Below are 230,686 nucleotides of genomic sequence, written 5' to 3' on the forward strand. Positions count from 1 at the left end.
ACAAAGGCGGTAAAGGTATTTTACTTGCAGGCGTTCCAGGGGTAAAACGCGGCAAAGTAACAATTATCGGCGGTGGTCAAGCTGGTACAAACGCAGCGAAGATTGCAGTAGGTTTAGGTGCAGATGTAACAATCATCGATTTAAGTGCAGAACGTCTTCGTCAACTAGATGACATTTTCGGAAACCAAGTAAAAACTTTAATGTCTAATCCATACAACATTGCAGAAGCTGTAAAAGAGTCTGATCTTGTAATCGGTGCAGTATTAATCCCAGGTGCAAAAGCGCCAAAACTTGTAACAGAAGAAATGATTCAATCAATGGAACCAGGTTCTGTCGTTGTAGATATCGCGATTGACCAAGGTGGTATTTTCGAAACAACTGACCGTATTACAACTCACGACAACCCAACTTACGAAAAACATGGCGTTGTTCATTATGCAGTTGCTAATATGCCAGGAGCAGTTCCACGTACATCAACTCTTGCATTAACAAACGTAACAGTACCATATGCAGTACAAATTGCGAACAAAGGCTACAAAGATGCTTGCTTAGGCAACACTGCATTATTAAAAGGTATTAACACATTAGATGGCTATGTAACATTCGAAGCAGTTGCAGAAGCACACGGTTTACAATATGCTGATGCGAAAGAGCTTCTTGAAAAAGCTCCTGCTTTATCATAATAAAGATATATGTAAGACCCTCCTTTTGTAAGGAGGGTCTTTTTATTTTGATTAATTGTCTAGTTTCTTTACAATTTTCAATCCGAACATCATTGTAAAGAAAAGAATGCCGAACAAGTAATATAAGGCATACTCAACTCGTATCATCGAGTTTTTGTCAGTGAGATATAAAATAAATAGTATCGTAGAGCCGACTAAATGAGAGAGACCGAAAATTTGTGCCATAAGTTTTAAACTCATTTTCTCGATTCTTTCATCCATCTCAGGTAATGGATATTTCTCGGAAACGCTCTTTTTTTTCTTAAAGAATATTCGTTTCACTACGAATAGTATTAAGGATAAGAGTATGTATACGCCAGCGAATAGAAGGACAGAACTAATCTTTTCTTCGTCAGTACTATTGAAATAAAGAAAAGATGATCCTAACACTAAAAAAGTAAGATGTGAAATGAACTTTTGAGTAAAAGCATTTTTCATTCTTTTTCCTCCCCAGTTTTATCTAATTGAAATAAATCTTCTACTTTACAGTTGAAAAACTCACATAATTTCAATGCTAATTCTAAACTTGGGTTGTATTTATTCTTCTCGATAGCGATGAGGGATTGTCTGGTGATTTGAACAGAGGAAGCTAATTGCTCTTGAGTGATGTCTCTAACGACGCGGAATTGTTTCACCTTATTTTTAATCAAATATACAAGGTCTCCTTTTTGTAAATTTGTTACACTCATTATATCCATTTTTAGGAAATAAGTAAATAAAACTTTACAAAAAGTAAATAAAACTTTACGTGAAATATAGCTTGTTATGATGTTGTTTTTTGTGATAATTTGGAATTGAATGAAAAAAACGAAAGTCGATAGAGGGGATTCAATGGGGAGTAAAAATAGGAAGAAAAAGCAAGCTAAAAGACAAAAGTATATAAAGAAAAAACAGGAACAGAACATACCTCTTTCAAAAAAAGTAGTTATTATGATAGAAAAAACATTTCGGTATATTTGTATGTTCTTGTATGTGATTTTTTGCGTGTTTTTATGTGGGATGGTTAACAATTTGGGGATAACCCCTAATGTTATTGAAGGTATTTTTGGCGTTATACTTGTTATGGTAGAAGGATTCTTATTCTTTATATTATTTGATAAAGTGTGGCCTAGTCATGAAAGTAAAAAAGATAGAAAAAGAAGAAAAAAATCTTCATACGCTTCAAGCTCATCAAGTGGATTCGGTGACTACAGTAGCAATGATTGTAGCAGCTCAAGTGATAGTGGAGGAGATTGCGGAGGTGGTGGAGACTAAATTAGTTTTTCAGAAGAACGACTAATGAAAGGGTGGGACGAAAGATGGAAACTGTGAATTTAATAGAATTATCGAAGGACATTCAAGATCAACATAAAAATTTTGTCGTTTCAAATGTAAATAGTCATTGCTTACGAATCGCTGTATTTACTGGTGAATATGATTGGCACTATCATTCTAATTCGGATGAATTATTTATTGTGCTAGAGGGAGAACTACTGATCGATTTTGAAGATGGAGAAACGGCGGTTTTAAAGCCAAATGATTCTATCTTAATTCCAGCATGCACGATTCATAGAACGAGAGCATTCAAGAGAACGGTAAATCTTTGTTTTGAAAATATAGAGGCTGATACGATTAAAGTGGAGCAATTATGAAAAAATTATCTGTAGCCGAGTATAGAAAAATCCTTCCGACTTTAGAAGGTCATACAAGGACAACAACCTTTGCTCATGCGGTATGTGATCAAATGATAGATGGTGAAGTTTTTGCAAACGAGAAGTTAACAGCAGGACTAATTCGTACAGCTAACGGTATCTATTATTTATTTGGTGATACGGATGATCAAAATTATAACGAATATTTATTTGCGCATTTAAAAATGGCTATTGAAAAAACAGAGAAGAGATTTACGTTGTTCACTTCGAGTGACGAGTGGGAAATGATGTTAGAAGAGCGTTTTAGTAATACACTTCGGAACATCCCGCGAATGAAATTTCAACGAGAAATTTTTGAAGAGAGAAAACGAGATTCAAACAAAAATACATATGAAGTGAAGCGTATTAATAAAAGTGATATAGAACGAAGCAATGAATTTACAGAGGAGTATTATAAAGAATATTGGGGATCAAAAGAGCTATTTTTGAACGGTGGTTTCGGATTTTGTATAGAACAAGATGGGATAATTGTAGCTGAATGTGTTTCGATATTTAATGGGAATGGATTTGCTGAAATTGATATTGCGACGCATAAAGCATATCAAGGGAAAGGATTAGCCCAAGCTGTTGCAACACGGTTCATTGAACATTGCATGCAAAATGATATTACACCGTGCTGGGATTGTTATGTAGACAATATTCCTTCGCGGAAATTAGCTAGTAAATTACGTTTTTATAATCCAATAGAATATAGATTGTTTGTACGTAAGAAAACGGGGGAATAAAAATGAATGTGGAGTTAACGAGATTTAAAGTGAAACAAGGTAAAAGTCATCGTGTAGATGAATGGATGCAGCTTCTTAATGACAATATGAAAGAAGTGCTTTTGACACTAAACGACGAGAAGATGTACGTTGAGACAATTTTCCGGGAAATAAGAGATGGAGAAGAGTACTTATATTGGTATTCTGTGCAAGGAGAAGGCGGGGCTCTTGTCGAAAATTCTCATCATGAAATTGATAAAAAGCATGTAGCGTTTTGGTATGAATGTATTGATGAAGAAGCACCGTCTGTTGATATGAAAACAGAAGTCGTTATGATTCAAGATGTTGTGAAGGAAGCGATGAAATAATAGAATAGTATGTTGGAGAGAAGCACATCAAAATAGGTGTGCTTTTTATTTTGAAAAAAATTATAGAAAAGCTGTATACATTTTACGCTCTCAAACGTTGAGTATATAGAAGGGAGAGCAGAATGAGTCATGATACGTTTGAATCGTTATTAATAGAGAAGTCAAAAGCTGTGTTTGGATACTTAATTAAGATTGGAGCAGATAGAAAAGAAGCGGAAGATATTGTGCAAGATACGCTGTATAAAGCTTTATTGCTTATGGAGGAAATACCGTTAGAGCATTTAACACCGTGGCTCTTTAGGGTTGCAATCAATCAACACCGAGATTTATATCGGAAAGAAAAAAGGCTAAATCCCATTGCGATTGAATCTGTCGTTCTTATTGGCCAAAAGTCATTAGATGAAGTGCTTTTAACAAGTGAACTACAAGGCGAGGTACAAGAAATATTGGAGACGATGACGGAGGATTATCGTCATATTTTACTGTTGAAATATGAATATGAACTATCTTATAAGGAAATTGCCATTTTATTAAGTATGAAAGAAGATACAGTAAAAACAAGTTTGTACCGTGCAAGAAATCAATTTAAAAAATTGTATAGGAGGAGAAACGATGAGTCGGAAAGACTTTGATTTGAATATGGATGATAAGCAGATGAAAGTTTTGATGAAGAGAGCGAAGCGGAAGCAACTTTGGAGAAATTGGCTTATTTCTATTTGTGCGTCCATTATTGTTATAGTAAGTTTGTTTTTGGGAGCAGCGTATTTTTCTCAGCAAACGTTTAGAAAAATGGAAAGAGAAATGAATGCACTACATAGGGTTCAAGGCCCTAATATTCGTTTCAGTGGAAGTATGTATTTAAGTCTCGGTGTTACAGGGAGTACGGTAATATATAACTCGTATAAAAATATAGCTGGCCAACCAGTAAAATGGGTAAATGATATATATGAATCTGGCATATGGGATTATAGTATGAAGCACTACAATGGTGAGCTTGTTAGTTTAGATGAGGAAAAAAGGGGTGAAGAGGCTGTTGCGATACCAGACTATAATGTACAAACAATGCAAAGAGAAATGAGGTTTTATTTACCTTTCGTTACTTATAAAAATTATGTGGATGACCTGAAAAATATTGGGGATTTGCAAAATAAAGTTGCAGAAGTAGCCTTATCTTTTGATAAATCGTATACAGTTGAACAAATTACTGAGATGCTTCCCAAAAGTGTACAGCCAGTTTGGTTTTGGGTAGATACATATAATGAAAAGAAAAGTGATTCTTATGTAGGGCTAAAAGATCCTAAAAATGGCGCAATATTAAATGCAGAAATGGCTAAAAATGTTTTTGGGTTTGAAGGGAGTTATGCAAAAGTAAAAGAAGATGTGAAAAATGATGTAACAATAAACTCAAAAGAGTTTCTATACCAAATGAAGTATTTAGCAAAAAATAGTGAAGGTATACCAAGTGATTATTTTGAACAATATTATAAAGAAATAAAAAACACGAAACCAAAAGACCTACCAATATACGGTGTAGTTGTAACAGGTAAAACAGAGGATTTACAAAGTTTACAAGGAGCACCGTATATTAAGGCTGCTGTTAGAGGTGTAACAGTTGAGAAATATTGATCACAAGAGATTAATGTGAATAATCAGAAAATTTATGTTATAATATGGGAAAAGGAGGTTAATATGAGGCAAATACATGGAGCAATTTATATTTACATAACAATGTTTTTCGTGGCGATATCCTATGGATTAGGGCACGTGTATTCGCATCCTATACTAACTTTTTTAAGCGGAGCATGTATGGCGTTTGCGATTCTTGTCCACCTTTTCTCAGTTTGGATCGTGAAATTTCAATTAAATATTAGTGAAATAGAAGAAGGCACTTTTTGAGTGGCCTTCTTTTTTAATAATATTTTGGAAGCTCTCGTAGCAATTTTTCAATTTCGCATTCGGTTTCTTCACATATAGAAAGTGTACGTAGTCTGAAAAATAAGCTGCGTAGGAAAGATTTTATATTTCCGTATAGAAACTCGTATGATTCAATATGTAGTGTTTGTTTTTGGACTGGTAATTGAGCTACTAAGTCATGAAGGGCTAATATGAGTACGTCTTCCTTTAGACTATTTTGTAGCATTGAGACAATCGGATAAACGAGTCGCTCGTCTTCTTCATATTTGTAGTAAATAGAATGGACACAAACTTTGTTTAATAAAGTTTGTAATATTTCTTCGTAATGTAAAGTTTCCAGTTTAGGACTACGAACAAGCGCTTCAAATGTATCAGAAGCATGAGCGATACTATGTGCCCAGCCGTGGTCTTGAACATATCCACGGAAATCATGTTCATTGTTCATATATAGAATCAATTGATCTTTTACAGTTAAAATATCATTCTGTGATAAGAAATTATATTTTGTATCAGCATCAATAATGAGCGCAAGTAATAATGTCGTAAATGCGCGGGTAAATACAGCATCTTCGTCATCCGAATGAATTTTATACAATAAATATTTTTCACTCATGCTTTCTAATAATAGTTTCTGTAATTGTGTGTGTGAAATGTAGTCCTTTTTGATGAGATGATAAAAAGTAGAGTAGATGAGCTTGTCTCTTAAATAGCTATCGGTAACACCGATATGCTCAAGCATATTGGAACTTAAAGAATCAATGTTAAGTGTTTTATTCGGTATGTAATTATTATTACGAATTTCTTCTAACTGTTGTTGTAACATATAAACCTCCTATTTTAGAAAATTCTGTATTTTTATAATATAATAAGAGGAAGAAATAGACAATAAATAAGTGCTTTTGAATGGAGGGGCATTATGAAGAGAGCATTATTCTTTTTTATTAGTATTTTCTTTTTAGGAAGTTGTTCGATTTCGTATGTTACTTTTTCTAGTGAGAGCAAAAGTTGGACGGGGCAATATAAAGGATATATTAAGGATGACAGTGAAGATGGAATGTTTACGTTTCAGTATAAGGGCGGAGATGGAAATACAGAATTTAAAAATTTAGAGATTGCTATTAATGAAACCTTTAGTGAAATGACGCAAACTTCAGAAGTTCATAAAGGAGCAAGGATTGAAATGAAGTCTTCTTGTGTAAGTTGTGCACCTCTATCTAAAGATGAACCGATAGAGGTTGTGATTAAATGGGATGATAAGTATGAGGAGAAGATGGTGTTAAATTTGAAATAGCTTAGAGTAAGGAGTTAAAAATGAATAGGCGTATGAAAAACTTTATGTTTTTAAGTGTATTTCTAATCATATTATCAGCGTGTACTACAAAACAAGTAGAGCAAGTAGCAGTAAAAAAAGTACCTGAAGAGGGGTATGTCATAGTAAGAAATGACACGGTGTTTTTTGTAGATGATAAAACGTTTAATACAAAAGTAGAATTGCAACATTATATGGAACAACAAATAAATAAAGAGCATCCATCACATATAGTTTTGAGCTTTAAAGATAAAGGCACATATAAACAGTTAAAAACAGGGGATAGAATAAAAGTATGGTTTTCTCAAATACTTGAAAGCTATCCAACAAAAATGATTGTAGAGAAATTTGAAATAGTGGAGAAATAGAAAAAGGCAGCAATCACGCTGCCTTTTTATTATTTTACAAATTGTAATTCTTTCGGGAATTTCGTTAAAATTTCTGATCCGTCTTTTGTGATATAAATATCATCTTCAATACGAACGCCACCTACGTTTGGTACGTAAATACCGGGCTCGATTGTGAAGACCATACCTTCTTTTAATGGAGACTCGTTACCAGCTTTTACATCTGGATATTCGTGTACGCTAATTCCAAGTCCGTGACCAAGTCGGTGTGGGAAGAAGTCGCCGTAACCTGCATCTGTGATAACAGAACGAGCAGCATTGTCGATTGCACCAAGTGTAACACCTGGTTTACATGCTTCAACTGCTTGTAGTTGTCCAGCAAGTACAGTGTTATAAATGCGAGTTTGTTCTTCAGAAATTTCACCGAATGCTACTGTACGTGTAATGTCAGAGCAATAACCTTCAATGATTACGCCTAAATCAAATAGTACGAAATCGCCGCGTTTCATTTTATTTGCACCTGGAATACCGTGTGGAAGAGCAGAGTTTGCACCTGCTAATACCATCGTATCAAATGACATTTTATGTATGCCTTTTGTTTTTAATTCGTGTTCAATAATTGCTAATACTTCTAGCTCGCTACGATTTTCTTTAATTGCATTTACACCCACTTCAACAGCGTAATCTGCCATTTTAGCTGCTTCGCGTAAAATAGAAAGTTCTTTTTCATCTTTAATTAAGCGAAGTTCACGAACTTTTTCCTCAGCTGATTTGAAAGCTGCATTTGGGAATAACTTTGTTAATTCTTCGTAGCGCTCTACGTTTAAATGTTCTTTTTCAATTGCAACTGCATTTGCATTGATGCCGCGGTCTTTAATTGCTTTTGCAATCATATCCCATGGTCTGTCAGTATCAGTAAATCCGATAATTTCATGTGCCCAGCCAGCGTTACGCGCTTGACCTTCTTCCATTTTAGGGCAAATTAAAATAGGTTCTTTTTCTTGGAATACAAACATACCAAGAAGTCTTTCGTGTGGTTCGCAGTGGAAGTTTGTCATGTAGAAAACGTTTGGTGTAGAAGTTAAGAACGCAGCTTCTACGTTTTTTTCTTTTAGCCATTGCATTAAATTTTCTAATCTAGCATTCATCGATTGGCACCCCCGAGATATTTAATTACAAATATAACTTTACATCGGAAGAAAGCGTTATGACAAGTAAATAGATGTTAGAAAAGACAGGGAATTGAAAAATCATGTAGAATAAAAAATGAGAATGTGAATAGGGGAGGAATGTAGTAATGAAAGTATCTTATCACGGGCATTCAGTTGTAAAGATTGAAACGAATGGAAAAGTGATTTTAATTGACCCATTTTTAACTGGAAATCCGACAGCGGATTTAAAGGCTGAAGATGTCAAAGTAGATGCAATTCTTTTATCGCATGGACATGGTGATCATGTTGGAGATACAGTAGAGCTTGCGAAGAAAAATAATGCAGTTGTTGTGGCACCATTTGAACTAGCGACATTTTTAAGTTGGCAAGGTGTAAATACACATCCGATGCATATTGGTGGTTCGCATGAATTTGACTTCGGAAAAGTGAAGTTTACACAAGCATTCCACGGTTCTAGTTATATTAATGAAGAAAATAAGACGATTACATATACAGGTATGCCAGCAGGTATTTTATTTACAGCAGAAGAAAAAACTGTGTATCATGCAGGGGATACTGCTCTATTCTCTGATATGAAATTAATTGGGGAGCTAAATAACATTGATGTAGCATTTTTACCAATTGGTGATAATTTCACAATGGGACCAGAAGATGCTGTTTTAGCAGCAAAATGGGTTCAGGCGAAAACTGTTGTACCGATGCATTACAATACGTTCCCGGTTATTGAACAAGATCCATATCAATTTGTAGAAAAGCTACAAAATTGTACAGGAAAAGTATTAGAAGCTGGAGAAAGTATTACACTATAGAAAAGAAACCCTTCATTTGAAAAGACAAGTGAAGGGTTTTTTACGTGTGTAGGACAGCTTTTAAAGGTTGTACTTGTTTTGACGATTCTTTTCTTTTTGGAAGTGGCTGTTCAGGTGTTTCATTCAATTCCATTGCAACTTTTTTTCCGTCTACGAAAGCTAAAAATACAGCACCTACAACCTCTAATAATTTTTTCATCATGTATCCGCTCCTTTGTTTCATTTCTTGTCTTCATTGTATATGGAAGCGGCTGGACAAACTATCGAACGAGATGACAATACCATTACATTGTTGTAATAGAAGAAGTAGTGTCATGTAAGGCGTATTTTGTTATAAAAAAAATAGTACAGATATATAAAGAGAGAGTGTAACAGTTTTGAAAATATAGTATACTGAAAATACAACACATGAAGAATTTAGGGAAAAGAAAGTATGGTGAAACCATTTGGCTACCAAGCATAACCAAATTTTAGAACATATTAATAGCCTGCCAGTAGGGCATAAAATTTCTGTAAGGCAAATTGCAAAAGATTTGAGTGTAAGTGAAGGGACAGCTTACCGTGCAATTAAAGATGCAGAAAATAAAGGGTATGTTAGTACGATTGAACGTGTCGGAACCATTCGAATTGAACAAAAGAAGAAAGAAAATATTGAAAAGTTGACATATGCAGAAGTTGTTAACATTGTTGATGGCCAAGTACTTGGAGGCAGAGAAGGACTACATAAAACGTTAAATAAATTCGTAATCGGGGCAATGAAATTAGAAGCTATGATGCGCTATACAGAAGCTGGAAACTTACTTATTGTCGGTAACCGTACGAACGCGCATCAATTAGCGTTAGAAACTGGAGCCGCTGTATTAATTACGGGCGGATTTGATACGGAAGATCATGTGAAGAAATTAGCAGATGAATTAAAACTGCCGATTATTTCAAGTAGTTACGATACATTTACAGTTGCAACGTTAATTAACCGTGCGATTTACGATCAGCTGATTAAGAAAGAAATTGTACTCGTTGAAGATATTTTAACGCCAATTGAAGAAACGTTATATTTAAAACCAAATGATACAGTGCAGCAATGGCATGCGTATAACGAAGAGACGATGCACGGAAGATATCCGATTGTTGATGAAAATAAAAAGGTATTAGGTATTGTGACTTCTAAGGATATGATTGGTGTTGTAAAAGAAACACCAATTGATAAAGTAATGACAAAGCATCCAATTACGGTAAATGGAAAAATGTCTGTCGCAGCTGCGGCACGTATGATGGTGTGGGAAGGTATTGAGTTACTTCCTGTTGTTGATGAAGGAAATAAGTTGCAAGGTATTATTAGTCGTCAAGATGTACTTCAGGCGTTGCAAATGATTCAGCGCCAACCACAAGTCGGCGAAACAATCGATGATATTGTAACGAATCAATTTATGACGCCGAAAGAAGCGAAAAATGAACATTTATATCAATTTTCAGTGACGCCGCAAATGACGAATTCAATCGGAACGTTATCTTACGGTGTATTCGCAACAATTGTGACGGAAGCAACGAATCGCGTTATTCGTGCGCAAAAGAAGAGTGATTTAATTGTTGAGAACTTAACAATTTATTTCGTAAAACCAGTTCAAATTGACAATGTTGTATCGGTTCATCCGAAAGTATTAGAAATTGGACGTAAATTTGGTAAGGTTGATGTAGAAGTGCATCATGAAGGTAATGTCGTCGGGAAAGCATTACTTATGGTGCAGTTGATCGATAAATAAAAAGATGGAGCAGACCGCTTTGGTTTGTTCCATTTTTTTTTTAGAACGCTACATGAGGGAGTTTTAAAATGTAGTTAGCAACTGAATCTAGCATGCTTTGAATTGCGAAAGAGAAAAATAAATCACGTTCTGTTTCATATTTATAAATAGGAAAATGTAATCATTTGAAGATGCTTGAACAATAATTGTGGAGGTGTCGAATGGGAGTAATAGTTCTCTTTTTAGGTGTAGTATTTGCAATAACTTTTTATGTGTTAACACATAGAAGAATGGATTCAAATAAAAAGAAATTGTATGTAGTAAGTTTGATTTTCGCTATTATTTGTTCCTTTGCCCCTACAACTGGAGAAAATAATAGCGATTTTCTTTACTTTGGTATACCAGCAGAAAATTTCATTTATTATGGTGGATGGGAAATTTCGTTTAATCCATTAGGCTTTTTCTTTAACTTTATATTGTTTTATTGGATTTTGAAGCTATTACTTAAGTTCAGTGGGCGTTTTAGTAGAGAAGTGAAAAAATAGAAGGATATGTATCAATGTGGATAGAAAATTGGTTGTTAGTCGATTACGCTACTAATCATTAAAAGATAAGAATAGTGTAATTGGATAGGGGAAACGATGCTTCACTATATGAACTAGGGGGAGAAGAATGGATTTTTACATTAAAGAGCAGTTATGTAAGCAATATAATTTAAATAGTCTTACGAAAGTGTCATTGTTGCATGGGGGAGAAAATCAAACATATATATTCGAATCGGATAAAAATAAATTTGTGGTTAGGCAGTATAGAGAAGGACGTTATACAGCCGAGCAAATAGAAGCTGAAATACATTGGTTAATAGCGTTGCAAAAACAAATGTTAGTACCAGAAGTAGTTGTAAATAAAGATGGTGACTGGGTCACACCTGTTATGAAAGATGAGGGAAGTATCCAGTATTTTGTTGTCTTTAGGTTTATAAATGGAAGTGAAATTATAGAACCAAAGGATAAAGATTATGAAAAACTTGGAGCATTAATGCGAATGTTTCATGAAAAAACAAATGGAGTGCTTAAAAGAGTGTCGCAAACTTGGAGAGGTTATGAAAGACCTATATATAGCGAACAAAAGATGATCCATGAGTCTTTACAATGTTTATTAAATACTTCTTTTTTATCTTATGAGGATAAAAATAAATGCTTGAGAATTGCAGAAAGAATACAAGAACTTACAAACTCAATTCAATTGGGAGAAAAACAATTTGTTCACGGAGATATGCATGTTGGAAATATTCTTGTAGACAAAGAGGATTGGTATTTACTCGATTTTGATGAATGTGGATTTGGCTATAAAGAGTTTGATATTGGTGTTCCAAGATTGCATTTAATTGCTTCGGGACAGTTAGAAGATGCATGGGGGAATTTTATGATGGGATATGGGGAAAATATTTCAGAATCAGCCATTCGACTTGGGACCGCTTCAAGAATCTTTTATATGGCAGGAAAAATACCATTAAGACTTGATATTGAACCTATTAGAAAAAAACCTGATGCTTTTATTCGGCGATATATTCAGTATGTCGAAGAAGAATTATGTGGTGAGACAATTGTCTGATTAAAAAACAGAATATTAATTTAATTAGATGCTAGACTATGTTATAATTAAATTGTAAGAAAATGGATTTACGAAAGGTGGTATGCATTATGTCATCAACAGTACTCTTTTTTGGTAGTATCGCACTCTTTTACTTTCTTATAATGATACCGATTCAATATTTATACTTACAAGGTTTACATGAAAAAAAGAAAAAAACAGGATTATCTCAGCGAGAGTTATATGAAAGAATGTCTTTTGGGGAAGAACAATTACATCTTCATGTGCAGGGCAACCCATTTAATATACCATCTGCGTTTGTCGCATATATGATTTTAAAAGTTAAGGGACGTAAAAAAGCATCACAATGTTGATGCTTTTTTTGCACTGCTTCAGACAGATTCAGCTTCTTCAACTGCTAATGGTAAGAAATGTTTGTATTGGCGAAATCCATTAAATGCACTTGCACTACCAAATAGAACAAATAAAACACCAACGATAATTCGAGCGGTTGAAAGTTCTAAAAAGAATTGGTTTATCCCAAAGAATAAGACGAATGAACCAAGTGCCATTGCGGATTTTCCTGAGAGCCAACCTTTCTCCATTGGGCGGTTTGTACGAAAGTATTTTGTTTTGTAGAAGAGGTACAACATAAATGAGACGATAATACAGAAGACTAATACTGGCATCATGCACACTCCCATCGCTTTGTGAAAAATAATAGTGGAGAAAAAAGAAATATCTAAACTTTCTAATTTCTATTATAAAGCAATTGTTCGCATGTATGAAATACTTTCCGTTATAATGGAGGATAAAGTGAAACTTTAATTAGTGTGAGGATGTTTCTGCGCTAATGATTTGCCCGCACCAATTGGGCTTTTACTGCACGTTAAAGTGAAGAAGTTGAGTAAAAAGGAGATTATACATATGCATGAGCAAATTTTAAGAGCAATTAAAGAGTTTGATACAATTATTATTCATCGTCATGTGCGTCCAGATCCAGATGCATTAGGTTCACAGGGAGGTCTTGGTACAATTCTACAAGAATCGTTTCCAGAGAAAAATATTTATACGGTTGGGTACAATGAACCGTCACTAGAATATTTACGAGTAATGGATGATATTGAAGATAGTGTATATGAAAATGCACTTGTTATCGTATGTGATACTGCGAACCAAGAACGTGTTGACGATCAACGCTATGCAAAAGGGAAGATGTTAATTAAAATTGATCATCATCCGAATGAAGATCCGTACGGAGATATTACGTGGGTAGATACGACATCAAGTTCTACAAGTGAAATGATTTATGAATTTTACAGTTATGGAAAAGATAAAGGATTACAGATAACGAAAGAAGCAGCTCGTCTTATTTTAGCGGGTATTGTTGGGGATACAGGTCGTTTCTTATTCCCGAATACAACAGCGAAAACACTTCGTTACGTGAGTGAGCTTGTTGATATGGATGTGAAATTCACAGATTTATACAATGAAATGTATAAGACGAAAGAAAAGATTGCTCGTTTAAACGGCTATATTTTACAAAACTTTACGATGGTAGAAGAAGGAGCAGCTTACATTAAATTAACGAAAGAAGTATTAGAAAAGTTTGATGTACTTCCTTCTGAGGCATCCGGTGTTGTTGGAGCACTTGGTAATATTGATGGATTAAAGTCGTGGGTTCTATTTTTAGAGGAAGACGATGTGATTCGTGTTCGTCTTCGTTCAAAAGGACCAGTGATAAATAAATTAGCAATGCAATATAATGGCGGAGGGCATCCGATGGCTTCTGGTGCAAAAGCATCTTCTTGGGAAGAAGCGGATCGTCTTTTTGCTGATTTACGTGAGTTGTGTAGATAAGAGATTATATATGAAAACGAAAAGAAGGAGCGGCGCTAAAGTCCTCCTTCTTTATTTTTCTTTCTCTATCGTAATGCTAATTTCAAGCACTGTATCAAAAGATATCGTATCGACTTTGAAACGGTATAGCCGATCGTAATGTTTGTACGTCTTGTTTTCTATTACCTTTTTGAGTAGGTCTTTATTTTTTGCGATACTTTGTATGTTTTTCGTTAAAAGATGCTGGAGGTCATTATGGATAGAGGTAGTCATGTTTTCAAGTGTAAGGTTGTCTAAATCGTATTTTTCTCGATTTATAAGTTTTATTTTAATCTCTTGAATAGTTAAGAGTCGTTTATTTTCTGTATTCAATTTTTCTTGATCTTCGAGAAGGACGTGGAGCTTTGCTTCTTGTTTTTCTATAATTTCTCTTTGTTCTGCTATTTTACTAGCTTGTTCTTCTTGAAAAACACCGTATATGAACAAAAAAATAAACCAGCTCAACACGCCTCCAACAGCAGCACCAGCTAAAACTAAATACCATTTTTTTGCTGTATTGGCACTTGGTACTCTCATACATGTTCCTGCGTTAGCCATTTAATAATAGTAAGACCTGTTTGCATACCACCCGTTGCGAAAAAAATAAGGAGAATTTGTTTTACAATATCTTTCATATCTCCGCCAAAGAAACTTCTTTCAAAGCTATAAAAAGTATCAAATGTTCCGCCAATTGCTGCAACGAGTGCCCAAATTCTTAAATTTTGGGCGAATTGATTAATGTAAGTTAGAGTTGGTTTTCCGATAAGAAACGCACCAAATCCACCAATTAATGAACCACCAAGTATAACCCCAAAGGCAATAAAATAACTAATAATAAGCAGAGAGAAAAAAGTATGTTCTCTTACATCCATCGTCATTCCCCTTTCTTCTTCATATATATGGACAAAGTATAAGAAGTATGTTTTGATTTCCGCTTTCCTCATCACCTATAATAAAAGTAGTCAGATTGGTAAAGAGAGGGTACAACAGTGAAGTTTGTGCATTTACAATGTCAAACCGTTTTTAGTTTATTAAAAAGTGCTTGTAAAATTGATGAGCTTGTAGTCAGGGCGAAAGAACTTGGTTTTTCGTCACTCGCTATTACGGACGAAAATGTTATGTATGGCGTTATTCCGTTTTATAAAGCATGTAAGAAACATGGTATACAGCCTATTATCGGCTTAACAGCTTCTATTTTTAGTGAAGAAGAGGAAAAATCTTATCCGCTTGTTTTACTTGCTGAAAATGAAATGGGCTATCAAAATTTATTAAAGATTTCTAGTAGCATTATGACGAAGTCAAAAGAAGGTATTCCGAAAAAGTGGCTTGCCCATTATGCGAAAGGATTAATTGCTATTTCACCAGGTAAAGATGGGGAAATTGAACAATTATTATTAGAAGACAAAGAGAGTGAAGCTGAAGAAGTAGCTCGCATGTATCAAAGCATGTTCGGCAATTTTTATATGAGTTTGCAGCATCATGCGATTCAAGATGAACTGCTCCTGCAAGAGAAATTACCTGCATTTATGAGTAGGATAAATGTTCCAGTTGTTGCAACAAACGATGTACGCTACATCAATCAAAGTGACGCACTTGTTCATGAGTGCTTATTATCTGTTGAAAGTGGAACGAAAATGACTGATCCAGATAGACCAAGGTTGAAAACGGATCAATATTATTTAAAATCATCAGATGAAATGGAAGCACTATTTTCTCACGTAGAAGAAGCGATTTATAACACAGTAGACATCGCAGAACGTTGCAGAGTAGAAATACCGTTTCATATAAATCAATTACCGAAATTTCCTGTTCCAGCTAACGAGACGAATGATATGTATTTACGCCGCGTTTGTGAAGAGGGCTTGCAGAAACGATATGGTACGCCGAAAGAAGTACATATAAAGCGCTTGAATCATGAATTAAACGTTATTTCTAGTATGGGGTTTAGTGATTATTTCCTCATCGTGTGGGATTTTATGAAGTATGCGCATGAAAATCATATTTTAACAGGACCAGGACGTGGATCGGCAGCTGGCTCACTCGTTTCTTACGTATTAGAAATTACAGATATTGATCCGATTGAATATGATCTATTATTTGAAAGATTTTTAAACCCCGAACGTGTGACACTTCCAGATATTGATATCGATTTTCCAGATATAAGACGTGATGAGATGATTCGATATGTGAAAGATAAATATGGTCAGCTTCGTGTTGCACAAATCGTAACGTTCGGGACGCTTGCAGCGAAAGCGGCAATTAGAGATATTGCGCGTGTAATGGGGCTTCCGCCGCGAGATATTGACATATTCTCAAAACTTATCCCATCAAAGCTCGGTATAACGTTAAAAGATGCATATGAGGAATCGCAATCACTCCGTGAGTTCATACAAGGGAATCTGTTGCATGAGCGTGTGTTTGAAATTGCAAAACGTGTAGAAGGCTTACCGCGTCATACGTCTATTCATGCAGCTGGCGTTATTATGAGCCAAGAGCCGTTAACCGGAAGTGTTGCAATACAAGAAGGGCATAATGATGTGTATGTTACACAATATCCAGCTGATGCATTAGAAGAACTTGGTTTGTTAAAGATGGATTTTTTAGGATTACGTAATTTAACGTTACTTGAAAATATTATAAAGTTTATTGTGAAAAAGACGGGGACACAAATTGATTTAAGAAATTTACCACTTCAAGATGAAAAGACGTTCCAATTGTTAGGTAGAGGGGATACAACAGGTGTATTCCAGCTTGAATCAGGTGGTATGCGAAATGTACTTCGCGGGTTAAAACCGAATGAATTTGAAGATATTGTCGCTGTTAACTCATTATATAGACCAGGACCAATGGAACAAATTCCAACTTTTATTGAATCAAAGCACGGAAAAAGAAAAATTGAATATTTACATCCGGATTTAAAGCCGATTTTAGAAAGAACGTACGGTGTAATTGTATACCAAGAACAAATTATGCAAATTGCGTCGAAGTTGGCGGGATTCTCGCTCGGAGAAGCAGATTTATTACGCCGTGCAGTGAGTAAAAAAAATCGTGATATTTTAGATCAGGAGCGTAAGCATTTTGTACAAGGCTGTTTACAAAATGGTTATGACGAGACATCCGCAGAGAAAATTTATGATTTAATTGTAAGATTTGCGAATTACGGTTTTAACCGAAGTCACGCTGTAGCCTACAGTATGATTGGATATCAGCTTGCTTACTTAAAAGCGAATTATACGCTGGAATTTATGACAGCATTATTATCAAGTGCAATTGGAAATGAAGATAAGATTGTGCAGTATATACGAGAAACGAAGCGGAAAGGTTTTCACGTTTTGCCGCCATCTCTTCAGAGAAGTGGTTACAATTTCCAAATAGAAGGTAATGCGATACGTTACAGCTTACTTTCAATTCGAAACATCGGAATGGCTACAGTGACAGCATTACTCGAAGAACGAGAGAAAAAAGTATTTGAAGATTTATTTGAATTTTGTCTTCGCATGCCATCAAAGTTTGTAACAGAGCGAAATTTAGAGGCATTCGTCTGGTCTGGGTGTTTTGACGATTTTGGTGTTTCGAGAACAAATTTATGGAAAAGCCTTAAAGGAGCGTTAGAGTACGCAAATCTTGCACGTGATTTAGGAGATGCTGTTCCAAAATCAAAATACGTGCAAGGAGAAGAGCTCTCTTTTATTGAACAGTTAAATAAAGAGAAGGAAGCACTAGGTTTTTATTTATCAAGCTATCCGACAGCGCAGTATGTGAAGTTAGCAAAAGAATTAGAAATTCCATCTCTTGCTCAGGCAATGCGACATAAGAAAAAAGTACAAAGGGCTATCGTGTATATAACAAGCGTGAGAGTGATTCGTACGAAAAAGTTGCAAAAGATGGCGTTTATTACATTTTGTGATCAAAACGATGAAATGGAAGCAGTTCTTTTCCCTGAAACATATATACATTTCTCAGATAAGTTACAAGAAGGAGCAATTGTTTTAGTTGACGGCATGATTGAGCTTAGAAATCATAAGTTGCAATGGATTGTAAATGGACTATATCCGTTAGAAGAAATGGATGTGTATGAAGAAAAGAAAGATGCATCTGTTTATGTGAAATTGTCGTCTCAGTATGAGAAAAAGCTTTTAAATCAGGTTACTAAAATATTGTTTGACTATTCAGGTTTTGCGAAAGTACTAATTTATTATGAAAAGGAACATAAAATGGTACAATTGTCTCGAAGTTTATCGATTCATCCAAGTGAAGAATGTTTAGGAGCACTTCGTGAAATTGTCGGGGAAGAAAATGTAGTTGTGAAAATATAATGGACAATTTCCCTACACTTCGATTATTATAGTAGTAGTGTTCGTGGTCAGACCACTTGGAGAAATTGATATCAGCTAGAATAATTTGAGGAGAGTGGATAGTTTGTCAACACTTCGTGAAGAAGCACTTCACATGCATAAAGTGCATCAAGGAAAATTAGAAACTGTATCAAAAGTAAAAGTAGAAAATGCAAAAGATTTAAGTCTTGCATATTCTCCAGGGGTTGCAGAACCTTGTAAGGAAATTTATGACGATAAAAGTAAGGTATATGAATATACGATGAAGGGAAATATGGTAGCAGTTGTGACAGATGGAACGGCTGTACTTGGTCTTGGTAACATTGGACCTGAAGCATCTCTTCCAGTAATGGAAGGTAAAGCTGTATTATTCAAGAGCTTTGCTGGTGTAGATGCATTCCCAATTGCCTTAAATACAAACGATGTAGATAAAATTGTTGAAACTGTAAAATTAATGGAGCCAACTTTTGGCGGCGTTAACTTAGAGGATATCGCAGCACCAAACTGCTTCATTATTGAAGAACGTTTGAAAAAAGAAACAAATATTCCTATCTTCCATGATGATCAACACGGAACAGCTATCGTAACAGTAGCAGGTCTTGTGAACGCGCTAAAATTAGTTGGAAAGAAAATGTCTGACATTAAAGTTGTCGCAAATGGCGCAGGTGCAGCAGGTATTGCAATTATTAAACTTTTATATCGCTATGGTGTACGTGACATTATTATGTGTGACCGTAAAGGTGCAATCTATGATGGTCGTCCTACAGGGATGAATCCGGTGAAGGATGAAGTTGCAAAATATACAAATAAGAATCGTATCGAAGGTTCTTTAGCTGACGTTGTACAAGGTGCGGACGTATTCATTGGTGTATCTGCAGAAGGTGCATTAACAGAAGAGATGGTTCGTACAATGAATGACGATGCAATTATTTTTGCAATGGCGAATCCAGTTCCAGAAATTATGCCAGAATTGGCAAAAGCAGCGGGCGCAGCTGTTGTTGGAACGGGTCGTTCTGACTTCGCGAACCAAGTAAATAATGTACTAGCGTTCCCTGGTATTTTCCGTGGTGCACTTGACGTACATGCGACACAAATTAACGAAGAAATGAAGATGGCAGCTGTACAGGCTATTGCTGAGCTTGTAGCAGAAGATGAGTTGAATGCAGACTATATCATTCCGGCACCGTTTGACGCGCGTGTAGCGCCTCAAGTGGCAGCTTACGTTGCGAAAGCTGCAATGGAGACAGGAGTAGCTCGCCGTCAAGTAGATCCAAATGAGATTGCTGAGAAAACAAAACAATTAGCGCTGATTGGTAAAGAATAAGCGAGGAATTTCCATTGACATCATCAAATACAAAAGTATATCTCGAAATTGTAAAAAAAATCCGTTCCATTATGGAAGAAGATGGATTGGTAGCGGGGGATCGTTTGCCGTCTGAGCGTGAGTTAAGTTCACGTTTAAACGTAGGGCGTTCCTCTGTAAGAGAAGCATTGCGTGCTTTAGAACTGGTAGGATTGATTGAAACGAGACGTGGTGAAGGGACGTTTATACGAAACTTTTACGATAACGGTCTTGTACAATTGATTGCGCCGTTCTTGCTGCAAGATGAGAAAACAATTCGTGATTTATTACAAACAAAACGATTGCTTGAGAAAGATATGATTCGAATTGTATGTAATTTGCCGAAAGAAACGTTTTCTAAAGTGCTAAGAAAATTAAATCAAGTGCTTGAAGAAAATGAAAACTCAATCCCGATGCTTCATCAAACGTTCTTTAAAACACTCATTGAACAAGTCGATAATTATTTACTATATCGCATTTGGATGATCGTAAATGATTATGTATCAACTCTTTCTTGTGAAGTTTCAGGAGATTCTATCGATATGTATAGAAAGCTTTATGCTACTTTGGAAGAAAAACAAGAAAATGATGCACTAAAAATTTACGATGAATTAGTAGAGAATATACAGTTTCACTCGTAATGTATAAAATTTGTCGAAATGACCATGACACGTTATGACAAACATTCTATCGCGTAGCGGTTAAAGTTAAACGTAAAGAGTGAGGTTATTAGACAGATTGAGAAGATAAGGCTAACATCAAACTTTGGTGTTAGCCCAATTTTCTTCTTGCGCTAACCTTAGCTCTCAATGAAGGGGGTCAAATTGTGCTAAGAGATTTATTCGTGAAAAAGAAAAAGTACGCTGCAATACCTTCAGAACAAGTACGAAAAGATGTACCGGATGGCGTTATGACAAAATGTCCGAAATGTAAAAAAATCATGTATACGAAAGAGCTTCTAAAAAATTTAAAAGTATGTGTGAATTGTGGATATCATCATCCTATGAATGCATGGGAACGTCTTGATAGTATATTGGACGAAGGGTCATTCCGTGAGTATGACAAAGAAATGGTTTCATTAAATCCACTCGAGTTTCCAGGATATGAAGAGAAACTAGAGAGCGATCGTAAGAAGACTAAATTGAACGAAGCGGTTGTAACTGGTGAAGGAACAATTGATGACATGCTTGTTGTTGTTGCAGTAATGGATTCTCGTTTTCGAATGGGCAGCATGGGCTCTGTTGTAGGAGAGAAAATTGCCCGTGCAGTTGAAAAAGCATACGACTTACAAGTTCCATTTATTATCTTTACTGCGTCGGGTGGTGCCCGTATGCAAGAAGGGATATTAAGTTTAATGCAAATGGCAAAAACAAGCGTAGCTTTGAAAAAGCATAGTAATGCAGGAGGGTTATTTATTTCTGTTATGACTCACCCAACGACGGGCGGGGTTTCAGCGAGTTTCGCTTCACTTGGTGATTACAATCTTGCAGAGCCAGGTGCACTTATCGGATTTGCTGGTAGACGTGTAATTGAACAAACGGTGCGTGAAAAACTACCGGAAGATTTCCAAACGGCAGAATTTTTATTAGAGCACGGTCAATTAGATGCGGTTGTGCATCGTGATGATATGAGAGAATCGCTCCGTAAGATTTTAGAAGTTCATCAAGGAGGGGAAATGGCTGTATGGCAGAGCTAGAATTTGAGAAACCAGTTGTTGAGCTAAGAAATAAGATTCGTGAACTGAAAGACTATACGAAAAACAGCCAGATGGACTTCAGTGAGGAGATTCGTATTTTGGAAGACAAGCTAGAAAAATTAGAGGAAGATATATACGGCAATATGAAAGTATGGGACCGTGTTCAAATTGCTCGTCATGCAGAACGACCGACAACGCTCGATTATATTGAGCACTTATTTACTAATTTTTTTGAATGTCATGGAGATCGCCTATTTGGCGACGATGCAGCGATTGTCGGCGGCATTGCGAAATATAAGGGGATGCCTGTAACTGTAATTGGGCACCAACGCGGAAAAGATACGAAAGAAAATATTCGTCGTAATTTTGGGATGCCTCATCCAGAAGGATATCGAAAAGCACTGCGTCTAATGAAACAAGCGGAAAAGTTTAATCGTCCTATTATTTGTTTCATCGATACGAAGGGAGCCTATCCTGGTAAAGCAGCTGAAGAACGTGGACAAAGTGAGGCGATTGCCCGTAATTTATTTGAAATGGCGGGTTTAACTGTCCCTGTTATTTGTATTGTTATCGGTGAAGGTGGTAGTGGTGGTGCGTTAGGTCTTGGAGTAGGAGATTACATTCATATGCTGGAAAATTCCACGTATTCTGTTATTACACCAGAGGGTGCGGCGGCAATTCTTTGGAAAGACGCTGGTAAAGCAAAAGAAGCTGCAGAAGCGATGAAAATTACAGCATTAGATTTGAAAGAATTAGGTGTAATTGACGAAATTATTCCAGAGGCAAAAGGTGGAGCGCATCGTAATATTTTAAAACAATCAGAAAATATAGATTTAATGCTTAAGAAAACTTTTGAACAATTAAGCGGAATTTCGAAAGATGAATTAATCGAAAAACGTTATGAAAAATATATGAAAATTGGGCAAGTTTCGTTTTCAAACGCTTCCATTGGGATAAAATAATAAAAGCGTGCGTTCCTCTTCGCGAATGCACGTTTTTATTATGAAAAGACACATCTTCTCCATTGTGTTTTTATATTTTTTCGTGTTATTTTATTATAAGGCAAATAATCTTTATGAGGTGAGTACAAATGAAACGTATTGGTGTATTAACAAGTGGTGGAGATTCACCTGGTATGAATGCTGCCATTCGTGCAGTTGTTCGTAAAGCGATTTTCCATGATATTGAAGTATATGGTATTTACCATGGATACGCGGGTTTAATTTCTGGTCATATTGAAAAATTAGAACTTGGTTCTGTTGGCGATATTATCCACCGTGGTGGTACGAAATTATATACAGCAAGATGTCCTGAGTTTAAAGATCCAGAAGTACGACTAAAAGGTATCGAGCAATTAAAGAAACACGGTATCGAAGGACTTGTTGTTATTGGTGGAGATGGCTCTTACCAAGGTGCTAAAAAATTAACTGAACAAGGATTCCCATGTGTTGGTGTACCAGGTACAATCGACAATGATATTCCTGGAACAGACTTCACAATTGGTTTCGATACAGCTTTAAATACTGTTATTGATGCAATTGATAAAATTCGTGACACAGCTACATCTCATGAACGTACATATGTTATCGAAGTAATGGGGCGTCATGCTGGAGATATCGCATTATGGGCTGGTTTAGCTGATGGTGCCGAAACAATCTTAATTCCAGAAGAAGAGTATGACATGGAAGATGTTATTGCTCGTCTGAAGCGCGGTAGTGAACGTGGTAAAAAACACAGTATTATCATTGTGGCTGAAGGTGTTGGAAGTGCAATTGACATCGGTAAGCACATTGAAGAAGCAACAAACTTTGATACTCGTGTAACTGTATTAGGTCACGTACAACGTGGTGGATCACCAAGTGCACAAGACCGTGTATTAGCAAGTCGTCTTGGCGCAAGAGCAGTTGAATTATTAATTGCTGGTAGAGGTGGACGTTGTGTAGGTATTCAAGATAATAAACTTGTTGATCATGATATTATCGAAGCGTTAGCTCAAAAGCATACAATCGATAAAGATATGTATCAATTATCTAAAGAATTATCCATCTAATCGGCTTAATGTCGGATATTTGGGAACGGTTTCATAATTTTCGGAGGTGCAATATGCGTAAAACTAAAATTGTATGTACTATAGGTCCTGCTAGTGAAAGTATTGAGAAATTAGAACAATTAATCGAAGCGGGTATGAACGTTGCTCGTTTAAACTTCTCTCATGGTAGCCATGAAGAGCACGGCGCTCGTATTAAAAACATTCGTGAAGCTTCAAAGAAAACTGGTAAAACAGTTGGTATCTTACTTGATACAAAAGGTCCAGAAATCCGTACTCACGACTTCGTAGACGGACAAGCTGAGCTTGTAACAGGTGCAGAAGTAGTTCTTTCTACTGAGCAAGTATTAGGTACTGCAGAGAAGTTCTCTGTATCTTATGCTGGTCTTTATGACGATGTAGACCCAGGTTCTCGTATTCTAATCGATGACGGTCTTATCGAACTAGAAGTAATCGAAAAAGCTGACGGAAACATCCGTACAAAAGTTTTAAACAGCGGAACTGTAAAAAATAAAAAAGGTGTTAACGTACCAAACGTAAGCATTAAGCTTCCTGGTATCACTGAAAAAGACGTAAAAGATATCGTTTTCGGTATCGAGCAAAAAGTTGATTTCATCGCAGCTTCATTCGTACGTAAAGCATCTGACGTATTAGAAATCCGTGAATTATTAGAAGGGCATAACGCTCAATACATCCAAATCGTACCAAAAATCGAAAACCAAGAGGGTATCGATAACATCGATTCAATCTTAGAAGTTTCTGACGGTTTAATGGTAGCTCGTGGTGATATGGGTGTAGAAATTCCACCAGAAGAAGTACCATTAGTACAAAAACGTCTAATCAAAAAATGCAACGTGTTAGGTAAACCGGTTATTACTGCGACACAAATGTTAGATTCTATGCAACGTAACCCACGTCCAACTCGTGCGGAAGCAAGTGACGTAGCTAACGCAATCTTCGATGGTACAGATGCAATCATGCTTTCAGGTGAAACAGCTGCTGGTCAATACCCAGTAGAAGCAGTAACAATGATGGCTAACATTGCAGTACGTGTTGAAAAATCATTACAATATGAAGATATGTTCAAAAAACGTATTAAAGAGTTCACTCCAACAATTACAGATGCAATTAGCCAATCTGTTGCGCATACAGCACTTGCTCTTGATGTAGCTGCAATCGTAGCTCCAACAGAAAGTGGACATACTGCGAAAATGATCTCTAAATACCGTCCGAAATCTCCAATCGTAGCTGTAACATCTGACGAGCAAGTAGGACGTCGTCTTGCACTTGTTTGGGGTGTGCAAGCATTTATGGCTGGAAAACGTGCAGCGTCTACTGACGAAATGTTAGATACTGCAATTCAAACAGGTATGGATGCAGGTCTAATTGGACTTGGAGACACTGTAGTAATCACTGCTGGTGTTCCAGTTGCTGAAACTGGTACAACAAACTTAATGAAAATCCATGTTGTTGGTGAAGAAGTTGCGAAAGGACAAGGAATCGGTCGTAAAGCTGCAAAAGGTAAAGTAGTTGTAGCGAAAACAGCTGCTGAAGCTGTAGCGAACGTAAACAAAGGTGATATCCTTGTTACAACAAGCACTGATAAAGATATGATTCCTGCAATCGAAAAAGCTGCTGCTCTAGTTGTAGAAGAAGGCGGTCTTACAAGCCATGCGGCTGTTGTAGGTGTATCAATCGGTATTCCTGTTATCGTTGGTGTAAACGGCGTAACAGCAACTTTAAAAAATGGCCAAGAAGTAACAGTTGATGCAGCACGCGGAATTGTTTATAATGGACATGCGGAAGTGCTATAAGTAATACGAAGAGAAGGATCGGAGTCCTTCTCTTTTTTTTACACAAAAACGAGGCAGAATCAGCTTGAAACGCCCAGAATTGCGTTTAAAATCCGTTTGTTACGAGGTTCAATAGGGAAAGGTGTTTAGTTTCTATGTAGCGTATACGGGTGCTCTGGGTTCTTTTAAAGTGATGCGTGAGAGGGGTGTAGAACTATGAAGTGGTTACTATTCTTGTTTATTTTAATACCGGCGATTGAGATTACAGTTTTAATTGGATCGAGTCATGTAATAGGTTTATGGTCTACGTTCGCTATGATTGTATTTACGGGTGTTGTAGGTGTCTATTTGGCGAAAAGACAAGGATTTAAAGTGCTTGGAGAGATTCAATCTAAGTTGAATAGAGGAGAAATGCCAGGAGGAGCGGTACTGGATGGTATTTTTATCTTTGTAGGAGGTATTCTTTTGGTACTTCCTGGATATGTAACGGATATAATAGGTTTTATCTTTGTTCTCCCTATGACGAGGACTTTGTTGAAGCCGTTTGTTGTGAAGTGGATGGAATGGAAGTTTAGAAAGAGTTCTACTATTATTGTGCAGAAATAGTGCTTAGATTATAGCGATCTAAGTACTATTTTTTTGCCCGCAAAAGGATGGGAGATGGATGAAGCTCTGTTAATTAAAGTTTTGCTGTATCATGCCTTAAAATTTGGTGAATGCGAAGGAGTTAAGTGGAAATCAGGCTGCTCATACAAGTCCGGTTGGTGAAAGTTAATAATCGGTGGTGGACAAAATCCTTACGAAACGTAGTTTTGCCTTATTATATTGGCTGTGTATTTTTCGATTGGATATGTAGGTGGTTCTTAATGAGTGTGTTGTAGGGAAATTCATATGAACTCAAGCGGGTTTTTGTATATAAAAAGAATTAATTGGTATGGAAAAGTTAGATGCGAACAGGAAAATTGTTAGTTTAAGTCTCATTTTATACCGTTTTGTATATTTATTCATTTACATAAAAAGTAATAAATGTAAGTAATAATTATATAAAAAATAGAATAAATATGTAAAACACCTCGAAATATGCGTTTTCAATGCAAAAAACAAGAGTATTATCCTTTTTGTGGGAAATCCTCTTGTTGCATGTAATGAGTGTGAAAAATAAGTACAAGGAATAATCAGTGGGAAATTCCCACTGATTACATGTAAGTTTTTGTTGTATATGAATTAGAAACTATTATTTTGAAGGTGAGCCTTTAATATATTTCCACAAATCATGGAATACACGAGCTTTGTGCAATGTATTAAGTAGTACTAAGATGACTGGACCGATGATTAATCCTAAAAAGCCAAAAAGCTTAAAGCCGACAAATAGAGCAATCAGTGTTGCTAATGGATCAAGACCGATATTGGAGGAAAGTACTTTAGGTTCCATAATTTGTCTTTGGACAATCACGACGATGTATAAGATGAGAAGACCGATGGCGAAAGCAGTGTCGCCGGTGAAAAATACGTATATAACCCAAGGAACGAAGACGGCGCCTGTTCCTAAATACGGGAGTAAATCTACAACCCCTGTAATAATTGCGATAGTAATGGCGTATGGTACGCGTAATATTAAAAGTCCGATTAGTACAATAACAGTTGTCATAGATACGAGTGTAAGTTGCGCTTTAACAAAACCAAATAAAGCTTTTCTTAAATCGACAAAAATAGTTTTTCCATAGCCATGAACACGATTCGGCAAAAATTTTCTTACTTTCTGAGCAAGACGGTGCCAATCGTAACTAATGAAGAAAGTGGCTAATAAAACGAATACAAGGACAGTTAAAGTTGTTGGTAATGCACTAATGAAATTTGTTAATCCGCTTATAATAGCAGTTAAAAGTTCTTTCATTTGCGTCGTTGCTTCGGTTCCTAAGTTTTGAATGTTTTGTGTAATCGTATAGCGCTGTGGTTCACCAAGATGATTAAATTTAGAAATTAAATCATCATAGAGAGGCATAATATGATTAAGTGCAAATTGCTCTGCGAATTTAACGATATCCGGAAACTTTACTGTAACAAGTTGTAGTAAGTATGTTGTGGCAGATATTGCTTCCGTTACAAGATATGTAACGAGTCCGACGATAGCTCCGAATACGAGAATTAAGCTAACGAGTACTGCTAGTGCGCGAGGAAATTGTAGTTTTTGATTAAGGAAATTGACGACGGGATTAATCAAATAAGCAAATGCGAAAGCGATAATAAAAGGGTAGATAAGTCCTGACATATATAGTAATGCATAGAACCCGGCTACCGTTGCTACAATGACAAATATGAGTCGCAATATCATATATAGTAAGTTTCGGTTCAAAGATGTATACCTCCCATTCCAATTTGGATTATCCTAATTCGTTCAACTTATAACGAGTGTGCCCCGCTGATTAAAGTTTCACTTTATGTTATAGTGGAATGATGGATTTTTCCTGCTTTTTCAGTACATGAGTGACTGTAAAAGCTTGGTGTTGATGCTTCTACTATATGGTAAAAACTTCATTTTCTCTTCTTTTTATTTTACCTGTTTCTTATTAGAAAAGAAAGGAGAGACAATCGTTTTCAAAAATGTATACATGCTTAAATTTTTGATGATGAAAGTCTCATTTTAGCATTTTAAAATACATAAAAAATGAAGTGGTTATTGTTGAATATACATCGATATAGCATGTATAACGATAGGTTTAAAGGTATTTTTGTTTGGAAATGAGTTCATTATTTTCAGAAAGGAAGTGCAAACATGATTAGTCAGTCAACGTTATTTTTATTCATACTACTTATTATAGGACTTGTTGCTAAAAACCAATCGCTTACTGTAGCTATTGGTGTGTTGTTTTTATTGAAATTTACGTTTCTAGGGGATAAAGTCTTTCCTTATCTACAAACGAAAGGGATTAACCTTGGTGTTACGGTTATTACAATAGCAGTACTCGTACCGATTGCGACGGGGGAAATAGGTTTTAAACAACTTGGAGAAGCGGCGAAATCGTATTATGCATGGATTGCTTTAGCTTCAGGGGTAGCGGTTGCTTTGTTAGCCAAAGGCGGCGTACAATTATTGACGACGGATCCTCATATTACAACTGCGCTCGTTTTCGGGACAATTATAGCGGTTGCTTTATTTAATGGAGTTGCTGTAGGTCCATTAATTGGGGCTGGAATTGCCTATGCAGTTATGAGTATTATACAGATGTTTAAATAAGGAATTTTATAGTAATATAAAATTTTTGAATTCTTTCTGTTCACAAAAGTCAGATAATTGTTTTATGTTGTTTTTATCATAAAACTCTTCGGAATTAATTTTCCTCACTAACTTGTTGTTTTGAGCGTGAGGATTCGGGGAGACATTCACGCTCATGCTTTCCATGTAGACAATGGACATAAGAGGGGAACATCGCAACAAATTTGCATGATCGTGCATTTTGCTTGCCTAAAGAGTGAACGGGCGTTCATAATTCAAAAGGGGAGCAAATAGATATAAGGAGCAAGGTTGGGAGAATTTTCAGGAAAAGGAGAGAATGTCATGACTGTTATTCGAGGTTTAGAAGGGGTAGTAGCAACAACATCATCTGTGAGCTCTATTATTGATGATACATTAACTTATGTTGGGTATAATATTGATGATTTAGCTGAGAATGCTACATTTGAAGAAGTAGTGTACTTATTATGGCATCGCAAGCTTCCTAATGAACAAGAACTAGCGAAATTTAAAGAGATTGTATCGGAATACTATAAAGTTCCAGGTGAGATTTTAACATATTTGAAACAAGTAGATTTAAAAATCGCACATCCGATGTCTGTTTTACGAACTGCAATTTCCATGCTATCATTATACGATGAGAGCGCTGAAATTATGGATGAAAACTCCAATTATTTGAAAGCGGTTAAATTGCAGGCTCAAGTGGGAACTTTAGTTGCTGCTTATGCAAGAATTCGTAAAGGTTTAGATGTTGTTGAGCCTAGAAATGATTTATCATTAGCTGCAAACTTCTTGTACATGTTAAATGATCGCGAGCCAAATGAAGTTGAAATTGAAGCTTTTGATAAGGCGCTTGTACTTCACGCAGATCATGAGTTAAACGCTTCTACATTTACTGCACGCGTTTGTGTAGCTACACTTTCAGATGTATATTCTGGTATTACAGCAGCAATCGGTGCGTTAAAAGGTCCTCTTCACGGCGGGGCAAACGAAAATGTAATGAAGATGCTAACTGAAATTGGCGAAGAAGAAAATGTAGAATCATATATTCATAATGCTCTTCAAAACAAAGTGAAAATCATGGGCTTTGGCCACCGTGTATATGAGCAGGGTGATCCGCGTGCAAAACATTTACGCGAAATGTCTAAGAGATTATGCGTGCTTTTAGGAGAAGACAAATGGTATAATATGTCTATCAAAATTGAAGACATTGTAACAAAAGAAAAAGGTCTTCCACCAAATGTTGATTTCTATTCAGCTTCTGTATACCATTGTTTAGGAATTGACCATGACTTATTTACACCTATTTTTGCAATTAGCCGTATGTCAGGCTGGTTAGCTCATATTCTAGAACAATATGAAAACAACCGTTTAATCCGTCCGCGTGCTGATTATAATGGACCAACACATCAAGTGTACGTTCCAATTGCGCAACGATAAGCGAAAAACACTATTTTGATAGTGAAAATACGCTTTCAAAAGTCTGATTTTTTCGGAAAGACGTAATGATTAGAATATTTTAATTTAAATAACGGTTTGAACTGAGGGGTTATTCCCTCAGTTTCATACATATGAAATTTCAAACATGGGGGTTATCACATTGACGACAGGTGAAAAAATTACTGTAACTAATGGTGTTATGAATGTACCAAACAATCCGATTATTCCATTTATCGAAGGAGATGGAATTGGTCCTGATATTTGGGCAGCTGCATCTCGTGTACTAGAAGCAGCAGTTGAAAAAGCTTATGATGGTGAGAAGAAAATCGTTTGGAAAGAAGTGCTTGCAGGGGAAAAAGCATTCAACCAAACAGGCGAGTGGTTACCAGAAGAAACTTTAAATTTAATCCGTGAATATTTAATCGCGATTAAAGGTCCACTTACAACTCCAGTTGGCGGTGGTATTCGTTCTCTAAACGTAGCACTTCGTCAAGAATTAGATTTATATGTATGTCTACGTCCAGTTCGTTATTTTGATGGTGTTCCTTCACCTGTAAAACGTCCGGAAGATACTGATATGGTTATTTTCCGTGAGAATACAGAAGACATTTATGCTGGAATTGAATATGCACAAGGATCTCCAGAAGCAGAAAAAGTCCTTGCTTTCTTAAAAGAAGCAATGGGTGTTAATAAAATCCGCTTCCCAGAAACATCTGGTATTGGTATTAAACCAATCTCAGAAGAAGGGACAAAGCGTCTTGTTCGTGCTGCAATTCAATATGCAATTAACGAAAAACGTTCTTCTGTTACATTAGTTCATAAAGGAAACATTATGAAATTTACAGAAGGTGCTTTCAAAAACTGGGGTTACGAAGTAGCGGAACAAGAATTCGGCGATAAAGTATTTACTTGGGCTGAATATGACCGTATCGTTGAGAAAGATGGTAAAGATGCAGCGAATAAAGCGATGGCAGACGCTGAAGTGGCTGGGAAAATCATCGTAAAAGATTCTATTGCAGACATCTTCTTACAACAGATTTTAACTCGTCCACGTGAGTTCGATGTTGTTGCAACAATGAACTTAAACGGAGACTACATCTCTGATGCACTTGCTGCACAAGTAGGTGGAATTGGTATTGCACCTGGTGCAAACATTAACTATGTGACTGGACATGCTATCTTTGAAGCTACACATGGTACAGCTCCAAAATATGCAGGTTTAGACAAAGTAAACCCATCTTCGGTTCTTCTTTCTGGTGTATTATTATTAGAGCACTTAGGATGGAACGAAGCTGCGAAATTAGTAACTGATTCAGTTGAGAAAACAATTGCTTCAAAAGTAGTAACTTATGATTTCGCACGCTTAATGGAAGGTGCAACAGAAGTGAAATGTTCTGAGTTCGCTAATGAACTTATTAAAAACATGGATGTAGCGATAATCAAAAATGCATAATTAAAGCGGGGGGTAAATTATGACAATCAAACGCAAGAAAGTTTCAGTCATCGGTGCAGGATTTACAGGAGCAACAACAGCATTCTTATTAGCACAAAAAGAACTTGCAGATGTTGTATTAGTGGACATTCCACAACTGGAAAATCCAACAAAAGGGAAAGCGTTAGATATGTTAGAAGCGAGCCCAGTACAAGGTTTTGATGCTAACATTATTGGAACATCTGATTACGCAGATACTGCTGATTCTGACGTTGTCGTTATTACAGCAGGTATTGCACGTAAGCCTGGTATGAGCCGTGATGACTTAGTAGCAACAAACTCTAAAATTATGAAAAGTATTACGCGCGACATTGCAAAACATTCACCAAATGCGATTATTGTTGTATTAACAAATCCAGTTGATGCAATGACATATTCTGTATTTAAAGAAGCAGGATTCCCGAAAGAGCGTGTTATCGGTCAATCGGGCGTATTAGATACAGCTCGTTTCCGTACATTTATTGCACAAGAATTAAATCTTTCTGTGAAAGACATTACAGGATTTGTTCTTGGTGGACACGGTGACGATATGGTACCTCTTGTACGTTATTCTTATGCAGGTGGCATTCCGTTAGAAACGTTAATTCCGAAAGAGCGTTTAGAAGCAATCGTAGAACGTACCCGTAAAGGTGGCGGCGAGATTGTAGGCTTATTAGGAAACGGTAGTGCATATTACGCACCAGCTGCTTCTTTAGTTGAAATGACAGAAGCAATCTTAAAAGATCAACGCCGTGTATTACCAGCTATTGCGTACCTTGAAGGTGAATATGGTTATAGCGACCTTTACTTAGGGGTACCAGTAATTCTAGGTGGTAACGGAATTGAAAAAATTATTGAGTTAGAACTTCTTGCAGATGAAAGAGAAGCGTTAGATCGCTCTGTAGAATCTGTACGTAATGTTATGAAGGTTCTTGTTTAATAATTAAATATAAGCGGAAAAAGATTCGGGGCCCCGAATCTTTTTCTACTATTTATTCAAATGTTTTTTTGAAATAATATGAAAACGCTATCATTTGGTGTATCCTATAATGAAACTATAGATTTATACTATACATTGCCCTCATCATAGTAAATTTCGGATCAGGTATCGCTATTAGTAGGATAATAAGGTGAAAAAATCGGAGGGGGTTGTAACATGTTAAAGAAAAAAGTTCAAATTGGTCGTAGAATGGATGAAATTACAGTAGGAGAGAAATTATCTATCACTGAAAAAATTGAGGATAAAGATTTGTTATTGTACTTAGGGTTAACGAATGATGCCAATCCATTATATATTCAGCATGATTACGCATCCCAAACTCCGTATGAAAAGCCGATTGTACCAAGCATTATGCTAACGGGAATGATTACAACGGCAGTTACGAAATATTTACCAGGTCCAGGTAGTCATATTACTAGGAAGGACCTTACGTTCGTGAAGCATGTTCACCATTATGAAACGTTACAAATCCACTTTGAAGTTGTGGCTGTTTCTGAGGAGGAACATACAATTGATATGCTTGTATCTGCTCATGATGAAAAAGGAGAAACGGTTGTAAAGGGTTCTTTAACAGTAACGCCGCCTTTTAAATCAGTTTCTATTATGGAAAAAGCATTAGATAATTTTTAAAGCATGAAAATATGAATAGCGCTAGCATACCTTACTATAAGGGGCTAGCGCTATTTTTAGTTGAAAAATCCTTCTTTAAACCCTTCGGCAAATTCTGAGCAACCTGTTTTAATCGTATCCCAGCTTGGTACGTTAAAAGTAAGGAAACATGTTACTACTAAAGTTAAAATAGGTAGTAATACTCGCATAATAGCCTCCTGAATCGTATTTATTTATATATTTAAATTAATAATATATTTATTGGTAATTGAAGTCAATGAAAGGGGTGTTTTTAAGGTGAAGTGGAAGAGAGAAGACATTATTTTTGAAACGATAAGAGAAGCTGAAGTGTGGGCAGAGGGGGTCGCGAATGAAATGTATGGAAGACTATTTGATGGATATGAAACACTGGACTATAAAATAGCGTATGCTCTTTCGTTTTTCCTAGCGCAGGAGAGGGGATTTATGGTTCATACGGAAAAATACTTTGAAAAAGGTAGGTTTATCTACCGAATTTGGATAGCGGAGAGAGAATGAAGTTTTAATTGCTTTTATTTTCGAAGCATTAGTAGAAACGAGCTCCATGTATAGACAATTATATTGAGAGGTACCTTGTTTTCTAGTATGATGAGAATAACGGGGAAAATACTAGGATGAAGAAGGTTTCAAGTCTATAACTTGGAGGAAAAGAATGAACAATCGTATTTTAGTAGTTGATGATGAGGAGTTTATCTTAACTTTAATTGAATTTAATCTACAACAAGCTGGGTTTGAAGTGATAACAGCGATGGATGGAGAAATGGCGCTTCAAAAAGCGACAACAGAACGCCCAGATTTAATTATATTAGATTTAATGCTTCCAAAAATGGATGGTATGGAAGTGTGTAAAGAATTACGATTGCAGCGCGTTATGACGCCGATTTTAATGTTAACAGCAAAAGATGATGAATTTGATAAGGTGCTAGGTCTTGAACTTGGGGCAGATGATTATATGACGAAGCCATTTAGCCCAAGGGAAGTTGTTGCGCGTGTGAAGGCGATTTTGCGCCGCACGAAATTACAACAAGAAGAGCAAGTGAAAGAAGCGTCAGATGAAGAGAGCATCACACTTGCTGAACTTAAAATTTTGCCGGAATTTTATGAGGCTTATTTCCAAGGAAGAAAGCTTGAATTAACACCAAAAGAATTTGAACTACTTGTTTATCTTGCGAAAAATAAAAGTCGCGTGTTGACACGTGATCAATTATTAAGTGCTGTATGGAACTATGATTTTGCTGGTGATACACGAATTGTTGACGTTCACATTAGCCATTTGCGCGATAAAATTGAACAAAATACGAAAAAACCGACGTACATTAAAACGATACGTGGTTTAGGATATAAATTAGAGGAGCCAAAAGGGGATGAATAAATTTCGTTCCAGGCTTCTTTTTACATTTGTTTCTCTTATTGTATTTATTTTAGTTGGACTAGGTTTATTACTGGAAACCGTGTTTGAAAACTACTATATAGATCATGCCAAAGAGAGAATGGTAAAAGAAACAGAGTATGTTGCGGTATTAGCAGAAGAACAGGGTTTTGATGATGTTTTAAAAAATCCATATGTATTTGAAAAGTTAGAAGAAAAAATACAGGCTTCTATTGCATTTGTAGATGAAAAAAAGAAAGTTCAATATAGCGGAGGAGAACAGTCTGCTTTTAGTCAAGGGATGATTAAAGAACTTTCTTCTGAAACAACAAAACAAAGAAACAAAGTCATTACGAAAGAAACAGATCAGAATAATGAATTTTACCATGCGGTATTCGTTCAAGATGTAGCAGGAAAACAAGGGTACATTTTGGTGAAAAGTACAATTGAGCCTTTGAAATCTGTTCATCAAAAAACGTGGGGATTATTAATTATCGGATTTGTTATCGCTTGTCTCGTAGTCGTATTTTTAGGTATGAAAATTACAGGGCAATATATTAGGCCGATTGAATCTGTTACGAAAGTTGCTATCGAATTAGCGAAGGGAAATTATAAAGCACGCGCTTATGAAAGTCATTCGGATGAAACGGGAATGCTGAGTAAAGCGATTAATATTTTAGCCCGTAATTTACAAGAGATGACACTTGAGCAAGAAATGCAACAAGATCGTCTGCATACGTTAATTGAAAATATGGGAAGCGGAATGATTTTAATTGATAGCCGCGGTTATATAAACCTTGTAAACCGTTCTTATAAGGAGACTTTCCACGTAACAGATGAAGAATATTTAGATCGTTTATATTATGAGTCGTTTCATCATACAGAAATTATAGAGCTCGTGGAAGAAATCTTTATGACAGAAGTGAAAGTGCGTAAACAAATGTTATTGCCGCTTGGAATTGAGCGAAAGCATTTTGAAGTATATGGAGCGCCGATTATCGGGACGAACCATGAATGGAAAGGGATTGTCCTTGTATTCCATGACATTACTGAGCTAAAGAAATTAGAACAAATGAGAAAAGACTTTTTAGCGAATGTGTCTCATGAACTAAAGACACCGATTACTTCTATTAAAGGTTTTTCAGAAACGCTCTTGGACGGTGCTATGGATAATAAAAAATTCTGCGAACATTTCTTGCACATTATTTTAAAAGAAAGTGAACGCATGCAAGGGTTAATTGAAGATTTATTAGATTTATCAAAGATTGAGCAACAAGGATTTAAATTGAGTATGGGGACCGTTGATATGAAGGGACTTCTTGAAGACATTCGTATGGTGCTTGATAACAAAGCAGGAGAAAAAGAAATTTCTTTACAAGTAAATGCGCTAAAAGGAGTCTCGGTCATTGGAGATCCAAGTCGTTTGAAGCAAATCTTTATTAATTTAATGAATAACGCAATCGTATATACGCCGGCTGGAGGCGTTGTTTCTGTAGAATTAGCAGAAGATAAATATAATGCTTATATAAAAGTATCGGATACCGGAATTGGTATTAGTAAAGATGAAATTCCGCGTATTTTTGAACGCTTTTACCGAGTGGATAAAGCGAGAAGTAGAAATACTGGTGGTACAGGCCTTGGATTATCGATTGTAAAGCATTTAGTTGAGGCACATCACGGTACGATTACAGTGGATAGTGAAGTTGGGGAAGGGACAACATTTACAGTTGTTTTACCAAAATCAGCAACTGAAAAATAGGATGAAGGATGTTTACAATATATTAACAATGGCTTAATTAAATATTAATAAAGGTCTGTTAATATAATACATGAAAACCCCTTCATCCAAGGAGTAATTTTGGACGAGAATGGTTATGCTGTTCTCGTCACTTCCCTTTTATGTTAGTAAACGTTTGTATATATGATAGAAAATAGCCGTTATTTTTCTTCTCTCTATTAGTCATGTTAATATAGAGAGAGGAAAAGAACGGTTTTTTCTGTGAAAAAAATCATTTCAAATTTGTATGGGGAGGTTTCTGGTTTGGAAAAAAAGGTCGTATTAGTAGATGGTAATAATATCGCGTATCGTGCTTTCTTTGCACTACCGCTTTTAAATAACGACAAAGGTATACATACGAACGCAATTTACGGTTTTACAATGATGTTAATGAGAATATTAGAGGAAGAAAAACCAACGCATATGTTAGTAGCGTTTGATGCGGGTAAAACGACATTCCGTCATAAAACGTATAGTGAGTATAAAGGAGGACGTCAAAAGACTCCACCTGAATTATCAGAGCAATTCCCGTTTATTCGTGAGATGCTTGATGCATTCAACGTACCGCGTTATGAATTAGAAAATTATGAAGCGGATGACATTATGGGGACGTTAGCGAAAGAAGCGAGTGAACAAGGGTTTCATGTAAAAGTTATTTCAGGAGATAAAGACTTACTGCAACTTGTTTCAGATAATACACTCGTATGTATTCCTCGCAAAGGGATTACAGAAGTGGATGAATATACGAAAGAAGCTTTATTTGAGAAATATAGCTTATCACCAAAGCAAATTATCGATATGAAAGGTTTAATGGGAGACCAGTCAGATAATATTCCAGGTGTACCAGGAGTTGGTGAAAAAACTGCGATTAAATTGTTAACACAGTTTGAAACGGTCGAGGCAGTGTATGAAAATATAGATCAAGTAAGCGGGAAGAAATTAAAAGAAAAGCTAGAAGCAAATAAAGACCAAGCTCTTATGAGTAAAGATCTTGCAACTATTATTACAGATGCACCGATTACAGTGCATGTGGATGATATGGAGTATAAAGGGTATGAAGCAAGTGATGTGATTCCAATGTTCGAGAATTTAGGATTTACATCCCTTTTAAATAAATTAGGTGTTACGCCAGAAGAAACGACTCCAGCTGAATTAGATGATATTACATTTGATATTGTGGAAGAAATTACAGAAGAAATGCTTCAGCAAGATAGTGCGCTTATTGTTGAAGTACAAGAAGATAACTATCACAGAGCGGACATTCAAGGTTTTGGTATTCAAAATGAAAATGGCTGTTACTTTATTCAAACAGACATTGCTCTTAAGTCAGACGCTTTTAAAGAGTGGCTTGCAGATGGAGAAATGAGAAAGCATACATTTGATGCGAAGCGTGCAATCGTTGCACTTAAATGGAACGGGATAGATATGCAAGGGATTGACTTTGATCTATTAATCGCTGCTTATTTACTTGACCCGGCTGATACGGATAAAGATTTCCGTACTGTAGCAAAAATGAAAGAAACACATGCTGTGAAATCCGATGAAGAAGTTTACGGAAAAGGTGCGAAGCGTGCTGTTCCAGAGCTAGAAGTAGTAGCGGAGCATGTAGCTCGTAAAGTGCACGTATTATATGATGTAAAGCAAACATTCGTAGAAGAGTTACAAAAGAATGAGCAATATGAACTGTTTACAGAGTTAGAATTACCACTTGCGCGTGTATTAGCTGATATGGAAGTAAAAGGTGTAAAAGTTGATACGGAGCGTCTTCGTAATATGGGAGAAGAACTTGCAGGTAGATTAAAGGAAATGGAACAGGAAATTTATAAGCTTGCGGGAACAGAATTTAATATTAATTCACCGAAGCAGCTTGGTGTTATTCTGTTTGAAAACTTAAACTTACCAGTTATTAAAAAGACGAAAACAGGTTATTCTACGTCAGCTGATGTACTAGAAAAGCTTATGGATCGCCATGAAATTATTCCAAACATTTTACATTATCGTCAATTAGGGAAACTAAATTCAACTTATATTGAAGGTTTATTAAAAGTTGTACATGAAGATTCATCTAAAATCCATACTCGTTTCAATCAAGTATTAACGCAAACAGGTCGATTAAGTTCAACGGATCCGAACTTGCAAAATATCCCGATTCGATTAGAAGAAGGAAGAAAGATTCGTCAGGCATTTGTTCCATCAGAAGAAGGATGGATTATGTACGCGGCAGATTATTCACAAATTGAACTTCGTGTATTAGCTCATATTGCAAATGATAAAGGGCTAGTTGAAGCGTTCCAACATGATATGGATATTCATACGAAAACAGCGATGGATGTATTTGGCGTTGAAAAAGATGAAGTAACTTCGAATATGAGACGACAAGCGAAAGCTGTCAATTTCGGAATTGTATATGGTATTAGTGATTACGGTCTTTCACAAAACTTAGGAATTACAAGAAAAGCAGCAGCGGAATTTATTGAAAAGTATTTAGAAAGTTTCCCTGGTGTACAAGAATACATGAGTGACATCGTAAAAGATGCGAAACAAAAAGGGTATGTGGCTACATTATTAAATCGCCGCCGTTATATTCCGGAAATTACGAGTCGTAATTTCAATTTACGTAGCTTTGCTGAGCGTACGGCTATGAATACACCAATTCAAGGGACTGCGGCAGATATTATTAAAAAAGCAATGATTATTATGGCAGACCGTCTAGAAGAAGAAGGATTACAGGCGCGTCTACTTCTGCAAGTACACGATGAATTGATATTTGAAGCGCCAAAAGAAGAAATTGAAAAATTAGAGAAGCTTGTACCAGAAGTAATGGAGCATGCAATTGAACTCGCAGTTCCGTTGAAAGTTGATTATTCTTACGGTCCAACTTGGTACGACGCAAAATAAGGAAGTGATGAAATGCCTGAATTACCAGAGGTTGAAAACGTCAGACGGACACTTGAAAATCTTGTGACAGGAAAAACAATTGAAGATGTCATTGTTACCTATCCAAAAATAGTAAAACGTCCGGATGATGCAGAAATCTTTAAAGAAATGCTAAGAGGCGAGAAGATTGAAAATATAAAGCGAAGAGGAAAGTTTTTGCTTTTATATGTAACGAATTATGTTATTGTTTCACATTTGCGTATGGAAGGTAAGTTTTTACTGCATCAAGAGGACGAGCCAATTGATAAGCATACACACGTCCGTTTCTTATTTACAGATGGAACTGAACTACATTATAAAGATGTGAGAAAGTTTGGTACGATGCATCTCTTTAAGAAAGGTGAAGAATTGAATCAAATGCCTCTTGCTGACTTAGGTCCGGAGCCGTTTGATGCTGAATTGACACCGCAGTATTTACAAGAAAGATTGCAAAAGACCAATCGTAAAATAAAAGTCGTATTATTAGACCAGCGTCTTTTAGTAGGGCTTGGAAATATATATGTAGATGAAGTTTTATTCCGTTCTCAAATTCATCCGGAACGAGAAGCTTCGTCTTTAACAGCAGAAGAAATTGAACGAATTTACGAGGCGACTGTTACAACGTTAGGTGAAGCAGTGAAGCGAGGCGGAAGTACAATTCGAACGTATATGAATTCGCAAGGGCAAATTGGCTCATTCCAAGAACTTCTAAATGTATACGGAAAAAAAGGAGAACCGTGTGTTACTTGCGGTACGATATTAGAAAAAACAGTTGTCGGCGGAAGAGGAACGCATTACTGCCCGATTTGTCAGCCGAGAATATAGAAAAGAGATAACATCGGATAGGCATTTGTCATATACATACAGCAGGGCTATGTATAAGGGAGGAGCTTACCGATGTACCTTTATTTATCTCTTATTTTATTAGCTTTTACATTAAGCTTAGATAGCTGTAGTGTAGGGCTAACATATGGTTTAAGAAGCGTAAGAATTCCACTAAGATCAATTATAATTATCGGAATGTGTTCAGCGGCTGTTATGCTTGTTTCAATGGGAATTGGACATATGATCGCGAAAATATTTTCACCTGTTATCGCAACGCGTATCGGTGGGCTTGTTCTTATTGGAATAGGAATTTGGGTATTATACCAATTTTTTCGAAGTGAGAAAAAAGAAGAACCAAAGAAAGAGGAGAAGGTTTGGAAATTAGAAATTGCTTCGCTCGGGCTAGTGATTCAAATTTTACGGAAACCGACTGTTGCAGATTTTGATAAATCAGGCACCATTTCTGCAGGAGAAGCATTGCTTCTTGGTATCGCTCTTTCTATAGATTCGTTCGGTGCTGGAATTGGTGCATCTTTATTAGGGTATGCGCCCGCTATGATGGCGATATTAGTTGCGGTTATGAGTTCTTTGTTTTTATTTATTGGAATGAAACTTGGAACGGTTTTATCAAATATGAAATGGTTACAAAAATTTACATTCCTGCCTGGGGTATTACTCATTATTATTGGAATTTGGAAAATGTAAGTATGGGCGTGGAACATTAGTTTCGCGCCTTTTATATTGTGAGGAGGATTATGATGACAGTAGTAATTGGATTAACGGGAGGCATTGCAAGCGGAAAAAGTACAGTGTCTCAAATGTTTCGTGAACTGAGTATACCAGTTATTGATGCAGATATTATTGCGCGAAAAGTTGTAGAACGAGGAAAACCAGCATATAACAAAATTGTAGAAGTGTTTGGAACGGAAGTATTACAAAAAGATGGAGAACTGGATCGGCCGAAATTAGGAAGTGTCGTTTTCTATAATGAAGAAAAACGATTGCAGTTAAATAAAATTGTTCATCCTGCAGTGCGTGAGGAAATGAATACGCAAAAGGAAATGTACATAAAAGAAGGTATGCAAGCGGTTGTGTTAGATATACCTCTCTTATTTGAAAGCAAATTAACAAGTCTCGTTGACCGCGTTTTAGTTGTAGCGGTTAAGCCACATACGCAATTAGAACGTTTAATGAAACGAAATAATTTTTCAGAAGAAGAAGCAACAGTTCGTATTCAATCTCAAATGCCGTTAGAAGAAAAAGTGAAGCATGCAGATGAAGTGATAAATAATGATGGCACAATTATGGGAACGAAAACACAATTACAGGTGATTTTAAAGAATTGGAACATTATTGACTAAAAAATTGTGAAATTAATGAAAATGCTTAGTGACATATCCCCTTTTTGTGTTATACTATTATTGGGATTGGAGATAAATAGTATAACGCATTCAAGGGGGATAACATATTATGACTCGTGTGGCAATTAATGGATTTGGACGTATTGGGAGAATGGTATTTCGTCAGGCAATAAAAGAAAGCGCATTCGAAATTGTAGCAATCAATGCAAGCTATCCATCTGAAACGTTAGCACATTTAATTAAATATGATACAGTTCACGGCAAGTTTGACGGAACAGTAGAAGCATTTGAAGATCACTTATTAGTTGATGGGAAAATGATTCGCCTTTTAAACAACCGCGATCCAAAGGAATTGCCTTGGACAGATCTAGGTGTTGAAGTTGTAATTGAAGCAACTGGTAAATTTAATTCAAAAGAAAAAGCAATTCTACATGTTGAAGCTGGAGCGAAAAAAGTTATTTTAACAGCGCCTGGTAAAAATGAAGATGTAACAATTGTAGTTGGTGTGAACGAAGACAAATTAGATATTACAAAACATACTGTTATTTCAAATGCATCTTGCACAACAAACTGTTTAGCGCCTGTTGTTAAGGTGTTAGATGAGCAGTTTGGAATTGAAAACGGTTTAATGACAACTGTTCACGCTTATACAAATGACCAAAAAAATATTGATAACCCACATAAAGATTTAAGAAGAGCACGTGCTTGCGGACAATCAATCATTCCGACAACGACAGGTGCCGCGAAAGCGCTTGCAAAAGTTCTTCCGCACTTAAACGGAAAACTTCATGGTATGGCACTTCGTGTACCAACACCAAACGTGTCTCTTGTTGACTTAGTAGTAGATGTAAAGCGTGATGTGACAGTTGAAGCTATTAATGAAGCATTCAAAACTGTTGCAAACGGTGCGTTAAAAGGCATTGTAGAATTCAGCGAAGAGCCTTTAGTATCTATTGACTTTAATACAAATACACACTCAGCTATTATTGATGGTTTATCTACAATGGTAATGGGTGATCGTAAAGTGAAAGTACTTGCTTGGTATGATAACGAGTGGGGCTACTCTCGTCGTGTTGTAGATCTTGTAACGTTAGTTGTTGACGAATTAGCGAAACAAAAAAATGTGCAACATATTTAAGTGAATAAGGGAGAGGGCAAGTGAATATTTGCCCTCTTTTTTTATTTTTTTCTGAAAAGGAAAAAAATTATATAAGTATATTTTTGAAAGTGGACATACCACGAAACGTTGTGATTACTGTATTTGTGAATCGTTTATTTTTTTTAGGGAAAAGTAAAGAGGAAAATATGACAGAAAATCGAAAAAACTGTTGTTGCAAAATGAAAATAAACAAAGTATACTAACACTCGTAAACTTAAGAGCTGAGGTACGTAGTCACTACTTAAAGGGTTAGGACCTCTCTGGACTAACTTTCCCCCGTGGTAGTGGAGCAAGCCAAATTGCAAATTAGTTTTCAATTCGAACAGTTAGAATAAATTTACAAGGGGGAACTGTAGAATGGATACTATGGATACGATGGGTCGTCACGTAATCGCTGAACTTTGGGATTGCGATTTCGACAAGCTTAATGACATGCCGTATATTGAACAATTATTTGTGGATGCAGCACTGAGAGCTGGTGCTGAAGTGCGTGAGGTTGCTTTCCATAAATTTGCACCACAAGGTGTAAGTGGAGTAGTAATTATCTCGGAATCACATTTAACAATTCATAGCTTTCCGGAGCACGGTTACGCAAGTATTGATGTTTATACTTGTGGGGATCGTATTGATCCAAATGTTGCTGCAGAATATATTGCAGAAGGTTTAAACGCGAAAACGCGTGAGAGCATCGAGCTTCCTCGAGGCACTGGTAGCTTCGAAATTAAGCAGAGAGAAACAAAAGCTCTTTAAAAAAGAACATAATTGATTTAAAATGTAAAGAGGTGTATAATGCACCTCTTTTTTAGTTTATAAAAAAGGGAAAATATAACGTACTCGTTAGTGAGATAAATTGAGCTCTTACGAATAAGTTAGCACCCCATCTACCATCTTATTTTTGAAAACGAGATGATAAAATAATGTGCTTAAACTTAAAGTGGTAAGAGAGTTAGAATGAGTTATATAATATTGTATATATATTGTCAGATGAAGTAAGTAGAGAAAAAATAAAGAGTATAGTGTAAAGGAGTGAATATATTGCGTTGTCCATCCTGTTCGCATAATGGTACAAGAGTGTTAGATTCGCGTCCGGTAGACGAGGGGCGCTCTATTCGAAGAAGGAGAGAGTGTGAAAGTTGTTTAAGTCGCTTTACGACATTTGAAAGAGTAGAAGAGTCACCTCTTATCGTTGTAAAAAAAGAAGGCACACGAGAAGAGTTTAATAAAGAAAAGATTTTGCGCGGCTTAATTAAAGCGTGCGAAAAAAGACCAGTATCTTTAAGACAATTAGAAGAAGTAACTCAAAGTGTGGAACGTGAACTTCGTAATTTAGGTATATCAGAAGTGAAAAGTGATATGATTGGTGAAATTGTTATGGAAGAACTGCGTGATATTGATGATGTTGCTTACGTGCGTTTTGCTTCTGTATATCGCCAATTTAAAGATTTAAATGTATTTATTGAAGAATTAAAAGATATACTGCAAAAAGAAAGAGAGTAGAAGTTGTATTTTATTCTCTTTACATACCGTAAGTAATGAGATAAGAGAGCTAGAAGCGAAAGCTAATAGCTCTTTTTCGCTAAGAAATTATATAATGAAGATAGAACGAATGAAGTAGAGGATAGATTGGATGAGAGAAAGGAAAAGCAAGAATGGAAAAACAGTCATGGATGGAGCTATTGCCAATTGATCGTTATAAAGTAAGTGCGAAAGGGTTACTGCATAATTACGACCGAAAAGTGTTAACGATGTTGTATCAGCCGTTAATAGGTAGTAGAGCTTTTAGCTTGTACATGACACTATGGGGAGAGTTAGAGCAAGATCGTGTGTTTGGAAAAGAGAATACACATCATTCCCTTATGGTGACCATGCAAATGCAGCTTCCCGAAATATATGAGGAACGAGTAAAGTTAGAAGCAATTGGGCTTTTGAAGGTATATATTAAGAAAGAAAAAGATATTCGAATGTTTATATACGAATTGCAACCACCTTTATCTCCGAAGCAGTTTTTTGATGATATTGTGTTAAGCATCTTTTTATACAATCGATTGAGTCGGACAAAATATAATCAAGTAAAGCAATATTTCTTAGAAGAAGAATTTGATTTTGCTTCTTATGAAAATGTTACGCGTTCTTTCAATGATGTGTTTGGTTCGTTTAATCCAGGACAGCTTGAGCATGCGCAAGAAGATCTTCGTATTCCAAAAACGACAGCTATGCCAAGTAACGAGAAGGGAGACTCTCCAAAAGTTTGGAATGATTTCTTTGATTTCTCCTTATTTGTAGATGGCTTGTCCGCTCTTGTCCCTAAAAAGGCGATTACAGATCAAGTGCGAGAATGTGTCAGTACACTTGCTTACGTGTACGATGTAGATGTGTTATCGATGCAAAATATCGTTCTTGGTACGGTGACAGAGATGCAGACAATTGATATCGAAAGGCTTAGAAAAGGAGCGCGTGATTGGTATCAGTTCGAAAACGGTCAAGCGTTACCTGTATTAAGTGAAAGAGTACAACCTCACGCTGCACGTATGATGGAAGGGAAAGAGCCTTCTACGCAAGAAGAGATGTTAATAAAACAGTTAGAGGAAATCTCACCAAAACAACTATTAAAAGAAATCTCTGGTGGTGCAGAGGCGACAAAGGCTGACTTGCAGATCGTTGAAGATGTAATGATCAATCAAAAATTAACGCCAGGTGTTGTGAATGTACTTATTTATTACGTTATGCTACGCTCAGATATGAAGCTTGCGAAAACGTATGTGGAGAAAATTGCTGGGCATTGGGCACGTAAAAAGGTCGGTACAGTAGCTGAAGCAATGGCGTTAGCGAAAGAAGAAAATCGTCAATATCAAGAATGGGCTGAGACGAAGAAAAAAGGCCGTACGTCGAAGAAAACGATAAGAAAAGAAATGGTACCAGATTGGCTGAAAGAAGAGCCGAAAGAACAAGAGAAAGAAACAGTGAAGAAAGATGTAAGTAAGAAAAAAGATGCGAGTACGTTAGATGATGAACGAAAACGACTAGAAGAAGTGTTAAAAAAATATAAGCGTGATTAATAGAAGAGAATGAACGCTCTTTGAGGTGAGAAAATGGAGCATATTCAAAATTCATTTGCAAAGTTAATGGAAAATAAAAATTTTAAAAATAGATATGAAGTATTAAAGGCGGAAGTAATGGCACATCCGCGTGTGAAAGAATTTATAGACGAACATCAAGGTGAAGTAACAACTTCTATGATTGAGCGCAGCCTTGTGAAGTTATACGAATATATTGGACAAAGTGTAGGTTGCGTAGATTGTCCGGATCTAGGTTCGTGTAAAAACATGCTGCAAGGATATGAGCCGAAGCTCGTTATCCAAGGGAAGATGATTGATATTCAATACGATCGTTGCGTTAGAAAAGTAGCATATGACGAGAGAAAGAAATATGAAAAACTCGTTCAAAGTGTATATATGCCAACTGACATTTTACAGGCAACGATGGAAAACTTAGATCCTTCAGATTTAGATGCGCGTATTGATGCAATTGGTGCTGCCAATGAATTTTTAAGTGCATATGAACCTGGTAAAAAAGTGCAAGGTTTATATTTGTACGGTAAATTTGGTGTAGGGAAAACGTATTTGTTAGGAGCAATGGCGAATGAGCTTGCTCAAAAGAAAATAAGTTCGATGCTCGTATACTTCCCTGAATTTCTACGTGAAATTAAAAGTTCGATTCAAGATAACTCGATTGGGGAAAAGATTGATGCAGTGAAACGCGTACAAGTTTTAATGCTAGATGATATCGGAGCAGAAGCGATGTCAAGCTTTGTGCGTGACGATGTGCTTGGTGCAATTTTGCAATTCCGTATGTTAGAAAACTTACCGACGTTCTTTACGTCTAACTTTGATTTCAAGGAATTGGAACATCATTTAACGTATACACAGCGTGGTGAAGCAGAACAAATGAAAGCAGCACGTATTATGGAACGAATTAAATATTTAGCGAAGCCAATTCCGATTGGCGGGAAAAACCGACGTCATAAGTAAAGAGTAAGCTGAAAAGCTTGCTCTTTTTTCGTTTTGAACACTTTTCAGAATAGGTGAATTGTAAAACGAAAAACTTCTTATAGAAAATTCATTGTAGCTTGTATCATTTTTTTCTCCCTCCCTTAATATATATAAAATTAGCAAGCCATATTGAGTGGATTTTCTAACGATAGGAAATGTAATTCTACTAAGAGTGAACTTCCACGGGACGGACTCTTATAGGATTTGTAACGTATAGATACAATCCTTTAGAGCAGGGATAAAAGGGGGGACAAAAGTGATTGAAATTTGCTTCGAAGAAAAAAATGATGCTATGCATGTATATAGACAACTATTGAAAAGAGCGGAACTGTTATATAAGGAAACGAGTGTGTATTTACAGGAACAAAAAGTGGTGATTCATATACCAGTATGTGAATCGAATTATATTGAAAAGATTTTATTGCCGGTAATGGTATATTTCATTGTGAATGTAAAGCAAAATGAGTGGATTTATACAATCTTAAAAGAGAAGTTTTTTTATGAAGAAGAGGAAGAGTGTCATCAAATATTGCATATGGCACAAGAGATTTTAAAGGGAAGAAGAAAAGAGATTGCTCGAGAATTAACACGTCACACATTTGAATCATATATTAAATCCTCTTTAAATAACTGGCTTTGTGATCCGCTTTCGTTCTCGTTTTCATCATATGTTCGTTTTCGCCTTCGTACATATAGGGAAATGGTAGCTAAGCTTGCTGAAGTGTCGATTGATGAGTATAAGTTGGAACAAGAATATCAAATGTTTATTGAGACGCTAAGGCAACAAGTGCGTAGCCGAAAATCACGTTTGTCCTGTGTGCATCTTGTTTTTGATGAAAGCTTTATTTTCTATGATGATAAAGGTAGACGTTTAAAACAGGAGAAATTGGTCCAATATATAGATGAGGAATTATTGAAGCAAAAGGATGTATATATTGATACGAAAGTAATTGCACCACTTCTTTCTATTTCGCCGAAAAAAATTTATTTATATACGAAAGAACAAGACCATAATATGATTATTACTTTGCGAAATGTATTTCAAGAACGGGTTCAATTACATGGATTACATGAGTTTGAGCGCAATGTGAAAAATTTAAAAAATAAAGGTAACGCCCTTGATTTTCTAAGTTTTTGAGCATATAATTACCTACATAAATGAAATATATTGAAATGTCATGATGAGGACATGAGTAGTTTTCTACGATTTTCAGAGAGGGAAGCCTTAGGGTGTGAGCTTCCTAATACGGGATTATTACTTACCACCTCTAAACTTTAGCAGTGAACGGTTTTTTCTAGTAATTGCTAACGGACAACACCGTTATGTTGAACTTGAGCAATTAACAATAATGTTAATTGGAACAAGGGTGGAACCACGAATTCAACACTCGTCCCTTTTTACGGGATGAGTGTTTTTTATTTTGAAAAAAAGAGGAGTGACCAGTGATGGCAGATGTAGTTAAAATTACTTTCCCTGATGGAGCTGTGAAGGAGTTTCCAAAAGGCGTAACAACTGAAGAAATCGCAGCTTCTATTAGCCCAGGCTTAAAGAAAAAAGCTGTGGCTGGAAAATTAAACGATGAGATGATCGATCTTGTTACACCAATCGAAGAAGATGGTGCAGTTTCTATTATTACATTAGATTCTGAAGATGGCTTATACATTTTACGCCATTCAACAGCCCACCTATTAGCACAAGCGTTAAAACGTTTATATAAAGATGCTAAGCTTGAGCTTGGCATTGGTCCAGTAATTGAAAATGGCTTCTACTATGATATTGATATGGAAGAAGCAATTACAGTTGAAGACTTCAAGAAAATCGAAAAAGAAATGCAAAAAATTGTGAACGAGAACTTAGAAATCGTTCGTCATGAAGTGCCACGTGCAGAAGCACTTCGTCGCTTTGAAGAAATCGGCGATGAGTTAAAATTAGATTTAATTAACGATCTTCCAGAAGATGCAGTTATTTCAATCTATGAGCAAGGCGAATTCTTCGACCTTTGCCGTGGTGTTCACCTTCCATCTACAGGGAAAATTAAAGTATTTAAATTATTAAGCGTTGCAGGTGCTTACTGGCGCGGCGATAGCAATAATAAAATGCTACAACGTATTTACGGTACTGCATTCGTTAAGAAAGCAGAATTAGATGAGCACTTACGTATGCTTGAAGAAGCGAAAGAGCGTGATCACCGTAAATTAGGTAAAGAATTAAAACTATTTACTAATAGCCAAAAAGTAGGACAAGGTTTACCACTTTGGTTACCAAAAGGTGCAACTATCCGCCGCATTATCGAGCGTTACATCGTTGATAAAGAAGCAAGCTTAGGCTATGATCACGTATACACTCCAGTACTAGGAAGCAGAGAGCTTTATGAAACTTCTGGTCACTGGAATCACTACCGTGATGGTATGTTCCCATCAATGGAAATGGATAATGAAGAGTTAGTTCTTCGTCCGATGAACTGCCCTCACCACATGATGGTTTATAAAAATGATATTCACAGCTACCGTGAATTACCAATCCGTATTGCGGAACTTGGAACAATGCACCGCTATGAAATGTCTGGAGCATTATCTGGATTACAACGTGTACGCGGAATGACTTTAAACGATGCGCACATTTTCGTTCGCCCAGATCAAATTAAAGAAGAGTTAAAACGTGTTGTAAACTTAACTCTAGAAGTGTACAAAGATTTCGGTTTAGAGAACTATTCATTCCGTCTATCTTATCGTGACCCAGCTGATACTAAAAAGTACTATGCTGATGATGAGATGTGGGAAAAAGCACAAGGTATGTTAAAAGAAGCTATGGATGAAATGGGTCTTGATTACTATGAAGCTGAAGGTGAAGCAGCATTCTACGGTCCAAAACTTGACGTTCAAGTTCGTACTGCTCTTGGAAAAGACGAAACACTTTCAACTGTACAATTAGACTTCTTACTTCCAGAACGCTTTGAATTATCTTACGTTGGTGAAGACGGTAAACAACATCGTCCAGTTGTAATTCACCGTGGTGTTGTATCAACTATGGAACGTTTCGTAGCCTTCTTAATTGAAGAATACAAAGGTGCATTCCCAACTTGGTTAGCTCCAGTTCAAGCGCAAGTAATTCCAGTTTCTCCGCAAGTACATTTAGACTATGCGAAGAAAGTACAAGATGAATTACGTCGTGCTGGTATCCGTGTTGAATTAGATACTCGTGAAGAGAAAATTGGTTACAAAATCCGTGAAGCACAAATGCAAAAAATTCCGTACATGCTTGTAGTAGGTGACAATGAAGTAACTGAAAACGGCGTAAACGTACGTAAATATGGTGAACAAAAATCAGAAACAATTGCATTAGATGCTTTTGTTGATATGATTAAAGTAGAAGGAAAACGATAAGACAGAGCCGCGGTATACCGCGGCTTTCTTATGTATTAGAAAAAAGAAAAACTAGAAAAAATAACCAAACAATACTTATCATAAAAAAGTATTGCAAGTATGGTAGTTGTTTGTTACAATATTTCTTGTTGTTAGTAAAACACATCGCGTCTTCTTGACAGACGTCATGTCCTATGATAAACTCATCAAGGATAATAGAATATTGTTTTGTGGAACAAGTAGAAGCACCCGCTTCTCACCTGATGGACGCATTCGCAGTTTACAGGTAAATGTATTTCTTACTTAAGAATTTACAAGTGTGGGTGTCGTATGCCCGCACTTTTTTTGTCGGGTTCTATGACTACAAAAGATGTTCTGAAAAAACCTTGGAGGTGGCTTACTATTAGCAAGGATATGATGATTAACGAGCAAATTCGTGCACGTGAAGTACGTTTAGTTGGTGCAAATGGCGATCAACTTGGAATCAAGTCTCGTAATGACGCTTTAGACTTAGCTGCAAATCTTAATCTTGATTTAGTATTAGTTGCTCCAAATGCGAAACCGCCAGTATGCCGCATTATGGACTACGGTAAATTCCGCTTTGAGCAACAGAAGAAAGAAAAAGAACAGCGCAAAAATCAAAAAGTAATTAGCATGAAAGAAGTTCGTTTAAGTCCAACAATTGATGAACACGACTTTAACACAAAACTTCGTAATGCTATCAAGTTTTTAGAGAAAGGCGACAAGGTTAAAGCGTCAATTCGCTTTAAAGGACGTGCCATTACTCATAAAGAAATCGGTCAACGTGTTTTAGATCGCTTCTCAGAAGCTTGTGCTGAAGTTAGTACAATTGAATCTAAGCCTAAAATGGAAGGACGTAGTATGTTCTTAGTTTTAGCACCGAAAAACGATAAGTAATAGATAGAGGAGGAAATACCTATGCCTAAACAAAAAACTCATCGCGGCTCTGCAAAGCGTTTCAAAAAGACTGGATCAGGTAAACTGAAACGTTCTCACGCTTACACAAGCCATTTATTCGCTAACAAATCTACAAAAGCTAAACGTAAACTACGTAAAGCTGGTGTAGTAAGCGCTGGTGACTTCAAACGCATTCGTCAAATGCTTGACAACTTAAAATAAGTTCGGCTGATATATAGAACAATTAGGAGGTAATATTATGCCAAGAGTAAAAGGTGGTACAGTTACTCGTCAACGTCGTAAAAAAGTTATAAAATTAGCAAAAGGTTACTACGGTTCTAAGAGTACATTATTCAAGGTTGCTAACCAACAGGTTATGAAATCTCTAATGTATGCATTCCGTGACCGTCGTCAAAAGAAACGTGACTTCCGTAAATTATGGATTACACGTATCAACGCAGCAGCTCGTATGAATGGTCTTTCTTACAGCCGCTTAATGCACGGTCTTAAAAATGCTGGCATCGAAGTTAACCGCAAGATGCTTGCTGACTTAGCTGTTCATGACGAAAAAGCTTTCGCTGAATTAGCAACAGTTGCAAAAAACAACATTAACTAATTAATTAGTTGAAACCTTAGAAGATTTTTCTTCTAAGGTTTTTTTATTTGTATGCAAAGAGAAGTATGTCGTTATCGATATGACAAAATCAATATAAAAGCTATAGTGATATAGAAGAATATATATATGAAGCCAGGAGAATTCTCCTGGCTTTTTTCAATTATCCCCCTTTGGAAAGAAGAGTATCTTTCCTACCTGAAACGACACTGCTATAATGGAAAGATGATATGGAACTTTCATCAGATAAAATAAATTTTTTATCAGTGGACAATCCCCGGATAATGATTAACTATCACCAATCGGAGTGAACAATCTAATAGTGATGATTGAAACGTATTTGTAAATTAAGGACAAGCTATTTTGTAAAGAGATAAATGGCTGACTTATTAATAAGAAACGAAAAATAATAATGAACTTTGAGATGAAACAACATTGTTGCGTAAAATGCGATGTTGGAGGAGGACAATAGAATGGACTTACTACAACTATTTAAATTACAAAAAGAATTAGATGACCGTATTGTGAAAGAGCATGATTTACAACCGAAAAAGTTGTTAAAAGAAAAAATGTTAGCTCTTCTTGTAGAAATTGGAGAACTTGCAAATGAAACACGTTGTTTTAAATATTGGAGCAACAAACCAGCATCAGAACGTGAAGTAATATTAGAAGAATACGTAGATGGCTTGCATTTTATTTTATCAATCGGAATTGATTTAGGTATTGATAAAAACTTCCTATTCTATAAATGTGCACAAACAAATAAAACACAAGTAGAAATTTTCTTAGACACATATGCCAAAGTAATTCGTTTTACAGATCAACCATCTATTACGAACTATATTGAATTATTTACAAGCTATCTTCGACTTGGACAAGCGCTAGAGTTTGAGCAAGAAGAGATTGAAAAGGCATATTTAGATAAAAATGAAGTAAATCATCAGCGTCAAACACAAGGATACTGATTTAATTTTTGAATATTTCAATTTCCTTTTGTATAATGAAGTGACTGAAGAAAAAGGAGGGTGTTGGCAATGACAAAATTAGACGCGACATTGACAATGCTAAAAGAATTAACAGATGCACGTGGTATTGCGGGTAACGAGCGTGAACCAAGCGAAGTAATGAAGAAATATATTGAGCCGTTTGCGGACGAACTTTCTACTGATAATTTAGGAAGCTTAGTTGCGAAAAAAGTAGGGGAAGAAAACGGCCCGAAAATTATGGTTGCAGGTCATTTAGATGAAGTCGGCTTTATGATCACGCAAATTGATGACAAAGGTTTCCTTCGTTTCCAAACGGTTGGTGGCTGGTGGTCACAAGTTATGCTTGCGCAGCGCGTGACAATTGTAACGCGTAAAGGAGATGTAACAGGTGTAATTGGTTCAAAACCACCGCACATCTTACCTCCAGAAGCGCGTAAAAAGCCAGTTGAAATTAAAGACATGTTCATCGATATTGGTGCTTCTAGCCAAGAAGAGGCAATGGAGTGGGGCGTACGACCAGGAGATCAAGTTGTACCTTACTTTGAATTCCAAGTGATGAAAAATGAAAAAATGTTACTTGCAAAAGCATGGGATAACCGAATTGGTTGTGCAATTGCAATTGACGTATTAAAGCAGTTAAAAGATGAAAAGCATCCAAACGTTGTATACGGCGTAGGGACTGTACAAGAAGAAGTTGGCCTTCGTGGCGCGAAAACATCTGCGAATTATATTAAACCAGATATCGCGTTCGCAGTAGATGTTGGCATCGCTGGAGATACGCCAGGTGTAACGGCAAAAGAAGCGCAAAGTAAAATGGGCGATGGACCACAGATTATTTTATATGATGCGTCTGTTATTGGTCATACTGGTTTACGTGACTTTGTAGTTGATGTTGCTGACGAATTAGAAATTCCGTATCAATATGATTCAGTAGCGGGCGGAGGAACGGATGCAGGTGCCATTCATATTGCTGTAAATGGTATTCCGTCTATGGCAATTACGATTGCAACGCGCTACATTCATTCTCATGCGGCAATGTTACACCGTGATGACTATGAAAATGCAGTGAAGTTAATTGTAGAAGTTATTAAACGTCTTGATAAAGAGGCTGTACATAACATTACATTTAATTAATAGAAAAAGCGAAGGAGATTTTCCTTCGCTTTTTTATGTTTTAAAAAGGTCGTTCTAATCCTGCAGCAGTATGAGCTCCTAAAATAATTAAACGAGTTAATTGCATGGCCATAAAATGCGGGGTATAAATCATCCCTCTTTTTAACCATGACATAATCATCCCGATATGAGCTCCTGTCACATAACTAATTAAAATATCACGAGGAACCATAAGATCTTTATCATCTGGCTGTGAAATAGACAAGCTTAATGTTAAATGTGTTTGTATTGTTTTCATCATTTTATAAGAGTAGTTTCCAGCGGCTTTATCACCAAGCATAACGTTATAGAAGTTCACATTTTCTGCGATATGTTCGAACAAAGCCAAAAATGTCGGATGTGGTGAATCAAATGTAAGTTGAAACTCTTCTTTATTTCTATTTTTCGGCTTAATAACTTCTGTTAACTTCTCTAACATTTCTTCAATGCTTTTGTCTAATAGGTCATATTTATCATGGTAATGGCTATAAAACGTAGCGCGATTTACAGGAGCACGTTCTGCAATATGTTGAACAGTTACATCATCAAATCCTTTTTCGCCTACTAAAGCGACAAAAGCATCCTGTATGAGTTGTCTCGTCCGCTTTACACGTGGATCATTTGTATTTTTAATAGACATTTTTACTTCCCCTCGTTTAATTTTCTATACTTAAACAACATATAGGTATTATATTGTTGTTTAAGCGACATTTCATGCGTAAATTGTCGGTTGTAGATTCAAAATAATTATTTATAATTATAAACGATAGTCCTTCAGAAATCAGCACCGCTCGCAGGTAGATAAATTTCAATTTACACCGCAGATGGTGTGATTTTTTTGTTTAAAAGTTAATATAATTAACAATTAAACAATCTAAACAATAAGGACGTAAATAGTTTAGAAAAAAATTATATGCGATATAAGGAGAGGAATGCAATGAATCAGTTTCGAAGAATGGTGATTATCAACATTATCACATTAATTGTACTAGTTGGCGGCGGTATTGGCGGTTATTACTATTACAATCAAGCGGAAAATTATTTAAAAACAGAAAATGCAAAAATTGATGGAAAGGTAATTCCGATTGCATCACCAGTAGCAGGTAAATTAACTGACTGGAAAGCTGAAGTAGGAAAGAATTACAATGAAAATGATAAATTAGGTGCTGTTACTGTAGCGGCAGCAAATGGAGAACAAACAGTAGATGTAACAATTCCACAAAATGCAACAATTGTACAATCAAATGCAACGACAAATGCTTTCGTTGGAGCAGGTAGCCCAATTGCTTATGCATTTGATATGAACAACTTATGGGTAACAGCAAACATTGAAGAAACAGATGTTGACGATGTACAAAAAGGTCAAGATGTAGATGTGTATGTAGATGCATACCCAGATACAACGTTATCAGGAAAAGTAGAGCAAGTTGGATTAACAACAGCGAATACATTCTCTATGTTACCATCAAGCAACGCAACAGCGAACTATACGAAAGTAACACAAGTAGTACCAGTTAAAATTTCTTTAGATCATAGTAAATCAGTAAATATTGTTCCTGGAATGAATGTGTCAGTTCGTATTCATAAGTAAGGGGGAGATGAGATGTCCTCAATTGCAATTGCAGGATATGCACTATTTTGTATAATCGTCTTCTTCCTTGTAAATCGTCTTTTACGAAAGAAAAAAACGAACGTGGGAGAAGAACAAGTCCCAGCCGTAAATAAAATAGAAGTAAGTAAGGTAGAAACAGAAGAGAAAGAAATTGAACGAAAGCAAGAAGCAGAAATTTCTAATGTAGTTGAGTTAGAAACAGGAAAGCAAGAAGAAGTAAAACAAGAAAAAGAAGTGCGGAAAAAACAAATGTCTACGCCTGTAGAAAATGTGAACGTAAAAGCAGTTGTAGCTGTATTAATTCTCGGCATGTTCGTTTCTATTTTAAACCAAACAATTATTAACGTTGCATTGCCTCCGTTAATGAATGAATTTAATGTATCAACTTCAACAGCACAATGGTTAATTACAGGCTTCATGCTTGTAAATGGTATTTTAGTACCGATTAGTGCCTTTTTAGTTTCACGATTTACGTATCGTAAATTATTCGTAGCGGCAATGTTATTCTTCACGGTAGGATCTATCATTTGTGCTATTTCAGGAAACTTTACAATGATGATGACGGGCCGCGTTATTCAGGCGGTGGGTGCAGGTATTTTAATGCCGGTTGGTATGAATATTTTCATGACATTATTCCCGCCTCATAAGCGCGGAGCAGCGATGGGATTACTAGGTGTAGCGATGATTTTAGCACCAGCTATCGGACCAACTGTAACGGGCTGGGTGATTGAAAACTATAGCTGGAACTTAATGTTCTATGCGATGTTTATCATCGGTTTAATTATTACATTCCTATCTTTAAAATTCTTTACACTAGCTCAGCCAGTATCTAAAACGAAGTTAGATGTATTCGGTGTTGTTAGTTCAAGTATTGGACTAGGTAGCTTATTGTACGGATTTAGTGAAGCAGGAAATAATAGTTGGACTAGTGCAGAGGTTGTTATTTCACTTATCATTGGTGTAGTAGGTATTGCGGTATTTATTTGGAGAGAGCTAACAACGGACAATAAAATGCTTGATTTACAAGTGTTTAAATACCCAGTATTTACTTTTACTTTAGTAATTAATGCAATTGTTACGATGGCATTATTCGGAGGTATGTTATTACTTCCGGTATATCTGCAAAACATTCGCGGTTTCACACCGATAGAATCAGGTTTATTACTACTGCCAGGATCATTAATTATGGGGATCATGGGACCTATTGCAGGTAAACTATTTGATAAGTATGGTATTCGTCCGTTAGCAATTGTCGGTTTAGCCATTACAACGTTTGCGACATATGAATTCACAACGTTATCGATGGATACACCGTATAGCGTTATTATGACGGATTATATTATACGTTCGATTGGTATGTCATTCATTATGATGCCAATTATGACAGCAGGTATGAACGCACTGCCGATGAAATTAATTTCTCACGGTACAGCAACGCAAAATACGTCAAGACAAGTAGCTGGTTCAATTGGAACAGCGATATTAATTACACTTATGACGCAACAAACGACTGCTCACGTAGCAGATTACGGCAACATGTTAACAACGTCAAACCCAATTTTAGTTGATAAAGTACACGGCATGGGGCAAAGTTTAGCAGCTATTGCTGGATCAGCGCAAGCAGGAGATGCGATGAGCACGCAACTATTATTTGGACAAATTTCAAAGCTATCTGCAATTAACGGTATTAACGATGCCTTCTTAATTGCAACGATACTCGCAGGGATTGCTTGGGTGTTATCGTTCTTCTTACCGTCAGGCAATAAATCAAATAGAAAAGCAGGGAATTAATTTCCCTGCTTTTTTTGTGCTTTTTATAAAAGGAATTCAACTAAATATAGAATGAATCCCCTGCAGACATGAGTCCCCAAAAAATAACCCCTAATATTCCTGCAATAAAAATAATGAATCCCATATTGCGTATACTTTTAATTTTTGCTTTTAACCCAATGAATCCCGCTAATAATCCAGTTAAAGAAAAAAGGATCCAGTATAGAGAAGTTGGAATAGGAAGGATTGTATCACCATTAATCCCCATGCTCCAAAAAACATAAGGTAGCAAGGTAAAGGATAGGCTGAGTATCCCTGTTAAACAAATGAGCAATTTGCGATGTTTAATTCCTGCAATAATTAAAAAAATACCGCCAAAAAGCCCACATAGAGTAAGAAGTGGTACATAGAAAATCCAAAGTAAGCTCAAAACGTGCATATATAATCTCCCTCTAGTTAATGAGTTATATTTTACTGCATAAGGTTTATTTTGGATATTATTAATGAATATGTATAAATTGATAGAAATGAGTAGTACCGATACGAATTAATAGATGTAGAGTAAGTTAGAGAGGAGGGGGCTCGTGAAAATTACAGAAGAGAACGTTGTGAATCAGCTAAGGAAAAGGAACGAAAAAGCATTATATTTTATTATCGACCAGTACGTCGGACTTATAAAAAGTATTATTCAGAAGCATTTAGCTTCGTTCGAAGATGTGCAAGAGGAATGTATGGATGATGTGTTATTGGCGATTTGGAATCATATTGAAAAGTATGATGAAGAGAAAAATACTTTAAAAAATTGGATTGCGGCTATTACAAAATATAAATCTATCGATTATGCGAGAAAATATGCGAAGGCAGTAAATGAAAAAGGGATAGATCACATAGATGAAATAGCGGTACATACCGATACGACTAAAAGAGAAATTAGTAATGATATGGAACATATATTAAATCATTTAAAGAAGAACGATAAAGAAATCTTTATGAAGCATTACGTGGAAGAAGATAGTGTAGAAGATATTGCGGAGAAAATGGGAGTGAAAACTTCTTTTATATACAATCGTCTATCAAGAGGTCGAAAGAAGTTAAGAGCATTATTTTTACATAACCGGATGAAATAAATAAGAGAAGAGGTGAAGGGAATGAAAGACCCATATGAAATGTTAAATGATATAAAAATGGATGAGAATGAATATGAAGAGATTAACTTAACTCATATAGAGAAACAGAAAATAAAAAAGCGAGTTCGTAAAAAAATAAACAAAAACAAAGCTCATACGAAACGGAATGTAGCGATTATAACATCTGCTGCGGCATTATTTATCATAATGATGACTGTAGATATGAGAAGAATGATTGCAGATATACCGTTAATCGGAAGTAAAATGGAAGACTACGTAAACAGTAGAGGCGAACCTTTAAAAGAATATAAAACGACAATAGGACAAACAGTTTATGATAACGGTGTAGAAGTACGGTTAGATGAAGTGATGATAGATGAAGGGCAGATTATTGTTAATAGTACGTTTAAGTCTAGTCGAATCAATTTAGAGGGTTCTTATCCTAGTCCTGATATTTATATAAATGGAAAACAGTTAAATGGCAGTGGTAGTGGTGGAGACAAGAAAATAAATGAGTACACGTATACATTTTTTTCAAATATAGATTTAAAAGATGATGAAATGAATCCTCTAGAAATTCGTGGAGAATGTGATGTACAAGTTGTATATAGGGATATTTCTTTAAAAGAGGGCAATTCAACATGGAAAGGAGAATGGGGCTTTTCCTTCAAAGCGTCTGGAGACAAAATAAAAGCTGAAACGAAAACAATCCCAATCCATAAGCATTTTAAATTAGAAAATGGTCAAAAAATAGAAGTGGAAGATTTAAAAGTTTCTCCTATATCTGCGAAGTTGAACTATAAGATGTTGAATGGAACAAAATTAGAGGTGAAATTTATCGCGAAAGATCAAGATGGAAAAGAGTTAATACCACATTCAGGCCTTACACTATCGAAAAATAGTTATTGGCGATTTGAAAAACTAGAAGATCGTGTAACGAAAATTGTTCTGACGCCTGTTCTAACTTCTGGTGAAGAGAGAGAAAAGAAAACGAATTATCGAAAAGTGTTAACGGAAGAAGAGTTTGAAGTTGTGATAAAAGAGTGAAAAGAGGTATCGCGATGATACCTCTTTCTAACTTAAGAATGCCAACATATTATTCATAATATGAAATAACATAGCTGGAATAATGGATTTTGTTTTTTTACATAAAATCGCCATTAATAATCCCATGAAGAAAGTAATGACCATTACTCCAAGTGAGTATGTATGAGCGATACCGAAGAAGAAGCTTGTTAAGATCGCTGCAATCCAAAATGGAAAGCGCTCTGAGAAGAAGCGAAGTATAAAGCCACGGAAAATAAGTTCTTCAAAAATTGGTGTAAGTATAGCGAAACCGAGAAGTAATAATATTTGATACTGCTTAAAAACGTCTAAGTTTAGTGCGGAAGATTGCTGCTTTGTTGCGTCTTGGAACATATAATTTAATAAGATGTAATTGAGTAAAATGTTTATAGCGAAGAAAAGAAGTAAGTATACGTATGTACGCCATTCTTTCAGTGCTTTAAAGTTAAATGATTTTAGTAGTAATTTTTTTGCGGGTTCGAATTTAAAAATGAAGAATAACAACACGGCTAGTTGTAATACGGTACTTGCGGTATTTACGATAGATTCATACAGGGCAATTTGCTTTTTATCTGTAAGACCTGCTGTATAAATTGTTAAGGGCATTGCGAGGAACACAGTAATAAGTCCGGTTCCGAAAAAAGCGAATAAAACGGAGCTAATAAATTGTCCCCATGACATAGAGTATTTCTGTTCATTAGAAAGTTGTGTAGCGGGTTGCATTTATAAAATCACCTCTTTATATTTGTATATTTAATTATAAAACATTTCGTTTTCGGGTGTAATGTTTAAATATTACATACAAAGGTGTATTTTCCATAAAATAATAAAAGAGGTATCACCCTATAGTGATGCCTCTTTCTTATTGATAACTATGTTCTGCCTTGTTATTCGATTTTGATTGCTCTATTTGTAATTCACGTTCTACCAATCGGTCTAACTGCTGAATAGCTTTAAGTGCTTTTTCATAAGAAATCGTTCTATAATGGTGCGCTCCGCCCGGTTCTTCATCTGCTTCATCTGCCCATTTAATAATGTTTTGAAGAGATGTCCTTTCAATTTCTTGCTGTACTAAGAAAGAATCTGTATGAAGAAGAATCGCGATAGAAATTTCTTTTGCTAGTTTCGGATGTTCTCCTAATCTAATAAGTAATTTATGAGCTCTTTCTGCTCCTTTAATTGCATGGATATCATTCTTTTTATACAAGTCATAATCCCATTCTCCCTCACTGTACCATGTGTGATGTCCGATATCATGAAGGAAACCAGCTTTTGTTGCAGCATCGACTGAGGCGTGATGCTTTTTAGCTAAGTGAAACGCATGGTAAGCGACAGCAATCGCGTGGACCATCCCAGAACGATTTACGTATTTTTGTGTAATATGGTGTTTGAAAATTTGTTCAAGCGTAATACGGTGCATAAAACATTCACTCCTTTTTATCTAATGGTGTCTATAAAGAAAATCGATCGGTTTAAATGTATTTTGAATATTGTACTCCATCTGTGTAGCGTTAGTAAAGTAGAAATGTTTAGGAGAAGAAAAATTTTATAGACATAAAAGGTCACCTTAGTTTTTTTCTAAGGTGACCTTTTATTGTTTATTTTTTTAATCCTTGCTCCAGTGTTCCTAACATTTCGTGTTTTTCATTTTCATCAGCATTTTTCCAAATGACTTCGAATAAAACGCCAAGACCTGGAAGCATTTTTTCTTCACCGCTTTGAATTGCATCGACAATCGTTTCTTGTAATTGATCTTGTGAATTTCCAGATACATTCGCTAATACAGCACCGCGTAAATTAAAACTCATTGCTTTCACCTCTTCTTCAGAATTGAAACTGACGTTAGTTTTTGTTCTTTTTTATGTAAATATGTATGAAAAATAGGCTATAATGATAAGACAAGAAGAGAGGGAAATACATATTATGAAAAACATTGATTCAGTGCAAAATCCGCGTGTGAAGCAGTGGAAAAAGCTGCAGACGAAAAAAGAGCGCGATAAAAAAGGTTTATTTTTTGTAGAAGGATTCCACTTAGTGGAAGAAGCTTTAAAAGCAGGAGTTGTAACAGAACTTATCGTTTCTGATCAGACAGATCTTCCGAAAGATTGGACAGTTAATGATGTGGAAATGTATATCGTACCTGAAGCAATCGTAAAAGTACTTCGTGAAACAGAAACGACGCAAGGCGTATTTGCTGTTTGTGAGAAACACGAGAGTGAAGTAGCTCTTGCTGATGGGAAGTTTCTTTTATTAGATGGCCTTCAAGACCCAGGTAACTTAGGGACAATTATTCGTACAGCTGATGCAGCTGGTATTCATGCTGTTGTGCTTGGAGAAGGATGCGTTGATGCATATAATAGTAAAGTGCTTCGTTCTACACAAGGTTCTATTTTCCATTTACCAGTTGTAAAAGGGAACTTAGAAGAGTGGATAGACAAGTTAAAAGAAAATAACGTTCCTGTATATGGAACCGCTCTTGAAAATGGAGTTCCATATGGTGAAGTAACACCAGCTGGTAGTTTTGCATTAATTGTAGGAAATGAAGGAAGTGGCGTAAGCGAAGAAATTCTTGCAAAAAGTGATCAAAACTTGTATATTCCGATTTACGGCGGGGCAGAATCATTAAATGTTGCGGTTGCAGCAGGGATTTTAACGTATTATTTGCAAAGCCCAGTTGCGAACAAATAAAAAACTTCTTATAATAAGTTGAAGTATATTATATTAAAAGTTAAATAACGAAAAACGTTGATAGAGAAGAGTAACTTACAAAATCGCCATAAAGGGAGAGAATGCCTTAGACTGAAAGTATTCTTATGGTAGACGGAAGTGAATTCACCTCTGGAGTTGACGCCAGGACCATATATATGTAAAGGCGTTCCGGTCAGAATTGATCGTTATAACTAATGAGTGGGCAGACCTGGTCTGTCAATTTAGGGTGGTACCGCGAATTTACCTCGTCCCTTTTTGGGAGCGAGGTTTTTTTATTTTTAAAATTAGGAGGGTTCCAAATGGAAGCACGTTTAAAAGAGCTAAAGCAAAAAGCGTTAGAGCTTATTGAAGAAGCGAAAGAGCTAAAGGGCTTAAACGACGTACGCGTAGCGTATTTAGGGAAAAAAGGTCCAATTACAGAAGTATTACGCGGCATGGGAAAATTATCAGCAGAAGAGCGTCCACGTATGGGAGCATTAGTAAATGAAGTACGTGAAGCGATTCAAACGCGTCTAGACGACAAAATTGGTAACTTAGAAAAAGCAGTAATTGAAGCAAAATTAGCTACTGAAACAATTGATGTTACACTACCAGGTCGTCCTGTTGAAACAGGTTGTCACCATCCGTTAACAGCTGTTGTTGAACAAATTGAAGATGTATTCATCGGTATGGGTTATGAAGTAGCTGAAGGAACAGAAGTAGAAAAAGACTACTACAACTTCGAAGCATTAAACTTACCGAAAGATCACCCAGCGCGTGATATGCAAGATACATTCTACATTACAGAAGAAACGTTACTACGTACACATACATCTTCTGTGCAAGCACGTACGATGGAAAATAATAAAGAAAAAGGCCCGATTAAAATTATTTGTCCTGGTAAAGTGTATCGCCGCGATGACGATGATGCGACGCATTCACACCAGTTCATGCAAATTGAAGGTCTTGTAATTGATAAAAACATTCGCATGAGTGACTTAAAAGGTACACTGCAAGTATTCGTGAAAAAGATGTTCGGTGAAGATCGTGAAATCCGTCTTCGTCCAAGTTTCTTCCCATTCACAGAGCCATCTGTAGAGATGGATATTTCTTGTATGATGTGTCACGGCAAAGGTTGCGGCACTTGTAAAGGAACTGGCTGGATCGAAATTTTAGGCGCAGGTATGGTTCACCCGAACGTACTTGAAATGGCTGGTTATGATTCAAAAGAATATCAAGGTTTCGCATTCGGTATGGGCGCAGAGCGTATCGCAATGTTGAAATACGGCGTAGATGACATTCGTCATTTCTATACAAATGATGTACGTTTCTTACAACAATTCAAACGAGCGTAAGGGAAGGAGAGGATAAGTATGTTCGTATCATATCGTTGGTTACAAGAGTATGTAGATATTAAAGATGTAACAGCACAAGAACTAGCAGACAAAATCACGAAAAGTGGTATTGAAGTAGAAGGTGTTGAAGTATTAAATAAAGGTGTAAAAGGTGTTGTAGTTGGTCACGTATTAGAATGTGAAAAACACCCAGAAGCTGATAAATTAAGCAAATGCTTAATCGATATCGGTGAAGAAGAGCCAGTTCAAATTATTTGTGGAGCTGCTAACATTGCAAAAGGTTTAAAAGTACCAGTTGCAAAAGTTGGAGCTGTACTTCCTGGCAACTTCAAAATTAAAAAAGCAAAACTACGTGGTGAAGCTTCTCACGGTATGGTTTGTGCTCTTCAAGAGCTTGGTATTGATGGGAAACTAGTTGCGAAAGAATACGCAGACGGTATCTTCATCTTCCCAAGTGACGCTGAAGTTGGTGCAGATGCACTTGAAATTTTAAACTTACATGATGAAGTACTTGAGCTTGGTTTAACACCAAACCGTGCAGATTGCTTAAACATGTTAGGTGTTGCATATGAAGTCGCTGCTATTTACGGCCGTGAAGTAAAACTTCCAGCTATCAACTTACAAGAAACAGCAGAAAAAACTGCTGATTACATTTCTGTAAGTGTAGAAGCGAAAGAAGAAAATCCGTTATATATTGCGAAAATGGTAAAGAACGTAAAGATTGGTCCATCACCAATGTGGATGCAAACGCGCCTTATGGCAGCTGGCATTCGTCCAATTAGCAACGTAGTTGATATTACAAACTACATTTTAATGGAATACGGTCAACCGTTACATGCATTCGATTACGATAAATTAGGTTCAAAAGAAATCGTTGTTCGTCTTGCAAAAGAAGGCGAAAAAATTGAAACGTTAGATGATCAAGAGCGTACGTTACAAGATCACCATCTTGTAATTACAAACGGAACAAAAGCTTTAGCTGTTGCTGGTGTAATGGGCGGAGCGGATTCTGAAGTTACAAACGAGACAGTAAACGTTTTAATTGAGTCTGCATACTTTGCAGGTCAAACAGTACGCCGTACATCAAAAGACTTAGGTCTTCGTAGTGAATCAAGTGCACGTTTTGAAAAAGGAATCGATCCAACACGTACATTTGAAGCAATTCAACACGCAGCTGCTTTAATGGCGAAATACGCTGGCGGAGAAGCACTTGAAGGTGTAGTAGAAGCTGACAACTTACAAGTACAAGAGCGTACAGTATCTGTTACTGCTGAAAAAGTAAACCGTGTATTAGGTACAAATATTTCTGCAAGTGAAATGGGTACAATGTTCACAAACTTGAAATTCCCATTCACAGAAGTAGAAGGAACATTCCATGTGAATGTACCAGCACGTCGTCCTGATATTACAATTTCAGAAGACTTAGTAGAAGAAGTGGGTCGTCTATACGGTTATGACCACATTCCAGTTACATTACCTTCTGGAACAATGACTCGTGGTAAATTAACATCAGCACAAACGAAACGTCGTAAAGTACGTCGATTCCTAGAGGGTGCTGGTTTATATGAAGCTATCACATATTCATTAACAAGCGCTGATAAAGCGAAGCAATATATGGTTGAGCCAAATGAAAAAGCTCCTGTAAACCTTGCACTTCCAATGAGTGAAGAGCGTAGCCAACTTCGTTTAAGTTTAGTACCGCAATTACTAGAAGCTGTTTCATATAATGTGGCACGTAAAAACGATAGTGTTGCTTTATACGAAGTAGGTTCTGTCTTCTTACCAACAGAAGCAGGAGAACTTCCGAAAGAAGAACAACATCTTGCAGGTGTTATGACAGGACTTGCTCTTCACCATGCATGGCAAGGTGAGAAGAAAGTAGTAGACTTCTTCGTTGTGAAAGGTGTACTAGAAGGATTATTCGACGTACTTGGCGTTGCAAACCAAATCACTTATGCACCAGCAAAACGTGAAGGTATGCACCCAGGTCGTACAGCTGACATCGTATTAGATGGCGAAGTAATTGGTTTCATCGGTCAATTGCACCCAGAAGCAGAAAAACAATTAGATGTGAAAAATACATTCGTATTCGAATTATCTCTTGTAAAAGTATTTGGTGCAGACGCAGAAGAAACTTACTACGCAGCAATTCCACGTTTCCCATCTATGACACGTGATATGGCTGTTGTCGTAACAAAAGAAACAAAAGCTGGCGAAATGAAGCAAGTCATTGCTGAAGCTGGCGGAGAACTTCTGAAAGACGTAACGTTATTCGACTTATACGAAGGTGAAAAAATGGAAGAAGGCAAGAAGTCACTTGCATTCTCTATGACCTACTTCGATGCAGAACGTACGTTAACAGACGAAGAAGTAACAGAAGCACATAACCGTGTATTAACAACGGTAGAAGAGAAATTTGGTGCGGAGTTACGTAAGTAATAAAAGATTGCCGGATTCAGTCCGGCAATTTTTTTTATGGCACGATTGTCGGAAAATCGATATATTACAAAAATCGCTGATATATTTGGAGTTACGATCGATATATTGCGAAAATTGCTGATATATTTTTTGGTATCTTGCATCTTTCTCTCGAATGTAGTACATTAATTTTAGTTTAACAAAATGAAAGACGATGATAAGGAAAAGTAGTATATACTATAATCCAAAGCGAGTCGGGGACGGTGAGAGCCTGATGAGGCGGTATATGTGAAGAACACCTTGGAGTTGCTAACCGAAATTGAATCTTGTATTCAAGAGTAGACTTAGACGGGAATCCGGCCTGTTACAAACCGGGAAGTATGTATTACATACGAGTTAAAGTTGGTCTTTATGACAAATTGGGTGGTACCGCGAAGTTTAACCTTTCGTCCCTTTATGGATGAAAGGTTTTTTTGTATTTAAATATATGTGCAAAGGAGAATTTCACTATGGAAAACACATTAGTAAAAAGTCTGTATAGAGATACAGATAAATACGCAGGTCAAACAGTACAAGTATCAGGGTGGATTCGTAACTTACGTGATTCAAAAGCATTTGGTTTCATCGAATTAAACGACGGTAGCTTTTTCAAAAGCGTTCAAATCGTTTTCGATACAGAGTTAGAAAACTTCAAAGAAATTGCAAAACTTCCACTTAGCTCTTCAGTTAAAGTAGAAGGTACAGTAATTGCAACGCCTGGAGCGAAGCAACCATTTGAAATTAAAGCAGAAAAAATTGATATCGAGGGCTTATCAGATTCTGATTACCCACTTCAAAAGAAACGTCACACGTTTGAATACTTACGTACAATTGCTCACTTACGTCCAAGAACAAATGCATTCTCTGCAACGTTCCGTGTACGTTCTGTCGCAGCATTTGCGATTCACCAGTTCTTCCAAGAGCGTGGATTCGTACATGTTCACACACCAATCATCACTGGTAGTGATACAGAGGGTGCAGGCGAAATGTTCCGCGTAACAACGCAAGATTTAAACAACGTACCAAAAGGTGAAGACGGACAAGTTGATGAATCAAAAGACTTCTTCGGCAAAGAAACAAACTTAACAGTAAGTGGACAGCTGAACGCTGAAGCTTATGCATTAGCATTCCGTGACGTATACACATTCGGACCTACATTCCGTGCAGAAAACTCAAACACAACTCGCCACGCAGCTGAGTTCTGGATGGTTGAGCCGGAGATTGCATTCGCTGAATTAGGCGACGTAATGGATCTTACAGAAGATATGCTGAAATATGCAATGAAATACGTACTAGAGCATGCACCAGAAGAAATGGAATTCTTCAACAGCTTCGTTGATAAAACAGTTCTTGAGCGCATGAACAACGTAATCAACTCTGACTTCGGTCGTATCACATATACAGAAGCAATTAAAGTGCTTCAAGAGTCAGGTGCTGACTTCAAATATCCAGTAGAATGGGGTATTGACTTACAAACAGAGCACGAAAGATACTTATCAGAAGAAATTTTCAAACGCCCTGTATTCGTAACTGACTATCCAAAAGACATTAAAGCGTTCTACATGCGTATGAATGAAGATGGAAAAACAGTAGCTGCTACTGACCTTCTAGTTCCTGGCATCGGCGAATTAATCGGCGGAAGCCAACGTGAAGAAAGAATGGACGTTTTAGTAGACAGAATTAAAGAATTAGGTATGAACGAAGAGGACTACTGGTGGTACTTAGAACTTAGAAAATACGGCGGTACAAAACACGCTGGATTCGGTCTAGGTTTTGAGCGCTTCTTAATGTACATCACTGGCATGGCTAACATCCGTGACGTAATTCCATTCCCAAGAACTCCAGGTTCTTCTGAGTTTTAAGATATGAAAAAGCGAGAGGGTTTCCTCTCGCTTTTTTCCTTTTCGGCAAGAAGACTCCATCTGATTTGTGTTACGGGTGAAATCCAACAATTCAGGTGGAGATGAATTGTTGCATAGTTTATTACCCCGTAGCAAAAAGTAACGCGAAGGGGTGAATATAAATGAGTAAAAAAGTAAAAAAAGATCATTCAAGATCAAGCCTAGGTTCTCCAGAAGTAGAAGGACAAGGAACGACGACACATGAAACAGGTTCTCATAAAGTATCTTCATCAAATAAGAAGCAGAAAAGAAGCTAACATAAAAAAGGAGAGTCTTGGCGGCTCTCCTTTTTTTATATGCATTACACCTTATTATCATTAATTTCTTTTGTAATTTTATCTACATCTTTGTCTAATCGATCTAAATAGAAATACCACAGTAAGCTCATGAACACGTAATAGATGGCCATAACGCCAAGGTTATCAGATATGTTTTCGAATGTGGATTTAGTAGTGAACAAAGCTCCCCAAATGGTAGAAATAATGAAGTAAGAAAGCGGGCCTACGAGGTGTACGAAAACATATAATAATTTTTTAACTTTTACAGCGTTCATATGAAAAACCTCCTTTTTCTAATCATAGATTCAAGTTCCTCACAGAAGTGTTGTAGTTTTGTTGGATTGTGTATTAACAAGCGGGCATCGTGTTTCCCAATAAATCTTCGAATCCGAAAGTTTAATAAGAAAGAACGGCCGTAACGCTCTATTAAATCGTTGAACTCTCGTTGCTCACTTAGTAGCTGAATGTTTTCTCTAATTTCAAACTGTCTTTCGTGTGGATCGCCTAGTAAAATATTTAGAATCATTTGTAGAAGTAGCAATGGGAATCTCCTCCTATGTTAGAATAATCTGTATATTTTAATTGTAACAAAAATAAAAGGACAATAGTAGAGTGAAACAAAAAACAGGAGTTTGTAAGCTCCTGTTTTTGTCGATACTATTTTAATAAGCGAAACGCCTTCTCCCTATTAGCAAAATGCATTTTTACAAACTCAGGTAATCTTTCTTTACCAAGCTTTTGAATTAATTTAGCGGCTGCAATATCAACTTGTTTACCAGCACCTTTTGGAAGTGGCATGCCAGCTTTTTTGCTTAGTTCGTTAAACTGTTTTACGAATGAGTAACGAGCTAAAATAGAAGCAGCGGCTACTGCTAAATGGACGCTTTCGCCTTTCGTCGCGAAGTAAACATTTTCACGCTGTACCTGCTTTTGCTTTACTAAATATTTGTAGTATGTATCAGGTTGTGTGAATTGATCGATTAAGACGCCTTCAGGTTTTGTAGGTGCAATTTTAGCTAATAAGTTTGTAATAGCTTTATTATGCAGTAAAGCTTTTAACTTACCTTGGTTGTTTCCTTTATCAAATAGCTCGTTATATTTTTCATTATGAAGGACAAGAGAGCTGTAAGGAACAACGTGTAGAAGTTGTTTTGCAATGGCAGTAATTTGATCGTCATTTAAGTTTTTAGAGTCTTTTACACCAAGTTCTTTTAACAGTGGGATTTGCTTAGCATCCACATATACAGCAACTACTGTCATCGGTCCGAAGAAATCACCAGTACCAACTTCATCTGACCCTACGATAGACATTGTACCGATGGAAGTAGGGGGTGCATAACGGTGTGAATCGGCAGATTTTTTTACAGCTGTTTTCGGTGTTTGAGAGACAGTTTGCCAACGAGAAGCTTCTGCTTCAGCACGGCCACCTTGGAACATTACTTTTCCAGATTTATAAGCTGTAATCGTGCAAGACGGCACCTTTGCCATGAAGATTCCGCCTTGTGGGGTTTTTGGGCTAAGTGCCTGTTTGTATTGTTGTTTCATGTCTTCAATTACTGTAGAATTTGTTTGAATTACGATAGAATTTGACATAGTGGTCGCCCCTTTTTTTATATTGTTATTTTTATCATATCGGATTGTTCTTTCTGTTTCCATAATATGATGGTTCATGGTATGATAAACTTTAGGATTCTGTACGTGATTGGAGGCCGGTGAGTTGTCACAACAAAAGGGAAAGAAAAGTCGAATTAATGTAGAAATCTATGGTCAACAATATTCAGTTGTTGGCGATGAAAGTACAAGTCATATCCGCATGGTAGCAGCGATTGTGGATGATAAAATGCGCGAACTCAATGCCAAGAATCCTTCGCTTGACACGAGTAGACTAGCGGTATTGACGGCGGTAAACGTCATACACGATTACATAAAATTAAAAGAAGAACATGAGAAATTGAAAGAAAGTATGACAAAAAAAGGAATGGAATAACATGATTGATATTATTATCATTTTACTGCTTGTTATGGGATTTTTCCTCGGCTTACGCAGAGGGTTTATTCTGCAACTTGTAAAGTTAACAAGCTTTATTATCGCATACCTTGTTGCATACTGGTACTGTAAAGATTTAGCGCCAGCACTTGCGAAATTTATTCCGTATCCATTTGATAAAAACGTATCTGTTCCAGAATGGATTGATGCAAATAATATTGAGACAGTATTTTATCAAGCGCTTGCGTTTATCATATTGTTTATTATTACAAAAATTGCACTTTCATTACTTGGTAATTTGTTAAATATGTTTGCAGAAATACCGGTTTTAAAGCAAGTCAATGCGTTTGCGGGGGCAATCCTCGGATTTTTAGAAGTATATATTATTTTGTTTGTTTTAATTATCGTTGGAAACATTCTTCCAATTGAACAAATACAAACACCATTACAAAAATCATCAATTAGCAAAATAATTGTAGACGATACACCGATTCTTTCTGAAAAGGTGAAGGAACTATGGCAGACAGGTAGCAGAGTATAACTTCTCTTTTTTCGGAAAGAGGAGTTTTTTCTATGAAAGAAAGGCGGGGCAATGATGAAGGTAAATAAAAAACAAGTTATTAAATTATTAGAGACAATCGGTCTGTTTATGGAACTAAAGGGCGCGAATCCATTTAAAATATCTGCATTTCGTAAGGCGGCGGCAGCGTTAGAAAGTGACGATCGCAGTCTTTCTGAAATTGAAGATTTCACGAAGATTCCGGGCATTGGAAAAGGAACAGCGGCAGTTATTCAAGAATATATAGAATCGGGAACATCTGAAGTATTACAAGAGCTTGAGAAAGAAGTGCCAAGTAGCTTATTACCGTTATTAAAATTGCCAGGACTTGGTGGTAAAAAGGTGGCTAAGTTATATAAAGAACTTGGTGTTGTTGATATGGAATCGCTAAAAGCGGTTTGTGAGGAAAATAAAGTACAAGCTTTAGCAGGTTTCGGTAAGAAGACAGAAGAGAAAATATTAGAAGCAATCGATCAAGTAGGATCTCGTCCAGAGCGTTTACCAATCGCAATGGTATTGCCTATTGCCGGGGAAATAGAGGAGAAATTGTCGAATATTGCTGAAGTAATTCGTTTCTCTCGCGCTGGTAGTTTGCGCCGAGTTCGTGAAACAGTGAAAGATTTAGACTTTATCATTGCAACGTCAGAACCAGCTACAGTACGTGAGCATTTACTGCAATTCGATAATATGATTGAAGTAATCGCAAGTGGAGATACGAAAGTTTCTGTTCGTCTTCAATATGAATATGATATTTCAATCGATTTCCGTTTAGTAAAACCTGAAGAATTTATTACAACTCTTCATCATTTCACAGGATCAAAAGACCATAACGTAAAAATGCGCCAAATCGCGAAAGATAGAGGCGAGAAAATTAGTGAGTACGGTGTAGAAAACTTAGAAACAGGTGAAGTGAGAACATTTGAAACAGAAGAGGAGTTCTTCTCTCATTTCGGTCTTCCATTCATTCCACCAGAAGTGCGTGAAGATGGAAAAGAAATTGAATTAATTAAAGAGTATCCGAACTTAATTCAATTCTCTGATATACAAGGTGATTTACATATGCATACAACATGGAGTGACGGTGCCTTTTCGATTGAGGAAATGGTACAGGCATGTCGTGCTCGTGGTTATAAATTTATGGCAATTACCGACCATTCACAATACTTAAAAGTAGCGAATGGTTTAACGAAAGAGCGCCTTTGTGAACAAGCGAAAGAAATTGAACGTATGAACGAAAAGTATCCAGACATTACAATTTTACGCGGAATTGAAATGGACATTTTACCAGATGCAACACTTGATTTTGATGATGAAGTATTAGCAGAATTAGATTATGTCATTGGAGCGATTCACTCTAGCTTCTCACAAGACCGTGAAACGATTATGAAACGTCTTCGTGCTGCGCTGGAGAATAAGCATGTCACAATGATTGCCCATCCGACAGGACGCCTTCTTGGGCGTCGTGAGGGTTACGATGTAGATACAGATTTATTAATTGAACTCGCAAAAGAGACAAATACAGTTTTAGAATTAAATGCGAATCCAAATCGTCTAGATTTAAGCGCGAAATTATTAAAACAAGCACAAGATGCTGGTGTAAAAGTAGCGATTAATACGGATGCTCATACGCTTGAAATGTTAGAAGATATGGAAACAGGTGTAGCGGCAGCACGTAAAGGTTGGATTCAAAAAGATAACGTGATTAACACGTGGGATATCGAACGTTTATTAGACTATATTAAACGTAATAAGTAACACAAGGGGGACCTGCAACATGTTAGAAAGAACGTTGCGTGTATTAGAATACAATAAAGTAAAAGAACAATTACTTGAACATACAGCCTCTTCACTTGGCCGTGACAAAGTGAAGCATTTAGTGCCAAGCACTGATTTTGAAGAAATTGTAGAAATGCAAGATACAACGGATGAAGCAGCGAAAGTCATTCGTTTAAAAGGTAGTGCACCATTAGGTGGTATTACGGATATTCGCTCAAATGTGAAGCGTGCAAAGATTGGGAGTATGTTAAGTCCAAATGAACTACTTGATATTGCAAATACAATGTACGGTAGTCGTAATATGAAACGTTTCATCGAAGATATGGTTGATAATGGTGTGGAGCTTCCAATTTTAGAAACTCATGTCGCTCAAATTGTATCTTTATATGATTTAGAAAAGAAAATTACAAATTGTATCGGTGATGGCGGTGAAGTAGTCGATAGCGCAAGTGATAAACTGCGTGGTATTCGTACTCAAATTCGTACTGCGGAAAGTCGTATTCGTGAAAAGTTAGAAAACATGACGCGTTCTTCCAACGCGCAAAAGATGTTGTCTGACGCGATTGTAACGATTCGTAACGAACGTTACGTAATCCCAGTAAAACAAGAATACCGCGGTGTATATGGCGGTATTGTCCACGATCAATCAGCTTCTGGGCAAACGTTATTTATTGAACCACAAGTCATTGTAGAGTTAAATAACGCGCTTCAAGAAGCACGAGTGAAAGAAAAACAAGAAATCGAACGCATCTTATTGATGTTAACAGAAGAAGTGGCAGTAGAAGCGGATATCGTTTTATCTAACGTAGAAGTAGTTGCGAATCTTGACTTCATCTTTGCGAAAGCTTTTTATGCGAAGCGAATTAAAGCAACGAAGCCAATTGTAAATAACGAGCGCTATATGGATTTAAGACAAGCACGTCATCCGCTTATTGATCCAGAAATTATCGTGCCAAATAACATTATGTTAGGTAAAGATTTCACGACAATTGTTATTACAGGACCGAATACAGGTGGTAAAACAGTTACGCTGAAAACAGTTGGTATTTGTGTATTAATGGCGCAATCTGGCCTTCACATTCCAGTAATGGATGAGTCAGAGATTTGTGTATTTAAAAATATCTTTGCCGATATCGGTGATGAGCAATCGATTGAACAAAGTTTAAGTACGTTCTCCTCACATATGGTGAACATTGTTGATATTTTAGAAAAAGCTGATTTTGAAAGCTTAGTTCTATTCGATGAATTAGGTGCTGGAACAGACCCGCAAGAAGGGGCTGCATTAGCAATTTCAATTTTAGATGAAGTATGTAATCGTGGTGCTCGCGTTGTTGCTACGACGCATTACCCAGAATTAAAAGCATACGGATATAACCGTGAGAAAGTTATTAATGCGAGCGTTGAGTTCGACGTGAATACATTAAGCCCAACGTATAAATTATTAATCGGTGTACCAGGACGTAGTAATGCCTTTGAAATTTCGAAGCGCCTTGGATTATCTGATCGCGTGATTGATCAAGCTCGTAACCACATTAGTACAGATACAAACAAAATTGAAAATATGATTGCGAAGTTAGAAGAAAGTCAAAAGAATGCAGAGCGTGACTGGAACGAAGCAGAAGCACTTCGCAAGCAATCTGAAAAACTGCATCGCGAATTACAGCGTCAAATTATTGAATTTAATGATGAGCGCGATGAAAAATTATTAAAAGCGCAAAAAGAAGGGGAAGAAAAAGTCGAAGCTGCAAAGAAAGAAGCAGAAGGCATTATTCGAGAACTTCGTCAATTGCGTAAAGCACAGCTTATAAACGTGAAAGACCATGAGCTTATTGAAGCGAAGAGCCGTCTAGAAGGTACGGCGCCAGAGCTTGTGAAGAAACAAAAAGTAAACGTGAAAAACACAGCGCCAAAACAACAATTACGCGCAGGTGATGAAGTAAAAGTGTTAACGTTTGGTCAAAAAGGTCAATTACTTGAAAAGGTAAGTGATACAGAGTGGAGCGTACAAATTGGTATTCTGAAGATGAAAGTGAAAGAATCCAATATGGAATACATTAATACACCGAAGCAAACTGAGAAAAAAGCGGTCGCAAGTGTGAAGGGTAGAGATTATCACGTTTCGTTAGAGCTTGATCTTCGCGGTGAACGTTATGAAGATGCAATGATGCGCGTTGAAAAATATTTAGATGATGCACAGCTTGCAAGCTATCCGCGCGTATCAATTATTCACGGTAAAGGAACAGGAGCGCTTCGACAAGGTGTACAAGATTACTTGAAGAAGCATCGCGGTGTGAAAAACTACCGCTACGGTGACATGGGCGAGGGAGGCCTAGGCGTAACAGTTGTCGAATTAAAATAGCAAACAACGAAACAAAGGGGAACCATTATATGTTTATGGACAAACTTGCAAAAGTATTGTTAGCTTGTTGCGGAATATTTTTGGTGATTGGGGTTATTTATTTAGTTGTTTTTGCGAAGTAAACGAGCGTCAATCGTGGCAGAGTGATATTGCCATAGATTGACGCTTTTAATATATAGGAAAAGGAATAAGCTATGAAAATCAACCAATACATAAGCGAAGCAAAATCTTGCTCAAGACGCGAAACAGACCGTCTCATTAAAGCAGGACGCGTGGCTATTAACGGCGAAATATGTACGCACGGTGCACTCGTGAGCGATGGTGATGTGGTAACGATTGATGGACAGGTTATTGCAAAAGAAGAGAAGGAAAAGGTGTATATTGCCTTTCATAAACCAGTTGGTATTACTTGTACAGCAGCCGAGCATATTGAAGATAATATTATCGATTATATCAATTACCCAGAGCGTATCTTTCCTGTTGGGCGATTAGATAAAGCGTCGGAAGGACTAATCTTATTAACGAATGACGGTGGGATTGCAAATCAAATTTTACACGGTGATCATGAGCACGAGAAAGAATACATCGTTACGGTTGATAAGCCGTTTACAGATTGGTTTATTGATGAGATGTCCAGCGGTGTAAAGATTAAAGATGGAATGACGAAGCCTTGTAAAGTGACAAGAATGGATCAATCTACATTTCGCATCGTTTTAACGCAAGGAATGAACAGACAAATTCGTAGAATGAGCCGTGCTTTCGGGTTTACTGTAACAAAGCTAAAGCGGGTTCGTATTCTGAATATAGAGCTAGACGATCTTGAAGTGGGAAAATGGCGGAGCGTTACATCTGAGGAATTAGACATTTTAATAAATCAGTTATAGGGAGGAAAAATTTTCTCCCTATATTTTTTTGTCAGAAAAAATAAAACTATTGATTTTTTAAAAAATAGCCCATATAATAAAAAACAACAAGTTTCGACAAGATATTTTATAAAAGTAATGATGAGGACATGAGTTGTTTTTGACGATTCTCAGAGAGGGAAGCCTAGGCTGTGAGCTTCCTAATACGGAAAGACAAACTTACCACCTCTAAACTTCAAGAGTGAACTGCATGATGCATTGTAATTCTTGGCGGATAAAACCGTTATCAATTTACACGAGCTATAAAATGAGCTTATTTTGTTATAAATTCATTTTATTAGAATAAGGGTGGAACCACGATTTCAACACTCGTCCCTTTGTTAGGGACGGGTGTTTTTTGCGTTCTTTTACGGGGAAGTATGCTTGAAAGAGGATATGTGACGGCCTTTAATTCAGAATATTTTGTCAATATAAAAATATGTAGGAGGTTAGTAGAAATGAAATCATCTTTAAAGTTTTCTGAGATGTTTGCAATAAGTTTAATGTTGTTTGCACTATTTTTCGGTGCAGGTAATATGATTTTCCCGCCGGCTTTAGGGCAAGGTGCTGGAACAGACGTATGGATCGCGTTATTTGGCTTTATCGTAACAGGTGTTGGATTACCTTTATTAGGGGTAATTGTTATAGCTCTAAAGGGAGATATTAATGAGCTAGCGGGACGTGTACACCCTGTATTCGCACTTGTTTTTATCACTGCAATTTATTTATGTTTAGGCGTATTCGTAAGTGTTCCACGTACAGGAACAGTTGCTTATGAAATGAGTGTTGCACCATTTTTACCAAGTGAGATAGCTGGTCAATCGTATCCACTTGTTATCTTTACATTCATTTTCTTTGCAGTAACTTTCTATTTAGCTTTAAACCCATCGAAATTAGTGGGCCGCATCGGTAAAGTATTAACTCCGATTTTGTTAGCTGTTATAGCAATTATCGTAGGTAAAGCAATTATTACACCAATTGGAGAATTTGGTGCACCGACAGAAGCGTATAATGCTCCGCTCTTTAAAGGTTTTATTGATGGATATTTAACTTTAGATGGACTTGCAGCACTTGTTTTCGGAAATGTTGTTATTAATGCCTTAAAAGCAAAAGGCGTTACAAATAAGAACAGCATTGCAAAAGTAACAATCTTTGCAGGATTTATTGCAGCGCTCGGTTTACTACTTGTTTATTTAGCACTTGCTTATCTGGGAGCTTCTAGTGTGTCTCTTGGAATGGGAGCAAACGGAGGGATTATTTTAACAAACGTTGTAAATCATTTATTTGGTAGTTACGGAACTTTATTATTAGGGATCGCAATTACAGCGGCATGTTTAACAACTTCTGTAGGTATTGTTGCAGCTTGTGGGGAATATTTTTCTTCCTTATTACCAAAGTTTTCTTATCAAAAGATTGTTTTCATCTTCTGTGTATTAGCATTTATGGTAGCAAACCTTGGGTTAACTCAGTTAAACGCATTAGCATTACCGATTTTAATTGCAATTTACCCAATTGGTATCGTACTGATTGTATTATCACTTGTTGAAAACTATATTCGTCTTCCATTAGCTATGTATGTAGGCGGTATTGTAGGTTCATTTGCAATTAGCTTCTTTGATGGATTGCATAATGCAAATCTTCAAGTAGCGGCCCTTGCTCCTATCTTAGATAAAATTCCACTATATAGTGTAGGGATTGGTTGGCTAGTTCCGGGTATCATTGGAATTGCAATTGGATATGTAGTTTCTTTATTTCAAAAGCAAGAAGTTGCTGTAGAAAAATAGTGAAAAGAGGCTTTCTATGAAAGAAAGTCTCTTTTTTTGTAGAAAAAATTGTATATAGGGAAATTTAGATATTAAAAATTTTATACGTAATATAGTTGACAAAAAAATTAGCATTAGGCTAAGATTGACTTAGTTGTGGAAATATTTGAAGGAAAGTGAGGAGTGAAAGGTATAAGGTTTTCTATAACGATATCATTTTGTAGATAGAGGTGATAGAGTAGGAGAATGGTGGTTTTATTTTTTTTGACCTTCATTGAGAATGATAATCATCAAAAGAAATAGGGACTTATGTTAAAATGTAAATCGCTCTTTATAAGGAATAGGGAGGGATATTATTTTTAACACATAATGAGAATGATAATCAATAATATCTACATTACATAAATAAATTACAATTAAATAATGATAGAGGATTATTATTTTTTTCTTATAAATTGAGAATAATTATCATTTTCAAAAAAGTATGGATGAAAGATAAACAAGGAGGAAGTAAGCCAAATGAGAAAGATTTCTGTATTACCCGCTTTTATTATAACGTTCGTATGTATGCTAGCTTTTCTTGTCATGCCATATGGGAAAGTTTCAGCACAACTAGCTGACGGTACTTATGATATTAACTATGTCATTCAAAAAGCGGAAAATGATTCAGCTTCAATGGCAAATGATTATTTTGAAAAACCAGCTAAGTTAGTTGTAAAAAATGGTGAGATGAGAGTACAAATTCCGATGAATCATAGTGCTTGGATTACAGAATTTAAAGCACCTGAAAACGGGAATTTTGTTGATGCAAAAGTTGTTAGTAAAGATGAATCAGCAGATAAAAGAACTGTAGAGTTTAAAATAGACGATTTATCTAAGCAAGCAGCTGCAAAAATTCATGTTGTTGTACCGAACGTAAATTATGACCATAACTACACAATTCGCTTTGCGTTTGATGCAAATGTAAAAGCGGTAGGTGGAGAAAATAAAGCAACTACTGTAACAAAGAATAATGATCAAACAAAAACAGATACACAAGTAAAAGAAGAAGTGAAGAAAGAAGAGAGTAAAGAAGCAAATATAGAGGCAAGCAAAGGAACAAATGAAAGTGGAAAAGCTGAAAAAACAGATAATCCAAAAACAGGTGATGAAGCACGCATTGGAATATTTGCAGCGTTAATTCTTATTTCAGGTGTTTTCTTAATTCGTAAAGTGAAGTTAAGTAAATAAATCTTTTGAAGGGCGATGAATATATGTTTAAACAATTAAAAATGATTATTGGCGTATTTGCTGTTTTATTTACGTTTATCGCAACACTAGGTTTACAAGATGCAGAGGCTGCTACAAAACTAGCTGATGGAAAATATAATATTGCTTTTACTGTATGGAAAGGCGATAAAGATGAATCATCTAGAATGAATAGTTATTTTGAAAGCCCAGCAACATTAACAGTAAAAAATGGAAAACAATATGTTTCATTTAAAGTGAAAGATAGTGCTTCTATTAAAAGTTTACAAGTAGAAAAAGATGGTCAATTTGTAGAAACAATCGTGTTAAGTGAAAACAAAAAAGATAATACTAGAGTTGTAGAATTTGAAGTTGCTGACTTGTCAAAAAAACTAAATGGCAAGGTGAAAATTAATATCCCAATTATTAATTATAATGCTTCATATGATATTCGTTTTGTATTTGATGGGAACAGTATTAAATAATTAAAAAATTTCCAAAAGGGAGAGTCGTTCCATTGAACAGGTATGTAAAAATTATTGTTGCTATGTTTTTAATGGCATTTACATTCGTATCAACATTACAACCGCTTGCAGTTCAAGCAGCAAGCCAACTAGCTGACGGTGAATATTCAATCGGTTTCAAAGTTCTTAAGGATACATCAGATGAAGAATCTATGATGAATCAATACTCTGTAAGTCCAGGAACTTTAAAAGTGAAGGATGGGAAGAAGAAGGTATCCTTTACGTTAGAACATAGTTCATGGATTACGAAGTTTGAAACAGAAAAAAATGGCCAGTTTGTTGCGACAAATGTAATTAGTGAAGATAAAGAAAAAGATACACGAGTAGTAGAATTTGAAGTGGACGATGTAGAGAAAGTATTAAATGCGAAAGTAAAAGTGGACATAGACTTTTTAAATTATCATCATGATTATGATGTGCGTATTGCATTTGATCAAAATAGTATTACACCGATTCATGTAGAAAAACCAAATGAAAAAGAGGATCCAGCAAATAAGCCAGATCCAAATGAAAAAACGGATCCAAGTCAGAAGCCCGACCAAAAGCCTGACCCAAATCAACAACCCAATTCTAACACAATTAACGATGGGAATTATAGTATTCCATTTAAAGTGTTAAAAGATAAGACAGATGAAGAATCTAAGATGAATACTTACATGGTAAATCCAGGAGTATTAAAAGTAGAAAACGGTAAGAAAAAGGCAATTGTAACACTAACAAGTAGCTCATTAATTAAAAATTTCCAAACGGAAAAAGATGGCGCATTTGTTGATGCAAAAGTAGTGAGTGAAGATAAAGAAAAAGATACAAGAGTAGTAGAGTTTGAAGTGGACGATTTATCAAAAAAATTAAATACAAAAGTATTTATCGAAATGGCATCAAGAAACTATAAGCAAACACATGATGTACAACTTTTATTTGAACAAGATAAACTTGAGTCAATTAAGAACGAAGAAAAGCAACCAGACGGTGATAAAAAGCCAGAGGTAGAGAAGCCGAATGTTGAAACAATTAAAGACGGTGAATACAGCATCAATTTCAAAGCCTTAAAAGATCAAACAGAAGAAATTTCAATGATGAACACGTATACGAAGAGTCCGGGCGTGTTAAAGGTGAAAGATGGTAAAAAATATGTATCATTCACATTAACGAATAGTGCATGGATTACAAAGTTTGAATTTGAGAAAAATGGTTCGTTCGTTGATGCGAGTGTATTAAGTGAAGATAAAAAAGCTGATACACGCGTAGTGGAAGTAGAAGTAGATGATTTATCTAAAAAGTTAAATGCAAAAGTAAAAGTAGATATCGATTCAATGAATTATCACCATTTTTACGACATTCAATTTGCATTTGATAAAGATAGCGTTAAACCGTTAGACAATCAAGGCGGAAATGATAACCAAGGTGGAAACGATAACCAAGGCGGAAATGATAACCAAGGTGAAAACGACAATCAAGGCGGAAATGATAACCAAGGTGAAAACGACAATCAAGGCGGAAACGACAACCAAGGCGGAAACAACAACCAAGGTGGAAACGACAATCAAGGCGGAAACAACAACCAAGGCGGGAACAATAACCAAGGTGGGAACAATAACCAAGGTAATAACACAACCATTGATCCAAAAGCCCTTAAAGATGGTGAATACAGCATTGGCTTTAAAGTTCTAAAAGATAAAACAGAAGAAATTTCAATGATGAACACATATACAAAAAGTCCAGCTGTACTAAAAGTGAAAGATGGTAAGAAGTATGTATCGTTTACATTAACGAACAGTACATGGATTACAAAATTTGAGTTTGAAAAGAATGGTTCTTTTGTTAACGCAAAAGTGTTAAGTGAGAATAAAGAGCAAAATACAAAAGTAGTAGAGTTAGAAGTAGATGATTTATCTAAAAAATTAAACGCAAAAGTAAAAGTAGATATTGATGCGATGAATTATCACCATTTCTACGATGTTCAATTTGTATTTGATCAAGGTAGTATAAAAGTTTTAGGTAATCAAGGCGGAAACGACAACCAAGGTGGAAATGACAAACAAGGTGGAAATGACAACCAAGGCGGAAACGATAACCAAGGCGGAAACGATAACCAAGGTGGAAACGATAACCAAGGTGGAAACGACAACCAAGGCGGAAATAATCAACCAAAAGTAATAGTTGATCCGGAAAATTTAGTGGATGGTCAATATGATATTCCATTTAAAGTGTTAAAAGATAAAACAAATGAGCTTTCAAAGATGCATGACTATACTGTACACCCAGCAAAATTAATCGTTAAAGATGGTAAAAAGTACATTGAGATGACGTTGAAAAATAGTGCATGGATTACAAAATTCCAAACGGAAAATAACAGTCTTTTTGCTGATGCGAAAGTAGTAAGCGAAGATAAAAATGCAAATACGAGAGTAGTGCAATTTGAAGTAAGTGATTTATTTGCAAAATTAAATGCAAAAGTAAAAGTTGATATCAATGAAATGAACTACCATCATTTCTACGATGTCCAAATTCAATTTGATACAAATAATATTGGTGCGTTAGGCACGATTAAAGAGGATCCAAAAAATGATCCGGACAATCCAGTGATTACACCGAAAGTAGATAATGTGAAAAAAGTAGATAATCCTGATTTTAACCGAAATGCAGATGATAAGAAGAAAAAAGAAGATCAAAAAAATGATTCAAAAAAAGAGAAAAACTCAAAAACGGCAGATACAGCACAACTAGGTTTATACATGGTGCTATTGCTTGGGTCACTTGCTTTACTAGTTCGTAAATATAGAGCAGGAAGATTGTAATTTTTGGAGTCTTGATGCATGTTCGCATGCATCAAGACTTGTTTCATATTGTTTGGAAAGGAGTGGTGATTGAGAGTGAAGAAAATTGCTAGTGTACTAATGGCTATCATTCTATTAGTGAGTATAGCTGGATGCTCGGCGCCCAAAAAAGAAGCAGCAAAACAGGTAAAGAGTGAGAGTAAAGAAAGAATTGTTGCAACGACAGTTGCTGTTACTGAAATTATGGATGCATTAGAAGTAGATTTAGTTGGTGTTCCAACAAGTACGAAAGATTTACCAAAGAGATATAAAGGTTTACCTGAAGTCGGGAATCCGATGAGTCCTGATATGGAAAAGGTAAAATCGTTAAAGCCGTCAGAAGTATTATCCGTGACAACACTTGAATATGAATTAAAGCCAGTTTTTGATGGTGTGGGCATGAAAGCAAACTTTTTAGATTTAACAAGCTTGAAAAATATGCAAAATTCCATTAGCGATTTAGGTAAGCAATATGGACGTGAAAAGCAGGCTGAAGCAGTTGTAACGAAGTTAGATAACAAGGTTGCAGAGATTAAAAAAGCAGTAAAGGGAAAGAAAGAACCGACAGTGCTTATTTTATTAGGTGTACCAGGGAGTTATTTAGTAGCAACAGAGCATTCTTATATTGGAGATTTAGTGAAACAACTAGGTGGTAAAAATATTGTGCAAGGTGAACAAGTAGAGTATTTAGCTTCTAATACAGAGTATTTAAAAAAAGCTGATCCAGATATTATTTTACGAGCAGCTCATGGTATGCCTGATGAAGTTGTGAAAATGTTTGATAAAGAATTTAAAACAAATGATATTTGGAAACATTTCGCTGCAGTTAAAAATAACCGTGTTTACGATTTAGAAGAGCGCTTATTTGGGACGACAGGTAATTTAGCAGCAATGGAAGCGTTAGATGAATTGAAAAAAATGATGTATCCGTGATGCATTTTAATATAAAGGAAGAGTGGAATGAATAAAAAAACTTGGAGTTTCCTCATTGTTACTGCATTGCTTATTGTTATGACATCATTGTCAGCGATGAAAGGGAGTTTAGAAATAGGTATTGTTGAGCTTGTGCAAGGGATATTTACAGGGGGGAATGAAGATGTTGAAGTGATTAAAGATTTACGTTTCCCACGTATTATTATTGCACTATTTACTGGAGCAGCTCTGGCCGTTTCAGGTGTGCTTTTTCAAGCTGTTATGAAAAATCCACTTGCTGATGCTGGGGTAATCGGGATATCTTCTGGGGCAAGTTTTATGACACTTGTTATTATTACGTTATTCCCGCAATTCTTTTTCTGGACACCCGTATTCGCCTTTTTAGGTGGTGCGTTTGCATGTTATCTCGTTTATGCATTTTCATGGAAGTCAGGGTTAAGTCCGCTTCGCATTATTTTAGTTGGTATAGCTATTAATGCAATGTTCACTGGATTAAATGAATCGTTCATTACGATTTGCGGATACTTCATTAAGAGTATTAAGCAAACGACGACTTCTAACATAACGATGAAGACGTGGGGCGATGTAGAAATAATGGTTACATATGGAACAATTGGTCTTATTCTTGCTCTGTTTGTAGGAGCTTGGTGCAACTTATTATCGCTACAAGATAAGACTGCGAAAAACTTAGGTTTGCACGTGACGAGAGTTCGTCTTATTATTTCTGCTATTGCAGTACTTTTAGCAGCAGTATCAACAGCAATTGCAGGTGTTATTGCTTTCGTAGGATTACTCGTTCCGCACATTTCAAGACAACTAGTCGGTTCGGATCATAAAGTATTAATTCCATTTTCTGCTCTTGCAGGAGCGTTATTAATTTTGACGGCGGATACGATTGGAAGGTTAATTGTGCCACCTAACGAAATTCCAGCAGCGACGATTATGGCAGTGATTGGTGGCCCATTCTTAATATTCTTGCTTAGAAAGAGTGATAAAGTTCATGGAAATTAAAAATGTAACCTTTTCGTATGATAATGTAACGGATCGATTAAAGTCGGTTAGTAGTGAAATAGAAATTGGTAAAATTACAACAATTATTGGTCCAAACGGTTGCGGGAAATCGACATTACTTGGTGTGATGTCAAGAAATTACGACCCTCGTAGCGGAGAGATAATACTCGATGGGAAGGCGATTAGTCAATATAAACCGAAAGAGTTTGCTAGAAAGTTAGCCGTTGTCCATCAACAAAATGAAGCACCGGCAGACATGACGGTAGAGAAATTAACAAGTTATGGTCGTATGCCTCATAAAAATATTTTTCCCTCGCAAACTGATGAAGATAGAGAAGCAATCGAAAGGGCTTTAGCATGTACGAATTTGCTAAGTAAACGTGATAAAGAGATTCACGCCTTATCTGGTGGAGAAAGACAACGTGTTTGGATTGCCATGACGTTAGCTCAGAAAACACCAATGCTCTTTTTAGATGAACCGACAACATATTTAGATATTTATTATCAACTTGAAATATTAGAGCTAGTAAAAGAGTTAAATGAAGTACATGGATTGACAATCGTTATGGTATTACATGATATCAATCAGGCGATTCGCTATAGTGATCATATCATCGTTATGAAAGACGGCGAAATTGTTACGAAAGGTAAGCCGAATGATGTTGTGACAGAAAGTATGATAAAGACGATATACGGTGTAGATGTCGTTGTAAAGCAAGATGAAGATACAGGGTTGTATATGGTCCCAATGGGTATTTAAATATGCGAACAATCCGTTTTGAGGTGATAATTTGAGTAGTAAAAAAGAACGGAAGAAGAATTCTTTTTTTCAACGAATACTTACAGTTGTTTTTTTAGGTACCTTTTTCTATTCAGTATATGAATTAGGTGATATTTTCATGGATTACTATGAAAATCGTAAAGTAATGGCCGAAGCACAAAACATTTATGAAAAGAGTCCGATGGAAGAGCAATCAGAAGACGGGGAAGTACGTAAACAGTTCAAAGCTCTGCAGCAAATTAATCAAGAAATAGTTGGATGGATTACGATGGATGATACACAAATTAATTATCCAATCGTTCAGGCGAAAGACAATGATTACTATTTATTTCGTAATTATAAAGGTGAAGATATGAGAGCAGGCAGCATTTTTATGGACTATCGTAATGATGTGAAATCTCAAAATCGAAATACTATTTTATATGGTCACCGTATGAAAGATGGTTCTATGTTTGGAAGTTTAAAGAAAATGTTAGATGAAGAGTTCTTCATGTCGCATCGTAAATTATATTACGATACATTATTTGAAGGATATGATCTTGAAGTGTTCTCGGTGTATACAACAACAACTGATTTTTATTACATTGAAACGGATTTTAGCAATGATACGGAATACACACCATTTTTGGAGAAAATTCAAGAAAAATCGCTGTACAAAACGGATACAAAATTGACAGCGAGTGATCAAATCGTAACACTTTCGACGTGTGACTATGCACTTGATCCGGAAGCAGGAAGGTTAGTCGTGCATGCGAAACTAGTAAAGAGACAGTAAAAAAAGTATAGAATATGAGAAGTGGTAACGCTTCTCATATTCTATACTTTAAAAAAGAAATATGTTTACTGTGCTGCAGCCATTGGCATACGTACAACTTCAACATTGTAGTAAGTGATTTTATTATCAAGAATATATTCTGGCATCCCGCCTTGATGTGAGTGAGCATCTTTAAATGCTGAGCTCTTCGTCCACCCCTGGAAATCTTCTTTTGCATTCCAGCGTGTGCTAATTGTTACTTCATCATGATCAACTGTATTTTGCGTTAAAAGAACTTCTAATCCTAAAAAGCCTGGCATCATTTCGACTTGACCTACTTTATTAAAACGCTCAATTAATTTATGCCCATTTCCCTTTGTAATTTTAGCTGTATTTGTAACAATAATCATGTTTTATTCCTCCTATAAATATAGCCTTTATTTTCGAGAACTCATATACATTAAATGATAATGAAAATCATTATCATTGTCAATGGTAAATGTGAAATAAATAAGTTCTTTTATTATTTTGGCCAGTAAGATTTCCATTTCAAAATGTAGTAAATATGTGGCGGTTAAGTGAGAGAATGAGCGAGTTGTACTAGCAAAGCAATAATATGGTATAGTGAAACGAGGCTGGTTTTTCAGGCTCGTTTTTTAAATGCTTCCTATAGAGAAAGCATGCAAATGGAAAGGAAGTTATTATATGCGATCAGAAGTAACTGTAAAAATAAAACCGAAATTTATAAAAGAAATTAAAAGTGGATATCCGCTTATTTTAAAAGATGCGATTCAAAATTTAAATGATGTTCAGGAAGAAGGAACAATCATTAAAGTAGTAGATGAGAAGAACAATTTTGTCGGAAAAGGTTATTATGGAAAACAAAATAAAGGATACGGCTGGATTTTAACGAGAAAAGAGAGTGAACAAATTAATCAATCTTTCTTTGAAAGTAAAATAAAATCTGCCTTACATAAACGAAAGCAATTTTACAAATCAAGTGATACGACAGCATTCCGTGCCCTAAATGGTGAAGGTGATGGTCTTGGAGGCTTAATTATCGATTATTATGACGGCTATTATGTAGTCAGTTGGTATAGTGAAGGGATTTATACTTTCAGAGATGAGATTATAGCAGCTCTTCAAAAAGTAGCAAACTTTAAAGGTATTTATGAGAAAAAGCGTTTTGATACGAAAGGAAAATACATTGAAGGCGATGATTTCGTAGCAGGAGAGCGCGGCGAGTTCCCGCTTATCGTAAAAGAGAACGGTGTGAACTTTGCTGTTTATTTAAATGACGGAGCGATGGTTGGTGTATTTTTAGATCAGCGTAACGTTCGAAAACAAATTCGTGATAAATATGCAAAGGGGAGAACAGTATTAAATATGTTCTCTTATACAGGTGCTTTCTCTGTATTTGCAGCGCTTGGCGGAGCGAGTAAAACGACGAGTGTCGACCTTGCAAATCGTAGTTTAAGTAAAACGATTGAGCAGTTTAGTGTAAATGAAGTTGATTATGAAGCGCAAGATATTATTGTAGAAGATGTATTTCTTTACTTCAAATATGCAGCTAAGAAAAAGATGAAATTTGATATGGTTGTACTTGATCCTCCAAGCTTTGCACGCTCAAAAAAATATACATTTAGTGCAGCGAAAGATTATAAAAACTTACTAAAAGAAACAATTGCGATTACAGAAAATAATGGGATTATCGTTGCTTCTACAAATTGTAGTGCATTCGATATGAAAAAGTTTAAAGGCTTTATCGATACAGCATTTAAAGAAATGAATGGCAAATACAAAATATTAGAAGAACATTCTTTACCAGAAGATTTTCGTACCATTGATCAATTTAAAGAAGGAGACTATTTAAAAGTAGTTTTCATTGAGAAAATTAAAGGTTAATAAAGAAAAAGGAGCTCGAGTTTACTTGAGCTCCTTTTCTTATTGAACGATATTTTGTACTCTACCGACTTGCCCATCCTGCAATCGCACTTTAATGCCATGCGGATGAGAAGGGGAGTTAGTTAAAATATCTTTTACAATTCCACGTGTTAATTTACCGGTGCGTTGATCTTGTTTTAAGACAATGTCAACTTCAAGACCGGGTGCGATATTAGTACGTTTTTGTCCGTTCATTTATACACCTGTACGTCTACGTTGGTTGTTTGTTTTCTTCGTTTGTTGGTTTTGTAATTTTTTCGTTTCTTGGCTTTGATTTGTATTATTTGAACCATTTCCATTTCCTTGCTTTTTCTTTGCAAGTTGTTCACGCATTAAATCAGCTAAGCTTACTTTTTTGTTTTCTGACATGATAAGTCTCCTTTATATAAAGTTAATTATGAACAATAGTAGTGAATTTTATCATATCATTGTTAGGGAAGGAAGGGAAGTTGGTTTGAAAATTCATATAATTCTTTCCAGTATTCATTCGTTACGATACAATTGAAATGTTAATGTTTGTGAAAAAGGGGATAGACATATGTCACATCATATTTTATTAGTTGAAGATGATATCTCAATTCAAGAGATGGTGGAAAAGTATTTAATAAAAGAGGGCTTTCAAGTTACAATCGCATCTGATGGAGAAGAAGGCGTGAACACATATTTAAAAGGTTCATTTGATTTGATTATCCTCGACATTATGATGCCAAAGCTAGATGGCTTAGAGGTTGTGCGAATCATTCGGGAAAAAAGTGCAGTTCCGATTTTAATGATGTCGGCAAAAGATACAGATGTTGATAAAGCTGTTGGATTAGGACTGGGAGCAGATGATTACATTTGTAAGCCATTTTCTATGATTGAATTGGCTGCACGTGTAAAAGCGGGTATTCGGAGGTCTACGAAATATTCGGCTACAGAAACAACAGAAAAGATGATTCAAATTGGTGATTTAGCAATTGATCCAATTAATTTTACGGTTGAAAAAAACGGAAAGCCCCTCAAACTTACTTTAAAAGAATTTGAGATTTTAAAGCTATTCGTAAAGAATCAAAATCGTGTATTTACGAAAGCGCAAATATATACGTTAGTTTGGAACGAAGAGTATTACGGTGATGATAATGTTATAAATGTTCATATGAGGAGATTGCGCGAGAAAATTGAAAGTGATCCATCTAATCCAGAGTATATTAAAACGTTATGGGGCATCGGCTATAAGTTGGAAGTGATGTAATATGGTCAATTTGTTAATAGGTATTATTTTTATATTGTTATGTGTCATTTACATACAGTATAAAATGAGGAAAAACAGTAGCAAAAATTTACGATACACATACGAAAAGTTAGAAAGTATTGTAAATGAACAAACAGGCGAGAAGTTACTCGTTATGACAGATGATCTAGAATTGCAAAAATTATTAGTGGCAATTAATCAATTATTAGCTGCAAAACAGAAAACGAATGCAGATCATGCGAAAGTAGAAATTTCGATGAGAAAAATGCTTTCCAATATTTCACATGATTTAAAGACGCCACTAACAGTTATTCTTGGATATACAGAAATGTTAAATAAGGATAAAACGATAAATAAAGAAGAACAGCAAATATTACTTGAAAAGGTGCATGTGAAAACACTAGAAGTAATGGAACTGATTCATAAGTTTTTTGATTTAGCAAAATTAGAATCTGGTGACAAGGCAATTGAGATGACAAAAGTATATATGAATGAAGTTTGTCGCGAGAAGATTTTATCTTTTTATGATTTAGTGACGACGAAAGGGTTTCAAGTTCATATTGATATACCAGAAAGAAATATATATGCACTTGGAAATGTAGAAGTATTAGGTAGAGTATTGAATAATTTAATATCAAATGCGATTACATATGGAGACGATGGAAAGACACTCGGTATGACGTTAAGAGACGATGAAACGAGTGTGTATATAGATGTATGGGATACAGGAAAAGGAATTGATGAATCTCACATTAATAAAGTGTTTGAGCGTATGTACACACTTGAAGATTCCAGAAATAGATTGTATCAAGGAAGCGGTTTAGGATTAACGATTACGAAAAGGCTTGTGGAAGCGATGGATGGAGAAATACATCTTTCTAGTAAGCCGTATGAAAAAACAATTTTTACAGTGGTATTAAAAAAGATACTGTTTTAGCTTGTAGAGAAGTAGATTCTACAAGCTTTTTTTCAGCGTAAGGAATTTGTAAGGAACGGGTAAGAAAAAAGAGATTTCCGTTGTCTATTATAGAAGTATAAAGTAGTGCGAAAGGAGAAAATGACATGACATATATATTAAAAACGAATCAGCTAACGAAAGTGTTTAAAGGGAAAGAAGTTATTTCTAACGTTAACATGCATGTGAAAAAAGGAGAGATATACGGTTTCTTAGGACCGAATGGTGCAGGTAAAACAACGATTATGAAAATGATCACAAATTTAATAAAACCGACGAGCGGTGATATTGAAATTTTTGGTGAGAAGTTAACGGATACATCTTATGAATTGTTAAAGCGCATGGGGACAATTATCGAATATCCAATCTTTTATGATAAATTAACGGCGAAGGAAAACCTAGAATTACATTGTGAATATATGGGGTATTACGACAAGAACGCAATCGATCATGCTTTACATTTAGTGAAATTGCACGGTATAGATGATAAAAAAGTAAAAGATTTTTCATTAGGTATGAAGCAACGACTTGGTATTGCAAGGGCGATCATGACAAAGCCAGAATTACTCATTTTAGATGAACCAATTAACGGTTTAGATCCAATTGGTATTAAAGAATTAAGAGACTTATTTAAAATGCTCTGCAAAGAATATGGTATTACGTTATTAGTCTCTAGTCATATTTTAGGCGAGATGGAACAAATGGCGGATACAATTGGTGTAATTCAAAATGGAAAACTAATAAAAGAAGTTTCAATGAAGAGTATTAACGGAAAACAAACAGAGTACATTGAAATTACTGTTCCTGATGTGAAGCGTGCAGCTTATATTTTAGAAGATAAACTTGGCATAAAAAATTATAAAATAATGAGTGGAAACATGATTCGTGTGTATGATACGTCAGCGTCTCAGCAGGCCATTTCAAAAGCACTTATTATGAACGATGTAGAAATTGAAAGTATTAATAAGAAACATAGTTCCTTAGAAGAATATTTCTTAAATGTAATGGATGGAGAGGGCATTCATGCTTAATGGATTGCTAGTGAATCTAGTAAGTGGATGGATCGTAATGTTCATAAGTGGGATTTTATATTATAGGAAACCAGAGCGGAAATGGTTGCTAATTCTACTAGTGATAGGAATGTTAAGCGTAATTACTGCTGGAATTAGAATGTTAACAGCGTAGAGAGAGTTATATAAAGAATGGAGGCGTGGTTTGTATGCTTAGATTAATGAAGCTTGAGTGGAAAAAGCATCGATTATCTAGTTACTTTAAAAGTGTAGCAATTTGTATTATAGCAATTTTCGCTGCAATAAGCCTTATGGCATTAGGAATGAAAGCCGAGGGAGACGTGCTTTTCTCTGACTTCACACAGAACATGGCTTTAGCAAATATTGTTATTAGGATAACATTCATTATTTTTAGTTCGGTTATTTTATCACGTTTAGTAATTGATGAGTATAAGAACAAAACGATACAACTATCATTTATGTACCCGCTGCAAAGGAAAATGTTAATGAGAGCGAAATTAACAATTGTTTTTTGTTTTTGTTTTTTGAGCACGATTATCGCTACTTTCATTATTAGTTTGCTCGTATATTTTGTGAGTCCAATGATGGGACTGATTGAAACGCCAGCTACGATAGGTGAAATAATAGCTATCGTTCCAACTACTTTTATAAGTGCATTTATGATATCTGGTATAAGTTTAATTCCTTTATTTTTTGGGATGAGAAAGAAATCGACACCGACAACGATTACTTCGGCAGTAATAATTGGTATGCTGATTAGTGGTAACGTTGGTCCTGGAAACGGTCAAGTAAGTATGTTTGATTTTATAGCTATCCCAATAGTGCTCTGTTTATTAGGGATTTTCATTAGTTATTTATCGTATCGTAAAATCGACAAGATTGATGTGGCGTGAAGCAAGCATAAAACAACAACGAACTGGGGTATGAATGTTGAAAAAAATAATAGTAATTGCAATTTTACTTATTACAATTGCTAGTGCGATTTTTGGTTTTAAGGTGTTTCAGGGGAAAGGTTTTAAGAAAGAAAAGTCTTTTGAGATAAATCATATAAAAGAAATAGAAGTAGACAATGAAAACTGGGATATTGAATTTAAAAGTACAGACGCTAATAAAATAGTAATTTTGGTTCAAGGTAAACGAGTAGATAAAGAGATAGATCCCGTCGAAATAGAACAAGCAGGGAATAAAGTTATAGTTAAGCAAAAACAAAAGGCGACCAGATTCTTTAATGGTTTTACGTTTAGGAAGAAAAATAGTATATCTATAGCTGTTCCGAAGAAAGAAATAGATAAAATTGTATTAAATAATAAATCGGGTGATGTGAAAATAAAAGATATAGTAGTAAAAAGTATTGTGACAAAAGGCAACTCTGGAGATGAAATGATTGTAGGACTATCGGCCGAGAAAGGTGAGTTCACATCCGAAAGTGGAGATTTAATGTTAAAAGATAGTTCGTTACAAGAAGTAAATATAACTTCTACTACTGGCGATAATTATGTGAGAAATATAAAAAACGAAAATATGAACATCACTTCAACATCTGGGGAAGTATTACTGAAAGATATGAAAGAAGGAAAATCATTATTTGTAGAAACAAAATCAGGAGATATTGGCGTACGGTATAAAGGTGTTCCGACATCTTTAAAACTCACGGCTAAAAGTAATTCGTCTGACGTAATGGTGAATGTAAATGGACTTAAGAAAGATACAAATACAGAAAAAATAAAAGAGGGAACTATTGGTGATGCAAAAAACGAAGTGAAGATTTTAAGTAAAACAGGAGTAATTTATATTGATTAAGTCTTATGAGGAAGGAGGACTATCATGCTACGTTTAATGAAGCTAGAACTGAAGAAGTTTAAGCTTGGATGGTATGTAAGGGGAGCGATTATTGCAAATATCGCTATACTGGCATTACTGATCTTTACGAGCATCGTTTCTCAAATAGAAGGAGATCCAGAAATAAGAGATCCGCAGATGATTTTGTTAGCGGCTAGTACATTAGTAAGGGCAACATTTATTATTTTTGGTAGTGTGTTAATCGCAAGGTTAATAATTAGTGAATATAAAAACAAAACAATATTACTTATGTTTTCTTATCCAATTAACCGAAAGAAAATGATGGCTAGTAAGTTGGCTATTACAGCGGTAGTAACATTTATAACAGTTATTTTATCTAACATTTTAGTAGTAGGAGTTTTCTTTGGGATAGATAGTTATTTTTCAATTCTTCCTAATCCATTTACAGTAGATCAATTGACGCAAGAAGGAATAAAACTGGTTCCTTTAGCTATTGCAACTGCGGGAATGAGTTTAATCCCATTATATTTCGGAATGCGTAAACGTTCAGTGCCAACTACAATTGTTTCATCCCTTATCGTTGTATCAATTGCAATGAATAGCACTACGTTTTCTGTAGCAACTTTTCTTCCTCTTCAACTAGCATTGGCAGCAATTGGAGTTGTGATTGCATGTTACGGAATTAAAAATATAGCGAAGGAAGATATAACAGTATGACAAAAATAAGAAAAAAGAGTTGGCGTTACACCAACTCTTTTTTTGTATATGTATGCTTCGTTACTACTCTGTAAATTTGGAGTGTTTGCTTAAATACGCTTGCACTCCTGGAGAAATATTAAAGTTATTAGGACTTTTATATTCGATAGTAAACTCTCCGTCTTTACTTGTCTCAAATGAGATTGCATAGCTATTCATTTTAGCATCGTAAGAAGTATTTTTGACTTCCGCATCTAGATCAAAGTATTTTGTAATATATTCTTTTGATTCCGTAACTGCTGTTTGTTTTCCCCAAGGGGTACCATAACTTGTGAAATAAAGAGATGCGCTGATAACTCCAATAATAGAAGTTAGTAAAATAGTTCCCATAACTATTTTTTTATTTTTTGTATTCAATTTGGTTGCTCCTCTTCATAATATGTATTCATTTTAACGTATTTTTCCATAAAACAACCATTTGGTAAAAATAGTTTCACATGAAACAAGTTACAGAAAAAGACAAGATGTGTAAACACCTTGTCTTTTTCTGTAGTTACATTTTAGGAGCTTCCATTCCAGCTGCAGCCCATTCTTCTTTTGCAGGACCATATACGCCAGGGACTGTTAAGTCGGCTTGTCGCATTAAAACCGTCATTTGTCCGCGATGGTGATTTTGATGATTAATAAGTGTCATTAAAAATATAGAATTCGGCATAGGACGACCAAAGAAGTCATTAATAGTAGCTAAGTCTTTATCCGTCCATTCGCCTTGAAGAGCTTCAACAAAATCTGCACTCACTTTACGGTATTGATCAGCAATTGTTGTTGCAGAAGTTGGTACAGGGTAATCTTTCGTTTCTCCTTCAAACTTAAGCCCTGTGCCAGATAGTATAACTGGAATTGCCGTCACGATATGCCAAGCAACTCTGCCTAACGTCCAGTGTCCAGGTGCAATTTCTTGTGACAAAGATTCATCTGTTAATGCATTGAGCATTTTTTGAGTAGACTCAGCCTCGTATGTCCATGATTGCAAGAAGCCTTCAATAGTTTGGTACATGTTATCCCTCCTCGTTATGTTCATAGGTTAAATTCGTGAAAAAAAGATAGTTTCCTTTTGACCTTATAAGAATGAATAAAAAAGGAGACTTCCAAGAAGCTCCTTTTTAACTTTCTTCCAACTCTTCCTCACCAACCATAAGAAATAAGGTGCTCCAAGTACAGCAACATTCAAATTTGCGCTAATGATAAAGAGTTGAATAATTGTTGAGCTGAGAGCTGAAATACCGATTTCTATTAAAGCAAGGGTTGTTGAGCTAAATCCTAATTTCCATGAAAAAAGGACAATTTTAACTGCAAGTAGTCCGCCGATGAATACACCAATTGGATTGAAGTTTATATGTATATGCAGAATAGAGAAAAAGAATTTCGTTTGAGCAAGAAGGCGAAAGTACAAGCAAAAAGAGAGCAAATCGCATGTAATAATTACTAGAATGTATGGAATAAATCTGTGTTTATCCCCACTAGGTAAAGTGTTTTTTTGTTATTTAGATAGGTGTTTTCTAACTTGGTGATTTTACTTAAAAGATCGAACGTAAAGGAAGTGATCAACATGTCTTCATGGAGCAATAATATAAATGGATATTGTGGGTGTAATAATCAAAATGGTGTACATGTTGATTCATGCTGTTTTAGTTGTGATGGGACAGTTCCTAAGCTGGGTCCAACAGGTCCGACGGGCCCAACAGGTGACACAGGCCCAACGGGAGCAACGGGCCCAACAGGTGACACAGGTCCAACGGGAGCGACACAGGTTCAACAGGTCCAACGGGAGCGACGGGAATAACAGGTTCAACAGGTCCAACGGGAGCGACGGGAATAACAGGTTCAACAGGAACAACAGGTGCAACAGGTCCAACAGGAGCAACAGGAATAACAGGGGCAACAGGCCCAACAGGAATAACAGGTTCAACAGGTCCAACGGGAGCAACAGGGGCAACAGGAGCGACGGGAGCAACAGGAATAACAGGGGCAGCAGGTCCAACAGGAGCGACGGGAATAACGGGTCCGACGGGAGCAACAGGAGCAACAGGTTCAACGGGAGTAACAGGAGACACGGGGGCAACTGGCACAAGTATAACTGCAACATACGCTTTTGCAAATAATACATCGGGAACAGCGATATCGGTACTTCTTGGTGGAACGAATGTCCCGCTTCCGAATAATCAAAATATTGGTCCAGGTATTACTGTTTCTGGGGGGAATACAGTATTTACGGCTGCAAATGCGGGGAATTATTATATTTCATATACGATTAATATAACGGCTTCATTATTAGTCAGTTCGCGGATTACAATTAATGGTGCACCTCTTGCTGGAACAATCAATTCTCCTGCGTTAGCAACTACATCATTTAGTGCAACAATTATTACGACTCTTGCGGCTGGAAGTGCCATTAGTTTGCAACTATTTGGTTTGTTAGCTGTTGCAACATTATCAACAACTACACCAGGAGCTGTGTTAACGATAATAAGATTAAGCTAAATAATAACTCTCTTATTCTTTTAAGATTAGGAGAGTTTATACATATAATAAGAAGTTAATGGAGTGAAGCATAGTTATACAAAAGTCAGAATATTATGATTGTAACGTTATGGCGACTATAATATAATGAAACCAACCATCATGAATGAACATTCATTTATTTTTATGTATTTGAAGGGGGAATGAAGGTGGAAAAACCATGGTTGAAAAGTTATCCAGAAGAAATTCCAAGTACGATTTCTTATGATATTCAGCCGCTTCATGGATATGTGGAACAGGTGGCTTCCCGTTATCCAGAAAAGAAAGCGCTTCACTTTTTAGGGAAGGATATTACATTTTCAGACTTCCACGATAAGGTGAAGAGGTTTGCAAATTATCTTCAAAAACTCGGTGTGGAAAAGGGTGATCGAGTTGCTATTATGTTGCCGAACTGTCCGCAATCTGTAATTGGTTATTATGGTACATTACTTGCGGGAGGTATCGTAGTACAAACAAATCCACTATATACAGAAAGAGAATTAGAATACCAGCTTCATGACTCGGGAGCAAAAGTAATTCTTTGTCTCGATTTAGTGTTTCCAAGAGTAACGAATGTTCAATCTGCTACAAAAATTGAACATATTATCGTAACTCGGATTGCGGACTTTTTACCCTTCCCTAAAAATTTACTTTATCCATTTGTACAAAAAAAGCAGGCAAATCTTGTTGTGAATGTGTCGGAAAGCGAAACGATTCATCTATGGAAATCAGTAGAACGAGAAAATAATGTTAATGTTGAAGTGCCTTGTGATCCTGAAAATGATCTAGCTCTTTTACAGTACACTGGAGGAACAACTGGATTTCCGAAAGGCGTTATGTTGACGCATAAAAACCTTGTTTCGAACACTTTAATGGGAGCTCATTGGCTATATAATTGTAAAGAAGGGGAAGAAGTAATTCTTGGTGTCCTTCCGTTCTTTCATGTGTATGGGATGACAGCTGTAATGAATTTAAGTATTATGCAAGGATATAAAATGGTGCTGATTCCGAAGTTTGATATGAAAATGGTTTTTGAAGCGATAAAAAAACATAAAGTCACACTATTTCCAGGGGCACCGACCATTTATATTGCTCTATTAAATAGTCCCCTCTTAAAAGAATATGATATTTCTTCTATTCAAGCTTGTATTAGTGGATCTGCCCCGCTTCCTGTAGAAGTACAGGAAGAGTTTGAGAGAGTTACAGGTGGGAAATTGGTAGAAGGTTATGGATTAACGGAGTCGTCGCCAGTTACACATGGGAATTTTTTGTGGGAAAAACGCGTGCCAGGAAGTATTGGTGTGCCGTGGCCAGATACAGAGGCAAACATTATGTCACTTGAAACTGGAGAGGCTTTACCTCCGGGTGAAATTGGTGAAATTGTTGTAAAGGGTCCTCAAATTATGAAAGGGTATTGGAATAAGCCAGAAGAAACAGCAGCTGTATTACAAGACGGATGGCTTCATACAGGGGATGTTGGTTACATGGATGAAGATGGATTTTTCTATGTGAAAGACCGTAAGAAAGATATGATTGTTGCGAGTGGATTTAATGTGTATCCTCGCGAAGTAGAAGAAGTATTATATGAGCATGAAAAAGTGCAAGAAGTAGTGACGATTGGAGTTCCCGATCCGTACCGGGGAGAGACAGTTAAAGCATTTGTTGTGTTAAAAGAAGGTGCGGAGTGTTCTGAGGAAGAATTAAACCAGTTTGCGCGTAAATATTTAGCGGCTTATAAAGTGCCGAAAGTATATGAGTTTAGAGATGAACTGCCGAAAACGACAGTCGGAAAAATTTTACGCCGTGTCCTAATAGATGAAGAGAAAAGAAAAAATGAGGATGAGCAAACGGGCTAAGGCCCTTTCTTTTTGAAAAAATAGGATTGACACTTTTCTAAATAGTCAGTATTATAAGAATATGAATGACTATTCATTCAGTCATCTTCTTGAAGGGGACAGTAAAGTGAAGAAAAATAGACCGAAATACAATCAAATTATTGATGCGGCAGTCATTGTGATTGCGGAGAATGGGTACCACCAAGCGCAAGTTTCTAAAATAGCAAAGCAAGCTGGGGTAGCTGATGGCACGATTTATTTATATTTTAAAAATAAAGAAGATATATTAATATCCTTATTCCAAGAGAAGATGGGAGATTTTGTCGAAACAATTCGTCAAAAAACAGCAGGAATTGAAAGCGCTGTATCGAAGTTATTCATGTTGGTAGAAACGCACTTCTTGCTGTTATCACAAAATGATCCTCTTGCTATCGTTACGCAATTAGAGCTAAGACAGTCCAATCAAGACTTACGCCTGAAAATAAATGAAGTATTAAAAGGCTACTTACAAGTTATGGATGAGATTTTAGAGACAGGTATAAAGCAAGGTGAATTCCAAGCGGATTTAAATGTTCGCGTGGCAAGACAAATGATCTTTGGAACAGTAGATGAAGTTGTGACCAATTGGGTAATGAGCGATCATAAGTATGATCTGGTCGCACTTTCAAAAACGGTACATGGGCTACTTATTGCAGCTTGTGGTTATCGTCAATAATGGGAGGGATCATGTTGAAATTCCTATCTGTAAGAGTTGAAGATCATATCGCGGTGGCGACGTTAAATCATGCGCCGGCAAACGCGATGTCTTCACAAGTTATGCATGACGTTACTGAATTAATTGATCAAGTGGAGAAGGATGATAACATTCGTGTTGTTGTTATTCACGGTGAAGGGCGCTTCTTCTCGGCGGGAGCAGATATTAAAGAATTTACATCTGTTACTGAAGCGAAGCAAGCGACAGAATTAGCGCAGCTTGGACAAGTTACGTTTGAGCGTGTTGAAAAATGTTCAAAACCAGTTATCGCGGCAATTCATGGAGCGGCACTTGGCGGCGGCCTTGAGTTTGCTATGTCTTGCCACATGCGCTTTGCAACTGAAAGTGCAAAACTTGGTTTACCTGAATTAACACTTGGATTAATTCCTGGATTTGCAGGTACACAGCGATTACCACGTTATGTTGGGAAAGCGAAAGCTTGTGAAATGATGTTAACAAGTACACCGATTACTGGTGCAGAAGCATTAAAATGGGGACTTGTTAACGGAGTTTTTGCTGAAGAAACATTTTTAGATGATACGCTTAAAGTTGCAAAACAGATTGCTGGAAAAAGCCCAGCGACGACTCGTGCTGTACTAGAGTTATTGCAAACGACGAAATCGTCTCATTATTATGAAGGTGTACAACGCGAAGCTCAAATCTTTGGTGAAGTATTTACGGGTGAAGATGGAAGAGAAGGTGTAGCGGCGTTTTTAGAAAAACGTAAGCCTTCATTTAGTGGCAGGTAGTTCAATTATTTTTTTAATATAAATTAACAGAAAATTAAAATTGATAGAATCTTTCTGAAAAACAAGGGGGTAAATGGAATGAACATCTACGTACTCATGAAACGAACATTTGATACAGAAGAAAAAATCGTAATTAAAAACGGTGCAATTTACGATGGCGAAGCGGAATTCATCATCAACCCTTACGACGAATATGCGATTGAAGAAGCAATTCAAGTAAGAGACGCACAAGGTGGCGAAGTTACTGTTGTAACAGTCGGTGGCGAAGATAGTGAGAAAGAACTTCGTACGGCATTAGCGATGGGCTGCGATAAAGCTGTATTAATTAATATTGAAGATGATGTGGAAAATGGTGACCAGTTCACGACAGCAAAAGTACTTGCTGAATATTTAAAAGATAAAGATGTAGATTTAATTTTAGGCGGGAACGTTGCAATTGATGGTGCATCTGGACAAGTTGGTCCACGCGTAGCAGAAGCGTTAAATATTCCGTACGTAACGACAATTACAAAACTTGAAATTGACGGTACAAACGTGAAGATTGAGCGTGATGTTGAAGGTGATACGGAAGTGATTGAAACTTCATTACCAGTTTTAGTAACAGCACAACAAGGTTTAAATGAACCTCGTTATCCATCGCTTCCAGGTATTATGAAAGCGAAGAAAAAGCCACTAGAAGAAGTAGAATTAGATGATTTAGATTTAGAAGAAGATGATGTGGAAGCAAAGACAAAAACAATTGAAATCTATTTGCCTCCTAAGAAAGATGCAGGAAAAGTGTTACAAGGCGAGCTGCAAGATCAAGTAAAAGAACTTGTATCGTTGCTCCATACAGAAGCGAAAGTAATCTAATAAAATACGAAATTATATATGCAGGAGGGAAAATCTATGGCTCGTAAAGTATTAGTAATGGGTGAGGTTCGTGATGGATCGCTACGTAACGTTTCGTTTGAAGCGGTAGCAGCAGCAAAAACAATTGCAGAAGGCGGTGAAGTAGTAGGTCTTCTAGTTGGAGACAGCGTTGCCTCTTTTGCAAATGAATTGATTCATTACGGTGCAGATCGCGTTGTGACAGTTGAAAATGATAAATTAAAATCATATACATCTGATGGTTATGCACAAGCATTTTCAGCTGTATATGCTGAAGAAAAGCCAGAAGGTATTGTATTTGGACATACAGCACTGGGTAAAGATTTATCACCAAAATTAGCAGCGAAGCTTGAAGCTGGTCTAGTTTCTGACGTAACTGCTTTAGATGTTGAAGGTGGAAATGTTATCTTTACTCGTCCAATTTACTCTGGTAAAGCGTTTGAGAAGAAGATTGTAACAGACGGTATCTTATTTGCGACAGTGCGTCCAAATAACATTGCGACGCTTGAAAAAGATGAGTCTCGCAGTGGTGACGTGTCTTCTATTACAGTAGATGTGAAAGATTTACGTACAATTATTCAAGATGTCGTCCGTAAGACGGCAGAAGGTGTTGACCTTTCTGAAGCGAAAGTTATTATCGCTGGTGGACGCGGTGTGAAGAGTGAAGAAGGATTCAAGCCATTAAAAGAGTTAGCTGACGTATTAGGCGGCGCTGTTGGAGCATCTCGTGGTGCTTGTGACGCTGAGTATTGCGATTACTCATTACAAATTGGTCAAACTGGTAAAGTTGTTACGCCAGACTTATACATTGCATGCGGTATTTCTGGTGCGATTCAGCATTTAGCTGGTATGTCTAACTCAAAAATAATCGTTGCGATTAATAAAGACCCAGAAGCAAGTATCTTCAAAGTAGCTGACTATGGTATTGTTGGCGATCTATTTGAAGTCTTACCTCTTTTAACAGAAGAGTTTAAAAAGTTAAAAGTACATTCATGATTTGAGTACCCTTGAGTTCCAAGTGAAGTACCCCTATATATAGAAAAGGTGAGAGATCCCCTGTCTCTCATCTTTTTAGTATTTAATCCGTATTTTTATATAGTATAAAGGAACACTTTTTTGTTACAATACATAACGATACATATTATTCGCCACGTATATAAGTTAATGATATACTCTTGGTAGAATATACTTGAAGGAGGAAATAAAATGGCAATTGTAAATGCAAATGACCAAAGCTTCGCAGCTGAAACTAGCGAAGGTGTTGTATTATTAGATTTCTGGGCACCTTGGTGTGGACCTTGTAAAATGATCGCTCCTGTATTAGAGGAAATTGATGCAGAATTAGGCGGAAAAGTAAAAGTAGTAAAAGTAGACGTGGATGAAAACCAAGAAACTGCTCGTCAATTCGAAGTAATGAGCATTCCAGCTCTTTTCGTATTAAAAGACGGTAAAGTAGTTGATCAAGCGTTAGGTTACAAACCGAAAGAAGCGTTAGTAGAATTAGTTTCTAAACACTTCTAAAATAAAGGGCTACCATTTGGTAGCCTTTTTTATTTTCTTTTTTTACACCTTTCCGTTACAATAAAAGAACGTATGTTGGGTGTTTTGGCATAGTATGTTTTCATGTGAAAATAAAGATGCTAAGCATGTAGAAATGGAGGGTAACGAGTGCACGAACATTTAAAAGAAAAACTGGCTATTTTACCAGATCAACCTGGTTGTTATTTAATGAAAGATAAGCAAGGAACGGTTATATATGTCGGAAAGGCAAAAGTGCTTAAAAATCGTGTGCGCTCGTACTTTACTGGTTCGCATGATGGAAAAACACTGCGGCTTGTAGGAGAAATTGTAGATTTTGAATATATTGTAACCTCCTCAAATCTAGAGGCTCTCATTTTAGAGTTAAACTTAATAAAAAAACATGATCCAAAATATAATATTCAATTAAAAGATGATAAAACATATCCTTTTATTAAAATTACAGCTGAGAAACAGCCGCGATTACTTATTACGCGAAATGTAAAAAAGGATAAGGGGAAGTATTTTGGTCCTTATCCGAATGCACAATCAGCTCATGAAACGAAAAAGCTGCTAGATCGTATGTATCCGCTTCGTAAGTGCTCAAATATGCCAGATAAAGTTTGTTTATATTATCATATGGGTCAATGTTTAGCGCCTTGTGTGAAAGAAGTGACGGAAGAACAAAACAAAGAAATTGTAGATGAAATTATTAAGTTTCTAAATGGTGGGCATAAAGAAGTTCGTTCAGAATTAGAAACAAAGATGTATGAAGCTTCAGAGAAACTAGAATTTGAACGTGCAAAAGAGTTGCGGGATCAAATTGCTCATATCGATGCGATTATGGAAAAACAAAAGATGATTATGAGTGACTTAGTGGATCGTGATGTGTTTGGGTATGCAGTTGATAAAGGATGGATGTGTGTTCAAGTTTTCTTCGTTCGAAAAGGAAAGCTAATTGAACGTGATGTTTCTATGTTTCCAATCTACGATGAACCAGAAGAGGGATTTTTAACGTTTATCGGTCAATTTTATGAGAACAGCAGTCATTTTAAGCCGAAGGAAATTGTCGTTCCAGGAAGTATAGACTCAGAGTTAGTAGAGCGCTTTTTAGAAGTTGAAGCGACACAGCCGAAACGTGGTAAGAAAAAAGATCTTGTAGAATTAGCAAATAAAAATGCGAAGATTGCTCTTGAAGAGAAATTCTACTTAATTGAACGTGATGAAGAGCGAACGATTAAGGCGGTAGATCATTTAGGGAAGCAGCTCGGGATTGAAACACCTTATCGTATTGAGGCGTTTGATAACTCAAATATTCAAGGGACAAATCCTGTTTCTGCAATGATTGCTTTTATCGATGGGAAACCAGCTAAGAAAGAATATAGGAAATATAAAATTAAAACGGTTCAAGGACCAGATGATTATGAGTCTATGAGAGAAGTTGTGAGACGCCGTTATACAAGGGCACTGAAAGAGAGTTTGCCTTTACCAGATTTAATCATTATTGATGGTGGAAAAGGGCATCTGGCAGCTGTAAGTGATGTTCTAGAAAACGAACTCGGTTTATATATTCCGATGGCAGGGCTTGTAAAAGATGACAAACATAAAACCTCCCATTTAATTATTGGAGATCCACCTGAACCTGTGATGCTTGAGCGAAATAGCCAAGAATTTTATTTATTGCAGCGCATTCAAGATGAAGTGCATCGATTTGCGATTACATTCCATCGTCAATTACACGGGAAATCTGTCATTCAATCAGCACTGGATGATATTCCTGGAATTGGAGATAAACGAAAAAAGATATTGTTGAAACATTTTGGTTCATTAAAGAAGATGAAAGAAGCTTCTTTAGCTGAATTTGTCGAAGCGGGTATGCCGAAAAATGTCGCAGAGACGATTTATACTTATTTAACAGATAAGAAGACGTTGTAGTTTACAACGTCTTCTATTTTCTGGTATAATTTCTGAAGATTTAAAATAAACCTAACTGAATGAAAATACAAAAAAGTCAACTAAACTTATATGTCTAGTTGACTGTAGGTAATGCTACACTTCAATGAGATCTTTTATATCCCATTTCACAAGAAATGTAATAGAGTCTGAACGTTTTTTCTTTTCTTCATAGGACTCTGCAACGACGTTTCGTTGCTTTTGAATTTGTTCAGCGATGAATCCAGCTTCTAATTGATAAGAAGAATGTCTGTTTTGTTTTTGACGTTCAGCGATGAGTGTGCCTTTAAGTTGGAACTGCATTTCACGACGCTTATGTTCAATAATACTTAAAGTGCCCCAGCCAGCTTTTTCAAAGAACTGAATGACTTCTTCAATTGTTTCTAGTGGATATTTTCTTGCAAGGTTTCTACCAGACCAGTATAAAATACCATCTAAATCGTTACCGATTAAATCAGGTAGTAATTCTTCACGTAGCAATTCATAAGCGAAGGCGTTCAATGAAACATCTTCTAAAGATGTTGTATCGATTGTATTTTTACTCACAATATTCCCCTCTTTCTATAGGGATTATTATATAACATTTCTCATTTATAAAAACAGATTTTTCTTTGGGGAAATCTGAATATATAAGAAGAAAAAAAGAATTGGCAAATTATATGCAAATTATGTATACGTTTTCTTGACGCTTCGACAAAAATAGGAGTAAAATGAACTTGGTATCAAATTATGCTGAAATATTTCGAATAATTTTTTCAGTTTTTCTTATGCCAATAGTGAAAAAACATTATTGTTGTAAACTAATCTGAAAACAGCAGTCAAACATTCAAGGGGGGTAATGGGGACATGAAAGGCCGCGAGTATACGTTTCGTAAGTGGCACTCATTAATGGGGGTCATCCCGGTTGGTGTCTTTTTGACGCAACATTTAATTGTAAACAACTTTGCAACACGAGGAGCAGAGGCTTTTAACAAAGCTGCAGGCTTTATGGAGCTCCTTCCATTCCGGTACGCGCTAGAGATTTTCATCATCTTTTTACCGATACTGTACCATGCTATATATGGCTTATATATTGCATTTACAGCTAAGAACAATGCGGTTTCTTACGGTTATTTCCGTAACTGGATGTTCGTCTTCCAAAGAATTTCAGGTATCGTTACACTGATTTTCATTTCTTGGCACGTCTGGGAAACTCGTATTCAAGCAATGCTAGGTAAAGAGGTAAACTATGATATGATGGCAGATATTTTAAACAATCCAGCTATGTTTGCATTTTACTTGGTCGGTGTTGTTTCAACAATTTTCCACTTTGCAAATGGACTATGGACATTCTGCATCAGCTGGGGAATTACAGTATCTCCACGTTCACAAAGAATCTCTACTTATGTAACATTAGCTATATTCTTAGGTCTATCTTATGTAGGTGTGAGTGCATTATTAGCGTTCATCGATCCACAGCTAGCAAACCAGTAAGGAGTGGGAGAGCATGAAAGGGAAACTTATAGTAGTCGGCGGTGGCTTGGCTGGCTTAATGGCAACGATTAAAGCGGCGGAAGCAGGAGTAAATGTTGAACTGTTTTCTTTAGTACCAGTAAAACGTTCGCATTCTGTATGTGCCCAAGGTGGAATTAACGGTGCCGTAAATACGAAAGGTGAAGGGGATTCTCCATGGATCCACTTTGACGATACAATTTATGGTGGGGACTTCTTAGCGAACCAACCACCAGTTAAAGCAATGTGTGAAGCAGCACCTGGTATTATTCATTTAATGGATCGTATGGGTGTTATGTTCAACCGTACGGAAGAAGGACTTCTTGATTTTCGTCGTTTTGGTGGAACACAACATCACCGTACAGCATTTGCTGGTGCAACAACTGGACAGCAATTACTATACGCATTAGATGAGCAAGTACGTCGTCACGAAGTAGCAGGACTTGTAACGAAATATGAAGGTTGGGATTTCTTACGAGCTGTTGTTGATGACGAAGGTGTGTGCCGAGGAATCGTTGCACAAGACTTACAAACAATGGAGATTAAAAGTTTCCAAGCTGATGCCGTGATTATGGCAACAGGGGGCCCTGGTATCATCTTTGGAAAATCAACTAACTCTATTATTAATACAGGTACAGCAGCTTCTGCTGTATATCAACAAGGCGCATATTATGCAAACGGCGAGTTCATTCAAATTCATCCAACGGCAATTCCTGGAGACGATAAATTACGTCTTATGAGTGAATCGGCACGTGGTGAAGGTGGCCGTGTTTGGACATATAAAGATGGTAAACCATGGTACTTCCTAGAAGAAAAATATCCGGCTTACGGAAACCTTGTACCTCGTGATATTGCAACGCGTGAAATCTTTGACGTTTGCGTAGAGCAAAAACTAGGTATTAACGGTGAAAACATGGTGTACTTAGATCTTTCTCATAAAGATCCGAAAGAACTAGATATTAAACTTGGTGGAATTATTGAAATCTATGAGAAGTTTACAGGTGATGATCCTCGTAAACTACCAATGAAAATCTTCCCAGCAGTTCACTATTCAATGGGCGGACTATGGGTTGATTATAAGCAGATGACAAGTATTCCAGGTTTATTTGCAGCAGGTGAGTGTGATTATTCTATGCACGGTGGAAACCGCCTTGGTGCGAACTCACTATTATCAGCAATTTACGGTGGTATGGTAGCAGGACCGAACGCGATTGAGTATATGAAAGGTCTTTCTAAATCGTCTGATGCTGTTTCATCTACTGTATATGAGCAAAATGAATTAATCGAAACAGAGAAATTTAACAATATTTTAACGCTTGATGGTAACGAAAATGCATATGTTCTTCATAAAGAGCTTGGAGAATGGATGACAGATAACGTTACAGTAGTTCGTGAAAATAAAAAGCTACTAGAAACTGATGCGAAAATTGAAGAGTTAATGGCGCGTTACAAACGCATTAACATTAACGATACAGCGAGATGGAGTAACCAAGGTGCTTCATTTACACGCCAACTTGCAAATATGTTTGAGTTAGCACGTGTTATTACAATTGGCGCATATAACCGTAATGAGAGCCGCGGGGCGCATTACAAACCTGAATTCCCAAATCGTGATGATGCAAACTTCTTAAAAACTACGATGGCGAAATTTGAAGGAGAAGGAAATGCACCAGCATTCCATTACGAAGAAGTGGATGTTTCATTAATTAAACCACGTAAACGTGACTATTCTTCAAAACATGATGTAGCTGCTAAGGGTGAAGAGAAGGGGGATAAGCAACATGTCTGAGAAAACAATCCGCCTCATCATTACGAGACAAGATGGACCAGATGCACAAGAGTTTGACCAAGAGTTTGAAATTCCATATCGTCCAAATATGAACATTATTTCGGCACTGATGGAAATTCGTCGTAATCCTGTTGATTCAAAAGGAAACCAAACGACTCCGATTGCATGGGATATGAACTGTTTAGAGGAAGTATGTGGCGCATGTTCGATGGTGATTAACGGAAAACCACGTCAATCATGTACAGCTCTTATTGATCAGTTAGAACAACCAATTCGCTTAAAACCAATGAAGACATTCCCAGTTGTACGTGACTTACAAGTTGACCGTAGTCGCATGTTTAACGCTCTAAAACGCGTTAAAGCTTGGATTCCAATTGATGGTACGTATGACTTAGGACCAGGACCAAGAATGCCTGAGAAGAAACGTCAATGGGCTTATGAGCTTTCAAAATGTATGACATGTGGTGTTTGCTTAGAATCATGTCCAAACGTAAATAGTAAATCTGACTTTATTGGACCAGCACCGTTATCACAAGCTCGTTTATTCAACTCACATCCGACGGGTGAAATGCATAAAGCAGATCGCTTACGTGCAATTATGGGAGATGGAGGACTTGCAAACTGTGGTAACTCTCAAAACTGTGTGCAATCATGTCCAAAGGGTATTCCATTAACAACTTCAATTGCGGCATTAAACCGTGATACAACAATTCAATCGTTTAAAGATTTCTTTGGTAGCGACAATAACTATTAATAAATATTGCCTCTTCATGTTGAAGAGGCAATATTTATAACTTTATTTTTCTGTTTATTCTGTTTATTTTGAAGGCGAAAAGGAGAGGAAACAATGAAGAGGATTTCTTATATTGAAGACTTTGAGCGATGGGAAAGTGGTTTTTCATTTTACAATCCTGTAAAAGTTCGTTTTGGTGAAGTAGATATGTTTGGGCATGTAAATAATGTCGTTGCCTTTACCTATTTTGAAGAAGCACGTATCGCATTGTTTAAAGAACTTGGGTTTATGCAAGAATGGACGCATGAATCTTCAGAAACGATGATCGTTGTTGCAGATTTACAATGTAATTTTATTAAGCAAATATATTTTGATGAACAGTTGAAGGTGTATGTAAAAGCGGGATCGGTTGGGAATTCTTCTTTAGATTTGCATTACATGGTGAAGAATACGGCAGGAGAAGTTTGTTTAGTTGGTCGTGGAATGATGGTTCAAGCATCGAAAAAAACGGGAAGAGGCGAACCGTGGCCTGAAGAATGGAAGAAAAAATTACTACAATGATAGAATGAAAGAAAAATAAGAGAGCAATTTGCTCTCTTATTTTTTGTCTTCCATCGCTTCTTCTAATGTTAAATGATGTTTATATATGTATGTAGCATACGGGTTTCCAACGTAGCGCAAATGCCACGGTTCATATGAATATTCTGTTGTTTCTGTTTTATCTTCTAAATAACGAATGACAAAGCCAAATTCATGGGCGTGTTTTGCAACCCATTTTCCTTCGGCTGTCTCTCCAAAAATAGGCTCTAATTGGAATTTAGCAGATTTTGAACTAATATCCATTGCTAAACCAGTTTGATGTTCACTCGTACCAGGAATGGCACTTACTGAATCAGCTTCAGCTTTTCCTTGACGTCTAACGTATGTATCATGTAATGATTTTTGGCGTTTGTATGAACGATAACCAGATACAGCTGTAAGTTCAAGTCCTTCTTTCTTTGCCGCTACAAACATATTTTCAAGCGCATCTGCAGCATCTTTGCGCAGTAGCGTTTTTTCTTTATCTTTTGGACTAGTAAATGGTACGTTTGGTCTTGTTAAATCTTCAGGTATGTATCCGTCTGGTAGTTTTCGATGTTTATTCACTAAGACAAGATTAGACTCTGGATTTGTTACAACGGAAAAATCATTGTCTAGCTTCTTTGCATTATGATCAGCTTTCGGAAAAGCAGGAATCTCTTCTTTTTGGTGATTACTATGCTGTTGACTTTCGACAGCTTTTGCCCCATTTTGTAGTGGTGATTTAGAACCAAAGTAAGCGAAAGAAGTGATACCGATTACAATAGTAGTGGCAGAAATAATGATTATCTTTTTCATGATGCCTTGTAATCACAGTCCTTTCTTAATAAAATATGTATTGTTTTTATTATAAGTCTAGTTTGTTGAAAAAGAAATATAAGAGTCGTAACGTAATAGAAATGCAAAGAAAATGTCAGAAAATGTGTGAAATTGTAGTATTTTTTTATTTAATTCATTTCTTATCTTTCATGAAATGAATTTTTTATGTAATATATATACATAAGAAGATGTAGCGATTATCGAGAATAAAGAACTTCTTGTATAGACTAGGAGTGAATGGGAATGGATTTTGCAACAATTATTGGACTTATTTTAGGATTTGTAGCAGTGGTAGTAGGGATGGTCGTCAAGGGCGCTGACGTAAATTCCTTATTGAATCCTGCCGCAGCATTAATTATTTTTATCGGTACATTTGCTGCAGTATGTATCGCATTTCCGATGAATCAACTAAAAAGGGTTCCAAAATTATTTAAAGTTCTTTTTGGTTCAAATAAAAAGGATTTAAGTTATGAACAGTTGCTAGAATTATTTGTTCATTGGACATCAGAAAGTAGAAAATACGGTATTTTGTCTTTAGAGCAACAATTAGACAAAATTCAAGATGAATTTCTTTTGCGTGGTATGAAATTTGTGATTGATGGCGTATCCGCAGAAGATTTAGAGCAAATTTTAGAAGCTGAATTAGAAGCGATTGAAGAAAGGCATGCAAAAGGAGCGGCAATTTTTTCTCAAGCGGGTACATATGCACCGACATTAGGGGTTTTAGGTGCTGTTATTGGTCTTGTAGCTGCACTTGGCAATTTAACTGATATTGAAAAGTTAGGTCACGCTATTTCGGGTGCTTTTATTGCAACGATTTTTGGTATTTTTTCAGGCTATGTATTATGGCATCCATTTGCAAATAAACTAAAGCAAAAATCTGCAGCTGAATTAGAGAAAAAACGTTTAATTATTGATTGTTTATTAATGTTACAAGAGGGTACATATCCGTTTATTATGAAGAACCGCATTTTAGGTGCACTTTCTGCAACTGAGCGTAAAAAGCTAGAAAAAGGAGCAGAAAAAAATGCGGAGTAAAAAAAATAGAAGAGGCAAAAAGAAAAAACACGAAGAACATATCGATGAAACTTGGTTAATCCCTTATTCTGATATGTTAACGTTGTTATTTGCATTGTTCATCGTTTTATTTGCGATGAGTAGTATAGATGCTGCGAAGTTCAAACAGATGGCAGTAGCATTTCGAAGCGAATTAGCAGGTGGAACAGGAAATAAAGAGTTTTTAAGTGATCAGAAGCCAAATGATGAAAAGGAATTATCAGCAAGTAGCCTTGAGGCAGAACAAGCAAAAAAACAAGAAGAAGCTAGAGAAAAAGAAAAAAAAGAAATGGATGAATTGAAAGCATTACAAAAAAAGATTGATCAATATATTAATGAGAAACAATTATCCTCTTCTTTTCAAACTAAATTAACTGAAAAGGGATTAATGGTGACAATATTAGAGAATGTGCTGTTTGATTCGGGGAAAGCAGATGTGAAGTTAGAATCACTAGGGATTGCAAAAGAGATGTCTAGCTTACTTGTTTCAGCGTCACCTCGTGAGATTACAGTATCTGGTCATACGGATAATGTCCCTATTGCCAATGCGCAGTTTGCATCGAACTGGGAATTAAGTACGCAGCGTGCAGTTAATTTTATGCAAGTATTACTCCAAAATAAAGAATTACAACCAGAAAAATTTAGTGCGATTGGTTACGGAGAATACCGTTCAATTGCTCCAAACGATACACAAGAAGGAAAGGCAAAGAATAGGCGTGTGGAAGTGTTTATCTTGCCTTTAACAGAGAAGGGAAAATAAAGAGGATGGCGAATGCCATCCTCTTTATTTTGCATCAAATGATTTTAAGTTGTCGCGACGGATTTTATCTTTTTCTGCATCTGATTTTTTGAAATCATAATCATATAAAGCGCCTTCCCAATCACCATACATTGGATTCGGGAAAATAATAAATTTCTCACCAAATTGTGCTTTCGAATCTGATACTGCTTGATTGCGGTCTTTTACAGACTTTCCATCAAAACCAGTGAAATCAGATAAGTTATCACCGAAGAATAAGACGATATCATGTGTTTGTGAAACGAGTTCACGTCGTTTTTCTTTTCCTTTTTCTTTCGGATCTTGTAGTAATATATGTTCTTTCGTTGCTTGAGGAGCACCTACACGCTCAAGATTTTTAATTGTTGCATCTAGTTGGTCCGTTTTACGATTTGAGATGTAGTAAATATCTACACCTTTAGATTCTGTATATTTTAAGAAATCAATTGCGCCTGGAAGGGCTTCAGCTTCAGCCTTATTAATCCAGTCATCCCATTTATACGGATAGCCTTTTCCTGTTTTTACGCTCATTGCTTGATGAGGACTGTTGTCTAAAACCGTTTCATCTAAATCAAGTACGATAGCAGGCTTTTTCTCTGTCCCTTTTGCAAGAGCTGCATCAAGCTTCAATTGACCGATATTGTATCCTTGGTAGTAAAGTGCTTTCGTTTCACCGGCTGTTTGATACCATAAATCAGCCATTAATTGCTGTTCTGTTAATTTTACTTTTTCTTCTTTTGCCACTGTTTTCTCTGGTGTTCCTGAACATGCTACAAGCGATGTAGATAGAACCGCTACAGATAATAAAGTGGTAATACCCCTCTTCATCTTCATATGTATCCTCCTTGATGTTAGAAAATCATCTTATATTATATATTAAAATATAAAAATTTTTTTATGAACATTTGCATATTGTCTTTTGTATATATAGTAGTATGTCCTATATTAGAAAGATGAGAAAAATGTTGGAAATCATTTTGTCAATTATAATTGTCGAAATGACAATTATAATTGACAAATAACATGATGTTATTTACAATTTTAACTAAATAGAACAAATGATGGATTAAGGAGATGTTACATACTAAGAGGATGAAGTGTAGTGCTATATTTTATCCTGAATAAACATAGTCTTTGAAAGAGAATATGAATGATATTAAAGGGGAGGCTTTATACTTTGAGTTTACAAATTCAAAACTTAACGAAGCAATTTGGGGAATCAAAAGCAGTTAATGGCTTGCAAATTTCGTTACCAAAAGGTGAAGTGCTAGGATTACTTGGACGAAATGGTGCAGGGAAAACAACGACAATCAAAATGCTTCTCGGATTATTAACGCCTAATGAAGGCTCTATTACATGGGATGGAAAATCATTTGGGACTAGTGGGGTAACGATTGGGTATTTACCAGAAGAAAGAGGTTTATATACAAAAAGTAGAGTAATAGACCAGTTGCGATATTTTGGTAGATTAGAAGGAATGTCGAAAAAAGAAGTAGATCTGGCTATTGATCACTGGTTAGAGCGATTAGCGATACCGGAATATAAATTTAAAACGGCAGGAGAGCTTTCAAAAGGGAACCAGCAAAAAATCCAATTAATTGCTGCCCTTCTTCATAATCCTGAACTTCTCATTTTAGATGAACCATTTAGCGGACTAGATCCAGTTAATGCTGGGATGTTAGCTAGCATTATTGAAGAACAAGTACAGAGCGGAAAGACCATTATTTTATCTAGTCATCGTATGGAACAAGTAGAGGCTTTTTGCCAACATGTATGTATTTTGAAAAAAGGCGAAGCAGTCGTAAAAGGCCAGTTAAGTGATATTAAAAAAGAATACGGTTTCCGTAATTTAACGATTGAAGATACAGAAGAGAATGTGAAGGGATTAGAAGCTATACATGTATCGTATGAAAAACAACAAGGCCTTCTTTATATGCAAGTACAAGATGATGCAGAAGCTCTAAAGATTTTACAAAAATTGCAAGAACAAGGTGTTACCTTACGACAATTTAAAATGTTAGAGCCGACGTTAAACGAAATCTTTGTAGAGAGGGCGAAATAACGATGCGTAAATTTTCTCACGTATTTTCATTTTATTTCAGGGAAGCATTTTTATCTAAAAAATCATTAATCATGAGCGCGATTTTATTTTTAATTGTTTTTGGGATTTTTGCGTTCAATCATTTTACTTCAAGTAATGATAAAAATAAGGATAAAGATAAAATTGCAGTTGTGACAGAGAGTTCTACATATAAAATACAAAAAGAAGAGTTAACTAAGTTATTACCATCAGCTAAATTAACAATTGGTTCAAAAGAAGATTTCAATAAACTGCATAAACAAGTAGAAGAAGGCGAGTTAGACGGTTTGTTTCGTGTAACTGAAAAGAATGGAGTTCCAGAAGTCACGTATATGTTTAATGGGTTCGCTAGTGAAACAAATTCTACAATTATAGCTAGTTATTTAAAGGGAAAATATATGGCGGTAACAGTTGCTAAACATAATGTTTCACCAGAAATTGCACAACAATTGCAAACCGAAATTTCTGTGAAACAAGAAGCAATAAAAGATCGTTCTGCCTCTGCCGGAATTGCATATTTCTTCATATTCGCTTTATATATGTTTATTGTTGCGTTCGGAAGCACAATTGCGATGAATATTGCTTCTGAAAAAGCTTCTCGCGTTATGGAAGTTATGATTCCGAAAGTAAAACCTCTTACGATGATGTATGCAAAAATTTTAGCGGTTGTTTCAACGGCGTTATTACAACTTGTCATATTGGCATGTGGTTATTTAGTTCCTTATTTACTAGGGTGGGTAGATTTAGAAAATGGTTCCTTATTTGGCGTAATTGATGTTACAAAGTTAGATGCAAAAATAATCGGTATGTTCCTAATTTATTTTGTTACAGGATATTTCCTGTATGCGATGATGTATGCAGCTGCTGGTGCGGTTGTTTCTAAGACGGAGGATTTGCAAGGTGTAATGCTACCGATTTCAATTTTAATAATTGCAGCATTCTTTATAAGTCTTAAATCGTTAGGTGACCCAAATAGTACTATCGTTGTTATAAGCTCTTATGTTCCGTTCTTTACCCCGATGGTTACATTCTCACGCTTTGTAGCTGGTGAAACTGGTATGTTAGAAATTATGATAACATTGGCGGGGCTTTTAGCGACAATCGGTATTTTAAGTGCTGTTACAAGTCGCATTTACGTAAATGGCGTAATGAATTACTCAGACAAAGTGAAATTTAAAGATTTAGCGAAGTTTATAAAGCGTCAATAATGAGAGAAAAGTATGATTTCCTATTGGAATCATGCTTTTTCTTTATGTATAAATTAAAAATAGTATATAATAATAAGAGTCGTCTTTTAATAGAATGAATACAAAGGAGGGTGTGCAGATGGGGATTAGTAGTCGTTTTACAGTAGGTGTTCATATGTTAACGTTACTTGCGATAGATCGAAACTCTCGCTGTACCTCTGAATGGATTGCTGGTAGTGTGAATACAAATCCAGTTGTGATTCGTCGCATTACAGGAATGTTGAAGAGAGCAGGACTTGTTGATGTACAAGCTGGTAAAGGTGGTACGACACTTGCTCGTGATTTAGAAGAAATTACATTACTTGATGTATATAAAGCAGTGGAAGTTGTAGAAGAAGGCCAACTATTTTCCTTCCATGAAAATCCCAACATTGAATGTCCAGTAGGAGCTAATATTCAATCAGTATTAGAAATTATTTTAATGCAAGCGCAAGAAGCGATGGAAAACGTACTTGCAAATGTAACGGTAGATCAATTAGTTACAAACTTAAAGTCTAAAATGAAAGAGTAAAAAAGCGAGCAACCTCATAATGAGGGCTCGCCTTTTTTTATTCAGAAATATTGAAAATTCTATTTTTCAGTATTTAAAATGAATTTACCAACAATAGCTGCTACGATACCACCAAGAATTGGTGCTACGATGAATACCCATAGTTGAGAAAGTGCTTCTCCGCCAGCGAATAGAGCTGGTGCGATACTACGAGCTGGGTTAACAGAAGTTCCAGTTAACGGAATTCCTAATAAGTGAACTAAAACTAATGTGAAACCAATTACTAATCCTGCTAGAGAAGAACTTCCTTTTTTACCTGTTACAGCAACGATAACTAAAATGAATACGAAAGTTAAAATAAATTCAACTAGAAATGCTCCAGATAAACCAAGAGTTCCAAAACCATTTTGACCTAAATTATCTAAAGGTGTTTTAGCAGAGCGTAAAATCGTTACTAACGTTGCAGTTCCTAATAAACCACCTAAAATTTGAGCTAATACATAATAACAAAGTTCCATAGCGTTCATTCTTTTGTTGATGAACATAGCTACTGATACTGCTGGGTTAATGTGACATCCAGAAATTGTTCCGATGCTATATGCCATAGCCACAATAGATAGACCGAAAGCCATAGCGATTCCTAATGTTCCAATTCCTTCAATTCCGCCGCCAATGACAGCTACTCCAGTTCCGAATAATACAAGTACAAATGTACCAATAAATTCAGCGATTGCTTTTTTTAACATAATTTACCTCCTAATATTGCGCATGAAACGTATTATAACATAGGTTTTAGTATAAACAGCTAATGAAATACTATTCTGATAAGGCGAAATAGGGGGACAATAAAAAAAGAGTATAGTTCTTTGTTAGAGAACTATACTCTTTTTTATGCAGTTTTTTTCTGCTTAATGACTGGGGCAGAACGGTTTAAAACGCTATTTGCAACCATTCCTAACATAATAATAATCATTCCAAGTAGGGAAAGACCACCAGGAAATGAACCATTCAAGAAAACAATTTCGCCAAGCACGGTAAAGACCATCGTTCCAGCTTGCGTTGCTTCAACAGCTCCAAGTAGAGAGAGGTTATCTTTGGCTAAGTCAGTAGCAAAGAAAAATGTCATCGTCGCAATCACGCCAGAACATAAGGCTAACAAAAATCCTTGCAACATTTGGCTGGATGTTGGAATACCGGTAGTAGAAAATCCATATATACCAAGTAAAATTGTTATAGGTAGACTTCCTATTGCCATTCCTAATACACGTTGGAACGTATCAAGACGTCCGCCAACAAGCTCCATCATTTTTCGGTTGCCGAATGGATATAAGAAGGCTGCTACTACGACAGGTAAAAAACCTGAAATGAACTGAGTCATTGTAATATGACCTGCTGCAGTCGCTTGCATACAAATTACACCAAGTAAAATAAATAATGCGACATATAAACTACGAAGTGGAATTTTTCCGCGTACAAGTTTTGTGCCTAATTTCGTTTCTATTTTAACGAAGAATAACGGTGATAAAAGTAGCCCTGCTAATATAGTAACTTGCCAAGTTCCAGCAACGAGCCAAGCTGGAGAAAAGACAGCTGCGAAACTTAATAAAGAATAGAAACCAATACCAGCAACGGACCCCCATCCGATCCACGCTAATGGATGTTTCTTTAATTCTTCCCATAAACCCTTTAAGTTTTTGCGAAATAAAACGATAAGGAATAAAATAGGGAGAGCAAATAAAAAACGGAAGGAAGCTGTCCAGGCCCAGCTCGTTCCAGATACATTCATCGCTCGATTAATAATAAAGGTTGCGGAAAAAAAGGCTGATGATAAAAGGCCTAATAAAATTGCGCGCATGAAGCATAGCACTCCTTTCGGAATTTGATGATTACGTATAGTATAATATACTTTAAAATAATAAAAGTAAACTATTTTATACTTTAAGGTGGTTTTATAGATGAAAGAACATGAAGATATGCAAACGAAAGAAGTCATTCAGCAAGTAGGTCAGCTGTTAAGACAAATTCGAAATGAACAAAAATTAAGTTTAGAAGAATTAGCCCAAAAAACTGGGGTTAGTAAATTAACATTAGGAAAGATTGAAAGAGGCGAAACGAATCCGACGTTAGCTGTCATTTGGAAAATAACGAAAGGGTTATCGATTCCTTTATCGCGATTGATGGTTGTTGGAGAACCTGTAGCTGTGGCGCGCTGCGGAGAAGGATTTGCAGTAGATGTAGGACAAGCATGGCATTTAGAAACGATGTTCCGCTATACGAAAGAAACGGGGATGGAAATGCATCGTGCTTGTTTAAGATCGAATAGTATATATGAACCAGAAGCTCATCATGAAGGTGCTATTGAGCTTGTAACAGTAATGAAAGGGAAAGTATCGATTCAAGTAGAAAGCGATGTATACGAATTAAATGAGTTTGACTCTATTCAATTTGAAGCGAATAAAAAACATAGTTATAGAAATGAAGAAGATGAAGTAGCAGTATTACATTTAACGATGAAATATTCTTCATGAAAAAATCCCCTATAGAAAAATCTATAGGGGATTTTTTATACGCTATGCTCAAATAGATGAAAGAATGTTATTAGTAAGAGCGTGGCATAAGTAATAAACAAATAAAATAAACTAAAAACCCCGTCCCAAAACATAAAATAGCAATGACCCAAAGTATGCGAATGAGAGTAGAGCTAATATCAAAATATTCCCCTAAACCACCGCATATACCAAATAGCATTTTATCAGTTTCGGATTTACATAATCTTTTTGACATCTTCCAATCCACTCCTTTTTATCCCGCTTTAACGGGCAGTAAGACCTCCACCTAAAAATTCAGCGAAAGCAAAGAAGTTAGGTGGGGATTAACTGCCCGTAAAAGCCCGATTGGTTTAACTAATGATCAGTGGGGGGATGAACAAACCCCCCACTGATCAAAGTTTCACTTTATACCAAGCTATATACTTCTATTCTATATGGAAATTTATGAGAAGACTATGAGGTTGTATGACATTTTTTTTAGAGAACAGTCGTATTAATTGTCTTAATTTTCAGTTGATATTAAAATTATAGTAAGAGGTAACTTTTAATAAAGGGTGGGGGAAATAGAGATGACAGTATATTGGCTGACTAACGTAATGCTTGAATCAGGGTATACATATGAAGAGGGGAGAATTTCCCAAACAGAAACAGAGTTATGTAGTTTACTCATTGAAGATGGACGAATTAAAAAAATGATAGCAGGGGCTGTTCAAGAGGAAGGAGTATTAATTCTTGATGCTAAGCGTTTATTAATTTTGCCAGCTTTTGAAGAGATGCATATTCATATTGATAAGACGTATTATAGTGGTCCTTGGAAAGCTTGTATGCCAGCAGAGAATATTTTTACGCGTTTTCATGAAGAAGAAAAAATTCTGCCGAAGCAATTAGCAACTGCTCAAGATAGGGCGGAAAATATGTTAGCGTTATTGCTTCGAAATGGTGCAACGAATATTAGAACGCATTGTAATGTTGATCCGATTATTGGACTTGGTAATTTGGAGGCGACGTTAGCGGCGTTGGAAACATATAAAAATCAGGTTTCTGGTAGAATTGTTGCTTTTCCGCAACACGGATTATTGCGCAGCAATTCTGTGCAACTTGTGAAAGATGCGATGCGTATGGGTGCGCATCTAGTCGGTGGAGTGGATCCAGCTACAGTGGATAATGATATTGAAAAATCATTACATACCATTATGGATATCGCAGTAGAATTTAATGCAGATGTTGATATTCATCTGCATGATGCGAATAATCTTGGGACGTTTACGATGAAGCGATTGGCAAGTTTAACAGAAGAAGCGGGATGGCAAGGTCGCGTAACAATTAGTCATGCACTTGGACTTGGTGGTGTTACGGATAAAGAAGTTGAAGAAGTGGCGGAAAGACTAGCTGCTTTAAATATTGATATTACTTCAACGGTGCCAATTGGGAAACAAGTAATCCCAATTCCGTTATTAGATAAAAAAGGTGTGAAAGTTTCATTAGGAAATGATAGTATTACTGATCATTGGTCACCGTTTGGCACAGGTGATATGCTGCAAAAGGCAAATCGATTAGCGGAACGTTTTGGGTGGAGTGACGAAAGGTCTTTAGGAAAAGCCCTTCACTTTATTACGGGTGGAAAAGAAACGTTAAACAATGAAGGGAAGCGAGCATGGCCGAATGTAGGAGATGAAGCGAGTTTTGTTTTGACGAATGCAACATGTACTGCTGAAGCGGTAGCGCGTCAAACAGAGAAACGTTTAGTCGTGCATAAAGGGAATATTGTTGTTGGAAGTTTAAATGAGGTGGAATTAAATAATCTTGTGTAAAAGAATCGTGTGAATGTTTTGAGGAGGGTTCTAATTGTGAGTGTAGAACCCTTCTTTGTTATGCTTGCAATATATTTCTTATAGGGAAGCTAGAAAGGATGAAAAATTTGGACAATCAACATAACCAAAATCATATTATGGGAACTTTGCAATGGTTTATATTTTTATTAGCGAATTCAATTGCACTACCAATTGTCGTTGGCGGATTATTTCATCTTACGACGGAAGAAATATTTTATTTAATGCAGCGTACGTTTTTTGTAGTTGGTATATCTTCTTTTTTACAAGGGTGGCTTGGACATAGACTGCCAATTGCGGATGGACCAGCTGGATCGTGGGTTGGAGTATTTACCGTACTTGCTTATGCAACGGCCGGGCAAGATCAATTACATAGTACGTTGCAAATTTTAGAATTAGGAATGATAATTTCCGGTGTTATTTTAATAGGATTAGGAGTCACTGGTTTTATCGGACGTATTTTATTTTTATTCACGCCGCTTGTGACAGGGACGTTTTTACTTTTATTATGTTTACAATTAAGCGGTGTATTTCTAAAAGGAATGCTAGGAATTACTGCTACTGTTTCTCAAATCGATGGATTTACAGCGATAATTGCGTTTAGCATATTTCTTTTCGTTATTATACTATCTAACTTCGGAAAAGGTTTTGTCAAAAGTTATGCGGTTTTAATAGGATTAATTAGTGGGTGGATTCTTTTTCTCATTGCAGGAAAAATGACGATTCCATCTCAAGTAACTCATTTTGTGCAACTTCCACATGTATTTGCTTGGGGACTTCCAAAGTGGAATACAGGTATGGCTGTATCCAGTTTCGTTATGGTATGTATTTTAGTTTCAAATACAGTGGCAGCTATTATAGCAATTAATCAAGCTACCATTCAAAAGGGGACTATTGAACAAAAACAGTTGAAGGGTGGTACGTGGGTTGGAGGGATTTCGCATATCATTTCTTCTGTATTTTCAACTGTAGGTGTCGTGCCGTTACCAGCAACGGCAGGATTTATACGTTTAACGAAACAAAAATATATACGATCGTTCTTACTAGCATGTTTGTTACTAGTCGTAATGTCGTTGTTTCCAAATATTATTCGTTACTTAGCATCGTTACCACCCGCTGTCGCATCTGCGGTTTTAATGGCTTCGTTCGTACAGTTAATTGGAATTGGGTTTCATAATATAAAACAAGTGCCAATGAGCGAAAGGAATGTAACGGTTTTAGGAGTTTCTGTATTATTTGGAAGCGGTGTTATGTTTTTACCGTCTGGAGCACTCCAATCACTGCCGTCTGTTATGCAATATATATTCGGAAATGGTTTGTTCGTAGGTACAGTTGTCAGCATATTACTAGAACAAATATGGCGTAATGAAAAGTGAGTGGATACAAAGAGTGTCTGCACTGTATAAAAGTCTAAAATAACATGTGAAATAAAGCCTATTTTCATTCACCACCCGCACATTTCGTTCATACAATATCTTGACTAAATAAACACCCAACTTACACATACACGGCTCTGGCTTAAGCAAGGAGGTTTATACCAGTTGAAGGAAAAAGCGTATCAATCTAAACCGTTACTCACAAAGAGAGAGAGAGAAGTATTTGAATTACTGGTTCAAGATAAAACAACGAAGGAAATTGCAGGTGAACTTTTTATCAGTGAAAAAACAGTACGCAACCACATCTCAAACGCAATGCAAAAGCTAGGAGTTAAAGGACGTTCACAAGCAGTTGTTGAGCTTCTTCGCATGGGAGAGCTCGAACTATAAAAAGAAAGCCGACTTTTATATGAAGAGTCGGCTATTTTTCTGTTTATATTTTGAACTTAAAAAGGTATCTCAGACTTTGAGAAGGAAGATATGTTTAAGAAAGAAACGTTAAAAATAACTACTTTATAACATGATGAGGCATTCAGGGTAGGTATCTTTGTCATTTATGAATAAGAAGGTGCAAATATGAAGTTGTATTTTAAGGATATGGAGATAGGTGAAATTAAAGATGTTTTTGGAGACATGCCATGGATGTATGGAACAATTCGTCTATCTGAAAATAGTAAACCGTTCCAAAAATATTTTCGTGAGATGGTAGACGAAGATAGTGGATTTGATTTTGAAAGCATGGATCCTGAATTTTTATATGAAGGAAATTGGTCTGTTTTTGATGAGGATAATCAGCAGTATTTAGGGATTGATATACCTGCTATTCATATGGAGGATAAAACGATTGCGTGGCGTTGGAGATAAAAGTTATAAGGTTGTGAAAATCTTCGTACGAAAGAATTCAAACGATAACAACAAGTTGACTTTTATACAAAAGTTCAGCTTGTTGTTATCGTTTTTTCCGCTTGCTATATGAATGATAAGAACATTTTATACATAAATAGGTAGTAAGGAGGGGATATGTTGAAAAGGATATTGTTAGTTTCAACAAGCGCTCATAATATGAATGGACACCCGACTGGTTTGTGGTTGGAAGAGCTCGCAGCTCCTTATAATGTGTTTAAAAAGGCTAAGTTCGATGTTGATATTGTGTCGATAAAGGGCGGTAAAGTACCTATTGATAGAGTGTCTATTCCAAATGGCATACCTCGTGAATTTAAGTATGTCGCTTCTTTATTGCAAAATACGAAGCCAATCTCAAATGTTCGTTTTTCAGATTATGATGCAGTTTTATTTGGTGGTGGGCACGGAGCGATTGTAGATTTTCCAGGTAATCCATATGTTGCAAATTTGATTGAGAATATGTACAACAATAACAGAATTGTAGCGGCTGTTTGTCACGGAGTAAGTTCTTTAGTCGGTGTAAAAAATAAAGATGGCTCGTTTTTTGTTGCCGGTAAGCGTATAACAGGTTATACGAATGATGAGGAAAAAGCTGTGCTTTTAGAAAAACGAGTGCCGTTTTTATTAGAAAGTAAATTGAAAGAAGAAGGAGCTTTGTTTTATGTTGCTCCAAATTTCACGCCGCATGTCGTAGTAGATGGGCGTTTAATTACAGGGCAAAATCCGCAGTCTAGTATGGAAATAGGGAAAGCTATAAGAAGAGCTGTCAATAAATTATAGAAAAAGTGCTCGCTACTCATAAAGGTAGCGAGCAAAATTATGGAATCTACAAATAGTTATCGTTTGAATTTTATTTTAATCGTCATTTTAATCTCTGCTCATTTCTTCTTATTAATAGGAATGTCGTCTTTCCAAAAAAAGATGGAGCAATAAAGTGAAACTTTAATTAGTGGGGGCATCCCCCACTAATTATTAGTTAAACCAATCGGGCTTTTACGGGCAGCCCGATCCCCACCTAACTTCTTTGCTTTCGCTGAATTTTGAGGTGGGGGTCTTACTCCCCGGCAAATAACGTGGTAAATACGCATTTTATATAGAAGAAACCGACTTTCATATAGAAGGTCGGTTATTTTTCTGTCTTGCAAATTATGAAAAAAAGGAGCAAAATAAAAAAGGTCCTAGTCTATATAGGTACAAATGAAAATTTTCATACAGAAGCAGTTTAAGTTAGCGAACTTAAAGTGTGTAAAATATAATGATAAAAAAAGATGATGAATGAGAAAACGGGTGATGAAGTTGAATAGAGCAATCGGTGTTATCGATTCAGGAGTTGGCGGTTTAACAGTAGCGAAGGAATTAATTCGTCAGTTGCCGAAAGAGCGTATTATATATTTAGGGGATACGGCACGTTGCCCTTATGGTCCACGTTCTCGAGAAGAAGTGCGTCAATTTACGTGGGAAATGACGGAGCATTTACTAGATTTAAATATCAAAATGTTAGTTATTGCGTGTAATACAGCAACTGCGGTTGTATTAGAAGAGATGCAGAAACAATTACCAATTCCAGTGGTAGGGGTTATTCACCCAGGATCACGTACAGCTTTAAAAGTGACAAACACGTATCATGTTGGGATTATTGGAACGATTGGAACGGTGAAAAGTGGTGCATACGAAGAAGCGCTAAAGTCTATTAATAACCGTGTTATGGTAGAAAGTTTAGCGTGTCCGCCTTTCGTTGAGCTTGTAGAGAGTGGAAATTTCGAAAGTGAAATGGCGTATGAAGTTGTACGAGAAACGTTGCAACCGCTGAAAAATACTGATATTGATACACTTATTTTAGGTTGTACACATTATCCAATTTTAGGTCCTGTTATTAAAAAAGTAATGGGAGATAAAGTACAACTAATTAGTTCAGGTGATGAAACAGCGCGCGAAGTAAGTACAATTTTATACCATAGTAAAATGTTGAATGAGGGAGAGGAACAAAGTGATCATCTCTTCTTAACGACAGGAAAAATAGGCCTATTTAAAGAAATTGCATCAAAATGGTTCGGTCAACCGATTGAAAATGTGAAACATATTCATTTAGAAAAAGAATAATAGTAGAATCCATATAAGTGAGCTCCTGAGAAATCAGGAGTTTTTTTGTTTATAGGAAGCACAGCTTGTTCTAAAAAGTGAAACAGCTCGTATACATAATAGTACAAACTTAGATTTTAGGGGGGAATGGCATGCCTAAATCCACTTTTAAATGGGTTGTTGGTGCTACTGTGAGCGCTGTTTTACTAACAGGGTGTGGCTTTATAAATCAGGAGAAAGCAACGGAACAAATTGATCCGCCAAAACAAGTTACGTATACAGAGGGTGGAAAGAAAGAAGTAGCTAAGAAAGATAAGCAAGGACAAACGGTAAATAGAGAACTATACCTTGTTGATAAAAATGGCTATGTTGTACCGCAAACGTTAGCTATACCTACTCCGAAAGCAAATGAGGTCATTCAGCAAACGTTAGAGTACCTTGTGAAAGATGGACCGGTAACGAATCTATTACCGAATGGGTTCCGTGCAGTCATTCCAGCGAATACATCGATGACACTAGATTTGAAAAAAGATGGGACGGCAGTCATTGATTTCTCTAAAGAAATGAAAAACTATGCAAAAGAGGAAGAGCGTCAGATGGTTGAGTCAATAGCCTGGACGTTGACGCAATTTAAAGAAATAAAACAAGTGCAGTTCCAAATAAATGGTGAGAAATTGGCGAAGATGCCTGTTGGTGGTACACCACTTGGTGAAGGGGTGAGCCGTGCTAATGGTATCAACTTCGATGATGAACAAGTAGCGGATGTAACAAATACAAAACCTGTTACACTTTATTTTATGGCACAAAATAATAATAAGCAGCAATACTACGTACCAGTAACACGCCGCGTTGTAGAAGGAAAAGAAAATGATTATGCAGCAATTATAGATGAACTTGTAAAAGGACCGATTCATCAATCGCTTCTGAATGATTTTAATCCAGGAGTTAAGTTGATTACGAATCCGAAGTTACAAGATGGAAATCTTACATTAAACTTTAATGAAAATATATTTATAAACCCAGATAAAAATATGGTTTCAAATTACGTATTGAAGTCGTTAGTTTTATCTTTAACAGAAAAGAAAGGCGTGAAAAGTGTTTCTATTGAAGTAAATGGTAAAGCGAATCTTATAGATGAAAAGGGCGGAAAGTTAATAAAACCTGTCGATCGTCCAGAAAACGTGAATACAGGTAGTTTTTAATCTTCAATAATTTGATATACTTAAGTAAGAAAGGGGAATTGCTTTTTTGGTTCCCCTTCTTTTATTGTATACATATCATACATTTAAATTTGGCTATACTAACAAGTAGTTATGAGGAGGTTATTTTTATGCGAGTAGATGGTAGAGAGAAAACAGAATTACGCCATATACATATTCATACGAATTATTTAAAAAATCCAGAAGGGTCAGTATTAATTGAAGTTGGGGATACAAAGGTAATTTGCTCAGCGACAATTGAAGAGCGTGTCCCACCGTTTATGCGTGGAGAAGGAAAGGGCTGGGTAACAGCTGAATATGCGATGATTCCACGTGCAACAGAACAACGTACAATTAGGGAATCAAGTAAAGGGAAAGTAACAGGACGTACAATGGAAATCCAGCGCTTAATTGGACGAGCTTTACGTGCGGTAGTTGACCTAGAAGCACTTGGTGAAAGAACAGTTTGGATCGATTGTGATGTTATTCAAGCGGATGGTGGAACGAGAACTGCTTCTATTACAGGTGCATATGTAGCAATGGTATTAGCGTTCGAGAAGTTATTACAAGCAGAAAAAGTATCTAAAATTCCAGTAAAAGATTATTTAGCAGCAACGTCAGTAGGAATTGTTGAAGAGCAAGGTGTTGTTTTAGATTTAAACTATGTAGAAGATTCTAAAGCAGACGTTGATATGAACGTGATTATGACTGGAAAAGGCCAGTTTGTTGAAGTGCAAGGAACAGGAGAAGAAGCGACGTTTAGCAGAGCGCAGTTAAATGAATTACTTGATGCTGCGGAACAAGGTATCTTCCAACTAATCGACATGCAAAAAGAAGCGTTAGGTGACATCGTATCTCATATAGAGTAGAGGTGGAAAGTATGAAACAAGTTGTTGTAGCGACAAAAAATATGGGGAAAGTACGTGAATTTGCTGAGTTATTTGAGCGATTTGATTTAGAAGTAAAATCATTGCACGATTTTCCTCATATTGAAGAAGTCGAAGAAACTGGTGAAACATTTGAAGAAAATGCGATCTTAAAAGCGGATAGTCTGAGTAGACAGCTGAATGCGATCGTAATCGCGGATGATTCAGGTCTTATTGTAGATGCTTTAAATGGAAAACCAGGCGTGTATTCAGCTCGTTTTGCTGGAGAGCCGAAAGATGATCAAGCGAATATTGATAAAGTGTTACAAGAATTAAATGAAATAGCGTTTGAAAAGCGTAAAGCTCGTTTCTACTGTGCATTAGCAGTGGCTTTCCCTGAAGGGGATAAAAAGCCTGTCATTGTAAACGGGACGTGCGAAGGGTATATTTTAGAGCAGCGCCGTGGGGAAAACGGCTTTGGATATGATCCGATTTTTTATGTGGAAGAATATAAAAGAGCGATGGCGGAACTAAGTTCAGATGAGAAAAATGCCATTAGCCACCGTGGACGTGCTCTTCGTAAGCTAGAAGAAAAAATCCCTGAATGGTTTTTAGGAGAATAAGGGAGAGAGATTGATGAAAGCTTTAATCGTAAGCGATAGTCATAGCTCTGTGAAGGAATTACAGCAGTTGAAAGAGAAATATGAAGGAAAAGTAGATGTCATGATTCATTGCGGTGATTCAGAGCTAACGCCTGCTCATGAAGAGCTGCAAGGTTTCCATGTTGTAAAAGGGAACTGTGATTATGCTAACTTTCAAGACGAAATTGTAACTGATGTAGATGGCATTCGTTTCGTAGTTGTGCACGGACATCGTCATAACGTGAAAATGACATTACAAACATTAGCGTACCACGCAGAAGAGGTAGGGGCGCAAGTTGCATGCTTCGGACACTCTCACGTATTAGGTGCAGAATTAATCGACGGCGTTTTATTTATTAATCCAGGCAGCATTTTATTACCGCGTCAGCGTGTAGAAAAGACATTTGCTTTATTAGAAATGGATGAAAATCAAATGGAAGTTCGTTTTGAAACATTAGACGGACAACTAGTTGAACAAGCAGTTTTTAAAAGAGGATAAGAAAAATTATCCTCTTTTAAAAAAGGTGTTGACTTTATGTATGGTTATACATATAATAAATATTGTCGATAGGGCAACGGCGCTAACGAAGAAAAATAAAATAACATATGCGGGTGTAGTTTAGTGGTAAAACAAGAGCCTTCCAAGCTCTGGTCGAGAGTTCGATTCTCTTCACCCGCTCCATGTCCCAGTAGCTCAGCCGGATAGAGCATACGCCTTCTAAGCGTACGGTCGGGAGTTCGAATCTCTCCTGGGACGCTAAAAAAACCTTGTTATCTTTTGATAACAAGGTTTTTTATTTGTCTAAAAATTGATATATGTGCAAAAGGTGTAAAAAAATAACGTAATATATGGTAATTATTATGTGTAACGGATTAAAGTGCATTAAGAAAAGAGCGCCATTTATGCGCCCTATTTCTCTTGTTTAATTTAAAGAATCAATAGGCTTATGAAGGAACTTAAATCCATATCTGTATTAACCCAATCGTTCACTTAGAATGTTATAAAACTTTTTACCATTCTAGTAAGATTGAGCACCGTTATCGGAACTTATCCCCGACAGTGTGTTACAATTAATAGAAGCGGAAAACGAGAATCTCCAATTGACTGGACTTGTGATTGGTTGGACAGTTTAAGAAGGTTGTATAAAAAAGGGAGATGGCGCAAAGATGGCGAGATCAAATGAGAATGATTTAACGGAGAAATTGGCAGAAGGTCACCGGAAATATGGTGATGGCAACTTTACAGTACAGAACATCGGTGATGAAACTAACCCAGATTGGACTGTCATAAAAAATGTGAGGAAGGGATCGGCAGGCATTCGTGAAGGAGAAGATATATTAAGACTGCGATCAAAATATATAAAATAGTACGGAAATGAGCGGGCCGAGAGTTCGAACCTCTCCTGGGACGCTAAGAAAACCTTGTTATCTTTTGATAACAAGGTTTTTTGTTTGTTTTAAATTAATTATTAATAAACTTCTCAAAGACAAAACCATAATCTTTCACGTTATATTGTTTCTTCGTATCAACGAGCCAGTTAAAGGCGATCTCGTTCATTTCTTTAAATTGTTCTGCTAAATTTACTTGTGCGTTTGAAATACGGCTGAAAGCGTTAGATGCCATATCTAGACTTTTATGTGCATACTGCAATGTAATATCGTTGTCGTATGAAATTTCTTCTATTTTAAGTAAAGCCTTATATAAATCTTTTAATTCTTCAATATGTTTTTTATGAACATCAATTGAATAATGCTCATCTCCCATTTGAAACTTAATTTCTACATCTAAATCAATTGTTCCCGCAGTTTCAAGTGCTACATTTTTAATTTGATATTTACTATAGCTAAAGCGGCGTAGTGTACGTTTTTTACTTGTTGCACTTGTACCATCTAGGTGGATTAATCCTTTGTTTGTGAAACAATATTCATCTGATTTTGATTTAATTAGAAAATAAATTTTCTCCCCATCTTCATGCATCACGTAATCATCAGCATCAACTTTATCATAATCTTTCGGTGTGATGACAGAACCTACATCGCTTAGTCCTAATACATCTGCAGCCATTTTCTTAAACATATAGAATCCCCCTTGTAAATTAAATTCTTAATTGTATAAAAATATATTAACACGATTTCAATAAAGTGTTTTCATATAATTAAAAACATTTGAAGGTAAGTTAAGAAAAGTAACGAATAATTATTTCAAACCTAAGTTATTTAGTAAATCTATCAGTTTAAGAGTGGATTCTCCGAAAAATAATCAAGAGAAAAAAGTTAATTTTGCAAGTAATTATAGAGAAATTCCGTGAAAACCTCTCAAGTAATATGAGGTTTTTTTCTATCCATTTTGAAATCTTACAATTCTGTAAGGTAACTGTAAGGAAGTTCGATGGTAACAAATTGCTAATCCTCTATAATGAAGGTAACAACGATAAAACGAGGAGGAAGAAATGATGAAAGGATTAATCGTAACGGGTTTAACAGTTGCTTTTGGATTTGTAGCGTATGAGAAATTAACGTATGTAGTTGATGTTGTAAAACATTTAATCGCTTAGTAAAAAAACTGCCATGAGAGGGAAAGGGAATGAGTGAATGAATGGAATGGTTATTTGGAATTATAGGTACTTGTAGTGTAGTGTTATTGTTCTTTGTCCCGAGTGGTATACTTAGTTCGACAACGAGTTTGTTCTTCTTAAGTTTGTTTGCTTGTACGATGCTTATTATTATGTTTTTAATGAAGCGAAGTAAACCAATCTTCTATTTTAGCATGATTGTTATGGCAATTATTGTTCTCCAAATTATTACCCTTGTTATATACCCCACTATTATAAAAGCTTTCCATTAATGATGAATCCTCTGCTTTAATTGCTGAGGATTTTTATTTGTACATTTTTAATTTTTAGTAAGGATTTGTTTATATTGAAATATAAAAATTAAATATTTCCATATTTCAAACAAAGGGTTTTGGGATGTTGTGTTCTTATTACTCATTTGATATATTTACTTTAAAGATAATTAAAATCTAGAAAAAGAGGCGGACGTATGGATAAAAAAGAAAATACGGTCGTATTGTTTCCACAACTATCAGAGCGATATATTGATGAAGGTTTTTTAGCACTGAAAGAGCGGAAATTCGAAGATGCATTGCGCTGCTTTGAAATATTACGTCAGTATAATGCAGAAACGGAACAAACGGAACTCGCTTCTGTTATTTGTTTGTTAGAATTAAAACATATGGAAGAAGCGAAAGACAAATGTGAACAGTTACTTGAAACAGGAGCTGTATTATTTGGTGATATTCTTGAAACATATGTGACGATTTTAGTTCAAACAAATGATTATGAAGGTGTCATTGAAATCGTTGAAAAGGTTTTGCAAACGAAAGATGTAATGCCTGAGCAAAAGGAAAAATTAGCACAGCTCGCTTTATTTGCAGAAGGTATGTTAAGTGAAGTAGATACGTCACTAGTCGATTCGAATTTTGAATTGGATGAGTTTACTAATGAAATGTTTGGAGAAAACTTTGGACAAAAGCTAAGAGCGATTCAGCAACTTTCGTTAAAAGACTTGGATCTTGCATTACCTATTTTAAAGAAATTTTTAATAGACGAAAAACAGCACCCTTATTTGAAAACTTCTATTTTATATAAAATGATAGAAAATCAAATAGAAGAAGAGATAGAGGTAGAAAAGTTTGGGAATACAATCAAGGTGATTCCAGCATTTACAGGTCATAATGAGGAGCAATCCGATAACATTATACATACATTATCAAGCCGATTAGAGCAAAATTATCCCGATATATTTGATGCTATGGTTACATATTGGAAAGAATTGCGAATTAGCGTTTTCCCATTCGCTCTATTAATGGATAAAGTGGAGATTTGGGCTGCTGTTTTAGAGAGAATTGGAAGAAAGCGTTTCGGATTGACTATTGATGAAGAAGAGCTTATGACAGCGTATAATATTGAATTAGAAGAGTTTCATATTGCCTATCAATGGTTATTACGTGTTGAAAGAGAAGGATATTTGCCCGTATAATTATGAAAAAGAATCGTTCGGTTCTTGAAACGAGCATATTCTATGTTATAATGTAAGGGTTGCAAAAGGCAGAAATCTGCCTGTTTGTAAGAGAAGAGAAGTGTAATTCTCTTACTTAATATGTTTCATATTATTCTCGAACAAAATATACCGTAGTTGTCTTTTAGACAATTAGTAGATTGGAACATTATATCTGAAAGCTTTTGCTAGAGGATTATTTGTACTTTTGTTATTTCAAAAAAGAGATAATGAAGATTTTAATCTATAGAGGTATGTGCATACATTATTATAGTTGGAGGGAAAGAATAAATGGCTGCAAAATGGGAAAAATTAGAAGGTAACGTAGGCGTTTTAACAATCGAAGTTGATGCTAAAGAAGTAAACAACTCTATCGACGCTGCGTTCAAAAAAGTAGTACAAACAATCAACGTACCAGGTTTCCGTAAAGGGAAAATGCCTCGTCCGTTATTCGAACAACGCTTTGGTATCGAATCTTTATACCAAGATGCTTTAGATATCATCTTACCAAAAGCATACGGTGAAGCGATCGATGAAGCTGGTATCTTCCCAGTTGATCATCCTGAAATCAACATCGAGAAGTTCGAAAAAAATGCTAACCTTATCTTCACTGCAAAAGTTACAGTGAAACCTGAAGTTAAATTAGGTGAGTACAAAGGTTTAGCAGTAGAAAAAGTTGAAACAACTGTAACTGACGAAGATGTAGAGAACGAATTAAAATCTTTACAAGAGCGTCAAGCTGAACTAGTTGTTAAAGAAGAAGGAACTGTTGAAAACGGTGATACAGCTGTAATCGACTTCGAAGGTTTCGTTGATGGCGAAGCATTTGAAGGCGGAAAAGGCGAAAACTATTCTCTTGCAATCGGTTCTGGTACTTTCATCCCTGGTTTCGAAGAGCAAGTAATTGGTCTTAAATCTGGTGATTCTAAAGAAGTTGAAGTATCATTCCCAGAAGAGTACCACGCTGCTGAATTAGCTGGTAAACCAGCTACATTCAAAGTAACAATTCACGAAATCAAAACAAAAGAACTTCCTGAGTTAAACGACGAGTTCGCTAAAGAAGCTGACGAAGAAGTTGCAACTCTTGACGAATTAAAAACAAAACTTCGTACAAACTTAGAAGAAGGCAAAAAGCACGAAGCTGAGCACAAAGTGCGTGACGAAGTAGTAGAATTAGCTGCTGCTAACGCTGAAATCGAGATTCCAGAAGCTATGATCGACACTGAGTTAGATCGTATGGTTCGTGAATTCGAGCAACGTTTAAGCCAACAAGGTATGAACCTTGAGCTTTACTACCAATTCACAGGTACTGACGCTGACAAGTTAAAAGAGCAAATGAAAGAAGACGCTCAAAAACGCGTAAGAATCAATCTTGTTCTTGAAGCTATCATTGAAGCTGAAAACATCGAAGTTACTGAAGAAGAAGTAACTGCAGAAGTTGAAAAAATGGCTGAAATGTACGGTATGCCAGTAGACGCTATCAAGCAAGCTCTTGGAAGCGTAGACGCTTTATCTGAAGACCTTAAAGTGCGTAAAGCTGTAGACTTCTTAGTAGACAACGCTGCATAATAAAATAACAAGGCGCGATTTTAATCGTGCCTTGTTTTATAAATATAGAAATATATTTATAAAACTTTTCGATGAAGAAGGAAAACTTCCTTTACAAGTCGAATATACATATTTCAAAAGTTTTAAAATTTTTTTATTTGTACATAACTAGTCATATTATTTGTATTTCTCGCCACGTAGTGACATAATATGTATTTACATACGATACATTTATCGTGTACATACGAAGGCAAGAGGTTAGCACTTTGTAAGGGGTGTGAAAATATGTTTAAATTTAATGATGAAAAAGGTCAATTAAAATGTTCTTTCTGTGGTAAAACACAAACGCAAGTTCGAAAGTTAGTTGCAGGTCCAGGTGTTTACATTTGTGACGAGTGTATCGAACTTTGTACTGAAATTGTACAAGAGGAGCTTGCGAAGGACGAAGAAGTAGAATTCAAAGATGTACCGAAACCGGTAGAAATTCGTGAAATCTTAGATGAGTATGTCATCGGACAAGATAACGCGAAAAAAGCACTAGCGGTAGCGGTATATAACCATTACAAACGTATTAATTCTAACAGTAAAATTGATGATGTAGAATTAGCGAAGAGTAATATTTCACTTATTGGGCCAACTGGTAGTGGTAAAACATTATTGGCACAAACATTAGCGCGTATTTTAAATGTTCCATTTGCAATCGCGGACGCAACATCTTTAACAGAAGCTGGATATGTAGGGGAAGATGTAGAAAACATCTTACTAAAATTAATCCAAGCAGCTGATTATGATGTAGAGAAAGCGGAAAAAGGAATCATTTATATTGATGAGATTGATAAAGTGGCACGTAAGTCCGAAAATCCATCAATTACACGTGATGTATCTGGTGAAGGTGTACAGCAGGCACTTCTGAAAATTTTAGAAGGTACTGTAGCGAGCGTTCCACCTCAAGGTGGTCGTAAGCATCCGCATCAAGAGTTCATTCAAATTGATACAACGAACATCCTATTCATTTGTGGTGGAGCGTTTGATGGCATTGAGCCAATTATTAAACGTCGCCTTGGTGAGAAAGTAATTGGATTTGGTGCTGAGAAGAAAAATGCTGATGTAAATGAGAAGCATGTTTTATCTCACGTTTTACCAGAGGATCTTTTAAGATTCGGTTTAATTCCGGAGTTTATCGGTCGTCTTCCAGTTATTGCGAACCTAGAGCCGCTTGATGAAGATGCTCTTGTAGATATTTTAACGAAACCGAAAAATGCACTTGTTAAGCAATTCCAAAAATTATTGGAGCTTGACGATGTTGAGTTAGAGTTTGAAGAAGGTGCACTAGTTGAGATTGCGAAAAAAGCAATTGAACGTAAAACAGGTGCTCGTGGACTTCGTTCTATTATTGAAGGCTTAATGCTTGATGTAATGTTCGAACTTCCATCTCGCAAAGATATCGAGAAGTGTATTCTGACGAAAGAAACAGTAGCTGATAATGAACCGCCGAAATTGGTGTTACAAGACGGTACTGTACTTGATACAAAAACATCTGCATAGTGCGAAGAAGAAACAGCAATTTTTATAATTGCTGTTTTTCTTTATGTTTAGCTATGTTCCTCCGCGGAAATACTAAATGATAAAACATTGCGGGAGGAAATAAATTATGAGCTGGACAAATATATTTTTACTTGTTCAACTTGTTTTTGGTGTAATTGTCGGATTGTATTTTTGGCATTTACTTCGAAATCAGCGAACACAAAAAGTTTCAATTGATCGAGAATCGAAAAAAGAATTAGAACAGCTTCGTAAAATGCGTGAGATTTCTTTAACAGAGCCGCTTGCGGAGAAGGTACGTCCTACATCCTTTTTAGATATTGTAGGGCAAGAGGACGGGATTAAGTCGTTAAAAGCGGCTCTTTGTGGTCCGAATCCGCAACATGTAATTATATATGGTCCGCCAGGTGTCGGGAAGACAGCGGCAGCACGTCTTGTATTGGAAGAAGCGAAACGCAATCCGAAATCTCCATTTCGTACGAATGCAACATTTATCGAACTTGATGCGACGACAGCAAGATTTGATGAACGTGGTATTGCAGACCCATTAATTGGTTCAGTCCATGATCCGATTTATCAAGGGGCAGGTGCAATGGGGCAAGCGGGTATCCCACAGCCGAAAAAAGGGGCTGTAACAGATGCGCATGGTGGTATTTTGTTCATTGATGAGATTGGTGAATTACATCCAATTCAAATGAACAAAATGTTAAAGGTGTTAGAAGATCGGAAAGTATTTTTGGAAAGTGCGTACTATAGTGAAGAAAATTCGATGATTCCAACGTATATACATGATATTTTTCAAAAAGGTTTGCCAGCCGATTTTCGCTTAGTTGGGGCGACGACACGTTCGCCAGAGGAGATTCCTCCTGCTATTCGGTCACGCTGTTTAGAAGTGTTTTTCCGTGAGTTAGATACAGAAGAGATTCAAAAAGTAGCGAAGAATGCAGCTGATAAAGTGGAAATGCAAATAGGTAAAAATGGTGTTGAAATGATCGGGATGTATGCAAGAAATGGACGAGAAGCGATTAACCTTGTACAAATTTCTGCTGGTATGGCAATAAATGAAGAACGTTCTTTCATTAAAGATGAAGATATAGAGTGGGTTGTTCACTCTAGTCAACTTACACCGAAATATGAAAAACGTATTTATCCTATTCCGAGAATCGGTCTTGTAAATGGACTTGCTGTATACGGACCAAATACAGGCGCGTTATTAGAAATTGAAGTAACAGCAATCAAGGCGAAAGATAAAGGGTCGGTAAATGTTACCGGGATTGTGGAAGAGGAAAGTATTGGTAGTCAAACGAAATCCATTCGCCGTAAAAGTATGGCGAAAGGTTCTGTAGATAATGTATTAACAGTACTTCGTTCTCTAGATGTGTTGCCAGAAGGTTACGATATACATATTAATTTTCCAGGTGGTATCCCAATTGATGGGCCTTCGGCAGGTATTGCTATGGCAACAGGTGTATATTCAGCAGTGCATCGTACGTATGTGAGTAATGAAGTAGCGATGACCGGTGAGATAAGTATACACGGGGAAGTGAAACCTATTGGTGGTGTGTACGCAAAAATAAAAGCCGCGAAAAAAGCAGGTGCTAAGAAAGTCATCATTCCTGCTGAAAACATGCAACCGTTTTTGTATACAATAAAAGGAATTGAAATCATTCCTGTTCGTAAGTTAAAAGAAGTATTTGAGCTAACATTTATGCAGGAAAATATGCATCGAGACCTTGATATACATACTACTGTAGACGAAACAGATGCACAATCAATGTGAGAATGAACGATAATAAAATTTGCCAGACTTCGTTTAAGTTTGTATGCTTAAGCGGAGTCTTTTTTCCTTTTTAAAAGGGAGAAAAAACGAGGGATTTACAATTGCGGAAAATCTCTGCAATTGCATCTAGATGTATTGTAATATAAAATAGTTGAACAGGAGTTTAATTTATTATGGAGGTGCTATGTCTAGTATGAATACGAATGAAAGAATCGTACCCCTCCTACCATTAAGAGGCGTTCTCGTATATCCAACGATGGTTCTGCATCTTGATGTAGGACGTGATAAATCGATACAAGCACTAGAGCAGGCGGCAATGGATGAAAATATCATCTTTTTAGCGATGCAAAAAGAAATGAATATCGATGATCCGAAAGAAGATGACATATATAGTGTAGGTACAGTGGCGAAAGTGAAGCAAATGTTAAAATTGCCGAACGGTACGCTTCGTGTCCTTGTAGAGGGTTTACATAGAGCTGAAGTAGTAGAGTTTATCGAAGAAGAGAATGTAGTGCAGGTTTCTATCAAAACGGTAACGGAAGAAGTGGAAGATGATCTAGAAGAGAAAGCTCTTATGCGTACATTACTCGAGCATTTCGAACAATATATTAAAGTTTCGAAAAAAGTTTCAAATGAAACATTTGCAACGGTAGCTGATGTGGAAGAGCCAGGAAGATTAGCTGATTTAATTGCTTCTCACTTGCCGATTAAAACGAAGCAGAAACAAGAAATCTTAGAGATTGTATCTGTGAAGGAACGATTACATACACTTATTTCAATTATTCAAGATGAACAAGAGTTACTTAGTTTAGAAAAGAAAATTGGACAAAAAGTGAAACGTTCAATGGAGCGCACGCAAAAAGAATATTTCTTACGTGAGCAAATGAAGGCGATTCAAACTGAACTTGGTGATAAAGAAGGTAAGGGCGGGGAAGTTGAAGAACTTCGTGAGAAAATTGAACAATCAGGAATGCCTGAAGAAACAATGAAGGCTGCACTGAAAGAATTAGACCGTTATGAAAAGTTACCAGCAAGTTCTGCGGAGAGCGGTGTTATTCGTAATTATATGGATTGGTTATTAGCACTTCCGTGGACAGAAGCGACAGAAGATATGATTGATCTTGCTCATTCTGAAGAGATTTTGAACAAAGATCATTACGGTCTTGAGAAAGTGAAAGAGCGCGTACTGGAATATTTAGCTGTGCAGAAGTTAACGAATTCATTAAAAGGACCTATCCTTTGCTTAGTAGGACCTCCTGGGGTCGGGAAAACTTCGTTAGCGCGTTCGATTGCAACATCATTAAATCGTAATTTTGTCCGTGTATCCCTTGGTGGTGTACGTGATGAATCTGAAATTCGTGGTCACCGTCGTACGTATGTTGGAGCGATGCCAGGACGCATTATTCAAGGTATGAAAAAGGCGAAAACAGTTAATCCAGTCTTTTTATTAGATGAGATTGATAAAATGTCTAACGACTTCCGTGGAGATCCATCAGCAGCATTACTTGAAGTGTTAGACCCAGAGCAAAACCATAACTTCAGTGATCATTACATTGAAGAACCGTATGATCTATCGAAAGTTATGTTTGTAGCAACTGCGAATACACTTTCAAGTGTTCCAGGTCCGTTGCTTGACCGTATGGAAATTATTTCGATTGCTGGCTATACAGAACTTGAAAAAGTTCACATTGCCCGTGAACATTTATTGCCGAAACAATTAAAAGAGCATGGCTTACGAAAAGGTAATTTACAAGTACGTGATGAAGCACTTCTTGAAATTATTCGTTATTATACACGTGAGGCTGGTGTTCGTACGCTAGAGCGTCAAATCGCAAAAGTTTGTCGTAAAGCAGCAAAAATTATCGTTACAGCAGAACGCAAGCGTATTGTAGTAACAGAGAAAAACATTGTTGATTTACTTGGTAAGCACATATTCCGTTATGGGCAAGCCGAAAAAACAGACCAAGTTGGTATGGCAACAGGGTTAGCGTATACAGCAGCGGGCGGTGATACACTTGCGATTGAAGTGTCTGTAGCGCCAGGTAAAGGGAAATTAATTTTAACGGGTAAACTTGGGGATGTTATGAAAGAATCCGCACAAGCAGCGTTTAGCTATATTCGTTCTCGTGCAGAAGAGCTTCAGATTGATCCGAATTTCCATGAGAAAAATGATATTCATATTCATGTTCCAGAAGGAGCAGTTCCAAAAGATGGACCGTCAGCAGGTATTACGATGGCAACGGCACTTATTTCTGCGCTAACAGGTATTCCTGTAAGTAAAGAAGTGGGGATGACAGGTGAAATTACACTTCGTGGTCGTGTATTACCAATTGGTGGTTTAAAAGAAAAAACATTAAGTGCTCACCGCGCAGGCTTAACAAAAATTATTTTGCCAGCAGAAAACGAGAAAGATTTAGATGATATTCCAGAAAGCGTAAAAGAAAACCTTACGTTTGTGCTTGCATCTCATTTAGATGAAGTATTGGAGCACGCATTAGTAGGAGTGAAACAATGAAAGTAACAAAAGCAGATATTGTAATTAGTGCTGTTAAACCAGAACAATATCCGGACAGTGATTTACCAGAAATTGCATTAGCAGGTCGTTCAAATGTCGGGAAGTCTTCCTTTATTAATAAAATTTTAAATCGTAAAAAGTTAGTACGTATTTCTTCTAAACCAGGGAAAACGCAAACGTTGAACTTTTTCTTAATCAATGAGATGATGCATTTTGTTGACGTTCCAGGTTATGGATATGCGAAAGTATCTAAAACAGAGCGCGCAGCATGGGGCAAGATGATTGAGACTTACTTTACAACGCGTGAGCAATTAGACGCAGCTGTATTAGTAGTTGATTTACGTCACCAACCAACAAATGATGACGTGATGATGTATGATTTCTTAAAACATTATGAAATCCCAACAATTATTATTGCGACGAAAGCCGATAAAATTCCGAAAGGGAAATGGCAAAAGCATTTAAAAGTTGTAAAAGAAACGCTTGCTGTTGAAATTGGCGATGAAATCGTTCTATTCTCTTCTGAAACAGGACTTGGAAAAGAAGAAGCGTGGAAGGCAATTCATAGAATGACAAAAACAAAAAACGCGTGACGAATGTCGCGCGTTTTTTTTATTTACTAAATTTTTTTATCTTACGTTTAATGTAACCTCGATATTACCTCTTGTTGCTTTCGAATAAGGACATACACCGTGAGCGGCTTCTACAAGTTCTTGTGCTTCGGCATGAGAGACGCCAGCAACGTGTACATCAAGTACAGCAGATAGGCCGAAACCACCATCTGTATCTTTTCCGATAGAAACGTGAGCAGTTACTTCTGTACTTTCTACTTTCACACGTTTTGTACGAATGACAAGTTGTAATGCACTATCAAAACAAGCGGCATAACCAGCAGCAAATAGTTGTTCTGGATTCGTTGCCTCTCCGCCTGCACCACCTAGTGCTTTCGGCATTTTTACATCAAGATTTAATATGCCATCATCTGAAATTACTCTTCCGTTTCTTCCACCTGTAGCAGTTACTGAAGCAGTATATAATTTATCCATGTTTATTCCCCTTTTCTATCATTAATTGTTTTCATTGTTTCAATTAGTTTATTTAATTGAATTAATAAAGAACGATATTCTTGTTCTGTAATTCCTAAATTTGTTGCCATTGTTGTCGGCAATGAACAAGCCTTTTCTTTTAAATCTTTACCTTGTTCTGTTAATTTAATACAAACTTTGCGCTCATCTTCTTTGGAACGAACGCGTTTTACAAGTGTTAATGATTCCATTCGTTTTAACATAGGTGTTAACGTACCGGAATCTAAAAATAGACGTTCTCCAATTTCTTTTACTGTTAGTCCATCTTGCTCCCATAGTACGAGTAAAGTAATGTACTGGGGATACGTAATACCCATCTCTTCTAAATATGGTCGATAAAAGCGGGTAACTTCTTTAGAACAGGCGTAAATAGAAAAACAAAGTTGGTTATCTAGATGTAAAGAATTCTCTGTCATACATAACTCCTTCCTAATTAAGTTTTGCACAATTTAATTTTGTAAAACCAATATAACGAAAAAGAAATACAATGTCAAATACATTGTATTGAGAAAGTTTGTGCTACAATTTGGAACAATCATACATATTTTCCTTCATGATGAAAGAAGATAGGAAAGATGATGTTATAATTCATATGGAATAGTTTCCATCACTTGATTATGAGGGCTTTTTTTGGTAACGTACAAATAGAGTTATTAATTTATAATCATTATAAAGTAGGAAGTCTTTATTAGTTTTACTGAATCTCCTTTATTACATACGGAGAATAAATAAAAAATAATCGGTTGTTCACACGATTGTCAGATTCATAAGAGGAAAGTTGTATTATGATAGTAGATAAAGTGATAAAACGGGTGAAGGGGGACATGCTGCGTGCATATTCTTGTTGTTAGTGTAAATTATCGAACAGCCCCTGTAGAATTTCGTGAGAAACTCACATTTCAGGCAGCAGAGCTAGAGCAAGCAATGACTACATTACAAAATCAAAAGAGCGTGTTAGAGAATGTCATTGTATCAACTTGTAATCGCACTGAGATTTACGCTGTTGTCGATCAATTACACACGGGACGGTATTATATTAAGAAGTTTTTAGCTGATTGGTTTCAGCTTGAAATAGAAGAAGTCGCACCATATTTAACTATTTTTGAACAAGACGGTGCAATAGATCATTTATTCCGCGTGACGTGCGGTTTAGATTCTATGGTAGTTGGAGAAACACAGATTTTAGGCCAAATAAAAGATAGCTTTTTAGAAGCGCAACAAGTAAAAGCGACAGGCACAATTTTTAATGAGTTGTTTAAGCAGGTGGTTACGTTAGCGAAACGTGCGCACTCAGAAACGACGATTGGTGAAAGTGCGATGTCTGTTAGTTATGCTGCTGTTGAGCTTGGAAAGAAAATATTTGGTGAGTTAACAGATTGTCATGTGCTTATTCTTGGTGCTGGTAAGATGGGTGAACTGGCACTGCAAAACTTATATGGAAGCGGTGCTCGAAAAGTAACAGTCATGAATAGGACGTTTACGAAAGCGGAAGTAATGGCTGAGAAATATATGGGACATGCAAAGCCTTTAAGTGAATTGCAATGTGCATTATTAGAAGCAGATATTTTAATTAGTTCAACTGGTGCATCTGAATATGTCATTACGAAAGAGATGATGACAAAGGTAGAGAAAATGCGCTCTGGTCGTCCGTTATTTATGGTGGATATTGCAGTGCCACGTGATATTGATCCAGCGATTGATGAACTAGAAGGTTCTTTCTTATATGACATTGATGATTTGCAAGGAGTAGTGGAAGCAAATCGTGCTGAGCGTTTGAAAGAAGCAGAGAAAATTCAATTTATGATTGAAGAGGAAATTGTTTTATTTAAAACGTGGTTAAGTACACTTGGTGTTGTTCCGTTAATAGCAGCTCTTCGTGATAAGGCACTTGCTATCCAAAGTGAAACGATGGAAAGCTTGGAACGAAAAATACCGAATCTTAGTGATCGTGAGAGAAAAGTAATTAGTAAGCATACGAAAAGTATTATTAATCAATTATTGAAAGACCCAATTTTAGTAGCTAAAGAAATAGCTGCTGAAGAGGGAGCAGACGAAAAATTAGCGTTATTTGCAAAGATTTTTGACTTAGAAATGGAAGATGTAGAGAGTTGTGCGGAAGAAGTAGAACATAAAAGAGCGTGGACACCATCCGTTCCATCTTTATAATTTGGAAGGATGATCGGATGAGTTTTTTAAATAACAGTATTATTTATCATATTGCAATTATTTTATATGCTTGTAGCATTAGTTTATATTTTATAGATTATTTCCAAAGTAACCGAAAGGCGAACCGATTTGCTTTTTGGTTACTTTCAATTGTATGGGTTCTGCAGTCTATCTTTATGTTACTCAGGGCTACAGATTCAGAAACGAACCCTATATTAACTTTATTATCAGGGATTTATTTTTATGTTTGGCTATTGATTACGATGTCGTTAGTCATTAATCGGTTTATGAGAATTGACTTTTTAGTCTTTTTTACAAATGTTGTCGCATTTGGCGTAAGCGCTTTTTCTATTTTTACACCGCTCGGAAAGATGTCGCCGGTACTGGCAGAGCAATTAGTTTCAGAACTTGTATATGTACATGTCGGTATGGCTATTATTTCTTATGCAACTTTCACTGTATCGTTCATTTTTTCTATTATGTATTTATTGCAATATCGCCTATTAAAAAAGAAAAAATGGAATGCGAGATTAAGAAGGTTAGGGAATTTGCCGAAGTTAGAATCGATGTCTTACGGATTAAATTTATTTTCTGTTCCATTTTTCTTACTAGCTATTTTATTAGGATGCATATGGGGATATACGAAATTGGACAATTTCCATTGGTATGATACGAAAGTGATCGGGTCTTTTGTCGTTCTATTTGTATATTGTGCTGGCCTATATTTACGAGTGGCAGATGTGTTGCAAGGGAAGAAAATCGTGCAGTGGAACATCGGAGCATTTCTCGTAATGCTAATCAATATTTTTCTATTAAGCAGTTTATCCAACTTCCACTTTTGGTATTTATAATGAGGAGAGAGAATTATGCGCAAAATTATTGTAGGGTCACGAAAGAGTAAATTAGCATTAACGCAAACAAACTGGTTTATTGATCAGTTAAAAGCACTAGGTTTACCATATGAATTTGAAGTGAAAGAAATCGTCACAAAAGGTGATGTTATTTTAGATGTTACTCTTTCAAAAGTAGGCGGAAAAGGCTTGTTTGTTAAAGAGATTGAACATGCGTTACTGACGAAAGAAATTGATATGGCTGTACATAGTATGAAAGATATGCCGGCCGTACTTCCAGAAGGATTAATGATTGGTTGTACACCGAAGCGTGTTGACCCTCGTGATGCTTTTATCTCAAAAAGCGGAGCATCGTTTAAAGAGTTAGCAGAAGGCGCTATTTTAGGTACGAGTAGTTTAAGACGCAGTGCACAATTATTAGCTGCGAGACCAGATTTACAAGTGAAGTGGATTCGAGGAAATATCGATACACGTTTACGTAAATTACAAGAAGAAGATTACGATGCAATCATTTTAGCAACAGCTGGATTACAAAGAATGGGCTGGGATAATGAAGTTATTACAGAACATTTAGATGAGACGTTATGTGTACCTGCTGTAGGACAAGGTGCATTAGCGATTGAATGTCGTGAGGATGATAAGGATTTACTACAGTTGTTAGCGCATATGAATGATGCAGTAACAGAAAGAACAGTGGCGGCAGAACGAGTATTTCTTCATAAACTTGAAGGTGGCTGCCAAGTTCCAATCGCTGGATATGCAATTCTTACAGAAAATGATGCAATCGAATTAACAGCTCTTGTCGGTTCTATGGACGGTTCTATTTTATTGAAAGAGACAGTAGTAGGAACTAATCCAGAGGAAGTAGGATTAGAGGCTGCGGACCGTTTAATTAAACAAGGCGCCAAAGAACTCATTCTTGCTGCAAATAAGGGGCAACAATAAATATGAACGCTCTCGCTGGCAAAACGGTATTAATTACACGTGCCCAGCATCAAGCGAAACAAATGAGTGTAGCGGTGAAAGAAAAGAGCGGAATTCCATTGGAAATTCCGCTTTTGCGTATGGAAGGTATGTCTCATAGGCAAATTCAACATATAGCAGGGCAGCTGCATTCGTATGACTGGGTTATTTTTACGAGTAAAAATGGGGTAGCTTTTTTTCTAGATAGCTTGAGAAAGAAGCTACCCGCAAAGACTAAAATTGCTGCAGTAGGCGTGAAAACAAGGTTAGAGTTAGAAAAGCGGGGCTATCAAGTGGACTTCGTTCCAACTTCATTTGTTGCAGAAGTATTTGCAGAAGAGTTTGTAAAAAGACTAAGTGGAAACGAGTGCATTTTATTTCCGAAAGGGAATTTAGCAAGAGATGTAATTCCAGTTGCACTTCGCGAAATTGGTGTTTCTCTAGATGAGCTAATCGTATATGGTACGAAAGAGAATGTAGAGAAAAGGCAAGAGCTTATAGTAGCGTTAGAAGTAGGGAAAGTAGACATTATTACATTTACAAGCCCTTCAACTGTTACTAGTTTTGTTCGTTTACTTGAGGGTACAAACTGGAGAGAATGGACAAAAAACTGTACAATTGCTTGTATAGGGCCTATTACGGAAAAAGAGGCGATCCTTTATTTTCCACATGTTATTATGCCGAAAGAGTACACTGTAGAAGCATTACTACAATGCATTTGTGAATCTATAAAATAAAAGAATGGGGATAGAAATCTATGAACTCTTTACAATTTAATCGTCATCGTCGCTTAAGACAAAGCGGTAATATGCGTGCGCTTGTGCGTGAAACGTTTTTACATACGGAAGATTTTATTTACCCTATTTTTGTATTAGAAGGAGAAAATGTTCGTAATGAAGTGCCTTCTATGCCAGGCGTATATCAAATGTCTTTAGATTTATTGCAAGCTGAAATGCAAGAGGTTGTTGATTTAGGTATTCGTTCTGTTATTGTATTTGGTTTACCTGCTGAAAAAGATGAAGTTGGATCATCAGCATATTGTGATCATGGAATTGTGCAACGTGCAATTAAGCAAATTAAAGGTGAATTCCCTGAGCTAGTAGTAGTTGCAGATACATGTTTATGTCAATTCACAAGCCATGGTCATTGCGGTGTAATTGAAGATGGTATTATTTTAAATGACGAGTCTCTTGCAGTTCTTGCGAAAACAGCTGTAAGCCAAGCGAAAGCAGGAGCGGACATTATTGCGCCATCAAACATGATGGACGGATTCGTAACAGCAATTCGCCATGCATTAGATGAAAATGGTTTTGGACACGTACCAGTAATGTCGTACGCTGTGAAATATTCATCAGCATTTTACGGACCATTCCGTGATGCGGCGCACGGTGCCCCGCAATTTGGTGATCGTAAAACATATCAAATGGATCCAGCGAACCGTATGGAAGCATTCCGTGAAGCAGAATCAGATGTAATGGAAGGGGCAGATTTCTTAATTGTAAAGCCAGCTCTTTCTTACTTAGATATCGTTCGTGATGTGAAAAATAACTTTAATTTACCAGTCGTTGCATATAACGTAAGTGGTGAATATTCGATGATTAAAGCAGCAGCGCAAAATGGTTGGATTAATGAAAAAGAAGTTGTACTTGAAAAATTAATTAGCATGAAACGTGCAGGAGCAGATTTAATTATTACGTATCATGCAAAAGATGTAGCAAGATGGTTACAAGAAGGAGGCGCTAAATAATGAAAAAGTTTGATAAGTCGATTGCGGCGTTTGAAGAGGCACAAGATTTAATGCCTGGTGGCGTAAATAGCCCCGTTCGTGCCTTTAAGTCTGTCGGTATGAATCCGTTGTTTATGGAGCGCGGAAAAGGTTCTAAAGTATATGATATCGATGGAAATGAATACATCGATTACGTATTATCATGGGGTCCTTTAATTCATGGTCATGCGAACGATCGTGTTGTTGAAGCTTTAAAGTCTGTTGCTGAAAGAGGAACAAGCTTCGGTGCCCCAACGGAAATTGAGAATAAATTAGCGAAACTTGTTATTGAGCGCGTACCATCAATTGAGATTGTACGTATGGTTAACTCTGGAACAGAAGCGACAATGAGTGCGCTACGTTTAGCTCGTGGTTATACAGGCCGTAACAAAATTTTGAAATTCATCGGTTGTTACCACGGTCATGGTGATTCGTTATTAATTAAAGCGGGTTCTGGTGTGGCGACGCTAGGTTTACCAGATAGCCCTGGTGTACCAGAAGGTGTAGCGAAAAATACGATTACCGTAGCGTATAACGATTTAGATAGTGTGAAATACGCTTTCGAACAATTTGGTGATGATATTGCTTGTATAATTGTAGAACCAGTAGCAGGAAATATGGGTGTTGTTCCTCCGCAACCAGGATTTTTAGAAGGTCTTCGTGAAGTAACAGAGCAAAATGGTGCATTGCTTATTTTTGATGAAGTCATGACAGGATTCCGAGTTGCTTATAATTGCGGACAAGGTTATTACGGTGTAACACCTGATTTAACTTGTTTAGGTAAAGTAATCGGTGGTGGCTTACCAGTAGGAGCATACGGTGGTAAAGCAGAAATTATGCGCCAAGTTGCACCGAGCGGACCGATTTACCAAGCAGGTACTTTATCAGGTAACCCACTTGCAATGGCAGCAGGTTATGAAACGTTAGTACAGTTAACGCCAGAATCGTATGTAGAATTTGAGCGTAAAGCTGAAATGTTAGAAGCTGGATTACGTAAAGCGGCTGAAAAACATGGCATTCCGCATCATATTAACCGTGCGGGTTCTATGATTGGTATCTTCTTTACAGATGAACAAGTTGTTAATTACGATGCAGCAAAATCTTCAAACTTAGAATTCTTTGCGGCTTACTATCGTGAAATGGTAGAACAAGGTGTATTCTTGCCACCATCTCAATTCGAAGGTCTATTCTTATCGACAGCACATAGTGATGCAGATATTGAAGCGACGATTGCAGCGGCTGAAATTGCAATGTCAAAATTAAAAGCTTAATTGTTGAAAGAAAATCGCTCTCCATAAGGGGAGTGATTTTTTTTATTCATAAAGTCAGCTTTCCATACATAAATCTGTAATGACATATAGTTTGGGAGGGGGAAAAGAAGTGGCAACAGATCATTCATTACGTTTTTCATTAAAAGAATCTGTTTGGTTCCAAAAAGGACAGGAAGTCGAAGAACTTTTGTCAATTTCGTTAGATCCAGACGTTGAGATAGAAGAGCTTGATCATGAAGTTATCGTGAGAGGGCAATTAGATTTAACGGGAGAGTATGTTGCGCGGCAAGATGATTCGGCTTATTCATTAAGAGATCTATCGCCAGCGAAGTCAATTGATTATGTAGAAACAAGGGAAGATGGGGTTAATGAACTTGTTCATTCCTTTCCGCTTGAAATATCAATTCCGAGAAACCGTGTGAAAGTAATTGAAGAACTATATGTATCTATTGAAGAATTTGATTATGAATTAAAGGAAAATGGTTGCTTACAATTATTAGCGGATATATCTATCACTGGTTTATGTGATGAAGAAAGAATCGAGGATGAAGAGGAAGAAACAGCGTATGCTGAGTTAGAGGCTGATTCCGCACAAGAGGATGAAAATAGACCTGCGCCGCACGTAGAAGAACCAGTCTATAAGGAATCAGATGAGTGGGAAGATTACGCATTTGAACCGTTCCAACTAGAGGAAAGAAAAGAGCAGGAAGTAGAGGAAGAGGAAATAGAAGAACATGAATTTGTAGAGCGTGAAGAGGAGAAAGAATCAACGCCACAATTTGAATTGTTCGGAAGAAAAGATTTCAAGAAAGAAAAAGCGAAAAAACAAGAAGAGCAAGAAGAAGAAACGTATTCACAGCGAGATGAAAATGCACTTTATTTAACGAAAATATTTACGAAAGAACCGGAAGAAGAATTTACAAAGTTAAGAATGTATTTCGTGCAAGAAGGGGATACAATCGAATCTGTTGCAGACCGTTATGAAACGTCTGTACAAAACTTATATCGTGTCAATCAAACAGAAGATATATATTTAACTGCGGGACAAATTATTTATATTCCTGTTTCAAGGGCAAAAGCGAAATAAGTGAGTGTTTTCACTCGCTTATTTTCCTAAAGGCTATGTTTTGAATAGAAAGGGTTATTCGTATGGATATTGAATTACGAAATCGCTATGAACCCATTGTAAGGCAATACAGATTGGATACACAGCATATGGAAGAGCACGGAAGTGTAACGAAAATTTACACGAATCAAGGTCCGTATGCGCTCAAGAAAATAGAAGACGGGAAGTTAGAGCGGAATAACTTTTTGCACCATATGCAATATTTGAAGGAGAACGGTTTTTCAAATTATGTACCTATATACCATGCGACGGATGGAAGTTATATTTTAAGTGACGGGACGTATAATTATTATTTAATGCCTTGGTTAGAACGTGCGGAAGGCAACGGCGAGGATAATGATCAATACCATAAAATGTTTCAAACTCTCGGGACGTTACATCAAAAAACGATGAAAGAAGAAACGTATACAGAAGAAGATTTAGAAAAACATTATACAAATATATCCGATCGCTGGGAGAATGATGGTGAGATGTTAGAAGAGTTTCTCGTAGAATCTGAAGCGAAGTGGTATATGTCTCCGTTTGAATTGCAATATTGTACGTACTATCATCATGTAATGAGGGCTCGTGAGTTTGCAACGAAGCAATTAACTGAGTGGAACGATGCGATGAAGGAAAAAGAAAAAACACGTATTACTTTTGTGCATGGTAACGTATCGCTTAATCATTTCTTATTTGATTATGAACGGAATGGCTATTTTATTAGTTTAGAAAAATCGAAGTTTGCAACACCAGTGCAAGATATAGTTGGTTTTTATTCTCGGTCTTTAAACACGTATCCAATTGCGCGAAGTGATCGGTTTGAATGGTATCAAATGTACCAAAAAAATTTCCCTTTTACGAAAGAAGAGCAACTACTCATGTTTGCGTATATGACGTATCCATCGCAATTTATTCGGCAAATCCAGTCTTATAAGAAAAGAAGAGAGAGTCGCAATGAGGAAAATGAACTTCTCGGAGTAAAGAGCTTACAACAATCGCATTGGCTCGTTAGTAATATAGAATATTTCCTTTCGCAATTACAAGCTGCCCAGCAAGGGAACGGGTAAAGTGAAACTTTAATTAGTGGGGGATCTTACTGCCCGCAAATAGCGGGATAAAGAAGATAAGTAGAGGATGCTACTTATCTTCTTTTTTTGCCCAAAAAGCCGTAGTATTAAATTTATCTTGACGAATAGGGTTTCGTTTTTTACACTATTGTATATAATAATTAACAATCATATAAATGCCTTGAAGGGGAAGAGTATAACAAGAAACGTCTTCAGAGAGGAGAATCATTAGCTGGGAGATTCTCTAGATAGTTATGTTAGAAGGTAGCCCTGGAGCATCTTTTCTGAACGGAATAGTTCTCATTAGGAAAAGACGGATTTGTCCGTTATCAAATTAAGAGTATAAGCAAATTTCTGAATTTGTTTGTAAATAAAGGTGGTACCGCGATGTCCCTCGTCCTTTTTGGATGAGGGGCATTTTTTATTTTAAGGAGGGAAAATAATGTCAAACACGGAAAAGAATTTACCAACTAAATATGATCATATGTCCGTTGAAGAAGGCCTTTATCAATGGTGGCTTGAAGGCAAATATTTCGAAGCAACAGGAGATGAGAAGAAACAACCATACACAATTGTAATTCCACCTCCGAACGTAACTGGTAAGTTACACTTAGGTCATGCTTGGGATACAACTCTTCAAGATATTTTAACTCGTACGAAGCGTATGCAAGGTTACGATGTATTATGGCTTCCAGGAATGGATCATGCAGGTATCGCAACACAAGCGAAAGTAGAAGGGAAACTTCGTGAAGAAGGTATTTCACGTTACGATCTTGGCCGTGAGAAATTCCTTGAAAAAGCTTGGGAATGGAAAGAGGAATACGCGTCTCACATTCGTCAACAATGGGGGAAAGTTGGTTTAGGACTAGACTATTCTCGTGAACGTTTCACATTAGACGAAGGTTTATCTGATGCGGTTAATAAAGTATTCGTTCAATTATACGAAAAAGGCTTGATTTACCGCGGTGAATATATTATCAACTGGGACCCAGCAACACGCACAGCTCTTTCTGATATTGAAGTAATTCATAAAGAAGTTCAAGGTGCATTCTACCATATGAACTATCCGTTAACAGATGGCTCTGGTCATATTCGTCTTGCGACTACTCGTCCAGAAACGATGCTTGGTGATACAGCAGTAGCAGTTCATCCAGAAGACGATCGTTACAAGCATTTAATCGGGAAAACAGTTACACTTCCAATCGTAGGCCGTGAGATTCCAATTATTGCTGATGAGTACGTAGAAAAAGATTTCGGAACAGGCGTTGTAAAAATTACACCAGCTCATGACCCGAATGACTTTGAAGTAGGTAACCGTCATGACTTACCACGTATCTTAGTAATGAACGAAGATGGATCAATGAACGAAAAAGCTGGTAAGTATAACGGTATGGATCGTTTCGAATGCCGTAAAGCGTTAGTGAAGGACTTACAAGAAGCGGGCGTATTAGTAGAAATCGAGCCTCATATGCATTCAGTAGGTCATAGTGAGCGTAGTGGTGCAGTTGTTGAGCCTTACTTATCAACACAATGGTTCGTGAAAATGGCTCCACTTGCTGAGAAGGCAGTAGAGCTTCAACAAAAAGAAGAAGAGAAAGTAACGTTCGTACCAGAACGTTTTGAAAACACATACTTACGCTGGATGGAAAACATTCACGACTGGTGTATTTCTCGTCAATTATGGTGGGGACACCGTATTCCAGCTTGGTATCATAAAGAAACTGGTGAAGTATACGTAGGTACAGATGCACCAGCAGATATTGAAAACTGGAATCAAGATAACGACGTACTTGATACATGGTTCAGTTCAGCGTTATGGCCGTTCTCAACACTTGGCTGGCCGGATGAAGATTCAGCAGACTTTAAACGTTATTATTCAACAGATGCATTAGTAACGGGTTATGACATCATCTTCTTCTGGGTATCTCGTATGATTTTCCAAGGTTTAGAGTTTACTGGTGAGCGTCCATTTAAAGATGTATTAATTCACGGTTTAGTTCGTGATGAGCAAGGACGTAAAATGAGTAAATCTCTTGGTAACGGTATTGATCCAATGGATGTTATCGAGAAGTACGGTGCAGATGCAATGCGCTATTTCTTATCAACAGGAAGCGCACCAGGTCAAGATTTACGTTTCAGTATGGAAAAAGTAGAGTCTACTTGGAACTTCATTAATAAAATTTGGAACGCATCACGTTTCGTATTAATGAACATGGATGATATGAAGTATGAAGAAATCGATTTAACTGGTGAAAAATCAGTTGCGGATAAGTGGATTTTAACTCGCTTAAACGAAACAATCGAAAGCGTAACGCGTAACATGGATAAATATGAGTTCGGTGAAGCTGGTCGTTCATTATACAACTTCATTTGGGACGATTTCTGTGACTGGTACATTGAAATGGCGAAACTTCCACTATACGGTGAAGATGAAGCAGCTAAGAAAACAACTCGTTCTATTTTAGCTTACGTATTAGACCAAACAATGCGTCTATTACACCCATTCATGCCATTCGTAACAGAGAAGATTTGGCAACATTTACCGCATGAAGGCGAATCTATTACAGTAGCAGCGTGGCCAACAGTTCGCGAAGATTTACAAGATACAGAAGCTGCGGCAGAAATGCACCTTCTAGTTGATATCATTCGCTCTGTTCGTAACATCCGTGCAGAAGTTAATACGCCGATGAGCAAAAAAGTTCAAATGCAAATTAAAGCAAAAGATGAGGCTGTACTTGCTCAACTTACAAAAAACAGCTCTTACATTGAGCGTTTCTGTAACCCAAGCGAATTAATAATTCAAACGGATTTACAAGCACCAGAAAAAGCAATGACTGCAATCGTATCAGGTGCAGAGTTATTCTTACCGTTAGCTGATCTTATCAATCTTGATGAAGAGAGAGCACGTCTTGAGAAAGAATTTGAGAAGTTCGACAAAGAAGTAGAACGTGTACAGAAGAAACTTTCAAACCAAGGTTTCGTAGCGAAAGCTCCTGCAGCAGTTATTGACGGAGAGCGTGCGAAAGAGCAAGACTACCTAGAAAAACGTGAAGCAGTTCGCCAACGTCTAGCAGATCTTGAAAAGTAAAATGTTTTTTAGAGGCTCACTATATTGGTGAGTCTCTTTTCTTTGCGTATAATAGGAGTATGAAGGTTGTCTTTTGAAAGGGGAAAGCATACGTGATACATACATACGAAGAAGCGATAGGGTGGATTCATAGCCGATTGAAGTTTGGTATTAAACCAGGATTAGAAAGAATGAGATGGATGCTAGAAGAGCTCGGAAATCCAGAGCGTCACATAAAATGTGTTCATCTTGCTGGTACAAATGGAAAAGGTTCAACGTTAACATATATGCGCTACATGTTAGAAGATGCAAAATATAAGGTAGGAACATTTACCTCTCCTTATATTGAAACATTTAACGAACGTATTAGTGTGAACGGGACACCAATTGCAGATGAAGAGATTACTGAACTTGTAAAGATGGTAAAGCCAGTCGTTGAAAAACTAGATGAGACGGATTTAGGGGAAGCGACTGAGTTTGAAATTATTACTGTTATGGCAATTTGTTATTTCGGTAAAGTTAATTTCTGTGATGTTGTTTTATTTGAAACAGGGCTGGGAGGGCGCTTTGATTCTACGAATGTTATTCATCCTGTTCTTACGATTATTACAAATATCGGCCACGATCATATGCATATTTTAGGGAACACACTAGGAGAAATTGCATATGAAAAGGCGGGGATTATTAAGTCTGGTGTTCCAGTTATTACTGGTGTACGAGATGAGGAAGCATTGCAAGTCATTCAAAAAGTTGCAAAGGAAAATCATGCAAACTTATACGAGATGGGCAAGCATTTTACAGCGTTACATAAACAGTCTGGCGAAGATGGAGAACAGTTCGATTTCACTTGTCCTTTCGCCACCTTTGAAGATGTGCGAATCTCAATGAAAGGTGTTCACCAAGTAGGAAACGCAGTACTTGCACTTATGGCAGTCATGTATGTCAAAACATACTTATCATTTTTAATTGAGGAAGAAGAAATAAGAACTGGATTACAGGAAGCGTATTGGATTGGGCGATTTGAAAAACTGCAAAACAATCCAGATATTATTATAGATGGTGCCCATAACCCAGAAGGTATCGAAAGTCTTGTGAAAACAGTAGAATCACATTACAAAAATAAAAATGTAATAGTTTTATTTACTGCCCTAGGTGATAAACAATTGCATAATATGGTAGATCAATTAGAAACCATTGCCGATGAAATTATTTTTACAACATTCGCCTTTGATCGTGCTATTTCTGCTGACAAGCTTGCATCGTATGCAAAGAAAGAGTCAAAACTAGTTTTTGAAAATTGGAAAGAGGCAATTGATACGAAGGTTGAAATGATTGGAGAAAATGATGTTTTTATCATAACAGGTTCTCTTTATTTCATTTCGGAAGTTCGAAAATATATTCGCGAGAAAAACTAGATAGTCTTTGCTATCTAGTTTTTCTGTTCTACAAATGAAGTCAAATGCATACATATAAGATAAATATATAGGGTTATTTGGCGAATTCCTCTGACAAATATCTCGTTTTTTTGTGAAATGAATATGATATGATGCGGACAACGATAAGAGGTGAGGTGTGAGTGTATGGACAAGCAATCACGAACGATCTCAGTGAAAGTGAATGGAACAGAAGCGAAGTATGAGGAGAAGAAGAAAGATGAATTTGAATGGATGGTAGTAGAAAGTGAAAGACCGAAAAACGTTGTTCCGTTTCAAAAAGCGAAATTGGTGTCTAAGGAAAAAAAACGAAAGAAGTGGAGCAATACGTTAATTGCAATCGTTGCAACTGCGATTGTTATTGGTACGGCGTTTGGGATGGGAATGCTACAGTTACTTAAAGGACAAGGTGCGACAGGCGGAAGCGAAGTAACAGCTTCGAAGCAGATGCGAAATGAAGAATCAAAGGTGGGTGGAACGGCAGAACAAACACCGGCACCAAAAGAGGAAAAACAAAAAGCACAGACAGGAACGTCATTAGATCCAATGAAATTATTTTTTGTGCAAGGAGGGATTTATTCTTCCGAAGAAAAGGGACAGGCCGCTCTTGAAGAGTGGAAAGGTAATGGAGGCGTTGCAGCTTTAAAACCGAGCGGTGATAAGTATGCATTAGTTGTTGGTATTGCTAGCGATGAACAAGGTATAAATCAATTAATGACGCAGTATAAAAATGATAATGTCTCCGTATTGAAAAAGAACTGGGATATAACAGATAAAGCGTTACTTAAAGATGATAAAGAAGTTGGGGCGTTTTTAACAAAAGTACAGCCATTATATACTCATTTAGCAAAATATGCTTCCAGCGTACAAGCTAGTGGAAAAAGTAATGCAAAAGATATAGGTGCGATTGAAAAAGAGTGGAAAGCAATTGAAAAAGAAGGAAAAAGTATGAAGCAGGAAGAAGCAAAGAAATTGTATATGTATACGTCAGTAGCTGTGCAAACAGTGAAGGATGGAAAAGGTGATAAGGAATCTTTGGCGAAATTAAATCAAGTTATTATTGATGGTATACTTTCATATGAAAAAATTGTTTCCCAAAAGGTGAAATAATAGGATAATGAAATGACGAAGGAAGAAGTATAGGTACTTCTTCCTTTTCTTTTGAATTTAGAGCAAAGTGCTTTCTCTATGGCAGGAATATAATCGTATTTTAGTAAAAAGTATTATTTTATTTAGAGAAAATAATATTTCTTTCATTTGTGGACAAACTATTCCTTTGATACGATTGATGTAAATGATTCTGCTTCATGTGAGAAAGGAAGGAGAAAATATGAGAAAAATTATTTTAGCATCAGGGTCACCTCGCAGGAAGGAACTGCTTGAGTTAGCGGATGTACCATTTGAAATCATTGTAAGTGAAGTAGAAGAGACGATTGGTGCGTACTCATCACCTTCTGATATCGTTATGTCCCTCGCCCTGCAAAAAGCATCTGCGGTAGCAGAAACGAATAGTGATTACATTGTGTTAGGTGCAGACACAATTGTTACATATGAATCGCGTATTCTTGGAAAGCCTTCTAATGAGGCTGAGGCGAAAGAAATGTTGCAATTATTATCAGGGAAAACACATGAAGTGTATACTGGTGTTGCAATTATAGCAAAAGACAAAACAGTCACTTTTTACGAGCGTACAGAAGTTACGTTTTGGGAATTAACAGAAGAGGAAATTGACGTATATGTTGCATCAAAAGAACCTCTTGATAAAGCAGGAAGTTATGGAATTCAAGGTAAAGGATCTATTTTTGTTCAACATATTCAAGGGGACTACTATAGTGTAGTCGGGTTACCAATTTCACGTCTTGTTCGGGAATTAAAACAATTTAATATTGATGTAACCCATGCGTAAAATTGCATGGGATTTTCTTTGAGAGAACAAATAAAGGGGTGGAGAAATGAACGGTATTCGTGATGTTGTCAAAGAAGAACAGCCACGGGAGCGTTTATTATTAGAAGGAGCTGGAAGTTTATCGAATCGGGAGCTTCTTGCTGTGTTACTTAGAACAGGTTCTAAAGAAGAAACAGTTTTAAAGTTATCAGATAAAATTTTACATCACTTTGATGGTTTACGTATGTTGAAAGATGCAACGTTAGAAGAGCTTGTCAGTATACATGGTGTTGGGATTGCAAAGGCAGCCCAGCTTATAGCTGCTTTTGAACTTGGTAGAAGAATGGTACGTTTAGAATATCAAAATAGATACAGCATTCGAAGCCCAGAAGATTGTGCGAGATATATGATGGAAGAAATGCGCTTCCTGCAGCAGGAGCATTTTGTATGTTTATATTTGAACACAAAAAATCAAGTTATACATAGGCAAACGATTTTCATTGGAAGTTTAAACACATCAATTGTACATCCAAGAGAAGTTTTTAAAGAAGCGTTCCGCCGCGCAGCAGCCTCTATCATATGTCTTCATAACCACCCTTCAGGAGACCCCACGCCAAGCCGAGAGGATATTGAAGTAACGAAACGCTTAGTAGAATGCGGCCAGATTATAGGAATTGAAGTGCTTGACCATATTATAATAGGTGACCATAAATTCGTGAGTTTAAAGGAAAAAGGTCATATTTAAGACTATGCTTTTTACTTATTTTGTTTTATAATGTGATTTATGAGTTTTTTGTAGAAATTTATCTACAAGAAGGATAAAGATATAAAAAACGTACTGTTTTTATAATATAAAGTAAGAAAAAATGAGTCCGTGAAAACAAGAAAGGAAGATAAATAATATGTTTGGATTTGGTGGCTTTACTCGCGATCTTGGAATAGATTTAGGAACTGCGAACACGCTTGTATATGTAAAAGGAAAAGGTGTAGTTTTACGTGAACCTTCAGTAGTAGCGTTACAAACTGATACGAAACAAATCGTTGCTGTAGGTAGCGATGCAAAACAAATGATTGGTCGTACACCAGGAAACGTTGTGGCACTTCGCCCGATGAAAGACGGTGTAATTGCTGATTACGAAACGACAGCAACAATGATGAAATATTACATTCAACAAGCTCAAAAATCAAATGGATTCTTCTCACGTAAGCCTTACGTAATGGTATGTGTACCGTCTGGTATTACAGCTGTAGAAAGACGTGCAGTAATCGATGCGACTCGTCAAGCGGGTGCTCGTGATGCTTATCCAATCGAAGAACCATTTGCAGCAGCAATTGGTGCGAACTTACCTGTTTGGGAACCAACTGGTAGTATGGTTGTTGATATCGGTGGCGGTACAACAGAAGTTGCAATCATTTCTTTAGGTGGTATTGTAACAAGTCAATCAGTTCGTGTTGCGGGTGATGATATGGACGATTCAATCATTCAGTACATCAAGAAAAGCTATAACTTAATGATTGGTGAAAGAACGGCTGAAGCATTAAAATTAGAAATCGGTTCTGCAGGCGAGCCAGAAGGTATCGAGCCTATGGAAATTCGCGGTCGTGATTTAGTAAGTGGTTTACCAAAAACAGTACTAATTCAGCCAGAAGAAATTGCAGATGCATTAAAAGATACAGTAGATGCAATTGTAGAATCTGTTAAAAATACGTTAGAGAAAACTCCACCTGAATTAGCGGCAGACATTATGGACCGTGGTATCGTATTAACAGGTGGCGGAGCATTACTACGTAACTTAGATAAAGTGATTAGTGAAGAAACAAATATGCCAGTTCTTGTTGCAGAAGACCCATTAGATTGCGTAGCAATTGGAACGGGTAAAGCATTAGACAATATCGATCTTTTCAAAACTGCTGCTCGATAATATTGCAAAATAAAAATCAATGAAATTAAGAGGGTGTGAACGTGCCACAGTTTTTCTTAAACAAAAGATTAATTGTTTTGTTAGTTAGTATTATTCTTCTCGTGGCATTGATTGGAATCTCATTGAAAGAACGGAACAGTTTAACATGGCCAGAGCAGTTTGTTAAAGACACTGTCGGTGTTGTAGAACGTGTATTCCAAAAGCCAGCGAAATACGTAGCTGGATTCTTCGAAAATGTAGAGGATGTAAAGCGCACGTATGAAGAGAATAAAGAATTAAAAGCAAAATTAGATAATTATGCAGGTCTATCAGGGAAAGTAAAACAATTAGAAGATGATAACAAGAAGTTACAAGAGTTAACGGGTAAAAAAGAGTTAAATAGCCAATATACTGAAATTCCATCTACTGTTGTTTCTCGTAATCCAGATAAATGGTACGATTTAATCGGAATTGATAAAGGAGCACAGCAAGGAATTAAAAAAGATATGGCTGTAGTAACTTCACAAGGTCTAGTTGGACGAGTGAAAAGTGTATCCCAGTTTACATCATCAGTAGAATTGCTAAGCTCTATGAGCCGAACAAATCGTGTTTCTGCTATCGTACAGGGTGATGAGAAAATCTTCGGATTGATTGAAGGTTACGACAAAGAAAAGCACTTACTTCTTTTCACAAAGATTGGCTCTGATGCTCAGGTAGCGAAAGATCAATTAGTTGTAACATCTGGACTTGGTGATATTTTCCCGAAAGGTCTTGTAATTGGAACAATCGTTGATGTTCAGCCAGATCCATACGGCTTAACAAAAACAGCTTATGTAAAACCGGCCGCTGACTTGAATGACGTAGAGCATATTATGGTTGCTAAACGTGCAACGCCTTCAGCGCCATTAGAATAGGAGGGGGAGAAGAGATGATGAAGATTTTAAAAAGAGCAGCTCTTCCTCTTTTGCTCCTTTTTGTTTTTCTATTTGAAAATATGTTTGCTACTATTGTTCCAACAGAGGTTTTTTGGAAAGACAGTATAGCAGCACCTCATTTCTTTATAATTGTGTTATGTTTTATTACTGTGTACTATAGTCCGGTCCAAGGGATTTATTACGGACTCTTATTTGGTTTCTTATTTGATACCGTATACACAGAACTTGTCGGTATATATATATTTGCGTATCCGATTTTAGCTTATTTAGTTTATAGTGTGATGAAGATACTACAATTGAATTTATTTATTGTTGCTTCTATTGTACTAGCTAGCATTGTAGCACTAGAGTATTATGTGTATGGATTTTTAACTTTGTTAGGACGTACTCATATGTCAGCGTATGTCTTTTTCACAGATCGTCTCCTGTCTACTTTATTGCTAAATGCAATTTTCTTATTGATAGTTTGTTTCCCACTGAGACGATATTTAGTGCGTCTTTCAAAAGCGATGGAAGAAAAAGAAAAAAGGATTTTCTAATTTTATGTCGAATTGAATCGGTGGGGTGAACTTTAGTGGAAGAAAAAAAGCAACAAAATGTAACAATAAAAGGGACAAAAGACGGAATAACGCTTCATTTAGATGATTGTTGTTCATTCTCTGAATTACTGGAGGAACTGGATGAAAAGCTTTCTACACATTACTATGATGGTGATGGGCGCTCTTTAATTGAAGTGCATGTGAAAGTGGGAAATCGTTATTTAACAGAAGTCCAACAAGAAGAGATTCGTACGTTAATTCGTAATAAAAAGAATCTTGTTGTGGATTCAATTGAAAGTGATGTTATAACGAAAGCAGAAGCAATAGCTTGGAAAGAAGAAACAGAAATTGTCCCTATTTCCAAAATTGTTCGCTCTGGACAAGTTTTACATGTAAAAGGAAATTTATTGTTAATTGGAGATGTTAATCCAGGCGGAACGGTTATCGCTGGGGGGAATATTTTTGTCGTAGGATCATTAAGAGGAATTGCGCATGCTGGGTATTATGGGGATTCGGATGCTGTAATCGCTGCATCTGATATGAACCCGATGCAACTTCGAATTAGTGATGTGGCAATGCGGGCTCCGGAAGAGAAAGAAGACGGAGCGGAGGCGGCAGAATGTGCGTATATTAATGAGAACAATCACATTGTTGTCGATCGACTGCAACTTCTCACTCATCTTAGACCTAATTTAACAAAGTTAGAAAGGGGAATTGTATAGCTGTGGGAGAGGCAATAGTAATTACATCTGGAAAAGGCGGAGTAGGTAAAACTACAACGTCTGCGAACATTGGTACAGCCCTGGCGTTATCTGGAAAGAAAGTGTGCTTAATTGACACAGATATCGGTCTTCGAAACTTAGACGTAGTAATGGGGCTGGAAAACCGTATTGTATTTGATCTTGTTGATGTCGTTGAAGGGCGTTGCCGTTTACCTCAGGCGCTTATTAAAGATAAGCGTTTTGATGATCTTTATTTATTACCTGCAGCGCAAACGAGTGATAAATCAGCGGTAACACCTGAACAAATGGATGAATTAATACAAGTATTACGTCAAGATTATGATTACATATTAATTGATTGTCCTGCGGGGATTGAGCAGGGATTTAAAAATGCGGTAGCTGGTGCGGATAAAGCAATCGTTGTTACGACGCCAGAAGTATCCTCAATGCGCGATGCGGATCGTATTATCGGGCTTTTAGAAAAAGAGGATATTGAACCACCAAAACTTGTTATTAATCGTGTGCGTAGTCATATGCTTCATGAGCAGGATATGTTAGATGTTGATGAAATCGTACGTACATTGTCAATCGAGCTTCTTGGTGTTGTCGAGGATGATGATGAAGTTATTCGTGCTACAAATACAGGTGAACCTGTAGCGTTGCAACCGAGCGGAAAAGCAGCGTTAGCTTATCGTAATATTGCAAGACGCTTGTTGGGTGAGAATGTACCATTGCAAGCATTTGGACAAGAAAAGGTATCGGTATTTACAAAGATGAAAAACTTCTTTGGAATCCGTTAAAAGCACTTCGCATATATGCGAAGTGCTTTCTTTTTTCTTGACACGAATATCTTCCTTTCTTAGCTCATACATATGTACAAACTGTATACAACTGTTTCTATTTAAATTAGCTTAACGAAAGAAAGGAGACAGTATGAAAAATAGACGTGTAGAAGAAATTAAAAAACGGATTGCGAAAAGGAAGGCAGAGCAAGAAAGGATGGAGGAAGAGCAGTATTTTGCTGGAGGGAATTTTGATAGTGAAACAGTATTTATTGAAGAAGGAGAAAAGGAAATTCATCCTTTATTTCGAAAAGAAGTATTTTTCTTCAAAGTTTTGTTATCAGCAATATTAGTTCTTTCTGTCGCTATTTTATATAAGAATGCCCCCCCTTCTTTCGACGGTGCTAAAGCTGTTACAGAAAAAGTGATGAAAGAAGAATTTCAGTTTGCTACTGTAGCGAAATGGTACGAAAAGCAGTTTGGAAAACCGCTCGTATTTTATTCACCTACTGAGAAAAAAGAAGGAACTATTCAGCAAAAAGATTATGCTATCCCTGCTTCTGGAAAGGTGATGCAAGGGTTTCAAAAAAATGGCCAAGGTGTATTTGTTCAAACAGCTACAAATGCAACTGTTGAGTCAGTGAATGAAGGGCTAGTTGTTTTTGCAGGTAAGAAAGAAGAACTTGGTAATACGGTTCAAATTCAGCATGCAGATGGAACAGAATCGTGGTATGCGAATTTAAATGACATGACAGTGAAATTATATGATTACGTTTCAAAGAAACAAAAAATTGGAACGGTGAATAATGATGCGAATAATAAAAATGGTAAGTTTTATTTCGCGATAAAAAAGAATGAAAAATTTATTGACCCGATCCAGGTGATTTCATTTGATTAAATATAGAGAAGTTTTAACGAAGATTTCAGTGCATCCGTTATTTTGGGTTATTATTGTCATTGGTATTTTTACGGCACGTTTTAAAGAGTTACTACTGTTATTTTGTATCGTTCTTATCCATGAACTTGGGCATGCCTTCGCGGCGGCACACTACAATTGGCGTATTAAAAAGATTCAACTTTTACCGTTTGGTGGTGTGGCTGAGCTTGAAGAACATGGGAATAAGTCATTGAAAGAGGAACTTGTTGTTGTAATTGCAGGGCCTATACAACATATTTGGATGATGGTGGTAGGTTATATAGTGTTTGAAGCTGGTTGGCTGGGTGCAGATTTATATTATTTCTTTATATGGAATAATATAATTATTTTAGCATTTAATTTACTACCTATTTGGCCGCTTGATGGTGGAAAAGTATTGTTTAACGTATTATCATATCGTTTTCCTTATTTACAAGCACATGAAAAGATGATGAAATTATCATGTGTTTTTTTTAGTGTAATACTAGTGTGGCAGTTACTTTGGAATAGTAACAATATTATGATGTGGGTATTACTCATATTTTTAGCGGTGTCGTTATATCAAGAGTGGAAACAAAGACAGTATGCCTTTATGCGTTTTTTATTAGAACGTTATTATGGGAACAAAAGAGGAATTGAAAAGATTGCACCTATTGAAGTACAATCCGAAGATCATTTATATAAGATATTCACAAAATTTCGTAGAGGGTATAAGCACTCTATTATCGTCCATGGAAAATATAAAGAACATTACACATTGGATGAAAATGAATTACTCTATGCGTATTTTACTGAAAAACGAACAACTTCATCTGTTGAAGAATTGATCGGTTAGTGTTGACGATAGCACTAACCTTTTATTATTGTAAAAGCAAAGAAGATTATAAAGTGAGGAAAGAATTTTGAAAACGTTATATATGAACTATGCAGGATCGGAAAAACGCGTTGCAATTGAAGAGAAGAAAAAAATTGTTGAGTTTTTATGGAAACGAAATGAAGAACAAGAGATTGTTGGGCATATTTATGTTGGACGTATCGTAAGAACAATTGCTGGAATGAACGCAGCTTTTGTAAACATCGGTTTAGAAAAACATGCGTACCTTTCATACGATGATGTACCATCTTCTTATCGTATACATGAAGGGCAAGCAGTACTTGTGCAAGTTGTGAAAGAGGCAATTGATACGAAAGGACCGAAATTGACGGCGAACATAGAATTTACCGGGAAATATGTCGTTTATATGCCATATGATGAAATGCGTGCGGTTTCTCGGAAAATAAAAAACAATAAAAGAAGGCAACAGCTACTCCAAATTGAGGTAGAAGGGACAGGAGGTTATATTTTCCGCTCTGCTTCTGAAAAAGGAGAAATTGAAGAAATACAAGCTGAAATGCAAAGATTACAGCAGTTATATGAAGAGCTAAAAAGAAAAGAGGGCCAAGGAAAGGCACCGTTACTACTTCATCGACCAGCGACCTTTTTAGATCGTGTATTCCAAGAGAATCCGATTGAAACGATTGAAAAAGTAGTTGTAGATACAAGAAGTATAGTAAAAGAATTAGAAGAAAAGATTGGAAAAGAAAAAGTAACTTTTTATAATGAAAAATCTTCAATGTTTAACCATTTTGGAATAGAGCGTGAGATCGAGAAAGCACTTCAAAAAATTGTGTGGCTCCCGAATGGTGCTTATTTAATTGTGGAACAAATGGAGACGATGACTGTAATTGATGTGAATACGGGTAAGTTTACTGGAAAACAGAATTTACAAGATACAGTCCTTCGTACAAATGAAGTGGCAGCTGAAGAGATTGCACGTCAATTAAGACTGCGTGATATCGGTGGTATGATATTAATTGATTTTATTAATATGAAAAGAAGAGAAGATAAAGAAAAGGTAAGAGAATGTCTGATGGCTGCTATGCAAAATGATCGCACATATACAAGAGTGCTCGGTTTTACAGAGTTAGGGATTTTGGAGATGACACGTAAACGTAAGAAACATTCTTTACGCGACGTATTACTAGAAGAGTGTGTACCGTGCAAAGCGACGGGGTATGTGATGTCATATGAAACAATTGCGTATGAGTTAGAGAGAGAGCTAATTACATATGGCAATATAGAGGATGAGGCAGTATTAATCGCGGCACCTAAAGAATTACAAAAACAATTCTTGCAAAAAGAATTACACAAAAATATTCCATTTGAAATTTATTTCAAAGATGATATGATCGAAAAGTATGCTATTATTCGTTTTGGAAGTAAAACAGAAATTGTAGAACGGAAAAAATAGTTAGCAGAACATTTATTGACAACCGTCTATGATTCATGATAACATCTTTATGTTATAGTTTATAGCACCTAAACGGCTATATGCTACAACCGCACAAGACAGGTTCCCTAAAGACATTTATGTCTACCTCGTTTTTGGCGAGTCTTAGTAATTAAGAGGAGGTGCAAGTATGTACGCAATTATCGAAACAGGTGGAAAACAAATTAAAGTTGAAGCTGGTCAAGCAATCTACATTGAAAAATTAGATGTTGAAGCTGGTGAAACTGTTACTTTTGACAAAGTTCTTTTCGTTGGTGGCGAAAACGTTAAAGTTGGTAGCCCAGTTGTAGAAGGTGCAACAGTTACTGCGAAAGTTGAAAAACAAGGTCGCGCTAAGAAAATCATCGTTTTCAAATACAAAGCGAAAAAGAACAATCGTAAGAAACAAGGTCATCGTCAACCTTACACTAAGCTAGTTGTTGAAGCTATCAACGCTTAATCCAGGTTAACATGATTAAAATTACGATAAGTCGCACGAAATTAGGAAGTATCCAATCATTTAAAATGACTGGACATGCCAATTATGCGCCACATGGACAAGATCTTGTCTGTGCTGGAACTACAGCGGTTGTGTTTGGTTCTATAAATGCAGTGGAAGAACTTTGTAATGTGCAGGCAACTATTGAACTCGGAAGTGACGGCGGATTCTTAACGTATGAATTGCCTAATGATTTAGACGTTCATACAGCAGAAAAAGCACAGATACTTTTAGAAGGATTGGTTGTTTCGCTTAAGACGATCGAACTTGATTACGGAAAGTATATCCGTTTAATAGAAAAAGTGCAGGAGGTGTAACGTATGTTAAGATTAGATCTTCAGTTTTTCGCATCTAAGAAAGGTGTAGGTAGTACAAAGAACGGTCGTGACTCTCAGTCAAAACGTCTTGGTGCTAAACGCGCAGATGGTCAAACGGTTTCAGGTGGTTCAATTCTTTACCGTCAACGCGGTACAAAAATTTATCCAGGTGTTAACGTTGGTCGTGGTGGCGATGACACTTTATACGCGAAAGTTGACGGCGTAGTACGCTTTGAGCGTCTTGGCCGTGACCGCAAACAAGTGAGCGTATATCCTGTTGCTCAAGAAGCATAAGAACTCACGGAAAACTCTAACCTGAGTGCAGGTTAGAGTTTTTCTATATTAAGGGGTATCTAAATGAATGAAAAATGGACAATTATAGATGCATTGCGTCATTCAAGACATGATTGGCTCAATCGTATGCAGATGGTGAAAGGAAACCTTTCCCTTGGAAAAGTGGAAGAGATTCATAGTCTCATCGATCGTTTTGTCCAAGAAGCGAGACAAGAATCCAATCTGATAGGGCTATCAATGCCTTTATTTTCAGAGTGGATTTTAACATATAATTGGAAACAGCAGCCGTGCTTATTGGAGTACGAAGTATTAGGGAAATTACATAACTTATCTCACTTAGATGAGACTGTATGTATATGGACGAATCAATTTTTCTCAATACTTCAGCATAGTTTAGACGTATATGTTGAAAATTATGTTTGTATCACAATTGAATGTGACGCGGAGAATGCTCGTTTCTTTTTTGATTTTCGTGGTAAGCTAACGAGTGTAGAAGAACTACAGAATTGGCTTGCGAACCAAAACAATAAATGGTATTCCATTTCTTATACAGTACGAGACGAAGAAGTCTCAGTTATATTACAACCAATCGAAAAAAGTGTGGTGAAATAATGTTTGTAGATCAGGTCAAGATATATGTAAAAGGCGGCGACGGTGGTAACGGAATGGTTGCGTATCGTCGTGAGAAGTATGTACCTAAAGGTGGCCCAGCAGGTGGCGACGGTGGTAAAGGTGCAGATGTTGTTTTTGTTGTTGAGGAAGGCTTACGTACATTAATGGACTTCCGCTACCAACGTCATTTCAAAGCTGATCGTGGTCAGCATGGAATGAGTAAAGGTCAGCACGGTCGTAAATCTGAAGATTTAATCGTAAAGGTTCCACCGGGAACAATAGTAAAAGATGAAAAAACAGGTGAAATTCTTGCCGATTTAGTAACGCATGAACAAACAGCTGTAATCGCAAAGGGTGGCCGCGGTGGTCGTGGTAACTCACGTTTCGCAACACCGACGAACCCAGCGCCAGAAATCGCTGAGAACGGTGAACCAGGTCAAGAACGTGATGTCACGTTAGAACTTAAAGTGCTAGCAGATGTTGGACTTGTTGGATTCCCAAGTGTAGGTAAATCTACATTATTATCTGTTGTATCATCAGCGCGTCCGAAAATTGCAGAGTATCACTTTACAACAATCGTTCCAAATCTTGGTGTTGTTGAAACTGGTGATAACCGCAGCTTCGTTATGGCTGACCTTCCTGGACTAATTGAAGGCGCACATGCCGGCGTCGGACTTGGACACCAATTCTTACGTCATATTGAGCGTACACGTGTAATCGTGCACGTTATCGATATGTCTGGTTTAGAAGGCCGTGAGCCATATGAAGATTATGTAACAATCAATAGTGAACTAAAAGAATACAATATGCGTTTAACTGAGCGTCCACAAGTTGTTGTTGCAAACAAAATGGATATGCCAGGTGCAGAAGAAAACTTACAAGCATTTAAAGAAAAATTGGGAGACGAAGTGAAAATTTTCCCAATCTCAGCTATAACGAAACAAGGTGTTCGTGACTTACTATTTGAAGTAGCGAACTTATTAGAAACAACACCAGAATTCCCAATGTACGATGATGTAGAAGAATCTGAAGCAAGTGTAATGTACAAATTTGAATCTGAATCTAATTTTGAAATTACACGCGAAAGTGATGGCACATTTGTTATTTCTGGTTATGATATTGAGAAAACATTCAAAATGACAGACTTCTCACGTGATGAATCTGTACGCCGATTTGCTCGTCAAATGCGTGGAATGGGTATTGATGAAGCCCTTCGTGCACGTGGTGCAGTAGACGGAGATATTGTAAAAATTCTTGAATATCAATTTGAATTTATCGATTAAGACTGCCGAAATATGGCAGTCTTTTTTTATTGTAAATGTCTGATTCGTATAGGAAAAAATACCCACTAATTTAATTTTCAATTTATAATAGAACAAGGAGTGGCTTTGGAAGAATTTTTTATGGGGAGAAAACGAACATGTATAAAATATTAATTGTAGAAGATGATGAAAAAATAGCGGGAATATTAGAGGAGCATTTAGAAAGGTATGGCTATCAATCGTTTAGAGCAAGTGATTTACGTCATATAAAAGATGAGTTCGTAAAAATAAATCCTCATCTCGTATTACTGGATATTAATTTACCATATTTTGATGGTTTTTATTGGTGTCGTCAAATTCGTACTGTATCGAATGCGCCGATTATTTTTGTTTCTGCAAGAACAGGGGAAATGGATCAAGTAATGGCGATCGAGAATGGTGGAGATGATTACATTACGAAGCCATTCCATTTAGATATTGTAATGGCTAAGGTGAAAAGTGCACTTCGTCGTGGCTATGGTGAGTATGCCTCTGTTGCTGAGAGTGATTGTTTAGGTGTAAATGGACTGTTGTTATTTCCGTCCCAGCACATTGTTGAGTGGCAGGGGCAACAAACGGAGCTGACAAAAAATGAATTTTACTTATTAGAATGTTTAATGAAACAAGCAAATCAATATGTAACGCGTGAAGAACTGTTAGAAGCCCTGTGGGATGAGGTAGCTTTTGTTGATGATAATACATTAACCGTAAATGTAAAACGCGTAAGGAAGAAACTAGAGGAGCTAGGCATTCAAAATGCAATTGTAACGAAACGCGGATATGGTTATGCGCTTCTTACAGAGTGGGGCGAAGGGCATGAAGGTTAAAAATTACTTCATGGACCGTTTTTCTTTACTTCTTTCTTATATTAGTAGCCTTTGTTTATTTGGGCTCGTTTTGCAGTTGCAAAGTTTTTTAGAAAAAAGATCCATTGATTGGAGTACGTGGTTATATGGGCTTTTATTAGGGACAGTTGTATTTATTGTATACCTCATTTACGATTATCGAAAACGAAGTATATTTTTAAAAAGAATCGAAAAATATGTTGCTAGCGGAAATACATTACACGACTCTTTACTTATTGATACTTCTTATACGTCAGAGCAAGAGATGGTTGTTGAATCGTTTACGCTATTAAGACAGCAATATATGAATGAAGTTCATAAACAACATGCGAAAGAACAACAGCAAATGATATTTATGAACCAATGGATTCATCAAATGAAAACACCAGTATCGGTTATAGAATTGCTATTACAAAAGTTTGGTAAAGAGCATCGTGAAGCAAGAGCAACAGTTGAAAGTATTCGCGAAGAAAATAATCGTATACTAAATGGTTTAGATTTAGCGTTACATATGGCAAGGTTAGAGCAATTTGCGAAAGATTATAAAGTAGAAGTAGTAAATGTGATAGATATCATCAGGGGTATTATTAATGAAAATCGAAAATCTTTCATTCAATCGTCGGTATTTCCGAAAGTAATGTTTGATGAAGATACTTGTATGGTTGCATCTGATAGAAAATGGCTCAGTATTGCTATAGGGCAAATTGTTGTAAATGCAATTAAGTATACGAAAATTTCAGAAGCAGAGAAAAAGGAAATTCAATTTCAAATTGAAGAGAAAGATCAAAAGGTGTTACTACATATTAAGGACAATGGAATTGGTATTCCAAAGCAAGATGTAAAGCGTATATTTGATCCATTCTTTACGGGAATAAATGGCCGTAAAACGAGAGAAGCGACTGGAATGGGTTTATATATTACGAAGGAAATTTGCGATAATTTACATCATGGAATGTATGTGCAATCGGCTGAAGGGGAAGGGACAACATTCACGTTCCAATTTGCAAAAGATGAAGAATATCATACATTAATGAGAAAAATGACAAAACTGTAAGATAACAAAACGTTTTGTAAGGGAAATCACTCGTTTCTTTTTCTTATTTTTCTTATAGTAAATGTAAGAAGAAAACACATAGGGGGATTAGAAATGAGTGTTCTTGAAGTAAAAGGATTAACAAAGGTGTACCAATCAAAAGGTTCAGTAGCGACGACTGCTTTAAATGATATAAATTTTAAAATAGAAGAAGGCGAATTTGTAGGGATTATGGGTCCTTCAGGAAGCGGGAAAACAACGCTTTTAAATTTATTAGCAACAATTGATAAGCAAACTTCAGGTCATGTGCTTGTAAATGGCGAAGAAATTAATCAAATGCGTGCTGCAAAATTAGCAGAGTTTCGCCGTACACATTTAGGGTTCATTTTCCAAGATTTTAACTTACTTGATACGTTATCGATTAAAGAAAATATCATTTTACCACTTGTAATGGCGAAGAAATCTGTAAATGAAATCGATGCAAAAGTGCTTGAGATTGCAAAGTTCTTAAATATCGAAGAAATATTAAATAAAAAAGTATATGAAGTATCAGGCGGACAGCAACAACGTGCAGCAGCTGCGAGAGCGATCATTCATGAACCGACGTTAATTTTAGCGGATGAGCCAACTGGAAACTTAGATTCAAAGTCAGCAAAATCATTAATGAGCGCGTTGCAAGATTTACATGAACAAAAGAAAGTGACAATTGCAATGGTAACGCATGATCCAGTAGCGGCGAGTTATTGCGAGCGTATTCTTTTCATTCGCGACGGAGAAATTTTTTCAGAAATACATAAAGGAAGAACGAAACAAGCCTTTTTCCAAGAAATTCTGGACGTACTTGCGATGCTAGGAGGGGAATATCATGAACTTTCGCCAGCTCGCGCTTAATAACGTAAAAGGAAATTGGCGTAATTATAAAGCTTTCCTTATTAGTAGCTGTTTATCGATTGTCGTATTTTTCATGTATGCTTCCTTTATTTATCATCCAGATGTCGTAAGTGGTAATATTAGTATGAGAGAGATGATCTCAAAAGGGCTAGAATCGATGAATTATATTGTAGTCATCTTCTCAGCACTCTTTATTTTATATGCAAATTCAACATTTTTACGAGCAAGAAAAAAAGAGTTTGGTCTATTAACATTAATAGGCGGAACAAAATCTCAACTTGGCCGAATGATTATATTAGAACAGCTTATGTTAGGTAGCATTGCAATTGTAGTAGGTATTGGGCTTGGCATGCTTTGTTCAAAATTATTTTTCCAAGCATTAAGCGTAATATTGAAAATAGATAAAACACTTCCACTCGTATGGAATAGTAAAGCAATTCTTATTACAGCTGGTGTATACTTTATTCTATTTTTAATCTTATCATTGTTTAGTGTTTGGACAGTAGGGCGCTTGCAAATTATCGATTTATTAAGAGAAGCAAGAAAACAAAAAGTAGAACCTTTTGCATTTACATCGTTATGTGTAGTTGGTATAGGATGTATTATTGTTGCATATGTACTTAGCTTCCAAGTGACATTTATGAATTTTATCATACTGTTTTTACCGATTGTAGGGCTGACGATAGGCGGAACTTATTTACTGTTTACACAAGGTAGTACAGTCGTATTAAAAGCATTGCAAAAAAGAAAAAGATCTTTTTATACATATCCAAATATGTTCGTACTTAGCAATCTTATTTATAAAATGAAAGATAATGCTCGTTTTCTATTTGTAATTTCTATCATTACGGCCGTTGTATCTTCAGCAGTTGGTACACTGTACGTATTTTTTGAGGATATGAGTTATAAGGCAGTAACTAGTACCCCGCATGCTATTTCGTATGAGGAAAAGGGAATAAATACGCATAATGTCATCAAAGAAGGAAAGGCAAAAGAATTAATAAAAAAACACGGATTTGAAGAAGCGCGAGAAGTAATGTACGTAAAACTTCCTGGAACTCAAAAAATCACGATGTTTAACAGTGAACATGAAGTACCGATGGCGATTGTTTCAGAAAAAGAATATAATGCTGAAGTACGTAAACAAAAGAGAGAACAAGTTAGAGAAGTTCATAATGCACCAGGTAGTGCAACGATGGTCGTAATGGATATGGCGAACGATATGATGAAGATAGATCGTACGAAACCGTATGAAATTAAAATTAACGGACAAACGCAGTCTGTTCAATTAAATGAGCCAACTCCATTTTCTGTTTTTAATGATAGTGAATATCTCATTGTGAATGATCAAGATTTTGAGAAATACGCAAAGCTCGTACCAGATGAAGAAAAGACGAAATATTACGGTTATTATATAGAAGACTGGAAAAGTACGGAAGACCTTGTGTTAGATTTGAAAAAGGAAATTGCACCAGATAAGCAAGGGGAATTAAATAACTCGGTGCTCGCCTATAAAAATATAAGGGAATCAGGAGCAATTACGATGTTTATCGGTTTCTTCGTAGCTGTACTGTTCTTCTTCTTCGCTTGTAGTATGACATACTTTAAATGGTTTAACGATAAAGAACAAGATCGTATTCAATTTAAATCGTTAAAGAGAATCGGTATGACAGATAAAGAAATTCGTAAAATTGCGATTCGACAAATGGGTGTTATCTTCTTTATCCCAATTTTGATCGGTGCAATTCATAGTGGATTTGCTCTTCATACGTTAGGGAAAATGCTTTATATTGATTTATGGAAATCAGGTGCGATTGTAATTGGAGTATACATTGTAGCTTCTGCGATTTACTTTATGATCGCGCAAAGGGGATATTTGAAACACGTGCAAAGCTAGAGAAACCTCTAGCTTTTTGCCTATGTAGTAAGTTATAGGGGGACGATAGATGAACATTCGGCAACTAGCGCTGCAAAATATAAAAGGAAATTGGCGTAATTATAAAGTGTTTTTCTTAAGTAGTTGTTTTGCGATATTTGCGTCTTTTGCATACATGTCTGTCATTGTACATCCGTATATGCAAGAGACGATGTGGTATCAAAACGTACGCTGGGGACTTATCATATGTAATGTTATAATTATTTCTTTTTTCGTCATATTTATTTTGTACGCTACTTCTATTTTCATAGAGGCACGTAAGAAAGAATTAGGATTATATATGTTAATGGGAGCAACGAAATCTAACGTAATAGGAGTGATTATGACCGAGCAAATATTGATCGGGGTATTTGCTAATATTTTCGGTATTGGGCTTGGTATAATCTTTTTAAAGCTCTTTTTCATGGTGTTTAGTATGTTACTGGGGCTTCCGAAAGAACTCCCTGTCATATTTGATGTGAGAGCAATTGGGGGAACGTTTATTACGTATATGTTCGTATTTGTTGTTTTATCTTTTATAAGTGCTTTACGAATATGGAATATAAAAATCATTCGGTTATTGAAAGAATTTCGAGCAGATAAAAAAGAGAAGAAAACATCAATGTGGCTTTGTATATTCGGCTTTATTTGTTTAGGGATAGGATATGCGTTAGCGTTACAAGCGACGGTGACAACGATAGCATTCTATTTTTTCCCTGTGTCTATACTTGTCTTTTTCGGAACGTATTTTTCTTTTACACACGGCACTGCTCAAATATTAGAAATGATAAAACGAAATAAAAAGATTATGTATACATACCCGTATTTATTTATAGTGAATCAATTGTCACATCGAATGAAGGAAAATGGTCGTTTTTTCTTTCTAATGTCAATGGCAACGACGTTTGTAGTTACGGCAACAGGTACGGTATTTTTATATTTTTCTGGTATGCAAGATATGTGGCGGGGCGGGGGAGTACACTCATTTTCTTACATAGAAAAAGGTACTTCTTCTCATGAAGTCTTTGCGGAAGGTGCGGTTGAACAATTATTGCATCAATATGGGTATAATGATTTTCAAACTATGAGTTTTGTTGGAGTGTATGCATCTTTTCAGTCCAATAAGGGAGAAACAGAAGTAGCGCCGCTCATTAAAGAAAGTGAATACAATCAAGAGGCAAGAAAACAAAAACAGAAAACGTATCATCCTAAAAAAGGAACAGTTACACTCGTTTATTATAGTAAATACAATCATCCGTATATGTATGATCAAAAAGAGATTCAATTGCAAGTAATGAATCAACCATATCAATTCGTATTTAACGGTCAGAAAGAAGGGGTTCAATTTAACCATCATCCTTCGTACATTAATGGTCTGTTCTTCGTTATGAATGATGAAGATTTTGACAGTATAGCAAATCAGGTTCCTGATTCTGAAAAAATGATATATAGAGGCTACACATTACCAAATATCGAAAAGACGAAGAAATTAAATGAAGATTTACGGAAACATATGAAACAAGATAATAATGCATTTCGAAGCAATATGGAGTTATATGTAAATATGAAAGAAGGCGGCGATATTACTCTATTTTTAGGCTCATTTATTAGTATATTATTCTTTCTTACTTCATGTAGCATCGTATATTTTAAATGGTTTCATAACATTTCATCGGATCGTAAAGGGTACGGGGCGCTCTCTAAGCTTGGAATGACGAAAGAAGAAGTGTGGAAAATTTCCCGTTGGCAATTGTGTATGCTATTTTTTGCGCCAATTATAGTAGGAAGTATGCATAGTGCAGTTGCGCTATATACGTTTCATAATACGATCTTTATGGATGGTTCATTAAGAAAAGTAGGCTTGTTTATTCTGTGTTATATCGCTGCATGCATCGTTTATTTCTTTTTCGCTCAAAGAGAATATAGGAAACATTTAGACTAGCAAACGCTAGTCTTTTTTAAATATTCGAAATTTACATAGAAGAATATAAAAAAGTATGGTATAACAGTAAGAAAACGAAAAAGAGGGGAAAAGACGATGATTCGAGTAGGATATTTAGGACCGGAAGCAACATTTACAAATATGGCGGTGAGTCGTTTTTTTCCGGAAGCAGAGCATGTACCGTATCGCACGATTCCAGACTGTATTGATGCAGCTGCAAATGGAAATGTAGACTTCGCAGTTGTACCGTTAGAAAATGCCATAGAAGGTTCAGTGAATATAACGGTTGATTATCTTGTACATGAGCAGCCGCTCTCCATTGTAGGAGAAATTACAGTACCAATTCAGCAGCATTTACTTGTACATCCGCAGTATGCAGAAGTGTGGGATGAAGTATATGCGGTGCATTCTCATCCGCATGCCATTGCACAGTGCCACAAGTTTTTAAATGAAGAATTAAAAGGAGTAACTGTTCGAGATATGACATCAACAAGTGCTGCTGCGCAATATGTGAAAGAACATCCTGAAGAAAAAATCGCTGCCATTGCAAATGAAGCGGCCGCAGAAAAATACGGTTTAACAATTGTAAGGCGTGATATTCATACGCACAAAAACAATCATACACGCTTCCTAGTGCTCCATAAGAAAAAGAAAACCATACTCCCAAATAACGGAGAAAACCGCGGAGAGAAAACGACGCTTATGATAACGTTACCTGCTGATTATGCAGGGGCACTATATCAAGTGTTATCAGCTTTCGCATGGAGAAAATTAAATCTATCAAAAATCGAATCGCGTCCGATGAAAACAGGACTAGGAAATTACTTTTTCTTAATTGATGTCGATAAAGCATACGATGATGTATTATTGCCAGGCGTAACGATGGAACTTGAAGCGCTCGGTTTTTCTGTTACTGTGCTGGGGAGTTATTCTTCTTATTGGTTGTAAGAGAGGTGGATGAACTGTCGACATTTCCCTTCTAATTGCTGGTATAATTTCATCGGATAATACATTTTGTGATAGATAAATAGAATCCCACCTATAAATGGTGGGATTCTATTTATTTTAACTTCGCAAGACGATCCTCTAACTGCCCACGCCAAATATCGGCTAGTTCTGGAACGGCAAGAATCTTTTCGATGCCATCTTTATTTTTTCTATTATGAAAATAAATTTCGTTAGAGAACAAGACAGAAACAATGCTCGGTTGACGTTCTAGTAATGTAATTTTTGAATCTTTACGTACGTTACCTTCTTGAAGAACACGGCATAGGTAGCCAGTAAATCCAGTTGCTACAATGCGCGGCAGTATGCCAGGAATACCAAGGCGTTTTGAAATTGTGCTACAAGGTACTCTCGCTTGTGTCACTTGAATGATTGCTTCACCTAGTTGATATGTATCTCCGATGCAAACATCACGCTCTAACATATTTGTTACGGTAATGTTTTCGCCAAATGTGGAAGCTGGAAGCGTAGTTTGAAATTCTTCTTCCCATAGTGCGTAATGTTCGTGTGGGTACACACAAACTGCGCGGTCAGGTCCCCCATGGTGTTTTAAATCCGCTACATCATCACCACGAAATCCATCTTTTGAGAGAAAAGCTTCTTCTGCAAGTTCTTTACATATACCAGTAATCATTTCTTTATCTTCGCTATATTTCATTTGTTTTGGTTTGCCAATGCTAAAGTGAACGAGTTCAATTCCCATGTTTGAGCCCCTTTACAATTGATTACAATATTATATCACTAAAAAAGCACAGAGAATGATAAAAACTCTGTGCTTTACATGAATTAATAAACGAGAAATCCTGCTTTATCTAGTGCCTCGCAAGCAGCATCTAACTTTTCTTTTGAATCTGCCTCAATTGTATGTAAGTGAATACCATCTGTTAGTTGCGAAAGATAGGAAGCATTCGTATTTTCAATTTTTTGTAAATATTGCTCTACATCAAAGCGATTGCTTACCATGATGGACGCTGTTAAGTCACCGTATACAGGATGCTCAACTTTTACATCTTTAATCGTAACGCCGTGGTCAACAAGCATTGTAAGTTCTTGACGTACTTCCGCTGGTTTATGTTGGCATACAATTACGCGTTCGAAAGCTTGTTGTTTCTCTTGTGGTTTTAAATATAAATACCCTTGAGCAGTCGCAATAATTGGTTCGTTTCGTGCTTTAAGCAAGGAAATATCTTGCACGATAACTTGTCTACTTACATTTGTCTTTTTCGATAGTTCATTCCCAGATAACGGTTCATTTGCAGCGAGAAGCCACTGAAGGATAAGTTGTCGTCTTTCTTCACCTAAAATCTTTTTTTGTTCATTTTGTTTCATTATGATTTAACACCTCTATAAAATTGATTTCCAATTGTGTGTAGTGCATGAATAGTAGTATCAATTTGATCTTTCGTTGTTTGTTGTCCGAAAGAGAAGCGAACATATTGTTTTGCCTCTTCATACGTTTTTCCAATTGCAAGCATTGTTTTCGAAGGTTCTTGTTTACCGACTTGGCAAGCACTTCCAGTGGAAATGGCAATACCATGGCGATTACATTCTAGCATTGTATATTGACCTTCTATTCCTTTTATTGTAACCCCAACAATATGTGGTAAACAAGAAGTAGAATGACCTTCTACTTGAATTTCTAGAGGAAGCGCTTGTAAATGTCTTAAAAAGTAGGATCGTAACTCTTTAAAACGTAAGCTCTCTTCTTGTTGATTTTTTAATATATTCTCAGCAGCTGTTAAAAAAGATGCGATGCCAGGAACGTTTACCGTACCTGGGCGAAATCCTTTTTCATGAGAAGTTCCCGGAAATATTTGTGCCCAGCGAACTTGGGGATTTATATAGCAAGCGCCAACACCCTTTGGTCCGTATATTTTATGTGCTGAAACAGAGAGACTATCAATTCCCATCTCAAAAACATTGATAGGAAGTTTACCAAATGTTTGTACACAATCTGAATGAAATAAAACGTTATATTTTTTTAAAAGTGCCCCGATCTCTGTGATGTTTTGAACGGTTCCGATTTCAGAGTTTCCATGCTGTATGCTTGCTAGAACAGTATTTTCTGTAATAGCTGTTTCTAAATCTTCTAAATGAATTAGCCCGTCTTCATCAACAGGTATTTCAGTAATGGTATACCCTTCTGATTGTAAGGATTGAAAATAATTTCGAATGGATGCGTGTTCCATAGGTGTCGTAATAATGTGCTTCTTATTTCGAGCATTGAGAAGGGATTGAATCGCAAGGTAGTTGGATTCCGAGCCACCGCTTGTGAAGAATGCCCCTTGTTCCTTTCCACCAATCATTTCAGCAAATGTTTTACGGCAAACTTGTAATAAAGAAGAGGCTGTTCCTCCAATATCATGTAAACTTTGTTCATTTCCGAAGTATTGCGATGCTGCTTTCATATATGTGTGTAATGCTTCTTCACTCATAGGTGTAGTAGCTGCATAGTCAAGATATATCATCATGTAAGTTCCTCTCCCTAGTAAGAGTTACATTTCTTGTATTTTTTAAATGGTAGTGAAAATAAGAATTATAAAAAAACTCTTGTCATTATTTTAAAACTATGTAAATATAGGTGTCAAGACAGTTGAAAAGTGTAAAGTAGGAGGCAACAATTATGCCAAGTGCAGATGTCTTAATTATTGGAAGTGGCGTTGCGGCACTTCGTGTTGCGAAAGAGATTTGTCACGAAAAGAATGTGATTATTATCACAAAGGAAAAAAATCGTAATAATAATACATATTTAGCGCAAGGTGGAATTGCCGCAGCGGTTGCTACATATGACAATCCAAATGATCATTTTGAAGATACGTTAGTAGCAGGATGTCATTATAACAATGAAGATGTGGTCCGTTATTTAGTCGAGGAAGGACCGAAAGAAATGAATAATCTCATTGAAAATGGAATGAAATTTGATGGAGATGAAACGGGTCCTCATCTTGGAAAAGAAGGCGCACATCGAAAGCGTCGTATTTTACATGCAGGTGGCGATGCAACAGGAAAGAATTTATTAGAGCATTTCATTCAAGAAGTAGCTCCGCACGTTACGGTAGTGGAACAGGAAATGGTGCTCGATTTTATTATAGAAAATGATAAATGTGTTGGAGTTTTAACAAGAACTAGTGAAGGGAAGTTGAAGCGTTACGTTGCAGAGTATACGGTGTTAGCAACAGGTGGGATTGGCGGTTTATACGCCTTTACTTCTAACGATAAGACAATTACGGGTGATGGACTTGCGATGGTGTACCGCGCAGGCGGGGAGCTCGTAGATTTAGAGTTTGTACAGTTTCATCCAACAATGTTATACGCGAACGGGCGATGCTGCGGCCTCGTCTCTGAAGCTGTCCGTGGTGAAGGAGCTGTCCTTATGAATGGAAAAGGGCAGCGTTTTATGATGAATATACACCCTGATCACGATCTCGCACCACGTGATGTAGTGGCAAGAGCGATTCATGAGCAGCTTTTGGCGGGTGAACAAGTGTATGTAAATATCGAGTCTATTCAAAATTTCGAAGGACGTTTTCCGACTGTATCATCATTGTGTGAAAAGAATGGTGTCGATATAAATGAAAAACGCATTCCAGTCGTACCCGGTGCTCATTTTCATATGGGCGGCGTGAAAACGAACTGTGATGGGGAGACGTCCATTCCGAATTTATATGCGGTTGGTGAAGTAGCTTGTAATGGTGTTCATGGAGCAAATAGATTAGCAAGTAATTCATTATTAGAAGGTCTTGTGTTTGGAAAAAGAATAGGACAACATATTTTAACGAAAGCGACAAAAGAAAGCTGGAACAACGTGGCTGGGAAGGAAAAGAAGTTTATCGTTCTGAATCATTTGCCGGCGAAAGAAGAAATACAAGAATGCATGATGAAATATGTTGGGATTGTGCGAACGGAGAAAAGTTTATCTTATGCAAAGAGATGGCTTAGTAAGTACGGTGTTCGAAATATGATATTACAACATGATGTTCTTACAAATGAAGAGATAACGCTTATTAATATGTTAACAGCCTGTGAGCTTATAGTCGTGTCAGCTTTGCAAAGGGAAGAAAGTATTGGTGGCCATTATCGAAGTGACTATCCAGATAGAAATAGCGTAAAAAAAGAGATCGTTCGAGTGAAAAGAAAACTACAACTTGTGTGATGAAGGGAAGAGGGGCTCTATGAACACGATAAAAGTGAAAGAAGCATTAAATCGATTTTTTCTAGAAGATATAGGAGAAAGAGATGTAACATCTCAGCTTATTTTTCCAGACAATTTACTTTCAAAAGGAACGTTTCTTGTGAAGGATACAGGTGTCTTTGCGGGGCGTTTAGTAATTGAAGAAGGATTTAAATTAATTGATGAAAGAATTGAAGTGGAGCTTCATAAAAAAGATGGAGATTTTGTAGAAAAGGGCGAAATAATAGCAACTGCGCAAGGACCAATTGCTTCGTTATTGACGGCAGAGCGCGTTATATTAAACGTTATCCAGCGTATGAGCGGGATAGCTACGATGACACATAAAGCTGTTCTTGCTTTAGATAGCGGCCATACACGTATTTGCGATACGCGAAAAACGATGCCAGGGCTACGCATGTTTGATAAGTATGCAGTCGTGTGCGGAGGCGGATTTAATCACCGTTTCGGTTTATATGACGGTGTCATGATTAAAGACAATCATATTGCTTTTGCTGGTTCTATTACGAAAGCTGTTACATCGGTGAAAGAAAAATTAGGACATATGGTGAAAGTAGAAGTGGAAACAGAAACGGAGGAGCAAGTGAGAGAGGCTGTAGCTGCTGGTGCAGATATTATTATGTTTGATAACCGTACGCCAGATGAGATCCGGGAGTTTTCAAAGATTGTACCAAGTGCCATCGTTACGGAAGCATCAGGAGGCATTACAATTGAAGATTTATCGAAATATGGAAAAACAGGGGTCGATTATATTTCACTTGGAGCGTTAACACATTCAGTGAAAGCACTTGATATTAGTTTCAATATTGAGGCGTAAGGAAAGTGGCTTAGAGGGGGGAGAAAGGAATATGAATATTTTAGAAAAAGTGCAACCGATTGAAACGATGTTACCAGAGCGTTATTACACGATGACAACAGAAGAAATGGAAAAGCGTGTTCGTGAAATTAAAGCAAAAATGGGGAAAACACTATTTATTCCAGGACATCATTACCAAAAAGATGAAGTGGTACAATTTTCTGATGCAGCAGGAGATTCACTTCAGCTTGCACAAGTTGCAGCGAGCAATAAAGAAGCGAAATATATTGTATTTTGCGGTGTACACTTTATGGCAGAAACAGCAGATATGTTAACGACAGATGATCAAATCGTTATTTTGCCAGATATGCGTGCAGGTTGTTCGATGGCAGATATGGCAGATATTGAACAAACAGAAAGGGCATGGAAAGAGCTCGCAAAATTATTTGGAGATACGATGATTCCGTTAACATATGTTAACTCTACAGCTGCAATTAAAGCGTTTTGTGGTCGTAATGGCGGAGCAACAGTAACTTCTTCTAATGCAAAACAAATGGTGTCTTGGGCGTTTACACAAAAAGAGCGTCTTGTCTTTTTACCGGATCAACATTTAGGAAGAAATACAGCATACGATTTAGGTATCCCATTAGATAAAATGGCAGTATGGGACCCACATACAGATTCATTAGAGTACGATGGAGATATAGAAGGAATTCAAGTGATTTTATGGAAAGGGCATTGTTCGGTTCATCAAAACTTTACAGTGAAAAACATTGAGAATGTACGGAAGAATCATCCGGATATGAATATTATTGTACATCCAGAATGTTGTTATGAGGTTGTTGATGCTTCGGATTACGCAGGATCAACGAAATATATTATTGATATGATTGAAGCAGCGCTACCTGGAAGTAAATGGGCAATTGGTACAGAGATGAATTTAGTGAACCGAATTATTCAGCAACATCCAGATAAAGAGATTGTTTCACTTAATCCATTTATGTGTCCGTGTTTAACGATGAACCGAATTGATCTGCCGCACTTATTATGGGTGCTTGAAACGGTAGAAAGAGGAGAAGAAATTAACGTTATTAGCGTAGATAAACAAGTGACTGAAGAAGCGGTTCTTGCATTAAATCGTATGTTAGAGCGTGTGTAAAGCAACGGTATTTCTGTTGCTTTTTTTCATGCATATAATCATAACGAGAACAAAATGGGCATACATTGTTTTGAAGAAATCATTGCGATTTTCTTATGCTTATTCCACTTCTAATGATATTGAAAATCGAAGAAGTGATACAAGTGAAAAGAAGTTAGCGTTATTTAGAAAGGGTTACTTCATGAGATTTGTTACTTATAGATAAGTTATACAGGAGGGGGAAAATTTGAAAATTCATATCGTGCAAAAAGGGGATACCCTTTGGAAAATTGCGAAAAAGTACGGAGTAGATTTTGATACGTTGAAAAATACAAATACACAACTTAGTAATCCAGATTTAATCATGCCAGGTATGAAAATTAAAGTACCATCAAACAGCGTTCACGTGAAACAACATGCTGGAGCAGGTTCATCACCTCCAAAACAATACGTAAAAGAAGTACAGCAAAAAGAATTTGCAGCAACGCCAACTCCGCTTGGAATAGAGGATGAGGAAGAAGTTACGTATCAATCAGCGCCAATTACACAGCAACCTGCTATGCAACAAACACAAAAAGAAGTGCAAGTAAAACCACAAAAAGAAGTACAGGTAAAACCGCAGAAGGAAATGCAAGTGAAACCACAAAAAGAAGTACAGGTAAAACCACAGAAGGAAATGCAAGTGAAACCGCAAAAAGAAGTACAAAAAGAAAAGCCAATTCAAATGGAAAAACCAGTTGAAAAACCGTCTGTTATTCAAAAACCAACTGTTATAGAAAAACAAAAACCAGCAGAAAAAGAAAACACAAAATTTTCGGTAAATGTATTACCACAGCCGCCGCAACCACCAATAAAAGCAAAAAAAGAATATAAAATTTCAGATGTAATTAAAAAAGGAAGCGAGTTAATTGCTCCTCAAATTACTAAAATGAAACCTAATAACATCATTTCTCCGCAAACGAAAAAAGATAACATAGTGTCACCACAAGTGAAGAAAGAGAACGTAGGAAATATAGTATCACCGCAAGTGAAGAAAGAGAATATAGGAAATATAATATCACCGCAAGTAAAGAAAGAGAATGTAGGAAATATAGTATCACCACAAGTAAAGAAAGAAAATATAGGAAACATAGTATCACCACAAGTAAAGAAAGAAAATGTAGGAAACATAGTATCACCACAAGTAAAGAAAGAAAATGTAGGAAACATAGTATCACCACAAGTAAAGAAAGAAAATGTAGGAAATATAGTGTCACCAAATGTATCGAAAGAGAATGTAGTCATTCCGCAAGTAATACCGCCAAATATTCAAGTACCAAACATCATGCCAATGTTGGATAACAATCAGCCACCAAATATCATGCCAATGTTGGATAACAATCAGCCACCAAATATCATGCCAATGTTGGATAACAATCAGCCACCAAATATCATGCCAATGTTGGATAATAATCAACCACCAAATATGATGCCAATCATGGATAATAACCCAATACCAAACATCATGCCAATGTTGGATAATAATCAACCACCAAATACGATGCCAATCATGGATAACGACCAAATGCCAAATATGATGCCGATAATGGATAACAACCAAATGCCAAATATGATGCCGATCATGGATAATAATCAAATGCCAAATATGATGCCGATAATGGATAATAATCAAATGCCAAATATGATGCCGATCATGGATAATAATCAAATATGATGCCGATCATGGATAATAATCAAATGCCAAATATGATGCCGATAATGGATAACAATCAAATGCCAAATATGATGCCGATCATGGATAATAATCAACCACCGAATATGATGCCATATCAAATGCCATACCAACAGCCTATGATGCCGCCTAATCCGTATTATCAACAACAAAATCCATATCAAATGCCATATCAGCAAGGAGCACCGTTTGGACCGCAATATACGTCTATGCCAAATCCAAATATGATGCCAATGGATAATAATATGCCACCGCTCGTGCAAGGAGAGGAAGATTGTGGATGCGGAGGAGAGAGTAGGCTATATAGTCCGCAACCTGGAGGGCCACAATACGCGAATCCTTTATATTATCAACCAACTCAATCGGCATATGCGCCACAGCCAGGAACGATGTATTATCAACCAGATCCACCAAATGTATTTGGGGAGCCAGTTTCAGAAGAAGAGGACGAAGAGGAAGTTTAAAAAAGGCGGGATTATTCCCGCCTTTTTTGTATGTAGAGTCGTTCTGAAAATGGAAGATTTACATCAAATGTTAGAAAATCCCCAGTGAAATATTAACAGTGTAAAAACCTTCTCTGTTACTCATCATAAGAGGGAGCTTTTCAGAAGAGAAGTTCATTCTAACAGAGGGGGTTTTTGTATTGAATACGAAAGTAAAAGTGATTGCTGCTTCTTTGTTAGTTACCAGTGCATTAGCTGCATGTGGTACACCAAAAGATAACAATGCAATGGATGGACGTAACTACAATTACGAGCGTACATCTTATAATGATACACACCAGTACCGTGATAATGTAACGCGTAACGATCGTTATACAGATTATGTAACATATAGAAATGGTCGTAACGATACAGGGTATAACAATTATTACCGCGATGTAAATTACAACGGTCAAATTGCTAACCCGCATCCAACACGTAATATTACAATGAACAATTCATACATTAACAATGATGGTAAAACAGCAGAAAAAATAACAAATCGTGTAAAGCGTATGAATAACGTAGACCGCGTGTCTACAGTTGTATATGGAAACGATGTGGCGATTGCGGTAAAACCGCGTAATCCAGTATCGAATGAAACGGCACTTGCAAACGAAGTTCGTCAAGCCGTTGCAAATGAAGTTGGAAACAGAAATGTATATGTTTCTGTAAGAAATGACATGTTTACTCGTGTCGATGCAATGAGTACACGCCTACGTAATGGTACAGTTACAAACGATTTTAATCGTGATATAGGGAATATGTTCCGAGACATTCGTTACGGTTTAACTGGTACTATGCGATAGCAAAACAAAAGAGGAAGGGGTAGCCCTTCCTCTTTATTCATCGTTGTCTTGTAAACGACGTTTTTTAATGAAATAACTAATGGAATAAGAAATTAAAAAGCATATGAAGAAAATACTACCTGTTAAAATAGCTTGGAAAAAAGGTCTCTCTGGACTGAAAAGGATATAAATAATAGCTATAATAATTCCAACAATAAGAGAACGTAAGACAAGCTTGTAATAAGGAGTTAAGTTTATTTCCTTTTCACCTTCTTCTACATCGATTGAAACACTTAACTGTAAATAAGCAAGTAAAATACTTGTAAGCATAAATAATAGCCATAATGGAGATTTCGTAATTTGATCCATTCCTTCAGTGAATCCGATATAGCTTAAAATGCCAATTATACCAAGCGATTGAAAAAGAAAGGCAATACGTACGTTTTTTAATGTTTTCAGAATGAGACGTTCATCCTTTATTTTTTTCACAATATCCATCTCCTGTTTATTATGATTTCGCTGTTATATTAATTGTAACATATATATTGCATTTATCAATTTATAATTTACATAAATTCCGTTTGGGTAAAAGAGGAAATAAAATATTTTTATAAACATGTTGCACTTATACTTTATTAATGTTATATTAGCAAAGCGATGAGCTAATTTACGTAAGACGAGAGATATGCTTAAGTGCTAAACACGCGAATGTGGTCGCCTGGTCTCTCGCCGTAAACGCATCAAGACGCCTGCTTTGCAGGCGTCTTTCATTTTATATAAAAACAAATGCTAATGCAGATAAAGATAAAACTTTATCTGCATTTTTTTATTTTCGAGAGAAATGTAATATGGTCATTTATATGGATAAAACCTCCATTTCCGGAAAAACTACTAATGAAAGTTTGATCTTGCCTAAAAGAGGTGAACGGAAATGAAATGGATACTGATTGCGATGCAAGCTTTCGTTATGATGTTTTGTTTCGTTTATGAAACGAATGTGAAGGCGGAAGGGCCAGTACCAGAAGTAACAGAAAAAGAGCCTGAAGTTACAATTTTATTAGAGCGAATGTATGTTGATGGAGAAGTAAGTGAGGAAATCTTTACAGAAAAAGTAGCGGACTTAGAAAAGTTTTTACAGCAATATAAAGAATGGCAGCTCGTTGATCGTGATGATGTGCAAATCGTATTACAAAAGAAAGTTGATGATATTTCTCCATTATTAAAGACGAGCGGTTATTTCGGTGTTTCAGAGGAAGGGATATTACAAATTTTCAAAGGGGTGCCGAAAAGTGATAATGCGATCCATTCTTTCTTTCAAATTGATATGAAAAAGCTTGAGAGTTATGAGCGTGAGAAATAGAAGCGTGGTATGAGCTGCTTTTTTTCTTACTTGTTTTTATCTAAAATTTGTTTTGCGATTTCATCGATTAACATATCTTTTCCGATTGGATTGAAAGCTTTTGTATTGAAGATTTCATTCGATACTTCATATACGTGATTGTTTTTAACTGCTTTATTGTCCTTCCAAACGGCACTGTTTTTATAGTCTTCGTAAACTTTATCAGCTTCGCCGCCAAAGTTTACAATAAACATTTGGTCAGGCTGGAATGCAACAAGACCTTCTAGCGATACTTGTGCCATCGTTTGTTTTAAATCTGTACCTTTTGTTGCTGGAAGTTTTAAGTCATTAAAGATGATGTCACCGTATCCGAAGCTACCGTATACACGGAAGTTTTGTGGTGTAACTGCGACGAACATAAAGTTCTCATCTTTTGTTTTTTCTTTAATTTTTTTAGATAAAGAGTCTGCTTTTTTATCGTAGTCTGCAATCCATTTGTCTGCTTTCTTTTCTTCGTCAAATAGTTTACCTACTTCTTTAAACTTACCGCGCCAGTCTTCTAAGTTTGTTTCTAAAACAACTGTTGGTGCAACCTTTTCTAATTGATCATAGATCTTCAATTGACGATTATTTAAAATAATTAAGTCTGGTTTTAATGCAGTAACAGCTTCTAGATCAACTTTAGGTGCCCAGTACCACCCTACTGCTTTTACTCCGTCTAATTTTTTTGTTAAATGATTTTGGATTTTATCTTTATATGTGTTTGCTGTACCAACAGGTTTGTGTCCAAGAAGTAATAATTCTTCTGTTGATCCAGATAGGTCAACAATTCTCTTTGGATTTACTGGAATTGTAGCTTCCCCCTTAGCGTGTTTTACAACTTTTGTTTTCGGTTGTTCTTTCGCTTTCGATTCTTCTTTTTGAGAAGAACAGCCAACGATAGAAAGAACAACTAGCATAATAGTAAATAAAATAAATAGCTTCTGTTTCATCCTGATGTAACCCCTTTAATTAGTATTGATAATCATTATCGACTTCTGTATATTAAGGTGCTTCATACTTTCTGTCAATGGAAAATAACAGAAGTTTCAAATGGAGAACATTTGTTGGGGTAGTCTCGCTTTTCTATCATTAAATATGTTAAAATGGAATACATGATTTAAGAGGGAGAGATCGTATTTTGTTTGAATATGTTACAGGTTACGTGGAGTATGTAGGACCGGAATATGTCGTAATTGACCATAATGGAATTGGTTATCAAATTTTCACGCCAAATCCGTATGTATTTCAAAGAAGTAAGCAAGAAATCCGTGTCTATACATATCATTATGTGAGAGAAGATATTATGGCACTTTACGGGTTTAAAACACGTGAAGAGCGTTTATTATTTACAAAATTGTTAGGTGTGTCTGGCATTGGACCAAAAGGTGCACTTGCAATTTTAGCTTCTGGTCAAACAGGACAGGTCGTTCAAGCGATTGAACATGAAGATGAGAAGTTTTTAGTGAAGTTCCCGGGCGTTGGAAAGAAAACAGCGCGCCAAATGATTTTAGATTTAAAAGGAAAACTAGCTGATGTCGTGCCAGATGCATTTGTTGATTTATTCTCAGACACAGAACGTTTTGATGAGAAGAAAGGTTCATCAGCTGAGCTTGATGAGGCGCTGGAAGCTCTGCGCGCACTTGGATACGCAGAACGAGAAGTTTCTCGCGTTGTACCAGAGTTATTAAAAGAATCATTAACGACGGATCAGTATATTAAAAAGGCACTTAGTCTTTTACTAAATGGTAAGAGGTGAGTATAATGGACGAACGTCTCCTTTCAGGGGAATCTGCATATGAAGATTCGGATTTAGAATATTCATTACGGCCACAGACGCTCCGTCAGTATATTGGCCAAGATAAAGCGAAACATAATTTAGAGGTATTTATTGAAGCAGCGAAAATGCGTGAAGAAACGTTAGATCATGTGCTTCTATATGGACCACCAGGACTTGGTAAAACGACGCTTGCCAATATTATTGCTAATGAAATGGGCGTAAATGTTAGAACAACTTCAGGTCCAGCAATTGAAAGGCCGGGAGATTTAGCAGCTGTATTAACAGCACTTCAGCCGGGTGATGTATTATTTATTGATGAAATTCATCGTTTGCATAGGTCAATTGAAGAAGTGTTATATCCTGCGATGGAAGATTTTTGCCTTGATATCGTAATTGGAAAAGGGCCATCAGCACGGTCTGTACGTTTAGATTTACCGCCATTTACATTAGTTGGAGCAACGACCCGTGCGGGGGCATTATCAGCGCCGCTTCGTGACCGTTTCGGTGTACTTTCAAGATTAGAGTATTACACAGTAGATCAGCTTTCTGAGATTGTTGAACGTACAGCAGAAGTATTCGAAGTTGAAATTGATTCGTTAGCCGCACTAGAAATTGCAAGACGTGCTCGTGGTACACCTCGTATTGCGAATCGTTTATTACGACGTGTACGAGATTTCGCACAAGTTCGTGGTAACGGAACGGTTACAATGGAAATTACACAAATGGCGTTAGAACTACTGCAAGTAGATAAATTAGGTCTAGATCATATTGATCATAAATTATTGCTTGGTATTATTGAGAAATTCCGTGGTGGTCCAGTTGGATTAGAAACAGTTTCGGCAACGATTGGAGAAGAATCCCATACGATTGAAGATGTATATGAGCCGTATTTACTACAAATTGGCTTTTTACAACGAACGCCAAGGGGTCGAATTGTAACACCACTTGCTTATGAGCATTTCGGAATGGAGATACCAAAAGTATGACGGAGATGCCAAAATTGCTTATTACAGCAGGTATCTTACTTATCGTTGTTGGATTAGCTTGGAAGTTCATAGGAAGACTTCCAGGCGATATTTTTGTGAAAAAAGGAAACGTTACCTTTTATTTTCCTATCATCACATGTATTGTGTTAAGTATTGTATTATCTTTTATTATGTATATAATAAATCGATTTAAATAAGAAATAGGTGGATATAGTTATGGATATAAATCTGTTTGATTTTCATTTACCAGAAGAACTTATTGCACAAGTCCCATTAGAAGATCGTGAAACATCAAGATTAATGGTGTTAGACCGTGAAACAGGTGATATTGAGCATAAACATTTTACGGACATTCTTTCTTACTTACATGAGGGAGATTGCTTAGTTTTAAATGAAACAAAAGTAATGCCTGCTCGTTTGCACGGTGTGAAAGAAGATACAGGCGCACACATTGAAGTACTTCTTCTAAAGCAAGAAGAGGGCGATAAGTGGGAAACACTTGTTAAGCCAGCGAAACGTGTAAAAGAAGGAACTGTTATCTCTTTTGGCGAAGGGAAATTAAAAGCAACTTGCACAGGAACTGCAGATCAAGGTGGACGTCATCTTGAATTTTCATATGACGGCATCTTCTATGAAATTTTAGATGAACTTGGGGAAATGCCACTTCCTCCATATATTAAAGAGACGCTAGAAGATCGCGATCGCTATCAAACGGTATATGCGAAAGAAATTGGCTCAGCAGCAGCACCGACTGCAGGACTTCACTTTACAGAAGAGTTACTTGAGAAGTTAAAACAAAAAGGTGTTCAATTAGCGTTCATTACCCTACATGTAGGACTTGGAACATTTAGACCAGTTTCTGCCGATACGATTGAAGAACACCATATGCACGCAGAATATTACCATATGTCTGAAGAGACAGCGGCATTATTAAACCGTGTAAAAGAGAATGGTGGACGTATTATTACTGTAGGTACGACATCAACTCGTACGTTAGAAACAATTGCGACAGATCATGACGGCAAGCTTTGTGCTGCTTCTGGCTGGACAGATATTTTTATGTACCCAGGTTATGAATTTAAAGCAATTGATGGTTTAATTACAAACTTCCATTTACCGAAATCAACATTAATTATGCTTGTAAGTGCATTTGCAAATAGGGATAATGTACTTCATGCTTATAATGAAGCAGTAAAAGAAAAATATCGTTTCTTTAGCTTCGGTGATGCAATGTTCGTTGCATCTCACGCTAAAATGGGAAACAAATAAAAGGAGTAAATTATGACAGCAATTCGTTATGAATTTATTAAAACTTGTAAACAAACGGGTGCCCGTTTAGGACGTGTACATACGCCGCACGGTTCATTTGATACACCAACATTTATGCCAGTTGGTACACTTGCAACAGTTAAGACAATGTCACCAGAAGAATTAAAAGCAATGGATTCTGGTATTATTTTAAGTAATACATATCATTTATGGCTACGTCCAGGTCACGAAATTGTTCGTGAAGCAGGTGGTTTGCATAAATTTATGAACTGGGACCGTGCGATTTTAACTGATTCTGGTGGTTTCCAAGTATTTAGTTTAAGTGACTTCCGTCGCATTGAAGAGGAAGGCGTTCACTTCCGTAATCACTTAAATGGAGATAAATTATTCTTATCACCAGAAAAAGCGATGGAAATTCAAAATGCATTAGGTTCAGATATTATGATGGCATTTGATGAGTGTCCACCATTCCCAGCTACTTTTGAATATATGAAGAAATCTGTAGAACGTACAAGCCGCTGGGCAGAACGTTGCTTAAAAGCACATGAACGTCCACAAGATCAAGGTTTATTCGGTATCGTACAGGGTGGAGAGTTCGAAGAGCTTCGTCGTCAAAGTGCGAAAGACCTTGTTTCAATGGACTTCCCTGGTTATGCTATAGGTGGTTTATCTGTTGGGGAACCGAAAGATATTATGAACCGTGTACTTGAGTTTACAACACCACTTCTTCCAGATAATAAGCCACGTTACTTAATGGGAGTGGGTTCTCCTGACTCATTAATTGATGGTGCAATTCGCGGAGTTGATATGTTTGACTGCGTACTTCCAACTCGTATCGCTCGAAATGGTACATGTATGACAAGTGAAGGTCGTCTAGTTGTAAAAAATGCAAAATTCGCAAGAGACTTCGGTCCACTTGATCCAAACTGTGATTGCTATACATGTAAAAATTACTCTCGTGCGTACATTCGTCACTTAATGAAATGTGATGAAACGTTTGGAATTCGTTTAACGTCTTATCACAACCTTCATTTTCTGTTAAACTTAATGGAGCAGGTGAGACAAGCTATTCGTGAAGACCGTCTTGGCGATTTCCGCGAAGAATTCTTTGAACAGTATGGCTTTAATAAACCGAATGCTAAAAACTTCTAATACATAATTTAAAAGGAGGAACAAAAGATGAATCCAGGTATGATGAATATCGTTATGATCGTTGCGATGTTTGCGATTTTTTATTTCTTATTAATTCGCCCGCAACAAAAGCGTCAAAAAGCAGTTGCTCAAATGCAAAATGAGTTAGCAAAAGGTGATGCTATCGTAACAATCGGTGGTTTACACGGTACAATCGAATCAGTAGATGAGACGAAAATCGTTATTAAATCTGGTGGTTCACACTTAACTTTCGATCGTAATGCGATCCGTGAAGTTGTGAAAAACTAATGAGAAAGGCCCTGCATGAAATGTGCAGGGCCTTTTTTAGTTGTTTTGTTTTGACATATTTACCCCGAAAATACCACCGAGTGTACTCGCGCCCATTAATGCTAATTGATAAAGTAACTGGGAGTTCGATAAAGTTTGAGAGAAGCCTAAATAGTTAACTAGAAAAACAAGTATAGCGAATGTAAGGCCTGTTGTGAAACCTACTAGCCAACCTTTCCCTTGTGCTTTTTTGCCGGCAGTAAATCCGGATATAAGCATAGATAAAAGAGCTAGTATAAAAATAGTAACGGCTAATGTCTCTTCAGTCATATCTGTAAACTTTAATAAAAGAGCCATAACCATGCTAATAATTGATGCGAAAATTAATAAGGTAATGATACCAAAGCCGATTGCGGTTGATAATTTTTTCGTTCCATCCATTTATACATTCCCCCTTTTTAATACAAGCATATTTTCTTTTTGCCCAAGTTAGACTAGTTTATTTTTTATAGGGGAGTCTATACGTAAAAAGGAGATGTAGAAATGGAATGGGTATCAATCATTGGCCGGACGATGCTTTTGTATATCATCATATTAATTATTTTTCGTCTTATGGGTAAACGTGAAATTGGAGAGTTAAGTGTATTAGATTTAGTCGTATTCATTATGCTTGGGGAAATGGCTGTAGTCGCAATTGAAAATACCGATAAATCACTTTGGCACCAATTAGTTCCGATGACTTTTCTTATGTGTATACAGATTATTTTGTCAGTCATTTCATTAAAGTTTCAACGATTTCGGCATTTAATAGAAGGTGAGCCGGCTATTCTTGTAAATGCGGGGAAAATTGATGAAAAGAAGATGAGAAAGCAGCGTTATAATATAGATGATTTATTGATGCAATTAAGGGAGCAAGGAGTTGGAGATATCCGAGATGTAGAATACGCTATTTTAGAACCATCTGGGAAGTTATCTGTCTTTCAAAAACAAAAAGGTAAACAGGATACATTGCAGTTTACTCTTCCTCTTATTATTGATGGAGAAATTCAATTGAATCATTTACAAATGATTGAACATACAGACGAATGGCTCATTGGAAAATTAAAAAACTTAGGTTATAACGATATCACACAAATTTTATACTGCAGCTTTCAAAACGGACAATTTTTTGTTGATTTGAAAGAAAACTAGAGGCTTACTATATGAAATAGTAAGCCCGTTTACTTCAAAAATGAAAGTTTTCGAATGATTGGAAGTCGACTTAACTCTTCTTTTCGAATGATTTTGAAAGTGAAGAGGAGGATGATATAAACGATTGTTGTTAAAGTGATTTCCCATAATGTTTGTACGCCGAGTGAATGAGAGAAAATTATATATTTATGAAGGTAAAAACCGAAAGCGCCTGCAATACTGATAGCAAGTCCGCCAAAAATGTAGTCTTTTGCGTAAATGGTAAATGTAATTTTCTTTAAAACAGTAGCGTAATGAAGGAATGTTACCGTCACTATATTTGCTGCAATTGCAAGGGCAACCCCCATCATTTGAAAATCTGGCCTTGAAGCTAGTACAAAAATAACGATTAATTTCACGATGGCGCCAATAAATGTATTCATCATTGCAGCTCTTGCTAAGTTTAAAGCTTGTAAAACAGAGGTAAGTGGACTTTGAAAGTAATGAAATAAAAAGCAAGGTGCAAGAAGCTGGATAAATGCTGTTGCACTATCCGATCCATACATAAGAGTTAAAATAGGAGAAGCGAATACGTATAATATAACGACTGACCACCCACCAGTAATTAATGAGATCCGAAGAGCTTGTTGGAGGCGGTGTTCCACTAATTTATGCTGTCTTTTAGCCATTGCTTCACTAATAGATGGAACGAGTGCTGTAGAAAGAGCGTATGTAATAAAGGCTGGCAGTGATAGAAGTGGGAATGCATAACCGTTTAATATACCGTATTGCTGGGTTGCGACAGAGGCAGCAACTCCGGCAATCGCTAAGCTTTGCATAACAACGATAGGTTCAAAAAAATATGAAACGGAACCGATTAAACGACTTCCTGTAGTTGGAAGGGCAATATCCATAAGAGAATAAAATGTACCCTTGCTCTCCTTTACAGTAGTGAAAAATCCAGAGCGTATAGATAAATGTTTTTCGCGCTGGAATAAAGTGAGTAAAAATAATAACGATGCAACTTCACCGAGAACGGCTGATAACATAGCGCCAGCTGCAGCATATTCTACACCGTAAGGTAAAAATAACTGAATGCATATAGCGATAATTGTAATGCGGACAACTTGTTCTATAACTTGAGCATAAGAGCTAGGTTTCATATTTTGTTTCCCTTGGAAATAACCGCGTAAAACAGAAGAAACAGCAATAACAGGAACGACAGGTAAAATGGCCATTAATGGATAGTACGTTCGTTCATCAGTTAATAATGTTTTTGCTAAAATAGGTGTGAGGAGCATAATTCCGATTGTTAAAATGATACTAATAACGGATGTAACAGCTAATGATACTGTTAATATTTTTTTAACTCTTTGTTTATCGTTCACAGCTTCCGCTTCTGCTACAAATTTTGCGATTGCGACAGGAAGGCCGATTTGTGTTAATGTAATTGCTAGAATGAATGTAGGAACGGCCATCATATAAAGGCCAACACCTTCTTCCCCTAAAATACGTGCCATTACAATCCGGTTAATAAATCCAAGGATTTTGGTAATAAAGCCGGCTATCATTAAAATAAATGCGCCTTTTAAAAAGCTTTGTCTCGTCATGGTCTTCTCCTACCTTCTCAAAATCAGTGGAATGATTTACAATAATTTATATGCACGTATGAGACAAGAATGACAAGCATTTAAGAGAGTGAAGTATGAGAGTGCTCTTGAAAGTAGTTATTGCTGTCCATTAGAGCGGGATTAAAAGCGACTTTTCGTGCTGAAATAAGAAGGAGATGTTTATGTATGTTAGAAAAAGAGGCTTTGGTAGAATCATACCGCGGACAGTTACAAGTCGTTTTAGAAAGCAAAGTAGAAGAGTTTCACATGTTCGGTTATGACCGAGTAACAGATGATGATATTTGGAAGTTTCTTAAAGTGAAGAAGTGGAAAAAAATAAACGGTGATGTTAGATTATATGAATTAGTAAATGATGTATTAAGAGTAAGTACTAATGAATATATGAATTATTTAACTGTTGAAGCATATCAAGCACCACTTTGGTCATTTGATGAATATGAAAATAAATAACCGACTGCAATTGGTTTGTTCTTCCTTTTGCAGTATAATGATAGGTATTGATAATGAGGAAATAATTATGTCTAAGATTATATATAAAGGGGGTAGTGAAGAGAAAAAATAAATAATGAAAGTGTAGGTATTGTGAAAAACTTACCGACACAGCTAGTGATGAACTAGCAAAATTATAGAAAGGAAGTCTACTAACTAGGCGTATGCACACGTGTAAAAGTAAATCGTAAGAGATTTATTTAAAGTGTTAGTAGCAGAAAGAGGGTACATATGGCAAAGCGTGGTACGAGAATTGCCGCCTTTTTCCTCATCGTTTTATTAATCGGTGGAGTAATTGGTGCGGCAGGAAAAGACATAGCAAAAGGAATTAGTCTAGGACTAGACCTTCGCGGTGGTTTTGAAATTCTATATGAAGTAAAACCAGCCAAAAAAGGTGATAAAATCGATCGAGACGTACTTGTAAGTACAGTAGGCGCTCTTGAAAATCGTGTCAATGTTCTAGGTGTAAGTGAGCCGAACATTCAAATCGAAGGGCAAGATCGAATTCGCGTACAGCTTGCTGGTGTACAAGATCAGCAAAAAGCACGTGAAATGTTATCAACACAAGCGAAATTAACATTCCGTGATGTAGATGACAACCTTCTTATGGACGGAACGGATTTAAAAGGCGGCGGAGCGAAGCAAACATTTGATGAGCAAGGCCGTGCGAGCGTAGGTCTTACACTAAAAAGCGCTGATAAATTCCGTGAAGTAACTGAAAAAATTTCAAAAATGCCACCACCAACGAATTTAATGGTAATTTGGCTTGATTTTGAAGAAGGAAAAGATTCATACAAAGCAGAATCTGCAAAACCGAATCCGAAGTTCTTATCAGCAGCAACAGTAAGCCAAGTGTTTAATCAAGCTGAAGTATCTATCGTAGGTGGAAACTTCACAGTTGAAAGTGCGAAACAACTTTCATCTTTATTAAATGCAGGCGCACTTCCTGTTGATTTAAAAGAAATGTATTCAACATCAGTTGGAGCGAAATTTGGACAACAAGCGTTAGAACAAACAATTTTCGCTAGTGCGATCGGTATCGCTCTTATTTTCTTATTTATGCTTGTATTCTACCGTTTACCAGGAATTGTAGCGGTTATTATGTTAGGTTTATACATTTTTGTTACATTACTTGTCTTTAACTGGATGCATGCAGTGCTTACGTTGCCAGGTATTGCGGCGTTAGTGCTCGGGGTAGGTATCGCAGTTGATGCGAATATTATTACGTACGAGAGACTGAAAGAAGAGCTGAAAATTGGTAAGTCAATGATGTCAGCATTTCGTGCGGGTAACCATCGTTCATTAGCAACAATTTTAGATGCGAACATTACGACTCTTGCAGCAGCTGGTGTGTTATTTGTTTATGGTAATAGCTCTGTAAAAGGATTCGCAACAAGTTTAATCGTAAGTATTTTAGTTGGTTTCGTTACGAACGTATTCGGTACTCGTTTCTTACTAGGATTACTTGTAAAGAGCCGTTACTTCGATAAAAAACCAGCATACTTTGGTGTGAAACAAAAGGATATTATTCCATTAACAAAAGGTGTAGTACATCCACCGACAAGATTTGATCGTATTAACTTCGTAAATATCGGTCATAAATTCCTTGTTTTCTCGATTGTAGTTGTAATTGCAGGTGCAATTATTTTACCAATTTTCAAATTGAATCTTGGTATTGATTTTGCGAGTGGTACACGTATCGACTTGCAATCAAAACAATCAGTTACTGTATCAGATGTTCATAAAGATTTTAAAGAATTGAACATTGATGTGAAGGAAGAAAATATTGTACCTACTGGAGATGACAATAAAGGTTTCGCCGTTCGTACTTTAGGTGTTCTATCAAAAGATGAAATTGCGAAAACAAAAACATTCTTCCATGATAAATACGGTACAGATCCAAACGTAAGTACAGTTTCACCGACAATCGGTAAAGAGATTGCACGAAATGCATTTATCGCAGTATTAATTGCTTCTGCGGTTATCATTTTATACGTAAGTATTCGATTCCGATTTACGTACGCATTATCTGCAGTGCTTGCATTATTACATGATGCGTTCGTTATGATTGTTATATTTAGTATTTTCCAGTTAGAGGTAGACTTAACGTTTATCGCTGCGGTATTAACAATCATCGGTTATTCTATTAATGACTCGATTGTTACATTTGATAGAAACCGTGAATTATACAAACAGAAAAAACGAGTTCGCGATATAAAAGACCTAGAAGAAATCGTAAATGCAAGTATCCGCCAAACGCTTGGTCGTTCAATTAACACCGTATTAACAGTGTTATTCCCGGTAATTACGTTACTTATCTTCGGTAGTGAGTCATTACGTAACTTCTCGTTTGCGTTACTTGTTGGATTAGTTGTAGGTACGTACTCTTCTGTTTTCGTTGCTTCTCAAATTTGGTTAATGCTTGAAAACCGTCGTTTGAAAAAGGGTAAAAACAAGAAAAAGGTTGAGAAAGTAGAATCTGAACCGCAAGTATAAAAAAGATGATGTCTCTTTATGAGGCATCTCTTTTTTCGTTTGTGGATACAATAAGATAGCAACTTTTTAACAGAAGTAAGATGGAAGAAGGTGGTGATGTTATCGCTATTTTTGCTACAATAAAAAGATAGGTTAAGAAAAGAAGGGATTTTAATTATGGAAAAAGATGAACGTTTTAAACAGGCCGAGTTTGGTGCTATTGTCGGGATCGTTGGTAATATTATATTAGCGATTGTAAAGGCGGTAATTGGTTATATTGGGAACAGTAAAGCACTATTAGCGGATGCCGTACATTCTGCATCAGATGTAATTGGTTCGCTCGCTGTACTTTTTGGATTGCGAGCAGCAAAGCAACCGCCCGATGAAGATCATCCGTACGGTCATGGTAAAGCGGAATCGATTTCAGCAATTATTGTTGCAGTATTATTATTTATTGTGGGAATCGAGATAGCGATTTCGTCTATAAAAGCTTTTTCGCAGGAACTAGAACCACCGAAGGGAATTACGATTTTAGCTGTTGTTCTTTCAATTATCGTGAAAGAAGGAATGTTTCAATATAAATTCCGATTAGGGAAGAGGGTAAATAGTGATGCAATTATTGCAAATGCATATGAACATCGTTCGGATGTATTTTCTTCAATTGCAGCTTTAATCGGTATTTGTGCAGCGATTATTGGTGGTAAGTTCGGGTTAGATTGGCTTGTATATGCCGATCCAATTGCAGGATTATTTGTTTCACTTCTTGTTGCAAAAATGGCGTGGAGTATTGGGGCAGAAGCAATTCATGCAACGCTTGATCATGTTCTTCATGAGGAAGATGTTGTTCCGCTTAGAGAAGCAGTACTTCAAATAGATGGTGTGAAAAAAATCGGTTCTTTATATGCAAGGGAGCATGGTCATTACGTTATTGTCGATATTAAAGTTTCTGTAGATCCATACATTACTGTAGAAGAAGGGCACCGCATTGGAAAGCATGTGAAAGAAACGCTTATGGAACAAGATAACGTACAAAATGTGTTTGTACATATAAATCCGTATTCTCCAAATTAAACATTATTAACATTTTAGTATATAGATATTGCAGCGTAGTTTGCATTATATTGTCACCCCTTAATCTGTCTTGTATAATGAACAGGTTAAGGGGTGATTTCGTGTTACAACCGAAGACGCGTTGGAAAGAAAAAGAATATAATGACGAGCGAGTGAGTGAATTAGCAAGTAAATTAAAATTATCACCACTTGTCGTTTCGTTATTCCTCGGTAGAGGACTAGATACAGAAGATAAGATTTTAGATTTTTTAAATACAGAAAATCAAGAATTTCATGATCCATTTTTATTAGAAGGAATGGATAGAACGGTAGAACGTGTAAATAAGGCGATTCAAAATGGAGAGCAAATATTAATATTTGGTGACTACGATGCGGACGGAGTAAGTAGTACGACTGTGTTATATCTTGCTTTGCAAGAATTAGGTGCAAATGTAGAATTTTATATCCCAAACCGTTTCACAGAAGGTTATGGACCAAACGAAGAAGCATTTCGTTGGGCGCATAGCGCAGGATTCTCACTAATTATTACTGTCGATACTGGTATTGCAGCAGTACATGAAGCGAAGGTAGCGAAGGAGCTTGGAATAGATCTTATTATTACAGATCACCATGAGCCACCACCAGAATTGCCAGAAGCACTTGCGATTATTCATCCTAAATTAGATGGCGGTGTATATCCGTTTCACTATTTAGCTGGTGTAGGTGTTGCATTTAAAGTTGCACATGCACTACTAGGTCGTGTACCAGAACATTTATTAGAAATTGCAGTAATTGGTACAGTAGCCGATTTAGTGTCACTTCATGGCGAGAATAGATTGCTAGTGAAGCGCGGTTTAAAGCATATGCGCATGACGAAAAATATCGGACTAAAGGCGCTATTTAAAGTTGCTAACGTTTCGCAAAGTGAAATTACAGAAGAGAGCATTGGATTCTCACTCGCACCGCGCATTAATGCAGTTGGCCGTTTAGAAGATGCTACGCCGGCTGTACATCTTTTATTATCAGATGATCCAGAAGAAGCGAAAGAGCTAGCTGAAGAAATTGATGAGCTGAACAAACTGCGAAAAGATATTGTAAAGCAAATTACAGAAGAAGCTATCGCTGAAGTGGAACATAATTTCCCGCCAGAAGACAATAAAGTACTAGTACTGGCAAAAGAAGGCTGGAATCCAGGTGTAATTGGAATTGTCGCATCTAAATTAGTTGAACGTTTTTATCGTCCAACGATTGTATTATGCATTGATCCTGTAAAAGAAACGGCAAAAGGTTCAGCACGTAGTATTGCAGGATTTGATTTGTTTGCAAACTTGTCAGATTGTAGAGAGTTATTGCCACACTTCGGAGGACATCCGATGGCAGCGGGAATGACGCTACATATGAATGATGTAGATGAATTGCGCCGCCGCTTAAATGAACAAGCAGAGGTAATTTTAACAGAAGAAGATTTTATTCCAATTACAGCTGTTGATGTCTTTTGTAAAGTGGAGGATGTAACACTGGCAGCAATTGAAGACATGCAAAAGTTAGCGCCATTTGGTGTTGGGAATCCAAAACCGCGTATTGCAGTGAAGGATGCAGAGTTAGAAAGTATTCGTGCAATCGGATCAGATGGCTCTCATTTGAAAATGGCTCTTCGCGATGGACAAGCGACACTGGATACAATCGGATTTGGATTTGGTGCGTATGCGAAAGAAATTTCTCCAGTTGCAAAGGTATCTGTAATAGGAGAAGCATCTATCAATGAATGGAATAATTTTAAGAAGCCGCAATTAATGGTACAAGATATTGCTGTAGAGGCGTGGCAATTATTTGATTGGCGTAGTATGCGTAACATAGAAGCGAATGTAGCAGAACTTCCGAAAGAAAAAATAACGATGGTGTATTTTTCTGAAGAGGTATTGAATAAATTTTCTTTAGAAGACTTTAAAGAGCATATGATGCATGCATCAGAAGTGACTCATTTAGACGATCAATACATCGTGTTACTTGATTTGCCAAAAGGAACAGATGAATTAAGAGATTTATTTAAAGTTGGGTTCCCGTCGCGAATTTATACGCTATTTTATCAAGAGAATAATCATTTATTTAGTACTGTTCCAACGAGGGAACATTTTAAATGGTACTATTCGTTCTTGAGCCAAAAAGCACCATTTTCTTTAAGACAATATGGAGAACAACTATGTCGACATAAAGGTTGGTCAAAAGATACAGTAAATTTCATGACACAGGTGTTTTTTGAGTTAGAATTTGTTACAATAAAAGATGGCGTCATTTTTATGGCAGACAAAAAACAAAAGCGTGATTTAATTGAATCGAACACATATCGTGAGAAAATGAACCACTTACAATTAGAAAAAGAATTGGTTTATAGCACATATCAGCAACTATATACATGGTTTGAAACGATTCGTAATCATAAAGAAGTAGAACAGTTAGGGTAAAGGATTTGTATTTACAAACCTTTTAGATCTGAGGAGGATTCAGAAATATGGATTTCAAGCAACATATCGCAATTGTACCGGATTATCCAAAAGAAGGTATTGTATTTAAAGACATTACACCGTTAATGAACGACGGTAAAGCATACAAAGCAGCAACAGATGCAATCGTTGAGTATGCAAAGAAAAGAGACATTGACGTTGTAGTAGGGCCAGAAGCACGTGGCTTTATTATCGGTTGCCCAGTTTCTTATGCGTTAGAAGTAGGTTTTGCACCAGTTCGTAAATTAGGAAAATTACCACGTGAAGTAATTACAGTTGACTACGGTAAAGAATATGGTAAAGATGTTTTAACAATCCATAAAGATGCAATTAAGCCAGGTCAACGCGTATTAATTACAGATGATCTATTAGCTACAGGTGGAACAATTGAAGCGACAATTAAGCTAGTTGAAGAACTTGGCGGAGTTGTAGCAGGAATTGCATTCTTAGTAGAGCTTACTTACTTAGATGGTCGTAAAATGTTAGATGGTTACGATGTATTAGTATTAGAAAAATACTAATCACTATATAGGTAAAACTACGGTGATAAGAAGTACCCGTGAATCTCTTGGAGAGGAGCGGGTACTTTTGTATAATTGCACAAAAAAATAAGGTGAAATGTCAGTAAAATCTTTTCCTTTTCACAATTCACAATCATTAGGTTATAATGATAGAATATAATTTATTCTACTTAATTAAGATAAAGTCAATTTTCAATAAAAGGTGATTCGATGGCAAATGAGCAGGTACTAACAGCTGAACAGGTACTCGAGAAAGCAAGTCAATATTTAGCAGATGAAGATATTGAGCTAGTGGCACGTGCCTATGAATATGCACGTGATGCGCATAGCGAACAATACAGAAAATCGGGTGAACCGTACATTATTCATCCAATTCAAGTTGCAGGTATTTTAGTTGATTTACACATGGATCCAGCTACAGTATCAGCAGGTTTCTTACATGATGTAGTGGAAGATACAGAAATTACATTAGAAGATATTGAACGGGAATTTAATAAAGAAATTGCTATGCTTGTCGATGGTGTAACAAAGCTCGGAAAGATTAAATATAAATCTCATGAGCAACAACAAGCAGAAAACCATCGCAAAATGTTTATCGCAATGGCTCAAGATATTCGAGTTATTTTAATTAAACTAGCTGATCGTCTTCATAACATGCGTACATTGAAACATTTGCCTCAAGAGAAGCAGCGACGCATTGCAAATGAAACGTTAGAAATCTTTGCACCTTTAGCACATAGACTCGGAATTAGTACTATTAAATGGGAGCTAGAGGATACGTCACTTCGCTATTTAAATCCACAGCAGTACTATCGTATTGTAAATTTAATGAAGCGTAAACGTGCAGAGCGTGAAGAATATTTAGACGAAGTAATGACTGGTATTCGTGAGAAATTAAAAGAAGTTGCAATTCAACCTGAGATTTCTGGAAGACCAAAGCATATTTACAGTATTTATCGTAAAATGGCACTGCAAAATAAACAGTTCAATGAAATTTACGATTTATTAGCTGTACGTGTCGTTGTAAATAGTATTAAAGATTGTTATGCAGTACTTGGAATTATTCATACGTGCTGGAAGCCGATGCCAGGTCGTTTTAAAGATTATATTGCGATGCCGAAAGCAAATCTATATCAATCTCTTCATACGACTGTAATTGGGCCGAAAGGTGATCCGCTTGAAGTGCAAATTCGTACGAAAGAAATGCATGAGATTGCAGAATTCGGGATCGCGGCGCACTGGGCGTATAAAGAAGGAAAAACAGCAGAAACAACAGGTACATTAGAGAAGAAACTTACATGGTTCCGTCAAATATTAGAATGGCAAAATGAAGCTTCTAATGCAGAAGAGTTTATGGAGTCATTAAAAATTGATTTATTCTCTGACATGGTATTCGTCTTTACACCGAAAGGCGACGTAATGGAATTGCCACTTGGATCTGTTCCGATTGACTTTTCGTATCGCGTACATTCAGAGATTGGAAATAAAACAATTGGTGCAAAAGTAAACGGGAAAATGGTGACGCTTGATTATAAATTAAAAACTGGTGACATCATTGAAATTTTAACATCGAAACATTCGTATGGGCCAAGTCAAGACTGGGTGAAACTTGCTCAAACATCTCATGCAAAAAACAAAATACGTCAATTCTTTAAGAAGCAACGTAGAGATGAAAATATTGAAAAAGGCCGTGAACTTGTTGAGAAAGAAGTGCGTAGCCTAGAGTATGAGATGAAAGAAGTGTTAGCTCCTGACAATTTAAAACGTGTTGCTGAAAAATTCAACTTTGCAAATGAAGAAGATATGTTTGCAGCAGTTGGATATAGCGGGATTACAGCGTCGCAAATTGTTACGCGACTAACGGACAAATTCCGTAAGCAACGTGAAGAAGAAGAAATCGTTGAAGTTAAAGAAGTTCGTAAACCGATGAAAATTCGAAAATGGGATTCTGGCGTTAAAGTAAGTGGTGCGGATAATTTATTAATTCGTTTATCAAAATGCTGTAACCCAGTACCAGGTGATGATATCGTTGGTTATATTACGAAAGGCCGAGGTGTATCGATTCACCGCCGTGATTGTGTAAATGTTCATACAGAAGAAGCTATAGAACGTTTATTGGAAGTAGAGTGGGAAGGTAGTCCTGAAAAAGAAATTGAGTATAACGTTGATATTGAAATTTCAGGTTACGATCGCCGTGGCTTATTAAATGAAGTATTACAAGCTGTTACAGAGACGAAAACGTATATTTCGGCAGTTTCTGGTAGAAGTGACCGTAATAAGATGGCGACAATTAATATGTCAATCTCTATTCGTAACTTACAGCACTTGAAAAAAGTAGTAGAACGCATTAAACGTGTTCCAGAAATTTATGCAGTACGACGCATGATGCATTAATAGGGAGTGTAGAAAAGATGAGAGTTGTTTTACAACGATCAAAAGAAGCGTCTGTCACAGTAGACGGTGAGATCGTAGGACAAATTCCGTTCGGTTTAACATTACTAGTTGGCATTACGCATGAAGATACAGAAAAAGATGCAACTTACATTGCAGAAAAAATTGCGAACTTACGTATTTTTGAAGATGAGAGTGGAAAGATGAACCATTCTGTACTTGATGTAGAAGGACAAGTTCTATCAATTTCGCAATTCACATTATACGGAGATTGCCGCAAGGGAAGACGTCCCAACTTTATGGATGCTGCCAAACCTGATTATGCAGAGCGTTTATATGATTTCTTTAATGAGGAAGTTCGTAAGCAAGGATTGCATGTAGAAACAGGGAAGTTCGGAGCAATGATGGATGTTTCTTTAATCAATGATGGTCCGGTGACCTTAATTGTGGATAGTAAATAGTGTTGCTTAAAAAAGAGGAGATTACATAATCCCCTCTTTTTTATACATTGTTGTATGTTTTGTTCATTTATCTCGCTATTTGTGGGAGATCCACTGCCCGTCGAAGCCTGATTAGTGAGGGTTAATAATGAGTGGCGATGGACAAAACCCTTATTCATTAAAGTTTTACTTTATTTGGAATCAATAGCTGTTTCAGTTATGTATAACTCTTTCATCAATATGGAACAATAAAAAGTAAAACATCTATATTGAATGTGAGGGATATACGTATGCGTATGAATGAAAAAGGGCATTCTGTTACAAATGGTGCAAATCAACTGTTTAACGTAAATTTTCATGATTTTATTTCAAAAGAGCAAAACAATACTTCAATGGAACTTGCTTCTGAGTTTGGGATTTCTCTTCAAGATGTAAAGCGTCTAAAGAAGCAGATTGAACGCTCTTAGAGTACTTGACAATCCTACTCAACAAACGTATAGTAATTTTATATTTACATATGAATATAACCGTTGATAGAGAAGAGTAAATGAGACACACATGGAAAGAGAAGAAATGTCTTAGGCTGAAAACATTTCTGCATGATGACTGATTGAATGACACTCTAGAGGTTTCAACTTGAACGGCATATATGCTTAGTAGGGATGAACGCACATTTAAGCGTTATTAAAAAAGTGGAAGCATACGTGCTTCAATTAGGGTGGCACCACGGGTATAATACTCTCGTCCCTACTGTTCAAACAGTAGAGGCGGGAGTTTTTTTATTTTTATTAAGATTAAAACAATTTGAGGAGGAACTGAATATGTCTATTCAAATCCCACGCGGAACGCAAGATATTCTTCCAGGTAGCGTTGAGTTATGGCAGTATATCGAAGGGCAAGCACGCGAAATTTGCCGTCGTTACAACTATAAAGAAATTCGTACACCAATTTTTGAACACACTGAGCTATTTTTACGTGGTGTTGGTGATACGACAGATATCGTACAAAAAGAAATGTACTCATTCCAAGATCGTGGAGAGCGCAGTTTAACATTACGTCCAGAAGGTACTGCACCTGTTGTACGTTCTTACGTTGAAAACAAAATGTTCGGTGATGCAACACAACCAACGAAATTATACTATATTGGTCAAATGTTCCGTTACGAAAGACCACAAGCAGGTCGCTATCGTCAATTCGTACAATTCGGTATTGAAGCAATCGGTAGTAACGATCCTGCGATTGATGCAGAAGTAATTGCACTTGCTGTAGAGTTTTACCGCGGCATGGGCTTAAAAAATATTAAAGTTGTATTAAACAGCTTAGGTGATGCGGCGAGCCGTCAAGCGCACCGTGATGCGTTAATCGCACACTTCGAGCCACGTATCGGTGAGTTCTGTTCTGACTGCCAATCTCGTTTAGAAAAGAATCCTCTTCGTATTTTAGATTGTAAGAAGGACCGTAACCATGAATTAATGGGAACAGCACCATCTATTACAGAATACTTAAACGAAGATTCAGCAGTATACTACGACAAAGTTCAAGAACTATTAACGATGATGGATGTTCCATTTGAAAAAGATCCGAACTTAGTACGTGGTTTAGACTACTACCAACACACTGTTTTTGAAATTATGAGTGAGGCAGAAGGTTTCGGTGCTATCACTACATTAAGCGGCGGTGGCCGTTATAACGGGCTTGTACAAGAAATCGGTGGGCCAGAAATGCCAGGTATCGGTTTTGCGATGAGTATCGAACGTTTAATTATGGCGCTAAAAGCTGAAAACATAGAATTACCAATTGAACATAGTATTGATTGTTATGTTGTAGCGCTTGGTGAAAAAGCGAAAGACCATGCTGCGAAAATTGCGTTTGATCTTCGTAAAGCTGGATTATCAGTTGAAAAAGATTATTTAGACCGTAAAATGAAAGCACAATTTAAATCAGCAGATCGTCTAAAGGCGAAATTTGTAGCTGTATTAGGGGAAGATGAGCTAGATAAAGGCATCATTAACTTAAAAGATATGGCAACAGGCGAACAAGAAGAAGTAGCATTAGATGTATTTGCTTCATACGTAGCAGAGAAATTAATATAGGGGGAACTTACAGTGGCTGAAAGAACACATGCATGTGGAAAAGTAACAGTAGAAGCAGTTGGACAAACAGTTCAATTAAAAGGTTGGGTACAAAAACGCCGTGATTTAGGTGGATTAATCTTTATCGACTTACGTGACCGTACAGGTATCGTGCAAGTTGTATTTAACCCAGAAACATCAAAAGAAGCGTTAGAAATAGCAGAAACTATTCGTAGTGAATACGTATTGCACGTAGAAGGTACAGTTGTTGAGCGTGGTGAAGGCGCAATTAATGACAATATGGCAACGGGTCGTATTGAAGTACAAGCAACGAAAGTAAACGTATTAAATGCAGCAAAAACAACGCCAATCATTATTGCTGATGATACAGATGCATCAGAAGATGTGCGTTTAAAATATCGTTATTTAGACTTACGTCGTCCTGCAATGTTTAACACATTCAAAATGCGTCACGACGTAACGAAAACAATTCGTAACTTCTTAGACACAGAAGAGTTCTTAGAAGTGGAAACACCAATTTTAACGAAGAGTACACCAGAAGGAGCTCGTGACTATTTAGTACCAAGTCGTGTACATGATGGTGAATTCTATGCGTTACCACAGTCTCCACAATTATTTAAACAGCTTCTTATGGTCGGCGGATTTGAGCGTTACTATCAAGTAGCACGTTGTTTCCGTGACGAAGATTTACGTGCAGACCGTCAACCAGAATTCACGCAAATCGATATCGAAGCTTCATTCTTAACACAAGATGAAATTTTAGATATGATGGAGCGCATGATGACGAAAGTTATGAAGGATGCAAAAGGTGTAGAAGTGAGTGCACCATTCCCTCGTATGAAATATGCTGATGCAATGGCTCGTTACGGTTCTGATAAGCCAGATACACGCTTTGAAATGGAACTAACAGACTTATCTGAATTTGCAGTAGGTTGTGGTTTTAAAGTATTTACAAGTGCTGTAGAAAGCGGCGGACAAGTAAAAGCAATTAATGCAAAAGGTGCTGCGAGCAAATACTCTCGTAAAGATATCGATGCATTAACTGAATTCGTAAAAGTATACGGTGCAAAAGGTCTAGCTTGGCTTAAAGTGGAAGAGGACGGCTTAAAAGGACCGATTGCGAAATTCTTCGGTGAAGAAGAAGCAAACGCGTTAATGGCTACATTAGAAGCTACTGCTGGCGACTTATTACTATTCGTAGCAGATAAGAAGAGTGTTGTTGCAGATAGCTTAGGTGCACTTCGTTTACGTCTAGGTAAAGAGCTTGAGTTAATTGACGAAAGTAAATTTAACTTCCTATGGGTAACGGATTGGCCACTTCTTGAGTACGATGAAGATGCAGATCGTTACTTCGCAGCTCACCACCCATTCACAATGCCATTCCGTGAAGATGTTGAGTTATTAGAAACGGCACCAGAAAAAGCACGTGCACAAGCATATGACCTTGTATTAAATGGTTATGAGCTTGGCGGTGGATCACTTCGTATTTACGAGCGTGACGTACAAGAAAAAATGTTCAAAGCACTTGGATTCTCACAAGAAGAAGCACAAGAGCAATTCGGATTCTTATTAGAAGCATTCGAATACGGTACTCCACCACACGGTGGTATCGCATTAGGTTTAGACCGTCTTGTTATGTTGCTTGCAGGCCGTACGAACCTTCGTGATACAATTGCATTCCCGAAAACAGCAAGCGCAAGCTGCTTATTAACAGAAGCTCCAAGCCCAGTAGCAGAAGCACAGCTTGAAGAGTTAAACTTAAAATTAAGCTTAAAAGAACAGAAGTAAGAATAAAGTCTAGATGGTTATACTATAGCCGTCTAGACTTTTTTTGAGAGGTTGTTTAAAAAGTCCGGTTTAGATAACTGTCGCATCTCATCGTTACGTATGCTAGTCCGGTGCTCGAGTAGTACTCCTACACTGCGCTCCTCCTAGCGTGCGTGCCTCGATATGCTCGGTTCTCTAAATCCTCCTTTTTAAACCGTATATTTAGGGGGAAATAAAAGTCCGGTTTACACTATGTTTTTATTCTCGAAATATGTATTTTTAGGAATTCTATAACTTTTTCTATACAAATAGTCGGAAAAACGCTAGAATACATGATAGACCATTTTTGTAATAGGAGTGTAGAGCTGAATGTTACATCAATTTTCACGTAATGAATTAGCCTTCGGTAAAGAAGGACTTGAAATATTAAAAAATAGTACAGTCGGTATTTTAGGAATTGGCGGCGTAGGGTCATTTTCGGCAGAGGCGTTAGCACGTTCTGGTGTAGGACGTCTCGTATTAGTCGATAAAGACGTTGTAGATATTACAAACGTAAACCGTCAAATTCACGCGTTAGTATCTACTGTAGGGCGTTCAAAAGTAGAATTAATGAAAGAGCGTATCGCAGACATTAATCCAGAGTGTGAAGTAATTGGACTAGAAATGTTTTATACTGATGAAACATATGAAGAGTTCTTCAAACATGGATTGGATTTTGTAGTAGATGCATCTGATACGATTACGTTCAAAATTCATTTAATTAAACAGTGCTTACGTCGAAAAATTAAAATTATCTCATGCATGGGTGCAGCAAATAAAATGGACCCAACTCGTTTCCGTATTGCGGACATCTCTAAAACACATACAGATCCAATTGCGAAAGTAATTCGTACGAAGCTTCGTAAAGATGGTATTAAAAAAGGTGTAAAAGTTGTCTTCTCTGACGAAAACCCAATCGTAATTCGTGAAGAAGTACGTAAAGAAATCGTACCAGACGAAAATGCAAAAATTCGTAAAGCGAAATTACCACCTTCATCAAATGCATTCGTACCATCTGTGGCAGGCCTAATTATGGCAAGTCACGTTGTACGTGAACGTATTAAAAACGTTGAAGTGAAGCGTGTAGGGCAAGAATAAAAAGAAAGCATATATCCGTCTAGGGTATATGCTTTTTCTATTAGGTGACATCCGTTTTAATTTTCTGCAGAATAAATAATATCTAAATTTCCATTTTGATCTGTCTTGAAAATTGGAGCAATCTGTTCTTCTTGTTCTTCAACTGAAACGAGTTTTCGAGCACGGTCCATAATTCTAACAAGCATTGCATAATCTTCTTCGATTGCTTGTTGTTTTTTTGAGAGTACCGCTAATTTTGCTTCCAGTTCATGATTCGTTTTTTTCAAAGTCGTGAGCTGAGCTTGTAATACTTCATTTTCAGTTTGTAACTTTGCGAGTGAAGGGTTGGTATGCTCTAAGTTTTGCAAAAACGAGATGACATGTTGCATTGTAAGGTCCTGTTTGTTTGGTATAATATCTTCTGAAAACTCGGCATCAATTACGAGTTGTTTCGTTTGCGTGAAATGCTCTTTTTCTATTTTAGCTTCAGAGCGTTTTAATTCTTTACGTTGTTTTTTTGCAAGTTGCACCGCATCTTCGTAATTCGGTCTTACTTCAGCATTCCATCTAAATCCGCAAGCTGCGGAAGTGCGGTTCAATGTATCGCCGACTTCATCGAATGCTTTTATTTGTGTGCTACCGCTGCGAATATGTCGTAAAACAGTTTCTGCTAAAAGGAGATCGTCTTCTTTTGTCCATGCATCTTGACGTGTTTTCATAAGCGAAGCCTCCATAATGGTGACGTTTTCGCTTAGGTTACCCTTTATTTTTCGTTTTATTCGAACTTTGTAATCTTTCATATACAGTAGAAAGTGCTTGCTCAAATTTCCCTGTCGTTTTCGGTTTATAATATTGTTTGTTTTTTATTTTATCAGGTAAGTATTGTTGTTGTACCCATCCATTTGGATGGTCGTGTGGATACAAGTATCCAATGCCTCTTCCAAGTGATTCTGCGCCTTTGTAATGACTATCTTTTAAATGACTTGGAATGTCGCCTGTTTGACCGTTACGTAAATCGTGTAATGCAGTATCAAGTGCTTTGTAAGCTGAGTTTGATTTTGGTGATAAGCAAAGCTCGATAACAGCATTTGCAAGTGGTATGCGTGCCTCTGGGAATCCAACTCGTTCCGCTGATTCTATAGCTGCTAGTGTACGCGGTCCGGCTTGTGGGCTAGCAAGTCCGATATCTTCATATGCCATAATAAGAAGACGTCTACCAATGCTTTGTAAATCACCAGCTTCAATAAGACGTGCTAAATAATGAAGTGCTGCATTTACATCACTTCCGCGCACCGATTTTTGAAATGCCGATAATACGTCATAATGAGCATCTCCACCTTTGTCGTGAACGAAGCTCTTTTTTTGCAAGCATTCTTCTGCAATTTCTAGCGTAATTACCGCAGCTTTTTCGTCCGTTGTAAAGCTAGATAAAACAGCTAGTTCAAGTGCATTATAAGCAGAACGCATATCTCCACCAGATGCATTTGCAAAGTGATGTAATGCTTCTGGCGTAACCGTCACATCATATTCCCCAAGACCTTTTTCTTTATCTTCAAGTGCTCGTTTTAAGCCAATTAAAAGATCATCTTCTGTTAATGCGTGTAATTCGAAGATTTGACAACGACTTCGAATAGCAGAATTAATAGCATGGAACGGATTACTCGTTGTTGCACCGATTAAGGTAAGGAGTCCGCTTTCTAAATGAGGTAATAGAAAATCCTGTTTTGCTTTATCTAGACGGTGTACTTCATCTAAAATTAAAACGAGGTGTCGATGCATCTTTGCTTCTTGTACGACAACTTCCATATCTTTTTTATTATGAGTAACAGCGTTTAATAGGCGAAAAGGGGTTCCAGTACTTCCTGCAATTGCGCTCGCAATGGATGTTTTTCCTGTGCCTGGAGGGCCGTATAAAATCATAGATTGAAAATGATTTGCTTGGACCATTCGCCATAAAATTTTTCCTTCACCAACTAAATGTTGTTGTCCGATAATTTCTTGAATATTTGTAGGGCGCATTCGATGTGCGAGTGGCTGTTTCATTTTTACCGTCTCCCTTAATGTATAATCTCTTTCTATCGTATCATTTTTTTTAGTGGAATTTGAAATAGGATGCTGTTTTGTGGGAAAAATGAATATAAATATTTTCATTTTTCTTTCAATTGTAATAATTTCCGAGTTTTTCAATGTGATTTTATGTTATCATTTTGATACACAAGTTGAAATTTCTTATAATACTATATTATGCTATAATTTCATAGGATTTTAAATTGTGTTCTTTTATAAATAAGATATAACCAATAGAAGTGAAAATTTGAAAAGAGGTGCAAAATAGATGAAGATTTCAACGAAAGGCCGCTACGGCTTAACAATTATGATCGATCTTGCAAAAAAGTTTGGTGAAGGTCCAATTTCCTTAAAATCAATTGCGCAGGCACATGATTTATCGGAACATTACTTAGAGCAATTAATTTCACCACTTCGTAACGCTCGTCTAGTAAAGAGTACGCGCGGGGCATATGGCGGATATGTATTGTCTGATCAGCCAGCTAACATTACAGCTGGGGATGTAATCCGTGTATTAGAGGGTCCGATTAGTGTTGTAGAAATGATAGAAGAAGAGGAACCGGCACAACGCCAATTATGGATGCGTGTTCGTGATGCGGTGCAAGAAGTGTTAGATAGTACAACGTTAGAAGATTTAGTACGTTATGAGGAAGAAAATCACGGGGGCTATATGTTTTACATTTAATTCCTTGTGAAACGATTTGGAAAGAAGGAGATTTAATGGAACGCATTTACTTAGATCATGCTGCGACATCTCCGACTCACCCAGAAGTGGTCGAAAAGATGATTCCATATATGACAGAAACATTCGGGAACCCGTCTAGTATTCACTTTTATGGACGTCAAACGCGCCATGCAGTAGATGAGGCGAGACGCGCGGGAGCGCGTAGCATTCATGCGAATCCGAATGAAATTATATTTACGAGCGGTGGTACAGAAGCTGATAATTTAGCGCTTATAGGTGTAGCACGTGCGAATCGTCATAAAGGTAACCATATTATAACGACGCGAATTGAACATCATGCAATTCTGCATACGTGTGAATTGTTAGAGCGCGAAGGGTTTGAAGTGACATATTTACCTGTTGATGAAACAGGACGCGTTCAAGTTTCTGACATACAAAATGCATTAACAGAAGAGACGATTCTCGTATCCGTTATGTTTGGGAATAATGAAGTCGGGACGATGCAACCAATTGCGGAAATAGGGAAGTTGCTAAAAGAGCATCAAGCATATTTCCATACAGATGCGGTACAAGCTTACGGATTAGTAGAAATAGATGTGAAAGAGTTCGGTATTGATTTATTATCGATTTCAGCTCATAAAATTAACGGACCGAAAGGTGTAGGGTTCCTATACGCTGGTGCAAATGTGAAATTTGAACCGTTATTAATAGGTGGGGAGCAAGAAAGAAAACGCCGTGCTGGTACTGAAAATGTACCGAGTATCGTTGGTTTGCAACATGCAATTTTGTTAGCTGAAAAAACTCGTGAGCAAAAAAATGCCCAATATGAAGAGTTTAAAGATATAATGGTATCTGTCTTCAAAAATGAAGACATTACTTTCGAGGTAAACGGAAACTTAGAATATCGATTACCACATGTGCTTAATATCAGTTTTACAGGAATGAACATTGAACCGTTCCTTGTGAACTTAGATATAGCTGGCATTGCAGTGTCAAGTGGCTCGGCGTGTACAGCTGGTTCGATTGATCCATCACATGTATTAGTAGCGATGTTCGGAAAAGACTCCGATCAAATACGTTCATCCGTACGCTTTAGTTTCGGACTTGGAAATACGAAAGAGCAAATTGAGAAAGCGGCGTACGAAACAGTGAAAATCGTGAAGCGATTAACACAAAATTAGCATGGGAGGTGACATGATGAACAAACTACCTCAAGAAACACGCGTTGTCATCGGGATGTCCGGTGGCGTCGATTCATCTGTAGCAGCTCTTTTATTAAAAGAGCAAGGTTACGATGTAATCGGAATTTTTATGAAAAACTGGGATGATACAGATGAGAATGGTGTCTGCACAGCAACAGAAGATTACAATGATGTAATTGAAGTGTGTAACCAAATTGGCATTCCGTATTATGCAGTAAACTTTGAAAAACAATACTGGGATAAAGTATTTACGTACTTCTTAGATGAGTACCGAGCTGGTCGTACACCAAACCCAGATGTAATGTGTAATAAAGAAATTAAATTTAAAGCATTTTTAGAGCATGCGATTGCGCTTGGTGCTGATTATGTAGCGACAGGTCATTATGCACGCGTTGCTTATATGGACGGCGAATATAAAATGCTTCGCGGCGTTGATGATAATAAAGACCAAACGTATTTCTTGAATCAATTAAGCCAAGAGCAATTATCAAAAACAATGTTCCCATTAGGTGAATTAAAGAAACCGCAAATTCGTGAAATGGCGACAGAAGCTGGTTTAGCGACAGCGGCGAAGAAAGATAGTACTGGTATTTGCTTTATCGGTGAGCGTAACTTTAAAGATTTCTTAAGCAACTATTTACCAGCGCAACCAGGTGTGATGCAAACATTATCTGGTGAAGTGAAAGGGAAGCATGACGGTTTAATGTACTATACAATTGGACAACGTCATGGCCTTGGTATTGGTGGTAACGGTGATCCGTGGTTTGCTGTTGGGAAAAACTTGAAAGAAAACATTTTATATGTTGATCAAGGATTCCATAACGAGCTTCTATATGGTGATGAAGTTATTGCTACGAATATCGGCTGGGTAAGTAATGAAGCGAAAGAAAAAGAATTTAAGTGCACAGCGAAATTCCGTTATCGTCAAGAAGACAATAAAGTAACGGTTCAAATCGTTGATGAAAATACAGTTCGTATTCTTTGTGATGAGCCAATTCGTGCAATTACACCAGGACAAGCAGTTGTTTTCTATGATGGAGATGAGTGCTTAGGCGGTGCTACAATTGATGAAGTATATCGTAGTGGTAAGAAATTGGATTATTTAGGATAAAATGAGAAGCCTCTGCCGATTAGCGGTTAGAGGTTTCTTTTACATAAAGCGAATTTTCGTTCGCTTGGAAAATACATTCTTTGTTATAATTTGTTGTAGAGGTGAAGGACATGTCAAACAAACTTGAAACAGGTATTCAATATATGCAAGAAGGAAACTGGGAAGAAGCTGCTAAAAATTTCACAGAAGCAATCGAAGAAAATCCGAAAGATGCGCTTGGATACATTAATTTTGCAAACTTATTAGATGTACTAGGTGATAGTGAAAGAGCAATTTTATTTTATAAACGTGCATTAGAATTAGATGATAAATCTGCGGCTGCTTATTATGGATTAGGAAATGTATATTACGGTCAAGAGCAATTTGCAGAGGCAAAGGCTGTATTTGAACAAGCGATGCAAGCGGGATTACAATCAGCTGATGTAACATTTATGTTAGGTATTACACATGTGCAGCTTGGAAATGATCGTCTTGCACTTCCATTTTTACAAAGAGCAACAGAATTAGATGAAAACGATGTAGAAGCTGTGTTCCAGTGCGGACTTTGCTTTGCACGTTTAGAACATATTCAAGAGGCGAAACCTTATTTTGAAAAGGTATTAGAAATGGATGAAGAGCATGCAGATGCGTATTATAATTTAGGTGTTGCGTACGTATTTGAAGAAAATAACGAGAAGGCTCTTACTTTATTTAAGAAAGCAACTGAAATTCAGCCAGATCACTTTTTAGCTGGTAATGGTGTTCGTTTATTGGAGCAAGAAGCTGAATAAGATGAAAATATAGTTTAATGGGTAGTTATCCCTCATCTAAATAGGTGGGGGATGTACTGCTCATTAAAGTGAAACGAACCGGAAAGGAGAGGAAAGATGGGAAATCAACATGCAATGGATTTGTTTGAGGAAGATAAAAAGTTTATAAAAGCGCAAGTTCTTCACACCATTTTCCACAATGAAGAAAACCTCTATTCCGTTGTCAGTATGAAAGTCATTGAGACGAATGAAACGTACGACGAAAAAAAAGTGATGATAAACGGTCATTTTCCCCGCATGCATGAAGATGAAGTGTTTACATTGACAGGTCATTTTAAAGACCATCCGAAGTATGGGAAACAATATTTAGTTGAAACATTTAAGAAAGAATTGCCGCAAACAAAAGCTGGTATGGTGCAATATTTAGCGAGTGATTTATTTAAAGGGATAGGAAAGCGTACAGCTGAAAAAATTGTGGATCATCTTGGGGAACATGCCATCTCTAAAATTATGGATGATCCGGATGCGTTAAATGGTGTTGTCAATAAGCAAAAAGCTCAAGAAATATATGAGACAATTGTTGAACATCAAGGGCTAGAGAAAGTAATGAGTTTTTTAAATGGTTACGGTTTTGGAACGAAGCTTTCTATTAAGATTTATCAGCAATATAAAGAGATGACGTTAGAAGTGATTCGTAATAATCCGTATAAGCTTATTGAAGAAGTGGACGGGATTGGATTTGGAAGAGCGGATGATATAGGACGTGCGTTAGGTATATCGGGTAATCATGATGACCGTGTACGTGCGGGTTGTTTTTATACGTTAGAGAATGTTTCATTGCAACTTGGTCATGTTTATATGGGGAAAAATCAACTTGTAAGAGAAACGATGTCACTTTTAAATAATCAAGAAGGAAGAGTGACCGAGGAAGACATTGTAGCTTGCGTTGAAATGATGCAAAGTGAAGGGAAAGTTATCATAGAAGAAGAACGAGTGTATTTAGCATCGTTATTTTACTCAGAAAAAGGTGTTGTAAAGTCTATTCGCAGGCTTATGAATCAGGAGGAAACACCTTCATTTCCTGAAGCAGAAGTGTTAAAGACGTTAGGTCAAATTGAAGAACAACTGAATGTACAGTATGCACCGTTTCAGCAAGAAGCGATTCAAACGGCACTTCATAAACCGATGATGTTATTGACAGGTGGACCAGGAACAGGGAAAACAACAGTTATTAAAGGAATTGTTGAAATGTATGCATCACTCCACGGATTATCGTTAAATCCGAATGAATATAGCGATGATAATCCATTTCCGATATTATTAACGGCTCCAACAGGAAGAGCAGCAAAGCGAATGAGTGAATCGACAGGACTTCCAGCTTGCACAATTCACCGCTTACTTGGTTGGACGCCAGAAGGGTCTTTCCAGCGCAATGAAACGGATCCGGTTCAAGGGAAGTTACTCATTATTGATGAATTTTCAATGGTTGATATTTGGCTTGCAAATCAGCTGTTTAAGTCATTGCCGACGAACATCCAAGTTATCGTTGTAGGTGATGAAGATCAGTTACCATCTGTAGGGCCTGGACAAGTGTTGAAAGATTTATTGAATGCAGGTGCAGTTCCGACAGTAAAGCTTACTGAAATTTATCGTCAAGCGGAAGGCTCATCTGTTATTCAACTCGCCCATGCGATAAAAAATGGAACGCTCCCACCAGATTTAGCGCAAAATCAAAAAGATCGTTCGTTTATCGGCTGTACAGGAGCTCAAATTGTTGAAGTTGTTAAGAAGGTTTGTGAAAATGCTAAGACAAAAGGGTTTAGCGCAAGAGATGTACAAGTATTGGCCCCGATGTATCGTGGCCCTGCCGGTATTAATGTACTAAATGAAGCGTTGCAAGAAGTGTTTAACCCGAAAAGGGAAAAGAGTAAAGAAATTGCTTACGGTGATGTTGTATATCGAAGAGGCGATAAAGTACTGCAACTCGTTAATCAGCCAGAGAGCCAAGTGTTTAATGGTGATATCGGAGAAATTGTTTCGGTGTTTTATGCGAAAGAGAACGTTGAACAACAAGATATGATTATCGTTTCATTTGATGGCATTGAAGTAACATATACAAAGCCAGACTTAAATCAAATTACACATGCCTATTGCTGTTCGATTCATAAATCGCAAGGTAGTGAGTTTCCGATTGTGATTATGCCGATAGTAAAAAGTTACAATCGTATGTTACGTCGTAATTTAATTTACACTGGCATTACAAGAAGTAAGAAGTTCCTTATTATTTGCGGGGAGGAAGCAGCTTTCCAGTCTGGTGTAAATCGCCTTGATGATGCAATGCGTCAAACGACTTTAGCGGGTCGCTTGCAAGAATCACAAGGAGAAGTACAGATGGTAACAGTTAATGGCGAAGAAATGGACGTGGAAAACATTTCACCGTATGATTTCATGTAACAAGGTGAAATTATATAGTGAAACTTTCAAACGTATAACGTTGAAAGGCTCCAGTAATGTATAAATGAATGCGGTTTGGACATAATGGCGAATAGAATCTGGGAGAATGTAAGGAGATGAAAGCCATATGTTCATTTGTCCAAATTGCAAAGGGAAAGACATTGGAAAAATAGGTGTCAACCAATTTTATTGCTGGAATTGTTATATCGAATTATCGGTTTCAAAAGGGAAAATCCATACGCATCAAGTGGAGGAAGATGGTTCATTAAGCTCTCTTGATGATTTATTTGATGAGAACGAAAGAACGATCGGATAACGAAAAGGGGGATTTACTTTGAATCTACGCAATTCATTAATCGCATTAGGTGTTGGAGCGGCAGCATATCAATATGCCCGCAAGCAAGATGTATTTTCAAAACGCAATATGAAAAAAGCACGTAAGATGATTAAATCTTATTTATAAGCGCAAAAAACTCCCTTCATGATAAGGGAGTTTTTTTATGCACTTGTATGTAAATATAAAAGTCCGATTTCAGAGAAGAGATACGATAGGCCGTAACATCCAACGCCAAGCATTCCGTAATGAAATAACTGCTTCGCCCTTTCTTTTCGCGAGGAACGAATAAAAAAACCTTTCCAAATCCCAAACCCGATACAAACCCATTCAAGAATCATAAAAAGTGCTGATAATACGAGCATAAATAAAACCATTATTAGCCCTCCTAATTATATTGTTTCATGCTGCATTCTCAGGGGTGGTTGTCCTTGTTATGTTATGTATATGTATGTCTTTACAAAACAGTATGGTCTGCACGAAAAGATTTTAAAACTTTTGCACATAACCTACCCTGTTTATTTTCAAAATAAAGGTGGAGGAGGTTTTTCGTGTGAAGAATCTTAAAATCATTTGGATATATCGTTTAGGGTTATTGTTGCTTGTATTTCTTTGTTTACTTGTCTTTTTAAAAATTAAGCCGCTATGGGCACCGATTATTTTTGTATTTAAAGTGGCAATTACACCGTTTCTTATTGCATGCTTTATTGCGTATTTATTGCATCCTTTAATTGAAAAAATTCATAAAGAAGGGATGCCACGTACACTTGCTATTTTCCTTATTTACATCCTTTTCTTTGGCGGAATTGGTTATGGGATTTATAAAGGAACGCCAGTTGTTATTAAACAGTTACAAGAGATTAATGAACAATTTCCGCAGTTTACAAAAATGTATGATTCTTGGATGGATGGCGTCACAGAACAAACAGCAAATTTCCCATCATTTATTCATGAAAAGGTGAAACAAATTTTTGATGGTGTAGAAACGAAGATACAATCACTTTTAAATAAAGTGATGAGTACGGCTCGTGGCGTACTGGATTCGTTGCTTATTATTTTCTTAATACCGTTCATTGTATTTTACATATTAAAAGATTACGGTGAATTTTATCACATCTTTTGGAAACTAGTCCCAAGTAAGTGGCGTAGTACAGGGCAAATGCTGGCGAAAGAAATTGATAAGTCACTCGGAAGTTATATTCGAGGACAGTTATTTGTTTGCTTAGTATTAGGGGGAGTATCTGTTCTTTCCTTTTGGTTTATCGGTATGAAATATCCATTATTACTCGGCATTATTATTGGGGTAACGGATATAATCCCGTACTTCGGTCCTATTTTAGGGGCGATTCCGACATTGATGATTGCGGCAACGGTATCAACGAGTTTACTCATTAAGGCGGGAATTACGATTGCTATTTTGCAATTTTTGGAAAGTAACATTTTATCACCTTACATCGTTGGTAAGTCACTTCGTATGCATCCTGTTATTATTATGCTTGCATTACTAGTTGGAGGAGAGATAGCTGGGATTGTAGGATTACTAATATCAGTTCCAATTTTAGCGGTTATTCGTACAGTGATTGTTCATGTAAGACCTCTTTGGAAAAAAGAAGATGTGTAATATGAAAGCCCTCTACTTATAAAAGTAGAGGGCTTTCATTATTTAGAGAGTTGCTCGTGTATTTGTTGAACGAGAGAGTTTACATCATTTGTTTGAATATGCTTTATTTTTTTCCATTCATTATCGTACATAAATATAATTTGATTGCTGAAAAGCCGCTTTTGCTCTTTTAGATTAGAAATGTTTGCAAAAGAGTACTCTTCAAATATTGGGTTCTTACTTACATCTGGTCCATAAAAGAAGAGCCGTTTGTTCGTTAAAATTAACAGTCCTGGTCTTGCAACGGAACGATAAATAAATATATCTAATGAACATGCAGTGTAAAATAATATCGTTTCGTCAGTCGTTAATATGTTTTTAGCCTTGTTCAATAAAGTTGTCATTTTGCTCACTCCTTTATTATTGATAATTTAATTATAACAAAAAAAAAATATTCTGAAAAAAATATAGAGGTAGTACAATTTATTAATAAATGCATAATATATTGAAAGGCTGTTAAGAATGAATAGTAGAATAACTATGGTTAATGCAATATAAATGATTATCTACATTGACAAACTTAAGAGAATTCTATTATATTTAGTCATATAATACATTAAATCAATGACGGAAAAAGTACGTTACAGTCCATTTATAGAGAGAAGCTTCCATATGGCTGAAAGAAGCTTTAAATGAAGGGTAACAGAAAGCTAATCCTGAGAGCAGCTAATCACTGCCGTCTTGCCACGTTACGGCACCATGAGGTGATGAATTGATGGTTATAATAATCAATTCATAATTAGGGTGGTATCGCGAGTTAACTCTCGTCCCTTTTATAGGGGCGGGAGTTTTTTATATTTAAGGAGGAAAATACAATGAAACAACTAACAGGCGCACAAATTCGTCAAATGTTTTTAGACTTTTTCCAAGAAAAAGGACATGCAGTAGAACCTAGTGCATCACTAGTTCCACATGAGGATCCATCTCTTTTATGGATTAACAGTGGTGTAGCAACATTAAAAAAATATTTTGATGGACGTGTAATCCCGCAAAATCCACGTATTACAAATGCTCAAAAATCAATTCGTACAAACGATATTGAAAACGTAGGGAAAACAGCTCGTCACCATACATTCTTTGAAATGTTAGGTAACTTCTCAATCGGTGATTACTTTAAAGAAGAAGCAATTACTTGGGCTTGGGAGTTCTTAACGAGCGACAAATGGATCGGATTCGATAAAGAATTACTATCAGTTACAATCCATCCAGAAGATGAAGAAGCATTCACAATTTGGAATGAGAAAATGGGTGTTCCGAAAGAGCGTATCATCCGCTTAGAAGAAAACTTCTGGGATATCGGTGAAGGACCAAGTGGACCGAATACAGAGATTTTCTATGACCGCGGAGAAGCTTACGGTAATGACTTTAGTGACCCAGAATTATATCCAGGCGGAGAAAACGAGCGTTACTTAGAAGTATGGAACCTTGTATTCTCTCAATTTAACCATAATCCAGACGGTTCATATACACCACTTCCTAAGAAAAACATCGATACAGGGATGGGTCTAGAGCGTATGACATCTATCGTTCAAGATGTGCCTACAAACTTTGACACAGACTTATTCATGCCGATGATTGGTGCAACAGAATCAATTTCTGGTGAGAAATATCGTAATGGTCACTTAGAAAAAGATATGGCGTTTAAAGTAATTGCTGACCATATCCGTACAGTAACATTCGCTGTTGGTGACGGTGCTCTTCCATCTAACGAAGGTCGTGGTTATGTATTACGTCGTTTATTACGCCGCGCGGTTCGTTATTCGAAGAAATTAAACATCAATCGTCCATTCATGTTTGAATTAGTGCCGGTTGTTGGAGAAGTAATGAAAGACTTCTACCCAGAAGTACTTGAAAAGAAAGATTTCATTGCAAAAGTTGTGAAAAACGAAGAAGAGCGTTTCCACGAAACACTTCATGATGGTGAAGCAATTTTAGCTGAAGTTATCACAAAAGCAAAAGAAGAAAAAACAACTGTTATTTCTGGAGTAGATGCGTTCCGTCTATATGACACATACGGTTTCCCGATTGAATTAACAGAAGAATATGCAGAAGAAGCTGGTATGACAGTGGATCATGAAGGCTTTGAAAATGAAATGGAAAAACAACGTGAGCGCGCACGTGCTGCTCGTCAAGACGTTGATTCTATGCAAGTTCAAGGCGGTGTCCTTGGAGAAGTGAAAGTAGCGAGCGAGTTCGTTGGTTACGGTACAGTTGCGACAGAAAGTAACGTTGTTGCACTTGTGAAAAACGGCGAATACACAGACAGCTTACAAGCTGGCGAAGAAGGACAGTTAATGCTTGATGTAACACCATTCTATGCTGAGAGCGGCGGACAAATTGCAGACCGTGGTTACCTTCTTGCTGACGGCGTGAAAGTTCTTGTAAAAGACGTACAAAAAGCACCAAACGGTCAAAACTTGCACAAAGTTGTTGTTGAAGAAGGTACATTAACGAAAGATGCGGCTGTGAAAGCTATTATCGATACGAAAAACCGTAGCAGCGTTGTGAAAAACCATACAGCAACTCACTTACTACACCAAGCATTAAAAGACGTACTTGGAACGCATGTTAACCAAGCAGGTTCTCTTGTAACTTCTGAACGTTTACGCTTTGACTTCTCTCACTTCGGTCAAGTACAAGCTGACGAATTAGAAAAAATTGAGCGTATGGTAAACGAGAAAATTTGGGAAAGTATTGATGTTGAGATTTCTCAAAAAGCAATCGAAGAAGCGAAAGAAATGGGCGCAATGGCATTATTCGGTGAAAAATACGGTGATGTTGTACGCGTTGTACAAGTAGGCGATTACAGCTTAGAGCTTTGCGGTGGTTGTCACGTTGATAACACAGCTTCTATCGGTATTTTCAAAATCGTTGCTGAGTCTGGTATCGGTGCAGGAACTCGTCGTATTGAGGCGGTAACTGGTAAGTCTGCATACGAATTAATGAACGATCAAGTAGGTTTATTAAAAGAAGCAGCAGGAAAAATGAAAACAAATCCGAAAGATATTTTAACAAGAGTAGATGGTTTATTTGCTGAAGTAAAACAACTTCAAAAAGAAAACGAATCTCTTGCAGCAAAATTAAGCAATATCGAAGCTGGAAACTTAACTGATTCAGTAATGACAGTTGATGGCGTGAACGTATTAGCGGCAAAAGTAAATGTTGCAGATATGAACAACTTACGTACGATGATGGATGACCTTAAAAATAAATTAGAGTCTGCAGTTGTCGTATTAGCGTCTGTAAATGATGATAAAGTAAACATCTTAGCTGGCGTAACGAAAGATTTAATTAGCCAAGGATACCATGCGGGTAAACTTGTGAAAGAAGTAGCTTCTCGTTGCGGCGGCGGCGGTGGTGGCCGTCCTGATATGGCTCAAGCAGGCGGTAAAAACCCAGCGCAAGTTGAGGAAGCTTTAGCATTTGTACAAGAGTACGTTAAATCTGTTTCAAAATAAAGAGATAGTAGTGTACAATGGTAGGGAGAGGAGAAGTTCTTCTCCCTATACTTACTATATAAGTGAGGTGCTTGAAATGGACGGTTTTGATAAAACAATGAAGTTTAGCATTCAAGATGAAAAACAGAGTGTCCATGTAAATGATGTACTTTTAACTGTGTATGATGCACTTCAAGAAAAAGGCTATAATCCGATTAACCAAATCGTCGGTTATTTATTAAGTGGAGACCCAGCATACATACCTCGCCATAAAGATGCACGAAGCATCATTCGCAAGCTTGAACGTGATGAGTTAATTGAAGAGCTTGTGAAGTCTTACTTGAAACATCATCGTGAGGAGTAGTTTATGCGGATATTAGGTTTAGATGTAGGTACAAAAACAGTCGGAGTTGCAATGAGCGACGAAATGGGCTGGACAGCGCAAGGATTAGAAACAATTAAAATTAACGAAGAACGAGGTCACTTTGGTTTTGATCGTATTTCTGAGTTAGTAAAGCAGTACAATGTGGACAAAATAGTAGTAGGTTTACCTAAAAATATGAATGGTACAATTGGCCCACGTGGTGAAGCGTGCCAACAATTTGCAGAAAACCTACGAGAGCTGTTACAATTAGACGTTGTAATGTGGGACGAGCGTTTGTCAACGATGGCAGCGGAACGTTTGCTCATTTCAGCTGATGTAAGCCGTAAGAAGCGAAAGCAAGTAATCGATAAGATGGCTGCAGTCGTAATCTTACAAGGATTTTTAGATAGTAAATAAGAGGTGACCAAAATGGAAGAAAATCAAATTACAATTGTAGACGAAAAAGGTAACGAACATTTATGTGAAATTATTTTCACTTTTGATGCTGAAAAATTTGGCAAAAAATCATACGTAGTCTTCTCTCCAATCGGAGAAGTAGACGAAGATGGAGACCCAATTTATGATGCAATGGCTTATGAGCAAAATGAAGAAGAGGGCGGAAGTTTACTTCCAATCGAATCTGAAGAAGAGTGGGAAATGGTACAAGAAATGTTCAACACTCTAGCTGATGAGCAAGAAGCTGAATAATAAGTACTAAAAGGTGGACGACATAGAGTCCATCTTTTTTTATATGTAAAATGAAAGATTTTTTGTCGAAACCTTGTAATCCTTTGTAGTATAATGAGACGGATTGTAGAAAAATAAAATGTCTATCTAAAAAAGATAAATAAATTTATTGTGTTTTTATATCGTGTTGTATAGAAAGATATACATACGGTCTACAATTTAATTAAGGAGGAAGAGTGTTGATAGAGAATCAAGTGAAAAAGAAGCGTAGACGCATTTTTTTATTTTCGATTATTGCACTGCTTTTAGTTTGTGGTTCAGTCTATGCGTATATTTCATCCGCATTAGGACCAGTTGATAGCGGGAATAAAAAAGAGATGGAAGTAGAAATTCCAAAAGGATCATCTACTAGTAAAATTGGTGAGATTTTAGAAGAAAAAGGTGCTGTGAAAAACGGTACAGTTTTTAGTTTTTATACAAAGGCTAAATCTAAAAATTTACAAGCGGGTACATATTTATTAAATCCTTCAATGAATGCCTCAGATGTTATTGAACAAATGTCATCTGGTAATGTACATCGTCCAGCTCTTTATAAAGTGACGATAAAAGAAGGGGCACAAGTAACTGAAATTGCAGAAACGGTTGCAAACGAATTAAAGTGGAATAAAGATGATGTCGTACGTCAATTAAACGATAAAGCATTTATTCAAAAAATGAAGCAAAAGTATCCGAAGTTGTTAACGGATAAAATCTTTGATAGCAATATTAAATATCCATTAGAAGGTTATTTATATCCTGCGACGTACTCTTTCTATAAAAAAGATACGACGTTAGAAGAAATCGTAATCCCAATGCTTGAGAAAACGAATGCAATCATTGTTCAAAATGAGGCGAAAATGAAAGCGAAAAACTGGGATGTTCACCAGCTTTTAACATTGTCTTCACTTATTGAAGAAGAGGCAACAGGCTTTACAGATCGTCAAAAGATTTCTAGCGTCTTTTATAATCGTTTAGCGAAAGGTATGCCACTGCAAACTGATCCAACGGTATTATACGCACTTGGAAAGCATAAACAACGTGTATTATATGAAGATTTAAAGATAAACTCACCGTACAATACGTATGTTGTGAAAGGATTGCCGGTTGGTCCGATTGCGAACTCTGGTAAGCATTCAGTGGAGGCTGCATTAGAACCTGCGCAAACGGATTATTATTATTTCTTAGCTGCACCAACTGGTGAAGTGTACTATGCGAAAACATTGGAAGAGCATAATGCATTAAAGCAAAAATATATTACGAAAAAACAGTGAAATGGGGAGGGATAGCGAAAAAAGTCGCACATCCCTCTTTTTTGTGGTAAAATATATCGGGTTAAAAACTGGCAGAAGAATCGTTTTTAATATCAAAACGGGACGTACAAGCTAAGGGTGAAGCTGGCTTGTATTTTTATTGCATTCTATGTGTGAAAAGACGTCATAGAGGCACTTCTCCATGTAAATAAGGAGGACCATTATGGAGGATGCAGTTAACGAGTACCTATTATCATTTATTGATCCAAAAGATAAATTAATTCTTGAAATGGAAGACTATGCGAAAGAAAATCATGTGCCGATTATGGATCGACTTGGAATGGAATTTATGTTGCAATTTTTACGTTTAATTGGACCAAAAAGCATTTTAGAGCTTGGTACAGCAATTGGCTATTCTAGTATTCGTATGATGCAAGCTATTCCAAATTCTCGCATTGTGACAGTTGAGCGCAATCGCGAGCGATATGAAAAAGCACTTGAATATATAGAACGTTCACCAGTTAAAGAGCGTATTTCCGTTATTTACGGTGATGCGTTAGAAACAGGCGAACAAGTAGAAGAACATGGAACATTTGATGTTATTTTTATTGATGCAGCAAAAGGACAATATCGTCGCTTTTTTGACTTATATGAACCGTTATTAAATCCTGGTGGCGTAATTATTTCAGATAATGTTATGTACCATGGCCTTGTGACGACAAAAGAGAAAATCGAAAACAGACGTACACGTGGTTTAATCCGTCGTATTAAGACGTACAATGAATGGCTTATGAACCATGAAGGATATGATACAACGATTTTCCCAATTGGTGATGGAGTAGCTGTTAGTAAAAAGAGAGGGTGACCAAGGTATGAAGAAACCTGAATTGTTAGTAACGCCAAAAGCAGTGGCGGATATCGAACCTCTTGCGAAAGCAGGAGCAGATGCGGTAATGATTGGTGAGCAAAAGTTTGGTTTACGTTTAGCAGGGGAATTTTCACGTGAAGATGTGAAACAAGCTGTGAAGATTGCACATGAAAATGGTGTAAAAGTATACGTAGCAATGAACGCTATGTTCCACAACGATAAAGTAGAAGAATTAACAGATTATGTTGCATTTTTAAACGAAGTAAGTGTAGATGCAATTGTCTTCGGGGATCCAGCAGTATTAATGGCCGTTCGCGAAGTAGCGCCAAATATGCAGTTGCACTGGAATACAGAAACAACAGCAACAAACTGGTTCACTTGTAACTACTGGGGACAAAGAGGAGCAAAGCGCGCTGTATTAGCTCGTGAGCTTAGCTTAGATGAAATTGTTGAATTAAAAGAAAATGCTGAAGTGGAGCTTGAAGTACAAATTCACGGTATGACTTGCATGTTCCAATCAAAGCGTTCGCTAGTAGGAAACTACTTTGAGTATCAAGGGCGTAATCTTGACATTGAAAAGAAAAAATATGAAGAGAATATGTTCTTATATGACCCAGAGCGTAACAATAAATATCCAATTTATGAAGATGAAAATGGTACTCATATTATGAGTCCAAACGATATTTGTTTCATCGATGAATTAGAGGAACTAATTGATGGTGAAGTAGATAGCTTAAAAATTGATGGTGTACTAAAAAGCTCTGCATACATTATTGAGGTAACGAAGAAATATCGTAAAGCAATTGATTTATGTGTAGAAGATCGTGATGCGTATTATGACGTGAAAGACGATTTATATAAAGAGATAGAAGAAATGCAACCGGTAAATCGTCCGTTAGATACAGGATTCTTCTTTAAAGAGACGGTTTACTAAACGAGGAGGGTGTAGGAAATGACTGTACAAGAAATTTCACGAGTAATCGATGGCAAACGCGTTATTGTGAAGAAACCTGAACTGTTAATCCCTGCGGGTAACTTAGAAAAATTAAAAGTAGCTATCCATTATGGGGCAGATGCTGTATATTTAGGTGGACAAGAATTTGGTCTTCGTTCGAATGCAGGTAACTTTACACTGGAAGAAATGGCAGAAGGTGTGAAATTTGCGAAGAAATATGGAGCAAAAATATATGTAACAACAAATATCTTTGCACATAATGAAAATATGGACGGGCTAGAGGAATATTTAAAAGGGATTGAAAAAGCTGGCGTAACGGGAATTATCGTTGCTGATCCGCTTATTATTGAGACTTGTAAACGTGTAGCGCCTTCTGTTGAAGTACATTTAAGTACACAACAATCACTATCCAACTGGAAAGCAGCACAGTATTGGAAAGAAGAAGGTTTACATCGTCTTGTATTAGCTCGTGAAGCAAGCTATGAAGAAATGAAAGAAATTAAAGAAAAAGTGGATATTGAAATTGAAGCATTCGTCCATGGTGCAATGTGTATCGCATATTCAGGCAGATGTACGTTAAGTAACCATATGACGGCACGTGACTCTAACCGTGGTGGTTGTTGTCAATCTTGCCGCTGGGACTATGATTTAGTTCAAACAGTATCACAACATAAAGATGCAAAAGAGCTGCCTCTATTCCAAGAAGAAGATGCTCACTTTGCAATGAGTCCAAAAGACTTAAATTTAATTTTATCAATTCCGAAAATGATTGAAATTGGAATTGATAGTTTAAAGGTTGAAGGACGTATGAAATCAATCCATTACGTAGCGACTGTAGCGACTGTATACCGTAAAGTAATTGATGCATATTGTGCGGATCCGGATAACTTTGAGTTTAAACAAGAATGGTTAGATGAGCTGGATAAATGTGCAAATCGTGATACAGCTCCTGCATTCTTTGAAGGGGTTCCAGGACATCAAGAGCAAATGTTTGGAAATCATAGTAAGAAAACAACGTATGATTTCGCTGGTTTAGTGTTAGATTATAATGAAGAAACGGGCATCGTAACGATTGAGCAACGTAATCATTTCAAACCAGGACATGAAGTGGAGTTCTTTGGGCCAGAAATAGAAAACTTTACGCAGACGGTGGAGAAAATTTGGGATGAGGATGGAAACGAATTAGATGCAGCGAGACATCCGTTGCAAATCGTGAAATTCAAAGTGGATCAACCAGTGTATGTGAATAATATGATGCGCAAAAGCATACTTCAATAAGAAAGAGTTGATAGTCGAATGGGGACGAATAAGCCTGTTGTAATTGGAATTGCTGGTGGTTCGGGATCAGGTAAAACGAGTGTAACGAAAGCGATTTTTGACCATTTTAAAGGTCATTCTATTTTAATCTTAGAGCAAGATTATTATTACAAAGATCAAAGCCATTTACCAATGGAAGAGCGTTTAAAAACAAATTATGATCATCCGCTTGCGTTTGATAATGATCTGTTAATTGAACATTTGCAGCAGTTACTTGCATATGAGCAAATTGATAAGCCTGTATATGACTATACATTGCATACGCGTTCAGAAGAAGTTATTCCAGTTGAGCCGAAAGATGTAATCATTTTAGAAGGAATTCTTATTTTAGAAGACCCACGTCTTTGTGAGTTAATGGACATTAAGCTATTCGTTGATACAGATGCAGATCTTCGTATTTTACGCCGCATGCAGCGTGATATTAAAGAGCGCGGTCGTACGATGGATTCAGTTATTGATCAATACGTAAGTGTTGTACGTCCAATGCACAATCAATTTATTGAGCCTTCTAAGAAATTTGCGGATATTATTATCCCTGAAGGTGGACAAAACCATGTTGCAATTGATATTATGGTGACAAAAATTGCAACAATTCTTGAACAAAAAGTAAATTTGTAATAGCATAGTAAAAGATATACGATAGGAAGGGATTTTTTCCCGTCCTATCGAATACAATGAAACATGCAACCTCATCTATATATAGGTGAGGGCATATTTATATCAACTTTCCATACATATCTTCTTTATATAAAGAAGAATTGGGAATACGGGGTTGTATGTGACAACTCCGCTAGTACAGGCGTGCTAGAAACCTCCGCTATACATATAAGTGGGGGAGTTTTCATATGGAACTCCTCTTTTTTTCGGGGGATTGGTATATAAAAGGAGTGGAAAATATGGCAACAGAAAAAACATACCCTATGACGCAAGAGGGTAAGCAAAAGCTAGAGAACGAACTTGAAGATTTAAAAACGGTAAAACGTAAAGAGGTTGTAGAGCGAATTAAGATTGCACGTAGCTTCGGAGATCTTTCTGAGAACTCTGAGTACGATGCAGCAAAAGATGAGCAAGCGTTCGTAGAAGGACGTATTACACAATTAGAAAACATGATTCGTAACGCAGTTATCATCACAGATAACGGTGAAGAATCTACAGTTGTTACATTAGGTAAAACAGTAACATTTAAAGAGTTACCAGGTGGAGATGAAGAATCTTACACAATCGTAGGTAGCGCAGAAGCAGATCCATTTGAAGGAAGAATTTCTAACGATTCTCCAATTGCAAAAAGCTTATTAGGTAAGCAAATTGGTGAGAAGGTAGCAATCCAAACTCCAGGTGGAGAAATGCAATGGGAGAGATCTTTTTTATTTTATTTGTAGAACGAAAAAATTGTATAAACATTCGAATGGTTCGACAAAAAATGTCAAAAAATCACCTGAAGCTTTGATATCATAATTAGGAACTATAGGTTTTAAAGGGGAAAAGGGGCTAATTATGAAACATAAAATTTTTACAGGACTGGTTTGTAGTATATCTATATTAGCGCTTGCTGCGTGCGGAACGAATGAGGAAACTACATCATCAAAGGGCGAAAAAGTAAAGCAAGAAGAAAAAAAGGATACTAGAGCAACTGAGAGTTCAAAAAGCGTAGAAAATCCACGAGAAAAAAAGGAATTTGATGAATTTGATTTAGCATATCAATTAGCTATTGTCATGAAAATATTTCAAGATGTAACAATTAAGTACGATTATGCGATTGGGAATCCAGATTATTTATTGCGAGATTCGATGGATCAAAAAACAATAGATGACATGAAGAATATGTTGCAAGAACAGGCGAAGAATAATGATAAAATTTTAAAGGATGAAGTGAATCAAGCATATACATATTTAAAACAATCGAAAGTAAGTAATAAAGATGATATTCAAAAAATAATAGATGCACAAAATAATTACTTACAAATTGTAGATAAGATGATTGTTTGTATTGATTCTGTAACAGTCGAGAATGCAAAAGAAAAAAGAAATGAAATGAATAATTTAAGTAAGGAATATTTAAAAGTAGCGGCTAACGTAACAACTACTGTAATCGAAGTTGCCAAAAATAATGGAGTGAATGAAACAGAATTTAGATCGCTTCTTCTGAAATTTCTAGAGAAGCCAAAGAAGCAATAATAGCATATATAATACCTATTTTAATTTAGGGCTTGTATAAATAAAATAGTACCTCGTCTAAACTACAATAGACGAGGTGTTTTTTTATGAAAATAAAGCGGAGAATTACAATTGTTTTAATTTGTTTTATATGTGTCATGTTTATATTACTTTGTCGTTTAATTCAAATACAAATTATAGGTACGGAATCATTTACTAGTCGCAAGATAAATTTAATCGAAAAAAGTGTTACACAACGGACGCAATCCATTACGGTAGATGATGGACGAGGCCATTTTATAGATCGGAACGGTAAGGAAATAGGTGAGAAAAAGTATCCTGTTTTAATTGTTTTTCCATTTCTACAAATAAAAAATGACATGTTAGAGAAAATTGCGCATATCATTGGTGTGTCGAGACAAGAGATTGAAAGTCAAATGAAAGATAAGAAAAGTGCATTTATCATGCGAAGAGGAAATGGGCCATTTCGCTTGGCACGAGAGCAGATGGAGAAGGTCAATCAATTAAATGTATTAGGTATTGTAGCAGCTGAAGTTCGTTTACGGCAAACAGGCGTGATGAATCATTTAATTGGCGATGTGGGTGAGAATGAACGAGAATTTCAAAAACGATACGGAGAAGTAAGAAAAATTTCAAAGCAAACGCCAATTGGCATTTCAGGATTGCAGCAATCGTTTGATGAATTTCTTTTGACCGATGGAGAGGCAAAAGTATTGTATCAGGTTGACCGACAAGGAGAACCGATTTTTGGAAAACAAGCGAAATATACGTCGCCTGGAAATCCATTTTATCCAGTGACGATTCAAACTACTTTACATAAAGGGTTACAGCAAAAAGCAGAAGAAGTGGTTGAAGCAAGCGAAATAAAGAAGGGGGGATTAGTGTTACTTGATGTAAAGAAAAATGAAATTTTAGCGATGGTCAGTAAACCATCTGTACAGGTGAAAGATGAGCGTTTATATAAAACTACACTTGAAAATCAAATGTTAACACCACATTTTCCCGGTTCTGTTTTTAAAACAATAGTTGCAGCGGCAGTGATTGATCAAAATGAAAATGTGTTTAATCGTACATTTAATTGTAATAAAGATTTATATGGTGAAGAACACCCACAAGTTATGATGGGTACACTTAGTTTTAAAGAGAGCTTTGCTAGAAGCTGTAACAGGACATTTTCAGAGTTAGGTAACGAGCTAATGCAAAAGGATAAGATGGTGTTAGAAACTTACGTAGCAGCTTTAGGAGGCGCTGGTAAGGTTGGATGGAAAGGTTCTGTATTTCATACAACTCATTTTGAGCAGATGCCAGAGGAGAAGAGTGTTACCATTTGGGAAAGTGAAGGAAATAAGAGTAGTAAAAAGGCGGTAGCGCAAACAGCAATTGGACAGAAAGATGTACGCATGTCACCTCTAGCGATTGCAAATATGATGGCGACGATTGCTAGAGATGGAGAAAAGATGGAAGTGAAAGCTGTTGAAAAGATAATGTATAAAAATGGAACGGACTTTTATACGTTTGAAGACCATACATTAGGTGGAAAACAGCTTTCGTATGAAACGGTGAAAACATTACAAGAGTTATTAAGGGGCGTTGTAACAACGGAGAAAGGAACAGGAGCCGCATTCAGGTCGTTACCACTAAGTGTCGCTGGAAAATCTGGGACAGCGCAAACAGGAAAAGGGACGAAAGTGAATCGTTGGTTTGCAGGTTATTTTCCCTATGAAAATCCAAGATATGCTTTAGTTGTCGTGGATATAGAAACGAATAGCAATGTAAATAAAGTTACACCTATTTTCAAAGCTATCGTAGAATCAATCTATCGATTAGAGATTGAAAAGTAATCTTGCAATTCATAGTGAAATGTTTTCATTTCGTGAAAATATTATTGTAAATGTTCAACCTTTCTAGATTTAATGTTACAATAGCAAGTATGAAAAACTGCATGGAGGTTTGAAGAATGGCAGGAGGATCTAGATTCCAACAGAAACAACAAAAACGTCGTCAAAACGGTGTTTTAAATATTGCAATTGCAATTGTATTAATATTAGTAGCTATTGTATCATATCAATTGTTTGTTCCTGAAAGAAAAGAGCAAGCGTCTTCTAGTGATAAAAAAGTAGCTCAGCAAACAACGAAAGAGAATAAAGCTGAGAAAGCTAAAGGCAAAGAAGAGACGAAGAAGAACGAGCAAGATAAGACAGAGGCTAAGAAGCAGGAAGAAGAAGAGAAGCAAAAGGCTGAGGAAGAACAGAAAAAAGCTGAAGAAGAAGCGAAAGCTAACGAGAAAGCACCAGCTGAAAAAACACAGTCACAGGCAACAGATGCTTATACGAAATCTTCTTGGAAGCCAGTAGGTACAGAGCAAGGTGCAACACCTGCGATGACGTTTAAAAAAGGTACAGCAGATTGGAATGAGATGAATCAAGCGATTTCAGCTGCAATTGACGTTCCAGTAAATCAATTAGTTATCCATAGAATTGGAAATAACGGTAAGAATAAAGCTTACGGTAACGTACAAGATAAACAATCAGGTAAAAAATATTATGTGAATATTGATTGGGTAGAAAATGAGGGCTGGAAACCAGTACTTGTTCAAACTCTAAACTAAAAAAGAGAGGCTCCTTAGGAGCTTCTCTTTTTTAGTTAGTATAATTTCTTTAATTTAAAATGAACAACCGCGCTATAATATGGTCTTTTGCTTTCGGGATCCATAACCATTTGATGCGAGATGTGATGAACTTCAAGCATAAGTGCTTTATTATTATCGATTTGTTCACTAATTTTTCGTTCCAAAGAAGCTAAGTCTCCTGCTTCGAAAAACTCTACTTTATCTTCTAACATTTCAAAGGTAAATGACACGAAGACGACCCCTCTCCTATGTAATCAACTATAGTGTAACAAAGAAAAGAAGGAAATACTATGTACATTTCAATTGACATTTTTAGCAAGAGGGCATATCATACTGATAAAACCGATAAGAAAAAGGGGAATTTTTATGGGGACAGAATTTAATGGTTTATTTGATGAGTGGGCTCATACGTACGACTCATTCGTACAAGGCGAAGATATACAATATAAAGAAGTTTT

233 protein-coding genes, 2 tRNA genes, 3 pseudogenes and 9 other annotated features (2 of these 247 only partly in view) are annotated in these 230,686 nt (G+C 36.6%); of the genes and pseudogenes, 194 read left to right on the forward strand and 44 right to left on the reverse strand.

Annotated features, from left to right (window positions below):
• Positions 1 to 683 carry the 3' portion of an alanine dehydrogenase gene (ald, locus tag DN392_RS02865; RefSeq protein ID WP_001219405.1) on the forward strand. Its footprint begins 451 nt before the window's first position, so the window shows 683 of its 1,134 coding nt (coding positions 452-1,134); its start codon lies beyond the left edge, outside the window; its stop codon occupies positions 681 to 683.
• Between the two features lie 51 nt (positions 684 to 734).
• Here ald and DN392_RS02870 read toward each other — a convergent pair whose 3' ends face one another.
• On the reverse strand, positions 735 to 1,160 hold the full coding sequence (locus DN392_RS02870) for a hypothetical protein (protein WP_061673023.1): 426 nt from the start codon (positions 1,158 to 1,160) through the stop codon (positions 735 to 737).
• Positions 1,157 to 1,420 carry a helix-turn-helix transcriptional regulator gene (locus DN392_RS02875; protein ID WP_033658700.1) on the reverse strand — a complete coding sequence of 88 codons (264 nt, stop codon included), beginning with the start codon at positions 1,418 to 1,420 and terminating at the stop codon, positions 1,157 to 1,159. The genes DN392_RS02870 and DN392_RS02875 overlap by 4 nt, the downstream gene beginning before the upstream one ends.
• 133 nt (positions 1,421 to 1,553) lie before the next feature.
• Here DN392_RS02875 and DN392_RS02880 point away from each other — a divergent pair, with 133 nt between their 5' ends.
• From DN392_RS02880 to DN392_RS02910, 7 genes are all read left to right on the forward strand, one after another.
• A complete protein-coding gene (locus DN392_RS02880; RefSeq protein WP_000534973.1) occupies positions 1,554 to 1,976 on the forward strand; it encodes a hypothetical protein in 423 nt (140 codons plus the stop codon).
• Positions 1,977 to 2,020: 44 nt separating this feature from the next.
• On the forward strand, positions 2,021 to 2,353 hold the full coding sequence (locus DN392_RS02885) for a cupin domain-containing protein (RefSeq protein ID WP_000450923.1): 333 nt from the start codon (positions 2,021 to 2,023) through the stop codon (positions 2,351 to 2,353).
• The gene (locus DN392_RS02890; RefSeq protein ID WP_000736761.1) at positions 2,350 to 3,138 is read left to right on the forward strand and encodes a GNAT family N-acetyltransferase; all 789 of its coding nucleotides are present in this window, start codon (positions 2,350 to 2,352) and stop codon (positions 3,136 to 3,138) included. The genes DN392_RS02885 and DN392_RS02890 overlap by 4 nt, the downstream gene beginning before the upstream one ends.
• Positions 3,139 to 3,140: 2 nt before the next feature.
• A complete protein-coding gene (locus DN392_RS02895) occupies positions 3,141 to 3,485 on the forward strand; it encodes a DUF6176 family protein (RefSeq protein ID WP_001100229.1) in 345 nt (114 codons plus the stop codon).
• 122 nt (positions 3,486 to 3,607) lie between these two features.
• Positions 3,608 to 4,117, forward strand: a complete 510-nt coding sequence (locus DN392_RS02900; protein ID WP_000017719.1) for an RNA polymerase sigma factor — start codon at positions 3,608 to 3,610, stop codon at positions 4,115 to 4,117.
• Positions 4,098 to 5,111: an anti sigma factor C-terminal domain-containing protein gene (locus DN392_RS02905; protein ID WP_000087170.1), complete on the forward strand. Its 1,014-nt coding sequence runs from the start codon at positions 4,098 to 4,100 to the stop codon at positions 5,109 to 5,111. Before DN392_RS02900 ends, DN392_RS02905 begins: the two co-directional genes overlap by 20 nt.
• 63 nt (positions 5,112 to 5,174) lie before the next feature.
• Entirely contained in the window at positions 5,175 to 5,381 is a 207-nt protein-coding gene (locus DN392_RS02910) for a hypothetical protein (RefSeq protein ID WP_001248904.1), read from the forward strand.
• Between the two features lie 13 nt (positions 5,382 to 5,394).
• On the opposite strand, the gene DN392_RS02915 is transcribed toward DN392_RS02910, so the two are convergent.
• Positions 5,395 to 6,222 carry a DUF2785 domain-containing protein gene (locus tag DN392_RS02915; RefSeq protein WP_064056528.1) on the reverse strand — a complete coding sequence of 276 codons (828 nt, stop codon included), beginning with the start codon at positions 6,220 to 6,222 and terminating at the stop codon, positions 5,395 to 5,397.
• Between the two features lie 93 nt (positions 6,223 to 6,315).
• Here DN392_RS02915 and DN392_RS02920 point away from each other — a divergent pair, with 93 nt between their 5' ends.
• The gene (locus DN392_RS02920; RefSeq protein ID WP_064056527.1) at positions 6,316 to 6,690 is read left to right on the forward strand and encodes a hypothetical protein; all 375 of its coding nucleotides are present in this window, start codon (positions 6,316 to 6,318) and stop codon (positions 6,688 to 6,690) included.
• A 20-nt stretch (positions 6,691 to 6,710) separates the two neighbouring features.
• Positions 6,711 to 7,076, forward strand: a complete 366-nt coding sequence (locus DN392_RS02925; protein WP_088321497.1) for a DUF3221 domain-containing protein — start codon at positions 6,711 to 6,713, stop codon at positions 7,074 to 7,076.
• 29 nt (positions 7,077 to 7,105) lie between these two features.
• Here the strand turns inward: DN392_RS02925 and pepQ are convergent, their stop codons facing one another.
• A complete protein-coding gene (gene pepQ, locus DN392_RS02930) occupies positions 7,106 to 8,203 on the reverse strand; it encodes a Xaa-Pro dipeptidase (protein WP_000994038.1) in 1,098 nt (365 codons plus the stop codon).
• 149 nt (positions 8,204 to 8,352) lie between these two features.
• Between pepQ and DN392_RS02935 the strand changes: the two genes are divergently transcribed.
• Positions 8,353 to 9,036: a metal-dependent hydrolase gene (locus DN392_RS02935; protein WP_000868947.1), complete on the forward strand. Its 684-nt coding sequence runs from the start codon at positions 8,353 to 8,355 to the stop codon at positions 9,034 to 9,036.
• Positions 9,037 to 9,076: 40 nt separating this feature from the next.
• Here the strand turns inward: DN392_RS02935 and DN392_RS30225 are convergent, their stop codons facing one another.
• On the reverse strand, positions 9,077 to 9,238 hold the full coding sequence (locus DN392_RS30225; RefSeq protein ID WP_000976301.1) for a hypothetical protein: 162 nt from the start codon (positions 9,236 to 9,238) through the stop codon (positions 9,077 to 9,079).
• A gap of 244 nt (positions 9,239 to 9,482) precedes the next feature.
• Between DN392_RS30225 and DN392_RS02940 the strand changes: the two genes are divergently transcribed.
• From DN392_RS02940 to DN392_RS02955, 4 genes are all read left to right on the forward strand, one after another.
• Positions 9,483 to 10,796 (forward strand): CBS domain-containing protein, encoded by a 1,314-nt coding sequence (locus tag DN392_RS02940; protein WP_000201589.1) that lies wholly within the window; start codon positions 9,483 to 9,485, stop codon positions 10,794 to 10,796.
• Between the two features lie 200 nt (positions 10,797 to 10,996).
• A complete protein-coding gene (locus DN392_RS02945; protein WP_064449248.1) occupies positions 10,997 to 11,320 on the forward strand; it encodes a hypothetical protein in 324 nt (107 codons plus the stop codon).
• A 127-nt stretch (positions 11,321 to 11,447) separates the two neighbouring features.
• Entirely contained in the window at positions 11,448 to 12,389 is a 942-nt protein-coding gene (locus DN392_RS02950; protein WP_064449247.1) for a phosphotransferase enzyme family protein, read from the forward strand.
• A gap of 89 nt (positions 12,390 to 12,478) precedes the next feature.
• A complete protein-coding gene (locus DN392_RS02955; RefSeq protein WP_000099734.1) occupies positions 12,479 to 12,742 on the forward strand; it encodes a DUF3949 domain-containing protein in 264 nt (87 codons plus the stop codon).
• An 18-nt stretch (positions 12,743 to 12,760) separates the two neighbouring features.
• On the opposite strand, the gene DN392_RS02960 is transcribed toward DN392_RS02955, so the two are convergent.
• On the reverse strand, positions 12,761 to 13,057 hold the full coding sequence (locus DN392_RS02960) for a YtpI family protein (protein ID WP_001144768.1): 297 nt from the start codon (positions 13,055 to 13,057) through the stop codon (positions 12,761 to 12,763).
• Positions 13,058 to 13,295: 238 nt separating this feature from the next.
• On the opposite strand from DN392_RS02960, the gene DN392_RS02970 reads away from it, so the two are divergent.
• Positions 13,296 to 14,228, forward strand: coding sequence for a DHH family phosphoesterase (locus DN392_RS02970; protein ID WP_000545158.1), 933 nt, complete (start codon positions 13,296 to 13,298; stop codon positions 14,226 to 14,228).
• A 51-nt stretch (positions 14,229 to 14,279) separates the two neighbouring features.
• Here the strand turns inward: DN392_RS02970 and ytrI are convergent, their stop codons facing one another.
• Both ytrI and ytrH read right to left on the reverse strand, forming a co-directional pair.
• Positions 14,280 to 14,783: a sporulation membrane protein YtrI gene (ytrI, locus tag DN392_RS02975; RefSeq protein WP_001265725.1), complete on the reverse strand. Its 504-nt coding sequence runs from the start codon at positions 14,781 to 14,783 to the stop codon at positions 14,280 to 14,282.
• Positions 14,780 to 15,193 carry a sporulation membrane protein YtrH gene (gene ytrH, locus DN392_RS02980; protein ID WP_073516695.1) on the reverse strand — a complete coding sequence of 138 codons (414 nt, stop codon included), beginning with the start codon at positions 15,191 to 15,193 and terminating at the stop codon, positions 14,780 to 14,782. The genes ytrI and ytrH overlap by 4 nt, the downstream gene beginning before the upstream one ends.
• Before the next feature lie 42 nt (positions 15,194 to 15,235).
• Here ytrH and dnaE point away from each other — a divergent pair, with 42 nt between their 5' ends.
• The 8 genes from dnaE (at position 15,236) to DN392_RS03020 (ending at position 26,064) form a co-directional block, all read left to right on the forward strand.
• A complete protein-coding gene (dnaE, locus tag DN392_RS02985) occupies positions 15,236 to 18,562 on the forward strand; it encodes a DNA polymerase III subunit alpha (protein ID WP_064449246.1) in 3,327 nt (1,108 codons plus the stop codon).
• Between the two features lie 133 nt (positions 18,563 to 18,695).
• A complete protein-coding gene (ystJ, locus tag DN392_RS02990; RefSeq protein WP_161796084.1) occupies positions 18,696 to 19,904 on the forward strand; it encodes an NADP-dependent malic enzyme in 1,209 nt (402 codons plus the stop codon).
• A 14-nt stretch (positions 19,905 to 19,918) separates the two neighbouring features.
• Entirely contained in the window at positions 19,919 to 20,563 is a 645-nt protein-coding gene (locus DN392_RS02995; protein ID WP_000204434.1) for a FadR/GntR family transcriptional regulator, read from the forward strand.
• A 185-nt stretch (positions 20,564 to 20,748) separates the two neighbouring features.
• Entirely contained in the window at positions 20,749 to 21,618 is an 870-nt protein-coding gene (gene accD, locus DN392_RS03000; protein ID WP_000942866.1) for an acetyl-CoA carboxylase, carboxyltransferase subunit beta, read from the forward strand.
• Positions 21,606 to 22,580, forward strand: coding sequence for an acetyl-CoA carboxylase carboxyl transferase subunit alpha (accA, locus tag DN392_RS03005; protein WP_000818786.1), 975 nt, complete (start codon positions 21,606 to 21,608; stop codon positions 22,578 to 22,580). The genes accD and accA overlap by 13 nt, the downstream gene beginning before the upstream one ends.
• A 128-nt stretch (positions 22,581 to 22,708) precedes the next feature.
• Positions 22,709 to 23,668, forward strand: a complete 960-nt coding sequence (gene pfkA / locus DN392_RS03010; RefSeq protein ID WP_000821162.1) for a 6-phosphofructokinase — start codon at positions 22,709 to 22,711, stop codon at positions 23,666 to 23,668.
• A gap of 53 nt (positions 23,669 to 23,721) precedes the next feature.
• A complete protein-coding gene (gene pyk / locus DN392_RS03015) occupies positions 23,722 to 25,479 on the forward strand; it encodes a pyruvate kinase (RefSeq protein WP_001232679.1) in 1,758 nt (585 codons plus the stop codon).
• A 195-nt stretch (positions 25,480 to 25,674) separates the two neighbouring features.
• Entirely contained in the window at positions 25,675 to 26,064 is a 390-nt protein-coding gene (locus tag DN392_RS03020; RefSeq protein WP_000871636.1) for an FxsA family protein, read from the forward strand.
• 628 nt (positions 26,065 to 26,692) lie between these two features.
• On the opposite strand, the gene ytvI is transcribed toward DN392_RS03020, so the two are convergent.
• The gene (ytvI, locus tag DN392_RS03025) at positions 26,693 to 27,811 is read right to left on the reverse strand and encodes a sporulation integral membrane protein YtvI (protein WP_001081380.1); all 1,119 of its coding nucleotides are present in this window, start codon (positions 27,809 to 27,811) and stop codon (positions 26,693 to 26,695) included.
• 420 nt (positions 27,812 to 28,231) lie between these two features.
• Between ytvI and DN392_RS03030 the strand changes: the two genes are divergently transcribed.
• From DN392_RS03030 to DN392_RS03055, 5 genes are all read left to right on the forward strand, one after another.
• Positions 28,232 to 28,693 (forward strand): DUF441 domain-containing protein, encoded by a 462-nt coding sequence (locus DN392_RS03030; protein ID WP_000625511.1) that lies wholly within the window; start codon positions 28,232 to 28,234, stop codon positions 28,691 to 28,693.
• A gap of 288 nt (positions 28,694 to 28,981) precedes the next feature.
• Positions 28,982 to 30,130 carry a citrate synthase gene (gene citZ / locus DN392_RS03040; RefSeq protein ID WP_000503659.1) on the forward strand — a complete coding sequence of 383 codons (1,149 nt, stop codon included), beginning with the start codon at positions 28,982 to 28,984 and terminating at the stop codon, positions 30,128 to 30,130.
• Between the two features lie 160 nt (positions 30,131 to 30,290).
• Complete coding sequence (gene icd / locus DN392_RS03045) at positions 30,291 to 31,583, forward strand: NADP-dependent isocitrate dehydrogenase (RefSeq protein WP_000206896.1); 1,293 nt, start codon at positions 30,291 to 30,293, stop codon at positions 31,581 to 31,583.
• A gap of 19 nt (positions 31,584 to 31,602) precedes the next feature.
• Positions 31,603 to 32,541: a malate dehydrogenase gene (gene mdh / locus DN392_RS03050; protein ID WP_000153234.1), complete on the forward strand. Its 939-nt coding sequence runs from the start codon at positions 31,603 to 31,605 to the stop codon at positions 32,539 to 32,541.
• A gap of 216 nt (positions 32,542 to 32,757) precedes the next feature.
• Positions 32,758 to 33,231, forward strand: a complete 474-nt coding sequence (locus DN392_RS03055) for a MaoC family dehydratase (protein ID WP_000914190.1) — start codon at positions 32,758 to 32,760, stop codon at positions 33,229 to 33,231.
• Positions 33,232 to 33,287: 56 nt separating this feature from the next.
• On the opposite strand, the gene DN392_RS30655 is transcribed toward DN392_RS03055, so the two are convergent.
• Positions 33,288 to 33,419, reverse strand: coding sequence for a hypothetical protein (locus tag DN392_RS30655; protein WP_001265022.1), 132 nt, complete (start codon positions 33,417 to 33,419; stop codon positions 33,288 to 33,290).
• Positions 33,420 to 33,507: 88 nt separating this feature from the next.
• On the opposite strand from DN392_RS30655, the gene DN392_RS03060 reads away from it, so the two are divergent.
• From DN392_RS03060 to DN392_RS03155, 19 genes are all read left to right on the forward strand, one after another.
• Positions 33,508 to 33,747 carry a hypothetical protein gene (locus tag DN392_RS03060; protein ID WP_000871415.1) on the forward strand — a complete coding sequence of 80 codons (240 nt, stop codon included), beginning with the start codon at positions 33,508 to 33,510 and terminating at the stop codon, positions 33,745 to 33,747.
• 154 nt (positions 33,748 to 33,901) lie between these two features.
• On the forward strand, positions 33,902 to 34,621 hold the full coding sequence (gene phoP, locus DN392_RS03065) for a two-component system response regulator PhoP (RefSeq protein WP_001065223.1): 720 nt from the start codon (positions 33,902 to 33,904) through the stop codon (positions 34,619 to 34,621).
• Positions 34,614 to 36,377, forward strand: coding sequence for a sensory box histidine kinase PhoR (gene phoR / locus DN392_RS03070; protein WP_001032131.1), 1,764 nt, complete (start codon positions 34,614 to 34,616; stop codon positions 36,375 to 36,377). Before phoP ends, phoR begins: the two co-directional genes overlap by 8 nt.
• A gap of 282 nt (positions 36,378 to 36,659) precedes the next feature.
• On the forward strand, positions 36,660 to 39,293 hold the full coding sequence (gene polA / locus DN392_RS03075; protein WP_000412833.1) for a DNA polymerase I: 2,634 nt from the start codon (positions 36,660 to 36,662) through the stop codon (positions 39,291 to 39,293).
• Between the two features lie 12 nt (positions 39,294 to 39,305).
• Positions 39,306 to 40,136: a DNA-formamidopyrimidine glycosylase gene (gene mutM, locus DN392_RS03080; protein WP_001114486.1), complete on the forward strand. Its 831-nt coding sequence runs from the start codon at positions 39,306 to 39,308 to the stop codon at positions 40,134 to 40,136.
• 72 nt (positions 40,137 to 40,208) lie between these two features.
• Positions 40,209 to 40,841, forward strand: coding sequence for a sporulation membrane protein YtaF (gene ytaF / locus DN392_RS03085; protein ID WP_000281738.1), 633 nt, complete (start codon positions 40,209 to 40,211; stop codon positions 40,839 to 40,841).
• A 53-nt stretch (positions 40,842 to 40,894) separates the two neighbouring features.
• Positions 40,895 to 41,497: a dephospho-CoA kinase gene (gene coaE, locus DN392_RS03090; protein ID WP_000219327.1), complete on the forward strand. Its 603-nt coding sequence runs from the start codon at positions 40,895 to 40,897 to the stop codon at positions 41,495 to 41,497.
• A 109-nt stretch (positions 41,498 to 41,606) separates the two neighbouring features.
• The gene (locus DN392_RS03095; RefSeq protein ID WP_000198966.1) at positions 41,607 to 42,635 is read left to right on the forward strand and encodes a glyceraldehyde-3-phosphate dehydrogenase; all 1,029 of its coding nucleotides are present in this window, start codon (positions 41,607 to 41,609) and stop codon (positions 42,633 to 42,635) included.
• Between the two features lie 387 nt (positions 42,636 to 43,022).
• Positions 43,023 to 43,406 carry an adenosylmethionine decarboxylase gene (speD, locus tag DN392_RS03105; protein ID WP_002003660.1) on the forward strand — a complete coding sequence of 128 codons (384 nt, stop codon included), beginning with the start codon at positions 43,023 to 43,025 and terminating at the stop codon, positions 43,404 to 43,406.
• Between the two features lie 285 nt (positions 43,407 to 43,691).
• The gene (gene nrdR, locus DN392_RS03110; RefSeq protein WP_001203687.1) at positions 43,692 to 44,153 is read left to right on the forward strand and encodes a transcriptional regulator NrdR; all 462 of its coding nucleotides are present in this window, start codon (positions 43,692 to 43,694) and stop codon (positions 44,151 to 44,153) included.
• A gap of 152 nt (positions 44,154 to 44,305) precedes the next feature.
• Positions 44,306 to 45,712, forward strand: coding sequence for a replication initiation and membrane attachment family protein (locus DN392_RS03115; RefSeq protein ID WP_000415024.1), 1,407 nt, complete (start codon positions 44,306 to 44,308; stop codon positions 45,710 to 45,712).
• A 33-nt stretch (positions 45,713 to 45,745) separates the two neighbouring features.
• Positions 45,746 to 46,684 carry a primosomal protein DnaI gene (dnaI, locus tag DN392_RS03120; protein WP_000400115.1) on the forward strand — a complete coding sequence of 313 codons (939 nt, stop codon included), beginning with the start codon at positions 45,746 to 45,748 and terminating at the stop codon, positions 46,682 to 46,684.
• Between the two features lie 277 nt (positions 46,685 to 46,961).
• Positions 46,962 to 47,843 carry a putative sporulation protein YtxC gene (ytxC, locus tag DN392_RS03125; protein WP_000569617.1) on the forward strand — a complete coding sequence of 294 codons (882 nt, stop codon included), beginning with the start codon at positions 46,962 to 46,964 and terminating at the stop codon, positions 47,841 to 47,843.
• Positions 47,844 to 47,874: 31 nt separating this feature from the next.
• Positions 47,875 to 48,104: a binding site (T-box leader), on the forward strand.
• A gap of 47 nt (positions 48,105 to 48,151) precedes the next feature.
• Positions 48,152 to 50,089 carry a threonine--tRNA ligase gene (thrS, locus tag DN392_RS03130; RefSeq protein WP_000786074.1) on the forward strand — a complete coding sequence of 646 codons (1,938 nt, stop codon included), beginning with the start codon at positions 48,152 to 48,154 and terminating at the stop codon, positions 50,087 to 50,089.
• A 210-nt stretch (positions 50,090 to 50,299) separates the two neighbouring features.
• Positions 50,300 to 50,420, forward strand: a sequence feature (ribosomal protein L20 leader region).
• Between the two features lie 62 nt (positions 50,421 to 50,482).
• The gene (gene infC / locus DN392_RS03135; protein ID WP_000973214.1) at positions 50,483 to 50,986 is read left to right on the forward strand and encodes a translation initiation factor IF-3; all 504 of its coding nucleotides are present in this window, start codon (positions 50,483 to 50,485) and stop codon (positions 50,984 to 50,986) included.
• 21 nt (positions 50,987 to 51,007) lie between these two features.
• Positions 51,008 to 51,208 (forward strand): 50S ribosomal protein L35, encoded by a 201-nt coding sequence (gene rpmI, locus DN392_RS03140; RefSeq protein WP_001125946.1) that lies wholly within the window; start codon positions 51,008 to 51,010, stop codon positions 51,206 to 51,208.
• A 37-nt stretch (positions 51,209 to 51,245) separates the two neighbouring features.
• Positions 51,246 to 51,602: a 50S ribosomal protein L20 gene (gene rplT, locus DN392_RS03145; RefSeq protein ID WP_001138364.1), complete on the forward strand. Its 357-nt coding sequence runs from the start codon at positions 51,246 to 51,248 to the stop codon at positions 51,600 to 51,602.
• Between the two features lie 470 nt (positions 51,603 to 52,072).
• Positions 52,073 to 52,564: a dUTP diphosphatase gene (locus tag DN392_RS03150; protein ID WP_000365057.1), complete on the forward strand. Its 492-nt coding sequence runs from the start codon at positions 52,073 to 52,075 to the stop codon at positions 52,562 to 52,564.
• Positions 52,565 to 52,633: 69 nt separating this feature from the next.
• The gene (locus DN392_RS03155) at positions 52,634 to 53,719 is read left to right on the forward strand and encodes a M42 family metallopeptidase (RefSeq protein WP_088321498.1); all 1,086 of its coding nucleotides are present in this window, start codon (positions 52,634 to 52,636) and stop codon (positions 53,717 to 53,719) included.
• Positions 53,720 to 53,759: 40 nt separating this feature from the next.
• Here the strand turns inward: DN392_RS03155 and DN392_RS03160 are convergent, their stop codons facing one another.
• Positions 53,760 to 54,377 carry a TetR/AcrR family transcriptional regulator gene (locus DN392_RS03160; protein ID WP_000023655.1) on the reverse strand — a complete coding sequence of 206 codons (618 nt, stop codon included), beginning with the start codon at positions 54,375 to 54,377 and terminating at the stop codon, positions 53,760 to 53,762.
• Between the two features lie 297 nt (positions 54,378 to 54,674).
• Between DN392_RS03160 and DN392_RS03165 the strand changes: the two genes are divergently transcribed.
• Both DN392_RS03165 and DN392_RS03170 read left to right on the forward strand, forming a co-directional pair.
• The gene (locus tag DN392_RS03165) at positions 54,675 to 55,328 is read left to right on the forward strand and encodes an HlyD family secretion protein (protein WP_001071411.1); all 654 of its coding nucleotides are present in this window, start codon (positions 54,675 to 54,677) and stop codon (positions 55,326 to 55,328) included.
• 12 nt (positions 55,329 to 55,340) lie between these two features.
• Entirely contained in the window at positions 55,341 to 57,140 is a 1,800-nt protein-coding gene (locus DN392_RS03170) for a DHA2 family efflux MFS transporter permease subunit (RefSeq protein ID WP_000094768.1), read from the forward strand.
• A gap of 40 nt (positions 57,141 to 57,180) precedes the next feature.
• Here DN392_RS03170 and DN392_RS03175 read toward each other — a convergent pair whose 3' ends face one another.
• A complete protein-coding gene (locus DN392_RS03175; RefSeq protein ID WP_000558271.1) occupies positions 57,181 to 57,558 on the reverse strand; it encodes a hypothetical protein in 378 nt (125 codons plus the stop codon).
• A 145-nt stretch (positions 57,559 to 57,703) separates the two neighbouring features.
• Here DN392_RS03175 and DN392_RS03180 point away from each other — a divergent pair, with 145 nt between their 5' ends.
• Entirely contained in the window at positions 57,704 to 58,246 is a 543-nt protein-coding gene (locus tag DN392_RS03180; protein ID WP_071743219.1) for a sigma-70 family RNA polymerase sigma factor, read from the forward strand.
• 21 nt (positions 58,247 to 58,267) lie between these two features.
• The gene (locus DN392_RS03185) at positions 58,268 to 59,293 is read left to right on the forward strand and encodes a DUF4179 domain-containing protein (RefSeq protein ID WP_000654752.1); all 1,026 of its coding nucleotides are present in this window, start codon (positions 58,268 to 58,270) and stop codon (positions 59,291 to 59,293) included.
• Between the two features lie 27 nt (positions 59,294 to 59,320).
• Here DN392_RS03185 and DN392_RS03190 read toward each other — a convergent pair whose 3' ends face one another.
• The 3 genes from DN392_RS03190 to sspI all read right to left on the reverse strand — a co-directional run bounded on the left by DN392_RS03190 (position 59,321) and on the right by sspI (position 61,119).
• The gene (locus tag DN392_RS03190; protein WP_061673009.1) at positions 59,321 to 60,034 is read right to left on the reverse strand and encodes a CPBP family intramembrane glutamic endopeptidase; all 714 of its coding nucleotides are present in this window, start codon (positions 60,032 to 60,034) and stop codon (positions 59,321 to 59,323) included.
• A 139-nt stretch (positions 60,035 to 60,173) separates the two neighbouring features.
• Entirely contained in the window at positions 60,174 to 60,731 is a 558-nt protein-coding gene (locus DN392_RS03195; RefSeq protein ID WP_000554785.1) for an HD domain-containing protein, read from the reverse strand.
• Positions 60,732 to 60,909: 178 nt separating this feature from the next.
• Complete coding sequence (gene sspI / locus DN392_RS03200) at positions 60,910 to 61,119, reverse strand: small acid-soluble spore protein SspI (RefSeq protein ID WP_000009511.1); 210 nt, start codon at positions 61,117 to 61,119, stop codon at positions 60,910 to 60,912.
• 82 nt (positions 61,120 to 61,201) lie between these two features.
• On the opposite strand from sspI, the gene DN392_RS03205 reads away from it, so the two are divergent.
• From DN392_RS03205 to DN392_RS03225, 5 genes are all read left to right on the forward strand, one after another.
• Positions 61,202 to 61,999 carry a TrmH family RNA methyltransferase gene (locus DN392_RS03205; RefSeq protein ID WP_002107601.1) on the forward strand — a complete coding sequence of 266 codons (798 nt, stop codon included), beginning with the start codon at positions 61,202 to 61,204 and terminating at the stop codon, positions 61,997 to 61,999.
• 48 nt (positions 62,000 to 62,047) lie between these two features.
• Positions 62,048 to 62,276: a binding site (T-box leader), on the forward strand.
• A 43-nt stretch (positions 62,277 to 62,319) separates the two neighbouring features.
• Positions 62,320 to 63,354 (forward strand): phenylalanine--tRNA ligase subunit alpha, encoded by a 1,035-nt coding sequence (gene pheS / locus DN392_RS03210; RefSeq protein ID WP_000388217.1) that lies wholly within the window; start codon positions 62,320 to 62,322, stop codon positions 63,352 to 63,354.
• Positions 63,355 to 63,372: 18 nt separating this feature from the next.
• On the forward strand, positions 63,373 to 65,793 hold the full coding sequence (gene pheT, locus DN392_RS03215) for a phenylalanine--tRNA ligase subunit beta (RefSeq protein WP_048565762.1): 2,421 nt from the start codon (positions 63,373 to 63,375) through the stop codon (positions 65,791 to 65,793).
• Positions 65,794 to 65,977: 184 nt separating this feature from the next.
• Positions 65,978 to 66,229 (forward strand) — a binding site (T-box leader).
• Between the two features lie 52 nt (positions 66,230 to 66,281).
• Positions 66,282 to 67,673, forward strand: coding sequence for an asparagine--tRNA ligase (gene asnS, locus DN392_RS03220; RefSeq protein WP_000432172.1), 1,392 nt, complete (start codon positions 66,282 to 66,284; stop codon positions 67,671 to 67,673).
• A 161-nt stretch (positions 67,674 to 67,834) separates the two neighbouring features.
• Entirely contained in the window at positions 67,835 to 67,969 is a 135-nt protein-coding gene (locus DN392_RS03225; protein WP_000039594.1) for a YuzL family protein, read from the forward strand.
• A 44-nt stretch (positions 67,970 to 68,013) separates the two neighbouring features.
• Here DN392_RS03225 and DN392_RS03230 read toward each other — a convergent pair whose 3' ends face one another.
• The 3 genes from DN392_RS03230 to rnhC all read right to left on the reverse strand — a co-directional run bounded on the left by DN392_RS03230 (position 68,014) and on the right by rnhC (position 69,583).
• Positions 68,014 to 68,265: a hypothetical protein gene (locus DN392_RS03230; RefSeq protein ID WP_064449243.1), complete on the reverse strand. Its 252-nt coding sequence runs from the start codon at positions 68,263 to 68,265 to the stop codon at positions 68,014 to 68,016.
• Positions 68,262 to 68,531: a hypothetical protein gene (locus tag DN392_RS03235; protein ID WP_000925543.1), complete on the reverse strand. Its 270-nt coding sequence runs from the start codon at positions 68,529 to 68,531 to the stop codon at positions 68,262 to 68,264. The genes DN392_RS03230 and DN392_RS03235 overlap by 4 nt, the downstream gene beginning before the upstream one ends.
• A gap of 116 nt (positions 68,532 to 68,647) precedes the next feature.
• The gene (gene rnhC, locus DN392_RS03240; protein WP_000071603.1) at positions 68,648 to 69,583 is read right to left on the reverse strand and encodes a ribonuclease HIII; all 936 of its coding nucleotides are present in this window, start codon (positions 69,581 to 69,583) and stop codon (positions 68,648 to 68,650) included.
• A 124-nt stretch (positions 69,584 to 69,707) separates the two neighbouring features.
• Here rnhC and zapA point away from each other — a divergent pair, with 124 nt between their 5' ends.
• The 13 genes from zapA (at position 69,708) to srtB (ending at position 85,403) form a co-directional block, all read left to right on the forward strand.
• Entirely contained in the window at positions 69,708 to 69,977 is a 270-nt protein-coding gene (gene zapA / locus DN392_RS03245; RefSeq protein WP_000082701.1) for a cell division protein ZapA, read from the forward strand.
• 1 nt (position 69,978) lies between these two features.
• Positions 69,979 to 70,518 (forward strand): CvpA family protein, encoded by a 540-nt coding sequence (locus tag DN392_RS03250; protein ID WP_000565411.1) that lies wholly within the window; start codon positions 69,979 to 69,981, stop codon positions 70,516 to 70,518.
• Between the two features lie 54 nt (positions 70,519 to 70,572).
• Positions 70,573 to 72,291: a DNA polymerase/3'-5' exonuclease PolX gene (gene polX, locus DN392_RS03255; protein WP_000867527.1), complete on the forward strand. Its 1,719-nt coding sequence runs from the start codon at positions 70,573 to 70,575 to the stop codon at positions 72,289 to 72,291.
• Between the two features lie 19 nt (positions 72,292 to 72,310).
• Complete coding sequence (locus DN392_RS03260; protein WP_000893722.1) at positions 72,311 to 74,671, forward strand: endonuclease MutS2; 2,361 nt, start codon at positions 72,311 to 72,313, stop codon at positions 74,669 to 74,671.
• Positions 74,672 to 74,865: 194 nt separating this feature from the next.
• The gene (locus tag DN392_RS03265; RefSeq protein WP_000700742.1) at positions 74,866 to 75,555 is read left to right on the forward strand and encodes a 23S rRNA pseudouridine(2604) synthase RluF; all 690 of its coding nucleotides are present in this window, start codon (positions 74,866 to 74,868) and stop codon (positions 75,553 to 75,555) included.
• Between the two features lie 108 nt (positions 75,556 to 75,663).
• Positions 75,664 to 75,914 (forward strand) — a binding site (T-box leader).
• 117 nt (positions 75,915 to 76,031) lie between these two features.
• Positions 76,032 to 77,357, forward strand: coding sequence for a branched-chain amino acid transport system II carrier protein BrnQ6 (gene brnQ6, locus DN392_RS03270; RefSeq protein ID WP_000842660.1), 1,326 nt, complete (start codon positions 76,032 to 76,034; stop codon positions 77,355 to 77,357).
• Positions 77,358 to 77,855: 498 nt separating this feature from the next.
• A complete protein-coding gene (isdC, locus tag DN392_RS03275) occupies positions 77,856 to 78,566 on the forward strand; it encodes a heme uptake protein IsdC (protein ID WP_001226899.1) in 711 nt (236 codons plus the stop codon).
• Between the two features lie 23 nt (positions 78,567 to 78,589).
• Positions 78,590 to 79,048 (forward strand): NEAT domain-containing protein, encoded by a 459-nt coding sequence (locus DN392_RS03280; RefSeq protein WP_002107604.1) that lies wholly within the window; start codon positions 78,590 to 78,592, stop codon positions 79,046 to 79,048.
• Between the two features lie 32 nt (positions 79,049 to 79,080).
• Complete coding sequence (locus DN392_RS03285) at positions 79,081 to 81,885, forward strand: NEAT domain-containing protein (protein ID WP_088321499.1); 2,805 nt, start codon at positions 79,081 to 79,083, stop codon at positions 81,883 to 81,885.
• A 69-nt stretch (positions 81,886 to 81,954) separates the two neighbouring features.
• Positions 81,955 to 82,836 (forward strand): heme ABC transporter substrate-binding protein IsdE, encoded by an 882-nt coding sequence (gene isdE / locus DN392_RS03290; protein ID WP_002107606.1) that lies wholly within the window; start codon positions 81,955 to 81,957, stop codon positions 82,834 to 82,836.
• A 27-nt stretch (positions 82,837 to 82,863) separates the two neighbouring features.
• Entirely contained in the window at positions 82,864 to 83,847 is a 984-nt protein-coding gene (locus DN392_RS03295) for a FecCD family ABC transporter permease (protein WP_001036828.1), read from the forward strand.
• Positions 83,837 to 84,607: an ABC transporter ATP-binding protein gene (locus DN392_RS03300; protein WP_088321500.1), complete on the forward strand. Its 771-nt coding sequence runs from the start codon at positions 83,837 to 83,839 to the stop codon at positions 84,605 to 84,607. Before DN392_RS03295 ends, DN392_RS03300 begins: the two co-directional genes overlap by 11 nt.
• 31 nt (positions 84,608 to 84,638) lie before the next feature.
• Positions 84,639 to 85,403: a class B sortase gene (srtB, locus tag DN392_RS03305; protein WP_088321501.1), complete on the forward strand. Its 765-nt coding sequence runs from the start codon at positions 84,639 to 84,641 to the stop codon at positions 85,401 to 85,403.
• A gap of 65 nt (positions 85,404 to 85,468) precedes the next feature.
• Here the strand turns inward: srtB and isdG are convergent, their stop codons facing one another.
• Positions 85,469 to 85,792 carry a heme oxygenase gene (gene isdG / locus DN392_RS03310; protein WP_000587822.1) on the reverse strand — a complete coding sequence of 108 codons (324 nt, stop codon included), beginning with the start codon at positions 85,790 to 85,792 and terminating at the stop codon, positions 85,469 to 85,471.
• Positions 85,793 to 86,087: 295 nt separating this feature from the next.
• Here isdG and DN392_RS03315 point away from each other — a divergent pair, with 295 nt between their 5' ends.
• Complete coding sequence (locus tag DN392_RS03315) at positions 86,088 to 87,287, forward strand: class I SAM-dependent rRNA methyltransferase (protein ID WP_001255963.1); 1,200 nt, start codon at positions 86,088 to 86,090, stop codon at positions 87,285 to 87,287.
• A 39-nt stretch (positions 87,288 to 87,326) separates the two neighbouring features.
• Here DN392_RS03315 and DN392_RS03320 read toward each other — a convergent pair whose 3' ends face one another.
• Together DN392_RS03320 and DN392_RS30230 are read right to left on the reverse strand one after the other, a co-directional pair.
• Entirely contained in the window at positions 87,327 to 87,521 is a 195-nt protein-coding gene (locus DN392_RS03320) for a YwbE family protein (RefSeq protein WP_001014319.1), read from the reverse strand.
• Complete coding sequence (locus tag DN392_RS30230; protein WP_001293585.1) at positions 87,522 to 87,695, reverse strand: hypothetical protein; 174 nt, start codon at positions 87,693 to 87,695, stop codon at positions 87,522 to 87,524. It lies immediately after the preceding gene.
• Positions 87,696 to 87,864: 169 nt separating this feature from the next.
• Between DN392_RS30230 and DN392_RS03325 the strand changes: the two genes are divergently transcribed.
• The 7 genes from DN392_RS03325 to DN392_RS03350 all read left to right on the forward strand — a co-directional run bounded on the left by DN392_RS03325 (position 87,865) and on the right by DN392_RS03350 (position 93,060).
• Positions 87,865 to 88,557 (forward strand): response regulator transcription factor, encoded by a 693-nt coding sequence (locus DN392_RS03325; RefSeq protein WP_000018032.1) that lies wholly within the window; start codon positions 87,865 to 87,867, stop codon positions 88,555 to 88,557.
• Position 88,558: 1 nt separating this feature from the next.
• Positions 88,559 to 89,494 (forward strand): HAMP domain-containing histidine kinase, encoded by a 936-nt coding sequence (locus DN392_RS03330; RefSeq protein WP_000247667.1) that lies wholly within the window; start codon positions 88,559 to 88,561, stop codon positions 89,492 to 89,494.
• Positions 89,495 to 89,619: 125 nt separating this feature from the next.
• On the forward strand, positions 89,620 to 90,543 hold the full coding sequence (locus DN392_RS03335; protein ID WP_000221072.1) for an ABC transporter ATP-binding protein: 924 nt from the start codon (positions 89,620 to 89,622) through the stop codon (positions 90,541 to 90,543).
• Positions 90,536 to 90,697 carry a hypothetical protein gene (locus DN392_RS30235; protein WP_000931779.1) on the forward strand — a complete coding sequence of 54 codons (162 nt, stop codon included), beginning with the start codon at positions 90,536 to 90,538 and terminating at the stop codon, positions 90,695 to 90,697. Before DN392_RS03335 ends, DN392_RS30235 begins: the two co-directional genes overlap by 8 nt.
• Before the next feature lie 34 nt (positions 90,698 to 90,731).
• Complete coding sequence (locus DN392_RS03340; RefSeq protein ID WP_048565758.1) at positions 90,732 to 91,436, forward strand: ABC transporter permease; 705 nt, start codon at positions 90,732 to 90,734, stop codon at positions 91,434 to 91,436.
• A gap of 34 nt (positions 91,437 to 91,470) precedes the next feature.
• A complete protein-coding gene (locus DN392_RS03345) occupies positions 91,471 to 92,343 on the forward strand; it encodes a DUF4097 family beta strand repeat-containing protein (protein WP_000913813.1) in 873 nt (290 codons plus the stop codon).
• A 24-nt stretch (positions 92,344 to 92,367) separates the two neighbouring features.
• Positions 92,368 to 93,060: an ABC transporter permease gene (locus DN392_RS03350; RefSeq protein WP_000945195.1), complete on the forward strand. Its 693-nt coding sequence runs from the start codon at positions 92,368 to 92,370 to the stop codon at positions 93,058 to 93,060.
• Between the two features lie 63 nt (positions 93,061 to 93,123).
• On the opposite strand, the gene DN392_RS03355 is transcribed toward DN392_RS03350, so the two are convergent.
• Both DN392_RS03355 and DN392_RS03360 read right to left on the reverse strand, forming a co-directional pair.
• On the reverse strand, positions 93,124 to 93,456 hold the full coding sequence (locus DN392_RS03355) for a YfjL-like protein (RefSeq protein WP_001093307.1): 333 nt from the start codon (positions 93,454 to 93,456) through the stop codon (positions 93,124 to 93,126).
• A 136-nt stretch (positions 93,457 to 93,592) separates the two neighbouring features.
• Entirely contained in the window at positions 93,593 to 94,096 is a 504-nt protein-coding gene (locus DN392_RS03360; RefSeq protein ID WP_000284988.1) for a DinB family protein, read from the reverse strand.
• Positions 94,097 to 94,648: 552 nt separating this feature from the next.
• Here DN392_RS03360 and DN392_RS03370 point away from each other — a divergent pair.
• The 8 genes and pseudogenes from DN392_RS03370 to uvrC all read left to right on the forward strand — a co-directional run bounded on the left by DN392_RS03370 (position 94,649) and on the right by uvrC (position 103,259).
• Positions 94,649 to 95,580: pseudogene (locus DN392_RS03370) on the forward strand (BclA C-terminal domain-containing protein).
• Between the two features lie 188 nt (positions 95,581 to 95,768).
• On the forward strand, positions 95,769 to 97,454 hold the full coding sequence (locus tag DN392_RS03375) for a long-chain-fatty-acid--CoA ligase (protein WP_000414730.1): 1,686 nt from the start codon (positions 95,769 to 95,771) through the stop codon (positions 97,452 to 97,454).
• Positions 97,455 to 97,560: 106 nt separating this feature from the next.
• A complete protein-coding gene (locus DN392_RS03380) occupies positions 97,561 to 98,148 on the forward strand; it encodes a TetR/AcrR family transcriptional regulator (protein WP_000742213.1) in 588 nt (195 codons plus the stop codon).
• An 11-nt stretch (positions 98,149 to 98,159) separates the two neighbouring features.
• On the forward strand, positions 98,160 to 98,936 hold the full coding sequence (locus DN392_RS03385) for an enoyl-CoA hydratase (protein WP_000911294.1): 777 nt from the start codon (positions 98,160 to 98,162) through the stop codon (positions 98,934 to 98,936).
• Positions 98,937 to 99,014: 78 nt separating this feature from the next.
• Positions 99,015 to 99,788, forward strand: coding sequence for an electron transfer flavoprotein subunit beta (gene etfB, locus DN392_RS03390; protein WP_001029035.1), 774 nt, complete (start codon positions 99,015 to 99,017; stop codon positions 99,786 to 99,788).
• A gap of 36 nt (positions 99,789 to 99,824) precedes the next feature.
• Complete coding sequence (gene etfA / locus DN392_RS03395) at positions 99,825 to 100,802, forward strand: electron transfer flavoprotein subunit alpha (RefSeq protein ID WP_000101967.1); 978 nt, start codon at positions 99,825 to 99,827, stop codon at positions 100,800 to 100,802.
• Positions 100,803 to 101,012: 210 nt separating this feature from the next.
• Positions 101,013 to 101,327 carry a thioredoxin gene (gene trxA / locus DN392_RS03400; RefSeq protein ID WP_001018945.1) on the forward strand — a complete coding sequence of 105 codons (315 nt, stop codon included), beginning with the start codon at positions 101,013 to 101,015 and terminating at the stop codon, positions 101,325 to 101,327.
• Positions 101,328 to 101,474: 147 nt separating this feature from the next.
• Entirely contained in the window at positions 101,475 to 103,259 is a 1,785-nt protein-coding gene (gene uvrC, locus DN392_RS03405) for an excinuclease ABC subunit C (protein ID WP_000544268.1), read from the forward strand.
• 114 nt (positions 103,260 to 103,373) lie between these two features.
• Here uvrC and DN392_RS03410 read toward each other — a convergent pair whose 3' ends face one another.
• Positions 103,374 to 103,823: a YslB family protein gene (locus DN392_RS03410; RefSeq protein ID WP_000042225.1), complete on the reverse strand. Its 450-nt coding sequence runs from the start codon at positions 103,821 to 103,823 to the stop codon at positions 103,374 to 103,376.
• Between the two features lie 300 nt (positions 103,824 to 104,123).
• Here DN392_RS03410 and sdhC point away from each other — a divergent pair, with 300 nt between their 5' ends.
• The 4 genes from sdhC to DN392_RS03430 all read left to right on the forward strand — a co-directional run bounded on the left by sdhC (position 104,124) and on the right by DN392_RS03430 (position 107,851).
• A complete protein-coding gene (gene sdhC / locus DN392_RS03415; protein ID WP_000678354.1) occupies positions 104,124 to 104,750 on the forward strand; it encodes a succinate dehydrogenase cytochrome B558 in 627 nt (208 codons plus the stop codon).
• 13 nt (positions 104,751 to 104,763) lie between these two features.
• Positions 104,764 to 106,557, forward strand: a complete 1,794-nt coding sequence (gene sdhA / locus DN392_RS03420) for a succinate dehydrogenase flavoprotein subunit (protein ID WP_000676749.1) — start codon at positions 104,764 to 104,766, stop codon at positions 106,555 to 106,557.
• Positions 106,550 to 107,311, forward strand: a complete 762-nt coding sequence (gene sdhB, locus DN392_RS03425) for a succinate dehydrogenase iron-sulfur subunit (RefSeq protein ID WP_001291830.1) — start codon at positions 106,550 to 106,552, stop codon at positions 107,309 to 107,311. The genes sdhA and sdhB overlap by 8 nt, the downstream gene beginning before the upstream one ends.
• A gap of 93 nt (positions 107,312 to 107,404) precedes the next feature.
• Positions 107,405 to 107,851: an acyl-CoA thioesterase gene (locus DN392_RS03430; protein ID WP_000822751.1), complete on the forward strand. Its 447-nt coding sequence runs from the start codon at positions 107,405 to 107,407 to the stop codon at positions 107,849 to 107,851.
• Positions 107,852 to 107,887: 36 nt separating this feature from the next.
• Here DN392_RS03430 and DN392_RS03435 read toward each other — a convergent pair whose 3' ends face one another.
• Positions 107,888 to 108,667 (reverse strand): M15 family metallopeptidase, encoded by a 780-nt coding sequence (locus DN392_RS03435; RefSeq protein WP_000720198.1) that lies wholly within the window; start codon positions 108,665 to 108,667, stop codon positions 107,888 to 107,890.
• A 264-nt stretch (positions 108,668 to 108,931) separates the two neighbouring features.
• Between DN392_RS03435 and motA the strand changes: the two genes are divergently transcribed.
• Both motA and motB read left to right on the forward strand, forming a co-directional pair.
• A complete protein-coding gene (gene motA / locus DN392_RS03440) occupies positions 108,932 to 109,726 on the forward strand; it encodes a flagellar motor stator protein MotA (protein ID WP_000344855.1) in 795 nt (264 codons plus the stop codon).
• Positions 109,716 to 110,504 (forward strand): flagellar motor protein MotB, encoded by a 789-nt coding sequence (motB, locus tag DN392_RS03445; RefSeq protein ID WP_001256743.1) that lies wholly within the window; start codon positions 109,716 to 109,718, stop codon positions 110,502 to 110,504. The genes motA and motB overlap by 11 nt, the downstream gene beginning before the upstream one ends.
• A 24-nt stretch (positions 110,505 to 110,528) precedes the next feature.
• Here motB and DN392_RS03450 read toward each other — a convergent pair whose 3' ends face one another.
• Positions 110,529 to 111,356 carry a 5'-nucleotidase, lipoprotein e(P4) family gene (locus DN392_RS03450; protein WP_061672424.1) on the reverse strand — a complete coding sequence of 276 codons (828 nt, stop codon included), beginning with the start codon at positions 111,354 to 111,356 and terminating at the stop codon, positions 110,529 to 110,531.
• A gap of 343 nt (positions 111,357 to 111,699) precedes the next feature.
• On the opposite strand from DN392_RS03450, the gene DN392_RS03455 reads away from it, so the two are divergent.
• The 3 genes from DN392_RS03455 (at position 111,700) to DN392_RS03465 (ending at position 114,360) form a co-directional block, all read left to right on the forward strand.
• Positions 111,700 to 112,584, forward strand: a complete 885-nt coding sequence (locus DN392_RS03455) for an ABC transporter ATP-binding protein (protein WP_048565755.1) — start codon at positions 111,700 to 111,702, stop codon at positions 112,582 to 112,584.
• A 2-nt stretch (positions 112,585 to 112,586) separates the two neighbouring features.
• On the forward strand, positions 112,587 to 113,810 hold the full coding sequence (locus DN392_RS03460) for an ABC transporter permease (RefSeq protein WP_001224961.1): 1,224 nt from the start codon (positions 112,587 to 112,589) through the stop codon (positions 113,808 to 113,810).
• Between the two features lie 118 nt (positions 113,811 to 113,928).
• The gene (locus DN392_RS03465) at positions 113,929 to 114,360 is read left to right on the forward strand and encodes an Rrf2 family transcriptional regulator (RefSeq protein WP_000512998.1); all 432 of its coding nucleotides are present in this window, start codon (positions 113,929 to 113,931) and stop codon (positions 114,358 to 114,360) included.
• Positions 114,361 to 114,419: 59 nt separating this feature from the next.
• Here the strand turns inward: DN392_RS03465 and DN392_RS03470 are convergent, their stop codons facing one another.
• Together DN392_RS03470 and DN392_RS03475 are read right to left on the reverse strand one after the other, a co-directional pair.
• Positions 114,420 to 115,085: an MIP/aquaporin family protein gene (locus tag DN392_RS03470; protein ID WP_000913204.1), complete on the reverse strand. Its 666-nt coding sequence runs from the start codon at positions 115,083 to 115,085 to the stop codon at positions 114,420 to 114,422.
• A gap of 143 nt (positions 115,086 to 115,228) precedes the next feature.
• Positions 115,229 to 116,194: a DMT family transporter gene (locus DN392_RS03475; RefSeq protein WP_001201646.1), complete on the reverse strand. Its 966-nt coding sequence runs from the start codon at positions 116,192 to 116,194 to the stop codon at positions 115,229 to 115,231.
• A gap of 100 nt (positions 116,195 to 116,294) precedes the next feature.
• Here DN392_RS03475 and DN392_RS03480 point away from each other — a divergent pair, with 100 nt between their 5' ends.
• Positions 116,295 to 116,867 carry a helix-turn-helix domain-containing protein gene (locus DN392_RS03480; protein ID WP_000658052.1) on the forward strand — a complete coding sequence of 191 codons (573 nt, stop codon included), beginning with the start codon at positions 116,295 to 116,297 and terminating at the stop codon, positions 116,865 to 116,867.
• A gap of 70 nt (positions 116,868 to 116,937) precedes the next feature.
• On the opposite strand, the gene DN392_RS03485 is transcribed toward DN392_RS03480, so the two are convergent.
• Positions 116,938 to 117,123 carry a PspC domain-containing protein gene (locus DN392_RS03485; RefSeq protein ID WP_000044335.1) on the reverse strand — a complete coding sequence of 62 codons (186 nt, stop codon included), beginning with the start codon at positions 117,121 to 117,123 and terminating at the stop codon, positions 116,938 to 116,940.
• A 334-nt stretch (positions 117,124 to 117,457) separates the two neighbouring features.
• Between DN392_RS03485 and DN392_RS03490 the strand changes: the two genes are divergently transcribed.
• The 13 genes from DN392_RS03490 (at position 117,458) to DN392_RS03555 (ending at position 127,149) form a co-directional block, all read left to right on the forward strand.
• Positions 117,458 to 118,699 (forward strand): amidohydrolase family protein, encoded by a 1,242-nt coding sequence (locus DN392_RS03490; protein ID WP_000219571.1) that lies wholly within the window; start codon positions 117,458 to 117,460, stop codon positions 118,697 to 118,699.
• 98 nt (positions 118,700 to 118,797) lie between these two features.
• Positions 118,798 to 120,093, forward strand: coding sequence for a purine/pyrimidine permease (locus tag DN392_RS03495; protein ID WP_000792694.1), 1,296 nt, complete (start codon positions 118,798 to 118,800; stop codon positions 120,091 to 120,093).
• Between the two features lie 165 nt (positions 120,094 to 120,258).
• Complete coding sequence (gene gerE / locus DN392_RS03500) at positions 120,259 to 120,483, forward strand: spore germination transcription factor GerE (protein ID WP_000659484.1); 225 nt, start codon at positions 120,259 to 120,261, stop codon at positions 120,481 to 120,483.
• A 186-nt stretch (positions 120,484 to 120,669) separates the two neighbouring features.
• Positions 120,670 to 120,957: a hypothetical protein gene (locus DN392_RS03505; protein ID WP_000780757.1), complete on the forward strand. Its 288-nt coding sequence runs from the start codon at positions 120,670 to 120,672 to the stop codon at positions 120,955 to 120,957.
• A gap of 156 nt (positions 120,958 to 121,113) precedes the next feature.
• Positions 121,114 to 121,776 (forward strand): type 1 glutamine amidotransferase domain-containing protein, encoded by a 663-nt coding sequence (locus tag DN392_RS03510; protein WP_002107622.1) that lies wholly within the window; start codon positions 121,114 to 121,116, stop codon positions 121,774 to 121,776.
• A gap of 510 nt (positions 121,777 to 122,286) precedes the next feature.
• Positions 122,287 to 123,096 (forward strand): glutamate racemase, encoded by an 810-nt coding sequence (racE, locus tag DN392_RS03520; protein ID WP_000774000.1) that lies wholly within the window; start codon positions 122,287 to 122,289, stop codon positions 123,094 to 123,096.
• A 131-nt stretch (positions 123,097 to 123,227) separates the two neighbouring features.
• Entirely contained in the window at positions 123,228 to 124,277 is a 1,050-nt protein-coding gene (gene gerM, locus DN392_RS03525) for a spore germination protein GerM (protein ID WP_001126754.1), read from the forward strand.
• Between the two features lie 128 nt (positions 124,278 to 124,405).
• A complete protein-coding gene (gene rph / locus DN392_RS03530; RefSeq protein WP_001261774.1) occupies positions 124,406 to 125,143 on the forward strand; it encodes a ribonuclease PH in 738 nt (245 codons plus the stop codon).
• A gap of 11 nt (positions 125,144 to 125,154) precedes the next feature.
• Positions 125,155 to 125,763: an XTP/dITP diphosphatase gene (locus DN392_RS03535; RefSeq protein WP_000815937.1), complete on the forward strand. Its 609-nt coding sequence runs from the start codon at positions 125,155 to 125,157 to the stop codon at positions 125,761 to 125,763.
• A gap of 13 nt (positions 125,764 to 125,776) precedes the next feature.
• A complete protein-coding gene (locus tag DN392_RS03540) occupies positions 125,777 to 126,280 on the forward strand; it encodes a metallophosphoesterase (RefSeq protein WP_000645515.1) in 504 nt (167 codons plus the stop codon).
• Between the two features lie 109 nt (positions 126,281 to 126,389).
• Positions 126,390 to 126,463: transfer RNA gene (locus DN392_RS03545), tRNA-Gly, on the forward strand.
• A gap of 1 nt (position 126,464) precedes the next feature.
• A tRNA-Arg gene (locus tag DN392_RS03550) sits at positions 126,465 to 126,538 on the forward strand.
• A 410-nt stretch (positions 126,539 to 126,948) separates the two neighbouring features.
• Positions 126,949 to 127,149, forward strand: a complete 201-nt coding sequence (locus DN392_RS03555) for a hypothetical protein (protein ID WP_000124457.1) — start codon at positions 126,949 to 126,951, stop codon at positions 127,147 to 127,149.
• 94 nt (positions 127,150 to 127,243) lie between these two features.
• Here the strand turns inward: DN392_RS03555 and DN392_RS03560 are convergent, their stop codons facing one another.
• Positions 127,244 to 127,858 carry a PH domain-containing protein gene (locus DN392_RS03560; RefSeq protein ID WP_000473869.1) on the reverse strand — a complete coding sequence of 205 codons (615 nt, stop codon included), beginning with the start codon at positions 127,856 to 127,858 and terminating at the stop codon, positions 127,244 to 127,246.
• A 519-nt stretch (positions 127,859 to 128,377) separates the two neighbouring features.
• On the opposite strand from DN392_RS03560, the gene DN392_RS03565 reads away from it, so the two are divergent.
• The 7 genes from DN392_RS03565 to ysxC all read left to right on the forward strand — a co-directional run bounded on the left by DN392_RS03565 (position 128,378) and on the right by ysxC (position 137,818).
• Complete coding sequence (locus DN392_RS03565; protein WP_001983650.1) at positions 128,378 to 128,626, forward strand: hypothetical protein; 249 nt, start codon at positions 128,378 to 128,380, stop codon at positions 128,624 to 128,626.
• Positions 128,627 to 128,823: 197 nt separating this feature from the next.
• Positions 128,824 to 129,822 (forward strand): hypothetical protein, encoded by a 999-nt coding sequence (locus DN392_RS03570; protein WP_000358261.1) that lies wholly within the window; start codon positions 128,824 to 128,826, stop codon positions 129,820 to 129,822.
• Positions 129,823 to 130,131: 309 nt separating this feature from the next.
• The gene (gene tig / locus DN392_RS03575; protein ID WP_000729261.1) at positions 130,132 to 131,409 is read left to right on the forward strand and encodes a trigger factor; all 1,278 of its coding nucleotides are present in this window, start codon (positions 130,132 to 130,134) and stop codon (positions 131,407 to 131,409) included.
• Positions 131,410 to 131,673: 264 nt separating this feature from the next.
• Positions 131,674 to 132,933 carry an ATP-dependent protease ATP-binding subunit ClpX gene (clpX, locus tag DN392_RS03580; RefSeq protein ID WP_000472285.1) on the forward strand — a complete coding sequence of 420 codons (1,260 nt, stop codon included), beginning with the start codon at positions 131,674 to 131,676 and terminating at the stop codon, positions 132,931 to 132,933.
• A 106-nt stretch (positions 132,934 to 133,039) separates the two neighbouring features.
• Entirely contained in the window at positions 133,040 to 134,710 is a 1,671-nt protein-coding gene (gene lonB, locus DN392_RS03585) for an ATP-dependent protease LonB (protein WP_000119166.1), read from the forward strand.
• Between the two features lie 184 nt (positions 134,711 to 134,894).
• The gene (gene lon, locus DN392_RS03590; protein ID WP_000097312.1) at positions 134,895 to 137,225 is read left to right on the forward strand and encodes an endopeptidase La; all 2,331 of its coding nucleotides are present in this window, start codon (positions 134,895 to 134,897) and stop codon (positions 137,223 to 137,225) included.
• Complete coding sequence (ysxC, locus tag DN392_RS03595) at positions 137,222 to 137,818, forward strand: ribosome biogenesis GTP-binding protein YsxC (RefSeq protein ID WP_000869124.1); 597 nt, start codon at positions 137,222 to 137,224, stop codon at positions 137,816 to 137,818. The genes lon and ysxC overlap by 4 nt, the downstream gene beginning before the upstream one ends.
• A gap of 36 nt (positions 137,819 to 137,854) precedes the next feature.
• Here ysxC and DN392_RS03600 read toward each other — a convergent pair whose 3' ends face one another.
• Positions 137,855 to 138,271 carry an organic hydroperoxide resistance protein gene (locus tag DN392_RS03600; RefSeq protein ID WP_000359787.1) on the reverse strand — a complete coding sequence of 139 codons (417 nt, stop codon included), beginning with the start codon at positions 138,269 to 138,271 and terminating at the stop codon, positions 137,855 to 137,857.
• Between the two features lie 2 nt (positions 138,272 to 138,273).
• On the reverse strand, positions 138,274 to 138,726 hold the full coding sequence (locus DN392_RS03605) for a MarR family winged helix-turn-helix transcriptional regulator (protein WP_000138545.1): 453 nt from the start codon (positions 138,724 to 138,726) through the stop codon (positions 138,274 to 138,276).
• A gap of 415 nt (positions 138,727 to 139,141) precedes the next feature.
• Here DN392_RS03605 and hemA point away from each other — a divergent pair, with 415 nt between their 5' ends.
• From hemA to pheA, 32 genes are all read left to right on the forward strand, one after another.
• Complete coding sequence (gene hemA, locus DN392_RS03610; RefSeq protein ID WP_000547847.1) at positions 139,142 to 140,476, forward strand: glutamyl-tRNA reductase; 1,335 nt, start codon at positions 139,142 to 139,144, stop codon at positions 140,474 to 140,476.
• 17 nt (positions 140,477 to 140,493) lie between these two features.
• On the forward strand, positions 140,494 to 141,327 hold the full coding sequence (locus DN392_RS03615) for a cytochrome c biogenesis protein (protein ID WP_000008998.1): 834 nt from the start codon (positions 140,494 to 140,496) through the stop codon (positions 141,325 to 141,327).
• Positions 141,328 to 141,342: 15 nt separating this feature from the next.
• Positions 141,343 to 142,272, forward strand: a complete 930-nt coding sequence (gene hemC / locus DN392_RS03620) for a hydroxymethylbilane synthase (RefSeq protein ID WP_001226426.1) — start codon at positions 141,343 to 141,345, stop codon at positions 142,270 to 142,272.
• Positions 142,273 to 142,274: 2 nt separating this feature from the next.
• A complete protein-coding gene (hemD, locus tag DN392_RS03625; protein WP_000992333.1) occupies positions 142,275 to 143,027 on the forward strand; it encodes a uroporphyrinogen-III synthase in 753 nt (250 codons plus the stop codon).
• Positions 143,028 to 143,047: 20 nt separating this feature from the next.
• Positions 143,048 to 144,037: a porphobilinogen synthase gene (gene hemB / locus DN392_RS03630; RefSeq protein ID WP_149237911.1), complete on the forward strand. Its 990-nt coding sequence runs from the start codon at positions 143,048 to 143,050 to the stop codon at positions 144,035 to 144,037.
• On the forward strand, positions 144,037 to 145,326 hold the full coding sequence (hemL, locus tag DN392_RS03635) for a glutamate-1-semialdehyde 2,1-aminomutase (RefSeq protein WP_000712935.1): 1,290 nt from the start codon (positions 144,037 to 144,039) through the stop codon (positions 145,324 to 145,326). The genes hemB and hemL overlap by 1 nt, the downstream gene beginning before the upstream one ends.
• 109 nt (positions 145,327 to 145,435) lie before the next feature.
• Positions 145,436 to 146,413 carry a stage VI sporulation protein D gene (gene spoVID, locus DN392_RS03640; protein ID WP_000179735.1) on the forward strand — a complete coding sequence of 326 codons (978 nt, stop codon included), beginning with the start codon at positions 145,436 to 145,438 and terminating at the stop codon, positions 146,411 to 146,413.
• A gap of 62 nt (positions 146,414 to 146,475) precedes the next feature.
• The gene (gene ysxE / locus DN392_RS03645; protein WP_000350664.1) at positions 146,476 to 147,501 is read left to right on the forward strand and encodes a spore coat protein YsxE; all 1,026 of its coding nucleotides are present in this window, start codon (positions 146,476 to 146,478) and stop codon (positions 147,499 to 147,501) included.
• A gap of 172 nt (positions 147,502 to 147,673) precedes the next feature.
• Positions 147,674 to 147,906, forward strand: a binding site (T-box leader).
• Between the two features lie 37 nt (positions 147,907 to 147,943).
• A complete protein-coding gene (locus DN392_RS03650; protein WP_000072220.1) occupies positions 147,944 to 150,589 on the forward strand; it encodes a valine--tRNA ligase in 2,646 nt (881 codons plus the stop codon).
• Between the two features lie 92 nt (positions 150,590 to 150,681).
• Entirely contained in the window at positions 150,682 to 151,983 is a 1,302-nt protein-coding gene (locus DN392_RS03655) for a bifunctional folylpolyglutamate synthase/dihydrofolate synthase (RefSeq protein ID WP_000582058.1), read from the forward strand.
• A gap of 165 nt (positions 151,984 to 152,148) precedes the next feature.
• Complete coding sequence (locus tag DN392_RS03660; protein WP_064449238.1) at positions 152,149 to 153,111, forward strand: hypothetical protein; 963 nt, start codon at positions 152,149 to 152,151, stop codon at positions 153,109 to 153,111.
• A 220-nt stretch (positions 153,112 to 153,331) separates the two neighbouring features.
• Entirely contained in the window at positions 153,332 to 153,907 is a 576-nt protein-coding gene (locus DN392_RS03665; RefSeq protein ID WP_001226270.1) for a Maf family protein, read from the forward strand.
• A gap of 46 nt (positions 153,908 to 153,953) precedes the next feature.
• Positions 153,954 to 154,631 (forward strand): DNA repair protein RadC, encoded by a 678-nt coding sequence (gene radC / locus DN392_RS03670; RefSeq protein WP_001013378.1) that lies wholly within the window; start codon positions 153,954 to 153,956, stop codon positions 154,629 to 154,631.
• Positions 154,632 to 154,788: 157 nt separating this feature from the next.
• Entirely contained in the window at positions 154,789 to 155,808 is a 1,020-nt protein-coding gene (gene mreB / locus DN392_RS03675; RefSeq protein WP_000466737.1) for a cell shape-determining protein MreB, read from the forward strand.
• A gap of 41 nt (positions 155,809 to 155,849) precedes the next feature.
• Complete coding sequence (gene mreC / locus DN392_RS03680; RefSeq protein WP_001135496.1) at positions 155,850 to 156,701, forward strand: rod shape-determining protein MreC; 852 nt, start codon at positions 155,850 to 155,852, stop codon at positions 156,699 to 156,701.
• 14 nt (positions 156,702 to 156,715) lie between these two features.
• Positions 156,716 to 157,261: a rod shape-determining protein MreD gene (mreD, locus tag DN392_RS03685; RefSeq protein WP_000975757.1), complete on the forward strand. Its 546-nt coding sequence runs from the start codon at positions 156,716 to 156,718 to the stop codon at positions 157,259 to 157,261.
• 35 nt (positions 157,262 to 157,296) lie between these two features.
• Positions 157,297 to 157,983 (forward strand): septum site-determining protein MinC, encoded by a 687-nt coding sequence (gene minC / locus DN392_RS03690; protein ID WP_000391511.1) that lies wholly within the window; start codon positions 157,297 to 157,299, stop codon positions 157,981 to 157,983.
• Between the two features lie 2 nt (positions 157,984 to 157,985).
• On the forward strand, positions 157,986 to 158,783 hold the full coding sequence (gene minD / locus DN392_RS03695; RefSeq protein ID WP_000503312.1) for a septum site-determining protein MinD: 798 nt from the start codon (positions 157,986 to 157,988) through the stop codon (positions 158,781 to 158,783).
• A 133-nt stretch (positions 158,784 to 158,916) separates the two neighbouring features.
• Complete coding sequence (gene spoIVFA / locus DN392_RS03700) at positions 158,917 to 159,663, forward strand: stage IV sporulation protein SpoIVFA (protein ID WP_000797469.1); 747 nt, start codon at positions 158,917 to 158,919, stop codon at positions 159,661 to 159,663.
• Positions 159,656 to 160,516, forward strand: a complete 861-nt coding sequence (gene spoIVFB / locus DN392_RS03705; RefSeq protein ID WP_000599080.1) for a stage IV sporulation intramembrane metalloprotease SpoIVFB — start codon at positions 159,656 to 159,658, stop codon at positions 160,514 to 160,516. Before spoIVFA ends, spoIVFB begins: the two co-directional genes overlap by 8 nt.
• 67 nt (positions 160,517 to 160,583) lie before the next feature.
• On the forward strand, positions 160,584 to 161,972 hold the full coding sequence (locus DN392_RS03710) for an Rne/Rng family ribonuclease (protein WP_000855439.1): 1,389 nt from the start codon (positions 160,584 to 160,586) through the stop codon (positions 161,970 to 161,972).
• A gap of 77 nt (positions 161,973 to 162,049) precedes the next feature.
• Positions 162,050 to 162,127 (forward strand) — a sequence feature (ribosomal protein L21 leader region).
• 14 nt (positions 162,128 to 162,141) lie between these two features.
• Positions 162,142 to 162,450, forward strand: a complete 309-nt coding sequence (gene rplU / locus DN392_RS03715; RefSeq protein WP_000270907.1) for a 50S ribosomal protein L21 — start codon at positions 162,142 to 162,144, stop codon at positions 162,448 to 162,450.
• An 11-nt stretch (positions 162,451 to 162,461) separates the two neighbouring features.
• Positions 162,462 to 162,806 (forward strand): ribosomal-processing cysteine protease Prp, encoded by a 345-nt coding sequence (locus DN392_RS03720; RefSeq protein ID WP_002008596.1) that lies wholly within the window; start codon positions 162,462 to 162,464, stop codon positions 162,804 to 162,806.
• A 3-nt stretch (positions 162,807 to 162,809) separates the two neighbouring features.
• A complete protein-coding gene (gene rpmA / locus DN392_RS03725; protein WP_000944957.1) occupies positions 162,810 to 163,100 on the forward strand; it encodes a 50S ribosomal protein L27 in 291 nt (96 codons plus the stop codon).
• A gap of 63 nt (positions 163,101 to 163,163) precedes the next feature.
• Positions 163,164 to 163,712 (forward strand): sporulation initiation phosphotransferase B, encoded by a 549-nt coding sequence (locus DN392_RS03730; RefSeq protein ID WP_001003578.1) that lies wholly within the window; start codon positions 163,164 to 163,166, stop codon positions 163,710 to 163,712.
• The gene (gene obgE / locus DN392_RS03735; RefSeq protein ID WP_000497116.1) at positions 163,712 to 164,995 is read left to right on the forward strand and encodes a GTPase ObgE; all 1,284 of its coding nucleotides are present in this window, start codon (positions 163,712 to 163,714) and stop codon (positions 164,993 to 164,995) included. The genes DN392_RS03730 and obgE overlap by 1 nt, the downstream gene beginning before the upstream one ends.
• Positions 164,996 to 165,132: 137 nt before the next feature.
• Complete coding sequence (locus DN392_RS03740; RefSeq protein WP_000276710.1) at positions 165,133 to 165,840, forward strand: response regulator transcription factor; 708 nt, start codon at positions 165,133 to 165,135, stop codon at positions 165,838 to 165,840.
• Entirely contained in the window at positions 165,830 to 166,912 is a 1,083-nt protein-coding gene (locus DN392_RS03745) for a HAMP domain-containing histidine kinase (RefSeq protein ID WP_000865389.1), read from the forward strand. Before DN392_RS03740 ends, DN392_RS03745 begins: the two co-directional genes overlap by 11 nt.
• 93 nt (positions 166,913 to 167,005) lie before the next feature.
• A complete protein-coding gene (locus DN392_RS03750) occupies positions 167,006 to 167,782 on the forward strand; it encodes an ABC transporter ATP-binding protein (RefSeq protein WP_000114530.1) in 777 nt (258 codons plus the stop codon).
• Positions 167,757 to 169,679 (forward strand): ABC transporter permease, encoded by a 1,923-nt coding sequence (locus DN392_RS03755; protein ID WP_088321504.1) that lies wholly within the window; start codon positions 167,757 to 167,759, stop codon positions 169,677 to 169,679. The genes DN392_RS03750 and DN392_RS03755 overlap by 26 nt, the downstream gene beginning before the upstream one ends.
• 49 nt (positions 169,680 to 169,728) lie before the next feature.
• Positions 169,729 to 171,639, forward strand: a complete 1,911-nt coding sequence (locus tag DN392_RS03760; protein WP_001026330.1) for an ABC transporter permease — start codon at positions 169,729 to 169,731, stop codon at positions 171,637 to 171,639.
• 96 nt (positions 171,640 to 171,735) lie between these two features.
• Complete coding sequence (gene pheA, locus DN392_RS03765; RefSeq protein ID WP_000621715.1) at positions 171,736 to 172,587, forward strand: prephenate dehydratase; 852 nt, start codon at positions 171,736 to 171,738, stop codon at positions 172,585 to 172,587.
• Positions 172,588 to 172,699: 112 nt separating this feature from the next.
• Here the strand turns inward: pheA and DN392_RS03770 are convergent, their stop codons facing one another.
• The 3 genes from DN392_RS03770 to DN392_RS03780 all read right to left on the reverse strand — a co-directional run bounded on the left by DN392_RS03770 (position 172,700) and on the right by DN392_RS03780 (position 175,115).
• A complete protein-coding gene (locus DN392_RS03770) occupies positions 172,700 to 173,347 on the reverse strand; it encodes an MOSC domain-containing protein (protein ID WP_064056499.1) in 648 nt (215 codons plus the stop codon).
• A gap of 83 nt (positions 173,348 to 173,430) precedes the next feature.
• A complete protein-coding gene (locus DN392_RS03775; protein WP_000812272.1) occupies positions 173,431 to 173,973 on the reverse strand; it encodes a transcription repressor NadR in 543 nt (180 codons plus the stop codon).
• Positions 173,973 to 175,115, reverse strand: coding sequence for an IscS subfamily cysteine desulfurase (locus tag DN392_RS03780; protein ID WP_061672412.1), 1,143 nt, complete (start codon positions 175,113 to 175,115; stop codon positions 173,973 to 173,975). Before DN392_RS03780 ends, DN392_RS03775 begins: the two co-directional genes overlap by 1 nt.
• 152 nt (positions 175,116 to 175,267) lie before the next feature.
• Here DN392_RS03780 and nadB point away from each other — a divergent pair, with 152 nt between their 5' ends.
• The 5 genes and pseudogenes from nadB (at position 175,268) to DN392_RS03805 (ending at position 181,790) form a co-directional block, all read left to right on the forward strand.
• Positions 175,268 to 176,797: an L-aspartate oxidase gene (gene nadB / locus DN392_RS03785; protein WP_001138521.1), complete on the forward strand. Its 1,530-nt coding sequence runs from the start codon at positions 175,268 to 175,270 to the stop codon at positions 176,795 to 176,797.
• A gap of 19 nt (positions 176,798 to 176,816) precedes the next feature.
• A complete protein-coding gene (gene nadC / locus DN392_RS03790) occupies positions 176,817 to 177,650 on the forward strand; it encodes a carboxylating nicotinate-nucleotide diphosphorylase (RefSeq protein ID WP_088321505.1) in 834 nt (277 codons plus the stop codon).
• A gap of 31 nt (positions 177,651 to 177,681) precedes the next feature.
• The gene (nadA, locus tag DN392_RS03795; protein WP_088321506.1) at positions 177,682 to 178,788 is read left to right on the forward strand and encodes a quinolinate synthase NadA; all 1,107 of its coding nucleotides are present in this window, start codon (positions 177,682 to 177,684) and stop codon (positions 178,786 to 178,788) included.
• Positions 178,789 to 179,014: 226 nt separating this feature from the next.
• Positions 179,015 to 180,963, forward strand: a pseudogene (exsA, locus tag DN392_RS03800) (spore coat assembly protein ExsA).
• A 179-nt stretch (positions 180,964 to 181,142) separates the two neighbouring features.
• Positions 181,143 to 181,790 (forward strand): YhcN/YlaJ family sporulation lipoprotein, encoded by a 648-nt coding sequence (locus tag DN392_RS03805; RefSeq protein WP_048565738.1) that lies wholly within the window; start codon positions 181,143 to 181,145, stop codon positions 181,788 to 181,790.
• Between the two features lie 33 nt (positions 181,791 to 181,823).
• Here DN392_RS03805 and DN392_RS03810 read toward each other — a convergent pair whose 3' ends face one another.
• A complete protein-coding gene (locus DN392_RS03810) occupies positions 181,824 to 182,267 on the reverse strand; it encodes a branched-chain amino acid ABC transporter substrate-binding protein (RefSeq protein ID WP_074651162.1) in 444 nt (147 codons plus the stop codon).
• A gap of 433 nt (positions 182,268 to 182,700) precedes the next feature.
• Between DN392_RS03810 and DN392_RS03815 the strand changes: the two are divergent.
• Positions 182,701 to 183,126 (forward strand): annotated as a pseudogene (locus DN392_RS03815) (BofC C-terminal domain-containing protein); the annotation flags it as partial.
• Positions 183,127 to 183,155: 29 nt separating this feature from the next.
• Here the strand turns inward: DN392_RS03815 and DN392_RS03820 are convergent.
• Positions 183,156 to 184,100 (reverse strand): iron-hydroxamate ABC transporter substrate-binding protein, encoded by a 945-nt coding sequence (locus DN392_RS03820; protein WP_064470247.1) that lies wholly within the window; start codon positions 184,098 to 184,100, stop codon positions 183,156 to 183,158.
• Positions 184,101 to 184,288: 188 nt separating this feature from the next.
• Between DN392_RS03820 and ruvA the strand changes: the two genes are divergently transcribed.
• The 6 genes from ruvA to yajC are packed head-to-tail and all read left to right on the forward strand — an operon-like array spanning position 184,289 to position 188,622.
• The gene (gene ruvA, locus DN392_RS03825) at positions 184,289 to 184,906 is read left to right on the forward strand and encodes a Holliday junction DNA helicase RuvA (RefSeq protein ID WP_000464511.1); all 618 of its coding nucleotides are present in this window, start codon (positions 184,289 to 184,291) and stop codon (positions 184,904 to 184,906) included.
• 5 nt (positions 184,907 to 184,911) lie between these two features.
• A complete protein-coding gene (gene ruvB / locus DN392_RS03830) occupies positions 184,912 to 185,913 on the forward strand; it encodes a Holliday junction branch migration DNA helicase RuvB (protein ID WP_000344465.1) in 1,002 nt (333 codons plus the stop codon).
• Entirely contained in the window at positions 185,910 to 186,110 is a 201-nt protein-coding gene (locus tag DN392_RS03835; protein ID WP_000138162.1) for a DUF2905 domain-containing protein, read from the forward strand. The genes ruvB and DN392_RS03835 overlap by 4 nt, the downstream gene beginning before the upstream one ends.
• A gap of 19 nt (positions 186,111 to 186,129) precedes the next feature.
• Positions 186,130 to 187,182: a tRNA preQ1(34) S-adenosylmethionine ribosyltransferase-isomerase QueA gene (gene queA / locus DN392_RS03840; RefSeq protein WP_048565737.1), complete on the forward strand. Its 1,053-nt coding sequence runs from the start codon at positions 186,130 to 186,132 to the stop codon at positions 187,180 to 187,182.
• 12 nt (positions 187,183 to 187,194) lie between these two features.
• On the forward strand, positions 187,195 to 188,334 hold the full coding sequence (gene tgt / locus DN392_RS03845; RefSeq protein WP_000125371.1) for a tRNA guanosine(34) transglycosylase Tgt: 1,140 nt from the start codon (positions 187,195 to 187,197) through the stop codon (positions 188,332 to 188,334).
• Between the two features lie 27 nt (positions 188,335 to 188,361).
• Positions 188,362 to 188,622, forward strand: coding sequence for a preprotein translocase subunit YajC (gene yajC, locus DN392_RS03850; RefSeq protein ID WP_001068064.1), 261 nt, complete (start codon positions 188,362 to 188,364; stop codon positions 188,620 to 188,622).
• Positions 188,623 to 188,658: 36 nt separating this feature from the next.
• On the opposite strand, the gene DN392_RS03855 is transcribed toward yajC, so the two are convergent.
• On the reverse strand, positions 188,659 to 189,042 hold the full coding sequence (locus DN392_RS03855) for a TIGR04086 family membrane protein (protein WP_000349129.1): 384 nt from the start codon (positions 189,040 to 189,042) through the stop codon (positions 188,659 to 188,661).
• Positions 189,043 to 189,144: 102 nt separating this feature from the next.
• Here DN392_RS03855 and DN392_RS03860 point away from each other — a divergent pair, with 102 nt between their 5' ends.
• Positions 189,145 to 189,792 (forward strand): DUF421 domain-containing protein, encoded by a 648-nt coding sequence (locus DN392_RS03860; protein WP_000455380.1) that lies wholly within the window; start codon positions 189,145 to 189,147, stop codon positions 189,790 to 189,792.
• Between the two features lie 29 nt (positions 189,793 to 189,821).
• Here DN392_RS03860 and spoVB read toward each other — a convergent pair whose 3' ends face one another.
• On the reverse strand, positions 189,822 to 191,381 hold the full coding sequence (gene spoVB / locus DN392_RS03865; protein WP_000198305.1) for a stage V sporulation protein B: 1,560 nt from the start codon (positions 191,379 to 191,381) through the stop codon (positions 189,822 to 189,824).
• 186 nt (positions 191,382 to 191,567) lie between these two features.
• Here spoVB and DN392_RS03870 point away from each other — a divergent pair, with 186 nt between their 5' ends.
• The 11 genes from DN392_RS03870 to DN392_RS03915 all read left to right on the forward strand — a co-directional run bounded on the left by DN392_RS03870 (position 191,568) and on the right by DN392_RS03915 (position 206,266).
• Entirely contained in the window at positions 191,568 to 191,852 is a 285-nt protein-coding gene (locus tag DN392_RS03870) for a post-transcriptional regulator (protein WP_000890214.1), read from the forward strand.
• 270 nt (positions 191,853 to 192,122) lie between these two features.
• Positions 192,123 to 194,387, forward strand: coding sequence for a protein translocase subunit SecDF (gene secDF / locus DN392_RS03875; protein WP_001119055.1), 2,265 nt, complete (start codon positions 192,123 to 192,125; stop codon positions 194,385 to 194,387).
• Positions 194,388 to 194,543: 156 nt separating this feature from the next.
• Positions 194,544 to 195,437: a cation diffusion facilitator family transporter gene (locus DN392_RS03880; protein ID WP_088321536.1), complete on the forward strand. Its 894-nt coding sequence runs from the start codon at positions 194,544 to 194,546 to the stop codon at positions 195,435 to 195,437.
• Between the two features lie 101 nt (positions 195,438 to 195,538).
• Positions 195,539 to 197,878: a single-stranded-DNA-specific exonuclease RecJ gene (gene recJ, locus DN392_RS03885; protein WP_000941221.1), complete on the forward strand. Its 2,340-nt coding sequence runs from the start codon at positions 195,539 to 195,541 to the stop codon at positions 197,876 to 197,878.
• A 47-nt stretch (positions 197,879 to 197,925) separates the two neighbouring features.
• Complete coding sequence (locus DN392_RS03890; RefSeq protein WP_000346221.1) at positions 197,926 to 198,438, forward strand: adenine phosphoribosyltransferase; 513 nt, start codon at positions 197,926 to 197,928, stop codon at positions 198,436 to 198,438.
• A 210-nt stretch (positions 198,439 to 198,648) separates the two neighbouring features.
• A complete protein-coding gene (relA, locus tag DN392_RS03895) occupies positions 198,649 to 200,832 on the forward strand; it encodes a GTP diphosphokinase (RefSeq protein WP_001262796.1) in 2,184 nt (727 codons plus the stop codon).
• Positions 200,833 to 200,849: 17 nt separating this feature from the next.
• Positions 200,850 to 201,290: a D-tyrosyl-tRNA(Tyr) deacylase gene (locus DN392_RS03900; RefSeq protein WP_001266955.1), complete on the forward strand. Its 441-nt coding sequence runs from the start codon at positions 200,850 to 200,852 to the stop codon at positions 201,288 to 201,290.
• Between the two features lie 269 nt (positions 201,291 to 201,559).
• Positions 201,560 to 201,736, forward strand: a complete 177-nt coding sequence (locus tag DN392_RS30240; protein ID WP_001242605.1) for a hypothetical protein — start codon at positions 201,560 to 201,562, stop codon at positions 201,734 to 201,736.
• Between the two features lie 54 nt (positions 201,737 to 201,790).
• Positions 201,791 to 202,021: a binding site (T-box leader), on the forward strand.
• A gap of 69 nt (positions 202,022 to 202,090) precedes the next feature.
• A complete protein-coding gene (gene hisS, locus DN392_RS03905) occupies positions 202,091 to 203,362 on the forward strand; it encodes a histidine--tRNA ligase (protein ID WP_033658806.1) in 1,272 nt (423 codons plus the stop codon).
• Between the two features lie 12 nt (positions 203,363 to 203,374).
• Complete coding sequence (aspS, locus tag DN392_RS03910) at positions 203,375 to 205,150, forward strand: aspartate--tRNA ligase (RefSeq protein WP_000840881.1); 1,776 nt, start codon at positions 203,375 to 203,377, stop codon at positions 205,148 to 205,150.
• 348 nt (positions 205,151 to 205,498) lie between these two features.
• Positions 205,499 to 206,266, forward strand: coding sequence for a tRNA threonylcarbamoyladenosine dehydratase (locus DN392_RS03915; RefSeq protein ID WP_000903181.1), 768 nt, complete (start codon positions 205,499 to 205,501; stop codon positions 206,264 to 206,266).
• 56 nt (positions 206,267 to 206,322) lie between these two features.
• Here the strand turns inward: DN392_RS03915 and DN392_RS03920 are convergent, their stop codons facing one another.
• Both DN392_RS03920 and DN392_RS03925 read right to left on the reverse strand, forming a co-directional pair.
• Complete coding sequence (locus tag DN392_RS03920) at positions 206,323 to 206,964, reverse strand: RsfA family transcriptional regulator (protein WP_000857719.1); 642 nt, start codon at positions 206,962 to 206,964, stop codon at positions 206,323 to 206,325.
• A gap of 37 nt (positions 206,965 to 207,001) precedes the next feature.
• Positions 207,002 to 208,288, reverse strand: a complete 1,287-nt coding sequence (locus DN392_RS03925) for a replication-associated recombination protein A (protein WP_000812941.1) — start codon at positions 208,286 to 208,288, stop codon at positions 207,002 to 207,004.
• A gap of 292 nt (positions 208,289 to 208,580) precedes the next feature.
• Between DN392_RS03925 and cymR the strand changes: the two genes are divergently transcribed.
• From cymR to DN392_RS03960, 7 genes are all read left to right on the forward strand, one after another.
• Entirely contained in the window at positions 208,581 to 208,997 is a 417-nt protein-coding gene (gene cymR / locus DN392_RS03930; protein ID WP_000704116.1) for a cysteine metabolism transcriptional regulator CymR, read from the forward strand.
• Positions 208,998 to 209,032: 35 nt separating this feature from the next.
• Positions 209,033 to 210,178 carry a cysteine desulfurase family protein gene (locus tag DN392_RS03935; RefSeq protein WP_000439914.1) on the forward strand — a complete coding sequence of 382 codons (1,146 nt, stop codon included), beginning with the start codon at positions 209,033 to 209,035 and terminating at the stop codon, positions 210,176 to 210,178.
• A 16-nt stretch (positions 210,179 to 210,194) separates the two neighbouring features.
• Complete coding sequence (gene mnmA / locus DN392_RS03940) at positions 210,195 to 211,310, forward strand: tRNA 2-thiouridine(34) synthase MnmA (protein WP_001038022.1); 1,116 nt, start codon at positions 210,195 to 210,197, stop codon at positions 211,308 to 211,310.
• 110 nt (positions 211,311 to 211,420) lie between these two features.
• Complete coding sequence (locus DN392_RS03945) at positions 211,421 to 212,080, forward strand: tetratricopeptide repeat protein (protein WP_000066396.1); 660 nt, start codon at positions 211,421 to 211,423, stop codon at positions 212,078 to 212,080.
• Positions 212,081 to 212,176: 96 nt separating this feature from the next.
• A complete protein-coding gene (gene recD2, locus DN392_RS03950) occupies positions 212,177 to 214,513 on the forward strand; it encodes an SF1B family DNA helicase RecD2 (protein WP_048565735.1) in 2,337 nt (778 codons plus the stop codon).
• A gap of 127 nt (positions 214,514 to 214,640) precedes the next feature.
• Positions 214,641 to 214,829, forward strand: coding sequence for a hypothetical protein (locus DN392_RS03955; protein WP_000469281.1), 189 nt, complete (start codon positions 214,641 to 214,643; stop codon positions 214,827 to 214,829).
• Between the two features lie 18 nt (positions 214,830 to 214,847).
• Positions 214,848 to 214,976, forward strand: a complete 129-nt coding sequence (locus tag DN392_RS03960; protein ID WP_001053553.1) for a YrzQ family protein — start codon at positions 214,848 to 214,850, stop codon at positions 214,974 to 214,976.
• A 35-nt stretch (positions 214,977 to 215,011) separates the two neighbouring features.
• Here the strand turns inward: DN392_RS03960 and DN392_RS03965 are convergent, their stop codons facing one another.
• Positions 215,012 to 215,224, reverse strand: coding sequence for a hypothetical protein (locus tag DN392_RS03965; RefSeq protein WP_000242555.1), 213 nt, complete (start codon positions 215,222 to 215,224; stop codon positions 215,012 to 215,014).
• Positions 215,225 to 215,400: 176 nt separating this feature from the next.
• On the opposite strand from DN392_RS03965, the gene DN392_RS03970 reads away from it, so the two are divergent.
• Complete coding sequence (locus tag DN392_RS03970) at positions 215,401 to 216,468, forward strand: AI-2E family transporter (protein WP_000793120.1); 1,068 nt, start codon at positions 215,401 to 215,403, stop codon at positions 216,466 to 216,468.
• A gap of 38 nt (positions 216,469 to 216,506) precedes the next feature.
• Here DN392_RS03970 and DN392_RS03975 read toward each other — a convergent pair whose 3' ends face one another.
• On the reverse strand, positions 216,507 to 216,851 hold the full coding sequence (locus tag DN392_RS03975) for a PH domain-containing protein (RefSeq protein ID WP_000209469.1): 345 nt from the start codon (positions 216,849 to 216,851) through the stop codon (positions 216,507 to 216,509).
• 211 nt (positions 216,852 to 217,062) lie between these two features.
• Positions 217,063 to 217,282: a binding site (T-box leader), on the forward strand.
• Positions 217,283 to 217,322: 40 nt separating this feature from the next.
• Between DN392_RS03975 and alaS the strand changes: the two genes are divergently transcribed.
• The 13 genes from alaS (at position 217,323) to DN392_RS04040 (ending at position 230,207) form a co-directional block, all read left to right on the forward strand.
• Positions 217,323 to 219,965, forward strand: a complete 2,643-nt coding sequence (gene alaS / locus DN392_RS03980) for an alanine--tRNA ligase (RefSeq protein ID WP_088321535.1) — start codon at positions 217,323 to 217,325, stop codon at positions 219,963 to 219,965.
• A gap of 76 nt (positions 219,966 to 220,041) precedes the next feature.
• Positions 220,042 to 220,308: an IreB family regulatory phosphoprotein gene (locus DN392_RS03985; protein ID WP_000348590.1), complete on the forward strand. Its 267-nt coding sequence runs from the start codon at positions 220,042 to 220,044 to the stop codon at positions 220,306 to 220,308.
• 3 nt (positions 220,309 to 220,311) lie between these two features.
• Entirely contained in the window at positions 220,312 to 220,725 is a 414-nt protein-coding gene (gene ruvX, locus DN392_RS03990; protein WP_001221202.1) for a Holliday junction resolvase RuvX, read from the forward strand.
• Positions 220,726 to 220,737: 12 nt separating this feature from the next.
• The gene (locus tag DN392_RS03995) at positions 220,738 to 221,016 is read left to right on the forward strand and encodes a DUF1292 domain-containing protein (RefSeq protein WP_000392245.1); all 279 of its coding nucleotides are present in this window, start codon (positions 220,738 to 220,740) and stop codon (positions 221,014 to 221,016) included.
• A 218-nt stretch (positions 221,017 to 221,234) separates the two neighbouring features.
• Positions 221,235 to 222,305 carry an endolytic transglycosylase MltG gene (gene mltG / locus DN392_RS04000; protein ID WP_064056492.1) on the forward strand — a complete coding sequence of 357 codons (1,071 nt, stop codon included), beginning with the start codon at positions 221,235 to 221,237 and terminating at the stop codon, positions 222,303 to 222,305.
• 202 nt (positions 222,306 to 222,507) lie between these two features.
• Entirely contained in the window at positions 222,508 to 223,149 is a 642-nt protein-coding gene (locus tag DN392_RS04005; RefSeq protein WP_000389094.1) for an O-methyltransferase, read from the forward strand.
• A 7-nt stretch (positions 223,150 to 223,156) separates the two neighbouring features.
• A complete protein-coding gene (locus DN392_RS04010) occupies positions 223,157 to 224,086 on the forward strand; it encodes a peptidase U32 family protein (protein ID WP_000742784.1) in 930 nt (309 codons plus the stop codon).
• An 18-nt stretch (positions 224,087 to 224,104) separates the two neighbouring features.
• A complete protein-coding gene (locus DN392_RS04015; RefSeq protein ID WP_000217975.1) occupies positions 224,105 to 225,385 on the forward strand; it encodes a peptidase U32 family protein in 1,281 nt (426 codons plus the stop codon).
• 18 nt (positions 225,386 to 225,403) lie between these two features.
• Positions 225,404 to 226,042, forward strand: coding sequence for a uridine kinase (udk, locus tag DN392_RS04020; protein WP_000537082.1), 639 nt, complete (start codon positions 225,404 to 225,406; stop codon positions 226,040 to 226,042).
• A 278-nt stretch (positions 226,043 to 226,320) separates the two neighbouring features.
• On the forward strand, positions 226,321 to 226,803 hold the full coding sequence (greA, locus tag DN392_RS04025) for a transcription elongation factor GreA (RefSeq protein ID WP_149237912.1): 483 nt from the start codon (positions 226,321 to 226,323) through the stop codon (positions 226,801 to 226,803).
• A 115-nt stretch (positions 226,804 to 226,918) separates the two neighbouring features.
• Complete coding sequence (locus DN392_RS04030; protein ID WP_000680870.1) at positions 226,919 to 227,599, forward strand: hypothetical protein; 681 nt, start codon at positions 226,919 to 226,921, stop codon at positions 227,597 to 227,599.
• A gap of 86 nt (positions 227,600 to 227,685) precedes the next feature.
• A complete protein-coding gene (locus DN392_RS04035) occupies positions 227,686 to 229,440 on the forward strand; it encodes a peptidoglycan D,D-transpeptidase FtsI family protein (RefSeq protein WP_000695137.1) in 1,755 nt (584 codons plus the stop codon).
• A 116-nt stretch (positions 229,441 to 229,556) separates the two neighbouring features.
• Positions 229,557 to 230,207, forward strand: a complete 651-nt coding sequence (locus tag DN392_RS04040; RefSeq protein ID WP_000897090.1) for a YrrS family protein — start codon at positions 229,557 to 229,559, stop codon at positions 230,205 to 230,207.
• Positions 230,208 to 230,242: 35 nt separating this feature from the next.
• Here DN392_RS04040 and DN392_RS04045 read toward each other — a convergent pair whose 3' ends face one another.
• Positions 230,243 to 230,458, reverse strand: a complete 216-nt coding sequence (locus DN392_RS04045) for a YrzA family protein (protein ID WP_000010985.1) — start codon at positions 230,456 to 230,458, stop codon at positions 230,243 to 230,245.
• A gap of 136 nt (positions 230,459 to 230,594) precedes the next feature.
• Between DN392_RS04045 and DN392_RS04050 the strand changes: the two genes are divergently transcribed.
• Positions 230,595 to 230,686, forward strand: the 5' portion of a protein-coding gene (locus DN392_RS04050) for a class I SAM-dependent DNA methyltransferase (protein ID WP_000536332.1). 547 nt of this gene lie beyond the right edge of the window; 92 of the gene's 639 nt are visible here — the first part of the coding sequence; it begins with the start codon at positions 230,595 to 230,597; its stop codon lies off the right edge, out of view.

Source organism: Bacillus sp. BB51/4 (assembly GCF_008368845.1).
Classification (GTDB): Bacteria; Bacillota; Bacilli; order Bacillales; family Bacillaceae_G; genus Bacillus_A; species Bacillus_A wiedmannii.

Bases quoted from the DNA above. Each gene is read 5' to 3' on its own strand.
- DN392_RS02870 (WP_061673023.1), bottom strand. From the start codon at position 1,160: ATGAAAAATGCTTTTACTCAAAAGTTCATTTCACATCTTACTTTTTTA.
- DN392_RS02875 (WP_033658700.1), bottom strand. From the start codon at position 1,420: ATGGATATAATGAGTGTAACAAATTTACAAAAAGGAGACCTTGTATAT.
- DN392_RS02880 (WP_000534973.1), top strand. From the start codon at position 1,554: ATGGGGAGTAAAAATAGGAAGAAAAAGCAAGCTAAAAGACAAAAGTAT.
- DN392_RS02885 (WP_000450923.1), top strand. From the start codon at position 2,021: ATGGAAACTGTGAATTTAATAGAATTATCGAAGGACATTCAAGATCAA.
- DN392_RS02890 (WP_000736761.1), top strand. From the start codon at position 2,350: ATGAAAAAATTATCTGTAGCCGAGTATAGAAAAATCCTTCCGACTTTA.
- DN392_RS02895 (WP_001100229.1), top strand. From the start codon at position 3,141: ATGAATGTGGAGTTAACGAGATTTAAAGTGAAACAAGGTAAAAGTCAT.
- DN392_RS02900 (WP_000017719.1), top strand. From the start codon at position 3,608: ATGAGTCATGATACGTTTGAATCGTTATTAATAGAGAAGTCAAAAGCT.
- DN392_RS02905 (WP_000087170.1), top strand. From the start codon at position 4,098: ATGAGTCGGAAAGACTTTGATTTGAATATGGATGATAAGCAGATGAAA.
- DN392_RS02910 (WP_001248904.1), top strand. From the start codon at position 5,175: ATGAGGCAAATACATGGAGCAATTTATATTTACATAACAATGTTTTTC.
- DN392_RS02915 (WP_064056528.1), bottom strand. From the start codon at position 6,222: ATGTTACAACAACAGTTAGAAGAAATTCGTAATAATAATTACATACCG.
- DN392_RS02920 (WP_064056527.1), top strand. From the start codon at position 6,316: ATGAAGAGAGCATTATTCTTTTTTATTAGTATTTTCTTTTTAGGAAGT.
- DN392_RS02925 (WP_088321497.1), top strand. From the start codon at position 6,711: ATGAATAGGCGTATGAAAAACTTTATGTTTTTAAGTGTATTTCTAATC.
- pepQ (WP_000994038.1), bottom strand. From the start codon at position 8,203: ATGAATGCTAGATTAGAAAATTTAATGCAATGGCTAAAAGAAAAAAAC.
- DN392_RS02935 (WP_000868947.1), top strand. From the start codon at position 8,353: ATGAAAGTATCTTATCACGGGCATTCAGTTGTAAAGATTGAAACGAAT.
- DN392_RS30225 (WP_000976301.1), bottom strand. From the start codon at position 9,238: ATGATGAAAAAATTATTAGAGGTTGTAGGTGCTGTATTTTTAGCTTTC.
- DN392_RS02945 (WP_064449248.1), top strand. From the start codon at position 10,997: ATGGGAGTAATAGTTCTCTTTTTAGGTGTAGTATTTGCAATAACTTTT.
- DN392_RS02950 (WP_064449247.1), top strand. From the start codon at position 11,448: ATGGATTTTTACATTAAAGAGCAGTTATGTAAGCAATATAATTTAAAT.
- DN392_RS02955 (WP_000099734.1), top strand. From the start codon at position 12,479: ATGTCATCAACAGTACTCTTTTTTGGTAGTATCGCACTCTTTTACTTT.
- DN392_RS02960 (WP_001144768.1), bottom strand. From the start codon at position 13,057: ATGCCAGTATTAGTCTTCTGTATTATCGTCTCATTTATGTTGTACCTC.
- DN392_RS02970 (WP_000545158.1), top strand. From the start codon at position 13,296: ATGCATGAGCAAATTTTAAGAGCAATTAAAGAGTTTGATACAATTATT.
- ytrI (WP_001265725.1), bottom strand. From the start codon at position 14,783: ATGAGAGTACCAAGTGCCAATACAGCAAAAAAATGGTATTTAGTTTTA.
- ystJ (WP_161796084.1), top strand. From the start codon at position 18,696: ATGCATAAAGTGCATCAAGGAAAATTAGAAACTGTATCAAAAGTAAAA.
- accA (WP_000818786.1), top strand. From the start codon at position 21,606: ATGGCAGAGCTAGAATTTGAGAAACCAGTTGTTGAGCTAAGAAATAAG.
- pfkA (WP_000821162.1), top strand. From the start codon at position 22,709: ATGAAACGTATTGGTGTATTAACAAGTGGTGGAGATTCACCTGGTATG.
- pyk (WP_001232679.1), top strand. From the start codon at position 23,722: ATGCGTAAAACTAAAATTGTATGTACTATAGGTCCTGCTAGTGAAAGT.
- DN392_RS03020 (WP_000871636.1), top strand. From the start codon at position 25,675: ATGAAGTGGTTACTATTCTTGTTTATTTTAATACCGGCGATTGAGATT.
- DN392_RS03030 (WP_000625511.1), top strand. From the start codon at position 28,232: ATGATTAGTCAGTCAACGTTATTTTTATTCATACTACTTATTATAGGA.
- mdh (WP_000153234.1), top strand. From the start codon at position 31,603: ATGACAATCAAACGCAAGAAAGTTTCAGTCATCGGTGCAGGATTTACA.
- DN392_RS03055 (WP_000914190.1), top strand. From the start codon at position 32,758: ATGTTAAAGAAAAAAGTTCAAATTGGTCGTAGAATGGATGAAATTACA.
- DN392_RS30655 (WP_001265022.1), bottom strand. From the start codon at position 33,419: ATGCGAGTATTACTACCTATTTTAACTTTAGTAGTAACATGTTTCCTT.
- phoP (WP_001065223.1), top strand. From the start codon at position 33,902: ATGAACAATCGTATTTTAGTAGTTGATGATGAGGAGTTTATCTTAACT.
- phoR (WP_001032131.1), top strand. From the start codon at position 34,614: ATGAATAAATTTCGTTCCAGGCTTCTTTTTACATTTGTTTCTCTTATT.
- mutM (WP_001114486.1), top strand. From the start codon at position 39,306: ATGCCTGAATTACCAGAGGTTGAAAACGTCAGACGGACACTTGAAAAT.
- ytaF (WP_000281738.1), top strand. From the start codon at position 40,209: ATGTACCTTTATTTATCTCTTATTTTATTAGCTTTTACATTAAGCTTA.
- coaE (WP_000219327.1), top strand. From the start codon at position 40,895: ATGACAGTAGTAATTGGATTAACGGGAGGCATTGCAAGCGGAAAAAGT.
- DN392_RS03095 (WP_000198966.1), top strand. From the start codon at position 41,607: ATGACTCGTGTGGCAATTAATGGATTTGGACGTATTGGGAGAATGGTA.
- speD (WP_002003660.1), top strand. From the start codon at position 43,023: ATGGATACGATGGGTCGTCACGTAATCGCTGAACTTTGGGATTGCGAT.
- DN392_RS03115 (WP_000415024.1), top strand. From the start codon at position 44,306: ATGGAAAAACAGTCATGGATGGAGCTATTGCCAATTGATCGTTATAAA.
- dnaI (WP_000400115.1), top strand. From the start codon at position 45,746: ATGGAGCATATTCAAAATTCATTTGCAAAGTTAATGGAAAATAAAAAT.
- thrS (WP_000786074.1), top strand. From the start codon at position 48,152: ATGGCAGATGTAGTTAAAATTACTTTCCCTGATGGAGCTGTGAAGGAG.
- infC (WP_000973214.1), top strand. From the start codon at position 50,483: ATGATGATTAACGAGCAAATTCGTGCACGTGAAGTACGTTTAGTTGGT.
- rpmI (WP_001125946.1), top strand. From the start codon at position 51,008: ATGCCTAAACAAAAAACTCATCGCGGCTCTGCAAAGCGTTTCAAAAAG.
- rplT (WP_001138364.1), top strand. From the start codon at position 51,246: ATGCCAAGAGTAAAAGGTGGTACAGTTACTCGTCAACGTCGTAAAAAA.
- DN392_RS03150 (WP_000365057.1), top strand. From the start codon at position 52,073: ATGGACTTACTACAACTATTTAAATTACAAAAAGAATTAGATGACCGT.
- DN392_RS03155 (WP_088321498.1), top strand. From the start codon at position 52,634: ATGACAAAATTAGACGCGACATTGACAATGCTAAAAGAATTAACAGAT.
- DN392_RS03160 (WP_000023655.1), bottom strand. From the start codon at position 54,377: ATGTCTATTAAAAATACAAATGATCCACGTGTAAAGCGGACGAGACAA.
- DN392_RS03165 (WP_001071411.1), top strand. From the start codon at position 54,675: ATGAATCAGTTTCGAAGAATGGTGATTATCAACATTATCACATTAATT.
- DN392_RS03170 (WP_000094768.1), top strand. From the start codon at position 55,341: ATGTCCTCAATTGCAATTGCAGGATATGCACTATTTTGTATAATCGTC.
- DN392_RS03175 (WP_000558271.1), bottom strand. From the start codon at position 57,558: ATGCACGTTTTGAGCTTACTTTGGATTTTCTATGTACCACTTCTTACT.
- DN392_RS03185 (WP_000654752.1), top strand. From the start codon at position 58,268: ATGAAAGACCCATATGAAATGTTAAATGATATAAAAATGGATGAGAAT.
- DN392_RS03190 (WP_061673009.1), bottom strand. From the start codon at position 60,034: ATGCAACCCGCTACACAACTTTCTAATGAACAGAAATACTCTATGTCA.
- DN392_RS03195 (WP_000554785.1), bottom strand. From the start codon at position 60,731: ATGCACCGTATTACGCTTGAACAAATTTTCAAACACCATATTACACAA.
- sspI (WP_000009511.1), bottom strand. From the start codon at position 61,119: ATGAGTTTTAATTTACGCGGTGCTGTATTAGCGAATGTATCTGGAAAT.
- DN392_RS03205 (WP_002107601.1), top strand. From the start codon at position 61,202: ATGATAAGACAAGAAGAGAGGGAAATACATATTATGAAAAACATTGAT.
- pheS (WP_000388217.1), top strand. From the start codon at position 62,320: ATGGAAGCACGTTTAAAAGAGCTAAAGCAAAAAGCGTTAGAGCTTATT.
- pheT (WP_048565762.1), top strand. From the start codon at position 63,373: ATGTTCGTATCATATCGTTGGTTACAAGAGTATGTAGATATTAAAGAT.
- asnS (WP_000432172.1), top strand. From the start codon at position 66,282: ATGGAAAACACATTAGTAAAAAGTCTGTATAGAGATACAGATAAATAC.
- DN392_RS03225 (WP_000039594.1), top strand. From the start codon at position 67,835: ATGAGTAAAAAAGTAAAAAAAGATCATTCAAGATCAAGCCTAGGTTCT.
- DN392_RS03230 (WP_064449243.1), bottom strand. From the start codon at position 68,265: ATGAACGCTGTAAAAGTTAAAAAATTATTATATGTTTTCGTACACCTC.
- rnhC (WP_000071603.1), bottom strand. From the start codon at position 69,583: ATGTCAAATTCTATCGTAATTCAAACAAATTCTACAGTAATTGAAGAC.
- DN392_RS03250 (WP_000565411.1), top strand. From the start codon at position 69,979: ATGATTGATATTATTATCATTTTACTGCTTGTTATGGGATTTTTCCTC.
- polX (WP_000867527.1), top strand. From the start codon at position 70,573: ATGAAGGTAAATAAAAAACAAGTTATTAAATTATTAGAGACAATCGGT.
- DN392_RS03260 (WP_000893722.1), top strand. From the start codon at position 72,311: ATGTTAGAAAGAACGTTGCGTGTATTAGAATACAATAAAGTAAAAGAA.
- DN392_RS03265 (WP_000700742.1), top strand. From the start codon at position 74,866: ATGAAAATCAACCAATACATAAGCGAAGCAAAATCTTGCTCAAGACGC.
- brnQ6 (WP_000842660.1), top strand. From the start codon at position 76,032: ATGAAATCATCTTTAAAGTTTTCTGAGATGTTTGCAATAAGTTTAATG.
- isdC (WP_001226899.1), top strand. From the start codon at position 77,856: ATGAGAAAGATTTCTGTATTACCCGCTTTTATTATAACGTTCGTATGT.
- DN392_RS03280 (WP_002107604.1), top strand. From the start codon at position 78,590: ATGTTTAAACAATTAAAAATGATTATTGGCGTATTTGCTGTTTTATTT.
- DN392_RS03295 (WP_001036828.1), top strand. From the start codon at position 82,864: ATGAATAAAAAAACTTGGAGTTTCCTCATTGTTACTGCATTGCTTATT.
- DN392_RS03300 (WP_088321500.1), top strand. From the start codon at position 83,837: ATGGAAATTAAAAATGTAACCTTTTCGTATGATAATGTAACGGATCGA.
- isdG (WP_000587822.1), bottom strand. From the start codon at position 85,792: ATGATTATTGTTACAAATACAGCTAAAATTACAAAGGGAAATGGGCAT.
- DN392_RS03315 (WP_001255963.1), top strand. From the start codon at position 86,088: ATGCGATCAGAAGTAACTGTAAAAATAAAACCGAAATTTATAAAAGAA.
- DN392_RS03320 (WP_001014319.1), bottom strand. From the start codon at position 87,521: ATGAACGGACAAAAACGTACTAATATCGCACCCGGTCTTGAAGTTGAC.
- DN392_RS30230 (WP_001293585.1), bottom strand. From the start codon at position 87,695: ATGTCAGAAAACAAAAAAGTAAGCTTAGCTGATTTAATGCGTGAACAA.
- DN392_RS03325 (WP_000018032.1), top strand. From the start codon at position 87,865: ATGTCACATCATATTTTATTAGTTGAAGATGATATCTCAATTCAAGAG.
- DN392_RS03330 (WP_000247667.1), top strand. From the start codon at position 88,559: ATGGTCAATTTGTTAATAGGTATTATTTTTATATTGTTATGTGTCATT.
- DN392_RS03335 (WP_000221072.1), top strand. From the start codon at position 89,620: ATGACATATATATTAAAAACGAATCAGCTAACGAAAGTGTTTAAAGGG.
- DN392_RS30235 (WP_000931779.1), top strand. From the start codon at position 90,536: ATGCTTAATGGATTGCTAGTGAATCTAGTAAGTGGATGGATCGTAATG.
- DN392_RS03340 (WP_048565758.1), top strand. From the start codon at position 90,732: ATGCTTAGATTAATGAAGCTTGAGTGGAAAAAGCATCGATTATCTAGT.
- DN392_RS03345 (WP_000913813.1), top strand. From the start codon at position 91,471: ATGTTGAAAAAAATAATAGTAATTGCAATTTTACTTATTACAATTGCT.
- DN392_RS03350 (WP_000945195.1), top strand. From the start codon at position 92,368: ATGCTACGTTTAATGAAGCTAGAACTGAAGAAGTTTAAGCTTGGATGG.
- DN392_RS03360 (WP_000284988.1), bottom strand. From the start codon at position 94,096: ATGTACCAAACTATTGAAGGCTTCTTGCAATCATGGACATACGAGGCT.
- DN392_RS03385 (WP_000911294.1), top strand. From the start codon at position 98,160: ATGTTGAAATTCCTATCTGTAAGAGTTGAAGATCATATCGCGGTGGCG.
- etfB (WP_001029035.1), top strand. From the start codon at position 99,015: ATGAACATCTACGTACTCATGAAACGAACATTTGATACAGAAGAAAAA.
- etfA (WP_000101967.1), top strand. From the start codon at position 99,825: ATGGCTCGTAAAGTATTAGTAATGGGTGAGGTTCGTGATGGATCGCTA.
- trxA (WP_001018945.1), top strand. From the start codon at position 101,013: ATGGCAATTGTAAATGCAAATGACCAAAGCTTCGCAGCTGAAACTAGC.
- sdhC (WP_000678354.1), top strand. From the start codon at position 104,124: ATGAAAGGCCGCGAGTATACGTTTCGTAAGTGGCACTCATTAATGGGG.
- sdhA (WP_000676749.1), top strand. From the start codon at position 104,764: ATGAAAGGGAAACTTATAGTAGTCGGCGGTGGCTTGGCTGGCTTAATG.
- sdhB (WP_001291830.1), top strand. From the start codon at position 106,550: ATGTCTGAGAAAACAATCCGCCTCATCATTACGAGACAAGATGGACCA.
- DN392_RS03430 (WP_000822751.1), top strand. From the start codon at position 107,405: ATGAAGAGGATTTCTTATATTGAAGACTTTGAGCGATGGGAAAGTGGT.
- DN392_RS03435 (WP_000720198.1), bottom strand. From the start codon at position 108,667: ATGAAAAAGATAATCATTATTTCTGCCACTACTATTGTAATCGGTATC.
- motA (WP_000344855.1), top strand. From the start codon at position 108,932: ATGGATTTTGCAACAATTATTGGACTTATTTTAGGATTTGTAGCAGTG.
- motB (WP_001256743.1), top strand. From the start codon at position 109,716: ATGCGGAGTAAAAAAAATAGAAGAGGCAAAAAGAAAAAACACGAAGAA.
- DN392_RS03450 (WP_061672424.1), bottom strand. From the start codon at position 111,356: ATGAAGATGAAGAGGGGTATTACCACTTTATTATCTGTAGCGGTTCTA.
- DN392_RS03460 (WP_001224961.1), top strand. From the start codon at position 112,587: ATGCGTAAATTTTCTCACGTATTTTCATTTTATTTCAGGGAAGCATTT.
- DN392_RS03465 (WP_000512998.1), top strand. From the start codon at position 113,929: ATGGGGATTAGTAGTCGTTTTACAGTAGGTGTTCATATGTTAACGTTA.
- DN392_RS03470 (WP_000913204.1), bottom strand. From the start codon at position 115,085: ATGTTAAAAAAAGCAATCGCTGAATTTATTGGTACATTTGTACTTGTA.
- DN392_RS03475 (WP_001201646.1), bottom strand. From the start codon at position 116,194: ATGCGCGCAATTTTATTAGGCCTTTTATCATCAGCCTTTTTTTCCGCA.
- DN392_RS03480 (WP_000658052.1), top strand. From the start codon at position 116,295: ATGAAAGAACATGAAGATATGCAAACGAAAGAAGTCATTCAGCAAGTA.
- DN392_RS03485 (WP_000044335.1), bottom strand. From the start codon at position 117,123: ATGTCAAAAAGATTATGTAAATCCGAAACTGATAAAATGCTATTTGGT.
- DN392_RS03490 (WP_000219571.1), top strand. From the start codon at position 117,458: ATGACAGTATATTGGCTGACTAACGTAATGCTTGAATCAGGGTATACA.
- DN392_RS03495 (WP_000792694.1), top strand. From the start codon at position 118,798: ATGAAAAATTTGGACAATCAACATAACCAAAATCATATTATGGGAACT.
- DN392_RS03505 (WP_000780757.1), top strand. From the start codon at position 120,670: ATGAAGTTGTATTTTAAGGATATGGAGATAGGTGAAATTAAAGATGTT.
- DN392_RS03510 (WP_002107622.1), top strand. From the start codon at position 121,114: ATGTTGAAAAGGATATTGTTAGTTTCAACAAGCGCTCATAATATGAAT.
- racE (WP_000774000.1), top strand. From the start codon at position 122,287: ATGAAGTTGAATAGAGCAATCGGTGTTATCGATTCAGGAGTTGGCGGT.
- gerM (WP_001126754.1), top strand. From the start codon at position 123,228: ATGCCTAAATCCACTTTTAAATGGGTTGTTGGTGCTACTGTGAGCGCT.
- rph (WP_001261774.1), top strand. From the start codon at position 124,406: ATGCGAGTAGATGGTAGAGAGAAAACAGAATTACGCCATATACATATT.
- DN392_RS03535 (WP_000815937.1), top strand. From the start codon at position 125,155: ATGAAACAAGTTGTTGTAGCGACAAAAAATATGGGGAAAGTACGTGAA.
- DN392_RS03540 (WP_000645515.1), top strand. From the start codon at position 125,777: ATGAAAGCTTTAATCGTAAGCGATAGTCATAGCTCTGTGAAGGAATTA.
- DN392_RS03555 (WP_000124457.1), top strand. From the start codon at position 126,949: ATGGCGAGATCAAATGAGAATGATTTAACGGAGAAATTGGCAGAAGGT.
- DN392_RS03560 (WP_000473869.1), bottom strand. From the start codon at position 127,858: ATGTTTAAGAAAATGGCTGCAGATGTATTAGGACTAAGCGATGTAGGT.
- DN392_RS03565 (WP_001983650.1), top strand. From the start codon at position 128,378: ATGGAATGGTTATTTGGAATTATAGGTACTTGTAGTGTAGTGTTATTG.
- DN392_RS03570 (WP_000358261.1), top strand. From the start codon at position 128,824: ATGGATAAAAAAGAAAATACGGTCGTATTGTTTCCACAACTATCAGAG.
- tig (WP_000729261.1), top strand. From the start codon at position 130,132: ATGGCTGCAAAATGGGAAAAATTAGAAGGTAACGTAGGCGTTTTAACA.
- clpX (WP_000472285.1), top strand. From the start codon at position 131,674: ATGTTTAAATTTAATGATGAAAAAGGTCAATTAAAATGTTCTTTCTGT.
- lonB (WP_000119166.1), top strand. From the start codon at position 133,040: ATGAGCTGGACAAATATATTTTTACTTGTTCAACTTGTTTTTGGTGTA.
- lon (WP_000097312.1), top strand. From the start codon at position 134,895: ATGTCTAGTATGAATACGAATGAAAGAATCGTACCCCTCCTACCATTA.
- ysxC (WP_000869124.1), top strand. From the start codon at position 137,222: ATGAAAGTAACAAAAGCAGATATTGTAATTAGTGCTGTTAAACCAGAA.
- DN392_RS03600 (WP_000359787.1), bottom strand. From the start codon at position 138,271: ATGGATAAATTATATACTGCTTCAGTAACTGCTACAGGTGGAAGAAAC.
- DN392_RS03605 (WP_000138545.1), bottom strand. From the start codon at position 138,726: ATGACAGAGAATTCTTTACATCTAGATAACCAACTTTGTTTTTCTATT.
- DN392_RS03615 (WP_000008998.1), top strand. From the start codon at position 140,494: ATGAGTTTTTTAAATAACAGTATTATTTATCATATTGCAATTATTTTA.
- hemC (WP_001226426.1), top strand. From the start codon at position 141,343: ATGCGCAAAATTATTGTAGGGTCACGAAAGAGTAAATTAGCATTAACG.
- hemD (WP_000992333.1), top strand. From the start codon at position 142,275: ATGAACGCTCTCGCTGGCAAAACGGTATTAATTACACGTGCCCAGCAT.
- hemB (WP_149237911.1), top strand. From the start codon at position 143,048: ATGAACTCTTTACAATTTAATCGTCATCGTCGCTTAAGACAAAGCGGT.
- hemL (WP_000712935.1), top strand. From the start codon at position 144,037: ATGAAAAAGTTTGATAAGTCGATTGCGGCGTTTGAAGAGGCACAAGAT.
- ysxE (WP_000350664.1), top strand. From the start codon at position 146,476: ATGGATATTGAATTACGAAATCGCTATGAACCCATTGTAAGGCAATAC.
- DN392_RS03650 (WP_000072220.1), top strand. From the start codon at position 147,944: ATGTCAAACACGGAAAAGAATTTACCAACTAAATATGATCATATGTCC.
- DN392_RS03660 (WP_064449238.1), top strand. From the start codon at position 152,149: ATGGACAAGCAATCACGAACGATCTCAGTGAAAGTGAATGGAACAGAA.
- DN392_RS03665 (WP_001226270.1), top strand. From the start codon at position 153,332: ATGAGAAAAATTATTTTAGCATCAGGGTCACCTCGCAGGAAGGAACTG.
- radC (WP_001013378.1), top strand. From the start codon at position 153,954: ATGAACGGTATTCGTGATGTTGTCAAAGAAGAACAGCCACGGGAGCGT.
- mreB (WP_000466737.1), top strand. From the start codon at position 154,789: ATGTTTGGATTTGGTGGCTTTACTCGCGATCTTGGAATAGATTTAGGA.
- mreD (WP_000975757.1), top strand. From the start codon at position 156,716: ATGATGAAGATTTTAAAAAGAGCAGCTCTTCCTCTTTTGCTCCTTTTT.
- spoIVFA (WP_000797469.1), top strand. From the start codon at position 158,917: ATGAAAAATAGACGTGTAGAAGAAATTAAAAAACGGATTGCGAAAAGG.
- rplU (WP_000270907.1), top strand. From the start codon at position 162,142: ATGTACGCAATTATCGAAACAGGTGGAAAACAAATTAAAGTTGAAGCT.
- DN392_RS03720 (WP_002008596.1), top strand. From the start codon at position 162,462: ATGATTAAAATTACGATAAGTCGCACGAAATTAGGAAGTATCCAATCA.
- rpmA (WP_000944957.1), top strand. From the start codon at position 162,810: ATGTTAAGATTAGATCTTCAGTTTTTCGCATCTAAGAAAGGTGTAGGT.
- DN392_RS03730 (WP_001003578.1), top strand. From the start codon at position 163,164: ATGAATGAAAAATGGACAATTATAGATGCATTGCGTCATTCAAGACAT.
- obgE (WP_000497116.1), top strand. From the start codon at position 163,712: ATGTTTGTAGATCAGGTCAAGATATATGTAAAAGGCGGCGACGGTGGT.
- DN392_RS03740 (WP_000276710.1), top strand. From the start codon at position 165,133: ATGTATAAAATATTAATTGTAGAAGATGATGAAAAAATAGCGGGAATA.
- DN392_RS03745 (WP_000865389.1), top strand. From the start codon at position 165,830: ATGAAGGTTAAAAATTACTTCATGGACCGTTTTTCTTTACTTCTTTCT.
- DN392_RS03750 (WP_000114530.1), top strand. From the start codon at position 167,006: ATGAGTGTTCTTGAAGTAAAAGGATTAACAAAGGTGTACCAATCAAAA.
- DN392_RS03755 (WP_088321504.1), top strand. From the start codon at position 167,757: ATGAACTTTCGCCAGCTCGCGCTTAATAACGTAAAAGGAAATTGGCGT.
- DN392_RS03760 (WP_001026330.1), top strand. From the start codon at position 169,729: ATGAACATTCGGCAACTAGCGCTGCAAAATATAAAAGGAAATTGGCGT.
- pheA (WP_000621715.1), top strand. From the start codon at position 171,736: ATGATTCGAGTAGGATATTTAGGACCGGAAGCAACATTTACAAATATG.
- DN392_RS03770 (WP_064056499.1), bottom strand. From the start codon at position 173,347: ATGGGAATTGAACTCGTTCACTTTAGCATTGGCAAACCAAAACAAATG.
- DN392_RS03775 (WP_000812272.1), bottom strand. From the start codon at position 173,973: ATGAAACAAAATGAACAAAAAAAGATTTTAGGTGAAGAAAGACGACAA.
- DN392_RS03780 (WP_061672412.1), bottom strand. From the start codon at position 175,115: ATGATGATATATCTTGACTATGCAGCTACTACACCTATGAGTGAAGAA.
- nadB (WP_001138521.1), top strand. From the start codon at position 175,268: ATGCCAAGTGCAGATGTCTTAATTATTGGAAGTGGCGTTGCGGCACTT.
- nadC (WP_088321505.1), top strand. From the start codon at position 176,817: ATGAACACGATAAAAGTGAAAGAAGCATTAAATCGATTTTTTCTAGAA.
- nadA (WP_088321506.1), top strand. From the start codon at position 177,682: ATGAATATTTTAGAAAAAGTGCAACCGATTGAAACGATGTTACCAGAG.
- DN392_RS03810 (WP_074651162.1), bottom strand. From the start codon at position 182,267: ATGGATATTGTGAAAAAAATAAAGGATGAACGTCTCATTCTGAAAACA.
- DN392_RS03820 (WP_064470247.1), bottom strand. From the start codon at position 184,100: ATGAAACAGAAGCTATTTATTTTATTTACTATTATGCTAGTTGTTCTT.
- ruvB (WP_000344465.1), top strand. From the start codon at position 184,912: ATGGACGAACGTCTCCTTTCAGGGGAATCTGCATATGAAGATTCGGAT.
- DN392_RS03835 (WP_000138162.1), top strand. From the start codon at position 185,910: ATGACGGAGATGCCAAAATTGCTTATTACAGCAGGTATCTTACTTATC.
- queA (WP_048565737.1), top strand. From the start codon at position 186,130: ATGGATATAAATCTGTTTGATTTTCATTTACCAGAAGAACTTATTGCA.
- tgt (WP_000125371.1), top strand. From the start codon at position 187,195: ATGACAGCAATTCGTTATGAATTTATTAAAACTTGTAAACAAACGGGT.
- yajC (WP_001068064.1), top strand. From the start codon at position 188,362: ATGAATCCAGGTATGATGAATATCGTTATGATCGTTGCGATGTTTGCG.
- DN392_RS03855 (WP_000349129.1), bottom strand. From the start codon at position 189,042: ATGGATGGAACGAAAAAATTATCAACCGCAATCGGCTTTGGTATCATT.
- DN392_RS03860 (WP_000455380.1), top strand. From the start codon at position 189,145: ATGGAATGGGTATCAATCATTGGCCGGACGATGCTTTTGTATATCATC.
- spoVB (WP_000198305.1), bottom strand. From the start codon at position 191,381: ATGACGAGACAAAGCTTTTTAAAAGGCGCATTTATTTTAATGATAGCC.
- DN392_RS03870 (WP_000890214.1), top strand. From the start codon at position 191,568: ATGTTAGAAAAAGAGGCTTTGGTAGAATCATACCGCGGACAGTTACAA.
- secDF (WP_001119055.1), top strand. From the start codon at position 192,123: ATGGCAAAGCGTGGTACGAGAATTGCCGCCTTTTTCCTCATCGTTTTA.
- DN392_RS03880 (WP_088321536.1), top strand. From the start codon at position 194,544: ATGGAAAAAGATGAACGTTTTAAACAGGCCGAGTTTGGTGCTATTGTC.
- DN392_RS03890 (WP_000346221.1), top strand. From the start codon at position 197,926: ATGGATTTCAAGCAACATATCGCAATTGTACCGGATTATCCAAAAGAA.
- relA (WP_001262796.1), top strand. From the start codon at position 198,649: ATGGCAAATGAGCAGGTACTAACAGCTGAACAGGTACTCGAGAAAGCA.
- DN392_RS03900 (WP_001266955.1), top strand. From the start codon at position 200,850: ATGAGAGTTGTTTTACAACGATCAAAAGAAGCGTCTGTCACAGTAGAC.
- DN392_RS30240 (WP_001242605.1), top strand. From the start codon at position 201,560: ATGCGTATGAATGAAAAAGGGCATTCTGTTACAAATGGTGCAAATCAA.
- hisS (WP_033658806.1), top strand. From the start codon at position 202,091: ATGTCTATTCAAATCCCACGCGGAACGCAAGATATTCTTCCAGGTAGC.
- DN392_RS03915 (WP_000903181.1), top strand. From the start codon at position 205,499: ATGTTACATCAATTTTCACGTAATGAATTAGCCTTCGGTAAAGAAGGA.
- DN392_RS03920 (WP_000857719.1), bottom strand. From the start codon at position 206,964: ATGAAAACACGTCAAGATGCATGGACAAAAGAAGACGATCTCCTTTTA.
- DN392_RS03925 (WP_000812941.1), bottom strand. From the start codon at position 208,288: ATGAAACAGCCACTCGCACATCGAATGCGCCCTACAAATATTCAAGAA.
- cymR (WP_000704116.1), top strand. From the start codon at position 208,581: ATGAAGATTTCAACGAAAGGCCGCTACGGCTTAACAATTATGATCGAT.
- DN392_RS03935 (WP_000439914.1), top strand. From the start codon at position 209,033: ATGGAACGCATTTACTTAGATCATGCTGCGACATCTCCGACTCACCCA.
- mnmA (WP_001038022.1), top strand. From the start codon at position 210,195: ATGAACAAACTACCTCAAGAAACACGCGTTGTCATCGGGATGTCCGGT.
- DN392_RS03945 (WP_000066396.1), top strand. From the start codon at position 211,421: ATGTCAAACAAACTTGAAACAGGTATTCAATATATGCAAGAAGGAAAC.
- recD2 (WP_048565735.1), top strand. From the start codon at position 212,177: ATGGGAAATCAACATGCAATGGATTTGTTTGAGGAAGATAAAAAGTTT.
- DN392_RS03955 (WP_000469281.1), top strand. From the start codon at position 214,641: ATGTTCATTTGTCCAAATTGCAAAGGGAAAGACATTGGAAAAATAGGT.
- DN392_RS03965 (WP_000242555.1), bottom strand. From the start codon at position 215,224: ATGGTTTTATTTATGCTCGTATTATCAGCACTTTTTATGATTCTTGAA.
- DN392_RS03975 (WP_000209469.1), bottom strand. From the start codon at position 216,851: ATGACAACTTTATTGAACAAGGCTAAAAACATATTAACGACTGACGAA.
- alaS (WP_088321535.1), top strand. From the start codon at position 217,323: ATGAAACAACTAACAGGCGCACAAATTCGTCAAATGTTTTTAGACTTT.
- DN392_RS03985 (WP_000348590.1), top strand. From the start codon at position 220,042: ATGGACGGTTTTGATAAAACAATGAAGTTTAGCATTCAAGATGAAAAA.
- ruvX (WP_001221202.1), top strand. From the start codon at position 220,312: ATGCGGATATTAGGTTTAGATGTAGGTACAAAAACAGTCGGAGTTGCA.
- DN392_RS03995 (WP_000392245.1), top strand. From the start codon at position 220,738: ATGGAAGAAAATCAAATTACAATTGTAGACGAAAAAGGTAACGAACAT.
- DN392_RS04005 (WP_000389094.1), top strand. From the start codon at position 222,508: ATGGAGGATGCAGTTAACGAGTACCTATTATCATTTATTGATCCAAAA.
- DN392_RS04010 (WP_000742784.1), top strand. From the start codon at position 223,157: ATGAAGAAACCTGAATTGTTAGTAACGCCAAAAGCAGTGGCGGATATC.
- DN392_RS04015 (WP_000217975.1), top strand. From the start codon at position 224,105: ATGACTGTACAAGAAATTTCACGAGTAATCGATGGCAAACGCGTTATT.
- udk (WP_000537082.1), top strand. From the start codon at position 225,404: ATGGGGACGAATAAGCCTGTTGTAATTGGAATTGCTGGTGGTTCGGGA.
- greA (WP_149237912.1), top strand. From the start codon at position 226,321: ATGGCAACAGAAAAAACATACCCTATGACGCAAGAGGGTAAGCAAAAG.
- DN392_RS04030 (WP_000680870.1), top strand. From the start codon at position 226,919: ATGAAACATAAAATTTTTACAGGACTGGTTTGTAGTATATCTATATTA.
- DN392_RS04035 (WP_000695137.1), top strand. From the start codon at position 227,686: ATGAAAATAAAGCGGAGAATTACAATTGTTTTAATTTGTTTTATATGT.
- DN392_RS04040 (WP_000897090.1), top strand. From the start codon at position 229,557: ATGGCAGGAGGATCTAGATTCCAACAGAAACAACAAAAACGTCGTCAA.